Here is a 230,686-nt window from a genome sequence, read left to right as displayed (position 1 = left end):
CCGGGGGCGTCGGCGACCATCGCGTCGGTGATGCCCGTGAGGCGGGTGACGCGCGGGTCGATGGACTCGCCGGGGTTGACGAGGGTGCCGAACTCGCCGACGACCTCGCCGCCCTTGACCTTGACCGCGCCGATCTCGGTGATGCCGCACGCGTCGGCGGCGAGGCCGGTGGTCTCGAGGTCGACGACGCAGAACGTCACCTCGGACAGGGGGGTGCCCAGGCTGTCGAGGGTCGGCTGGGAGTAGCCGGTCTCGGTGAGTGCACCGTCGCTCTCGGCAGCGCCGCGTCTGTACATGGACGCCAGCCTAAGGGCGGCCTGTGACAGACCGGTCCTTGCGGCTGTTCGAACGTCGCGGCCGCCGCACCGCCGAGCGGACCCGGTCCGCGGCCCTGGAGGAGCGCCGGGCCAGGCGGGCGCTCTCCTCGGCCTGCTTCGCGGAGACCTTCGCGAGCAGCGACGCGGGCCAGAACATCGCGCGGTAGCGCCGTCTCGCCTCGGTGTTCTTGTCCAGTTCGGAGTGGAGGTCGCGCACGGCGTCGGCGAGCCCGGTCGGGTCGGCCCCGCGGGGCGAGTAGCGGTGGCGGGCCATGGCCGCGCCGAGCGCGGTCGCGGCCTCCCGCGCGCCGGGGGCGGCCTGCGCGAGGACCCCGGCGGCCTGCCTGGGGGTGAGCGAGTCGCTCAGGCCCACGCCGTAGTCGAGGGCGAGGTCCATCGCTTCGTCCCAAGCGGTCTTCGCGGTGACGCGGGCGGGGTCGAGCCGTCTGCGGCGCAGGAGGCCGCGCCACACGGCGGGCAGGAACGGGAGGGCCAGGGCGGGGAGCAGGAGCAGCCAGGCGGGGTTGAACGAGAGGCCGCCGCCGGTGCCGTCGTCGGTGGCCTGCAGGGTCGGGCCCTGGGTGCTCTGGACGCCTTCGGTGGGCTCGGCCGGGGCGGTCGTGCTGCCGCCGCTGGGGCTCTCGCCGGGCGCGGTGGACGCGCCGGGCTCGGCCGTCTCCTCGTTCTCCTCCTGCGGTTCGGTGGCCCACGGGAACGAGACCGCGCCGGGCACGCCCGAGGACGGGGTCGGGTCGTAGGTGACCCAGCCGGATCCTTCGTAGTAGACCTCGACCCACGCGTGGTAGTCGCGGTTGGTGAGGACCCATTCCTCGCCGTCGCGGGTGCCCTGGGACATCCCGATGACGACGCGTGCGGCGACGTCGGCCTCGCGCAGCATCCACGCCATCGCGGCCGCGTACTGCTGGCAGTAGCCCTCCTTGGTCTCCAGGAAGTCGAGGATCGCCTCTTCGTTGCCCGCGTCGGAGGTCTCCAGGGAGTACTGGAAGCCGTTGCTGGCCGAGAGGTACCGTTGCACCGCGAGGACCTTGTCGTGGACGGTCTCCGCCCCGGCGAGCTCGCGCTCGACGATCTCGGTCAGCTCCGGCACCGTGGGGTGCCTGGTGTTGTCCTGCCACCGGTCGTCGGAGGGGTCCATGCCGTCGGCGGCGGCGAGCACGTCGGCGGAGGGCGCTGAGTCGACATAGGACATCGAGTAGGAGTCGACGTCGCCCATGTCGGAGCCGTCGCCGTTGATCACCGCGGTCTCGTCGTCGACCTCCCAGCTGCCCTCGATCGACAGGTCGACCGGGGTGCCGTAGACGGGCACGACCGGGGCCTGCATCGCGAGGTTCTCGATGTCGGCGGTGTACACCTCGGCGTCGCCGGGTGCGTTGTCGCCCAAGGAGTCGAGCGAGTCGCCGTTCTCGTAGTCGTTGGGGGCGAAGCCGTCCGTTGTGAGCTCGTCGAGGACGTGCATGCGCAGGTAGCGCGGGTTCGGGTCGTCGGTCTCGACCCGCAGGACGTCGACCTCCTCGGGCTGGTTGAGCGACCCGGACAGCTGCGCCCACGGGTTGACGTCGCCGAGCCCGGCGTCGCTGCCGCCCTCGTAGCCCTCCGAGACCCGGTCGATGAACCCGGACGTGTTGGCGGGGACCACTGTGAGCGCCAGGAGCGTCACGACGATGAAGCCCATCGCCGACCAGCGGGCCGTGCGCGCCATCGGCGACGGGAACCGCTGGGACACGAGCTGGCCCGTCCCGGTGAACCGGTGCCCGAACGCCGAGACGCGCCGCAGGTTGTCGTCGGCGAGCAGCCACAGGTATGAGACGGCCGGGAGGATGAACCAGAACCAGGCCGTCGCCTCGGGCGCGACCGACACCGGCACCAGGTACATCGTCAGGAGCGTCAGCCCGGCGAGCGCGGGCGTGCGTAGGCCGACCACGAACATGTCGTGGAGGATCGCCACGAGCCCGATCCCCACGAGCGTCAGGAACAGGATGCCGCCCTCGGCGGACACCGGCGGGGCCTCCCGCACGATCCCCGCGACGCCCTCGCCAGCGAGCACGCCGAAGTGCGCGAACGTGTCCGGCAGCGGGATGATGAGGAGGAAGCCGGTGCCGTCGCCGAAACCGGCGGTGAGGACGATGAGGAGCGCCGCGCACATCGCGGCGGTCTGCAGGCCCTGCCCGCGCCCGGCCGCGCGCGTGAGCGACCCGGCCGTGGCGATCATCGCGATCGTGAACAGCACGGGGACCGTCCACCCGAGGCCGTCGAAGATGCCGATGAGCGGCGTCAGCGTCAGGGCCAGGGTGGCGGCCGCGACCATCGTGGCGTGCCGCTGTCCGCTCATGCGAGAGTCCTCCACGCGCCCAGGCGGGTCCACACCCGGCGCAGCTCGGTCCCGGCGACCACCGGGATCACCTGCCAGCCCGCGTTCGACAGGGTCGACACGGCCGCGACGTGCTGCTCGGCGAACGCCCGCTCGCGCGGGTCCGGCCGGCTCGACGGCGCCTTCGGGATCCACCGCACCGGGTCGACCACGAGCGCCGTGCACGCCCCGCCGCGCTTGGCCAGCCGCCCCAGCGTCGCGGCCTCCTCCGGGCTCAGGTGCCCCAGGAACGCGACGATCCCGGAGACCGAGCGCGGCCGCTGCGCCTTCTCGACCATGTGCGACACCGGCGCCTCCGGGGCCGCCGCCACCGTCGCCAGGTACCGCATCGCCTGGCTGTAATCGCCCTGGCGGCACTCGAAGTCGCGGTGCGCGGTGATCAGCCACGGGTCGATGCCGTCGCGCGAGAGCCGCACCGTCGCCGAAGCGGCCGCGTCGACCATCCACTCGAAGCTCGAGCCCTCGCCGCGGTGCGCGCCCCGGCGCACGTCCAGCAGGACCGCCGCGTTGTTCTCCCACGGCTGCTCCTCGCGGCGCACCATGAGCTGCCCGCGGTGCGCGCTGGCCTTCCAGTGGACGCGCCGCATGTCGTCGCCGTGGCGGTACTCGCGCACGGCGATGTCGTCGTTCCCGGTGATCGCGACCGCGTGCGCCGCCGACTCGCCCGACGACATCCCCGCCCCGCCCGGCAGCAGGAGGCTGCGCAGCGGCTGGATGCGCGGAGTCACGATGAGCTCGGTCGTCAGCGGGAACTCCTGCACCGAGACGGCCAGCCCGAACGGGTCGGACGTGCGCACCGTCAGCGGCCCCAGCTCGTACGCGCCCCGCGTGCCCGGCGTGATCGTGTAGTTCACGACGCTCCGCGCGCCCGGCGCGAGCTTCTCCAGCACCAGCCGCGGCCGGTTCCCCAGCCGGTACGGGATGCGGTCCTCCAGCATGAGCGCCGGGGGCCGCCCGCGGCCCGTGTTCTGGATGCCCAGGCGCACCTGCGTCGGCTGCCCCGCCTCGACCTGCGCCGGGTTCAGCACCCGGTTCGACTCGAGCGAAGGCCGCGACCAGCGCAGCATCACGAGCCCGCCCAGCGGCGCGATGAGCGCCAGCAGCGCCGCGCGCAGCAGATCGCCCTCGCCCACCACCAGGGAGACGAGCCCGACCACCACGCTCACCGCCAGCAGCGTCTTGCCGCGCCCGGTGAGCTCCACGCCTAGTACCTCCCCGGGTGGGACACCACCGGGACGTGCCGGAGGATGTCCGACACGATCGCCTTCGTGTCGCCGCCGCCCATCGTCGTCTCCGTCGTGGGGATGAGCCGGTGCGCGAGCACCGGCACCGCCAGCTGCTGCACGTCGTCCGGCAGCGCGAAGTCGCGCCCGTCCATCGCCGCGAGCACCTGCGTGCACCGCAGCAGCTGCAGCGTCGCGCGCGGGCTCGCGCCCAGCCGGACCTGCGCGTTCGTGCGCGTCGCGGCGACCAGGTCGACCACGTACCGCTTCAGCTCGGGGGCCAGGTGCACCGCGCGCGCCGCCGCGATCATCCGCACGATCATCTCCGCGTCGGCCACCGGCCGCAGCGCGTCGAGCGGGTTGTACTCCTCGCGGCGGTCCAGGAGGGCCAGCTCCGCGTTCACGTCCGGGTACCCGATCGCCAGGCGCGCCGCGAACCGGTCGCGCTGCGCCTCCGGCAGCGGGTACGTCCCCTCCATCTCCACCGGGTTCTGCGTGGCGATGACCATGAACGGGCTGCGCAGCTTGTACGTGTTCCCGTCGACCGTGACCTGCCGCTCCTCCATGCACTCCAGGAGCGCGGCCTGCGTCTTCGGGCTGGCGCGGTTGATCTCGTCGCCCAGGATCAGGTTCCCGAAGATCGCGCCCGGCTTGAACACGAAGTCGCGCTTCTCCGGGTCGAAGATGCTCACGCCCGTCACGTCCGAGGGCAGGAGGTCCGGCGTGAACTGGATGCGCCGCACCGAGCAGTCGACCGAGCGGGCCAGCGCCTTCGCCAGCTGGGTCTTGCCGACCCCCGGCACGTCCTCCAGCAGCAGGTGGCCTTCCGCGAGCATCACCGCGAGCGCGAGCTTGATCGTGTGGGACTTGCCCTCGATCACCCACTCGACGTTCGTCAGGATGCCCTCGGCCGTCGCCTTGAACTCCTGGGGCGAGAGCGGCGCGGGGGCCTGCGGCGGCTGGCCTGGGGACGACTCGAAGGTCAATGGTCCTCCCGGGGGAAGTCTGTGGGAATGGGCGACCTGACACGCCGTCCCGCGTTACGGTCGCCTGTCCGCCATCCTACTCGGATGCGCCCAGCGCCTATGTCACGCGCCACCGCAGGGGCCCTCCGCTACACTGGGGGCATGTCCCGGGCTTTCGCGCTCCTTAGATAGCCGTGTCGGAGCGAACCGACACGGCCACCCCTGCATGCCAGGGGTTTTTTGCTGTCTAGGGTCTATACCCGGAAACCGCAGCCCGAACCCAGAGCCATCACCGGACCACAGGACGAGCCATGACCGAACCCGCACACCGCTACGACGCCAAGCTGGCCAACGAGATCGAACCGCGCTGGCAGGAGCGCTGGGAGGCCGAGCAGACCTTCCGCGCCCCCAACCCGTCCGGGGCCCTGGCCGAGCCGGGCCACCCGCGCGCCGGGGCGCCCAAGAAGTTCGTCATGGACATGTTCCCGTACCCCTCCGGGGCGGGCCTGCACGTCGGCCACCCGCTGGGGTACATCGCCACCGACGCGTACTCGCGCTACCTGCGCATGGCCGGGTTCAACGTCCTGCACCCGCTGGGCTTCGACGCGTTCGGCCTGCCCACCGAGCAGTACGCGATCGCCACCGGCCGCCAGCCCGCCGAGATCACCGCCGAGAACATCGACCGGTACCGGCGCCAGCTGCGCCTGGTCGGCATGGGCTACGACAACCGCCGCGAGTTCGCCACCACCGACCCGGACTACTTCAAGTGGACCCAGTGGATCTTCCTGCAGATCTTCAACTCCTGGTACGACACCGACGCCGACAAGGCCCGCCCGATCGCGGAACTGATCAGCGCGTTCGAGTCCGGTGAGCGCGCCACCCCCGACGGCCGCGCGTGGTCCGAGCTGTCCGCGGTCGAGCGCCGCCGCGTCGTCGACGGCCACCGCCTGGCCTACGTCACCGAAGCGCCCGTGAACTGGTGCCCCGGCCTGGGCACCGTGCTGTCCAACGAGGAGGTCACCTCCGAGGGCCGAAGCGAGCGCGGCAACTTCCCGGTCTACACGCGCACCCTGAAGCAGTGGATGATGCGCATCACCGCCTACGCCGACCGGCTGCTGGCCGACCTGGACGGACTGGACTGGACCGAGTCCCTGAAGTCCATGCAGCGCAACTGGATCGGCAAGTCCACCGGCGCTTACGTCGACTTCGCGACCTACGCCGGGGACATCCGCGTCTTCACCACCCGCCCCGACACCCTGTTCGGCGCCACCTACATGGTCCTGGCCCCCGAGCACCCGCTGGTCGAGGCCCTGACCGCCGAGTCCTGGCCCGCCGGGGTCCCCGCCGCCTGGACCGGCGGCCACGACACCCCCGCCGGGGCCGTCGCCGCCTACCGCGCCCAGGCCGCCGCCAAGACCGACGTCGAGCGCCAGGCCGACGCCAAGCAGAAGACCGGCGTCTTCACCGGCGGCTACGCCACCAACCCCGTCAACGGCGAGACCGTGCCCGTCTTCATCGCCGACTACGTCCTGGCCGGGTACGGCACCGGCGCGATCATGGCCGTCCCCGCCCACGACGAACGCGACTTCGCGTTCGCCAAGGCCTTCGACCTGCCGATCCGCCAGGTGATCTCCGGCGAGGCCCCCTGGGACGGCGAGAGCGCCTACACCAGCGACGGCACCGCCGTGAACTCCGGGATCCTGGACGGCCTGCGCGTCCTGGAGGCCAAGGACCGCATCGTCGCGTGGCTGGCCGAACACGGCCGCGGCGAAGGCGCCACCACGTTCCGCCTGCGCGACTGGCTGTTCAGCCGCCAGCGCTACTGGGGCGAGCCCTTCCCGATCGTGTACGACGAGACCGGCCTGCCCGTCGCGCTGAGCGACGAGCACCTGCCCGTCGAACTGCCCGAAATGGACGACTTCTCGCCCAAGACCTTCGACCCCGAGGACGCCGACTCCGCTCCCGAGCCGCCCCTGGGCCGCGCCAAGGACTGGGTCGAGGTCGAACTGGACCTGGGCGACGGGCCCAAGACCTACACCCGCGAGCTGAACACGATGCCCAACTGGGCCGGGTCCTCCTGGTACGAGCTGCGCTACACCGACCCGAAGGCCGCCGAGGCGCTGGCCGACTCCGCCAACGAGTCCTACTGGATGGGCCCGCAGGACAGCGAGGACGTCGGCGGCGTCGACCTGTACATCGGCGGCGTCGAGCACGCCGTCCTGCACCTGCTGTACGCCCGCTTCTGGCAGAAGGTCCTGTTCGACCTGGGCCACGTCTCCAGCCGCGAGCCCTTCCGCCGCCTGTTCAACCAGGGCTACATCCAGGCCTACGCCTACACCGACGACCGCGGCGTCTACGTCCCGGCCGAAGAGGTCGAGGAGGAGGCCGAAGGCGTCTACACCTACAAGGGACAGAAGGTCGACCGCGAGTACGGCAAGATGGGCAAGTCCCTGAAGAACGTCGTCACCCCGGACGAGATCTGCGAGTCCTACGGCGCCGACACCTTCCGCGTCTACGAGATGTCGATGGGCCCCCTGGCCGACTCCAAGCCGTGGGAGACCCGCGCGATCGTCGGCTCCCAGCGGTTCCTGCAGCGCCTGTGGCGCAACATCGTGGACGAGGAGACCGGCGAGGTCACCGTGGCCGACACCGCGCCGAGCCCTGAGACCCTGCGCGAGCTGCACAAGGCCATCGCGGGTGTCCGCGACGACTACGAGAACCTGCGCATGAACACCGCGGTCGCCAAGCTGATCACGCTGAACAACCACCTGACCGGCCTGAACCCGGTTCCGCGCGAGGCCGCCGAGGCCCTGGTCGCCATGGCGGCGCCGATCGCCCCGCACATCGCCGAGGAGCTGTGGGAGCGCCTGGGCCACAAGGGCGGCATCGCCTACGTGGACTTCCCGGTCGCCGACGAGCGCCACCTGGTCGAGGACACCGTCACCTACCCGGTGCAGATCAACGGCAAGGTGCGCGGGCGGGTCGAGGTCGCCGCCGGGGCCGACGAGGAGGCCGTGAAGGCCGCCGCGCTGGCCGAGGAGAAGGTGGCCGCGAACCTGGCGGGCAAGGACGTCAAGAAGGTCATCGTGGTGGCCGGCAAGATGGTCTCCATCGTCGCCAAGTAGTCCACTGTGCTGAGGGCGGGTCCGGCCGGACCCGCCCTTTGCTATTCCTCCGGCCAGCTCGATCCGCCGCCCCGGTACGTGTACGCGGCGGCCTTCTCGCTGTGCAGCAGGAAGAGCAGTGCGAGGCACAGCGCGAGCGCGAGGTAGGCCGAGAGCGCCGCCGCGCTGTCGTAGCCCAGGCTGGTCCGCACCGGCGCGATGCTGAAGCCGACCGCGGCCGGGACGTTGTAGAAGCAGGAGAGCACGCACAGCGCGATCTCCGTGGTACGCGCCCAGTTCTGTCGGGCGGCGATGCCCACCGCCAGGACCGCACTGGCGAGCGCGGCGAGGGCGGTGGTGACGAGCAGGCCCATCACCAGGCTCGGGCCGGGCTCGGACAGGACGCCGCGGAGTTCGAGGAGGAGCGAGGCCTGGACGGCCAGGGACAGGACGCTGCCGCAGATGAGCGCGAGCGCGGCGAGGACCTGCCAGGGGATAGGGCGGTGATATGCGGGTTTCGCTTGCAGGGGTTCCATGTTCGCAGGATACCGCTTTATCGTCACTATGACGAGTACTATTCTCGTCAGGTGGACGAATATTCGTCCTCGCGAGGTCGGTATTGACCAGCATCTATGTTCCCGCTAGGCTGTGCTCACCTCGTTGGGAGCGCTCCGCTCCCGCTTGGGCCCATCCTTCGAACAGCCTCGTACCCTCACGGCGCGGCACCACCCTGAGGAGCATTTCGTGCTGAAATCCCGTCAACGCCGCCGCGCTGTGATCGCGGGGGTCGTCACCGTCGCGACCGCGGCGCTCGGCATCGGGCTCTCGACCCAGTTCGCGAGCGCCCAGACCACCCTCCGCGGCGCCGCCGACGCGATCGGCAAGGACATCGGCGTGGCCGTCTCGTACAGCCAGCTCATGAACAACGCGTCCTACCGCAACACCGTGGCCTCCGAGTTCAACTCCCTCACCGCCGAGAACGCGATGAAGTGGGACGCGACCGAGCCCTCCGACGGCAACTACACGTTCACGCAGGCCGACGCCATCGTGGACTTCGCCGAGGACAACGGCCAGACCGTCCACGGCCACACCTTCGTCTGGCACAGCCAGACCCCCTCGTGGGTGCAGAACCTCTCCGGCACGGCCCTGCAGACCGCGATGGTCGACCACATCAACACCGTCGCGAACCGCTACGAGGGCCGCGTCGACTCCTGGGACGTCGTCAACGAGGTCGTGAGCGACTCCAACGGCGCTCTGCGCGACTCCTTCTGGCTCCAGAAGCTCGGCGAAGGCTACATCACGACCGCGTTCCAGACCGCCCGCGCGGCCGACCCGAACGCCGACCTGTACATCAACGACTACTCGATCGAGGCCGACAACGCGAAGTCGGACCGGATCTACACCATCGCCCAGGGCCTGAAGGCGCAGAACCTGCTCGACGGCGTGGGCTTCCAGTCCCACCTCATCCTCGGCCAGGTGCCCTCCACGATGGAGGCGAACCTGCAGCGCTTCGTCGACCTGGGCCTGAAGGTGCGCATCACCGAGCTCGACATCCGGCTCCAGACCCCGGCCGACTCGGCCGAGCTGGCGCAGCAGGCCGCCGACTACCAGCGGGTGGTCGAGATGTGCGCTGAGCTGGTCGACTGCACCGGCGTCACCGTTTGGGGCCTGCGCGACGGCGACTCCTGGGTGCCGAGCGTCTTCCCCGGCTACGGCGCGCCGCTGCTGTTCAACGACGACCTCTCCAAGAAGCCCGCGTACACCTCGACGCTGAACGCCCTCGGCGGCGACGGCACGGGCAACCCGACCACGACCCCGGCCACCACGGACCCCGCGACCACCACGCCCCCGCCCACCGGTTCGGGCTGCACCGCCCAGCTCTCTGTCCAGAGCCCGTGGAACACCGGCGCGACCTATTCGGCGACGGTGAAGGCCAACCAGGCCCTGACCGGCTGGAAGGTGACGTGGACCTGGCCGGGCTCGGAGCGGATCTCCAACGCCTGGAGCGTGACCGGGACCCTGACCGGGGCGACGGTGAACGGCGCGAACGCCGCCTACAACGGCACGCTCGCGGCCGGGCAGTCGACGACGTTCGGGTTCAACATCACCAAGAACGACGGCTCGACCGCGTCCGTCCCCACGGTGACCTGCACGCCCGCCTAAAGACCTGATCTCTTCGCACAGGTGAGGGCCGGGACGCTCGCGTCCCGGCCCTCACCGCTGTCCGTGCTAGGCCAGTTCGGCCTGGAACATCCAGCTCTGCTTCTCGAGTTCGGCGGTGACGCCGATGAGGAGGTCCTGGGTGACCGGGTCGGCCGACTCGGTGACCTCGATGCGCTCGCGCATGTTGGCGATGATGGCGGTGTACGCGTCGATGAAGAGAGAGACGACCTCGGTGTCGCTGATCTGGCCGTCGTGGATCTTGGGGACCGAGGAGGTCTCGGCCACGGTGCTCGCGCGCCCGTCGGCGCTGACGCCGATGGCGATGGCCCGCTCGGCGACGAGGTCGGTGGCGTTGCGCGCCGACACGACGATCTCGTCGAGCTGCAGGTGCAGCGAGCGGAAGTTCTTGCCGTAGACGTTCCAGTGCGCCTGCTTGCCGACGAGTGACAGGTCGATGAGGTCGACGAGCGCGCCCTGCAGGGCCTTCGCGGTGGTCTCGCGGTTCTCGTCGGAAAGGCTGGAGCGGACGGTGGACATCTCGGTACCTCGCATCGGACTGGGCTCTGGCTCGTGAACGCGGTGCGCGACTTCGGGCGGTCGCACCGCCCAGGGTAGCTTTCCCGCGCCCGCCGCGCGGGCGACTCGGCGCACCGGGCGTGCGGCAGGCGGGAAATCCGGCTTCCGCGCGCGTGAGAGGAAAGGCCTGCGGAATCCCGTCGCCCCCGGTCGCAATTTGTTCGGATAGTCGATAAACTAATGAACGTCGTGCCGACCCACCCCGGCCGCGCGCTGCCGTACGAACCCTCAACAGGCTGGAGCCTCGAATGCCATACCGCCCGCCGCTGGTCGCCCGCGAGTTCTTCGTCGCCGACCCCCCGGAGCTTCCCGTGCGCGCCGACGGCGAGCAGGGTCTGTCCGCCGTCACGAGCGCCGAGGTCGCCGAGACCGGCCCCGCCTCGGTCCTCCTGAAGGCCGTGACGAGCGCGGGGGAGGAGCTGTACGTGGGCCTCGCCGCCGTCGCCGAGGGCGTCGTCCGCGCCCGCCTGTCGGCCGACCCGGCCGCCCGTCCCGCCGCCGAGAAGATCATCGAGCTGGTCCACGCCGGTGCGTACGCTGACGCGAAGGTCTCGGTCGACGGCGACACCGTCGTCGTCGACGCGGGCTCCGTGCGCGCCGTCGCGACCCTCGGCACCTGGTCCCTGAAGTACACCGACGCCGCCGGGAAGACCCTGGTCGCCCAGAACCCGGGCGAGACCGACATCTCCGGGCGCCTGCGCTCGCTCCCGTTCGGCCGCTCCCTCGTGGACGGCGCCCCGGTGGCGTTCCACGAGTCCTTCACGGCCGCGCCGGACGAGGCCTTCGCCGGGTTCGGCGAGCGGTTCGCGCCGCTGAACGCGCGCGGCCAGCGCCCGCTCATGTGGAACTTCGACGCGTTCGGCTCCGAGTCGATCCGCATGTACAAGAACGCGCCGATCTACGTCTCCGACCGCGGCTACGGCATCGTCGTCAACTCCGGCGCGCCCGTCGAGTTCGACATGGCCCAGCAGACCCACGCGGCCGTCGAGTTCATCGTCCCCGACGACGCGCTCGAGTACTTCGTGCTCGGCGGGACCCCGGTCGAGGTCCTCGACCGTTTCGACGGGCTCACCTCCCGCCCGGCGCTGCCCCCGAAGTGGGCCTTCGGCACCTGGATCTCCTCGGGCTTCTTCGTGGACTCCGAGGAGCGGGTCATGGAGCGGGCCAAGAAGATCCGCGAGCGCGGCATCCCCTGCGACGTCTTGCACCTCGACACGTTCTGGCAGCACGAGCCGCACTGGTCGGACATGCAGTGGGACCGCGAGAACTTCCCCGAGCCCGAGCGGATGCTCACCGAGCTCGCCGCGCAGGGCTTCAAGGTCTGCCTCTGGATGAACTCGTACATCTCCGCCAAGTCCGCGGTGTTCACCGAGGGCGACGAGCACGGGTACTTCCTCAAGAACGCCAAGGGCGAGACGTACGTGGCCGACGTCTGGCACGGCTCGCACCAGCCCAGCGGCATCGTCGACTTCACCAACCCCGACGCGGTCGCGTGGTGGAAGGACCTGCTGCGCGGGCCGCTGCAGGCCGGCGCGGCGCTGTACAAGACCGACTTCGCCGAGGGCGTGCCCGCCGACGCGGTCGCGTTCAACGGCATGACCGGCACCGAGCTGCACAACGTGTACACGCTGCTCTACAACGATGCGGTGGTCGACGTGACCCGCGAGGTCAACGGCCACGAGCTCGTGTGGGCGCGCTCGTCGTTCCTCGGCGGGCAGCGCCACTCCGCGCAGTGGTCGGGCGACGTGCAGACCACCTGGGCGGGCCTGGGCGGGACCATCCGCGGCGGCCTCTCGCACGGCCTGTCGGGCATCCCGTTCTGGTCGCACGACACGGGCGGCTTCAACGGCACCCCGAGCGACGACCTGTACATCCGCTGGGCCCAGTTCGGCGCGCTGTCGCCGCTGCTGCGCTACCACGGGACGACGACCCGCGAGCAGTGGGAGTTCTCGGAGCTGGCCGAGCGCCTCTCGGTGGAGTCGCTGCAGCTGCGGTACTCGCTGATGCCGTACATCTACTCGGCCGCGGTGCACGCCTCGCGCACGGGCGAGCCGGTGCTGCGCGCGCTCAACGTGGACGACCCCGCGGACCCGGTGTCGTGGAACGCCGACCAGGAGTACCGCTTCGGCAAGGACCTCCTCGTCGCGCCGGTGAACGACCCGTCGGGCGAGCGCAAGGTGTACCTGCCCGAGGGCCGGTGGATCGACTACTGGACCAAGGAGGTCCACGAGGGCGGCCGCTACATCGACACGAAGCACCCGCTGGAGACCTTCCCGGTGTTCGTGCGCTACGGCGCGATCCTGCCGCGCGTCGCCCCCGGGGCCACCGTGGGCGACGGCGCGTTCGAGGCGATCACCCTCGAACTGTGGGGTACGCCGGACCGCGGCATCACGATCAGCGACGTCGACGGGGACACGACCGTGTCGATTGAAACAGTTTCCGAAACTGTTGTGACCCTGAGTGCGACCGGCCCGGCGGACATCGCTAAGGTGAGCGTCATGGATGTTGCGGGGAAGCCCGCGAACGCAGAGCTGGAGCGTAATTAGATGACACTGGTGGCCGGAGTCGACTCGTCGACGCAGTCGACGAAAGTGTTGTTGGTCGAAGCCGAGACAGGCGAGATCGTCGACTCCGGTCGCGCCTCCCACCCGGACGGGACCGAGTGCCCGCCCGAGGCCTGGTGGGAGGCGCTCCAGGAGGCCGGCAAGGGCCTCCTGGAGCGCGCCGAGGCCGTGGCCGTCGCCGGGCAGCAGCACGGCATGGTCGCCCTCGATGCGAACGACCAGGTCGTGCGCCCGGCCCTGCTGTGGAACGACACCCGCTCGGCCCCGCAGGCCGAGCGGCTGACCGCCGAGCACGGCGGCCCCGAGGCGTGGGCCGCCGACACCGGCCTCGTCCTCGCGGCCTCCTTCACCGCCACGAAACTCGCCTGGCTCGCCGAGAACGAGCCTGAAAACGCGGCCAAAACTGTTTCGGTGATGCTCCCGCACGACTGGCTCACCATGAAACTCCGCGGCGTCACCGCCGCCGAGGCGACCACCGACCGCTCGGACGCCTCCGGCACCGGCTACTGGTCGCCCGCCACCGGCGGCTACGTCCGCGACCGGCTCCTCCAGGCCTTCGGCCGCGACCTCGCGCTCCCGCGCGTCGCCGCCCCGAACGAAATCGTCGGCCGCACCGCCTCCGGCGCGGCTGTCGCGCCCGGCACCGGCGACAACGCCGGAGCCGCACTCGGCCTCGGCCTCGGCCCCGGCGACGTGGCCGTCTCGCTCGGCACCTCCGGCACCGTCTTCGGCGTCTCCGACGTCCCCGCCGCCGACGCCTCCGGGCTCGTGGCCGGGTTCGCCGACGCCACCGGCCGCTTCCTGCCGCTCGTGTGCACCCTCAACGCCGCCCGCGTCCTCGACACCTTCCGGGCCCTCCTCGGCGTCGACCACGCCGAGTTCGACCGGCTCGCGCTCGCCGCCGCACCCGGCGCCGGAGGCCTCACCCTCCTGCCGTACCTCGACGGCGAACGGACCCCCAAGCGCCCCAACGCGACCGGGGTCATCAGCGGGCTCACGACCGGTGCGACGCGCGAAGACCTCGCCCGCGCCGCCGTCGAAGGCATGCTCTCGGCCCAGGCCGACGGGCTCGCCGCCATGGCCGCCCAAGGGCTCCAGGCGAAGCGCGTCCTCCTCATCGGCGGCGCGTCCGCCTCCGAGGCCGTGCGGCAGATCGCCCCGAGCGTCTTCGGCGTCGACGTCGAAGCCCCTCCTTCGGCCGAATACGTCGCCCTCGGCGCCGCCAAGCAGGCAGCATGGGCCCTGACGGGCGCCGAGAACCCGCCGCAGTGGAAGACAGGCGACACCGCGCGGCTCACCGGCACGGCCGCCGCGACGGTGTCCGAGCAGTACGCGACCCTCCGGGACGAGACCTCGTCCTGGGCCGCACATCACTAGGAAAAGGACAGATCATGACCGACAAATACGCACCGGTGCCCGAGGACAAGTTCTCCTTCGGCATCTGGACGGTCGGCTGGGCGGCTCAGGACGTCTTCGGCTCGGCCACCCGCGAGGCCATGAGCGCCGACCGCGCCGTGCGCAAGCTCGCCGAGCTCGGCGCCTACGGCGTCAACTTCCACGACAACGACGTGTTCGACTTCGACGCCTCCGAAGCCGAGCGCGACGCGAAGGTCGGCGCGTTCCGCAAGGCCCTCGACGAGACCGGCCTCAAGGTCACCACCGCCACCACCAACCTCTTCAGCCACCCGATCTTCAAGGACGGCGGCTTCACCCACAACGACCGCGACGTGCGCCGCTTCGCCATCGCGAAGGTCATGCGCAACATCGACCTCGCCGCCGAGCTCGGCGCCGAGATCTACGTCGCCTGGGGCGGCCGCGAGGGCGCCGAGTTCGGCGGCTCCAAGGACGTCCAGTCCGCCATGGCCCGCATGAAGGAAGCCTTCGACACCCTCGGCGACTACGTCACCGAGCAGGGCTACGACATCCGCTTCGCCATCGAGCCCAAGCCGAACGAGCCCCGCGGCAACATCCTGCTGCCGACCCTCGGCCACGCCCTCGCGTTCATCAACGAGCTCGAGCGCCCCGAACTCGTGGGCATCAACCCCGAGATCGGGCACGAGGAGATGGCCGGCCTCGACTTCGCCGCCGGCATCCGCCAGGCCCTGTGGCACGGCAAGCTCTACCACATCGACCTCAACGGCCAGACCGGCCCGCGCTTCGACCAGGACCTGCGCTTCGGCGCCGGCAACGTCGGCGGGGCGTTCTGGGTCGTCGACGCCGTCGAAGAGGGCATCGCCAAGGGCCAGTACACCGGCCCGATCCACTTCGACTACAAGCCCCCGCGAGTCGAGGACGACAACGGCGTGTGGGTCTCGGCCGCCGCCTGCATGCGCAACTACAAGATCCTGCAGTCCAAGGTCCGCGCCTTCCGCGCCGACCCCGAGGTGCAGGAGGCCCTCAAGGCCGCCCGCGTCGCCGAGCTCGCGACCCCGACCCTCGCCGAAGGCGAGACCTGGGCCGACCTCAAGGACGTCAAGGTCGACGTCGAGGGCCTCGCCGCCAAGGGCATGGCCTTCGAGCACCTCGACCAGCTCGCCCTGGAGCACCTCTACGGCGTCCGCTAGACACGGTGAATGAAATCGGGCCCGGAGCTCCAGCTCCGGGCCCGATCTCTACCCCACACCCATCAATCGGATACTCGCCTTGCGGCTTGTCACCCTCAGGAGGTTTCTTTCCCCTGCACCGAACATTAGGGGCCGGGGCTCTGCATTCCACGCGAGAACGATTAGAGGTTCATTGGAACCTCAGATCCACTGGCCCGTCTGCGGGTCGTACACCGCGGGGCCCGTGCGCCGCACCTTCCGCCGCGGTTTCACGGGCCGCAGGTCGGGCCGGTTCGGACGCGGCGGACCGTCGGGGGCCTCCAGCCACGTGTCCTTGAGCAGGCTCGACAGGCGCAGCGCCACCCACGACAGCAGGAGCACCGCCACCAGGACGCCGATGAGGACCACCATCCAACCGTTCTGGCTCCACCAGGCGGCCCGCGCCGCCTCGGGCGACTCGCCGACCACCTCGTACATGTCCGTTTCCTTCTTCGCCTCGAAGAGCGCGTACGGCACCAGGCACGGCGAGCAGAGCGCCAGCGGCAGCACGATGATCGACGCCGGGGCCGCGAAACCGGCCGCCGTCGCCATCAGCGGGAACCTGCGCGGCTCGCGCCGGTAGGCGATCCACAGCATCAGCGCCATGAGCACCACGTACGTCCCGGTCAGCCAGTCCGGCCGCAGGACGTACCAGACCAGCCCGCTCCAGGTCGTGAACGCGGGCGGGCCTTCGTCGAAGTCGGGGTACCGCCCGGTCGCGTCGCTCAGGACCGACCACAGCGAGGCCACCGTGTACAGGACCACCGCCAGGAGCAGCTGGAAGCCGCCGACCGCCAAGGTGAGCGGGATCTTTCCCAGCAGCGTCCTCGGCCGGTACGAGCCCACGTGCCGCGCGGCGGACCTGAGCGCCTTGCCGACCCGCTGGCCGGTCGCCGTGAGCTTCTTGACCTGCTCGATCCACGCTGTGACGAACCACCACGCGGCGAGCAGGAAGATGAGGAAGGCGGGCACGCCGAGGGACTTGAGCCCGTCCTTGATGAGGTTGTTCGGATCGAACGTATCCAGGAATTCCATGCTGTTGTGGGCCAAACCGTTTCAGTCGAGGGGGAGACTCACTGCGCGGCACAGTCTACGGCCGGAACACCACCGGCGGGGTACTAGCCTTCGGCGGGCCCCGTCGGCGCGGGAGGGTCCGACAGCTCCGCCAGGGTCTTCTGCCAGATGCCGACCCCGACCCACGCGCCGTGCTTGTACCCGGCGTCGCGGATGCTGCCGAGCAGTTCGAAGCCGAACCTGGAGTGCAGCGCCTCGCTGCCGGGGTTGGGCTGCGAGATCTGCGCCATCACACTGCGGAAACCCTGCTGCTCCAGGCGCTTCAGGAGTTCGCCGTACAGGAGCGAGCCGATGCCCAGGCCCTGGTGGGAGGGGGACACGTAGACGGTGGACTCGGCGGTCCACGCGTACGCCTGCTTCGGCCGCCACGCACTCGCGTACGCCAGCCCGGCCACCGCGCCGTCGACCTCCGCGACGAGGTACGGGAAGCGGTCGGCGTTGTCCGCGAACTGCGCCGCCCACTCGCCGTCCTCGTACGGCTCCGTACGGAAGTTGCTCACCGACTCGGCGATGTAGTGGTTGAGGATCGCGCTGGCCGCAGGCGCGTCCTCGGCGCGTGCGAAGCGCACGGCCACGGCGTCACTGGTGCTCATGACAGGCAAGACTATCCAGCGGCGGGAGCGGTGCCGGGGCTCGATCCCGCCAGACGGAAGTGCGTCACCACACCGTGCTCGGCCGCCACATGCAGCCGGAGGGGCGCAGGCCGCCCGTGGCCCGGAAGTCCTCCACCGCCCGCGCCAGGGTGCTCAACGCGATGTGCGCGTCCGGAGGGAACGTGCTCGCCGTGTCCATGTCCCGGTAGAGCCGCAGGTGCGGTGCCTGTAGCTCGTTCGAGAACGTGACCCACGCGCCCGGCCCGTAGTCCTCGCCGCCCGGCCCGTAGTACGCGAGCGCGCCGACCTCGGCGGCCTTGTCCGCGGTGATCTTGAGGCCGTGGTCGGGACGCCCGCCGGGCTCGTAGCCGGGCCGGTCGCGCACGAGCGCGGTCGCGACCTGGAGCAGGTCGGCCGCCACGATCGTGGCCACGGCGGCGGCCACGCCGTCCGGGTCGTGGGCGAGGAGCACCTGGGTCCCGTTGTCGCGGGTCTCGAGCCGGAATTCGACGCAGTAGCCGGCGATATGGGCGCCCGCGGGGCCAGCGCTCATGGGGGGTTCTCCTTCCGGGTCGCGTGACTCGGCAGTGCGGGACTGGGAATCGTTGTGGAAATCGAGACTGATCGCCATGGCGGACACCGCACCTCACATGGGGTCGTACTGTTTCGGGGTTTTGTGAACGACAGTACGTGCGCGATCGGGCCGTATGTTCGATCAGTCGGGAACACGACAGAAAAGCACCGATAAACCACTGATATGCCGTGACAACCTGTTCATGCAAGTAGCAGATTCCAATGGGGAGTCCGCGCGCCGCCGCGCCGACCGGCTCCCGCGCGGCCTTCCCAGCGCGGCAAGATAGACCGCATGCGAGTGGAGCTGCTGGGACCGGTGCGGGTGCTCGACGAGGACGGGACCGGGATCCCCGTCCCCGCCGGACGCCAGCGCGCCCTCCTCGCCCGCCTCGCCCTCGAACCCGGCCGCGCCGTCCCCGCCGCCGCCCTCATCGACGCCGTCTGGCCCGAAGCACCGCCCGCCAACGCCACCGGCGCCCTCCACACCCAGCTCTCGCGGCTCCGCGCACTCCTCGGCGAACACCTCGCGAACGGCCCCGGCGGCTACCGGCTCACTGCCGCCGAGACCGACGCCGACGCATTCGAGCACCATGCGGCGCAAGCCGAAACGGCCTCCAGAGAGGACGCCCCCGCCGCCGTCCGCGACGCCGCCGAAGCCGCCCTCGCGCTCTGGCGCGGACCGGCGCTGGCCGACCTCGACGGGTACCCGTTCGCCGAAGCCGCCCGCACGCGCCTGGCGATGCGCCGCGACGCCGTCGCCGCCCTCCACCTCGACGCCCGGCTCCGCCTCGAAGGCGCCGACGCCGTGCTCGCCGACCTCGCCGCCCGCCACGGCGCCGACGAACTGAACGAGCCCGACGCGGCCCGCTACATGCGCGCGCTCGCCGCCGCGGGCCGCCGCGCCGAAGCACTCGCCGTGTTCGAGTCCGTGCGGGCCAGGCTCGCCGACGAACTCGGCGTCGACCCCTCGAACGTCCTCCGCGCCGCACACCTCGACGTGCTGCGCGGCGTCGAACCGCAAGCGGCCCAGCACAAACCGCACCGCCTGCCCGAGCCCCTGACTGCGTGCATCGGCCGCGAGTCCGAGATCGCCCTGCTCAACGGTCTGCTCGCCGCGAACCGGCTCGTGACCCTCACCGGCCCCGGCGGCACCGGCAAGACCCGGCTCGCGGTCGAGACCGCGCACCGCCTCGCCGAAGCGGGCCGCGAGGTCAGGCTCGTCGAGCTCGCGCCCGTCGCCGACCCGGACCGCCTGCCCGAAGTGTTCGGCGACGCGATCGGCCTCGGCGAGTCGATCCTCGCCCGCCGCAGCGACGACCCCCGCACGCGACTGACCGACGCCCTCTCCGGCCGCGAACTCGTGCTGGTCGTCGACAACTGCGAGCACCTGGTCGACGCCGCCGCCGACCTCCTCGCGCACCTGCTCGCCCGCGTCCCGGGCCTGCGCGTCCTCGCCACCAGCCGCGAAGCCCTCGGCATCACCGGCGAGACCGTCCTCGGCGTCGGCCCGCTGCCGCTGCCCGAACGCGCCGGGCCCGTCGCCGACCTCCGCTCGCACGCGGCCGTCGCCCTCTTCGAGGAGCGGGCCCGCCAAAGCGACCCCGCGTTCACCGTCGACGAGGCGAACGCCGACACCGTCCTCCAGGTCTGCGCCGCGCTCGACGGGCTCCCGCTCGCCATCGAACTCGCGGCCGCCCGCCTGCGCGCCATGAGCCTCCAGGACCTCGCCGCCCGCCTCGACGACCGGTTCGGCCTGCTCGCCAAGGGCCCCCGCACGGCCGAGCCGCGCCAGCGCACCCTCCGCGCGGTCGTCGACTGGAGCTGGGACCTCCTCGACCCGGACGAACGCCTCGTCCTCGCGCGGCTCTCGGTCTTCAGCGGCAGCGCCGACCTCGCCGCCGCGTGCGAGGTCTGCTCCGCCGACGAGGACGCGATCACCGGCCTCGTGGAGAAGTCCCTCGTGCAGCGCCTCCCCGGCGGCCGGTACCGGCTCCTGGAGACCGTCCGCGAGTACGCCGCCGCCCGCCTCGCCGAAGCCGGGGAGACCGCCGAGCGGTACGAGCGCCACGCCGAGCACTTCGCCGCGCTGGCCGAAGCGGCCGAGCCGCACCTCATGCGCGCCGAGCAGGTCGAATGGCTCGAACGCCTCGGCGCCGACCACGCGAACCTCTTCGCCGCGATCCGCCGCATGGTCGCCGCCGGGAACGCCCGCGTCGCCTACCGCGCGATCGCGCCGCTCTCCTGGTACTGGTGGATGCGCGGGTACCGCGAGGAGGGCATGGAGCTGGCGCGTCAGGTGCGCGCGATCCCCCTCGACGCCGATGCCGACGTGGACCCGCTGCACCGCGCGAAGGTCGCGATGGCGGGCAGCTGGGGCCTGTGGTCGGGGCGGCTCGACCCGGTCGCGATCGACGCCGAGTTCGCTGCGGCGCAGCGCATCAGCGAGGAGCACGACCTCTACGAGATGGAGCCGCTGCTGCAGATGATCCCGATGATCCGGGCGATGATCGGGGGCGACTCGGCGGGTCTGCGCGAGGTCATGGAGCGGACGCGGACCGCGGGCAGCCGGTGGGTGCGGGGGATCGGCCTGCTGTTCGTCTCCGAGCTGTCCTACCAGGAGGGCCGCCGTGAGGACGCCGCCGCGGAGCTGGCCGAGTCGAACGCGATCTTCGCGTCGCTGGGCGAGCGCTTCGGGCTCATCCTCTCCTGGCAGGGCCTCGCGAACGACCTCATGGCCGCGGGGGACTACCAGGGCGCCCGGGCCATGCTGCTGCGGGCGATCGCCGCCGAGGCGGAGTTCGGGGCGGACCTCGCCGACTCCGTGATCGCCGAGCACCTGTGGCGCATCGACGCCGAGCACGGCGACGACCCCGGGGCGATGCTGGAGCGGATGCGGGCCTACCGGGCGCGGGCCGAGCGGATCGGCAACCGGGAGAACGTCCTCGCTGCCCGCAACTCGGCCGTGATCTGCCTGCGCCGCTTGGGGAGGCGCGACGAGGCGCTGCGGGAGCTGCTGGACGCCGAGAAGGACCTGCCGGAGTTCCGCAGCTTCTCCGAGGTCACCATGCAGCTGTACCGCCAGCTCGCGGCCGTGGCGCGCGAAATGGGCGACCCGGACCTGGAGGCCCGGGCCGCCTCGATGCTCGAAGAGAGCACCTGGCCGTTCAGCTCATAGGCTCAGTCGGCGAGCCTGCGGCGGTAGGCACGCAGGCTGAGCGGCACGAACACCGCGCAGAGCGCCGCGCACCAGCCGATGAGCGCGAGCACTTCGCCGCCGGGGTCGCCGCCGTCGAGGAACACCCGCATCGAGTCCGCGAGGGCCGTGAGCGGGTTGATCTCGGCCCACCACTGGACCGCGCCGGGAAGCGTGTCGATCTCGACGAACACCGTGGAGGTGTAGGCCAGCGGCATGAGGAGGCTGATCATCCACGTCTGGATCTGCTCCTCGCTCTTGGCGGTCAGGCCCACGAGGACCATCGACCATGAAGCGGCGAACAGGAACAGCAGCAGCACTCCGGCGGCCGCGGCCGTGCCGAGGACGCCGCCTTCGGCGCGGTAGCCGATCGCGAACGCTACCCCGCCGACGACGAGCAGCGCCCACGCGTACTTGACCATGTCGGCGGCGACCCGCCCGGCCAGCAGCGCGAACCTCGACACGGGCATGGCGGTGAGGCGGTCGAACACGCCGTCCCTGAGGTCGCCGAACAGGCCCAGCCCCGTCGAGGTGACGGCGAAGAACAGGCCCATCGCGATGATGGTCGGCCCCGCGTACTGCAGGAAGTCCTGCCACGAGCCCATCATCTGGCCGCCCATGAAGAAGGTGATGGACAGCAGGATCATCAGCGGGATCATGAAGAAGTCGACGAGCTGCGCGGGCGCGTGCCTGATCGAGGCGAGCGAGCGGCCCGCCATGGTGGCGCACTGGGCGAGCGTCCCGCGCTCGGTCGTCCAGGTCGTTTCGGTAACGGTGCTCATGCCGCCACCTCCTTCGCGTTCGGTGCGGTGCGGTGCCCGGTGAGCTGGAGGAACACCTCGTCGAGGGTCGGTTCGTGGAGGCCGAACCCGGCCAGGTCGACTCCGGCCTGGCCGACGCGGGCCATGACGGCCTGCGCCTCGCCCGCGTGCGCGACGGGGACGATCACGGCCCCGTCCTCGGTGCGGGCCTGCACGCCCGCGGCCCATTCGGCGAGCTGCACGAGCTGACCGGCGGCCCCTGGGTCCACAGGGGACAGACGCAGGACCTGCCCGCCGACGGCCTGCTTCAGCTGCGAGGGCGTCCCGGAGGCGATCACGCGGCCGGTGTCGATGACGGCGATCGAATCGGCGAGCTGGTCGGCCTCCTCGAGGTACTGGGTGGTGAGCAGGACCGTGGTGCCCGCCGCGACGAGGTCGCGCACGACCTCCCACAACCCGTTGCGGCTCTGGGGGTCCAGGCCCGTCGTGGGCTCGTCGAGGAACAGCACCTCGGGCCGCCGCACGATCGACGCGGCGAGGTCGAGGCGGCGGCGCATCCCGCCGGAGTAGCTGCCCGCCGCGCGGGTGGCGGCGTGCGCGAGGTCGAACCGCTCGATGAGCTCGTTCGCGCGGGCCTTGGCCTGCCGCCTGGACGCGCCGAGGAGCCGGGCGACGAGCACGAGGTTCTGCTCGCCCGAGAGGTTCGGGTCGAGCCCGGCGTACTGGCCGGTGAGGCCGATCTTCTCGCGGACCGCTGCGGCCTGGGCGACGACGTCGAGGCCGAGGACGCGGGCGGTCCCGGCGTCCGGCTTGGCGAGCGTCGACATGACGCGGACGGCCGTGGTCTTCCCGGCTCCGTTGGGGCCGAGGACCCCGAGGACGGTGCCGGGGGCTGCGGCGAGGTCGACGCCGCTGAGGGCGTGGACGTCGCCGAAGGACTTCTTCAGCCCCCGGACTTCGATGGCGTATCGCATGGGGTGCGCCTTCCTGGTTCGCTTCCTGTGCGGACCAGCGTGCGCGCCACGGCTTTCACCCGGGTCCCACTCGGCTTTCACTCGCGCGGCGTGGGCGAAAGCTCACTCGGGGAGGTGCCTGAGCACGGCCGTCGTGACGAGGGTCATCTCGGCGGCCGACTGCTCCTCGGTCGACACGGTCTCGTCGAACGCGCCGAAGACCGCCGCGATGTAGCGGTGGTCGGCGCCCACGGTGCCAGCCGAGACGAGGAACCGGTCCGGCTTGCAGCAGCCCCAGCCCTGCTTGACGGCCCAGTCGCGCCCGGCGGCGGCGGTGGGGATGCCGAAGGTCTGGTCGTACCCGTCCGAGCCGTGCTCGGTGGTCGCCTCCATGGCGTCGACGATGACGGTGCGGTCGTCCTCGGGCAGTTCGGTCATGACGTACTCGACGACCCTCGCCATGTCGGAGGCCGAGATCTGCACGTCGCCCCAGCGGCCGTATTCGGGGGAGGGCGTCGTGTGCTCGAGCCCCATCGTCCCGGCCAGCTCCGTGATGAGGTCGGGGCCGCCGACGACGCCCCACAGCGAGTTGGCGATCGGGTCGTCGCTCATCGAGATCATCTTGGCGATGTCGGCCGGGTCCGCCCCGAGTTCGAGCGCCCCGATGGCGATGAAGAGCTTCGCGGTCGACATCGTGTTGTGGGTCTCGTCGGCCCGGTAGGAGAGGAGGTACCGGTCCTCGACCGAGTCGTAGAGGACGAAGCTGAACTCGCCCTCGACGCCTGTGGCGGTGAGGATCTCCTCGGCGGCGAGGACGGGCGCAGGCTGCGCCTCGACCTCAGGCGCGGTCGCAGTCCTGGCGAGGAGGGACTGGTCGGACCCGGAAAAGGCGAGCACGACCGTCACGGTCAGCGCCGCGAACGCCGCGACGGCCGCGACCGAGAGCCGCTTGCGGCGGCGCACGACTCGGATGAGCGCCTTGAGCCGCAGGAAGCGGACGAGCCTCCTCGCGTGCGGCTGCAGGCGGTCGAGGGCACGGGCGAGCGCGCTGCGGGAAGCGGCGGCGAGCGAGGTGAGTCGAGGGTGCATGCGTGACTCTTCTGAGGCGTAGGGGAGGGGCCGAGGCGGCAGTCAGGATCCTATCAATCACGCACCGTCGAGTCAGGACGCGGAAGGGCCGCCCCCGCACTGCGGAGGCGGCCCCACTCACCAGGGGGAGTCTTTGTTATCCCTTGATGGCGCCGGTGATGACGGCCTTGGTGAAGTGCTTCTGGATGAACGGGTACATGATGACGATCGGGACGATCGTGCACACCACCACGGCCATCTTCAGCGCCGAGTCCGGTGCGGCGGTCTGGTACTGGCTCACGTTCGCGGCCGCGCCGGGCAGGCCCTGCGTGGACATGAGCATGCGCTGCAGGACGACCTGGATCGGCTGGGTCTCAAGGCCGGGGATGTAGAGCACGGCCGAGAAGTAGATGTTCCAGTAGCCGACCGCGTAGAACAGCGCGATGACCGCGAGGATCGCCTTGGACATCGGCAGGACGATCTTGAACAGGGTCCGGAACTCGCCCGCGCCGTCCATCCTCGCCGCGTCGAGCAGTTCGGTCGGGACGCTGTTCATGAAGAACGAGCGGAGCACGATGAGGTTGAAGGCGTTGAGCGCCATCGGCAGGATGATCGACAGGTAGTTGTCGAACAGTCCGAGCTTCTGCACGACCAGGAAGCTCGGGTACAGGCCCGGCGCGAACAGGAACGTGAAGAGCACGAGCATGAGCAGCGGCCGGTGCAGGAGCGAGCCGGGCCGCGAGAGCCCGTACGCGGCGCCGATCGACAGGACCATGCTGAGCGCGGTGCCGCCCGCCGTCAGCGCGATCGTGAGGATCAGCGACTTGGTGAGCGCGCCGCCGTCGAAGATCTCCTGGTACGCCGCGAAGCTCAGGTCGGTCGGGATCAGGAGCAGGTTGCCGCCCGCCTTGGTGAGCGACTCCTCGCTGGCGAAGCTGGTGGCCACGACGGCCCAGATCGGCAGGACGATGGCCGCCGCGTAGCAGATCAGGAAGAGCGCCTTGGTGATCTTCCCGAACCACGAGGGCTCCTCGTCCCAGGCGGGACGCGCGTTCTTCTTGCGGGGCTTGAGCTTGATGTCGATGGCGGTCATGACTTCTGGTAGATCCCTTGCTCTCCGAGGCGGTGCGCGACGTTGTTGGCGACGAGGACGAGGATCAGTCCGATCACGCCCTTGAACAGGCCGGCCGCGGTGCCGAAGGAGGGGCCTTCGGTGCCGATGACGCTGCGGTAGTAGATGAAGGTGTCGAGCACTTCGGTGGTCTGGTAGCCGATCGCGTCGCGCTGGAGCTGGTACTGCTCGAAGCCGACGGTGAGGATGCCGCCGATGTGGAGGATCAGCAGGAGCACGATCACCGGCCGGATGCCCGGGAGCGTGATGTGCCACATGCGCCGCCACCGGCTCGCGCCGTCCACGGCTGCGGCCTCGTACAGGCTCGGGTTGATCGACGCGAGGGCCGCGAGGAAGATGATCATGCCCCAGCCCGCGTCCTTCCAGGCCCATTGCAGCCAGGCGAGGAACAGGAACGTGTCGGGGTCGGAGGTGAAGGTCAGGCGGTCGCCGCCGAAGCCGAGCAGCCAGTTGGAGACGAGGCCGTCCGAGCCGAGGGTCTGCACGAACACCGTGACCACGAGGACCCACGAGAAGAAGTACGGCAGGTACACGACCGACTGGAACAGGCTGCGGATCTTCGTCGAGACCACCGAGTGCATGAGCAGGGCCAGCACGATCGACAGCGGGAACAGGAACAAGAGGTTCGCGAAGGAGTACTTCAGCGTGTTCAGCAGCGCGGGCAGGAAGTACGGGTTGGCGAACAGCCGCTCGAACCACGCGAAGCCCACGAGGGGGTTCTCCCAGAACGCACGGTGCGGGCTGTAGTCCATGAACGCGATGACGTTCCAGGCCGAGGGCCAGTAGAAGAACACGGCGAGCTGCGCGATCGCCGGGAGCGTCATGAGCAGGAGCGGCCAGTCGTGCCGCAGCCGCTGGGCCACGGTCCGCTTGCGCTTCACTATGGTGCGGCGTTCGCGCCCCTCGTTCGGGACCGGGGGCGCTGAGGTCTGGAGTGCTGCCATCGCTTGTGAGAGTCCAGTCAGTGAGTTGCCTGTGCGGGGACGGGAGTGCCGGGCCGCGACTGGTGTCGCGGCCCGGCCGGGCGTCTTAGCCGTGCAGCTTGTCGTAAGCGGCGGTGTAGTGCTCGCGGGCGGCCTCGCCGCCGTTGTCGAGGAACGTCTGGACCATGTCCGGGATGGTGGACAGGTCCGCGCGGCCGTACGCGATGTCGTTCTGCTGGTCGTTGAGGACCTGGGCGGCGGCCTTGAAGTCCGCCGGGCCCTCGACGCGCATGCCTTCGAAGATGTTGACCTCGGCGAAGTCCTTCAGCGAGGCGTTGTACTCGAAGCGGGCCTGGACCATGTCGGGCGCGCCGGTGATGAACTGCTGCACGTGGCCCGAGATCGTCTTGTGGTTGACCGGGGCCTGGACGACCTTGGCGCCGGACTCGGTGTAGACCGGGACGCCGTCGGCGCCGTAGTTGAAGTCCGTGCCCTCGACGCCGTAGTTGATGAGCTCGTACTCCTTGGTGCCGAACGGGGCCGACGCGAAGTTGCAGAAGTCGAGGAACTCCTCGACCTGCTCCTTGGTGAGGTCCTTGTTCAGGAAGGTCCAGGAGTCGACGCCCTGGTTGACGTAGGCCAGCGGCTTGCGGCCGCCCGAGGTGAGCGCGCCGAGCGGGGCGATCGTCCCGGTGAGGCCCTCGGCGGCGGCCTGGTCGACGAAGCCCTGCCACCAGGAGATGCCGTCGAGCTGGAACAGGATCGTCCCGGCCTTGTGCAGCGCCTGGCCGTCGAGGGTGCCCGACGGGATGTCCGGGTGCACGAGCTTCTCGTCCCAAGCCGTGCGGCGGAAGGTGAGCCACTCGGTGTACTCGGGGCGCTCGCAGTTGTGGACGAGCTTGCCGTCGATGTACGCCCAGCCGTCGGCCGACGCGAGGTTGAACCAGGACGGCGTGTAGTAGTCGAGCCCGCCGAAGGCCCAGCGGCCGGCGGCGTCGTCGGACCAGGCGCGGGCCACTTCGAGCAGCTCTTCCACGGTGGTCGGCATGGCGAGCCCGTCGGCCTCGAGGAGGTCGGTGCGGGCGAACACGGCGTTGCCGGGGCCGCCGGAGAACGAGCCGGGGATGCCGAAGACGCGCGCGGTCTCGGGGTCGGCCGGGTCCTTCGACCAGACCGACTGGCCCCAGGAGGCGGTCGGCAGGCCGGCGAGGAGCGGCCAGCGCTCGGAGATGTCGCCCTTCACGATGTCGGTGAGGTCGTAGAAGGAGTTGACCACGGTCTCCTGGAAGTTCGGGTGCGAGCCGATCATCCACGTGAAGAACATGATGCCGTCGCCGAACTCGTTGGCGTTGAGCCACTGCACGGAGGTCTCGGCGTAGGTCATGCCGTCGGCCTGGCGCAGGTTGACCTGGGTGCCGCCGCTGGCCTCGGTGATCGCCGCGAAGTACGGCTCGTCGCCGGAGGGGGCCTCGCCCCACATCGGGACGGTGATCTCGAAGGAGCCGCTGTTGGAGGGCACCGCCTCGATGGCGGCGACCGGCTCGGGGTAGGTGGTGAACCCGGAGGGGTGGTTCGGCGGCTCGCCGACCAGGTCGGGCTCGACCGGGAGCTTCCATTCCTTGTACTCGGGGAGGAAGTCGAAGCCGGAGGTCTCCTGGGAGTTGCCGCCTCCGGACTCGATGTCGCTGCAAGCGGCGATGACGGGAAGGCCCGCGACACCGGCGGCGCCGAGGCCCGCGGCCTTGAGCAGCGAGCGGCGCCGGAAGATCGACCCGTCTGAGGGAGTAGCCACGTTGCTGTCCTTTCGGTCGTACTGCGTTGTGAGGGTCTAACGGGGGTCTGAGGGGGGTCTGGCCGATAATTAGTTCGGCTATTCGATAAACTAAAGTAGCGCACGGTGGCACCCGACACAAGCCGGGGGTCAGGCGATACGGACGCGGATTGGTCACGATTCGGGAACGGCCCTTGTGGTGAAACGCTTCGCTGCGCAACGGTCAGGGACCGCCCGACGACAGTTGGTCGCCATCCCGGACAATGCCAATGGCGCGAATTTTCACCGAGGTTCGGGCCGCGAGGAAACAGCTGGAGGATGAACATGGCGATGCGCATAGCATCGAAGTCGGCCAGCTCTGTCGGCGAGGAAGCGCCGGGCAGGGCCAGACGCGCCGACTTCACGGACGTGCGGGCCAACAACCTCGGCTTCGTGCTGCGCCAGGTCCGGGCCGAAGGCCGCTGCTCACGCGCGGATCTCGCGGCCAAGACCGGGCTGAACAAGGCCACCGTCTCCTCGCTCGTCGCCGAGCTCATCGAGCGGCGCGTCCTGCGCGAATCGGGTTCGGTCATCGGCAACATCGGCCGCCCCGCTGTCCTCCTGAGCGTCGACACCGGCTACTACGCCTCCCTCGGCGTGGAAGTCAATGTGGACTACATGACCCTCGTCGCCGTGGACCTCGCCGGGAACCGCCTCCTGTCCTGGCGACGCGCCCATGACGGCGCCGGGTCGACCCCCGGCCGCTCGGTCTCGGCGCTGGCGGGCCTCGCCAAGCGCGCGGTCGACAAGATGGACTCCGAAGGCCGCCAGATCCTCGGGCTCGCCGTCGCCGTCCCCGGCATGATCGACAACGAGGGCGTCGTGCAGCGCGCCCCGATGCTCGGCTGGGAGGAGTTCGACCTCACTGGCCGGCTCCGCCAGGCCATGCGCGACCCCAAGTACGCCGTGACCGCCGACAACGACGCCAACCTCGGCGCGGTCGCCGAGCAGCGCTTCGGCTCCTGGGCCGGGGTGTCCAACATGATCTACCTGACCGGTGAGATCGGACTCGGCGCGGGCCTCATCGTCGACGGCGAACTGCGCCGCGGCGCAACGGGTTTCGCGGGCGAGATCGGCAACCTCCTCATCGACGTGGACGGCCGCGTCGGCCGCGTCGAGGACCTGGCCGGCATCAGCGCCGTACTCAAAGCACTGTCTGAATCGGACGACATCGCCGGTGCCGAGGTCGAGGCCGAAGTCGAGGACGTGGTCACCCGCGCCCGCGCGGAGGAGCCGAAGGTCCTGGAGGCCCTCGACCGCATCGGCCGCTCGCTCGGCGCGGGCATCGCGCTCGCCGTCGACCTGCTCAACCCGGAGGCGGTCGTCCTCGGCGGCCACTACCAGGCGTTGAGCCCCTGGGTCGGCCCCGCCGCCGAACGCGAGCTCGCCGCCCGCACCCACGCCTCCGGCGCGGGCGGGGCGGAGATCGTCGTCTCGGCGCTCGGCCACGAGGCCCCCGCGCTCGGCGCGGCCACCGGCATCCTCAACGACATCGACGCCGGGAAGATGCCCACGCCGCTGGGCTCCTAGCGTCTGTTTCACGATTGTTACCCCGTCCGTTTTCGCAGGCAGCAGCCGTGCGAAGCGGGCGGAACCCGTCATTCGAGCACGCTGTCCCGCGCCGCCGCCTTGACTCCGGTCACAGCGGAGGTGTAGAAATCTTGCATCCTCAATCGAAGCGCTTCGACAAGACAATTTCCAATTGACCGCCCCGGCGGCAGCGGAATGGCAATCGAAGCGCTTCGACACGGGTTTTCAAGAGCACAGCCTTCACACGACAGCGACGTCCAAGCAAGGAAGTCAACCCATGAGCGACAACGACCCGCGCCCCGCCTTCCGCGACCCGAACCTGCCGCGCGCCGAGCGCGTCGCCGACCTCCTCTCGCGTCTCACCCTCGACGAGAAGATCGGCCTCCTGCACCAGTACCACCGCCCGGTCGAACGTCTCGGCATGGGCCCCTTCAAGACCGGCACCGAAGCGCTGCACGGCCTGGCGTGGCTCGGCGAGGCCACGGTCTTCCCGCAGGTGGTCGCCCTGGGCGCGACCTGGAACCCCGAGCTCGTGGAACAGGTCGGCGCCGCCGTCGCCGACGAGGTGCTCGCGTTCAACCACAACGACCCGGTCAAAGTCGGCCGCAACGTGTGGGCCCCCACCGTGAACCCCCTGCGCGACCCCCGCTGGGGACGCAACGAGGAGGGCTACTCCGAGGACGCCGGCATGACCGGCCTCATGGGCGCCGCCTACGCGCGCGGCCTCAAGGGCGACAACGGCTCCGTGTGGAAGACCGCGCCCTCCGTCAAGCACTTCCTGGCGTACGGCAACGAGGCCGACCGCTGCACCACCTCCTCGAACATGCCCCCGCGCGTCCTGCGCGAGTACGAGTTCGCCGCCCACCGCCCGGCACTGGCGAGCGGCGACGCGGTCGCGGTCATGCTCTCGTACAACCTCGTCAACGGCCGCCCCGCGCACGTCACCCCGCTCGTCAACGACGAGCTGCGCACCTGGACCGACGAAGAGGTCTTCATCGTCTCGGACGCCTACGCGCCCAACAACCTCGCGATCCTCCAGGGCTACTTCGAGGACCTGCCGACCGCGTACGCCGCCGCCGTGAAGGCCGGGCTCGACTCCTTCACCCAGGACGACCTCGACTCCCAGGGCGTCCTCGTCCACGTCGAGACCGCGATCGCGCGCGGCCTCCTCGACGAGGGCGACATCGACACGGCCGTGCGCCGCAACCTCCACGTGCGCTTCGGGCTCGGCGAGTTCGACCCCGAGGACCCGTACGCGCACATCGGCGACGAGGTCGTCAACTCGCCCGAGCACCAGGCGCTCGCCCGCGAGGCCGCGACCCAGTCGATCACGCTCCTGAAGAACGACGGCGTCCTGCCGCTGCTGCGCCCCGGAAAACCGTCCCCGAAGAAGATCGCCGTCGTCGGCCCGTTCGCCGACCTCCAGATGCAGGACTGGTACTCCGGGACCCTCCCGTACGCCGTCACCGCCCGCCAAGCCCTCTCGGAGCGCGCCGAGGTCGTCTACTGCGAAGGCGTCGACCGCATCCGCCTGCGCCACAAGAGCGGCTACGTCACCGCCGTCGAGGACGGCAAGGCCCTCGACATCACCGACACCACCGGTGCGGCCGCCCAGTTCGACCTGTTCGACTGGGGCGGCTGGTCCTACACCGCCCGCAACGCCGCCACCGGCCTCTACGTCGACGGCCGCCTCGACGGCACCGTCGGCGCCGACTCGGTCGGCCCGCACGAGTTCGACGTGCACGAGACCTTCCGCATCGTCGAGCTCGAAGGCGGCAAGGTCGCCATCCAGCAGATCCACCGCGCCGAAGGCACCGAGAACGGCAAATGGTTCGCCCTTCAGGACGCCCGGATCGTCCTGAGCGACGACCGCGCCGACGCCGCCGAGTTCGACTTCGAGTTCGTCTCCAAGGGCCACGACAAGGCCGTCGCGCTCGCCGCGGACGCCGACGTCGTCATCGCCGTCCTCGGCGACCACCCGCTGGTCAACGGCCGCGAGACCGAGGACCGCACCGACCTGCGCCTCCCCAGCGCCCAGGAGTGGCTCCTGCGCCGCGTCCACGAGGCGAACCCGAATACGATCCTGGTCATGACCTCCTCCTACCCCTTCGCCGCGAACTGGGCCGCGAAGCACGCCCGCGCCGTGGTGTGGTCGGGCCACGGGGGCCAGGAGTGGGGCAACGCGCTCGCCGACGTCCTCTACGGCGACCGCGACGCCGAGGGCCGCCTCCCGCAGACCTGGTACACCGACGCCGCCGAGCTGCCCGCGATGCTCGACTACGACATCGTGGCCTCCGACGCGACCTACCTCTACTACCTCGGCCAGCCGCTCTACCCGTTCGGGCACGGCCTGTCCTACGCCGAGTTCAAGTACGCGAACCTGAAGGCCGACAAGGCGCACGCCGGGCCGGGCGACGAACTGAACGTCACGGTCGACGTCACCAACACCAGCGGCCGCGACGGCGTCGAGGTCGTGCAGCTCTACACCCACCAGTGCGGCTCGCGCGTCAAGCAGCCGCTGCGCCAGCTGCGCCGCTTCGCGAAGGTCCGCCTCGCCGCGGGCGAGACCCGCACCGTGTCCTTCACGGTCGCCGTGGACGAGCTCGCCCACTGGGACAACGTCACCGACCGCATGATCGTCGAGAAGTCCCGCCAGCGCCTCATGGTCGGCCGCTCCGCCACGGACATCGTCCTGTCGGCGTCGGTCCGCGTCGACGGCGAGGTCGTCGGCGCCCGCGACCTCTCCAAGCCTCTGGCCGCCACCGCGAACGACCTCTACGAGGGCGTCCTGTGGCGCGACGAGAACCGCACCTCCGGCGACGTGATCGCCGCCGAGGAGGCGGGCGGCTGGATCATGCTGGGCGACTGCGACTTCGAACCCGGATACGCCACCGTGACCGCCCGCGTCGCCGGGCAGGCCTCGCAGATCACGCTGCGCGTGGACGACCCGCTCGACGGCGACGTCCTCGCCAAGATCGACACCCCGGCCACCGACGGCGTCTACGACTACACCGACGCCACCGTCGAGCTCGGCCGCATCGAAGGGGTCAAGGACCTGTACGTGACCTTCGAGTCCGGTCCCGTGCGCCTCGCCTCCCTGACCTTCGGCCGGGAGTCCTGATGGCGGGCCGAGGCGTCACGATCGCCGACGTCGCCGCCCGCGCGGGCGTCGCCGCCAGCACCGTCTCCTATGTGCTGAGCGGGAAGCGGTCGATCTCCCCGGAGACCGCCGACCGCGTCATGGCGGCCGTGGCCGACCTCGGCTACCACCCGCACGCCGGGGCGCGCTCGCTCGCCTCCCGGCGGGCGGGGGTCATCGCGATGATGCTGCCGCTGCGCGAGGGCATGCACCTGCCGGTGCTCATGCAGTTCGCCTCCGGCGCGGTCACCGAGGCCCGCCGCCACGACCAGGACGTCCTGCTCATGACCGCCGACGAAGGCCCGGCCGGGCTCGCCCGCGTCGCCGCGTCGGCCATCGTGGACGGCCTCATCCTCATGGACGTCGAGCTGGCCGACCCGCGCGTGGACGCCTTGCGCCGCTTGGGACTCCCGAGCGTCCTCATGGGCATCCCCGAGGACGCCGAGGGCCTCACCTGCGTCGACCTCGACTTCACCGCCGCGGGCCGCGTCTGCGTCGACTACCTCGCGCAGCGCGGCTGCGGCGACGTCGTCCTGCTCGGCGCCCCCGAGGCGGTCTACGCCCGCCGCACCAGCTTCGCGCTGCGCGTGCGCGACGGCTTCCTCGGCCGCGGCGGACCCAGCGCCGAGGCCTGGGCCTGCCCCGAGGACCCGGTCTCGGTGCAGCGCACCGTGAAGGAGCTGCTCGCGGCCAAACCGGACCTCACCGGCCTGGCCGTCCACAACGAACCCGCGGTCGGCCACGTCATGCACGCGCTCGCCGACGCGGGCAAGCGCGTGGGGGAGGACTTCCACGTGGTCGTCATCGGGCCCGACGAGGTCGCCGAGCGCACCCACCCGCAGCTCCCGTCGGTGCTCATCCCGGCCGAGGTCATGGCCGAGACAGCCGTGCGCCACCTGACGCGCAAGCTCGACGGCGTCGACGTCCCCGACCTGACGCTCATCGAACCGCAGCTCACGCTGCGCTAGCACGAAAGACGGCGGCCCTGAAGGAGATGAAACCTCAGGGCCGCCGCCGCATATTCACTTGTAGGAGAGAGATAGGTCAGTGTCCGGCGCTAGCCGACGTCCAGGCCCTTGTCCTGCAGCCAGGCGAGGGAGTCGACCTTCTCGCCGTCGATGAGCACCTCGAAGTGCAGGTGCGGGCCGGTCGAGTTGCCCGTGGTGCCCGCGAGGATGAGCGTGTCGCCCTTCGCGACCTCGTCGCCGACGCTCACCAGGACCTCGGAGGCGTGCGCGTAGCGCGTCTCGGTGCCGTCCTCGTGCTCGACGTAGACCACGTTGCCGTAGCCCCCGGCCTCGTAGCCGACGTAGGTCACGGTGCCCGCGCCGACGGACTTGATCTCGTCGCCCTCGTTGTTGCCGAAGTCGGTCCCGCCGTGCATCGAGCCGTTGCGCATCCCGTAGTACGAGGTGATCGCGGCGTCCGAAGGGAGCGTCCACGGGTTCGCGGCCTCGGCGGCCTCCGCGGCGGCGCGCTCGGCCTCCTCAGCGGCCACACGGGCCGCTTCCTCGGCCGCGGCCTCCTCGGCCGCCTTCTTCGCGGCGGCCGCCTCGGCGGCCTTCCGCGCGGCGGCCTCGCGCTCGGCCTGCTCGGCCTTCCACTCGGTCTCCATCCCCGCGAGGACGGTGTCCACCTGCCAGTCGGTCTGCACGACCGTGTCGTTCTGCTGCTCTTCCGCCTCGGCGGCCTGCGCCGCTGCGTTCTGCCCCGAAAGGGCGGCGAGCCCGGAGCCGACGAGGATCGCCGCGGCGAGCCCACCGTTCACGAAACGCCAGCTGTGACGTTCGCGACGGATGCGGCGGCGCCGGAGGACGGCCCGGAGTCGGCGGCTGGTCATTTCTCTGCCAGCGTTGTCGCTGGTGTCGTCATGTTTGCCCATAGCGCGGGGAAACGTAACAGACCCGAAATGGACACTAAGCCCATGACCAGGCGATACAACGCCGGAACTGGTCCCCTTTCGGCAGAGGTCGGCACCCCGGGGCGGCCGCGCCTCCTCCGAACGGAGGATATTGCACACGGATTGTGACCGTGCGCCTCCCCATGGTGGCACCGACCATATCGCCATGACCGTGACGTACGACGCCGCCTAAACTTGGAAAGTCTGCGGCAAAATCGCCGCCTCACCGGTCGCCGTTCCCGGCCGCCATCGCCTGAAGGAGTGCCCCATGATCACCGCCACCGGTCTCGAGCTGCGCGCCGGTTCGCGCATCCTCCTGTCCGGGGCCGATCTGCGGATCCAGCCCGGCGACAGGATCGGCCTCGTCGGACGCAACGGCGCCGGCAAGACCACCACCATGAACGTCCTCGCGGGCCTCACCCAGCCCTACACCGGGAAGATCGAGTCCAACGGCCCGTTCGGCTACCTCCCGCAGGACCCGCGCTTCGCCGACCTCACCCAGACCGCGTCGAACCGCGTCCTCTCCGCCCGCGGCCTCGACCAGCTCATCGCCGACCTCGCCAAGACCGAGGCCGCGCTCGCCGAAGTAGCCGACGACGCCAAACGCGACAAGCTCGTCAACCGCTACTCCCGCCTCGAAGAGCAGTTCTCCGCCCGCGGCGGCTACGCCGCCGAGGCCGAGGCCGCGCGCATCTGCTCCAACCTGGGCCTCGAGGACCGCATCCTCGCCCAGCCGCTCGAGACCCTCTCCGGCGGCCAGCGCCGCCGCGTCGAGCTCGCCCGCATCCTCTTCTCCGACGACGGCGACGGCATCCTCCTCCTCGACGAGCCCACCAACCACCTCGACGCCGACTCCATCAACTGGCTCCGCGGCTTCCTCGCCGGGCACAAGGGCGGCCTCGTCCTCATCACCCACGACGTGGAGCTGCTCGACGAGGTCGTCAACAAGGTGTGGTTCCTCGACCCGACCCGCTCGGTCATCGACGCCTACAACCTCGGCTGGAAGGCCTACCAGCGCCAGCGGGCCGAGGACGCCGAGCGCCGCCGCCGCGAGCGCGCGAACGCCGAGAAGAAGGCCGCGACCCTCACCAAGCAGGCCGCGAAGCTCGGCGCGAAGGCCACGAAGGCCAAGGCCGCCAAGGGCATGCTGCGCCGCGCCGAGGAGATGATCGAGAACCTCGAAGAGGACCTGCTGCAGGAGAAGGTCGCCGACGTGCGCCTGCCGCAGCCCGCCCCGTGCGGCAAGGTCCCGCTCACCGCGAGCGGCCTCTCCAAGTCCTACGGGTCGCTGGAGATCTTCACCGGCGTCGACCTCGCCATCGACCGCGGCTCCCGCGTCGTCATCCTCGGCCTCAACGGCGCGGGCAAGACGACGCTGCTGCGGATGCTCGCCGGGACGCTCGAACCCGACACGGGCGAGGTCGAGCCCGGCTACGGGCTGCGCATCGGCTATTTCGCGCAGGAGCACGACACGCTCGACCACACCGGCACGGTGCTCGAGCAGATGCAGTCGGCCGCCTCCGACTCGGGCGCGGACCTGCCCGACGCGGACCTGCGGAAGATCCTGGGCGCGTTCCTGTTCCCCGGCGACGACGTGCACAAGCCCGTGCACGTGCTGTCGGGCGGGGAGAAGACGCGGCTGGCGCTGGCGAGCCTGGTGTGCTCGGGTGCGAACGTGCTGCTGCTCGACGAGCCCACGAACAACCTGGACCCGGCGAGCCGCCAGCAGGTGCTCGACGCGGTCGACGGGTTCAGCGGCGCGATCGTCATGGTCACGCACGACCCGGGCGCGGTGCAGGCGCTGCGCCCCGAGCGCGCCATTCTGCTGCCCGACGGCGACGAGGACCTGTGGTCCGACGACCTGATGGAACTGGTCGAACTCGCCTGACACCGACCTGATCGGGGCGGCCGCGGCATTGCGCGGCCGCCCTTCGTCGTACCCGGGCGTGTGCGACCTGTGACTATGATGTGCGGCAAGACGTTTCACCCCGCCTGGAGCCGCCATGTCCGAGCACGTCGAACCAGCCCGTCGCAAGTGGATCAAGGTCCTGGGGAGCAAGGCCGGCCGCTCCATCGAGATAGTCGCTGCGCTCGCGGGGATCGTCACCTTCGGGTTCCTGGTCTGGGGCGGGGACCAGGGCGGCGGTGGTTCGGACGGCGTCGGGCCGGACCCCACCGAGTCGGACGGCGGTGAGACGGACGGCGGCGCGGAGTTCGCGCTCACGCTGCGCGATACCGAGAGCGCTCCCGGCGAGTGCGAGGCGCAGGCGATCGACTTCGACGACGTGGACGACGGCGTCGTCGGTTTCACGATGGTGCCGTTCACGACGCACTTCGAGCCGCATGTCGATCTGACCTGGGACACCTGCGACGGCGACTGGAATCTCAGCACGAAGTTCACCGACGGCGAACTGGACGCGGTCCGGGCTGAGCCCGGCACGGACCGGTCGGGCTGTGCGGCGCTGCTCGGACAGGAGGTCGGATCGGGGGATTGGGAGTTCGAGCCCGGCGCCCCTGGTCCGGTCGGAGATTTCGCGCAGGACTCGGTGTTCTGCCTCAGGACCTCGGAAGGAGCAATGGCCCGCCTGGTCGTCACGGGCCTTCTCGACTCCGGGAGCGAGAACCCCCCGGAGGTCGTGGCGGAGGTCTGGACGCCGTAGCGAGGAGCGTGGCCGGAAAGCCGGACTCAGCCGGAGTACATGAGGACGATCGCCGCGCAGGCGCCCGCCGCCGCTGCCACCAGCGGGACCCGCACCGAGCGGGTGCGCGGCGCTCCGGGCTTCCCCGCGGCGTTCGCGCCGTGGATCCGCGGGGCGGTGGCGGCCACGATGAGCCACGGGCACAAGGCGATCCAGCCGTACTCGGGCTGCTCGGGGTTCGAGCCGCTCAGCGGGGCGATCATGAGCGCCATGAGCGGGCCGATCATGAGCGGCCACGCCGCGCTCGACCCGAAGCGCCGCATGCTCTCGATGACCGCCGGGCCGCACGCCGCCAGCACGAGCGCGGGCATGAGCGCGAGCCACCACAGCTGCCCCGGGTGCGCGGCGATCTCGCCGATCGCCGCGTTGTAGGTGTCGACGAGCCCGTACGGCCACGAGTTCCCGAGGGTCGCGGCCAGCGCCAGCACCGCGAGGGCCGAGGCGGCCGCGACGAGGATCTGCCCGGACCGCCGCCGCGCGTAGAACAGGCACAGCAGCGACACCGCGAACCACGCCGCGCCGTAGGACAGCAGCGCCGCGATGCCGAGGAGGCCGCCTGCGGCCGCCGCGCCCCAGAACGCGTCCGCGCCGCGGACCTTCCGTTCCGAGACGACCGCGCCGCACGCGAGCACGGCCGCGCACGCGGCCGCTGAGATCCCGTCGATGCCGAGGGTGGTCCAGGCCGCCCAGGGCCCGAGGATGAGCACGGGGGAGAGGGCGCGGGCGGCGACCGGTCCGGCCACGGACTTGACGGCGACGATCGTCAGCGGCACCGAGAGGCAGGAGATCGCGATGACGGTGATCGCAAGGCCCGCTTGGGATCCGGTGTAGGACACCAGGAGCGCGATGGCCTGCCGCGCGCCGGCGGTGGCCGTCGTCATCGTCGTGGGGTCCACATTGGTGTGCAGGGCGCCTGCCCACGCGATCGCGGCCAGGTACGACAGCACCAGCAGCGTGTTCCACGACATGCGGGCGGCGATGGGCCGCGAGGCCACGGCGAGGACCGCGGCGGCGGTCAGGGGCGCGACGACCATGCCGACCGTGACGTGGAACTGGAGGTCCTGGGCGGGCCACCAGGGGAGCGTCGTCGGGCCGACCACTTCGGACGAGGTCTCGACCGCGACCGACGCCAGCGTCAGGGTGGCGACGAGCAGCGTGATCCAGATGCCGACGTCCCGCAGGCGCGCGTGGCGCCGCCGGGCCGGGTCGAGGGCGTCGACCCGGTCGGTGAATGAGGTCTGCGGTGCGGTCACGTTACGAAACTATCGGGTATCCGACACAAGCGACCGCCGGGCGAGAAAACTCCGGCAAACTTCACAACGCACCTTCATTACCCTCCGTGCTTAGGAAAGGACACATGGCACCAGAGGTTCCACCCCGCAGCAGTGGTGTTCCCGGCCTCCCCCCGGCCGAGTCCGCCAGGACCGACCCGAACCGGCAGGTGAGGGGCACCGAGCGCCGCGAGCTCACCGAGTTCGTGAGCGTCGAGTACGAGAAAGGGAAGAGCATCCGGGACATCGCCTCAACCATAGGGCGCTCGTACGGCTTCGTGCACCGGCTCCTCGCCGAGTCCGGCACCGAGCTGCGCACCCGGGGAGGCGCGAGGAAGGGCCCGCGGAAATAAACCGGGCCGGGCCGGGCGTTGACGGTGTCGACTAGACAGCAGCTTGCCCAAGCCCACCCGCTCCGCCTTGCAGGCAGTCGAGAGCGCGGCCGACGACGCACTTGGGCGCACACCTGAACACAGGAGGCCCGGTGTCATCGATGGGACCTGCCGGATGGGACGCGATGCGCTCCATGCGGCGCGCGGACGACCTCAAAGGCGTCACACTCTCCCGCGGCGTGAAGCGCCGCATCCTCCGCTTCGCGAGGCCCTACCGGCGCGACATCGCGTTCTTCATCGGACTCGTGACGCTCATCGCGGCGATCGGCGTGGCCACCCCGGTCCTCGCCGGCGACATCGTCAACGAGTTGACGGGCGCCGACGGCACGCAGCGCGGCGTCGTCACGATTGCCGCGGTCATCGCCGGGCTCGCCGCGGTCGAAGGCCTCCTCAACCTCGCCATGCGCTGGTACGGCGCGAAACTGGGCGAGGGCATCATCTTCGACCTGCGGCGGGCCGTGTTCGACCACGTCCAGTCGATGCCGGTGGCGTTCTTCACCCGCTCGCAGACCGGCGCGCTGGTCTCGCGGCTCAACAACGACGTGATGGGCGCGCAGCGGGCGTTCACGAGCACCCTCTCCGGGCTCGTCTCGAACGGCATCGCGGTCGCGCTCATCATCGGCGTCATGTTCTTCCAGTCCTGGCAGATCACGCTGCTCTCGCTCGTGCTCGTGCCGGTGTTCCTGGTGCCCGCCAAGTGGGTCGGCCGCAAGCTCGCTCAGCTCACCAAGGAGGGCTTCGACCTGAACGCGGCCATGAACACGCAGATGGCCGAGCGGTTCAACGTCGGCGGCGCGATGCTGGTGAAGCTCTTCGGCCGCCCTGCGACCGAGTCCGCCGAGTTCGCCGACAAGGCCGACCGGGTGCGCGGCATCGGCATCACGACCGCGATGTACGCGCGCACGTTCATCGTCGCCCTCACTCTCGTAGCGGGCCTCTCGCAGGCCCTCGCGTACGGCCTGGGCGGCGCGCTCGTGTTCGCCGGGCAGCTCAGCGCGGGCACCGTCGTGACGCTGGCGCTCCTGCTGACGCGTCTGTACGGGCCGCTCACGGCCCTGTCGAACGTCCGCGTCGACGTCATGAGCGCGCTCGTGTCGTTCCAGCGCGTGTTCGAGGTCCTCGACCTCCAGCCGCTCATCCGCGAGAAGGACGACGCCCGCGACCTGCCTCCCGGGGCCTCCTCGATCGCGTTTCGGGACGTGCGGTTCCGTTATCCCGGGGCGGACGAGGTCTCGTTGGCGAGCCTGGAGGATCTGGCCCGGCCCGACCGCTCGGACAACGGCCGCCAGATCCTCGACGGCGTCTCCTTCGAGGTCGCCCCGGGCCAGCTCGTGGCGCTCGTCGGCCACTCCGGCGCGGGCAAGACGACCACGGCGGCCTTGGTGCCGCGCCTGTACGACGTCACCGCCGGCTCGGTCGAGGTCGGCGGCGTCGACGTGCGCGACCTCAGTGCCGCCTCGCTCGCCGCGCACATCGGCATGGTCACCCAGGACGCGCACCTGTTCCACGACACCGTCCGCGAGAACCTCGCCTACGCCCGCCCCGGAGCCTCGGACGAGGAGATCTGGGAGGCCCTCGACCGCGCCCAGATCGGCGACACCGTGCGCCGCCTGGAATCCGGGCTCGACACGGTCGTCGGCGAGCGCGGCTACCGGTTCTCCGGCGGCGAGAAGCAGCGGCTGGCGATCGCGCGCGTCCTGCTCAAGGCCCCGCCGATCGTGATCCTCGACGAGGCGACCGCGCACCTGGACTCCGAGTCCGAGGCGGCCGTCCAGCGCGCCCTCGATTCGGCGCTCGAAGGCCGCACGTCCCTGGTCATCGCCCACCGCCTCTCGACGGTGCGGCGCGCGGACCGGATCGTCGTCCTCGAGGACGGGAAGGTCGCCGAGTCCGGCACCCACGACGAACTCGTGGGCCTCGGCGGCATTTACGCCGAGCTTTACAAGACCCAGTTCGACGGAGCCGGGGTATTGTAGGTTGCAGAAGCCGGTTCGGAGTATTTTTCGCAGAATCGGTGGAAGGCCAGCAATGGCAGCACACACGGGCCGCGCCGCGGGCCGCTCCGTTCCCGGAGCGCGCGCGGGCGGGCCCGCAGATCAACATCGCAAGGAAACGCAGTAATGGCGCAAGGCACTGTCAAGTGGTTCAACTCCGAAAAGGGCTTCGGCTTCATCGCTCCTGATGGCGACGGCCCCGACATCTTCGTCCACTTCACCGCGATCACCGGCAGCGGCTACCGCTCGCTGGAGGAGAACCAGCGGGTCGAGTTCGAGGTGGAGCAGGGCAAGAAGGGCCCGCAGGCCGCCAACCTGCGCGCGCTCTAACTCCGACTAGCCGAAGCCGCTGCCCTTCTCGACGTGAAGGACAGCGGCTTCTCTGCTGCCTGTCAGCCGGTGTAGTAGCCGCGCAGGATCGTCCCGCCCGAGCTCTGGCCGGGGAGCTGGACGGCGTTCATCGTCTTCCCGTCGGAGTCGGCCAGGGTCACCACGATCTGGCCGTACTGGTCGTCGCACACGATCATCGAGCCGTCGGCCAGGAACACGACGTTCGGGTTCTGGGCCTCCACCGGCAGGTCGAGCACCTCGCCCGTGGCGGTGTCCACGTACCGGTCGCAGCGGTGCGCCTGCGTGTGCCCCGCCTGCGCCGTCTCGGCGTCGTCGTACTGCAGGCACGCCCGGCTCAGGTCGGCCGAGACCGACGAGACGCCCGTGAACTCCTCGTCCGCGTTCCACACCTCGGCGCCCGCGAGCTCGACGCGGTCGCCGCCGTCCGGGCGCATCGCGACCGAGCCGTCCGAGCTGACCAGGAACTCGCCGTCGCCGGACCAGCGCGGCGAGCAGCCGACCTCCTCAGGCACCGCCGCTGCCTCCCCTGTGGACAGGTCGAGCAGGTACCCGCCGGTGCTCGACGCGTCGGCCTCGTTGAGCACCACCCGGTCCGAGTCGGGCGACCATGACGGCTTGCACTGCGCGGTGAACACCCCGACCCCGTCGACCTTGTCGCCGGTGAGGGTCGCGACCGTCCCGGTGCAGCCGTCCGGGCTGCCCACCAGGAACCGGCTCCCGTCGGGCGCCATGAAGTACTCGCCGTCGTTCTGCAGCACCGTCTGCGGCTCGCCGCCCTCGAAGCGGACGAACGTCGGCTCGGCCGAAGCGCCGTCCTGGCGCACCTCGAACACGAGCCCGTCGGGCAGCGTCCCGAGGTCGGTCATCGAACCCGAAGGCGCCCAACCGGACCACTCCAGCCCGCACGGGGCCTCGGCCCCGGTCGGCGTCGCCTCGTCCTCCGCCGTCGGGTCGTCGTCCGGGACCGTCGTCGGATCGGTCGCCCCGACCGTGGGGTCCACCGCCGGAGGCAGCTCCTCTGCCCGGTCGCGGTCGACGATCGCCGCGGTCGTCCCGCCCGCCATCGCCAGCCCCGCGACCACGGCGAACGCGATCGTCGCCACCCGCCGCCGCGCGATCGACCGCGCCCGCCGGTACGCCCCGGCGGCCAGGTCCCGCGAAGGCGGTTCCACTTCGGCGATGCCTTGCAGCACTTCGCGAATCGAGTCAGGCATTGGCCTCTCCCCTCACGTTCGCGAACTCCGTCTCCCACCGCGCCAGGTGCGTCCCCGGATCCCCGCCGAGCACCAGCTCGGGGAAGCCGTTCCGCAGCCGCCGCAGGCCCCGCTGCACCCGGGCCCGCAGCGTCGGGACCGGGCAGTCGAGGATCGCCGCCGCCGAAGCCTCGGTGTGGTCCTCGAAGTACCGCAGCACGATCGCGGCCCGCTGCGTCGCCGGAAGCGACAGGAGCGCCGCGTGCACCGCGAGCCGCAGCGCCGTGTCCGGCTCGTCGTCGGGGCGCTCCGGCAGCGCCTCCGTCGCGATCTCGGCGACCTTCCTGCGCCGCCACAGGCTCACGTGCAGGTGGTACATCGTGCGCCGGGTGTACGCCTCGGCGTTCGCGGTGCGGTGCAGCCGCTTCCACGACCGCCACGTGCGCGCCAGCGCGTCCTGCACCAGGTCCTCGGCGAGCCCCCGGTCGCCCGTGAGCAGGTACGCCGAGGCGCACAGCGCCCCCGACCTGGCCCGGACGAAGTCCTCGAACTCGCTCTGCGGAGTCTTCGGCGGGGGCCCGGGCGGCGCCCCCGAATGGACATGGGATCCGGTCACGGTCGGTTCCGTTCTATCGTGACGATGCGGTGTGGATACCCGCTAAGACGAGCGGACGGGCACCGCTGCGCATCCTACGAACGGACAGCCACACCTGACCGAACGGACAGCGGCCGCGCATCCACCGATATGCGATTGAGACCGTCCGTCCCCGACCGGCACACTGTCCCAGTGGAAATCATCGAATTCAACGCCGAGGACACCGGACTCGTCGAACAGGCCTACGCCCTCCTCACCGCCGCGCACCGCACCGACACCCCCGAGAACCCCGCCCCCGTCGAACGCTTCTTCAAGGCGCTCTTCACCCACCCCTTCCCCGGCCGCGAGAACCGCTGGTACGCCTGCGTCGAGGACGGCGAGCTCCTCGGCCACGCCCGCGTCACCTTCTTCACCGACGAGAACCGCGAACTCGCGATGCTCCGCTTCGGCGCCGTCCACCCCGCCCACCGCGGCAAAGGCGTCGGCACCGCCCTCCTCGACCGGGCCGAGCGCACCAGCGCCGAGCACGGCCGCACCACCGTCCTCACCGGAGCCCCCGTCTACTGGGAAGGCGGCCCCGAACGCGACGGCGGCTTCGCCCGCCTCCTCGAAGCCCGCGGCTATGCGAAGGCCCTGACCACCGTCAACCGCCGCAGCCCCGTCGACCCGCTCGGCCCCGAACGCGAAGCCGAGCAGTACGCGAAGGCGCTGGCCGCCGCGGGCGACGCCTACGAAGTCCGCCAGTGGGTCGGCCCCGTCCCCGACGACCTCCTCGACACCATGTGCCGCATGGAGACCACCATCATCAACGAGATCCCCCTGGGGGAGATCGAGATGGAGATCGAGCACATGACCCCCGAGAAGCTCCGCGCCCGCGAAGCCGTCCACGCCGCCGAAGGGCAGCTCATCGCCCACTCCGTCGCCCTCGACAGCGCGGGCGAGATCGTCGCCTGGACCGAGGTCGCCGTCGACGAAGGCGACTACCGCGACGCCCACCAGGCCATCACCATCGTCGACCCCGCCCACCGCGGCCACCGGCTCGGCCTGCTCCTCAAACTCGCGAACCTCCGCCAGATCCGCGAGCGCTTCCCGCACGTCGAGTACATCTGGACCGACAACGCCGACGTCAACGCGCCCATGATCGCCATCAACGAGCTGCTGAACTACACCACCGTCGACGCCAACGCCGAATACCAGCTGAAGCTGGAGTCCGAGTGACCGCGGCGATCCGGCGCGTCCTCCCCGGCGACGCCGACGCGCTCCGGCAGGTCCACGAGGTCTTCGAAGCCGTCCGCGCCGCCGAGACCCCCGAGAACGCGCCCGTCCCGGCCGAACGCTACGCCGGGGCGCTCGAACACCCGCCGCCGAACTCCGAGATCCGCTGCTACGCAGCGGAAGCGGACGGAAAGGTCGTCGGCCTGCTGTGGATCTACCTGCCGCTCAAGGAAAACACGCACTACAGCGAGACCGAGCTGGCCGTCCACCCCGCGCACCGCCGCCGAGGCGTCGGCACCGCGCTCCTCGACCACCTCCTCCAGGTCGCCCGCGACGAGGAACGCACCGAAGTCATCGTCAGCCACCGCGCCCAGGTCGAAGGCGGCCCCGTCCGCCCCGACACCGGGGCGCGGTTCCTCGAAGGCCGCGGCTTCACCGTCGCGCTGACCGAGATCGACCGCAGCCTCCGCCTCGACACCCTCGACCCGGCCGCCGAGACGCGCCTCTGGGACGAGTCCATCGGCGCCGCCGACGACTACGAACTCGTCTCCTGGATCGGCCGCTGCCCCGAGGCGTACGTCGAAGGCCTCGGCCGCATCGACTCGCAGATCTTCGCCGAGATCCCCCTCGGCGACGTCGACCTGCGCCCCCGCACCGTCGACGCCGACTTCGTGCGCACCCGCGAGGACCGTGCCGAAGCCCAGGGCCACATACTGATCCGCACCATCGCCGTCCACAAGGCCACCGGCGACGTCACCGCCAACACCGTCATCTACGCCCAAGCGGGCGACGAGCACGCCGGCCAGGCCATCACCATCGTCGACCCCGCCCACCGCGGCCACCGCCTCGGCCTCCTCGCCAAGCTCGCGAACCTCCGCCAGCTGCGCGAGCACCACGGCCACGTCACCACCGTCTGGACCGGCAACGCCGACACCAACGCCAACATGGTCGCCATCAACGACCTCCTCGGCTTCCGCCCCGTCGACGCCCGCGTCTCCTACAAGCGCAACCTCGCCGCCTGACCGACCCGCCCGTGCCGGACCCGCACCGGCACGGGCGCACCCCGCCCGCGGAATCCGTAATTCGTTTGCCGCAGGTCACCGCCGGTGTCCACACTGACGGCATGGAAATCATCGAACTCGACACCGATGACGGCGACCTCGTCTCCGGCTTCTTCGACGTCATGACCGCGACCCACGCGGCCGACCACCCCGAGAACCCCGCCCCGCACCGCGCGAACTTCATCGCCGGCCTCTCCTACCCGCCGCCGGACGAGGACGAGGCCCACTTCGCCGCCGTCGAAGACGGCAAGGTCGTCGGCATCCTCGGCATCGGCCTCCCCAACCGCGCCAACCTGCACTTCGGCTGGGCCTGGATCAACGTCCACCCCGACCACCGCAGGCGCGGCATCGGCTCGGCCCTCGCCGACCACTTCATCGCGTACGCGCGCGAGCGCGGCCGCACCGAACTCACCCTCGACACCCATATGAGCTGGGAAGGCGGCCACGAGCGCTCCAAGGCCGGGCAGCTGTTCGCCGAGAAGCACGGCTTCAAGCTCGCCCTCACCTGGATCAACCGCCGCTGCTACGTCGACGCCCTCGACGAGGCCACCGAGCAGTCCCTCCTGGAGAAGGCCCAGGCCGCCGCCGGAGACGACTACGAGATCATCTCCTGGATCGGGCGCACCCCCGAGGAACTGGTCGAGACGATGGCCCGCATCGACTCCACCATCCTCGCGGAGGTCCCGCTCGGCGACCTCGAACTCGAACCCGAGACCATCGACGTCGAGCTCAAGAACGCCCGCGCCGACCGCAACGAGGCCATGGGCATGAACATCGTCCAGACCGTCGCCCGCGACCGCGCCAGCGGCGAGGTCGTCGCCAACACCGCCGTGTTCATCCACGACGACGGCGAGTTCCCGCACGCCTACCAGGGCATCACGATCGTCGACAAGGACCACCGCGGCCACCGCCTCGGCCTGCTCCTCAAGATCGTGAACCTGCGCCTGGTGCGCGAGAACTTCCCGCACATCCGTGCCATCTGGACGGACAACGCCGACGTCAACGCCCCCATGATCGACATCAACGTCACCCTCGGGTACGAGATCGTCGACGCCGGAGGCGAGTTCCAGCGCAAGTTCGACGCCTAGGGCCCGTCCAGCCCGCGAAGCCGCGGACCCGAAAGCGACACGGCTTCGAAATGGTGTCTCTAGGCACAAGCCGACCGTGGAGGTGGCGGGCCTCCTCCACGGTCGGCTATTGTTCTTAGCTGGCCCTCTTAGTGGCCCGATCAGGCGCGTCCCGCCCCATCACCGTCGGCTCATGGTGAACCAAATCTCCGCGGAACGTGCGTCACTTACGAAGTCGTTCTCGCGGAAGGCGAACCATGACCCTTGACCAGACTGTGCCGGATGCTGCCGTCAGTGAATCCGACACTGCACTCGAAACTCCTGAAACCCCCGAAACCACCGAAGCTCCGGCCGTCGAAGCCGCTGCCGCCGACGTGACCTCCGCCGAGGCCCCCGCCGCGGACGACAGCACCGACGAGACCGTGGCCGAGAACACCGAAGCCGTTGCCGCCGAAGCGGACGCCGCCGACGAGTTCACCGTCGAGACCGACGAGGTCCCGGCCTACACCGGCCCGTCCTTCGACGAGCTCGGCCTCCCAGAGAAGATCACCGCCGCGCTGGCCGAGCAGGGCATCATCACGCCCTTCCCGATCCAGGCCGCGACGATCCCGGACGCCGTCGCCGGACGCGACATCCTCGGCCGCGGCCAGACCGGCTCGGGCAAGACCCTGGCCTTCGGCCTGCCGACCCTCGCGCGCCTCGCCGCGGGCGGCCGCACCAAGGCCAAGCGCCCCCGCGCGATCATCCTGACCCCGACCCGCGAACTGGCGATCCAGGTCGCCGAGTCGCTGCAGACCTTCGGCGACGCCGTCGGCATCGACATGAAGGTCGTCTGCGGCGGCACCGCGTTCAACCGCCAGATCGACGCGCTCCGCGCCGGGGTCGACATGCTCGTCGCCACCCCGGGCCGCCTGCGCGACCTCATCCGCCGCGGCGAGTGCTCGCTCGAGGACGTCGAGCTGGCGATCCTCGACGAGGCCGACCAGATGGCCGACATGGGCTTCCTGCCCGAGGTCGAGGAGCTGTTCGACCAGCTTCCCGCCGGCGGCCAGCGCATGCTGTTCTCGGCGACGCTGGAAGAGGAGATCGACGTCCTCGTCCGCAAGTACCTGTCCGAGCCTGTCGTCCACTCGGTCGACCCGCCGGCCGGTTCGGTCACCACCATGACCCACCACCTGATGCTCATCGGCCCGCGCGACAAGGCCACGATGACCGCCGCCGTCGCGTCCCGCCCGGGCCTGACGATGGTGTTCGTGCGCACGCAGCTCGCCGTCGACCGCATCGCCGAGGAGCTCCGCGAGGCCGGCGTCAACGCCGAGGGCCTGCACGGCGGCATGTCGCAGCAGGACCGCTCGAAGGTCCTCGACCGCTTCAAGAACGGCCGCCTCGACGCGCTCGTCTGCACCGACGTCGCGGCCCGCGGCATCCACGTGGACGGCGTCGACATGGTCCTCCACGTCGACCCGCCGAAGACCCACAAGGACTACCTGCACCGCGCCGGGCGCACCGCGCGCGCCGGGCAGTCCGGGCACGTGGCGACCCTGGTGCTGCCGCACCAGAACCGCAGCATGTTCAGCCTCATCGAGCGTGCCGGCGTCGAGGCCACGCGCCACTACGTCAACGACAACTTCGACGCCGAGCTGACCAAGCTCATGGGCGCCCGGAACTTCACCGACCTGCGCGCGGTGTCGGCCGAGCACCAGGCGAACCGCAGCGACGAAGAGGTCAAGCGCCTCGAGCGCCAGATCGAGCGCATGAAGGAGGACGCCGAGGGCCTGCGCGCCGAGGCGGCCCGTCTGCGCGAGCAGGCCGAGCGCGAGATCGTCGAGGGCCCGTCCAAGCGCCGCGACGACCGCGGCCCGCGCCGCGACCGCGACGACCGCGGCGGCGAGCGCCGGGGCGGCTACGGCGAGCGCCGTGGCGGCGGCGGTTACCGCGGCAACCGCGAGGGCGGCGACCGCGGCGGCTACCGAGGGAACCGTGAAGGCGGCGACCGCGGCGGCTACCGGGGCAACCGCGAAGGCGGCGACCGCGGTGGGTACCGCGGCAACCGCGAGGGCGGCTACCAGGGCAACCGCGACGGCGGCCGTGGCTACGGCGACCGCGACAACCGGGGCGGCGGCTACGGCGGCGGCGAGCGCCGCTCGTACGGCGACCGCGACAACCGCGGTGGCGGCTTCCGCGGCGGCGAGCGCTCCGGCGGCTACGGCGAGCGCCGTTCCTACGGCGACCGCGACAACCGGGGCGGCGGTTTCCGCAGCGACGACCGGGGCAACCGCGGTGGTTTCCGCGGCGACGACCGGGGCGAGCGCGGCGGCTTCCGCGGCGACCGCGAACGCCGCGACCGCTGGTAACCACCGCAGCGCCAACCGGCACTGACTGACGAAAGCGGCCCTGGGGAACTCGGTTCCCCAGGGCCGCTTCGCATCCCCAGAAGACCCGCGCGCAGTGTCGGACCCGTGTGGGAGCATCGTGTCATTTCTTCGGTTGGTCGGAGGCGGATGCGGGTGGGAAGGGGCACGCCCTAGCGCCGCCCGGCGCGGCGGGCGCCGCGCCCGCCGACGCCACCACCCGCGTGCCCCGTCGCCAAGAGGCTCTGGCCTGTGCGATCACCTTGCCGCCGAAAGCGTCCGATCCGCCCGTCGCGCCTCCCTAGTACGCTGGGGCGGTCCCGATTCCGACCCTTCAGAAAGCACGGCATTGGACTCCGCCTCCCGCACGGCCGCCGCGCTCGGCATCGACTTCGGCACCCACCACACGGTCGCGACCGTCCTGCGCGACGACGGCCGCCGCCACCAGCTCCTCTTTGAAGGCACACCCCTCCTGCCATCAGGGATATACCTCGACCACGAGTCATCCATCCTCGTGGGAAGCGACGCCGCCCGCGAAGGCCGCCGCCGTCCCGAACGCTACGAGCGCAACCCGAAGCTGCGTCTCGACGCCACCACGATCCTCCTGGGCGACAAGGAACTCCACGTCCGCGAGGCCGTCGCGGCGGTCCTGCGCCGGGTCATCGCCGACTGCGGCACCGCGGCTGGCGTGCCCCGGTCCGTGACAGTGACCGTCCCCGCCGGGTGGGGCCCGGCCCGCCGCCACGTCGTCGAGGACGCCGCCGCGAGCGCCGGGGCCGTGAGCCCGGTCCTCATGCCCGAGCCGGTCGCCGCCGCCCGCTACTTCGCGGAGGTCCTCGGCCACGAGCTCGCGCCGGGCCGCACCCTCGTCGTCTTCGACATGGGCGCGGGCACCTTCGACGCGAGCGCCGTGTCCCGCACCGAGGCCGGCTTCGACGTGCTCGCGGTCGACGGCTCCGACCGCATCGGCGGCCACTACCTCGACCAGGCCCTCGTCGACTACCTCGGCGGCCGCTTCGCCGGTTCCCCGGAGCGCGCCGCGCAGTGGGCCGCGCTCCTCGACCCCGACGCCGGAGCCGATCGCCTCCGCGACCGCTTCTCGCTCTACGACGAAGTGCGCGAAGCGAAAGAGCGCCTGTCGCGCCGCACGAGCACCGAGATCGCAGTGCCCGGCTTCGCCGTCGAGGAGCTGCTCACCCGCGCCGAACTCGAACTCCTGGCCCGGCCCCTCCTCGCACAGGCCGTCGAGATCACCCGCGCCGTGATCCGCGAGGCCGGGCTGACGCCCGACCAGGTCGCGGGCGTGTTCATGGTCGGCGGCGCGAGCCGGATGCCCTTGGCCGCCACCATGATCCACCAGGAACTCGGCGTCGCCCCGACCCTCATCGAGCAGCCCGAGCTGGTCGTCAGCGAAGGCGCGGTGTCAGTCCCCGCGGTGACGACGCCCCCGAACCCGGCGCCGACTTCGACTCCGGCGGTACTGCCGTACACCCCGGTCGCGCCGCCATTGCTCTCCCCACCGCAAACTCCCGCGGCCGGTGCCGCATCGGCCGTCCCGACATACACACCGGCGGCCGTAGCCGCAGCCCCGACGCAAGCCGCGGCGGCCGCCCCGCCGACCGCCGCCCCGGCCTCCACCCAAGCCCCCCAGACCGGCACCCTCCCGCCGCCGGCTCCCGCCGCGCCCGAACCGGACCGACGGTCGCCACGCCCGTTCACCCTGTTCGTGTTCGGCCTGATCATCACGCTCCTCGTCGGCCTGCTCATCTCCGAACTCCTCAACCGCGACGACGACGGCGACGGGACCGGCGGCGAGGGCCAGACCGGCTCGACCACAGCGTCCTCCGATCCCGCACCGACCCCCGGGGACATGTACGACGGCGAAGCGGTCTCCGAATGGGCCGAGGTCGCGATCGTCGACACCGAGACCACGGCCGGCTCGGTCACGATCGCCACCGACGCGGCCGCGGACCTGGAGGGCTGCCTGGCCGACATCAGGGGCACCGAGATCTCCGAGTTCGCGATCCCGGTGCCGTGCGACCAGTTCACCCTCGTGAACCTCTGGGCCTCGGACACCTACGAGATCTGGGTCTACCGCGAGAAGGCCTTCGAAGACGGGAAGGTCGCCACCGTCGAGACCACGGCCGTCACCGGCCAGGTCTACTGGGACTGCCCGCAGTCCCGCCAGTACTGCCAGGAGCAGGGCGGCGAGCCGGGCATCCGCGAGGTCTACACCGTCGCGGACAGCGCCATCGGCACCGCCGCCGTGGGCGAGCGCTTCGAACTCAGCTGCTACGAGGACGCCGAGGAGATCGTGCCGCGCGGCGAGGAGGAAGAGGGCTATCACGACTACCACCCGGGCAAGGACGCCTCAAGCCTCATGATCCAGGTCGAGATGGCCGATGGCGGCGTCGGCTACATTCCGTTCGTGTGGCTGGTGATCGACCCGGCCGATCTCAATTCCCTTGGCGGCCTTACCGAATGCCAGGACAACATCACGGCGTCCTGAACCCCAGCCGCGGCCCCTCGCCTTCGGCGGCGACCTTGTCCGAGAGGTTGTAGATCGCGCACCGGCTGATCGAGAGGCAGCCGCAGCCGATGCACCCGTCGAGCTCCTCCTGCAGGTTCCGCAGGTGCGCGATGCGCTCCTCGATGCGGCGGCTCCAATCGGTCGAGAGCCGCTGCCAGTCGGCGCGGTCGGGGATGCGCCCGTCCGGCAGCTGGTCGAGGGACGTCTTGATCTCGTCGAGGGACAGCCCGATCGACCTCGCGGCCCGGATGAACGCGACGCGGCGCAGCTCGGCGCGCCGGTAGCGGCGCTGGTTGCCGCCGGTGCGCACGGAGCGGATGAGCCCGAGCGTCTCGTAGTAGCGCAGCGCGGAGGTCTTGACGCCGGCGCGCGCGGCGAAGTCCCCGATCGTCAGCATCGTCGCCGGATCGTGCGAAGTCATGTGGCCCTGCTCACTTCGGTCTTTACTTCAAGTCGACTTGAAGTTACATGATTCCCGGCGTGAACGTCACTTTCGAACAGGTCCGGGAGCTCGCGAAGCGCACCGTGACCGACGTGCGGTACCCGGTCGTCAAGACCTACACCCTCGACGCCATATGGGTCCTCTACGACCGCGTCCTCCGCGTCGACCCGCGGCGGCCCGACGACCCGGCCCGCGACCGGTTCCTGCTGTCGAAGGGCCACGGCCCCAGCGCCTACTACGCCGTCCTCGCCGCCAAGGGCTTCTTCCCGGCCGGCTGGCTCGACGACGTCGCGTCCCTCGAATCGAGGCTCGGCTCCCACCCGGACGCCACCCTCGTCCCGGGCGCGGAGATCTCCTCCGGCTCGCTCGGACACGGCCTGCCGCTCGGCGTCGGCACCGCGCACGGCTTGCGCGCCAACGGTTTCCGCGACTCGCGCGTGTTCGTCCTCCTCGGCGACGCCGAGCTCGACGAGGGCTCGAACCACGAGGCGATCGCCTACGCCGGGGCCGTCGGCCTCGCGAACCTGAACGCGGTCGTCGTCGACAACGGCTCCGCCTCGCACGGCTGGCCCGGCGGCATCGCCTCCCGCTTCGCGGTCAACGGCTGGAGCGCCGCCACTGTGGACGCCGACGACCACGAGGCCCTGTACCGCTCCTTCACCGCCGCCCACCCCGACCGGCCGCACGTCACCGTGGCCGTCCACCGCCCCTAGGAGACTCCGATGGTGTTCCGAGCCGACCCGCTCACCGACGACATGCAGCCCTTGACGATGCGCGACGCCTGGGCCGCGCGCCTTTCCGACCTCGTCGACGCCGACCCGCGCGTCGCCGTGGTCCTCGCCGACATCTCGACCGACCTGTTCGCTGACGCCCTGAAGGCCCACCCCGACCGGGTGATCAACGTCGGCATCCGCGAGCAGCTCCTCGTCGGCGCCGCCGGGGGACTGGCCCTGGCCGGGCTGCGGCCGGTCGCCCACACCTACGCGCCGTTCCTCGTGGAGCGGGCGTTCGAGCAGATCAAGCTCGACTTCGAGCACCAGGGCACGAGCGGCGTCCTGGTGAGCGTCGGCGCGTCGTACGACTGGGCCGAGGGCAGCTTCACGCACTTCAGCCCGCGCGACGTGGCGCTGTTCGACACGCTGCCGGGCTGGCGGGTGTCCGTGCCCGGCCACGCCGCCGAGGTGCCGCCGCTGCTCGACCGCGCCGTGGCCGCCGATGAGGGCGTCTACATGCGGCTCTCGTTGCGCCACAACGAGAACCCGCACGCGGTCCCGGACGGCGGGCTGCTGGTCCTGCGCGAGGGCCGCCGCGCCACGGTGGTCGTCGTGGGCCCGCTGCTCGACAACGTGCTGGAGGCGACCGAAGGCCTCGACGTGACCGTTGCGTACACGAACACGCCGCGCCCGCTCGACACCGCCGCCCTGCGGGAGCTCGCAGCCGACACCGGCGACGCGGTCGTCATGGTGGAGCCGTACCTCGAAGGGACCTCGGCCTGGCTCGTGGCGAAGGCCTTCGAGGACCGCCCGCACCGGCTGCTGTCGATCGGGGTGGGCCGCGAGGAGCTGCGCCGCTACGGGACGGCGGCCGAGCACGAGCGCTTGCACGGACTCGACGCGGCGGGCATCCGCGACCGCGTGCGGCGGTTCGTGGCCTGAACGCGCGGAGCCTCCGAGCGATGCTCGGAGGCTCCTGTGCGGTTGTACGCGGGTCAGGCCATGCTCTCGGCCCGCGCCGGTTCGTCGCCGTGCTTCTTGTCGCCCACCTTGTTCAGCCACAGCGAGTCGACGGCGAGGGCGCCGCCTCCGGAGAAGCCGATGCCGATGGCGACGGCGGCCAGCAGGAGCACGTACTCGTACCCGCCCTCCTGGGAGAAGAACGGGCCGTCGAGCGGGTGCACGAAGTACATCGCGCCGAGCATGACACTGGCGAGCCAGAGCCCCGCGAGCGGTAGGAGCGCTCCCAGAACAAGCAGCGCGCCGCCGACGATCTCGGCGCCGACCGTGAAGTAGGCCGCCAGCGTGGGTGCCGGGATTCCCAAGCTGTCGAACCCTTGGGCCGTCGCGTCCATGCCGTTGACGCTGAACTTCTGCCAGCCGTGGGCGATGAAGACGACGCCGAGGACGACGCGTCCGATGAGGAGTCCGATCGGTTGGAGTCGGGTGATCATGTATGCCTCCCATGTGGGGTGTCGGGTCGCGGCGGCCTGCGAGAGGCACTGGAGTCCGGTCGGGGCCGACCGGGGCAGTGGAGGAGCCGCAACGACTTGATTGATTTTTCAATCAAAGCCACAGTGTAGCAACATATAACGATGTGCGTAAATATGTAGGGTCCAGGAATCTCTGGGGGGAATTGCGTGGCTCAGACGCAGTGACAGACGCCGGGACAACGGGCACAATGCCCTCCGCTCAGTGACGGCGCACGGCCTCTTCCACGAGCTTGAGGATCCGCGTGATGTCGAGGTCGTCGCGGCCCGTCGCCAGATAGCGCACCAGGCCGTCGTACATCAGCTGCAGGAACCCGGCCAGGACCTCGATGTCGACGTCCGTGCGCAGCACCCCGATCTCGCGCTGGTGCTCCAGCCGCTCCCGGCTCGCCTCCGCGATCGCCTCGCGCCGCCGCCCCCACGCCTCGGCGAACTCCGGGTCGGTGCGCAGCCGCCGCGCCACCTCCAGCTGCGTCCCGAGCCAGCCGGCGGTCTCGGGCTTGGCGGCGCCCGTCGTCAGGTCCTGCATCACGCCCACCAGGCCCCGCTCGGCCACGGTCGCGGCCATCTCCGCCGCGTCCACCGACGCCACGGCCAGGAACAGCGCGTCCTTGTCCCGGAAGTGGTGGAAGATCGCCCCGCGCGAGAGCCCCGTCGCCTCCTCGAGCCGCCGGACCGTCGCACCCTCGTATCCGAACTTGGCGAAGCACGAGCGGGCGCCGTCGAGGATCTGCTGACGGCGGGAGTCGAGGTGTTCTTGGCTGACGCGAGGCACCCGGCAATCTTGCCACCTGGGCTTGGCCCCGGCCCACTGAGTCGCCTACCGTTGTGCGGGTGGAACGGCAGGAACGGCGCACCGGCCGGTGCGCGGAGCGGGGGAGCGGCGCATGAAGCTGAGCGATTTCTGGGACCGGATGAACGAGACCTTCGGCGCGACGTACGCCCGGTCGGTCGCCTCCGACCACTCCATCGGCCAGCTCGGCGGCCGCACCATCGACCAGGCGCTCGCCGACGGCGAGAACGCCAAGGCCGTGTGGATGGCCGTCTGCCGGGCCTGGCCCGAGCGGATCCCGTCCCGCCTCGTGCGCTGAACCCGGTTCCCGAGGCTTCCTTATCTCTGCGAGATGGGCCCTGTTCGAACAAGCCGTTGTCCTAGGTTGTCGGTGGGGGCGACTACCGTGTTCGTATGGCTAAGCAGACAGGAACCAGGGGAGGCGGAATGAACTCCGCTCAGGACAAGTCCAAGGCGCTCGACCTCGCCTTGGCCCAGATTGACAAGCAGTTCGGCAAGGGCTCGGTCATGCGGCTGGGCGAGAAGCCCAAGCAGAACGTCAAGACCATCTCGACCGGCTCGATCGCGCTCGACGTGGCGCTCGGCGTCGGCGGCCTGCCGCAGGGCCGCATCATCGAGATCTACGGTCCGGAGTCCAGCGGTAAGACCACGATCGCCTTGCACGCCATGGCGAACGTGCAGGCCGAGGGCGGTGTCGCGGCGATGATCGACGCCGAGCACGCGCTCGACCCGATCTACGCCGAGAAGCTCGGCGTCAACGTCGACGACCTCCTCGTCAGCCAGCCGGACACCGGCGAGCAGGCCCTGGAGATCGCAGACATGCTGGTCCGCTCCGGCGCGGTCGACCTCATCGTCATCGACTCGGTGGCCGCGCTCGTGCCGCGCGCCGAGATCGAGGGCGAGATGGGCGACTCGCACGTGGGCCTCCAGGCCCGGCTCATGAGCCAGGCCCTGCGCAAGATCACCGGCGGCCTGAACACCACGGGCACCACGATGATCTTCATCAACCAGCTGCGCGAGAAGATCGGCGTCATGTTCGGCTCGCCCGAGACCACCGCGGGCGGCAAGGCGCTCAAGTTCTACGCCTCGGTGCGCCTCGACATCCGCCGGATCGAGACGCTGAAGGACGGCGGCGAGGCCGTCGGCAACCGCACCCGCGTCAAGGTCGTCAAGAACAAGGTCGGCTCGCCGTTCCGCCAGGCCGAGTTCGACATCCTCTACGGGCATGGCGTGTCCAAGGAGGGCTCGCTCATCGACATGGGCGTCGAGCACGGCATCGTGAAGAAGTCGGGCGCCTGGTACACGTACGAGGGCGACCAGCTCGGCCAGGGCAAGGAGAAGGCCCGCACGAACCTCAAGGAGAACCCGGACCTCGCCCTGGAGATCGAGAAGAAGATCAAGGAGAAGCTCGGCGTCGACGCCGCCGCGGCTGACGCACCCGCCGAGGACGAGATTGAAGAACCCCCGGTCGACTTCTAAGCCGAACGACCCCGAGGCGGCCCGGCAGTACTGTCTCAACCTGCTGTCGGGCCGGCCCCGCACGCGCACCGAACTCGGGGACTCGATGCGCCGCAAGGGCTTCGAGGAGGAGATCGTCACCGAGATCCTGGAGCGCTACGCCGAGGTCGGCCTCATCGACGACGCGGTGTTCGCCCGCGCCTGGGTCGAGTCGCGCCACCGCAGCCGGGGCCTGTCGAAGCGGAGCCTCGCGGGGGAGCTGCGCCGCAAAGGCGTCGACCCCGACTTCGTCGACGCCGCCGTCGAGCAGGTCAGCGACGACGACGAACGCGAGGCCGCCCTGGAGCTCGCCCGCCGCCGCTACCGGTCCCTCGCGGGCCAGCCCGACGACGCGGTGCTCCGCAAGCTCGTCGGCATGCTCGCCCGCAAGGGCTACGGCTCGGGCGTGGCGATCCCGGTCGTGAAGCAGGTCCTCGCGGAGGCGGAGAGCGACGCGGCGGAGCTGCTCGACGAGGACGCCCACTTCGAGTAGCCGCGGGTCTCACGGAACGGGCGGCGGCTCGTGAGGTGCGCGCTGTCCCGGCCGTGACCTGTGGGGCCTGACATGCGGGCGGCGTTCCATCATCCGGAACGCGGCAGGTCGGTAAGGAGCCGTTAACGCGTTCGACATACGATTGGCCGCGACGACGCAGCGCCGCGCCCGGTCCTCCGTCTCTCCTTACCTTTGCGAGGTATCCATGACCGAACCGAAACCCGTCGTGGTCATTGCCGACCCGCTCGCGCCCGCCGCGGTCGAAGTCCTCTCCGGGGACTTCGACGTCCGGGAGATCGACGGTACGAACGTGGAGTCCCTCCACGCCGCGCTGGTCGAGGCCGATGCCGTGATCGTCCGCTCCGCCACCACCATCGACGCCGCCGCCATGGAGCATGCGCCGAAGCTCAAGGTCATCGCCCGCGCGGGCGTGGGCCTGGACAACGTCGACCTGCCCGCCGCCACCGAGCGCGGCGTCATGGTCGTCAACGCGCCGACCTCCAACATCGTCTCCGCCGCCGAGCAGGCCATCACGCTGCTGCTCGCCAGCGCGCGCCACATCGCCCGCGCCGACGCCTCGCTGCGCGCCGGGCGCTGGGACCGCAAGAAGTTCACTGGCGTCGAGATCCAGGGCAAGACCCTCGGCGTGATCGGCTTCGGCAAGATCGGGCAGCTCGTCACGACCCGCATGCAGGCGTTCGACATGGACGTCGTCGCGTACGACCCGTACGCGCAGCCCGCGATCGCCGCGAAGCTCGGCGTCAAGCTCGTCGACCTCGACACGCTGCTGGCCGCCTCGGACTTCATCACGATCCACCTGCCGAAGACCCCCGAGACCGTCGGGATCCTCGGCGAGGACGCGTTCAACAAGGTCAAGCCGGGCGTGCGGATCGTCAACGCCGCGCGCGGCGGGCTCATCGACGAAGAGGCGCTCGCGGCCGCGCTGCAGGACGGCCGTGTGGCCGCCGCCGGGCTCGACGTGTTCGTCAAGGAGCCGTGCACCGACTCGCCGCTGTTCGCGCTCGACAACGTGGTCGCCGCCCCGCACCTGGGCGCGTCGACCCGCGAGGCGCAGGACAACGCCGGTCTCGCGGTCGCCAAGAGCGTCCGCCTCGCCCTCTCCGGCGAGTTCGTGCCGGACGCGGCGAACGTGCAGGCCGGGGGTGTCGTCCACGAGGACGTGCGCCCGCTGCTGCCGCTGGCCGAGCGCCTGGGCCGCACGTTCAACGCCCTCACGGGAGCGCCGGTCCAGTCGCTCACCGTCGAGGTCCGCGGTGACGTCGTCGACCACGACGTCACGGTCCTCCAGCTCGCGGCCACCAAGGGCCTGTTCGTGGACGTGGCCGATTCGGTCACGTACGTGAACGCGCCGCTCGTGGCGGACCAGCGCGGCGTCGAGGTCGGCCTCTTCGCCACGAAGGAGTCGCCGGAGTACCAGACGCTGCTGACGCTGCGCGGCGCGCTCGTGGACGGCCGGAGCCTCACGGTGTCGGGCACGATCAGCCCCGGCCCGCACGGCGGCCTGCGCCTGACCGAGATCGACGGGTTCGAGCTCGACATCGACCTGGACGGGTCGCTGCTGTTCCTGCGCTACACCGACCGCCCCGGCGTCGTCGGCCTCATCGGCGGCGCGCTCGGCGACCTCGGCATCAACATCGCCGCGATGCAGGTGGCCCGCAAGGCCGCCGGCGGCGAGGCCGTGATGGCGATGGCGCTCGACGCGCCGGTGCCCGCCGAGGTGCTGGGCCGCATCAAGGAGTCGGTCGGCGCGAGCGGCGTGAAGTCGGTGACCCTGCAGGACTAGGGCCTGTCCGGTGTGACGCGTCGACGCGTTCGCCGGTCCGGTTCCACCTGCTGAGAGTCGTTCGTCGGAATGCGGGACGGGTGCGTTAAGGTGAACGCATCCGCCCGCATTCCGCGTTTTCCGCTTTGAGAACCGGCCGGTCCGAGACCGGAAGCGGCGCACCAGTTCGCGTCAGCGACTGAGGACGAAACCAGAGAGGCAGCATGAGCAGGATCGCGGTCATCCCGGGCGACGGGATCGGGCAAGAGGTCATCGCCGAGGCGCAGAAGGTGCTCGCCGTGGCCCTTTCCGGCTACGAGTCGACCGAGTACGACCTGGGCGCGCGCCTCTACAACCGCACCGGTGAGGTCCTCCCTGAGAGCGTCCTGTCCGAACTGGACGGCCACGACGCGATCCTCCTGGGCGCCATCGGCGACCCGTCGGTCCCGCCGGGGGTCCTCGAACGCGGCCTGCTGCTCAAGCTCCGCTTCGAGTTCGACCAGTACGTGAACCTGCGCCCCAGCCGCCTGTACCCGGGCGCGGCCACGCCGCTGGCCGACGTCAAGCCCGGCGACATCGACTTCGTGGTCGTCCGCGAGGGCACCGAGGGCCTGTACACCGGCGCCGGAGGCAACCTCCACACCGGTTCGGCCGCGGAGATCGCGACCGAGGAGTCCCTGAACACCCGCTACGGCACCGAGCGGGTCATCCGCGACGCGTTCGAGCGCGCCAAGCGCCGCCGCGGCCACCTGACCCTGGTCCACAAGACCAACGTGCTCGTGCACGCCGGCGGGCTCTGGAAGCGCACCTTCGACGAGGTCGCCGCCGAGTACCCGGACGTCACGACCGAGTACCAGCACGTCGACGCGGCCGCGATGTTCCTGGTGAACCGCCCCCACACGTTCGACGTGATCGTCACCGACAACCTGTTCGGCGACATCCTCACCGACATCGCCGCGGCGGTGACCGGCGGCATCGGCCTGGCCGCGACCGGTTCGATCAACCCCGACCACACGCACCCGTCGACGTTCGAGCCCGTGCACGGCTCGGCCCCCGACATCGCCGGTCAGGGCATCGCCGACCCGGTCGCCGCGATCTCCTCCACGGGTCTCCTCCTGGAGCACCTGGGGCGCCCCGACGCGGCCGCCGCGGTGAACGCCGCGGTCGAGCGCGAGCTCGCCGGACGCGAGTCCGGCACCAAGATCCGTACCAGCGAGGTAGGCGACCGAGTAGCCGCCGACGTCGCCGGACAGCTCAGCTAACACCCAAGCAGCTACGACGCCCGGCGGGCCAGCGCTCCGACAGGAGCGCCTCGCCGGGCGTTTTTCCGTGTCGGCATCCGACCGGGCCACGCGCCGCCCGACCACCTGAACGAGCGGTAAGTTAGGCATCAGGACCGAATACAGCACCGCACCCGAGCCACCTGCACTGAAGGACAGAACCAATGACCAGCGAAGGTCTTCCCGACCTGCGGCGCGAGCCGCACCCGAACCCGACCCCCGCCGCCGAGCGGGACGCGCTCATCGCCAACCCCGTGTTCGGCACCGTGTTCACCGACCACATGTTCCAGATGACCTGGACCGAGGGCCGCGGCTGGCACAGCGCCACCGTCAAGCCCTACGGGCCCCTCACGCTCTCCCCGGCGGCGGCGGTCCTCCACTACGCCCAGGAGATCTTCGAGGGCCTGAAGGCCTACCGCTACCCCGACGGCGGCATCGGCCTGTTCCGCGCCGAGGCCAACGCCCGCCGCCTCAACCTCTCGGCCCGGCGCATGGCCATGCCGGAGCTGCCCGAGGAGTGGTTCCTCGCCTCGATCCGCGAGCTCCTCGCCGTCGACGGCGACTGGGTCCCCAGCCAGGAGGAGGCCAGCCTCTACCTGCGCCCGTACATGTTCGCCTCCGAGGCGTTCCTCGGCGTGCGCCCCGCCAAGGAGTTCACGTACCTGGTCATCGCCTCCCCGGCGGCCGCCTACTTCAAGGGCGGCCCCAAGCCGCTCACGCTGTGGGTCTCCGAGGAGTTCAACCGGGCCGGGCCGGGCGGCACCGGCGCGGCCAAGTGCGGCGGCAACTACGCCGCGAGCCTGCTCCCGCAGGCCGAAGCCATGGAGCACGGCTGCGACCAGGTGGTCTTCCTCGACGCCGTCAAGTACGAGAACGTCGACGAGCTCGGCGGCATGAACCTGTTCTTCGTCTACGAGAACGAGCGGGTCCTGTACACGCCGAAGCTCGGCACGATCCTCCCCGGCATCACCCGCGACGCGATCTTCACGCTCGCCACCGAGGCGGGCTGGGAGGTCCGCGAGACCGACTACTCGCTGGCCCGCTGGCGGGACGACGCGCAGTCCGGCGTGCTCTCCGAGGCGTTCGCGTGCGGCACCGCCGCCGTGATCACCCCGGTCGGCACCGTCAAGGGCCGCAGCGGCGAGTTCCAGGTGAACGGCGGCGAGGCCGGCAAGTTCACCATGCAGCTGCGCCAGACCATCCTCGACCTCCAGCACGGCCGCGCCGAGGACACCCACAACTGGACGACGAAGGTCGCCTGAGCCCTTCCGCGGCAGGGGCGTTCGCACCCCGGGTCGCGGCATTCGGGACCAATCCCGGTCCCCTTCCCGTACCTTGATATCCACGCGTGTCAAGGCTCGGGGAGGGGACTTTGGGCGACGTCACCATCCGTCTGAACCGGTTCGGGATCGAACGCGGCCGCCTCTGGCAGGCCGTGGTCGCGGCGTTCGCGATCGCGCTGCCGCTGGTGTTCTGGATCGGCATCGAACGGGCCCTCGGCGACTCGGTGCAGGAGATCGACACCGGCGAGACCCTCTACCTCCAGTCCTACCCGGTGACCGGCGCGAGCCTGGAGTTCACCCTCCCCGGCTCCGGCTGGACCTCGCCGGGCATCCACATGGCCGACCAGCGCCAGAACTTCCGCCACGGCGCGCTCACCGCCGCCGTCGAGGTCGACACGCACGTCGACAGCCTCACCACGCTGCTCGACCGCCGCGCCGACCAGGCCAACGCCGGAGCGGGCTCGGTCCACAACAACACCCGGCCTTACACGAACGAGGCCTCGGGCCTGTCCGGGTACCGCGCCGACATCGTCGGCCTCGACACCGCCGGTTCGATCACCGTGGTGGGCGAGGACGGCGGCGCGGCCGCGATCCTCATCCTCGTCGCCCCCGGCGCCGACCCGTCCAGCGCCACCGTCGACCCCGACCCGTTCATCGGCACGTTCAAGCTGGAGGGCAAGTGAGCGTCCGCACCGAACGCGTCGTCGTCGAGAGCCAGGGAGCGTTCGTCCGCATCCGCCGCCCCGCCTACTGGCTGTTCGTCGCGTGCCTCGTCTACGGCCTGCTCGAACTCGGCCGCGTCCTATCGCCCGACTACGGCGACATCGCGACCGCGCTGTGGGCCTCGATCGGCGTGAACGCGGTGCTCGCGTTCTTCTTCCTCGACATCCTCGCCCGCCTCGACCTGTTCGAGCGCGAACCGCCGACGGTGCGGGCCGCCGCGATGTGCTGGGGCGGCCTCGCCGCCGTCGCGTTCGCGATGTTCGCCAACGACGCCGCGCTCGTCGTCCTCGCCGAGTTCACCGACGCCCAGTGGGCCCGCACGTGGGGGCCGCCGATCGTCGGACCGCTCAACGAGGAGTGGCTCAAGGCCATGGGCGTGGTCATGCTCGTCCTCATCGTGCGCGAGCACTTCGACCGGTCCATCGACGGCCTCATCTACGGCGCCCTGGTCGGCCTGGGCTTCCAGGTCGTCGAGAATCTCACGTACGCCATCAAGTACGCGGTCATGAACCCCAACTCGGACTTGACCGGGGCGCTCACGGTGACGTTCACGCGCGTCCTCGTCGCCGGACCGTGGTCGCACCCGCTGTACACCGGCGCGGCCGGGCTCGGCATCGCGTTCTTCGTGACCCAGACGCGCCGCCGCTTCAGCACCCGGTTGGGCGTCGCGGTCGGCCTGTACGCGCTCGCGCTGGGGATGCACGGCCTGTGGAACATGCCGCTGCCCTCGAGCCTGCCGCCCGCGCTGGGCATCCCGCTCAGCTACGGCAAGGGCCTGATCATCCTCGGGCTGTTCTTCGTGCTCTACCATTTCGCGGCCCGCGCGGAATGGCACTGGTTCGTGACCACGATGTCCGATCAGGACGAAGGGATCATCACGACCGACGACCTCACGGACATGCGCTCGCTGCGCTCCAGGCGCAAGGCCCGGCAGCACGCGCACCGCAAGTGGGGCAAGGAGGCCTCGCACCTGCTCGGGCAGCTCCACCGGGAGCTGGTCAACCTGGCGACCCTCGTCGCCCGCGACCAGCGCCGGGGGGACGCGGTCGAGGAGGGGCCCGACGTGGCCGCCGTCAAACGCAACATCGCCGCGATCAGGGCCGAGCTCGCCGAAGCGACGGGCCGCACGGCGGCTCCCGCCGAGGCGGGCGCTGGCGGTCAGTGACGAAGCGACGCAACGCGTTTCCCGCTCAGCCGATGCGGCCCTTGCGGGGGACCGGCGCGGACGAGCCGCTGCGCGGGGCCTGCTCGGCGGACGCCTCGGTCGTGGGCTCCGGCGTCGAGGTCGGCGTCCCAGTTGGGCCGTCGGTGGTCGGCAGCGACGCGCTCGGCGTCGGCTCCTCCGTGGTCGGCGCGTCCGACGTGGGCTCCTCCTCGGTGGGCTCCTCGGTCGGCTCCTCCGTGGTCGGCTCGTCCGTCGGCTCCTCGGTGGGTTCCTGTGTGGGCGTAGGCGACTGCTCGCCGCCCTCCTCGACCGGGTCCGTGGTGCGCCCGTCGACCGGCACGAGCCCGGGCGCGCCGCCGGGGTTCCTGCCCCCCACGTCGCTGGAGGTCGCGTCCTCGGCGACCTCTGGGTCCGCGCCGCCGCCGCCGTCGTCGGCCGCAGGCGGCTGCGAGGTCGCCTCCGGAGCGGACTCCGCGTCCTGGCCCGTCGTGTCAGCGCCCAGGCCGAACCAGCCCTCGGTGATGTCCGCGCCCTCGTCCGCCAGGTTCTGCAGCCCCGGCACGGGCTCGCGCAGGAGCGCGCCGGTCGCGATCATGCCGCCCGCGACGGCCACCACCGCGATCGCGCCGGCCCGCCGGAAGCGCCGCGACTGGCGCAGGTCGTAACCGAGGGAGCGGAACGCGCCCTTGGTCTCGCGCCCGATGGCGCCGAAGAGTCCCACTGTTTCCCACCGTCCGTTTCGTGTCCTTCACTCGGATCAACGAGTGAGGGCACGAGTGGTAACCGTTGGGTCACCCGTGCGGGTGTCATTCGGCCCATTCGGGTGAATGGGGACCGGCCGAAAATACCTAGTCCAACGTGGACTGAACTCAGAAGTCCCGCTTCACGGCCTTGACCAGCAGCCCCGCGAACACCTGCAGCGTCGCCGGGTCCACGTCCGGGCGCGAGTCCTCCAGCGCCGCTTCGGCTTCCGCCGCGAGCGAGGCGATCCGCTCCTCCGTGTCCGCCAGCGCCCCCGTGTCCATCAGGACCGCCCGCAGCCGCTGCACCCCGGCCTCGTCCAGGTCCGGGTCGCCCAGCCCCGCGTCCAGGGCCGCCCGCTGCGCCGCGTCGGCCGCCGCCGACGCCCGCGCGATGAGGAACGTGTGCTTGCCCTCCCGCAGGTCGTCACCGGCGGGCTTGCCGGTCTGCGCCGGGTCGCCGAACACGCCCAGCACGTCGTCGCGCAGCTGGAACGCCTCGCCCAGCGGCAGCCCGATCGCCGAGTAGTGCGCGCGCACCCGCTCGGGCGCGCCCGCCAGCGACGCGCCGATGAGCATCGGCCGCTCGATCGTGTACTTCGCGGACTTGTACCGCGCGACCTTCGCCGCCGTCGCCTCCGAGACGTCCCGGCGCACCTCCGACAGGACGTCGAGGTACTGCCCGGCGCTCACCTCGGTGCGCATCAGGTCGAAGTCGCTCCGCGCCGCCGCGACCGCCGCGAAGGGCATCCCCGCCGAGCAGAACAGCTCGTCCGACCAGGCCAGGCACAGGTCGCCCAGCAGGATCGCCGCCGCCGCCCCGAACCCGCCGGGCCGGCCCGACCAGCCCTCCGCCTCGTGCAGGGCCGCGAACCGCTTGTGGATCGACGGCATGCCCCGGCGCGTGTCCGAGCCGTCGATGAGGTCGTCGTGCATGAGCGCCGACGCCTGGAGCAGCTCCAGCGACGCCACGCACGCCACGAGCTCCTCGGAATCCTCAAGCCCCGCGCCCCGCGCGCCCCAGTACGCGAACGCCGGGCGCAGCCGCTTGCCGCCCATGAGCACGAAATCGCGCACCGCGTCCGCGTACGCCCCGAGGCTGTCGTCGATACCGCAGATCACGGCGGCCTGCCGGTCCAGGAACACGGTCAGGGCGGCGTCGATGCGGTCGTTGAGCTCCACGGGTCGAACCCTAGGCTCCTGCCGTTCCATCCCAACTATTGGGTGGTCGCCAGTGCAGGTCAGAACACGTGTACCGGAGCCGTTACATTTGCAGGCATGACTCTCGGAGTGCCCAGCGTGATGCCGCAGAAGACCGCCAAGATCGGTGATCTGCTGCGCTCAGGGCTCCCGAAGTTCTCGTTCGAGATGTTCCCGCCCCGCGACGAGAACGCCGACACCGTCCTGTGGCGCACCATCCGAGCACTGGAGGGCCTGAACGCCGACTACGTCTCCGTCACCTACGGCGCGGGCGGCTCGACCAGGCAGAAGACCGTCGAGACGACCGACCGGATCAACTCCGAGACGACCCTCCTGACCATGGCCCACTGCACGGCCGTGAACCACTCGATCGCCGAGCTGCGCAACCTCATCGGCCACTTCGCCAACGTCGGCGTGCGCAACATCCTCGCCGTGCGCGGCGACCCGCCGGGCGACCCGCGCGCCGACTGGGTCCAGCACCCCGAAGGCGTCCTCCACGCCCGCGAACTCGTCGAACTCATCAAGGAGTCCGGCGACTTCAGCGTCGGCGTCGCGGCCTTCCCCGAGGGCCACCCGCGCGACGTCGACTGGGACACGGGCGTGCGCCGCTTCGTCGAGAAGTGCCGCGCCGGGGCCGACTTCGCGATCACGCAGATCTTCTACGACGTCGACGACTACCTGCGCCTGCGCGACGCCGTCGCCGCCGCGGGCTGCGACATCCCGATCGTCCCGGGCATCATGCCCGTCACGAACATCAGGCAGATCGAGCGGTTCGCCGTGCTCACCGGCATGACCTTCCCCGAGCCGCTGGCCGCGCGCCTGCGCGCCGTCGAGGACGACCGCGACGCCATCCGCGACATCGGCGTCGAAGTCGCCACCGACATGGGCGCCCGGCTCCTCGCCGAAGGCGCCCCCGGGCTGCACTTCACCACCCTCAACCACTCGCGCTCCACCCGCCGCGTCTGGCAGAACCTCCGCCCGTAGCCGTCGCACGAGTGTCGGCTACCCGATCGAGGGATTGCGGTCACCGTACAGACACGTAGAGTCCTCTTCTATGTTCGATGCTGCGAATGCGCGGTTGATGCCGTCTGCTACAACAACATCCATGCGCACCCGAGTGCCCGCCGACTCCCTTGTAGGCAGGGTCATCCTCTCCACCCGGTTCCAGCCCGGCGCCGTCGTCGGCATCGGCCTGTTCGCCAGCCTCCTCATCCCCGCCTGCGTCCTCCTCGGCGGCCCGATCATCCTCGTCTCCCTGCCACTCATCGCGATCACGGCGCTGGCGGACGCGTCGTACGCGCTGCTGGCGGCGCGCTCGACGAGCCTCTCGCGCCGCGTCCTGGTGTTCGAGCCGCTCGCCGCCCGCCTCTCGGAGGGCGCGTGGCTCATCGCGCTGTGGTTCCTCGGCGCGCCCGGCTGGAGCGTCACGGTCACCGGCGCGCTGTGCTGGATGTACGTGCTCACCCGCAACCGGGCCCGGCAGGTCGGCCTGCGCGACCTCGGCATGACCACGATGGGGGAGCGGTCGGTCCGCGAACTCGTCGTCGCGCTCGGCTTCGGCGCGGCGGGCGTGATCGCGGTCGCGGGCGGCGGGCAGTACGAGCAGTGGATCGGCGGTGCGATCACGATCGCGGTGACGGCCTGGATGCTGCTGGCCGCACTGGGGCTGCTGCAGCTGGTGATCGTGGTCTCGACGGCGCTGCGGAACGACTGACGCGCTGGAGTGCCGTACCCCGATGTCACCCTTACTGTGCCGATTGCCGGCTCGCAAGCTTCGCCGGACCGGGGGTCCAGTGATGTCCGTCTTGAAGGCTAAGGCCGGAATTGCGGGCCGGGAATGTTCCGCGGAGCCCTCGTGTTGTTCCCTCCATGCGCTACGAAGACATCACCGACGACCAGATCGCCGCTTTCATCGACTCCAGCTCGCGGCCGCGCCAGGTCCCTGAGGAGACCCGACGGCTGCGCGACGCCGAGGAGATGCTCGCCCTGAAGGACCCGCTCGCGGCCCTGCAGTTCCTCGCGCCGCTGCTGCGCGACCACCCGGACCACCCGGACGTCATGCTCACCGCCGCGCGCGCCTACTTCAAGTCGGCGCAGCTGAACAAGGCGCTGGAGCTGTCCGAGAAGATGGTCGAGGCCAACCCGGCGGACTTCTACGCCAGGCTGCTCCTGGGCCGGACCCTCCAGCGGCTGGGCCGCGCCGACGAGGCGCGCGGCCACCTCCGCATGATCGACCAGATCGCCGAGTAGCCCGCAAGGCGCGGGCCGCGAAGCGCAGGCGCCCGCGTTCTTTCGAACACCCGGTGTGCCTCAGGCGAATGCCGAGGGGCCGTGAGCCGTCAGGTTCACGGCCCTTTTCTGTTGTCGTGCAATGACAGTGCTGTCGGATGCGCGACAGTCCGTAGTGATTCGCTGATTTCGGGCGACGATGGGGGTTGGAAATGTCGGACCCCTGTGGTTCCATATTTCTCGAACGCAAGTTCGAACAGGTTATGGAGGCCCACGTCATGGCAGCTTCTCGACCCGCCGTTTCTCGATCCGCCTCGCCCGTGGGAACCCGCGGCGCGAGCGGTCCCCGACTGGTGCAGGCGGGCACCGTGCAGAACTCCCGCCTGCGCATCCCCGCAGACCAGCTCCCCAACCGCTCCCCGCTCCAGCTCCTCGCCACCGCCCGGGTCGACCTCGACGACGCCGCCGAGCGGACCCGTCCCGGCGAGCGCTACGCGGAGGCCCACCTGGCCGCCCTCCGGGTGGCCGTGGCCGTGCTCGCCGTGCGGGCGGGCGACGCCACGAGCAGCAGGCGGCGGCCCGGCCGCCCGTCGAGCACCTGGGAGCTCCTGCGGGGCGTGGCCCCGGAGCTGGAGGAGTGGGCATCGCACTTCGCCCGCACCGCCCGCAAACGGGTCCTCGCGCAGGCCGGCATCCCCGACATCGTCACGCCCGAGGAGGCCGACGCCATCGTCGCCGACGCGCGCCGCTTCCTCGACGTGGTGGTGCGCCTCCTCGGCTTCAGCGCACTGGCACGCTGAAGCCGAGGTGCAGCAGCGCGGTCGCGCGCTGAGCACAGGTTCACGGTCACGGTCCGGGTGACCGCCGACGTGCCTGGCGGCATGGCTGCCGCCGGGCCGCACCGGCGGTTATACGATTGCTGCTGGCGCTCGGCATTCGCGAGAATGGTTTGCAGCACCATCGACCAAACCGTTTCCTTCGAGGAGTTTTGAACCCGTGTATCGGACACACCTCGCCGGCACGCTGAGTGCCGCTGACGTCGACCAGCAAGTCACCCTCGCCGGATGGGTGGCGCGTCGCCGCGATCACGGCGGGGTGGAGTTCGTGGATCTTCGCGACGCTTCTGGCGTCGTCCAGGTCGTCTTCCGCGACTCCGCGGCAGCCGAAGCCGCCCAGAAGCTCCGCAACGAATACTGCGTCTCGATCACCGGCACCGTCGCGCGCCGCCCCGAAGGCAACGAGAACCCCGACCTGCCGACCGGCGAGATCGAGATCAACGCGACCGTCCTCGAGGTCCTCTCCGAGGCCGCGCCGCTGCCGTTCCAGATCGACGAGCACGTGGACGTCTCCGAGGACATCCGGCTGCGCCACCGCTACCTCGACCTGCGCCGCACCGGCCCGAACAACGCGATCCGCCTGCGCTCCAGGGCGAACCACATCGCCCGCAGCCTCCTGGTCGAGGACGGCTACGTCGAGATCGAGACCCCGACGCTGACCCGCTCGACCCCCGAGGGCGCCCGCGACTTCCTCGTGCCCGTGCGCCTCCAGCCCGGCACCTGGTACGCCCTGCCGCAGTCGCCGCAGCTGTTCAAGCAGCTCCTCATGGTCGGCGGCTTCGAGAAGTACTTCCAGATCGCCCGCTGCTACCGCGACGAGGACTTCCGCGCCGACCGCCAGCCCGAGTTCACCCAGCTCGACATCGAGGCCTCCTTCGTCGACCAGGACGACGTGATCGACCTGGGCGAGCGCGTCGTGCAGGCCCTCTGGGCCGAGCTCGCCGACCACCAGATCCAGCTGCCGATCCCACGCATGACCTGGCACGACGCCATGGACCGCTACGGCTCCGACAAGCCCGACCTGCGCTTCGGCCAGGAGCTCGTCGAGCTCACCGACTACCTGCGCGGCACCGAGTTCCGCGTGTTCGCGGGCGCGATCGACGCCGGCGGCTACGTCGGCGCGGTCGTCATGCCCGGCGGCGCCTCCCAGACCCGCAAGGAGCTCGACGGCTGGCAGGACTGGGCCAAGGCGCGCGGCGCCAAGGGCCTCGCCTACATCACCTTCAACGCCGAGACCGGCGAGCCGAAGGGCCCCGTCGCCAAGAACCTCTCCGAGGAGCACCTGGCCGGGCTCGCCGACGCCGTCGGCGCCAAGGCCGGGGACGCCGTGTTCTTCGCCGCCGGCGCGGACCGCCGCGAGGCCCAGGAGCTGCTCGGCGCGGCCCGCCTCGAGGTCGGCAGGCGCACCGGCCTCATCGACCAGGACGCCTGGGCGTTCTGCTGGGTCATCGACGCCCCGATGTTCGAGGCCACCGAGGACGGCGGCTGGACCGCGATCCACCACCCGTTCACCTCGCCGAACCCCGAGTGGGTCGACAAGTTCGAGACCGACCCGGCCAACGCGCTCACCTACGCGTACGACATCGTCTGCAACGGCAACGAGCTCGGCGGCGGTTCGATCCGTATCCACGACGCGAAGGTCCAGAGCCGCGTCTTCGACCTGCTCGGCCTCTCCCACGAGGAGGCGAAGGAGCAGTTCGGCTTCCTCCTCGAGGGCCTGAAGTACGGCGCCCCGCCGCACGGCGGCATCGCGCTCGGCTGGGACCGCGTCTGCATGCTGCTGGCGAAGTCCGACTCGATCCGCGACGTCATCGCGTTCCCGAAGGCCGGCGGCGGCGTCGACCCGCTGACCTCGGCTCCCACCACGATCACGCCCCAGCAGCGCGCCGAGGCCGGGATCGACTTCGTGCCTGAAGAGGAAGCGGGTACCGAACCGGTTGCCGGTTAGCCCTACGATGTCGTAGTGGGCGGCCCGGGCCTACGGCCCGGGCCGCCGTTTCGTTCAGGCGTGCCCGGTTGCCCCTCAGCCAATTCCGACTGGCAGGAGTCCGTGAAGGCGGCGACCGCGGCGCGTTGACGGCTGCTATATGTAACATCCGTCCGATGCAGGAGTAAGAGGAGCGGGTTCGACGTGCAGAGCGGGACCTTGGTGGCGGGTCGCTATCGATTGGATGAGCGGCTTGCCGCAGGTGGCATGGGGGAGGTCTGGAAAGGCACCGACACCCGGCTCGGCCGCACCGTAGCGATTAAGGTCCTCCACGCTGGACTGTCCAGTAACGACAAATTCCGCACCCGCTTCCAGCTGGAGGCCAGGGCCGTGGCGGCTTTGCAGTCGCCGGGGATCGTCGCGCTCTACGACTACGGCGAAGAGACCAACGACGACGGCGAAGTCTCTTACCTGATCATGGAACTCGTGCGCGGCCGCTCGCTCGCCGAGATCCTGCGCGACCGCGGCCCGCTCCCGCCCGCCGAGGTCATGCAGATCGTCGCCGCCGCCGCCGACGCCCTCGAGACCGCGCACCGCCACGACATCATCCACCGCGACATCAAGCCCGCCAACATCCTCGTCGACGAGGAGACCGGCGCGGCCAAGATCGTCGACTTCGGCATCTCCGCCGCGCGCGGCGCCTCCGGCCTCACCGAGACCGGCACGGTCATGGGAACGCTCGCGTACGCGTCCCCCGAGCAGCTCAACGGCGCGGAACTGACCGGCGCGAGCGACCTCTACTCGCTCGGCATCGTCGCCTACGAAGCGCTCATGGGCCGCCCGCCGTTCGTCTCCGACACGCCCGTCGCGGTCATGAACGGCCACATGACCCAGGCCCCGCCGCCGCTCTCGCGCGACATCCCCGCCGGGGTCGCCCAAGTCGTGCTCCAGTCGCTCCAGAAGGACCCGCGCGCCCGCTACACGTCGGCCGCCGAGATGGCCCGCTCCGCACGCGAGGGACGCGTCGTCACCGGCGGCATTCCGGTCTCTCCGACTACGCCGCCCGACGGGCAGCAGACCCAGTACTTCGGCTCCGACCAGACCGCGCTCCTGGGCGCGGGTGTCGCCGCGGGCGCTGGCAACACGGCCGAGCAGCCCACGGGTCAGCTGGCGCAGCAGGAGGAGAAGGGCAACGTAACCCCGTGGATCATCGCCGCTGCAGTCGTCGCGGCGCTGGTCATCATCGGCCTGATCATCTGGTGGAACATCGTCAACGGCCGCGACGCGGAGATCCAAGACCCCACTTCACCGTCGCCGTCGGCCGAGACCAGCGAGGTCGCGCCGACCACCTCTGAGGCGGCGACCACTGAAGACGACGACGATGACGACAACTGGCAGCCGTCCACCGCCGAGGAGACCTCCGAGACGCCAAGCGAGACGCCTTCGGAGGAGCCGAGTTCAGAGGACCCGACCTCCGATGAGCCGAGTTCCGAGGACCCGCCCACCTCCGAGGACCCGCCGACTTCTGAGGACCCCGTCGACCCGACGACCGAAGCCAGTCCTGCCGCTGGCTAGCGGCCGCAACGACTACGAGGCCCCGGGCACTGCCCGGGGCCTCATTGTCGTTGCGGCGGCCGATCGGCGCTGAGACGGGGCCGAGTGGGGGAGCGATGCCGTTTCGCGGCCGCCTCCCGCGCTCAGCCTCCGATCGGGCGGTAGCGCACGACCTTGTCCTGTCCGCCGCCGTTGGACGTGGTCACCCACAGCCAGCCGTCCGGGCCGAGCTCCACCGTGCGGATGCGTCCGAGGTCGCCTTCGAGGACCGCGACCGGTTCGCCCGCTTCGCCGCCGCCCACCGGCACCGTCCACAAGCGCTGGCCGCGCAGCGCCGCGACGTACATCGTGTCGCCCACGACCTCCGCGCCCGAAGGCGAGGCCTCGGCCGTCGTCCAGGTGACGAGCGGGTCCACGAACTCCGGCCCGCCGCCGGTCCCTTCGACCTCCGGCCAGCCGTAGTTCGCGCCGGGCTCGGCGTAGTTCAGCTCGTCCCAGGTGTTCTGGCCGAGCTCGGAGAAGTACAGGCCGCCGTCGGCGTCCCACGACAGGCCCTGCACGTTCCGGTTGCCCCACGTGTACACGAGGGACCCCGCGATCGGGTTGTCCTCGGGCACGGTCCCGTCCGCGTTGGCGCGCAGGATCTTCCCGCCGAGGCTGTCGAGGTCCTGCGCGTTCGCGGTGTCGTTCGCGTCGCCGGTGGTGATGTACAGCTTGCCGTCGGGCCCGAACGCGAGCCGCCCGCCGTTGTGGTTGAGCGCCGAGGGGATCCCGGTGACGACCGGCTCCGGCTCGAACGAGTCGAGCGTGAACCGCACGACCCGGTTGTCCTCGGCGGTCGACACGTACGCGTACACCCACCCGTCGGTCGTGAACGTCGGCGAGACCGCCAGTCCGAGCAGTCCGCGCTCGTCGAGCTGGCTCGTGCCGCCCACGACCTCGAGGCTGCCGAGGACGACCGGGTCGGCGTCGGTGCCGATCCGCAGCACGTCGCCGGAGTTGCGTTCGGCGACGATCCCCGATCCGTCGGGTAGGAACCCGAGCCCCCAGGGGATGGTGAGTCCGGTGGCGACCGTGTCGCCGGTGTTGAAGTCGAACGCCGGGTCCTGCAGGGGCTCCGGGCCCTCCTCTGCCGAGGCGGTGGCCGTGCCGACGGCCAGGGCCAGTCCCGTGAGCGCCGCGCCGATGGCGGGCAGTCTGCGTCGCATGGCTGCTCCTTGTCTCTCTTGGTGCCGGGAAAGAAAGCGAGGAAAAGATGATATAGAGGTATATCAATCTAATTGCCATCGTAAGCACGATTGGGGACGGATGTCCAGGCGAGCGGTGTCGACGGAATCGATCGAGAATCGTGACATCCGCATGTTCACTTATGTCGATGGTTGGAATAAGCTGGCCGCAGCCCTGTTGGTTACCGATCACTCCGGTCTCCGCCTGCGTGGTCGCTCAAGTGAAGATTGGTTGGACAGTGACGTCTAAGCGATTCATCGGTGCGCTCGCCGCCATTGCGGCAGTGGTGCTTCCGGCCTCCGCGGCGGTCGGCGCGCCCGCCGACGGCCCCCTGCTCTGGTACCGGTTCGACGAGACGAGCGGCACCGTCGTCGCCGACGCCTCCGGCCACGGCCGCGACGGCGCCCTCGTGGGCGGCACCTGGACCGACGACGGCCTCGCGCTCGACGGCGTCGACGACTACGTCGACCTGCCTGACAACCTCCTCGCCGGACTCGACGCGATCACCGTGACCGCCGAGGTCTACATCGAGCCCGACCAGGCCAGCCCGTACTTCATCTACGGCCTCGGCAACTCCAGCGGCTCCTGGGGCGACGGCTACCTCTTCACCACCGGCAACGGCTACCGGACCTCGATCTCCACCTGCCACTGGACCTGCGAGCAGAACGCCTCCACCGGCCAGAACCTCTCGCGCGGCACCTGGAACCACCTCGCCTACACGCTCGCGGAAGGCACCGCCGTCCTCTACCTGAACGGCCAGGAGGTCGCCCGCAACGAGAACGTCACCGTCAAGCCCGGCGACATCGGCTCCGGCGTCACGACCGCGAACTACCTCGGCCGCTCCCTCTACAGCGGCGACCGCTTCCTCAACGGCGGCTTCGCCGACTTCCGCATCTACGACGGCGCGCTCACCGGCGCCGAGATCGGCGAGCAGGCCGCCCACATCAGCGCCGAGAAGGCCGCCGAGGACGCCGACGCGATCGACCTCGGCGACACGAGCGCCGTCACCGGCGACCTCGAACTCCCGACCCGGGGCGCGAACGGCTCCCAGATCACCTGGGCCTCAAGCGAACCCGAGGTCATCGCCGCCGACGGCACGGTCACCCGCCCGGAGCAGGACGCCGACGACGCCTCGGTCACCCTCACGGCAACCGTTATCCTCGGTTCCGTGCAAGAACAACGCGACTTCACGGCGACGGTCCTCGCCGAATACGACGACGCCGAAGCGGTGGCCCTCGACGCCGCCGCGATCGCCATCCCGAACCTCGACGACGTCCGCTCCTCGATCCACCTGCCCACCGAAGGTGCCAACGGCTCCGAGATCACCTGGAAGTCCGACAACCGCGCCGTCATCGCCGACGACGGCCTCGTGCACCGCGCCGAGCCCGGCGGCGAGACCTACACCGTCAAGCTCAAGGCCACCGTCGAACGCGGCGGCGAGAAGGAGAAGCTGACCTTCATCGCGACCGTCCCGCCGCTCCCCGCCGAAGCCGACTACACCGGCTACTTCTTCACCTACTTCACCGGCGAGGGCACCCCCACCGGCGAGCAGGTCTACGGCGCCCTCAGCGACGGGAACGACCCGCTCAGCTTCACCGAGCTGAACGACGCCCAGCCGATCCTCACGTCCGACCAGGGCGAGCAGGGTGTGCGCGACCCGTTCCTCATCCGCTCGCCCGAAGGCGACCGCTTCTTCCTCATCGCCACCGACCTCAAGATCAACGGCAACGGCGACTGGAACCGCGCCCAGCGCCACGGCAGCCTCTCCATCATGGTCTGGGAGTCCGACGACCTCGTGAACTGGTCCGAAGGACGCCTCGTCGAAGTCTCGCCCGAGAACGCCGGCGCCACTTGGGCGCCCGAGGCCTACTGGGACCCCGAGCAGAACGCCTACGTCGTCTACTGGGCCTCCCCGCTCTTCACCACCGACGACCACTCCGAGGGCTTCTACCACCGCATGATGTACGCGACGACCCGCGACTTCGTGCACTTCTCCGAAGCGAAGGTCTGGGTCGACCAGGGCTACTCCACCATCGACTCGACCATGATCGAGTCCGACGGCACCTACTACCGCTTCACCAAGGACGAGCGCTCGAACTCCGCCTCGACCCCGTGCGGCAAGTTCATCCTCGCCGAGACCGCGGCCTCTCTCGCGGCCGACGCCGAGTGGCAGTTCCTCGCCGACTGCATCGGCTCCGGCGCCATCAGCGCCGGTGAGGGCCCGCTCGTCTTCAAGTCCAACACCGAGGACAAGTGGTACCTGTTCATCGACGAGTTCGGCGGACGCGGCTACGTCCCGTTCGAGACCACCGACCTCGCCTCCGGCGAGTGGACGCCCGTCGCCGAGTACGACCTGCCGTCGAGTCCCCGCCACGGCACCGTGCTGCCGATCACTGCCGCTGAGTACGAACGCCTGCAAAAGGCCTGGTAACGCACCCGCCAGGGTGCCGCCCTCAAGCGGCTCCTGCCTAGGTGCCCCCGCGCATGAGCAGAGGGCGGCTTCCGTACCGTGAGGTGTGGAAGCCGTCCCTTATGCTCTGAACCGGAACGCAGATTCCCCCGAAACCCAGGAGCACCCATGTCTTCCCGCACCGCCACCCGACTCATCGGCGCGCTGGCCGTCCCGGCCCTCGCGCTCGGCCTCTCCGCCTGCGGCGCCGAAGAGGAGCCGTCGTCCGAGGGCACCACCGCCGAGGAAGGCGCGGCCGCCGCGCTCAGCCCGGGCGAAGCACTCCTCGCCTCCGTCGAGAACCTGAACGCGGACTCGTACAAGATGGAAGCCTCGATGACCATCGACGGCGCCGAGTTCATGGCGATGACCGGCGCGTACGAGGGCGAGAACTCCCAGGCCAGCGCCGACATCTTCATGAGCGCCATGATGGAGGCCTCCGGCGAGGAGGTCCCGCCGGAGATGGAGGCGATGTTCGGCGACATGCACACCGAGACCGTCGTCGTCGACAACACCATGTACATGCAGATGACCGGCGGCATGTTCGACGCCATGGCCGAGCAGTACGGCGAGGACGCCTGGTTCACCATGGACCTGACCTCCGACGACGCGATGGCCGAGGCCTACGCGCAGTACGGCGGCATGGACCTCGCGCAGCAGACCGAGATGATCCTGACCGAGCTCACCGACGTCGAGGAGACCGGCGACGGCGTCTACACCGGCACGCTCAGCGGCGACTCCGAGGCGATGTCGGCCCTGTCCGGCACCACCGGCGCCGACGCGGCCGCGATGGTCGACGGCACCGAGGTGACCGTGACTCTCGACGAGGCCGGCCTGCTCAAGACCATGACCATGTCGATGCCCGAGATCGAGGGCATGACCATGGAGATGACCAGCGAGATCGTCGAGGTCGGCGGCTCCTACGACATCAAGGCCCCCGAGTCGACCAACCTGCACGACTTCGCCGACTTCTCGTCCGCGATGGGCGGTATGTAAGCGCCGCAAGGCATGAGGGCTTGATCCCGGCCGCCGCATCGGAAGGTGCGGCGGCCGTTCGTCTGCACGATTGTGGGGGAACCTCCCGGTTCGGACGCTGATCTGCGGAGTGCTCATGCCGATGGCTTACGCTGATCGCGATATGGACGCTCCAGGTTTGTTCGACAACGCACCACCGCCCGATCCGCAGGGCTCGGGCATCCTCGGCACCGGCTCCGCCTCGGGCGACGAGCCGCTGGCGGTGCGGATGCGCCCGCGCGCGCTCGACGAGCTCGTCGGCCAGGACCACCTGCTCGGGGCCGGTTCGCCGCTGCGCCAGGTCGTCGAGGGCCGCCAGCCGCTGTCGGTGATCCTCTGGGGCCCACCGGGTTCGGGCAAGACCACGATCGCGCACCTGGTCGCGCAGTCCGGCGACCGGCGCTTCCGCGCGATGTCCGCCCTCAACTCCGGGGTGAAGGACGTGCGCGCCGCGATCGACGAGGCCCGCCGCATCCGCCGCACCGGCGGCCCGCAGACGATCCTGTTCATCGACGAGGTGCACCGGTTCACCAAGACCCAGCAGGACTCCCTGCTCGGCGCGGTCGAGGACCGCACGATCACGCTCCTGGCCGCCACCACCGAGAACCCCTACTTCTCGGTGGTCGCGCCGCTCGTGAGCCGCTGCGTCCTCCTGACGCTCCGGGAGCTCGACGCGACCGACGTCGGCGAGCTCGTGGACCGCGCCGTCGAGGACGAGCGCGGTCTCAACGGCGAAGTGACGCTGGAGAAGGAGGCCCGCGACCACCTGGTCCGCACGGCCGCCGGGGACGCGCGCAAGGCCCTGACCGCCCTCGAGGCGGCCGCGCTCACCGCTGAAGGCCAGCCGGAGATCACGGTCGCGATCGTCGAGGCCGCGATCGACACCGCCGCCGTCCGCTACGACCGGGACGGGGACGGCCACTACGACGTCGCCAGCGCGTTCATCAAGAGCCTGCGCGGTTCCGACGTGGACGCCGCGATGCACTACCTCGCGCGGATGCTCGTGGCGGGGGAGGACCCGCGGTTCATCGCCCGCCGCCTGGTGATCTTCGCGTCCGAGGACGTCGGGATGGCCGACCCGACGGCGCTGCTGTCGGCGACCGCCGCTTCGACGGCGGTCGAGCGGATCGGCCTGCCGGAGGCCCGCATCAACCTCGCGCAGGCGGTCGCGCACCTGGCGACGGCCCCGAAGTCGAACGCGGTGATCACCGCGATCGACGAGGCGATGCGCGATGTGCGCCAAGGGAAGATCGGGCCGGTCCCGCCGGATCTTCGCGACGCGCACTACGGCGGCGCGAAGGACCTGGGCCACGGCAAGGGCTACGTCTACCCGCACGCGGATCCGCGCGGCGTGGTGCCGCAGCGGTACGCGCCGGACGTGGTGGCCGGGCGCGACTACTACCGGCCGACCCGGCACGGCCTGGAGGCCGAGATCGGGGAGCGGCTGGAGAAGCTGCGGCGCATCGTGCGCAGGCCCGCCGATGGCGGCTGACCGCCGCGCCGGGCGGGCGTCGAACCGGATCGCGGCGGACCTGGAGCGGTCGGGGGCGCGCATCGAGCGGCTGCGGATGACGGTGGCGGTCATCGCGGTCCTGGCGGTGCTCATGGTCGCGGCGGTGCTGTGGCTGGGCCGGGCGTTCACGGTGGATCCGACGCGCCGGGCGGTGGACGAATTGTCGGTCCCGGGGTGGGCGGCGGTGAGCGTGCACGACGAGACGTACGGGTCCCGCTGGTGCCTGGGGGAGTGCCGGGTCCGGATGCGCACCTGGACTTCCGAAGGCACAGTGGACGACACGGCGAACGAGTACTGGCAGGCGGTGCTGAACGCGGGGTGGATCCCGGCCGACGCGGAGCAGTGCGTGGGCGGCCTCGGCGAGGAGGGCTGCTACGTGCGCGACGAGCTCTACCTGGAGCTGTGGGTCGTCCCGGTCGACTGCGGGGACCGCTACGAGCTGTGCGTCGGCTCCGAGGTCACGGCCGTCGTGGCCGCGCAGGCGGCGCTGCCGCGCCTCGCCGAGGAGCGCGCGTACGACTAGCCGGTGACTGGACTGTGGAGTGAGCGCCCCGTTGCGCCGGATGTCCGGTCCCGCAAGGTAAGGTCGGTACCGCGCCGCTCTTGCGCGTGAGCCCGGCTTCGCCGACGGCACCGCGCGGCGGCCGTTTTCGGGTCCGCGAGGACCCAGCAACCAGACATGCAATGCCGGTGGGGCCCACCGGATGGCGACAGGGGGAGACCGTGCCTGAGGAGACCGTGGCGGCTGGATGGACCGGGAGCGTCTGGGAGCTGGGGGTCCTGCTCGCCGGGCTCGGTTTCTTCCTCCTGTGCGTGATGCTCGCCTTCCGCCTCATCAACAAGGCCACCGCGACCCTCAACCGCGTCAACAAGACGCTCGACAAGGTCGACCACGAGATCGGCCCGATCCTGCGGAACGTGAACACGACCCTCGACAACGTCAACGGCTCCCTCGTGCAGGTCGAGGGCGAGCTGGAGAAGGTCGGCACCATCACCGGGAACGCCGCGCACATCTCGTCGAACGTCGCCAACATCACGAGCCTGGTCGTCTCGGCCGTCGGCTCGCCGCTGGTGAAGGCCGCCGCGTTCGGGTTCGGCCTGCGCACCGCCGTGAAGAAGCGGAACCAGGAGGTCGACGAGCAGCAGGTCCGCCGCATGGTCGAGGCCTCGCGTCAGTCGAAGCGTCAGGCGAAGCGTTCCGCGAAGGCCCGCCGCAAGTCCGGCGAATAGCCGCCTCGTCGTCAATCAGGTTGAGGAGTTCCCGTGTTGAAGCGGATGATCTGGGTAGGCATCGGCATCGCGGTCGGCGTGATCGCGGTCCGCAAGCTCACCAAGGCGGCGGAGTCGGTCACTCCCGGCGGGGTCGCCGAGCGTGTGGGCGGCGCCGGTGCTGAAATGAAGGAATCGTTCAAAGCGTTCTGGGCCGATGTCTCCGAGGCGAAACAGGCCAAAGAGGCCGAGCTGTTCGACGCGATCGAGCGCGGCGAGGACATCCAGCCGCTGCTGAACGAGGACGAAGACGACGACGCGGCCCAGCCGGGCCGGCTGTTCTAGCGAGACCTTGAAGGAGGTGCCCCATGGAGACCGCTGAAATCCAACGCCGGTTTCTGAAGTTCTTCGAGTCCAACGGCCATACGGTGGTCCCCAGCGCACCGCTGCCCGCCTTCGAGGACCCGAACCTGCTGTTCGTGCCCGCGGGCATGGTTCCGTTCGTGCCCTACTTCCTGGGCCAGGCGACCCCGGAGTGGAACCGCGCCACGTCGGTGCAGAAGTGCATCCGCACGCCCGACATCGACGAGGTCGGCAAGACCTCCCGCCACGGCACGTTCTTCCAGATGAACGGCAACTTCTCCTTCGGCGACTACTTCAAGGAGCAGGCGATCCGCTTCGCCTGGGACCTCACCACCGGCTCGCTCGAGTCCGGCGGCCTGGGCCTGGACGGCGACCGCATCTGGGCCACGGTCTACCTCGACGACGACGAGGCGATCGACATCTGGCACAAGCAGATCGGGCTGCCGCTCGACCGCATCGTGCGTCGCGGCCAGGCCGACAACATGTGGTCGATGGGCATCCCCGGCCCGTGCGGCCCGTGCTCCGAGCTGTACTACGACCGCGGCCCGGCCTACGGCCCCGAGGGCGGCCCGGAGGTCGACGAGGACCGCTACCTCGAGTTCTGGAACCTCGTGTTCATGCAGAACCTCCGCGGCGGCGGCCCCGCCAAGGAAGGCTACGAGGTCACCGGCGACCTGCCGAAGAAGAACATCGACACCGGCATGGGCATGGAGCGCATGGCGGCGCTCCTCCAGGGCGTCGACAACATGTACGAGACCGACCAGGTCCGGCCGATCATCGACAAGGCCTCGGAGCTGACGGGCAAGCGCTACGGCGTCTCGACCTCGCACACCGCGTCCGAGTCGCACCCGGACGACATCCGCTTCCGCGTGATCGGCGACCACGTCCGCTCCTCGCTCATGCTCATCGGCGACGGCGTCGTGCCCTCCAACGAGGGCCGCGGCTACGTGCTGCGCCGCCTCATGCGCCGCGCGATCCGCGCCGTGCGCCTGCTCGGCTACGACAAGCCCGCCATGCCCGAGCTCCTGCCGGTCGCCATGGAGCGCATGTCCGGCTCCTACCCGGAGCTGCGCACCGACTTCGAGCGGATCTCCTCCTACGCGTACGGCGAAGAAGAGGCGTTCCTCAAGACCCTCAAGCACGGCACGACGATCCTCGACACGGCCGTGACCGAGACGAAGTCCGAGGGCGGCAAGACCCTCTCCGGCTCCAAGGCGTTCGAGCTGCACGACACGTACGGCTTCCCGATCGACCTGACCCTGGAGATGGCCGAGGAACAGGGCCTCTCGGTCGACCAGGAGGGCTTCCGCCAGCTCATGACCGAGCAGCGCCAGCGCGCGAAGGCGGACGCGGCGGCCCGCAAGACCGGCCACGCGGACCTGTCCGCGTACTGGCAGCTCCTCCAGGAGCAGGGCCCCACCGACTGGAAGGCCTACGAGACCCTCGACACCGAGTCGCGCGTCATCGGCCTGCTCAAGGACGGCCAGTCGATCCCGCTCGCGAAGTCCGGGGACATCGTCGAGGTCGTCCTCGACCGGACCCCGTTCTACGCCGAGTCCGGCGGCCAGCACGCCGACGCGGGCAAGCTCGTCGGCCCCAGCCTGTTCGCCGAGGTCCTCGACGTGCAGCGCCCGGTCAAGAAGCTCGTGGTGCACAAGGTCCGCGTCCTCGAAGGCGAACTCGTCCTCGACGACAAGGTCGAGGCCTCGGTCGACGCCGAATGGCGGCTCGGCGCGCGTCAGGCGCACTCGGGCACGCACGTGGTCCACGCGGCCCTGCGCGAGGTGCTCGGCCCGACCGCGCTCCAGTCCGGCTCGTTCAACCGGCCCGGCTACCTGCGCCTGGACTTCTCGTGGCGCGCGAAGCTCTCGGACGAGACGAAGAGCGAGATCGAAGAGGTCTCCAACCGCGCCGTCCGCGACGACCTGCCGGTCGCCGTCCAGTACATGACCCTCCCGGAGGCCAAGGACTTCGGCGCGGTCGCGCTGTTCGGCGAGACCTACGACGAGACCGTCCGCGTCGTCGAGATCGGCGGCCCCTGGTCGCGCGAGCTCTGCGGCGGCACGCACGTGGAGCGCTCGGCGCAGATCGGCCCGCTCGTCCTGACGGCCGAGTCCTCGGTCGGCTCCGGCCAGCGCCGCGTCGAGGCCGCCACGGGCATGGAGGCGTACAAGTACCTCGCCCGCGAGCGCGACCTCGTCACGCAGATCGCCGAGGAACTGGGCGCACAAAGGGGCGACGTGCTCGAGCGCGTGCGCGCGATCCTGCAGCGCACCAAGGACGCCGAGCGCGAGCTCGCGAACCTGCAGGCGAAGGCCGTCTCCGGCCGCGCTGCGGAGTTCGCGGCGAACGCGAAGCAGGTCGGGGCCGTCAAGGTCGCGGCCGTGCAGGCGCCCGAGGGCACCAAGGGCGGCGACGTGCGCAACCTCGCGATGCAGATCCGCGGGCACCTGCCCGAGGACCAGCCCGGCGTCGCGGCGGTCGTCGCGACCGCGGGCGGCAAGGCCAGCATCGTCGTCGCGGCCAACAAGGCCGCGCAGGCGCAGCACGTGTCCGCGCAGGCGCTCGTGAAGGCCGCGCTGTCCGGCAAGGGCGGCGGCAACGACGAGGTCGCCCAGGGCGGCGGCGTCCCGGCCGACCAGGCCGCGCAGCTGCTCGCGGCCGTCACCGGCGCGATCACGGCGTAGATGACCGACATAGCGAACGGCCCCGCGTCCACCGAGTGGACGCGGGGCCGCCGTCTCGGCGTCGACCTCGGCAAGGCGCGCGTCGGCGTCGCCGTCTGCGACCCCGACGGGATCCTCGCCACTCCAGTCGCGACGGTTCGTCGCGACCTCAAAACCGCTGGTGAGGACATTCCGAGCGATATCCGTGAAATCGCCGAAACGGCCCGCGAGTACGAGGTTGTCGAAATCGTCGTCGGCCTACCCGTTACTCTTTCGGGTGAGGAGGGGCCGGCAGCCGCCCACACCCGAGCCTGGGTGGAACGGTTCGCCGACCACGTCTCGCCAATCCCGGTGACCCTGACCGATGAGCGCATGACCACCGCCGTCGCGACACGCAGACTCAATGAAGGCGGCGTGCGCGGCAGCCGGAAGCGCTCCATCGTCGATCAGGCGGCGGCGGTGGAGATCCTCCAGCAATGGTTGGACCAGCGGCGGAGGTAGAGAACAGGATGCTCGGCGATTTCCGGACCGAGGACGAGCGCGCGGATGCTCCCAGGAGCCACCGCCGCAAGGACTCCGGCAAGTCCCTGATCGCGATGACCCTGGTCGTGGCCCTGTTCGCCATCATCGGCGTCGGCGGCTGGTGGGCGTACAACAACGTCATCAAGGACTACTTCGTCGCCGAGGACTTCACCGGCGACGGCAACGGCAACCAGGTCGTCATCACGGTCGAAGAGGGCTGGTTCGTCTCCGACATCGCCGAACACCTCGAAGCCGAGGGCGTCGTCGCCTCCGCGAAGGCGTTCCTCAACGCCTCCGAGGACTCCGGCGACTCCGGCACCGCGATCCAGGCGGGCACCTACGCCATGGAGGAGGAGATGTCCGCCGCGTCCGCGCTGGCGTTCATGACCGACCCCGCCAACCTCACGCTCGACCATGTCGTCGTCCCCGAAGGCAAGCGCAGCTTCGAGGTCTACGAGATCCTCTCCGCCTACACCGGCGTACCGATCGAGGACTTCGAGGCCGCCGCGCAGGACCCCGAGGCGCTGGGCGTCGACCCGATCTGGTTCGAGGGCTTCAGCGACCGCCAGGTCAAGTCCGTCGAGGGCTTCCTGTTCCCGTCCGCGTACGAGTTCGACGAGACCATGACCGCCGAGTTCATGCTCTCGGAGATGGTCAAGCGCTTCAACGAGACGATCGAGGAGATCGGCTTCCTCGACAAGCTCGCGAGCATCCCGAACCCCGACCCCGACTACGACCCGAGCGCCAACACGGACCAGACCTTCTACCCGCCCACGAACGGCGAGTTCAAGATCCAGCCGTGGATGGCCCTGCAGATCGCCTCGATCGTCCAGTCCGAGTCGGGCATCGCCTCGGACGACCCCAAGATCGCCCAGGTCATGTACAACAAGCTGTACATCAACCCGTACTCGCACGAGCAGACCAACTGCAACTGCTTCGAGTCCGAGGCGATCTGGAACTACGGCCGCCTGCTCAACGACGAAGAGGCCATCACCTCCGGCGAGGACATCGACTGGGGCGCGGTCATGCGCGACCCGGAGAACCCGTGGTCGCCCAGTGCGAAGGAGCACGCCGGGTACCTGCCGAGCGCCATCTCCAACCCCGGCGCCGCAGCGCTCGAATCGGCCGTCTCGCCCGAACCGAACGACTACCTGTTCTTCGTGACCGCCTTCGACGACGGCTCGGCGCTGTTCGCCGAGACCTACGCGGAGCACCAGGAGAACACCCAGACCGCCGTGGAGAACGGGATCCAGTGATGCGCGCCGCCGTCCTCGGGAAGCCCATCGAGCACTCGCTGTCCCCGGTCATCCACAACGCCGGGTACGTCGCGGCCGGGCTCACGGACTGGACCTACACGCGCCACGAGTGCGACGAGCCCGCGCTCGCCCGCTTCGTCGACGCGCTCGACGAGACCTGGGCCGGGCTCTCGCTCACCATGCCGCTCAAGGAGATCGCGCTCACCGTCGCCGACGAGGCCACTCCCGTGGCGGAGGCGATCGGCGCGGCCAACACGCTCGTGCTGCGCGGCGGCCGCCGCCTCGCCGACAACACCGACGCGCCCGGCATCACGGACGCGCTGGCCGAGGTCGGCCTGACGTCCGCCGACGAGGTCGCGGTGCTCGGCGCGGGCGGCTCGGCCCGGGCCGCACTGGCAGCGGCGCAGTCCTTGGGCGCGGGCGCCGTCCAGGTCTACGCCCGCCGCCGGGAGGCCATCGCCGAGCTCGAACCGGTCGCCTCGGCGCTCGGGCTCCGCCTGGAGGCCCGCAGCTGGGAGGAGGCCGTGCACGTCGGCGACGCCGACCTGGTCATCGCCACGGTCCCGAAGGGCGTCACGGACACGCTGCGCCCGAAGTGGAAGTCCGGCGCGGTCCTGTTCGACATCCTCTACGACCCGTGGCCGACCCCGCTCGCGGCGGAGGCCGAACGCCAGGGCGTGCAGGTCCTCGACGGGCTCGCGCTCCTGCTCGCGCAGGCCGTGCGGCAGTGGACCCAGTTCACCGGCCTCGACGAGGCGCCCGTCACTGCGATGCGCGAGGCCCTCTACGGGGCAGTACCGTCGAGGCAGACCACCTAGCCTGAATCGAGACCGGCATGGACACCACCTTCCTGTACGACGGGGACTGCGCGTTCTGCAGCACGTCCGCGCAGTTCCTGGAGAAGCACGTCCGCACCATTGCCAAGGTCGTCCCCTGGCAGTGGGCCGACCTCGACGCGCTCGGCGTCACCCAGGAAGAGGCCGAGGCGGCCGTGGTCTGGATCGAGCCCGACTTCAAGCGGGCCGGGCCGGACGCGATCGCGGTGCTGCTGCGCCGCGCCCAGTGGTACTGGAAGCCCATCGGCTGGGTGCTCTCGCTCAAGCCCGTCTCGTGGCTCGCGTGGCCGGTGTACCGCCTCATCTCCCGCAACCGGCACAGGCTGCCCGGCGGCACCGCCGCGTGCTCGCTGCCGCAGGCCGAACGCGACCGCCTCGCCGGGCACTGACGTTCCCTCGCAAGCGCATCACGTGGCCTGTGGCATACTCGCCCGGTGCCGAGAGACGCCGCTGAACCGCCCCTGACCCGCCGAGGGAAGCTCGTGCGCATCGCGGCGACCCTCGCGATGACCCTCGCGCTCGGGGCGACCTCCCTGTGGGGCACCGACGACTTCTTCCCGTTCGCGCCGTTCAAGATGTACTCACACGCGCACGACCCCGACGGCTGGGCCAACAGCACCAGCCTCGTCCTCACCGACGCCACCGGCCACAGCTTCCCGATCGGCGACAACGACACCGGCTTCCGCCGCGCCGAACTCGAAGGCCAGCTCACGCGCTTCCGCGAGGACCCCGAACTCCTCGCGCTCGTCGCCGAGGCCTACGAGGACGCCCACCCCGGCAGCCCTGAGATCGTCGCCGCCGAAGTGCTCATCACCAGCTATGAGCTCGTGGACGGCGAGCGCACCGGCGCCGAGCGCGTCGAGGTCGCCGCGACCTGGACCGAAGGGGACCCGCAGTGACCCGCTATGTGAACGGCTTCTTCTTCACGCCCGTGGCGCTCGGCCGGGTCGCCGCGATGCGGTTCCTCGCCGGGCTGTTCGTCTGGATCGAGTGGTGGGCGTACAAGCCGTTCATCATCCAGCACCGCTTCCTGCCCGAGGACCTGTACCAGCCGCTGCTCGTCGGCCGCGTCCTGCCGATCCCGGCCCCGAACTACTGGATCGTCACCGGCACGCTCGTGGTGATGCTCGCGGCCGCGCTGCCGGTGATGTTCGGGTACCGCCCGCGCCTGTTCGGGTGGATCCTCTTCATCGCCTACTTCGAGTGGATGCTCATCTACAACTCGTACGGCAAGGTCGACCACGCGAGCTTCGGCTTCATGGCGCTCCTGCTCGTGCTGTGCATGATGCCCGAAGCGAAGTGGGGCGACCGCGAGCACCTCTCCGAACGCGTCGGCTGGGGCTTCAACCTCGTCCAGATCGCGGTCGTGTGCACGTACTTCCTCTCCACCTGGTCGAAGTTCCGCTACGGCGGCTTCGACTGGGCGAACTCCGGGGTCTTCACGTGGGCGATCATCCGGCGCGGCACCGTCTTCTCGGACTGGCTCCTGGACTTCCCGCAGCTCTTGACGTTCGCCCAGTGGGGCATGATCGCGTTCGAACTGCTCACCCCGATCGTCCTCTTCGTCTACCCGTGGAAGCGGATCCAGTACTCGATCGTCGCGTTCTTCTACGCCTTCCACGTCGCGGTCTTCGCCGCGCTCACCATCAGCTTCCTGCCGCACCTGTTCGCCATGGCCTGCTTCCTGCCGCTCGAACGGATCGACCCGAAGGACCTCGCCCGCCGCGCGAAAGCGAGACTCAAGGGCCGCAAGGGGACGCCCCCGCAGCGTGAGCGCGGTGAGGCCGACCCCGAGCTGACCACAGCGGGCTGACACGGGCGAGTCCCCTGTGGCACACCCGTGCCATACTCTTGCGGTGGATACCCAGTACGTGAAGGTCCGTCCCCTCGGCCGGGCCGTGCGAGTCGCGATCACCATGACCGTGCTCGCCCTCGTCACCGCCACCACCTTCTGGGGCGCGGACGACTTCTTCCCCTTCGCGCCCTTCAAGATGTACTCGTTCTCCAAGGAGCTCGACGGCTGGGCCGGGTCGACCCGCGTCGAAGCCGTCAACGTCGAGGGCGAGCGCTTCAGCCTCACCGAGGCCGCCACCGGCTTCCGCCGCGCCGAGGTCGAAGGCCAGAAGAGCCGCTTCGTCGAGGACCCCTCGCTGCTGGAGTACCTCGCCCAGGCCTACGAGAACACCAACCCCGACAAGCCCGAGATCGTCACCGTCGAGATCATCGAACGCCGCTACCGGCTCGAGGACGGCCACCAGACCGGCGAGGTCACCGAGGTCGTCGAGGCCAGCTACACGCGCGAAGGAGCCGACGCATGACGTCCGTCCCCCTGGCGCAGAAGGCGACCGGCTGGTTCTTCCAGCCCGTCGCGCTCGGCCGCGTCGCCGCGATGCGCTTCCTCGCCGGAGCGTTCATCTGGGTCGACTGGTGGTGGTACATGCCGTGGATCCTCGGCCACCGCCACGTCCCCGGCGAGCTCTACCAGCCCCTGTTCATCGCCCGCGTCCTCCCGGTCTTCCCCACGCCCGACTACTGGATCGTCGTCGGCACCCTCGTCGTCCTCCTCGCCGGCTCGGTCCCCATGATGTTCAACAAGGCCCCGCGCCTGTTCGGCTGGATCGTGGCGGCCGCGTACTTCGAGTGGATGATCATCGCGATGTCCTACGGGAAGGTCGACCACGGCAAGTTCGGCTTCCTCATCCTCCTGTTCCTCCTGCCCACCATGCCCAAAGCCCGCTGGGGCGACCGCCGCAACCTCTCCGAGCACGTCGGGTGGGGCTTCAACCTCGTCCAGATCGGCGTCGTCTGCACGTACTTCTTCGCGGCCTGGGCCAAGATCCGCTACGGCGGCTGGGGATGGGTCAACTCCGCGACCATGACCTGGGCGATCCTGCGCCGCGGCACCGAGTACTCGACCTGGCTCCTCGAATTCCCGTGGATGCTGCGCCTCTCCCAATGGGGGATGGTCGCGTTCGAACTGCTCAGCCCCGTCGTGATGTTCGTGGCCGCCAAACGACTCAAGTACGGCATCGTCGCGTTCTTCTACCTGTTCCACCTCACGGTGTTCCTCGCCGTCGAGATCAGCTTCCTGCCCCATATGGTCGCCATGGCCTGCTTCCTCCCGCTGGAGCGGATCAACCCGCGTGAGCTACTTCGCAGCGCCCCGAAGCTGCCCGGGAAGATCCGACGGAAGCTCCAGGCCCGCAACGGCATACCGGCCCAGAAGCGCCCCGAGACGCCCGCCGAGGAGGCCGCGCCCGCGTCCTGAGGCGCGGAAAACGAGTGGCCCGCTCCCACCGAATTTTCCTACGGTGGGGGCATGCCGATTCTCGAAGCCCAATCCCTCACCAAGACCTTCCGCAGGCCCGACAAGGACTCGGGGTTCAAGGGCGCCGTCAAACACCTGATGCAGCGCAAGTTCAAGAACTACACCGCGGTCGACGGCATCGACCTCTCGATCGAACCGGGCGAATCGGTGGCCTACGTCGGACCCAACGGCGCGGGCAAGTCCACCACGGTCAAGCTCCTCACCGGGATCCTGCGACCCTCCGAGGGCACCGTACGGGTGATGGGCCGCGACCCGCACACCGAGCGCATCGCCAACGCCCACGACATCGGCGTCCTCTTCGGCCAGCGCACCCAGCTGTGGTGGGACCTGCCCGTCGAGGAGTCCCTGAAGCTCCTCAAGCACATGTACGGCGTCTCCGACGCCGACTACAAGGCCCGCATCGCGAAGTTCGACGAACTGCTCGACCTCGGCGAGTTCATGCCCGCGCTGGCCCGCACGCTCTCCCTCGGCCAGCGGATGCGCGCCGACCTGGCGTGCGCGCTCATCCACGACCCGAAGATGGTCTACCTCGACGAGCCGACCATCGGGCTCGACATCTCCGTGAAGGACCGCCTGCGCGCGTTCCTGCGCGAGCTCGTCGACGACGGCACCACGCTGCTCCTCACCAGCCACGACCTCGCCGACATCGAGGAGGTCTGCGAGCGGATCGTCGTGATCGACAAGGGCGCCATCGCCTACGACGGCTCGATCGAGCGGCTCAAGGCCCACTACATCACCACGAAGGCCGTGAACCTGTACCTCGAAGGCACGGCGGACGTGCCCGCGCTGGCCGAGAAGTTCCCCGACTACGAGTGGACCGCGGGCGAGGCGCCCTCGGAGGTCACCGTGACCTACGAGTCGAGCCGCTTCACGACCGCCGAAGTCCTCGGCTCCCTCACCGCCCAGCTCTCCCCGAGGGACCTGTCCCTCTCCGAGCCGAGCATCGAGGACGTCATCCGCCGCCTGTACGCAGGAGAGCTCACCAAATGAGTCATACCCTCGCGGTCGACCGCGCGCTCGTGGTCATCGCGTTCAAACGAAGACTCGCGTACAAGTCCCACTGGTTCTTCGGCCTCGCCATCGGCGGCGGCTCCATGCTCATCGCGATGGTCATGTGGCAGAACCTCATCGGCTCCGGCACGCTCTCGGGCTACGACTGGGACTCGATGCGGGCGTACACGATCATCGGCTTCGTGGCCGCGACCATGGTCTTCGGCGCCGCCGACTGGATCATGGCCGACCGCATCCTCGACGGCCACATCGCCGTCGACCTGACCAAGCCCGTCGACTTCCAGCGGGCCCGCGCGGCCGAGTACATCGGCTCGATGATCTCGACCGCCCCGACCGCCCTGATGGGCGTCGTCGCCGCGTGGCTCCTGTTCGACCCTCCCGGACCGGTGTCCCCGGTCGCCGGGCTGCTCACGGTCGTGAGCTTCGTGCTGATGCTCCCGCTGGCGTTCGGCCTGACGTACCTCTCGACCCTGGTGTGCTTCTGGACGAAGCGCTACCTCGGCATCATGTGGCTGCGCGAGGCGCTCTTGAGCTTCTTCTCGGGCCTCATGATCCCGCTCGCGTTCATGCCCGGCTGGCTCCAGACCGTCGCCTGGGCGCTCCCGTTCCCGCACTTCACGACCACGCCGTCCGCGATCTACCTGGGGCGCGTCGACACCGCGGGCGCCCTGGGCCTGCTCGCGGCCGAAGCCGCCTGGGCCGTGGGCCTTTGGGTGCTCGGCTGGCTGGTCTTCCGCACCGCGGTGAAGCGAGTGACGGTGCACGGTGGCTGACATGACGCTCGAGCGCGCCGTGCCCGCGCGGCACGTGTTCGCCATCTACTGGCGCACCTGGTTCGCGCAGATCCGCGCGATCGCGGAGTACCCGGCCGACCTGTGGGTGATGGCCACGGCCGGGGCGGTCTGGAACGTCCTCCAGTTCGCGTTCCTGGCCGTCCTCTTCGCCAACGTGCCCGACGTCCAAGGCTGGGGCTACCACGAGATGCTGCTGCTCTCGGGCCTCCTCAGCGTCGCGGGCGGATGCAACGCGCTGTTCTGGGACGGCGCGTGGAGCACCGGCGGGTACGTCATCCGGGGCGACATCGACTACCGGATCACCCGGCCCGCGCCCGTCATCGTCCAGGTCGGCAGCTCCCACATCGGCATGCAGTCGCTCGGCGAGGTGGCCTTCGGGACCGCGATGTTCGTCTACGGCTGGATCGGCGCCGGGATCGGGCTCGCGGCGGTGCCGATCGGGGTGCTCGCCGTGGTCTGCGCGGCGGTCATCCAGTCGGCGCTGGTGACGGCGCTGTGCGCCGTGAACTTCTGGATCAAGGGCGGCCAGTCGATCTTCGCGTTCCTGCTGATCGAGTTGCAGGGCAACGCGATGAAGATGCCGCTGGGGATCTTCCCGACCGCGGTGCGGCTCGTGGCGATGTTCCTCGTCCCGGTCGCGTTCATCAACTTCGTGCCGGTTGCGGTCCTGAGCGGGCACATGTCCGCGTGGTGGCTCGCCGGGATCCCGGCGGCCGTCATCGGCTCGGTCCTGCTCGCCGTGGGCGTCTACCGGCTCGGCCTGCGCGCGTACGACTCGGCGGGGCACTGACATGGCAAGCGTCGACGTGGCGTTCGCGCGGGTCGCGCTCAAGCGCAAGCTCGCCTACAAGAGCACCTGGCTGTTCTCCGTCCTCTTCGGAGGATGGGCGCTGCTGGCGGGCCTGGCGGTCTGGAGCCACCTCATCGGCGACGGCGAGGTGGGCGGCTTCGACTGGCCGTCGATGAAGGCCTACCTGATCATCGGGTTCCTGACCACCACCCTCGCGTGGGCGGGCGCGGAGTGGGACATGGCCAACCGCATCCTCGACGGCCTGGTCGCGATCGACCTGACCAAGCCCGTGGACTTCCAGCGGGCGCGGGCCGCCGAGTACATCGGCGGGATGCTGGCCTCTGTTCCGGCCGCCGTCCTGGGCACCGTGATCGCGGTCGCGGTCTTCAAGCCCGCGGGCCCGGCCTCGCCGCTCGCGGCGGTGCTCACCGCGGTCAGCGTGCTGTTCATCTTCCCGCTCGCGTTCTGCATCAGCTACCTGGCCGTCCTGTGCTGCTTCGCGACCCAGCGGTTCCTCGGCATCCAGTGGGCCAAGGACAGCATGGTGGCGTTCTTCTCCGGCATGATGATCCCGATCGCGCTCATGCCCGCCTGGCTCCAGGTCACCGCCTGGGCGATGCCGTTCGTCCACTTCACCACCACGCCCGCGTCGATCTATCTGGGCCGCGTCGACACCGCCGGGGCCCTCGGCCTCATCGCCGCCGAGGCCGCGTGGACCGTGGGCCTGTGGGTCCTCGCCCGCCTCATCTGGCGGCAGCTCGTCAAGAAGGTGACCATCCATGGCGGTTGACGCCTTTCGCGCCAGGCACGCGGCGGGCGTCTACCGCCGCTCCATCGGCGCCTACCTCCGCTCGATCGCCGAGTACCCCACGGACTTCTGGGTCATGGCGATCGCCGGGACCACCTGGCAGATCATGCTGTTCGCGTTCCTGAGCATCCTGTTCGGGAACGTGAACGCGATCGCCGGGTGGGACTACCACGAGATGCTGGTCCTCGCGGGCTTCCTCGCCACCTCGTGGGGCTCGACCGCGCTCCTGTGGGACGGCATCTGGGACACCGGCAAGATGATCGTCGAAGGCGACATGGACTACCGGATCACCAGGCCCGCGCCGGTGCTCGTCCAGGTGGGCTCGAAGCACGTCGGCATGCAGGTCTTCGGCGAGGTCTCCCTCGGCCTGATCATGATCGCCGTCGGCTGGATCGGCGCGGGCATCAGCGCCGCCGCGATCCCCGTGGCGATCTTCCTGCTCGTGTGCGCCTTCGTCATCCAGGCCTCGCTGCTCACGATCGCGAACGCCGCGAACTTCTGGATGAAGGGCCGCACCCCGGTGCTCGCGTTCATGCTCGCCGAGCTCCAGAACGAGGCGATGCGGTTCCCGCTCACGATCTTCCCCGTCGCGGTCCGCATCGTCTTCACCTTCGGGCTTCCGCTCGCCTTCGCCAGCTTCATCCCCGTCCAGATCCTCACCGGCAAGGCCGACCCGCTCTGGCTCCTCGCCCCGCCGGTCGCGGCCGCCGCCAGCGCCCTCCTCGCCGTCCTCGCCTTCCGGGCGGGCCTGAAAGCCTACGACTCCGCAGGCCACTAACAGGAAGACCGCCGACTATGGACTACGCGATTCGGGACTGCCAGCCGGGCGACGAGACCGCCTGGCTCCGCTGCCGTGCACTCGCCTTCCTGGACACGTCCTACTTCGACGCCGTCGAACGGTCGAAGCCTTCTATCGACGCTCCCGGATTCGAGCTCGTGGCGGCTGCCCCGAGCGGTGAACTCCTCGGCGTCATGGACGTGAGCGTCGACGGCGAGACCGCCACCATCGACACGATCGCGGTGCACCCCGACCACCGGTCCCGAGGCATCGGCCTGGCGCTCCTCCAGGAAGCGATCCGCCGCGCCACCCCGGTCGCGACCACGCTCGACGCCTGGACCAGGGACGACCCTGACGCGCTGCGCTGGTACCGGTCGAACGGCTTCACCGAAGGCGGGCACTACCTGCACGTCTACGCCGACTTCTACAACGACGCCGCCGAACTCGACCGCGCCATCGCTGAAAGGCGGCCCTCGCTCAGCCCGATCAAGGTCTTCCTCCACGCGAACCTGGAAGACGAAGCGGCGATGCGCGCCCAGTTCAAACGGGTCCACGTCTGCCGCCGCTTCGCGCTGGAACTCCACCGTTTCTGAGAGGCCGAACGGCCCCGTATGACCGCGTGGCTCGACGAGGTGACGGCCGATCCGATCGGGAAGCCGTTCGGCGCCGCCGAGGCGGTCAGGGAAGGGCGCGACGAGCACTGACCCGGGTCGGGCGGGGAAATGGCTTTGACTCGGCAAGCCTTTGCGGGGCAATCTGTTCACTCGCCTTTTCCCCCTTCACCCCTGGGACTGATGCCGTTGACCTCCGTACCGCTGCGCGCGCGCCCGAGCGCGCTCTCCGTCGACTACGCACTGGCCGTCGTGGCCTTGAAACGCCGCCTGGCCTACCGCATGAACTGGATCTTCGGCGTCGTGCTCGGCGGCGGAGAGCTGTTGGTGTCGCTCACCTTGTGGGCGACGATCCTGGCCGAGCAAGGGTCGGTCGCGGGGTATGACTGGGACGCGATGCGAACCTATTACGTGATCGCCTTCGTCACGGCCACGTTCATCTTCAGCGGTTCGGACACCGCACAGCGCATCCTCGACGGCAGCGTCGCGATCGACCTGCTCAAACCGGTCGACTTCCAGCGGGCGCGGGCCGCCGAGTTCTACGGCGGCCTGGCCGGGTCCCTCCCGACCCTGGCTGTCGGGCTGGTCATCGCCTTGATCTTCTTCACGCCGCTGCCGCCTGCCTCGTTCGCCGCAGGGCTGCTCACGATCGTGAGCGTCCTCCTGATCGCGCCGATCGCGTTCAGCGTCGTCTACCTGTCCACGATGCTGTGCTTCTGGACCCGCAGCTACCACGGCATCATGTGGGCGCGGCAGACCGTCGTGGCGTTCTTCTCCGGCGCGATGGTGCCGCTGGCGATGATGCCCGCGCCCTTGCAGGCCTTCGCATGGTGCCTGCCGTTCGTCCACTTCACGACCACCCCGTCCCAGATCTACCTGGGCCGGGTCGACGCCCTGGCCGGGCTCGGGCTCATCGCGGTGCAGCTCGCCTGGGTGGTCGTCCTCTGGCTCCTCGGGCGCTGGCTGTGGAGCCGTGCGGTCCGGGCCGTCACCATCCACGGAGGCTGAACATGCGGCACACTGCATCCACTTACGCGCGCCTCATCGCGGCCCAGTTCCGCGCCATCACGGAGTACCCGGCCGACTTCTGGACGATGATCTCGGTCGCGCTGATCCAGCAGGCCGCCCAGCTCGCGTTCATCGCGGTGGTCTTCGCGCAGGTCACCACCCTGGACGGCTGGGGCTTCCCGCAGATGCTCCTGCTCATCGGCTTCATGGTCCTGACCGACTCGGTGACCGAGGTCGGGTGGGACGGGGCTTGGACGCTCGGTCGCAAGATCGTCGACGGAGGGCTGGACTACGCGATCGTCCGCCCGGCCCCGGTGATGATGCAGATCGGGTCGAGCGCGATCGGCATGCAGTCGGCCGCGAACATGACCACGGGCGCGACGATGATCGCCGTCGGCTGGAGCGGCGCGGGCGTCCCTCTGTCGATGATCCCGGCAGCGGTCCTACTGCTCCTGTGCGCCGTCGTCGTGCAGTTGACGGTGATCACGATCATGAACTGCGCCAACTTCTGGCTGAAGGGGCCCAGCCCGGTCTTCGCCTGGCTGACCGCTCAGACCCAGGAGACCGCCACGCGCTTCCCGCTGACGATCTACCCCAAGGCGGTCCGCACGGTCCTCACCTGGGTCGTGCCGCTCGCGTTCGTCAACTACGTCCCGGTGCAGATCCTCACCGGCGGACTGCCGCTCTGGTGGCTCGCGGTGCCGCCGGCAGTCGCGCTGGTGCTCTTCGCCCTCGCGATCCTGATCGCGAGGGCCGGCATCGCCCGGTACGAATCCGCAGGTCACTGATGTGGCGGGGCTCACGCGAAAAAACCAGTTGCGCGGTTTCGGTGGCCTCCGTTAAACTCGCATCTGTTGCCCGAGGCGTGTCGCCTTGGGACTCTTGAGGAATGGAGGTGTGACTTTGATGGCTGTCGTTGTCTACGCCCGCGCCATGAAACTCAGTTCACCTCCCGTCGGCTCGCGCTGATTCCGCAGCGAGCGACGGACCTTCCTTCCAGGAGCTCGCCACCTTGGCACGCAAGTCTGACTTTTCCGAATCCTTCCAATCCACCAAGCGCGGCCAGCGCAAATCCAAGAGCAGCCAGCTGTTCTCGGCCGAAGAGCACGCTCGTTTCGAGGAGATGCGCACGGTCTTCGACGAGATCCCGAACGACGACGGCCCGCCCGCGGGCGACCGCTGGTCGATCTGGTGGGACTCCGAGCCGCTCCAGCGCGGCCCCGAGCCGCGCCCGGACTGGGTCATCACCGACCACGGCGCCGTCGACTACGAGCTCGGCGTCCTCAAGACCGGCAAGGAAGCCGACGTCTTCCTCGTCGAACGCGCGGTCCCCGATACCGACCGGGCCGTGATCATGGCGTCGAAGCGCTACCGCAGCGCCGAGCACACCCAGTTCAACCGGGCCGGGGACTACATGGCCGGACGCGGCGCGAAGCGCTCGCGCGACGCCCGCGCCATGGCCAAGCGCACCACCTTCGGCCTCGAGCAGGCCGCGGGCCGCTGGGCCGCCGCCGAGTTCGACGCGCTCAAGACCATGTACAACGCCGGCGTGCCGGTCCCGTACCCGGTGCAGATCCTCGGCAAGGAACTCCTCATGGAGTTCATCGGGGACGGCCGCACGGCCGCACCCCGGCTGGCCGAGACCAAGCCCGACGAGATCGAGCTCGACAGCCTGTGGGAGCAGGCCTCGGAGGCGCTGCGGCGCATGACCGAGCTCGGCTTCGCCCACGGCGACCTCTCGCCGTACAACACGGTCGTCCACGACGGGCGGCTCGTCGTCCTCGACCTCCCGCAGGTCGTGGACCTGTACGCGAACCCGCTCGGGTTCGAGTTCCTCACCAGGGACGTCGAGAACCTCGGCGGGTGGTTCACCGCGCGCGGCATCGAGCGCGACGAGGTCGAGGCGCTCCAGGCGGAGCTGAAGGCCTTGGCGGCCATGCCGTAGTCACGGGTGTGTCGGGGGCGGGTCATATCCTTGTGGTGTGGCAGTTGATTACCGTCCCGCCCCCGGCACCATCCCGACCGCGCCGGGCGTCTACCGCTTCCGGGACCGCGACCGGCGCGTCATCTACGTCGGCAAGGCCAAGAACCTCCGGAACCGACTGAACTCCTACTTCGCGGACGAGACGCGGCTGCACGAGCGCACCCGCCGCATGGTCAACACCGCGCGCAGCGTCGAGTGGACCGTGGTCGCCACCGAGGTCGAGGCCCTCCAGCTGGAGTGGACCTGGATCAAGGAGTACGACCCGCGCTTCAACGTCATGTTCAAGGACGACAAGTCCTACCCGTGGCTCGCCGTCACCGTGGGGGAGGAGTTCCCCCGCGCCCAGGTCATGCGCGGCGCCCGCCGCAAGGGCGTGCGCTACTTCGGGCCGTTCGGCTCCGCGTGGGCCATCCGCCAGACCCTCGACCTGCTCACCCGCGTCTTCCCGATCCGCACCTGCTCGGACTCGGAGTTCAAGCGCTGCGAGCGGATCGGCCGCCCCAATCTCCTCGCCGACATCGGCAAGTGCTCGGCCCCGTGCGTCGGCCGCATCTCCGCCGAGGACTACCGGGAACTCGTGAACGGCTTCTGCGCCTTCATGTCCGGCGACCACGCCCCCGTCAGACGCCGCCTCCTCAAGGAGATGCAGGAGGCCTCCGAGGCCCTCGAGTTCGAGCGGGCCGCGCGCCTGCGCGACGACCTCGCCGCCCTCGACAAGGTCCTCGAACAGCAGGTCGTCGTCCTCGCCGAGGACGTCGACTGCGACGTCATGGCCGTCGCCGACGACGAGCTCCAGGCCGCCGTCCAGGTCTTCCACGTCCGAGGCGGCCGCATCAGGGGCCAGCGCGGCTGGGTCATCGACAAGCCCGAACCGGTCGACCTGCCCGGCATCGTCGAGCAGTTCTGCCTCCAGTTCTACGGCGAGCAGAACGAAGTCGTGCCCCGCGAGGTCCTCGTCCCGGCCCTCCCGGACGACGCCGCCGCGCTCGCCGAGCTCCTCTCCGAACGCCGCGGATCCAAAGTGGACGTGCGCGTGCCCAGGCGCGGCGACAAGCGGGCGCTGGCCGAGACCGTCGAGAAGAACGCGATCGAGAACCTCCAGCGCCACAAGCTCAAGCGCGCCGGGGACCTCACCGCCCGCTCCAAGGCCCTCGAAGAGCTCGCTGACGCGCTGGACCTGCCCGAGGCGCCGCTGCGGATCGAATGCTACGACGTCTCGCAGTCCCAGGGCGAGGACGTCGTCGCGTCGATGGTCGTCTTCGAGGACGGCCTGCCCCGCAAGAGCGAGTACCGCCGCTTCGTCATCAAAGGCGAGCGCAAGGACGACCTCGCGAGCCTCCAGGAGACCCTGCGCCGCCGCCTCGCCAAACTCGCCGACCAGCCCACGGGCTCGCCCACCGAGGAGGACGAGGAGCCCAGGCGCGGCTTCCACTACCCGCCGCAGCTGCTCGTCGTCGACGGCGGCCAGCCGCAGGTCGCCGCCGCCGAAGCGGTCTTCGCCGAACTCGGGATCGACACGATCAACCTCGCCGGCCTCGCCAAGCGCCTCGAGGAGATCTGGCTGCCCGGCGAGGAATACCCGGTGATCCTCTCGCGCACCTCAGAGGCCCTGTACCTCATGCAGCGCGTCCGCGACGAGGCCCACCGCTTCGCGATCTCCCTGCACCGCACCAGGAGACGCAAGAACCTCATCACCTCCGCGCTCGACGGCGTGCCCGGTCTCGGCGAGTCCAAGCGCAAGGCCCTCCTCAAGCAGTTCGGGTCCGTCAAGCGCATCCGCGAGGCCGAGCTGTCCGATCTGGAGGCAGTGCCGGGCATCGGGCCGAAACTGGCGGAGGCTTTGCAGACACATCTGCGTAATCCCGACGACAACGGGGCTTGAGAAGCGGTAGGTAGTAATACGCTTGTCAGTTCGGCAAGCATGCCGGAGCCGTGTCACCACGGCGGCAGGAACGAACTCGGGGATACTTGACTTATGGGTGTGGCAGCAGTGCAGACCGGCGCGACCGACCGCGGCGAATTGGACCTCGTGATCGTCACCGGGATCTCCGGCGGCGGCCGCTCGACGGTGGCGCGCGCACTGGAGAACGTCGGCTACTACGTCATCGACAACCTCCCCGAATCGCTCGTCGGCCAGGCCGCCGAGCTGGCCGCGGCCGGGGGAGAAGAGGTGCGGCGCACCGCGATGGTCCTCGACGTGCGCTCGCGCGCCTTCATGACCGACCTCGTCGGCGTCATCGAGGACCTCCGCAAGGGCGGTTTCAAACCCCACCTCGTGTTCGTCGACGCCGACGACGACATCATCATCCGCCGCTTCGAGAAGGTCCGCCGCGCCCACCCGCTCCAAGGGGACGGCATGCTCGCCGACGGCATCGCCGCCGAGCGCCGCATCCTCGAACCGGCCCGCGGCTCGGCCGACACCCTCTTCGACACCACGCACCTGAACGAGAACCAGCTGCGCTCCCGCGTCGAGGAGGCCTTCCTCGCGCCCTCCGCCTCCGGACTCCAGTTCACCTGCATGTCATTCGGGTTCAAGTACGGCATCCCGCGCGATGCGGACTACGTCGCCGACGTAAGATTCCTTCCCAACCCGTACTGGGTTCCCACCCTGCGAGAGCACACCGGGATCGACCAGGACGTCGCCGACTACGTCCTCGGTCAGGACGGCGCCGAGGAGTTCGTCGCCGCCTACGCGTCCCTGCTGCTCGGCACCACCCAAGGGTTCGAACGGGAAGGCAAGCGCTACATGACGATCGCCATCGGCTGCACGGGCGGCAAGCACCGCTCCGTCGCCATCGCCGAATCACTCGCGAAGCGTCTCAACGCCGCCGGGTTCCCCGCCAACACCCACCACCGCGACCGGGGCAACGAGTGACCGAAGCGCCCGAGGGACCCGGCCGAGCCGCCGCGCACCCGGGTCCTCGAGGCGCCCTCCCCTCCCCGAGCCGCCCCAGCCCCGAGGGGACCGCATGACCAGAGTCGTCGCGTTCGGCGGCGGGCGCGGCCTGTCCGCGTCGCTCCGCGCCCTCACCAGGCTCGACCTCGACCTCACGGCCGTGGTCACCGTGGCCGACGACGGCGGCTCCACCGGCGACATCCGCGCCACCCGCCCCGTCCTGCCCCCCGGCGACCTGCGCAAAGCCCTCGTCGCCACCGCCGACCCCGGCAAATCCGAGACCGCGCGGCTGTTCTCCCACCGCTTCGGCGGCGACGACTTCCTCACCGGCCACCCCGTCGGCAACGTCGTCCTCACCGGACTCCTCGAACTCCACGACGACCCCGTCGACGCCCTCGACTTCGCCGCCCGCCTCCTCGGCTCCCGCGCCCGCGTCCTCCCCATGTCCCGCACCCCGCTCGACATCGAAGCGGACCTCGCCGAAGGCACCGGCACCCGCACCATCGTCGGCCAGCACGGCATCGCCGTCGCCGACGGCAGCGTCAAGGACGTGCGCCTCCTCCCCGCCGACGCCACCGCCTGCCCCGAGACCCTCCAGGCCGTCGCCGACGCCGACTGGCACGTCTTCGGCCCCGGCTCCTGGTACACCTCCGTCATCCCGCACCTGCTCCTGCCCGACCTCCGCGAGGCCATCGCCGCCTCCAGCGCGAAGAAAATCGTGGTGCTCAACCTCTCCGAAGAGAAGGAAACGGACGGTCTGACACTCGCCGGTCACGTCGACACGCTGCGCCGATACGCCGAAGGTGTCCGGTTTCACTACGTCGTCTCAGGCGACACCCGAACCCTCGCCGATCCCGGATCGTTGAACAGTGCGGCACAATCGTTGGAGGCCCAGCTGGTGGCGGCGGACCTCGCCTCCGACGGCGTGACGCACGATGTCGCCGCGCTGGCTGCCGTATTGGGAAACCTGCTGGTCGAAGATGGTGGTTAACGAATGGCGATGACCTCGGAGGTCAAGGACGAACTCAGTCGCATCGAGGTGACGAAGTCCTGCTGCCAGCGCGCCGAGCTCGGCGCCCTGTTCCGCTTCGCCGGGGGCCTCCACCTCGTCGGCCAGGGCAACGTCCTCGTCGAGGCCGAGGTCGACGCCGGGAACGTCGCCCGCCGCGCCAAGCGGATGATCGACAAGCTCTACAACTACGAGTCCGAGGTCCACGTCCTCGTGGCCGCCGGGCTGCGCCGCAACAACCACTACCTGCTGCGCGTCATCGCCGACGGCCAGGCCTTCTCCAAGCAGATCGGCCTCACCGACCAGCGCGGCTACCCCGTCCGGGGCCTGCCCAACCACGTCGTCGGCGCCTATCCGTGCTGCGCCGAGGCCGCCTGGCGCGGGGCGTTCCTCGCCCGCGGCTCGCTCACCGAGCCCGGCCGCTCCTCCTCCCTCGAAGTCACCTGCCCCGGCCCCGAGTCCGCCCTCGCGCTCGTCGGCGCGGCCCGCCGCCTCGGCATCGCCGCCAAGTCCCGCGATGTGCGCGGCGTCGACCGCGTCGTCATCCGCGACGGCGACGCCATCGGCGAGCTCCTCACCCGCCTCGGCGCCCACTCCTCGGTCCTGACCTGGGAGGAAAGGCGCGTCCGCCGCGAAGTCCGCGCCACCGCCAACCGCCTCGCCAACTTCGACGACGCCAACCTGCGCCGCTCCGCGCGCGCCGCCGTCGCCGCCGCCGCGAAGGTCACCCGCGCCCTCGAGGTCCTCGGCGACGACGTCCCCGAGCACCTCGCCTCCGCCGGGCGCCTGCGCCTCGACCACCGGCAGGCCTCGCTCGAGGAACTCGGCACCCTCGCCGACCCGCCGCTGACGAAGGACGCCATCGCCGGGCGCATCCGCCGCCTCATCAACATGGCCACCAAACGCGCCCAGGAGCACGGCATCCCCGGCCCCGACGACGTTGTCGCCGAAGAGGAAATGCTCGTCGCCTGACCCCCGGGAGACCCGCCGGGGACCCGCCGCGGAAAGCCGCCCGGGCGGGCAGGCAACCGCTACGCTTAACCGCGATGTCACACCCCTGTTCCGGGTGTGACATGATCGGGGGGAACCGGCCGCGACAGGTTCAGGAACCGCAGCGGTAGGGTCAAAGAGTGCTCGGCGACGAGGCCGAACAGCGATCTGTTCCACCGTCGCTATTCGGCTGAACGGATCGCGTACGAGACCGCTCCCGGTCTCAGTCAGATATTCGATCCTGTTCAAGCGAGGAGATGGCCACGTGACCATCCGTGTGGGCGTCAACGGCTTCGGCCGCATTGGGCGCAACTTCTTCCGGGCGGTTCTCGCCTCTGGCGCCGACATCGAAATCGTCGCCTTCAACGACCTTGGCGACCTCAACACCATCGCCAACCTGCTCAAGTACGACTCGATCCTCGGCCGCCTGCCGTACGAGGTCAAGATCGGCGACGGCGAGCTCACCGTCAACGGCAAGACCATCAAGGCGTTCTCCGAGCGCGACCCGAAGAACCTCCCCTGGGGCGAGGTCGGCGCGGACGTCGTCATCGAGTCCACCGGCTTCTTCACCGACGGCACGAAGGCCTCGGCCCACCTCGAAGGCGGCGCCAAGAAGGTCATCATCTCCGCTCCGGCGAAGAACGAGGACATCACGATCGTGATGGGCGTCAACCACGACAAGTACGACGCCGAGAAGCACAACATCATCTCGAACGCCTCGTGCACCACCAACTGCCTGGCCCCGATGGCCAAGGTCCTGAACGACTCCGTGGGCATCGAGAAGGGTCTGATGACCACGATCCACGCCTACACCCAGGACCAGATGCTGCAGGACGGCCCGCACTCGGACCCGCGCCGCGCCCGCGCCGCCGCCCTCAACGTCGTCCCCACCACCACCGGCGCCGCCAAGGCCGTCGGCGTGGTGCTGCCCGAGCTCAACGGCAAGCTCGACGGCTACTCGCTGCGCGTCCCGGTCCCGACCGGCTCGATCACCGACCTCACCTTCGAGGCGTCGCGCAACGTGACGGCCGAAGAGGTCAACGCCGCGCTCAAGGCCGCCGCCGAGGGCCCGCTCAAGGGCATCCTGTACTACACCGAGGACCCGATCGTCTCCAAGGACATCGAGACCGACCCGCACTCGTGCATCATCGACGGCCTCCTGACCAAGGTCATCGACAACCAGGTCAAGGTCTTCGGCTGGTACGACAACGAGTGGGGCTTCTCCAACCGCCTCGTCGACCTCGTCAAGCTGGTCGGCTAGCAGTCTGATGCAGACGCTCGACGAACTCCTGCAGGAGGGCGTCTCGGGTCGGCGCGTACTCGTACGCGCCGACCTCAACGTGCCTCTCGACGGGAAGAACATCACCGACGACGGCCGCATCCGCGCCGTCGCGCCCACCGTCAAGGCGCTGGCCGAAGCCGGCGCCCGCGTCGTGGTGTGCTCGCACCTGGGCCGCCCCAAGGGCGAGCCCGACCCCGCCTTCTCGCTGGCCCCCGTGGCCCAGCGCCTCGGCGAGGTCCTCGGCCGCGAAGTCGCCTTCGCGTCCGACACCGTCGGGACGGACGCTGAGGGCAAGGCCGTCGCCCAGGGCGACGGCGACGTCCTCCTGCTGGAGAACCTGCGCTTCAACAAGGGCGAGACCAGCAAGGACGACACCCAGCGGGCCGAGTTCGCCGGCCAGCTGGCCGCGTTCGGCGACGTGTACGTGGACGACGCCTTCGGCGCCGTGCACCGCAAGCACGCCTCCGTCTACGACGTCGCGCAGCTGCTCCCGCACTACGCGGGCTGGCTGATCGCCAAAGAGGTCGAGGTCCTCTCGAAGCTCACCGGCAAGCCCGAGCAGCCGTACGTCGTCATCCTCGGCGGCGCGAAGGTCTCCGACAAGCTCGCGGTCATCGACAACCTGCTCGACAAGGTCGACACGCTCATCGTCGGCGGCGGCATGATGTTCACGTTCCTCGCGGCCCAGGGCTTCGAGGTCGGTTCGTCGCTGCTCGAGAAGGACCAGATCGAGACCTGCAAGAACTACCTCGACCGGGCCGCGAAGCTCGGCGTCGAACTGCTGCTGCCGGTCGACACGACCACAGCCGCCGAGTTCGCCGCCGACGCCGAGCCGCTCACCGTGGGCGTGGACGCGATCCCGGCCGACCGCATGGGCCTCGACATCGGCCCCGAGTCCGCGAAGCTCTTCGCCGACCGGATCGCCGGAGCCAAGACCGTGTTCTGGAACGGCCCCATGGGCGTCTTCGAGTTCCCCGACTACGCCGCCGGTACGCGTACCGTGGCGCAGGCGCTGGTGGACTCCGAGGCGTTCTCGGTGGTCGGCGGCGGCGACTCCGCCGCCGCGGTCCGCACCCTCGGCCTGCCCGAGGACGGCTTCGGGCACATCTCGACCGGCGGCGGCGCTTCCCTCGAATACCTCGAGGGCAAGACCCTGCCCGGCCTGGACGCACTGGAGAATTAGATGACTGAGACCCGCAAGCCGCTCATCGCCGGCAACTGGAAGATGAACCTCAACCACCTCGAAGCGATCGCGCTGGTGCAGAAGCTGGCCTTCAGCCTCACCCGCGAGCAGCTCGAAGCGGTCGAGACCGTCGTCCTGCCGCCGTTCGTCGACATCCGCTCCGTGCAGACGCTCGTCGACGGCGACAAGCTCGTCATCGGCTTCGGCGCGCAGGACCTGTCGGCGCACCCGTCCGGTGCGTACACCGGCGAGATCGCCGGCTCGATGCTCGCGAAGCTGGGCTGCTCGTACGTGGCCGTCGGCCACTCCGAGCGCCGCCAGTACCACGAAGAGGGCGACGAGCTGGTGGCCGCGAAGGTCCGCCAGGCCCTCAACAACGGCATCAGCCCGATCCTCTGCGTCGGCGAGGCCCTGGACGTGCGCGAGGCGGGCAACCACATCGCGCACTCCGTCAGCCAGCTGATCGCGGCCGTCGACGGCCTCAACGAGGAAGAGCTCGCCAAGGTCGTCGTGGCCTACGAGCCCGTCTGGGCCATCGGCACGGGCCGCACGGCCTCCGCCGAGGACGCCCAAGAGGTCATCGGTGCGCTGCGCCAGGCCCTCGGCGAGAAGTTCGGCGCTGTGGCGGAGCGGGTTCGCATCCTCTACGGCGGTTCGGTGAAGTCCTCGAACGTCGCCCAGATCATGGCCAAGCCCGACATCGACGGCGCCCTCGTGGGCGGCGCGAGCCTCGACGCTGAAGAGTTCGCCAAGATCGTGCGCTTCCCCGAGCACGCCGGAGCGTAGTACCAAATCGCCCGCAGCGCATCGAGCTGAGCGCTGCGGGCCGCAGTCAGGGCCGCCGCACAGCGTTGTGCGGCGGCTCCTTTCGTCCTACGAGTGTCATGTGAAGATGACACCGGCACCCAGTGGGTGTCATGTCGACATGACACTGATCGCCGGACGTGTATCGCATTCCGCTAGACTCGGACGCGGCCCGCGCCCCATAACGGGCTGCGATTGCTGAGAGGACACCCGATAACCGATGATTACGGTTCTGAGCTACTCCCTGATGATCCTGCTGCTGCTCTCCAGCGCGGTCCTGATCCTCATGGTGCTGCTGCACAAGGGCAAGGGCGGCGGTCTGTCGAGCATGTTCGGCGGCGGCATGTCCTCGGTGGCCTCGGGCTCCTCGGTCGCGGAGAAGAACCTCACCCGCATCACGATCGGCGTGGGCGTCATCTGGTTCGCCTGCATTGTGGCCTTCGGCCTCCTGCTGCGCACCCTCGTGTAGCGCCACAGCCTTCGACAGCGGCCCCCGGAGCTTCGGCTCCGGGGGCCGCTGCGCTCCCGCGGCGTGGCGCGCGAGCCGGACCGGCCGGACCCGCGGCAAGATCGTCCTGCGGATCTCCTAGGGACGGAGCGATTCGTCAAGGGGCCGTGCGTGAGTGCGCGGCTCCTGCCTTTACGTGAAACCATTTCGCCATAGTCTTTACAGTGTGTGCTTTACGTCATAGAATTGCTGAGGGCGGTGCCCCAGCCGCTCCGACCGGTGACTCCACGGCGACGTTCAGGGGTCGCGCGGTCCCTTCCCGCACGCTCCTCTCCGCGGCCGTGTCCGGTCGACAGCCACAGAAGATCCCCCGACTGTGAGGAGCGATCACACATATGTCCAACGGACAGGCCATCCGCGGCACTCGCATAGGCGCGACCCCGGGCCTCCACTCGGAACGAGGCGAGCCGGTGCCCCGCCAGAACATCAAGTACTGGTGCGCCAACGGACACGAGACCGCACTGTCGTTCGCGCTCTACGTCGAAGTCCCGCAGGAGTGGGACTGCACCTGCTGCGGCTGGCCCGCCAGCCCCGACCAGGACAACCCCCCGGAACGCCGCACCGCCAAGCCGTACAAGTCCCACCTCACCTACGTGCGCGAGCGCCGCAGCGAGGAGGAGGCCGAAGACCTCCTCGCCGAAGCCCTCGCCGCCCGCGCCGCCGCCCGCGGCGAACGCTCACTCTTCTGAGACACGCCGGCGCACCGCGAGGTTGGGCGGTGCGCCGACACGACGAAGGGCCCGGACCGAATGGTCCGGGCCCTCGCGTCTTGCCTAGAACTCCAGGTGCTTCAGGTGCGACGCCGCGTCCTTGTCGATGAGCCACCTGGTGTGGCCCACCGCCTTCACGCGGCCCGCCGGAAGCTCGCCCTTCGACAGCGCCTCATCGACCGCCTCGGCCTTGCCTTCACCGGAGGCGATGATCCACGCCGCCGTAGCGGAGTTGATCGCCGGCAGCGTCAGCGAGACGCGCTCCGACGGCGGCTTGGGGGAGTTGCGCACCCCCACCACCGACACCGTGGACAGCAAGGCCGGGTTCCCCGGGAACAGCGACGCGACGTGCCCGTCCTCGCCGATGCCCAGCAGCAGCAGGTCGAACGCCGGGACGCCTTCGCCGCCCGCGGCCCGAGCCAGCTCCTCGCGGTACAGGAACGAGGCGTCCTCAGGCGAGGCGACCTCGTCCTCGGCGGCCATCGGGTGCACGCGCTTCGGGTCCACCGGCAGGTGGTCCAGGAACGCCTCCCGCGCCTGCGTCTCGTTCCGCTCCGGGTCGCCCGAAGGCAGGAACCGCTCGTCGCCCCACCAGAAGTCGACCTTCGACCAGTCCACGACCGTGCGGATCGGCGAACCGAGGATGTTCTGGTACACCTTCGCCGCGATCCGCCCGCCCGTCAGGACGATCGACGCCTCACCCCGGTGCGCCTGCGCGTCCGCGAGCCGGTTGAGCAGCCGCGCCGCCACCGCCTCCGCGAGCACGTCGGCGTCGTTGTGGACGATCACCGCACCCGAGCGGCTCATACGATCGCCCGCTCGGCCGCGTAGTGCTCCTGGAAGGTGTCGAGCACCTTCCGGTACGCGGTGTCGGGGTCGATGTGCCGCAGCTCCTCGGCGAGCAGCTGGCCCAGCGTGCGGCCCTGCAGCGACTGGCGGCGCTTCGGCAGCCCCGCCTGGCGCAGCACCGTGGAGCCGTCGGCCTTCCGCTCGACCTCCATGGTCTCGCCTCCGGCCATCGTGAACGCCACGGAGGCGATCGCGGGCAGGTGCTCGGAGTTGCGCTCCACCTCGGTGTCGACGATCTCCGGGGCGACGCCCAGGCGCGTGTGCAGCCACGCGGCCATGAGCTGCGCCGACGGGTCGTCCTCGGCCGCCTTGACGGTGATCTTCTCGACCGCGTGGGTCACCCCGTCGAAGGCGCTGGCGATGAGCGAGCGCCACAGGCTGATCCGGGTCCAGCAGATGTCGGTGTCGCCGGCCGCGTAGGACTCGGCGCGGCGGTAGAGCGACGCCACCGGGTCGGCCGCGCGGGCCGAGTAGGTGATGCGGCGGTCCGCGAAGCTCCGCAGCTCCTGCTCCAGCCCGTAGCGGACGGGGTCGAGCAGCCACCAGGTGACGACCGGGATGTCCGAGGCCAGCATGGGCAGGACGATCGAGGTCAGGTGGGAGGCGGCGGGGCCGTCGAGGCGCAGGATGATCGCCTCGGCGGAGCCGAGCCGCTCGCCCACGGTCACTTCGGCGTCGATGCGCGGCTCGGTCGCCTCGAGGTCGCGCGGGATCGCCATGATGAGCCGGTACGGGTGCTCCTGCGCGGCGAACGAAGCGGCCTTCTCGACCTCTTCGCGCTCGTCCTCGGTGGTCAGCGCGACCAGGTTGAGGGCGAGCCCGGAGGCGCCCCCGACCTCGTGGAGCAGCTTCGACAGCGTCTTCATGATGTCGCCGGTCGTGGTGTCCTTCAGATGCATGTCAGGACTCCTTCTACGCCCGGCGCCAGCGGCGGCCGGACGATTGCAGCATGATGTCTGCGCCCGTGGGGCCCCACGTGCCGGACTCGTACGGTTCGGGCTTGGTGGTGGCCCAGTACTCCTCGAGCGGGTCGACGACGGCCCAGGAGGCGTCGACTTCCTGCGCGTCGGGGAACAGGGTCTTGTCGCCCAGGAGCACGTCCAGGATGAGGCGCTCGTAGGCCTCGGGGCTGGACTCGGTGAAGGTCTCGCCGTAGCCGAAGCCCATCGAGATGTCCCGCAGCTCCATGCCGGTGCCGGGGACCTTCGAGCCGAACTTCACCGTGATGCCCTCGTCCGGCTGGACGCGGATGACCAGCTGGTTGTTGCCGAGCGTCTTGGTGTCGTAGTCGGCGAAGGGCATGTGCGGGGCCTCCTTGAAGACCACCGCGATCTCGGTGACCCGCTTGGGGAGCCGCTTGCCGGTGCGCAGGTAGAACGGGACGCCGTTCCAGCGCCGGTTCTGGATGCCGATCTGGACCGCCGCGTAGGTCTCGGTGGTCGAGTGCGGCGGGATGTTGTCCTCCGCGAGGTAGCCCTTGACGGGCTGCCCCTGGACCCAGCCGTCCGCGTACTGGCCGCGGATGGCGGTGGCCTCCAGGTCGTCGTGGAGCTTGATGGCCCGCAGGACCTTCAGCTTCTCGGTGCGGATCTCCTCGGCCTCGAACCCGTTGGGCTGCTCCATGGCCGCGATGGCCAGGAGCTGCAGCACGTGGTTCTGGAGGACGTCGCGGGCCGCGCCGTTGTCGTCGTAGAACCCGGCGCGGGAGCCGATGCCGACGTCCTCGGCCATGGTGATCTGGACGTGGTCGACGTAGTTGGAGTTCCAGATCGGCTCGAACATGGCGTTCGCGAAGCGCAGCGCGAAGATGTTCTGCACCGTCTCCTTGCCGAGGTAGTGGTCGATGCGGAACACGTCTTCGGCGGTGAACACCTCGTCGACGAGGCTGTTGAGCGCCTTCGCGGACTCGCGGTCCTCGCCGAACGGCTTCTCGACCACGACGCGGCGCCAGCCGCCGCCGTCCTGGCGGTTGTCCGACATGCCGGTGCGCTTGAGCTGCTTCAGCACCGTCGGGAACGCCAGCGGCGGGATCGAGAAGTACATCGCGGCGTTGCCGACGATGCCGTGCGAGATGCGCAGCTCGTCGACGGTCGCGTCGAGGCGGTTGAAGGCCTCGTCGTCGTCGAACGCGCCGGGCACGAACTTGAAGTTGCCGGCCAGGCGGGCCCAGACCTCTTCGCGCCACGGCGTGCGGGCGTGGGACTTGGCCGCGTCGCGGGCCATCTCCTCGAAGGTCTCGTCGCCCCAGTCGCGGCGGGCGAACCCGACGATGACGAAGGACGCCGGGAGCAGGCCCCGGTTGGCGAGGTCGTAGACCGCCGGGATCAGCTTCTTCTTGGCGAGGTCGCCGGTGACGCCGAAGATCACGAGGGCGCACGGCTCGGGGATCCGCGGGAGCCGCCGGTCGGCGGGGTCCCGGAGCGGGTTGGTGGTGTGCAGGGTCTCGCCCATCTAGCTCAGCTCCCTCACGGCGTGGAGCAGCTGGTTGACGCCGCGCTTGCGGTCGGTCAGGTGCAGGCGCACGAGCGGGCGCTCGCGCGATTCGAGGGCCTGGCGGTCCCCGGCGGCCTGCGCGGCCTGGAGCCCGGCGAACGTGTAGTCGCGGCCCGGGATGTCCAGGTCCTCGGCGGATGCGCCGGTGAGCTGCAGGAACACACCGGTCTGGCGGCCGCCCTTGTGGAACTGGCCGGTGGAGTGCAGGAACCGCGGTCCCCAGCCCCACGTGACGGGCGCGCCCGTGCGCTCGGCCAGCTCGGCCCGGAGCTTCGCCACCTCGGCGTCGTCGATCCGGTCCAGGTAGGCCATGACGGCGATGTACGCGGTGTCGTTGTCGGCGTTGGTGAGCAGCTCGCCCAGCGCGCCCGCGACCGTGGTCGAGTGCGAGCCGTAGATCTCCACCGCGCCGTCCACGGCGTGCGGGCGCTCCTCGGGGAGGCCGTCGGCGAGGATGCGGTTGGTGTTGTTCTTCGACTCGGTCACGTTGGGCTGGTTGAACGGGTCGATGCCGATCAGGTAGCCCGCGTACGCGGTCGCGAGTTCCCAGGCGAGGAACTGGGCGCCCAGGGGGCCGTTGACGACCACGTCGGGCATGGCCAGCGCCGAGCCGGAGGACGGCAGGCCCGTCGAGGAGCCCCCGACGGTGGCGTACACGCGGTCGGAGCCGCGCGCGCCCGGCGCGGCGGGTCCTTCGAGGACGACCGGGAGCGTGCCCTTGCCGTCCTTGCCGAGGGACTCGGCGATGAGCTGCTCGGCCCAGTCGCCCAGGCCGACGACGCCGGTGCCGTCGTCGGCGATGGTGATCGTCGGCTTCGCGGCGATGACCGCGCCGAGCACGACCGCCGGGTCGTCCCCGTCGCTGCCGATGGTGGCCGCGAAGGCCTCGGCCTGGTCGATGAGCTCGGCGACGTCGGCGCCCGCGAGCGCGGTCGGGACGAGCCCGAACGCGGTGAGCGCCGAGTAGCGCCCGCCCACGGTGGCGTCGGCGAGGAACAGGTGGGAGCCCTGCTCGGTCGCGAGCGCCTCGAGCGCGGAGCCGGGGTCGGTGACGAACACGAAGCGGTTCGCGTGCTCCTTGATCCCGACGCCCTCGAACGCCTTCTCGAAGGCGCGGCGCTGGGAGTCGGTCTCCACGGTGGACCCGGACTTGGAGGACACGACGACGGCGGTGCGCCGCAGCACGTCTTCGCCGAGCTCGGCCGCGATCTGGCCGGGGTCGGTGGTGTCGAGGATCGAGATCCCCAGGTCCAGGGTGCGGGAGATGACCTCGGGGGCGAGCGAGGAGCCGCCCATGCCCGCGAGGGCGATGTGGTCGACGCCCTGCTCGTTCAGTTCGGCGCGGAGCTTCGCGAGCGGTGCGAGGAGCTCCTTGGACTTCACGAACGTGTCGACCCAGCCGAGCCGGATCGCGGCCTCTGCTTCGGCCTCGGGGCCCCACAGGGTGGCGTCCTTGGCGGCGACCTTGGCCGGGATGCCCTCGGTCCTGAGCCGTTCCACGGCGGCGTTCACGTCGACGCCGGTGGTCACCGCGAGTCCGCCTGCTGCTTCCATCTTGCCCATCGGATCGCTCACTTCTTATTCTCCGCTCTCACTGAGCTTGGATTCGATCTGGTCGAGAAGCTGCTTCCAGCTGACGATGAACTTCTCCACGCCCTCGTCCTCCAGCACCTGGACGACGTCGGCGTAGTCGATCCCGACGCGCTCGAGGTCGAGCATGAGGGCGGCGGCCTCGGCGTAGAACGGGCGGACCGTGTCGGCCTCGACCTCGCCGTGGTCGGCGAAGTCCTTCATGGTGCCTTCGGGCATCGTGTTGACGGTGCCGGGCGCGATGAGGTCCTCGACGTACATGACGTCGCGGTAGTCGGGGCTCTTGACGGAGGTGGACGCCCACAGCGGGCGCTGCGGGACGGCCCCGGCGGCCGCGAGGGCCTCCCAGCGCGGCGATGCGAAGGCGTTCTCGAACTCCTGGTACGCCAAGCGGGCGTTGGCGATCGCGGCCTTGCCCTTGAGGGCCAGGGCCTCGTCGGTGCCTACGCCGTCGAGCCGCTTGTCGATCTCGGAGTCCACACGGGACACGAAGAAGGACGCGACGGAGCGGATCTGCGACAGGTCGTGCCCGGCGGCCTTCGCCGACTCCAGGCCCGCCATGTACGCGTCCATGACCTCGCGGTAGCGCTCGAGCGAGAAGATCAGCGTCACGTTGACGCTGATGCCCGCCGCGATCGTCGCCGTGATGGCCGGGAGCCCGGCGCGGGTGGCGGGGATCTTGATCATCGTGTTCGGCCGGTCCACGGCCCACCACAGGGCCTTGGCCTCGGCGATGGTCGCCTGCGTCTCGTGGGCGAGGCGCGGGTCGACCTCGATGGACACGCGGCCGTCCTGGCCCCCGGTGGTCGCGAAGACCGGGGCCAGGACGTCCGCGGCCCAGCGGATGTCGAAGGTGGTGATGGCGCGAGCGGCCTCATCGACGCTCACTTTGCGGACCGCGAGATCGGCGATCTGCTCGTCGTAGCCGCTGCCCTTGGCCAGGGCCGCGGCGAAAATGGACGGGTTCGAGGTGACGCCCGCTACGGACGACCCGGCGATGAGGTCCTTCAGGTTGCCCGTCTCCAGGCGTTCACGCGAGATGTCGTCCAACCAGACGGACACTCCCGCCGCCGACAGTCCGGCGAGGTTCTCGTTCGCGCTCATCGGTGTTCCTCCAGCTTTCCAGCTAGTTCTTCGACGTTGCTACTGCTGTGCCTTCTTGATGGAGGAGCGGGCCGCGTCCGCCACGGCGGCGGCGGTGATCCCGAATTCCTCGTACAGCTTCTCGAACGGCGCGGAGGCACCGAAGTGTTCCAGGGAGACGCTGACTCCTGCGTCACCGACGAGGTCGCGCCAGGACAGGGCGATGCCCGCCTCGACGGACACGCGGGCCTTGACCGCCTTGGGCAGCACCGACTCGCGGTAGTCCTCGTCCTGCTCGTCGAACCACTCGATCGACGGGACGGACACGACGCGGGCCTTGACGCCCTCGCCCGCCAGGGCCTCGGCGGCCTGGACGGCGAGCTGCACCTCGGAGCCGGAGCCCATGAGGATCACGTCGGGGGTGCCGTCGGTGTCGAGCAGCGTGTACGCGCCCTTCGCGGCGCCCTCGGCCGAAGCGAACTTCGTGCGGTCGTAGACCGGGATGTTCTGGCGGGTCAGCGCCAGCGCGGCCGGGCGGTCGGTCTTGCCCAGGAGGGTCTTCCAGACCACGGCGGTCTCGTTGGCGTCGCCGGGGCGGATGACGTCCAGGCCCGGGATCGCGCGCAGGGACGCGAGGTGCTCGACCGGCTGGTGGGTCGGGCCGTCCTCGCCGAGGCCGATCGAGTCGTGCGTCCACACGTAGACCACGGGGGTCTTCATGAGGGCCGCGAGGCGGACCGCGCCGCGCATGTAGTCGGAGAACACGAGGAACGTGCCGCCGTACGGGCGGGTCGGGCCGTGCAGCTTGATGCCGTTGAGGATCGTGCCCATCGCGAACTCGCGGATGCCGAAGTGGAGGGTCCGGCCGTACGGGTTGCCCGGGTACGCCTTGGTCTGGCGCGACAGCGGCAGGAACGACGGCTCGCCGTCCATCGTGGTGTTGTTCGAGCCCGCGAGGTCGGCCGAGCCGCCCCACAGCTCCGGCAGGACCGGCGCGAGCGCGGACAGGACCTTGCCCGAAGCCGAACGGGTCGCGACGCCCTTCTCGGACGCCTCGAACTCGGGGAACGCGTCCTCGAAGCCCTCGGGGAACTCGCCCGCCCACAGGCGGTCGTGGAGCTTCTTGTTCTCGGGGTTCTCGGCGGCCCAGTTGTTGAACTCCGTCAGCCACGCCGAGCGCTCGTCCTGGCCGCGCTGGACCGAGCCGCGCGTGTACGCGAGCACGTCCTCAGCGACGTAGAACGACTTGTCGGCCGGGAAGCCCAGGATCTCCTTGGTCGCGGCGATCTCGGCGGCGCCCAGGGCGGAGCCGTGCGCGGCGTAGGAGTTCTGCTTCTTCGGCGCGGGCCAGCCGATGATCGTCTTCAGGCGGATCAGCGAAGGCTTGTCGGTGACGGCCTTGGCCTTCTCGATCGCGTGGAAGAGGGCCTTCGGGTCCTCCTTGTACTCGTCGCCGTCTTTCCAGTCGACGGTCTGGACGTGCCAGCCGTACGCCTCGTAGCGCTTGGCGACGTCCTCGCCGAGGGCGATCTTGGTGTCGTCCTCGATGGAGATCTCGTTGTCGTCGTAGACGACGACGAGGTTGCCCAGCTCCTGCACGCCCGCGATCGCGGAGGCCTCGTGCGTCACGCCCTCCTCGATGTCGCCGTCGGAGGCGATGACGTACACGAAGTGGTCGAACAGGCTCTCGCCCACGGCCGGTTCGGGGTCGAACAGGCCGCGCTCGCGGCGGGCGGCCATCGCCATGCCCACGGCGGTCGCCAGGCCCTGGCCGAGCGGCCCGGTGGTGGTCTCAACGCCCGCGGTGTGCCCCACCTCGGGGTGCCCCGGGGTCAGCGACCCCCACTGGCGCAGGTTCTGCAGGTCCTCAAGCTCCAGGCCGTAGCCCTGGAGGTACAGCTGCACGTACAGCGTCAGGCTGGAGTGGCCGCACGAGAGCACGAAGCGGTCGCGGCCTTCCCAGTCGGGTTCGCTCGGGTCGTGGCGCATGACCTTCTGGAACAGGGTGTGCGCGACCGGGGCCAGGCTCATGGCGGTACCGGGGTGCCCGTTGCCGGCCTTCTCCACCGCGTCGGCGGCGAGGAGCCGCGCCGTGTCGACCGCCTTCTGGTCGAGCTCGGTCCACTCGAACTGTGCCACTGGGATACTCCTTGATACTCGTCGTATTTGGGCCGTTGACGTGTGCCTTCTGACCCTACCTACACAGGCTGAACTTTATGCGCAGTCTCTCGGAGGGCGGAATTTCGCGGGTTGTGAACCCGCCCACGAGCAATCCTCCCACCGGAAACGCCCAGGTAGGGGGCCCGGACCCAGGCCCAGGTCACCTCCTCACGGCCCGTATGGTGAGCGGTGATGAACGAGGACCCGACCCGCGCCCTGGCCGACCGCCCCCGGCCCCAGGCCCGCAAGCGAATCGAACTGCCCGCGCCCGGCGACGGGACCCCGGCCCGACCGGACCTCCGGACGCTCATCGGAGCCTATGTCTCCCTGACGAAGCCGCGCATCGTCGAGCTGCTCCTCATCACCACGATCCCGGCGATGCTCGTCGCCGCCCGCATGGAGTACGACGGCCTGCCGTCCCTCACCGCGGTCCTCGCGACCCTCATCGGCGGCGCCCTCGCCGCCGGGTCCGCGAACGCGATCAACTGCTACATCGACCGCGACATCGACCAGCTCATGGCCCGCACCTCGCGGCGCCCGCTCGCCAAGCACCAGATCCCGCCGCGCAACGCCCTGGTCTTCGGTCTCGTCATCGGCGCGATCGCGGTCCTCGGCATGGGCCTGCTCGTCAACTGGCTCGCCGCGCTCCTCACCTTCGGCGCCATCGTCTACTACGACGTCGTCTACACGATCTGGCTCAAGCGCACCACCCCCTACAACACCGTCTGGGGCGGCGCGTGCGGCGCGGCGCCCGTCCTCATCGGCTGGGCGGCCGTCACCGGCCACATGTCGTGGATGGCCTGGGTCCTGTTCGCCGTCGTCTTCCTGTGGCAGCCCCCGCACTTCTACGTGCTCGCCATGAAGTTCAAGGACGACTACGCCGCCGCGGGCATCCCGATGCTCCCGGTCGTCGCCCCCGCCCGCCGCGTCGCCATCGAGTCCGTGGTCTACGGCTGGGCGATGCTCGCCGTCTCACTCGTCGCCGTCCCGCTCGGCGCGACCTGGCTCTACGGCGCCGTCGCCGTCGTCGCGGGCGGCCTGTTCGTGTGGGAGTGCCACAAGCTCCTCGGCCGCGTCAACCGCGGCGAGGACCCCAAGCCGATGCGCCTGTTCCACTGGTCCACCAGCTACCTGACGCTGCTGTTCCTGACGCTGGCGGTCGACTCCTTCCTCATGTAGGACTGCGCGCGAAGGCCCGGCCCGCGGCCGGGCCTTCGGCGTTCCCGGGGTGTCGCACCGCGGGCCTATCGTCGTGGGCGACACTCCGCACGAAGGGCTCCGATGACCGATCACGTTGCACCCCAGGAAGACCAGCTCGAACTCCCGGCCGCCTGGGAGGCGCGGCTGCTGCCGTGGCGCGGCAGGAGGCCCGGAGCGCCGATTCCGCTCGCGGGCCCCGAGGCGCTCGTGCGCCACCGCCAGCGCGTCGTGGCCCGCGAGGCGAAGCTGCGGGCCGCGCTGGCCTCGCCCGGGAACGCCTGGTACGCCGCGGCGGCGGAGGCCTACCTCGGCGGGAAGCCCGACCCGCGCGGCGCGGCGGCGGTCGCGACGCTGACCATCGACTGGCGGGGGCGTGCGGGCGAGTCCTGGCTGGGTCCGGAGTTCGACTGCTGGCTCCGCGAGCACGGCCTCCCGTTCGCCGTGACGGCGGCCGTCGAGCGCCTCGCCGTCGCCCCGGTCACCGACGGGTACTACGGCGGCGAGGCCATCGCGAAGCGGACCGTCGCCGAATACCAGACCGAGCACCCCGAGGCCTGCGCCCACGAGCTGGCGCACGGCGGGATCGCGGCGGTGCGGGCGGTCCTGGCCGCCGCGACCGACGAGGAGTACGCGGAGGTCGTCGCGGCCGTCGCCGCGCACCGCGACAGCGCTGCGAAGCGGATCGCCGCGATGCTGCTGCTCCCGACCGAGGAAGCGTGGGTCCTCGAGGCCTGCGCCGACTACGGCAAGGCCCGGCACTGGTGCTCGGGCGACCTGGTCGTGATGCACGCCGCGAGCCGCCCCGAACACCTCGCGGCCGCCGGGATCACCGACATCGACTGGCACATCGCGGAAGCCGAGACCCTCATGGTCCTGCTCGGGAGCCTCGGCGCCGACGCGGCGGGCCTCCTTCTCGCCGCCGAGGAGAGCGCCCGCCACTACTCGGGCGACTACACGAGGCAGCTGCACAAGGCGCTCGCCATGCTGCCCGGCGACGACGCGACCGCGCGGGTCTTCGCGCGGCTCGACCGGCCGCACGTGTGGGAGTCGGCGAAGACTGCGGCCGCGCGCTTCCCCGTGCGGGCCCTGCGCACCGCCGCGCGCCTCGCCCCCGACGCCTCCGCCGACGTGCGCCCCTGGCTCGCCGCCCTCGCGAACCGCGTGGACCCGGCGCTCCACGTCCACCTCGCGGAGGCCGACCGCGTGGTCGTCGCGGGCCTCCTCGCCGGTTCCGGACGCGTCCCCGACGCCGACGCCCTGCCGCAGCTGCTCGTCTCCCCGCCGTGGACCCGCAAGCGGCCCAAGGCGAAGCAGGTCGCGGGGCTGGAGCCGCCGAGCGGGACGCGCCTGGTCTGGGCTGAGGGCGAACCCGAGGCGTACCCCGACTACTCGGACATGCGCACCGAGCGGGAGTGGCGGGAGCTGGCCGCCCGCCGCGAGCGCGAGCACCGGTTCGACTCGTACGACACCGACGTCCTCGCGTACGCGCCTGACGCGATCGCGGCCCCGTTCGCCGAGCAGTGGGACGGCGACACGAGTTCGAGCGTGCCGGTCTACCACGTCAAGCGCATCATGGCGCGGTTCGGGCTGCCGATCGCCGACCGGCTCGTCGCCGCGATCGCCGCGGATCCCGAACTGACCCTGGCCCTGACACCGGTGCTGAGCACGGCCGCCGCTCGGACGGCCGCGCACCGGCTGGGCCGCGCGACCACCCGCAACATCGCGGCCCTCTGGTTCGAACGGCACGGCCTGACCGCCGTGCCGCACCTCGTGCCCGACGCGCTCGGCGCCGACCGGGAACGCCGCGCGAACGCCGTCGCCGCGCTCCTGCGCCTCGCCGAAGCCCACGGCGACGAGGCCGTCGCGGACGCGGCCGCCGCCCACGGTCCCGAAGCGCGCGACGCGGTCGCGGCCCTCCTCGACTACGGCCCGCTCGAACCGAGAGTCAAGGCCCCCAAGCCAGGGGACTGGGCCGACCCGCTGATCCTCCCGCAGGTGCTCATGAAAGGCGGCGAACGCGCCGTCCCCGCGGCCGCTGTCCCGCACCTGATCACCGTGCTGGCGTTGGGAACTCCCGACTACGACTACCCGGGGGTCCAGGTCGTCGCCGACGCCTGCGACCGCGCTTCGCTCACCCGCTTCAGCCGGGCCCTGTTCGAACGCTGGGCGGCGGTCGGCGGGCCCCCGAAGGACGGGTGGGCGCTCACGCAGCTCACCCACTTCGCCGACGACGCGACCGTGTGGGCGCTCGCCGGGCGCATCCGCGCATGGCCCGGCGAGGGCCAGCACAAGCGCGCCGTCGCGGGCCTGGAGGTCCTGGGGGCCATCGGCACCGAGGAGGCGCTGCGCGCCATCCAGACCATCGCCGACAAGGTCGGGTACACGGCGCTCAGCGCCGAGGCCCACCGCCAGACCGACCGCATCGCCGACAGCCTCGGGCTGAGCCGCGACCAGCTCGCCGACCGGCTCGTGCCGGACTTCGGGCTCGGCGAGCGGGACGCGCTCGTGTTCGACTACGGGCCCAGGCGGTTCCACGTCCGCTTCGACGAACGGCTCGGCCTGCTCGTCCACGACGACGCGGGCAAGGCCCGCAAGAGCCTGCCCAAGCCCGGCGCGAAGGACGACCCCGAGACGGCCGAGGAGTCCTACCGGCGCTACACCGCGCTGAAGAAGGAGCTGCGCGGCGTCGCCACCGACCTCGTCCGCCGCGTCGAGGCCGCCATGCTGACCGGCCGCGACTGGTCCGCCGCCGAGTTCCGCCGCTGCTTCGCCGAGCACGCGCTCACCGGGCACCTCGCCCGCCGCCTCGTCTGGCTCGCCGAGACCGGCGAGGGCCGGTTCGCGTTCCGCATCGCCGAGGACGGGACCTTCAGCGACGCCGAGGACGACGCGGTCGCGCTGCCCCCGGACGCGCGCGTCCGCGTCGCCCACCCCGTCCACCTCGGCGCGGACCTCGGCACCTGGGCCGAGCGCTTCGCCGACTACGAGATCCTGCAGCCGTTCGAGCAACTGCGCCGCCCCGTCATGGCGTTCACCGCCGCCGAACTCGCCGACGGGAGGCTCACCCGCTTCGAAGGCGCCCGGGTCGAAGTCGGCCGCGTCCTCGGCATGACCGCGCGCGGCTGGGAGCGGGCCGCCCCCGGGGACGGCGGCCTCCAGCCCGGCGTCCACTACGAGCTGCCCGGCGGCTACGTCGCCGTGACGCTCGACCCCGGCATCTACGTCGCCGACGTGAGCGAGCACCCCGTGCAGACGGTGACGCGCGTCAGGCTCCGCGCCGACCACCGCTGCGACGGGTCCGCGTCCGCGGTGCCCGCCGTGACCGACCCGGTCGCCGCCTCCGAGGTCCTCGCGGCGCTCACCCGCCTCACCGCTTAGTGTCCAAACCATGACGGAACGGGAATGTCGCACCGAACCTTTATCCTCGGCTGCGACATTCCCGGCCGCACGAAGGACGCAGATGACGGCATCGCTTGCACCCCAAGAAGATCAGGCCCATTTTCCGAAGGCCTGGGCCCGCCACGTGAAGCCGACCCGGACCGCCGGGAAGCCCCGGAAGCTCCCCATCGAGGACGAACGCGGCGCGCTCCTCTACGCCGAATTCGCGGTCGCGGCCCGCGCCGTCCTCGACGCCATGCTCCACGAGCGCCTCAAGCCCGCGGGGACCGCGTTCCTCGACGGGACCGTCGACCCGGTCGGCGCCGCCGTCGCCACGGCCGTCGTCGCCCACAAGTCGAGCGGCCGCCCGCACACCACGGACTTCATCGCCGCCAAGGACACCGGGTCCCGCGTCATGTTCCACCGGCTCATCGCCGACCACGGCCTCCCGTTCGCCGCCGAGGCCGCCGCGGTGTTCTTCACGCTCGACTCCGGCCGGGACCCCGGCGGGCAGGTCCACCTGCGGCAGATGCACCTCAACGGCAACGGCTGGGACCGCAGCGTCCCCGACGGGCTCCTCGCCGACCTCCGCCACCGCATCGCGCTCGCCGGGGACTACCCCGCCGTCCTGGAAGCGCTGGCGCGCCGCCGCGGCAATCCCGCCGAACGGCTCGCCGTGACCCTCCTCGTCCCCGACGAGGCCGACTGGGCCGACGAGGTCTGCGAGGAGCACCTGCGGCACCGGCCTTCGCAGCAGTGCACCGAACTGCTGCTCACACAGGCGGTCACGACCCCGGCGCAGCTCGCGCACCTCGGGCCGCTCCGGGTCCCGGCGTACCGGCTCGAGACGGCCGAGCTCGCGAACCTCGTGTTCCGCCTCGGGGCCGCCGCCGCGCCCGTCGTCATCGACAGCGTGCAGCGGACCCACCCGGTCGCCTGGCGGCGCAGGCTCCACAAGGCGCTCGTCGGGCTCCCCTCCGACGACGTGGCGGCCTACCTCGCTGACCGGCTCCACGAACCCGACGTCATGAGCGCCGCGGCGGAGTTCGCGGGGAACTACCCCCTCAGGACGCTCCGCGCGGCGGCCGCCCGCATCCCCGGGGCGAGCGACGCCAAGCGGCAGCGGCTCGCGATGCTCCTCCAGATCGACCCGGCCCTCGAAGCGGCCGCACCGCACCTGGACGCCGAGGCCCGGGCCGTCGTCGCGCCGCTGTTCGGCTCGGACGACCGCGCGCCGTACGCCGACCCGGTCGACCTGCCTCCGCTGCTGACGTCCCCGCCGTGGACCATCAAGCGCGCCAAGCGGAAGCGGACCGTCCTCGAAGGGCTCGTGCCGCCCCCGGTCAACCGGGTCGTCTGGGCCGAAGGCGAACGCGAGGAGTTCGCGCACGCCGGGTACAGCTTCAGCTCCTACAGCGAGGACACCTGGCGCAAGGACGCCGCCCGGCTCGAACTGCGGAAACTCGACTCCGAGTACGGACTGCGCCTGCTGGCGCACGCGCCGCTGGCGATCGCCGCGCCGGTCGCCGACCGCTGGCACGCCAGGGGCCCCTTCGGATACTGGGGGCACCGGGAGCTCAAACGCGCCCTGTCCCGCCACGAGGCGACCGTCGCCGTCGAGATCGCCCGGGGAGCGGCCTTCGACGTCACGAGCCGCGACGCCGCGCTGCCGATCGCGAACCTGCAGGCCGCCCGCGACATGGCCGAAGCGCTCGTGCGCCTCAAATCCGTGCGCGCCACCGCGATCGCCTGGCTCGACCGCCACACCGCCGACGCCGCAGTGCTCCTCGTCCCCGACGCCCTCGGCGCCGACAGGACCCTGCGCAAGCACGCCGAGACCGCGCTGGCGTTCCTCGTGGCCCGGCACGGGGCCGACCTCGTGCGGGAGGCCGCGAAGCACTACGGCGACGAGGCCGCCGCCGCGCTCGAACCGCTCGTGGACGCCGACCCGCTCGACCCGGTCGGCGTCGCCATCCCCAAGCAGGCCGCCTGGGCCGCGCCGCCGCTGCTCCCGCAGGTGCTGCTGCGCGGCGGCGAGCGCGCGCTGCCGCCGAGCGCGGTCGAGCACCTGCTCACCGTCCTGGCGCTCGCGACCCCCGAATACCCTTACGCCGGTGTGGAGGTCGTGGCCGAGGCCTGCGACCGCCCCTCGCTGAGCCGCTTCTCGCTCGCGCTGTTCGAGCGGTGGCTCCAGGCGGGCGCGCACACCGGCGAGACCTGGGCGCTCACGCAGCTCGCCCTCTTCGCCGACGACCACACCGTGCGCACCCTCGCGCCGCTCGTCGCGAAATGGCCCGGCGAGAACCAGCACCAGCGGGCCGTCAAGGGCCTCAAGGTGCTCGGCGCGATCGGCACCGAGACCGCGATGCGCGCCGTCCAGTCCATCGCCGAGAAGGCGAAGTTCGACGCGATCCGCTGGGAGGCGACGGTCCAGATCGACGCGATCGCCGCGAACCTCGGGCTCACCGCCGAGCAGCTCGCCGACCGGCTCGTGCCGGACTTCGGGCTCGGCGACGAGGCCGCGCTCGTCCTCGACTACGGCCCGCGCCGGTTCACCGTGCGCTTCGACGAGCAGCTGAAGCCGTTCGTCCACGACGGCGACGGCAAGCCGCGCAAGACGCTGCCCAAGCCGGGCAAGAACGACGACGCCGCGGTCGCGGGCCACGCCTACGAACGCTTCACCGCGTTGAAGAAGGACCTGCGCACGGTCGCCGCCGACCTCGTCAAACGGCTCGAAGCGGCCATGGTCGACGGCCGCGAGTGGACGCTCGCGGAATTCCGGGAGCACTACGTCGAGCACGCGCTGAGCGGGCACCTCGCGCGGCGGCTCGTCTGGCTCGCCGATCACGCGGGCGCGCGCACCGCCTTCCGGATCGCCGAGGACGGCACCTTCAGCGACGCCGACGACGAGACGTTCACGCCCGCGACGGGATCCATGGTGCGCCTGGCGCACCCGGCCCTGCTCGGATCCGACGCGGTCCGGGCCTGGGCCGAGCTCCTCGCCGACTACGAGGTCCTGCAGCCGTTCGAGCAGATGAACCGGCCGGTGTTCGCGCTCACCGCCGACGAGCTGGCGACCGGCCGCCTCACCCGCTTCGAAGGCGTCGCCGTCGCGACCGTCCGCATCCTCGGGATGACCGGCCGCGGCTGGAACAGGTCGGGGGCGTACCAGGGCGGCGTCGACACCGGCGTCTCCTACCGCCTGCCCGGCGGCGGCTCGCTCGACGTCGACCTCGACCCGGGCATCTACGTCGGCAGTGTGGACGCCTACCCCGACCAGGCGCTGAAAGCCGTGTACCTCTCCGGGGTCGAGGCCCCGGCGGACCTCGACCCGGTGGCCGTCTCCGAGGCGCTGGCCGGGCTCGCCAGGCTCACCCGCGCCGTATGAGCCCGGCGGCCCGGACCAGACCGGTCCGGGCCGCCGTTGGCGGTGCGCACCAGTGTGATCACCGTGTCGTACCCGGCTTCTAAGCTGTCGCCCATGACCGAGATCGAGACTTCCTCAGCTCTGCCCGATGAGGACCGCCTGGCGTTCCCGTCCACCTGGAACCGCTTCGTGCACCCCCGCCGCGGGGCCGCCAAACCCCGCCGGGTCAAGCTCGAACCGGACGCCGGGCGCGAGCTCCTCCACAAGTACGCGCAGAAGCTCGGCAAGCGCCTCGCGCTGGAGGAGAACCGCGAGTACGCCGACGTCGCGCAGTCCTTCCTGGACGGCGAGGCGGACGTTGTCGGCGCGGCGGCGGTCATGGCGCTCGCCCGGCCCGGCATGGGCTCCGAAGCGCTCCAGCTGCGGCCGCTGTTCGACCTGACGGCGACCGAGCACGGCCTGCCGTTCGCCGTCGCCGCCGTCACCGAGGCCCTCACGTTCGAGGCGATGCAGATCGGCCAGGCGAAGGGGCTCGTCCTCACGCGGCGGCCCCTGAGCGACTACAACTGGGCGAAGTTCCTCGACCACAAGGACATCCGCGACATCCGCGCGCTCCTCGCCGCCGCCTCCGACGAGGAGTACCGGGCGGTCGTCGCCGCCGTCGACGCGCATCGCACCGGCCCCGAACTGCGTATGGCCGCGAGCTTCCTCGTCCCCGACGAGGACGCTTGGATGATCGAGGCGTGCGAGGAGGTCACCGCCGCGAAGACGGCGGACCCGGCCTGCACGAGGCTGCTCCTGGAAGTGATCACCACCGTCGAGCAGCGCGACGCGCTCGACGTGTCGATGCTCCCGCAACTGCACTGGGTCTACGCCGCCGAGATCGCCGACCTCGTGCACCGCATCGGCGCCGCCGCGCTCCCGGTGATCCTGGGCTACCTCGACGGCTACTGCAACGCCGACGAGCGCAAGATCCTCTACCGGGCCCTCGCCGCGCTCCCCGCCGAGGAGGCGATGGCGGCCCTGCTCGACCGGGGCGACGACCCCGCCTCCATCGGCTTCGCGATGGAGGCCGCCGCCCGCTTCCCCAGGCGCGCAGTCGCACTCATCGCCCGCCGCGTCCCCGGCGCGGACGCCGACGAGCGCAAGCGCCTCTTCTCGGTCCTCCACGCCGACCCGGTCCTCCTCGACGCCGCGCTGCCGCTGGCGGACCCCGATGATCAAGCGGCCGTCGCGACCCTCACCGCCGGGCACCGCCAGCTCCCCGAGGCCCCCGCCGAAGCCGTCCCCGCCCTGCTCGCCGCCCCGCCGTGGGCCGCCGGCGCCGCCGCCGAAGCCGTCGTCGTCAAGGGCCTGGAGCCCGCTCCGATCAACAAGATGACCTGGGCCGAAGGCGAACACGAGGCCTGGTCCTCGCTCGACCACCACGTCCTCAACAAGTTCAAGGGCAGCGACGAGTGGACCCGGGAGCGCTGGGAGGAGCACATCGGCGACTTCGACAAGCGCAGCTCCGACTTCCAGGCCGCGGTGCTCGCCGTCGCGCCCCCCGAGTTCGCCGCCGAGCTCCTGCCGCGCTGGTCCACCCGCAGCTACTACTTCTACCTCGAAGTCCTGCAGCGGCTCCTCGTCAACCTCGGCCCCGACGCCGCCGCCCAGGTGATGGCCGCGACCTCGTACGAGGTCGACTTCCGCCGGACCCTGCTCCTGCCGGTCGCGAACCTCGCCGTCGCCCGCTACGCCGCCGACGCGCTGGTGCGCCTGAAGACCATGCGGTCCTTCGCGGTCGCGTGGCTCGACCGGCACACGGCCGACGCCGCCGCCCTGCTCGTCCCCGACGCGCTCGGCAGTGCCAAGAAGCCGCGCGCCGCCGCCGAGGCCGCGCTCCGGTACCTCGCCGCGAACCACGGCGAGGACCTCGTGCGCGACGCCGCCGCGCAGTACGGCGACGCGGCCGCCGCCGCGATCGGCGCGCTCGTCGACATCGACCCGCTCACGCCGGTCGGCGTCAAGATCCCCGAGCCCGGCGCGTGGGCGTCCCCGGTCGCCCTCCCGCAGGTGCTCCTCAACGGACGCGAGCAGGCCCTGCCGAACGCCGCCGTCCGCAACCTCATCACCGTGCTCGCCATCGCCACCCCCGAGTTCCCGTACGAGGGCGTCGCCGTCGTCGCCGGGTCCTGCGACCGGACCTCCCTGGAGCGCTTCTCGATCGCCCTGTTCGAGCAGTGGCTCACCGCCGGGGCGCCCTCCGAGGACGGCTGGGCCCTCACCCAGCTCGCGCACTTCGGCGGCGACGAGGCCGTGCGGCTCCTCCAGCCGCTCGTCGGCCGCTGGCCGGGGGAGAACCAGCACCAGCGGGCCGTCAAGGGCCTCAAGGTCCTCGGCGCGATCGGCACCGAGACCGCCCTGCGGGCGATCAACCAGATCGCGGAGAAAGCCAAGTTCGCCGCGATCAAAGCCGAGGCGCGCGAGCAGATCGACGCGATCGCCGCGAACCTCGGCCTCACCGCCGACCAGCTCGGCGACCGGCTCGTCCCCGACTTCGGCCTGCGCGACGAAGCGGCGCTCGTCCTCGACTACGGCCCCAGGCAGTTCAAGGTCGGCTTCGACGAGGCGCTCAAGCCCTTCGTCTCCGACATGGACGGCAAGCCCCGCAAGAGCCTGCCGAAACCCGGGGCGAAGGACGACGAGCTCCTCGCCGACGCCGCCTACAAGCGGTTCGCGGCCCTGCGCAAGGACCTCCGCACCGTCGCGGCCGACCAGGTCAAGCGCCTCGAACGCGCCATGGTCCAGGGCCGCACCTGGACGCCCGCCGAGTTCGACGAGCACTTCGTGCAGCACCCGCTCGTGTGGCACCTCGCCCGCCGCCTCGTCTGGATCGCCGAAGCCGAAGGGACGCGCACCGCGTTCCGCCTCGCCGAGGACAAGGGCTGCACCGACGTCGAGGAGGACGCGTTCGCCCTCCCCGCGGACGCCGTCGTCCGGCTCGCGCACCCCGCCATCATGGGATCCGAAGTGGACGCATGGGGCGAGATCCTCGCCGACTACGAGATCCTCCAGCCCTTCCCCCAGCTCGGCCGCCCCGTGATGGCCTTCACCGAAGAGGAGCTCGCGACCGGCCGCCTCGCCCGCTTCGAAGGCGTCGAGGTGCCCGTCGGCAAGCTCCTCGGCCTCACGAGCAAGGGCTTCGAGCGCTCGGCCCCGATGGACGCCGGCGTCGAAGCGGGCATGTCCTGCGTCCTCCACGGCGCCGGGTACCTCGTGCTCGACCTCGACCCGGGCATCTGGGTCGGCGCGATCGACCAGTGCCCCGACCAGACGCTGCGGACCGTGGCCCTGAGCGCCCAGGACCTCCGCGGCTGGGACGTCCCGAAGCCGAAGACGGGCTTCGGACCCGTCGACCCGGTCGTCGCCTCCGAAGTGCTGGTCGCGCTGGCCAAAGCCACCGACAAGGCCTGACGCCCCCGACCCGGCCCGCCGCCTGTTCGAAGGCGGCGGGCCGGAGGCGTGTCGCACCCGCCTCCTATGCTCTGCATGGAACCACCGGCCCCCGGAAAGCAGGACATGTCCGATCACGTTGCGCCACAAGAGAAGCGACTCGACGTCACCGACGAGTCGCCCGTCTCGGGCCTCCCCGCGGCGGCCCTTGAGGACCTCCCGGACGTGCTCGTCTCCCCGCCCTGGGCCGCCGCCCGCAAGCACCGCGCCCCCCGCGAGATCCCCGGCCTCGAGGCCCCCGAACCGCGCGTCGTCGGCCGCCCCGGCGAGCACGAGCGCGCGATGGCCCTCGAACCGGACCTCGTCGAATGGGACCCCGACACCTACTGGGCCGAGCACAACCGCTTCCTCAGCCACTACCACGGCTGGAAGACCGCCGACAGCGTCCTCTCCCAGCTCGCCCGCAACGGCGCGGCGGTCGCCGACGCCGCCGTCGCCGAGATCGCCTCGCCCTGGAACGGCCGCGCGCTCCTGCCGATCCGCTCGACCCCCGCCGCCGCCCTCGCCGCGCACTGGGTCCTGCGCCTCGACGCCGGACGCGCCCCCGGCCTCGACTGGTTCGACCGCCACGGCCTCCACGCCGTGCCCTGCCTCGTCCCCGAAGCGTTCGGCCCCAAGCCCTACCAGCGCACCACCGCCCGCGGCGCGCTCCGCCTCCTCGCCTGGCGGCACGGCCCCGAAGCGGTCACCGCCGCCGCCGAACCCCACGGGCCCGAAGCGGTCGCGGGCGTCGCCGCCGTCCTCGCCGACCCCGACCGGCCGCTGCTGAACAACCCCTCGGTCCGCGTCTACGGCGACCTGCCGCGCGTCCTCACCGCCGACCGGGCCGCGGTCCTGCCGCGCAGCGCCGTCGCCAACCTCGTCGCCGTCCTCTTCCAGTGGTCGCCCCGCACCCCCTACCCGGCCGTCGAGGCGGTCGCCGCCGCCTGCGACCCCGATTCCCTCGCCCGCTTCTCGATCGCCCTCGCGCACCGCTACCGGTTCGCGGACCGGGCGGTCGGGCAGCTCGCCCGCTTCGGCGGCGCCGAAGCGGCCGAACTCATCGCAGCGCAGGTCAAGAAGTCCGGCGCCCGGTCCCTCGCCCGCACCGGCTTCGCGCTGGAGACCCTCGCGGGCTTCCCCGCCGACATCGCGTTCCCCGCCATGTACCGTCTCGCGCGCGGCAAGGTCCACGCCTCGGTCAAGACCGCCGCCGCCCCGCACCTCGCCCGCATCGCCGACCGGCACGGCCGGAGCGTCGAAGCGCTCGCCGACCACCACGCGCCGACGCTCGGCCTCGACGACCCCGACCACCTCACGCTCGACTACGGCCCCCGGACCTTCCGCATCGAAGCCGACGACCGCCTCAGGCTCCGCGTCGCCGACGCGACCGGCAAGACCCGCGCCCGCCCGCCCCGGCCCGGCGTCCGCGACGACGCCCGGGCCGCCGAGGCCGCGGCCGCCCGCTTCCGCACGCTGGCCAAGGACCTCACCGCCGAGCAGGCGTTCCAAGCCGACCGCCTCAAAGACGCGATGCTCGCCAGCCGCATCTGGGACGCCGCCGAGTTCGCGCACCTCACCGCGCACCCCGTGCTCGCGTCCCTCGCCCGCGGCCTGCTGTGGATCGGCGAGACCCCGCAAGGGCCCCAGGCGTTCCGCTTCGCCGAAGACGGCAGCTTCGCCGACGCCGACGACAAGCCGCTGCGTCTCGCCGACGGCGCCCGCGTCCGCCTCGCCCACCCCGTCCTCCTCGGCCCCGACCTCGCGCTGTGGACCGAGGTGTTCGCCGACTACGAGATCCTCCAGCCCTTCGACCAGCTCGCCCGCCCCGCCCTCCACCTCACCGAGGAGGAGGCGCGCACCGGCGTCCTCCACCGCTTCACCGGCGCGACCGCGACGTTCGGGGCCCTCAACCGGGTCCTCGCCTGGAAATCGCTGTTCCAGCTCGGCACCCCCGACTCGCGCGTGTCCGAACTCCACACCCGCCTGTTCGCCCGCGACCTCCCGCGTGCAGCCCTCAACGCCGAGAGCGCGACCATAGTCGACAACGCGTATCTCCTCGCCGAGATCGACCCGAGCCCCGCCGACCGCGAACCCGACCCCGAAGGGCGCCACCGCGTCCTCTGGATCTGGTTCTCGCCCACCAAGAACCGCCGCCGCGGCGTCCCCACCCTGCGTGGCGACGCCCTCGACCCCGTCCTGGTCGCCGAGCTCCTCGCCGACCTCGGCCGCGCCACCGGCATCCACCACTGAGCAGAAAGCCGCAATGACCGACACCGCAGTACCCAAGACGGCGCCGAAACTCCAGCGCCCGCCCGCCGAGCAGCGCTACGCGACCGAGCTCGCCAAGCTCGCCGCCGAGGACGACTCGCCCCGCCCGCCCGGCTGGGCACTCAGCCTCCAGGCCGCCCGCACCTTCATCTGCGGCGACGAGTCGCGCGGCATCACCCGCAAGTTCGTGGGCGACCCCTCGCTCATCGACCGCGCGCTCGTCACCCTCGCCACCAACCGCGGCCTCATGCTCGTCGGCGAGCCCGGCACCGCGAAGTCGCTGCTGTCCGAACTCATCGCGGCCGCCGTCTCCGGCGACTCCACCCTCACCATCCAGGGCGGCGCGTCCACCACCGAGGACCAGATCGCCTACTCCTGGAACTACTCCCTGCTCGTCTCCGAAGGCCCCACCGAACGCGCCCTCGTCCCCGCGCCCCTGCTGCGCGGCATGTCCGAAGGCCGCGTCGTCCGCTTCGAGGAGATCACCCGCTGCCCCCTCGAAGTCCAGGACTCGCTCCTGTCGCCCCTGTCGGACCGCGTGCTCGCCATCCCCGAACTCGAAGGCGACTCGATGGTCTTCGCCCGCGAAGGCTTCAACATCATCGCCACCGCCAACACCCGCGACCGCGGCGTCAACGAGATGAGCGCGGCCCTCAAACGCCGCTTCAACTTCGAGACGGTCTTCCCCATCGCCGACTTCAAGACCGAACTCGACCTCGTCGAAGCGGAGGCCTCGGCCGCGCTGGCGCGCTCGGGCGTGCCCGCGCCGCCCTCGCGCGACGTCCTCGAAGTGCTCGTGCGGGTCTTCCGCGACCTGCGCACGGGGGACGCGAACTCGGGCCGCCCGCAGGCGGTCATGTCGACCGCCGAGGCCGTCTCGGTCGCGCACGCGGTCGGCATCAAGGCCTGGTACCTGCGCGGCGGCACCGCCGAGGCGGGGGACATCGTGGACTGCATGGCCGGGGCCGCCGCGAAGGACAACGCCGAGGACCTGGCGCGCCTGCGCCGCTACCTCGAGCAGAAGGCCCCCAAACGCAAAGGCCCGCACTGGGAGTCGCTCTACCAGGCCCGGAACCTGCTGCCCGGATGATCGAGCGCCTCCACGTCCAGGGCGTGCGGCACCACTCGCCCGCGTGCGCCCGCCTCGTCGCCGACCGGATCGCCGAGCTGCGGCCCGCCGCCGTCCTCATCGAGGGCCCGGCCGACTTCAACGCGCGGCTCGACGAGCTCGCCCTCGAACACGAACTGCCCGTGGCGATCTACTCGTACGCGAGCACCGACCTGTCGGTGCGCCGCACGTGGGCGCCGATGTGCGACTACTCGCCGGAGTGGGTGGCCCTCACCGAGGGCCGCCGCGCCGGCGCGACCGTGCGCTTCATCGACCTGCCCGCCTGGCACCAGGCGTTCGACGGCGTCGAGAACCGCTACTCGGACGCCGAGCGCCGCTACACCGACGCGACCGACCGGCTCTGCCGGGAGTTCGCCGTCGACAACGCCGACGCGCTCTGGGACCACCTCGTCGAGGTCGCCGAACCCGACGGGCTCGCCGACCGGCTCGACCACTACTTCGACCTCGTGCGCGGCGAGGCCGACGCGGACGGGCGCGACAGCGCGCGCGAAGCCTATATGGCCCAGTGGATCCGGGCCACCCTCGCCGAGACCGAAGGGCCCGTGCTCGTCGTCTGCGGCGGCTTCCACGCGCCCGCGCTGCGCCGCCTCGCCGCGGACGGCGGCACCGGCGTCCCGGACCTCCCCGAACCGCCCGAGGGCACCGAGACCGGCGGCTACCTCGTGCCGTACTCGTTCAAACGCCTCGACGCGTTCGCCGGGTACCAGTCGGGCATGCCCTCCCCGGAGTACTACCAGCGCCTGTGGGAGGCCGGGCCCGCCGAGGCCGCGGCCACCCTCGTGCAGCGGATCACCGCCCGCCTGCGCCGCAAGGGACTCCATGTCTCCACTTCGGACCTCATCGGCGCGAAGAGCCTCACCGAGGGCCTGGCGCGCCTGCGCGGCCACGGGCGGCCCGGCCGCACCGACCTCCTCGACGGCCTCGCCAGCGCCCTCATCAGCGACGACCTGGAGCAGCCGCTGCCGTGGACCCGGCGAGGGACCCTCACGGCCGGAACGCATCCGGTCGTCGTCGAGATGACCGCCGCGCTCACCGGCGAACGCGTCGGCAGGCTCCACCCGGACACGCCCCGGCCCCCGCTCGTCGACGAGGCCGAAGCCGAGATGGCCCGCCTCGGACTCGACGGCGACGGCGCGCTGCGCCTCGACCTGTCCAAACCCAAGGACCTCGAGCGCAGCCGCGTCCTGCACTGCATGCGGCTCCTGCGCCTGCCCGGCGTGCGCCGCGACTCCGGGCCCGCCGCGGGGGAGGACGTCCAGGCCCACGAGCAGTGGACGCTCACGCCCACAGCGGACCGGCTGCCGGTGCTCATCGAGTCCGGCGCGCTCGGTGCGACCCTGGGCGACGCCGCCCAGACCGTCCTCGAGCAGCGCGCCGACGGCGAACGGGCCCTCAACGCCTTGGCCGCCCTGCTGTTCGACGCCGCCCTGTGCGGCCGCGCGCACCTGACCGGCAGCCTCGGCGCGTCCGTCGAGTCCGCAGTGGACGACTCGGGCGACCTCGGCGAGGTCGGCCCCGCGCTCGCCACCGTCCTCGCCCTGTGGCGGCACGACCACCTCTTCGGCACCGCCGGGAGCGACCTCTACGCCGCCGTCGTCACCGCCTGCGCGAACCGCATCCTGTGGCTCGCCGAAGGCCTCCACGCCGGGCCCGGCCCCGCCGACCAGGGCCGCCTGCTCGCGATGCGGGCCCTGCGCGACGCCGTCCGCCACGCCCCGAGCCTCACTCCGCCCGCGACCGCGGTCGCCGCCGCGGCGCAGCGGATCGCCGTCGACGGCCAGGCCCCGCCCGACCTGCGCGGCGCGGCCCTCGGCCTCGCGTGGGCGCTCGGCGCGCCCGCGAACGCCGCCGAAGCCGCCCACGGCGCGGCCGACCCCGACCGCCTCGGCGACTGGCTCGCCGGGCTCTTCGCGGTCGCCCGCGAAGAGGTCCTCGCCGAAGAACAAGGCGTCGTGTCCGCAGTGGACGAACTCGTCGGCGACCTCAACGAGGACGAGTTCCTCATCGCCCTCCCCGCCCTCCGGCAGGCCTTCGCCATGTTCCCGCCCCGCGAACGCGGCACGATCGCCGAACGCCTCGTCGCCGCCCGAGGCGGCGGCGACGCCCGCGCCATCACCCGCAAACTCGCCGTCGACCCGGTCGTCATGGCCGCCGCCATGGCCCTCGAAGCCCGCGTCGACGACGCCCTCGCCCGCGAAGACCTCGTATTCGGAGGAGAGTCCTGATGGCGGACACCCACAACGGAGCCGACCTCGAACGCTGGCGGCTCATCCTCGGCCCCGCCGCCGAAAGCTGCACCGGCGGCCTCGGCGAGCAGAACGCCGAACGCGACGCCGCCCTCGACTGGCTCTACAGCCGCGACGACGACCTCGCCAGACGCGGCGTCCGCCGCGGCGGCTCCCGCGGCGACAACAACGGCCCCCGCGGCGCCGACGACTCGCCCTCCCAGCTCACCACCGTCGACTGGCTCGACGGCATCCACCGCCTCTTCCCCAAAGAGACCATCGAACGCCTCGAACGCGACGCCGTCGAACGCTACGAGATCCACGACGTCCTCACCGACCCCGACGTCCTCGCACGCATCGAACCCAGCCCCTCCCTCCTCAAAGCCGTCCTCCGCACCAAGCACCTCATGAACCCCCAGGTGCTCAACGCCGCCCGCCGCATCGTCGAAGAAGTCGTCGAACGCCTCGTCGAGAAACTCCAAGTGCAGGTCCGCACCGTCTTCACCGGCAGCCGCACCCGCAAACCCAGCTGGCACCGCCGCTCCCGCGACTTCGACCTCAAACGCACCCTCCGCGCCAACCTCAAGCACTACCAGCCCGACGAACGCCGCGTCGCCATCGAACGCCCCCAGTTCCACTCCCGCACCTCCAAACGGCTCGAACAGTGGCAGCTCGTCCTCCTCGTCGACCAGTCCGGGTCCATGACCGGCTCCGTCATCCACTCCGCCGTCACCGCCGCCTGCCTCCACGCCCTCCCCGGCCTCAAGACCCACCTCATCGCGTTCGACACCGCCGTCGTCGACATGACCTCCGACGTCGACGACCCCGTCGAACTCCTCATGAAGGTCCAACTCGGCGGCGGCACCGACATCGCCCGCGCCGTCGAATACGGCGCCGGACTCATCGAGAACCCCCGCCGCTCCATCGTCGCCCTCATCAGCGACTTCTACGAAGGCGGCTCCGAAGCCCGCCTCGTCCACCTCGTCAAACAGCTCAGCGACCAAGGCACCCAGGTCCTCGGCCTCGCCGCCCTCGACGAGGACGCCAACCCCGTCTACGACCACGACATGGCCGCCCGCCTCGCCAAAGTCGGCGCCCACGTCGGCGCCATGACCCCCTCCCACCTGGTCGAATTCGTCGCGGAAAGGCTCGGCACGTGACCACAGCACCCCGGCAGGACCTCCTCGCCCTCACCACCGACGCCCTCGCCGCCCTCGCCAACCGCGGCCTCGTCAAACGCGCCGCCAAAGACCTCGACGCCGGCACCGCACCCGCCATCACCCTCGACGACGACGGCGCCCTCACCGCCGCCTTCCCCGACGGCGCCCAAGCCGTCCTCCCCGCCGCAGGCGGACTCGAAGCCGCCACCTGCACCTGCGGCGCGGCGGGCAAATGCCGCCACCGCGTCGGCGCCGTCCTCGCCTACCAGCGCGAACAGGAAGCGCCGCAAGCCGAACCGGGCGAGCCCGACTCCGCCGCAGAGACGGTCGCCAGCCCCGCCGCCATCACCGACGAACAACTCCGCGACACCCTCGGCCACCACGCCCTCAAAGCCGCCGAACAGACCCGCCGCGCCGGATACACCGCCCGCCTCACCTGGCCCGCCCCCGACAAACCCGCCGTCGCCGAACTCCCCGCCGCCACCGTCAGCTTCCTCGTCCCCGGCCTCGGCTACGTCCACACCGACGCCACCGGCCCCGCCCGCGACACCGCCATCGTCCTCGCCGTCTGGGCCTTCCGCGACGCCCAAGAAGGCACCGCCACCGTCAGCGTCGGCGGCACCGACACCACCGACGACCTCCAAGACGCCCTCACCCTCACCGACCGCGTCCTCCTCGACGGCGCCGTCGGCGCCGACCCCGTCCTCCGCGCCGCCCTCCAACGCGAGACCAGAGCCCTCACCCGCCGCCGCGCCCACTGGCCCGCAGGCACCCTCGCCGACCTCACCGAACAACTCGAACGCTACGACGACCGCTCCGCCGCCTACGACCCCCAGCGCCTCGCCGCCCTCCTCGCCGAACTCCCCGCCCGCGCCCGCGCCGCCCGCCACCCCGACGGCACCCCCGCCGCCCAGGTCCTCGGCAGCGAAGAAGCCGACGCCACCCCCCTCACCCTCGTCCGCCTCACCGGTCTCGGCGCCCGCGTCACCGCCCTCGGCGACACCCGCACCCTCGAGATCTACCTCGCCCAACCCGAGACCGGCATGGTCCTCACCGTCCAACGCGACTGGCCCGACTCCCCGGACCTCACCGGCGCCGAACTCGCCACCCGCCGCCTCGCCGGATGCAAGATCAGCGCGCTGGCCGCGGGCAACACGGTCACCGAGGCCGCGTCCCGCACGGCCGCCCGCGCGCTCAAGCTCGGCACCGGCCGCCTCGCCCGGACCCAGGTCCTCCCGCTCGGCCTCGCCTGGCACGACCTCCCGGACTCCCTGCGCGCCACCAACCTCAACGTCCTCGCGGACGAACTCGCCGCGCGCCCGCCCGCGCTCGTGCGCCCGCGCGTGTCCGCCGAGTCCCTGCGCGTCATCAGTGTCGAGAGCGCCGAACTGCTCGGCTACGACCCCGCCTCGCAGTACCTCTACGCCCGCGTCGAGGCGCCGAAGGGCGGCACCGCGACCATGCGCGTCCCGCACCGCGCCGCCGCGCCGGGCGCCCTCGAAGCGGTCGAGAAGGCCCTCCTCAAAGGACTCACCGGCGTCGCCGGGCACCTGCACCGCCACCGCGGCGAACTCATCGTCGAGCCGACCGCGCTGCTCACCGAGGACGGCCCGGTCGTCCCCGACCTCGCCCCCGGCGACGACACCTCCGAACTGGCCGCCGCCGAGTCGACGGCTGCGACCGACCCGGTCTCGGCCGCGATCGAAGGCGCGCTCATCGCGTGCGCGGATCTCGCCCACCAAGGCCTGCGCGGCGCCCGAGAGCCCTCCCGCCGCCGCGTCGAGGACGCCGCCGCCGAACTCAAGCGGGTCGGACTCCAAAGGGCAGCAAGCGATTTCGTGCACCTGTCCAAAGCATTGGCGGCCGAGGACGACACCGCGAAATGCACCGCCTGGACGGCCGCCGCAGTCCGCATGCTGGTCACCGCTGAGCTCCATTGATTGCTGAGCTACAGTCAGGCGCGTCTGATCTCGCCCAGACGCTTCCCCCTCATCCAGCACCGCTGGCAGCGGTGCGGCGGGCAGATCGCAGCCGTTTACGGCTGCTCAGGGCCCCTGACAAACGGCCCAAGCCACACGTGCGCGCATACGTACGTTCACGGCGGCTATGACGTCGGCCGGTCCAGCGAGACCGCACCCACGACATTCGAACTCATCTCTCGTTCTTCGGTTCTCCCGTCTGGTGTGCCCGCACAGCGGACAGCGCTGGCTGGTGTGCCGGGCGTCGACCACGACGACCGGTACACCGGCACGAAGGGCCTTGTATGCGATGTACCGCGCCAATTGGTGGAACGGCCAGTTGGAAATCCTGCCGCGCTGGGGCCGTGTGAGCCGTGCCCGCTCGCGGATGCCGTCGAGGTCTTCGAGGGCGATACCGCGACCGGTGCGTTCGGCGCGCCGACACGATCTCTTTGCTGATCCTGTGATTGACATGCGACGCATGCCTTGCTTCTCTTCGCGACCGCTGCTTCAGGCGCTTTTTAGCGGCCTTGGTGGCCTTGGCCTGCAATTCGGCCCGCACTCGGGCCATTCGGCGCCGATACCGCTCGAGGCCGTCTCCCTTGAAATTCATCCCGTCTGATGTAGTGGCGAGGTTGACGATGCCCCGATCAACGCCGATGAAGTCGAGAGGTTCCCGCTGAGCGGCCTCGGGCAGATCGATCGTCGCCGCCAGGTACAGGGTGGTGCCGCGCACCATCAGGTCCGACTCGCCTTTTCTGTGAGCCCGCAGCAGTGCCAGATGTTCTCTGGAACAAGCAAACCGGATGTCCTTCACTCGGCCGGCAGCGGTTCGGATCGAGACCGTCTGAGCATCGAGGTCCCACGACAGAGACCTGTCGTCGAACGGCTGCGCCGACATCGCCTTGAACCGGATCGGCTTCGCCAGTGCCTTCGTTGCGCGTTCGCCGCGAAGCAGACCTGCTCGGACCTGGGCATACACCACCGCGTATGCACTGCGGACCTTCTTCACTACTTGCTGGGCGACTTGAGATCCGATCCCAGTGGCCTTGGCATCCGCGTAGACCCGGCCTCTGAGCGCGTATTCGCGCTCGACTTGGCCTGTCGTCTGATCACGATGCGCGAATGCGACAGTGGCGATCCGATTGGCTTCCTCGCTGCAGAGTCGCAGGGTTTCGGCAAGTGCCGCATGCGCGTCAGCATTCGGCACCAACTTCACCACCACGACCTGCTTCATTGGATCGAATGTAGCCTGAATGTTCGGCGACGTTGAGAAGTGACACGCCCTCAAATGTCCTTCGTTTTCTTCGCGTCAGGGTGCAAGCTCGCGTCATCCGGGCCCAGATGCCTCCGCCGGATTCCTGCAAATATGATGTCCAGACCACTGGGAAACCCCCAGCTATCTCCAGCCACTCGTATCTCAGCCGGAGCCATCCGTTCGGCGTTCGCAGAGTCGGCGATCATCATCGAAGCAATGAGGCTTGACCAATGATCGACCTGCAAGACCCGATCTTCGTCGCCCACGAGGGCGGCAAACTGCGCACCTCCACCACCGTCCCCCTCGCCTCCCGCGAGGACCTCTCGGTCGCGTACACGCCCGGCGTGGCCCGCGTCTGCGAGGCCATCGCCGCCGACGAGTCCCTGGCTCGGACCCACACCTGGCGCTCCAACGTCGTCGCCGTGGTCACCGACGGCACCGCCGTCCTGGGTCTGGGCGACATCGGCCCTGCCGCCTCGCTCCCGGTCATGGAGGGCAAGGCCGCCCTGTTCCGCCAGTTCGCCGGCGTCGACGCCGTCCCGATCTGCCTGGACACCAAGGACCCCGACGCGATCGTGGCGGCCGTCGCGGCCATCGCCCCGTCCTTCGGCGGCATCAACCTCGAGGACATCGCCGCGCCGCGCTGCTTCGACATCGAGGACCGCCTCAAGGCGATGCTCGACATCCCGGTCTTCCACGACGACCAGCACGGCACCGCCGTCGTCGTCCTCGCCGCGCTCACCAACGCGCTGCGCCTCCAGGACCGCCGCGCCGAAGACCTCACGGTCGCCGTGGTCGGCGCGGGCGCGGCCGGCGTCGCGATCACCAAGATCCTGCACGAGGCCGGGGTCGGCGACCTCATCGTCTGCGACTCGGCGGGCATCATCCACGAAGGCCGCGACCGCCTCAACCCGGTCAAGGCCCGGCTCGCCGCGTTCACCAACCGCACCGGCCGCTCGGGCGACGTCACTGGAGCGCTCAAGGGCGCCGATGTCCTCGTCGGCGTCTCCGGCGGCCGGATCCCCGAAGCGGCCCTGGAGGGCATGGCGGACGACGCGATCGTGTTCGCCCTCGCCAACCCGACGCCCGAGGTCGATCCGGCGATCGCCGCGAAGCACGCCGCGATCGTCGCGACCGGCCGCAGCGACTACCCGAACCAGATCAACAACGTCCTCGCGTTCCCGGGGATCTTCCGCGGCGCGCTCGACGCGGGCGCGCCGCAGATCACCGAGGCGATGAAACTCGCCGCGGCCCGCGCGATCGCCGACATCGCCGCCGAGGACCTCGCGGCCGACCGCATCGTCCCGTCCCCGCTCGACCCGCGCGTCGCCCCGGCCGTGGCGGCAGCGGTCAAGGCCGCCGCCTAAACAGCACGGAGCCCGGATCGCAGGTCCCACTGCGGTCCGGGCTCGCTGCTGTCCTAGGCCGCCAGCAGGTCGGCCAGCGCCGTGATCACGTCCCGGCCTTCCACCTGGGACGCCCATTCCTTCGGCAGGGCCGCATGGCCGTACGCCGCGCCGTACAGGTTCCCGAGGATCGCTCCGGTCGAATCGGAGTCCCCGCTGTGGCTCACCGAAGCGGTCAGCCCCTTGCGGACGTCGTCCGTGCCGAGGAGGCAGTACACGGCGATCGCCAGCGCCTCTTCGGCGATCCAGCCCTCGCCCAGCGGCGCGCACGTGTTCGGGCCGGGCGGGACGTTCCCGGCCAGCTTGTAGGCGGCCTGGAGGGCGTCGGCCGTCTCGGAGCGGTCGAGGCCGCCGCGCAGGTGCAGCATGGTCGCCGAGACCGCGCGCTGCGGCGTCTCGCCGTTCATCAAGTGCGCCACGATCATCGCGAACGCTCCCGCTGACGCGCCCGCCGTGGGGTGGCCGTGGGTGAGCTGCGAGCACTGCTCGGCGATCGCGAACGCCTTGCCGGGATCGAAGTGCAGGCCGAACGGGGCCGAGCGCATGACGGTGCCGCAGCCCTTCGAGTTCGGGTTGACGCCGGGCCGGGCGCCGTCGCGCAGCCCGGAGATGCAGGCGTTGCCGGGCGCGCGGCGCGAGTAGAGCCACGGCTGCGCGGCGAGGCCCTGGGATCCGGTGGGCGGCATGGGTTCGCGCTGGGTCTCGCGCCAGCGCAGGTACGCGAGCCGCACTTGCGCGACGTGGTCCTCGGGGCTGCCGTCCGGCTGCGCGAGGAGGAGGCCTTCGACGGTGAACAGGGTCATCTGGGTGTCGTCGGAGATGAGGTTGGAGCGCATCTCGGTGACCCCGGCGGGTCCGAACTCCGCTTCTATGTGGTCCCACCGGTCGAATTCGACCTGGTATCCGAGGGCGTCGCCGACCGCCCCGCCGATGAGGCTTCCGAGGACGCGGTCGTGCCGCGTGAGCGCTTGAGTCACGCCGGGATTGTATGGCGTCCTTGCCGTCCGGTGGCGGAGCGTGTGCGGATCCTTGACTGCGTGATCGTCAGCCGGATCCTCGCGACGCCGTGACCCCGCCCACTCTCGTTTGCGTTCGAGTGCGCTCGAACCCATAGCGTTCGGGTCATGACGAACCCGACCTGGATCATCACCGGCACCACCCGCGGCCTCGGCCGCTCCCTCGCCGCCGCGGCGCTCGCCGACGGGCACAACGTGGTCGCCGCCGTCCGCGACCCGGCCCGCACCGCCGACCTGGCCGCCGCCCACCCCGGCCGCTTCGCGGCCGTCGCCCACGACGTCACCGACACCGCCGCCGCCCCTGGCCTCGTCGAGGCCGCGCTGGATCGCTTCGGCCGCATCGACGTCCTCGTCAACAACGCGGGCCGCGCCGTCGTCGGCGCGGTCGAGGAGGTCGACGACGCCCGGCTCCGCGACCTCATGGCCCTCCACCTCTTCGGCCCCGCTGCGCTCGTCCGCGCCGCCCTCCCGGCCATGCGCGCCCAGGGCTCGGGCACCATCGTCCAGATGTCCAGCCAGGGCGGCCGGATCTCCTTCCCCGGCGTCGCCGCCTACTCCGCCTCGAAGTTCGCGCTCGAAGGCTGGTCGGAGTCGCTCGCCGGAGAGGTCGCCCCGTTCGGGATCCGCGTGATGATCGTCGAGCCAAGCCGCTTCCGGACCGGCTTCCACGGTTCGCTCGAGTTCGCCGAGGCCGCCGAAGCCTACGGCGACGGCCTCGCCGCCGTCCGCGCCGACATGGCCGGAGTGGACGGACGCCAGGAAGGCGACCCCGACAAGGCCGCCCGCATCATCGCCGACCTGGTGAACGGCGACGAGCTCCCGCTCCGGCTGCCGCTGGGCGCCGAGGCGGTCCTGCGCCTGAGCGCCGCCCACCGCAGCGGCCTCGCCGAGATCGAACGCCTCGCCGACCTCGCCCGCAGCGCCGACTTCGCGGGCGTGGCGCCCTCGGTCCGGCCCGTCTAGATTCGAACGCATGGCAACCGACGACCTGCTCGCGCGGGCACTCGAAGCGCTCGGCGACGACCCCGTCTCGGTCGAGGCGATCCACCGCGTCACCGAGACGGCGCTCACCGCCGACACGATGACCATCGCCGAGGTCGCCGACCTCCTCGATGTCACCGCCCACACCCTCCGCTACTACGAGCGGGCCGGGCTCGTCGCGGTCGCCCGCGACGGCCTCGGCCACCGTGTCTACGACGCCCAGGCGATCCGCCGCCTGGTCTTCCTCACCCGGATGCGCCTGTCCGGCATGCCGATGCGCGACCTCCAGCACTACGTCGCGCTCGCCGACCAGGGCGACGCCACGGTCCCCGAACGCCTCGACCTGCTCGTCGAGCACCGCGACACCATCCGCCGCCGCATTCGCGAACTCACCCTCTCGCTCGAGGCCACCGAGTTCAAGATCGCCACCTACGGCGGCGCCGCGGGCCCTGACGCCGTCCAGTGAGCGCGAAACGGCCCCGGGCTGAGCCCGGGGCCGCCGCACGTCACGTTTCAGTTCGCCGGGGCGGGCTCCTTCTCCACGATGCGGTCGCCTTCGCGGTCGCCGTGGATCTCGTAGTGGAGCGGGATCGCGTCGGCGTGCGGCTCGCGCTTGCGGAGGCTGAACGGGACCGCGACCGCCGCGACCCACAGGACGCCCGCGCCGAGCATGTGGAGGCCGACGAGGATCACCGGCAGGTCCAGGTAGTACTGCGTGTAGCCGATGACGCCCTGCAGGAGCTCGACCACGAGCAGCGTGTACACCGCGCGGATCGCGACACGGGGGGCCTTCACCGCGTGCAGCGCCGCGATCAGGGCCACGGTCATCCCGAGCAGGAGCCACACCAGGTCCGCGTGGAGCTGCGACATCAGCGCCGGGTCCAGGCCGTTGCGCGGCGTGTCCGCGTCGCCCGCGTGCGGGCCCGAGCCGGTCACGACCACGCCCAGGACGATCACCGCGAACGTCACCCCGACCAGGCCCCGGGCCAGGAGCCGCACGGCGCGGGGGACCAGCCCGACGACCTCGCCGTCAGGTTCGCCCGAGCGGATGTAGAGCGCCACCGAGAGCGCCACCAGCGGGATCGACGCCAGGAAGTGCGCGCCCACGACCCACGGGTTCAGGCCCGTCCACACCGTGATGCCGCCGAGCACCGCCTGCACCGGCACGTACAGGCACGCGCCGAACGCCAGCTTCACCAGCGACGACCGGCGCGGGATCCGCAGCCACGCCGCCACCAGCGCGCCGATCGCGATCGCCACGAGCACCCAGGTCAGCACCCGGTTCCCGAACTCGATCGCCCCGTAGATCCCCATCTCGGGGGTCGCCACGAGCGAATCGGCGGTGCACTTGGGCCACTCCGGGCAGCCTAGGCCCGACTCGGTCAGGCGCACGGCGCCGCCGGTCACGATGATGCCGACGTTCGCGATGACGCTCGCGAGCGCCCACCGGCGCACCGCGCCCGGTCTGCCAAACCACCGCTGCAACAGGTTCACAGCGAGGATTGTGCCCCCACCCGGTCAAATGTTCCCCCGCCGGGTCGCGCAATGTGGGCCAGCGCGTCCCCGCGGGACTGGTGAGGTTAGGCAAACCTGCGTGCCCCGTCTCACCGGCGGCCGTCTCGACGTGCCTTGGCGAATTAAGTAACATTTACCTTGTGGAAATGGTGACGAGGGCGACGAGCCACTCGACCGACGGGGACACCCGCCGCCGAGTGACCCGCCTGCTGCTCGAACGCGGCCAAGCCACGGCCGCCGACCTCGCGCAGGACCTCGGCATCACCGCCACCGCCACCCGCCGCCATCTGGACGCGATGGAAGCCGAAGGCCAGGTCGAGACCCGCGTGGTCAAGACCGCCGGACGTGGAAGGCCCGCCAAGAGCTACCAGCTCACGCCCGCCGCCCGCACCTCCTTCGGCCACACCTACGACGACCTCGCGATGGAGGCGCTGCGCTGGATCCGCCGCTTCGAGGGCGAGGACGCCGTCGGCGGCTTCGCCGCCGAGCAGGTCGCGCGACTGGAGGCCCGCTGCCGGGCCGCCATGGACGCGGTCGACTCGGACGACTCGATGGCCCGCGCCCAGGCGCTGGCCACCGCCATGTCGGGCGAGGGCTACGCCGCCACGGCGTCGGTCATCGCCTCGGGCGGGCAGATCTGCCAGCACCACTGCCCGGTGGCGGGCGTGGCCGCGGAGTTCCCGCAGCTGTGCGAGGCGGAGACGCGGGTGATCAGCCGCCTGCTGGGCGTCCACGTCCAGCGCCTGGCGACGATCGCCAACGGGGACGGGGTGTGCACCACCCATGTGCCCGGCACGAACCGGGGCCTCAGGGCCGCGGGCGCCGAAGGTGGAAGCGGCCCGGTGCCGCTGCCCCCACCCAGCCGCGCAGACCGATAACCCGACAGGTCAAAGGTGAGACTTGAGATGACCGACACGCAGAAGAGCGAACCGCTGTCGCAGGAAGAGGCGCTTGCCTCCCTGGAGCGGTACGAGTACGGCTGGGCCGACTCGGACGCCGCCGGTGCGAACGCGCGCCGCGGTCTGACCGAAGAGGTCGTCCGCGACATCTCCGCGCGCAAGAACGAACCCGAGTGGATGCTCGACCTGCGGTTGAAGGGTCTCAAACTCTTCGGCCGCAAGCCGATGCCGAACTGGGGCGCCGACCTGTCCGGGATCGACTTCGACAACATCAAGTACTACGTCGAGGCGTCCGAGAAGCAGGCGGAGTCCTGGGAGGACCTGCCCGAGGACATCAAGCGGACCTACGACAAGCTGGGCATCCCCGAGGCCGAGCGCCAGCAGCTCGTCTCCGGCGTCGCCGCCCAGTACGAGTCGACGGTGCTCTACCACTCCATCCGCGAGGACCTGGAGCAGCAGGGCGTCATCTTCATGGACACCGACACGGGCCTGAAGGAGCACCCGGAGATCTTCCAGGAGTACTTCGGCTCCGTGATCCCGGTGGGCGACAACAAGTTCGCGGCGCTCAACACGGCCACCTGGTCGGGCGGCTCGTTCATCTACGTGCCCAAGGGCGTCCACGTCGACATCCCGCTCCAGGCCTACTTCCGGATCAACACCGAGAACATGGGCCAGTTCGAGCGCACGCTCATCATCGCGGACGAGGGCTCGTTCGTGCACTACATCGAGGGCTGCACGGCCCCGGTGTACTCCTCGGACTCGCTGCACTCGGCGGTCGTGGAGATCATCGTGAAGAAGGACGCGCGCGTCCGGTACACGACGATCCAGAACTGGTCGTCGAACGTGTACAACCTGGTCACCAAGCGCGCGGTCGCCGAGCAGGGCGCGACCATGGAGTGGGTCGACGGCAACCTCGGCTCGAAGGTCACCATGAAGTACCCGGCCGTGGTCATGGTCGGCGAGCACGCCAAGGGCGAGGTCCTGTCGGTCGCGATGGCCGGCGAGGGCCAGCACCAGGACACGGGCGCGAAGATGACGCACGCGGCCCCGAACACCTCTTCGACGATCGTGTCGAAGTCGATCTCGCGCGGCGGCGGGCGCACCTCGTACCGCGGCCTCGTGCAGGTCAACGAGGGCTCGCACCACTCGAAGTCCACCGTGAAGTGCGACGCGCTGCTGGTCGACACGATCTCGCGCTCCGACACGTACCCGTACGTCGACATCCGCGAGGACGACGTCGACATGGGCCACGAGGCGACGGTCTCCAAGATCGGCGAGGACCAGATGTTCTACCTCATGAGCCGCGGCCTGACCGAGGACGAGGCGGCGGCGATGATCGTGCGCGGCTTCATCGAGCCCATCGCGAAGGAACTCCCGATGGAGTACGCCCTGGAGCTCAACCGACTGATCGAGCTCCAGATGGAAGGCGCGGTCGGCTAGCGCAGCCGGACACGGACAAGGAACCAGAGATTTCATGAGCATCGAATTGGCCACTGGCGCCAAGCCGCACACCCACGGCCTCGGCGAGGTGCCCCCGAAGACGAAGTCGCAGCTGCTGCGCTCGTTCGAGCCCGCCGACTTCCCGGCCCTCACCGGCCGCGAGGAGGACTGGCGGTACACGCCGATCAAGCGCCTCGCCGGCCTCGACAGCGCCGAGACCGCCCCGGCGGCGAAGGCCGCCGAGTACGCGATCCGCAGCCTGCCCGCGGGGGTCACCGCCGAAGCCGTCGGCAAGGACGACAAGCGCCTCGGCTCGATCCTGACCCCGTTCGACCGCCCCAGCGCGGTCGCGTGGGCCAAGACCGAGAAGGCCCTGCTCGTGGCGGTCGCGCCCGAGACCGCCGTGGCCGAGCCCGTGTGGCTCGACGTCACCGGCGGCGGCCTCGACGGCGCCACGTGGGCGCACACGTTCATCGAGGTCGGCCACCACGCCGACGTCACGCTGATCGTGCGCCACACCGGCCTGGCCCGCCTCGGCGACAACGTCGAGATCTCGGTCGGCGACGGCGCGCACCTGCGCCTGGTCGTCGTGGCCGAGTGGGACCGCGAGGCCACCCACGTCGAGCACCAGAAGGCCCGCCTGGGCCGGGACGCGAAGCTCGACCACATCGCCGTCACGCTCGGCGGCGACCTGGTCCGCCAGTACCTGTCGGTCGACTACGCGGGCCGCGGCGGCTCCGTGGACGCGTTCGGCCTGTACTTCGCCGACGCCGAGCAGCACCTGGAGCACCGCCAGCTCGTGGACCACTCCGTCCCCGACTGCCACTCGAACGTGAACTACCGCGGCGCCCTCCAGGGCGACACGGCCCGCACGGTGTGGGTCGGCGACGTCCTCATCCAGGACGCGGCCACCGGCACCGACACGTACGAGATCAACCGCAACCTCGTCCTCTCCGACGGCGCGCGCGCCATCTCGGTCCCCAACCTGGAGATCGAGACCGGCGAGATCGTCGGCGCCGGGCACGCCTCGGCGACCGGCCGCTTCGACGAGGAGCACCTGTTCTACCTCCAGTCGCGCGGCATCCCCGAGGCCGAGGCCCGCCGCCTGGTCGTCAAGGGCTTCTTCAACGAGATCATCCAGAAGATCCCGGACGAGGCGCTCCGCGAGGAGCTCACCGAGCTCGTCGTCGCCCGCCTCGACGCCGGGAAGTTCATCGCGCCCCAGGACATCGAGGCCTAGATGACCGACTCCGATTTCCTGCGCGTGTGCGCGCTCGACGAACTGCCGGAGGGCGAGGCCGTCGCGGCCGACATCCACGGCACGTCGATCGTGCTCGTACGCAGGGGCGACGAGGCGTTCGCCCTCTACGACGAGTGCTCCCACGCCGCCGTGGCGCTCTCCGAAGGCGACGTCGAGGACTGCCAGATCGAGTGCTGGCTGCACGGGTCGAGCTTCGACCTGCGCACCGGCAAACCGTCCGGACCGCCCGCCACGGAGCCGGTCCCGACCTACCCGATCGAGGTCCGCGACGGCGACGTCTACCTCAGCCTGAAGCCCAAGACCACTGAAAACGCCTGAAGGATACTGAAGTTATGAGCAAGCTCGAGATCCGCGACCTGCACGTCTCGGTCAACACCGACGAGGGCGCCAAGCCGATCCTGCACGGCGTCGACCTCACCATCAGCTCCGGCGAGACGCACGCCATCATGGGCCCGAACGGCTCCGGCAAGTCGACCCTGGCCTACTCGCTGGCCGGGCACCCGAAGTACGAGATCACCGGCGGCGAGGTCCTCCTCGACGGCGAGGACGTCCTCGCCATGAGCGTCGACGAGCGCGCCCGCGCGGGCCTCTTCCTCGCCATGCAGTACCCGGTCGAGGTCCCCGGCGTCTCGGTGTCGAACTTCCTGCGCACCGCCAAGACCGCCGTCGACGGCGAGGCCCCGAAGATCCGCACCTGGATGAAGGACCTCAAGGGCGCGATGGCCGAGCTGAAGATGGACGAGGCGTTCATCAACCGCAACGTCAACGAGGGATTCTCCGGCGGCGAGAAGAAGCGCCATGAGATTCTGCAGATGGAGCTGCTCAAGCCCAAGATGGCGATCCTCGACGAGACCGACTCCGGCCTCGACGTCGACGCCCTCCGCGTCGTCTCCGAGGGCATCAACCACGCCAAGGCCACCAGCAACTCCGGCGTCCTGCTCATCACGCACTACACGCGCATCCTGCGGTACGTGAAGCCCGACTTCGTCCACGTCTTCGTCGACGGCAAGATCGCCGAAGAGGGCGGCCCGGAACTCGCCGACAAGCTCGAAGCCGAAGGCTACGAGTCCTACGTCGGCACGAAGGCCGCCTAGCCAAACAGGAAGAAGGAGCCCGTGGAGCCTGCAAGCAAGCTCGACGTCGAGGCCATCCGGGCCGACTTCCCGATCCTGCAGCGCAGGATCGGGGGCAAGACCCTCGCCTACCTCGACTCGGCCGCGACCTCGCAGAAGCCCGTCCAGGTCGTGGAGGCCATGCGCCGCTTCACCGACCACTCGAACGCGAACATCTCGCGCTCGGTCCACACGCTCGGAGCCGAGGCCACCGAGGCCTACGAGGGCGCCCGCGCCAAGGTCGCCGCGTTCATCGGGGCCCCGAGCCCCGACGAGGTGGTGTTCACCAAGAACTCCACCGAGTCGATCAACCTGATGGCGTACGCCTTCCAGAACGCCGCCTTCGACCCGTCCGCCGACCCGCGCTTCAAGCTCGGGCCCGGCGACGAGGTCGTGGTGACCGAGATGGAGCACCACGCCAACCTCATCCCCTGGCAGCAGCTGTGTCAGCGGACCGGCGCGACGCTGAAGTGGATCGGCATCACCGACGCCGGCCGCCTCGACCTCGAATCGCTCGACGAGGTGATCACGGAACGCTGCAAGGTCGTCTCCTTCGTCCACGTCGCCAACCTGCTCGGCACGGTCAACCCGACCTCGCAGGTCGTGCGGCGCGCCCGCGAGGTGGGGGCCCTTGTCGGCCTCGACGCCTCCCAGTCCGTCCCGCACATTCCCGTGGACGTGACCGAGCTCGGCGTCGACTTCATCGCGTTCACCGGCCACAAGATGCTCGGCCCCACCGGCATCGGCGTCCTGTGGGCGAAAGCGGACCTGCTCGCGGCCATGCCCCCGTTCCTCACGGGCGGGTCGATGATCAAGACCGTCACCATGGAGCGCACCACGTTCGCCGACGCGCCCGCCAAGTTCGAGGCCGGGACGCCGCCGATCGCCGAGGCCGTGGGTCTCGCGGCCGCCGTCGACTACCTCGACAAGCTCGGCATGGCGAACGTCCGCGCCCACGAGAAGGAGTACGTCGCGTACATGCTCGACCGCCTCGAAACGGTCGACGGGCTCCAGGTCGTCGGGCCCCGCGTCCCCATCGGGCGCGGCGCCACCGTCTCCTTCACGCTGGCCGACGTGCATCCGCACGACGTCGGCCAGATCCTCGACGCCGAGGGCATCGCGGTCCGGGTCGGCCACCACTGCGCCAAACCCACCTGCGCGCGCTTCGGCGTCACCGCCACCACGCGCGCCTCGGGGTACGTCTACAACACCCACGAGGAAATAGACCGGCTCGTGGAGGCGTTGGGCCAGGTGCGAAAGGTGTTCGGCTGATGAATCTCGACGAGCTCTACCAGGAAGTCATCCTGGACCACTACAAGCGCCCGCGCGGCGCGGGCCTGCGCGAACCCTACGAGGGCGAGTCCCACCAGGTCAACCCGACCTGCGGCGACGAGATCACCCTCCGGGTCCACGTGGAGGGCGACACGATCGCCGACGTCTCCTACGACAACGTCGGCTGCTCGATCTCCAAGGCCTCCGCCTCCGTGATGTACGAGCTCATCAACGGCACCACGGTGGACGACGCGCTGGCGAAGCTGGCCGAGTTCACCGAGCTGATGAACTCCAAGGGCCAGGCCGAAGGCGACGAGGAGTCCCTCGAGGACGCCGTCGCGTTCGCGGGCGTCTCAAAGTACCCGATGCGCGTGAAGTGCGCGCTGCTGGGCTGGAAGGCGTTCCAGGACGCCCTGGTCCGCGCCGAAGCTGCGATCCCCGGAAGGACCGACGCATGACCGACACCGTGAAGGCGAAAGAGGACGACATCCTCGAAGCCATGAAAGACGTGGTCGACCCCGAGCTGGGCATCAACGTGGTCGACCTCGGCCTCATCTACGGCGTGCACGTGGACGAGCAGAACATCGTCACCCTCGACATGACCCTGACCTCGGCGGCCTGCCCGCTGACGGACGTCATCGAGGACCAGTCCCGCTCCGCCCTGTGCAGCGGCCCCGAGGGCGGCCTCGCCGCCGACCTCAAGATCAACTGGGTGTGGATCCCGCCGTGGGGCCCGGACAAGATCACCGACGACGGCCGCGACCAGCTCCGGGCACTTGGCTTCAACGTCTAGGCTCCGCCCCGCCTCCGGCGGCGGCAGGATCGTCGAGATCGAACCCGACCGCCTCCCGCGCTGGGTCGCCAACTTCTCGGCGCGCAACGGCGGCATCGCACGCCACCACGCCGAAGGCGACGCCTGGACGATCGAATCGAACGAGGGAACGTCGGCCAGTGTCGTATGGACACTGGCCGACGGCCTGCCCGCGGGCTGGCTCCTCGACGACGATCCCGTCAAGGCCGCCGAGCACCTGCGCGACTACGCGCTCGAACCCCGCCGCATCGCCGTGCTCCTCGCCCGCAAAGGCGCCTACTCGGTCGGGATCCTCGCCGACGGCCGCATCACGGCCTCCAAGACCGACACCGCCTACGTCCAGGGCACCACCAAAGCGGGCGGCCAGTCCCAGCAGCGCTTCGCCCGCCGCAGGGAAGGCCAGGCCAAGGCCGCCGAGAAGCGCGCCCGCGACGCCGTCTTCGCCGTCCTCGGCGACGCCGCGTTCGACGCCCTGGTCACCGCGGGCCCGGTCGACGGCATCCTCGAAGACCCCCGCCTCGCCCGCCTCAAGACGGCCGTGCACTTCGGCGACACCGCCGAACCCAGGCAGGCCCTCCTCACCGAGACCGCCTACCGCGCCATCGCCTTCCGCATCCGCCTCTCGGCCTAGTGCGCCCCTGGCGTCGCCGCCATACACTGATCCTTCCGGCCCCTCCATGAAGGTCACTGGCATGCGCAGCACCCCCGCCCGCGCCCTGACCCTCGCCGTCGCCGTGCAAGCGGTCCGCTTCGGACTCATCGTCGGATCGCTCGAACTCGCCCCCTACCTCGGCATCAATGGCTGGTACCAGGGGCTCTTCGCCAACGCCGTCTGCGCCGCCTTCGCGATCGGGATCGTCACGTGGCTGCGTCTGTGGCGCCGCTCCGGGATCGCCACCCTCTGGTGCTCCAAGCGCGCCGCGCTCCTGCTGCTGCCCTTCGCGTTCGAGGCGTTCGTCTGGCTCGCCTACCCCGGCGGCTTCGGCGACCTCGCACCCGGATACGGCCTCTGGGCCCTCACGCTCCTCCTCGTCGGCGTCAACGAAGAGCTCACCTCCCGCGTCGCCGTGCTCCAGACCCTCTGCAAGTCCTTCCGGCCGCTCCCGGCGGTCGCGCTGGCCGGGGCCATGTTCGGCCTCCAGCACCTGTCGCTGCTCGCCACCGGCAGCCCTTCGACCGAAGACGTGCTGACCATCCTGGTGCTGACCGCCATCTACGGCTTCGCCCTGGGCGCCTACCAGTACCGCTTCGCCTGGGTCCTGCCGCTGATCCTGCTCCACGCCGCCAGCGATTACACCCAGATCCTCACCGCCGCCCCCGTCCCGTTCGCCATGCACGTCGCCCTCTCCCTCGGCCTCCTCGCCTACGGCCTCCGGCTCATGCGAGGCCGACACGCCGCCCCGACGGACGACCCCCTCATCCCCAGGAACTTAGCTAAGTCTGGTCTAGTCTGATACCCTCGAGTCATGGCGTACGTAGTGAACATCCACGAGGCCAAGACCCAGTTGTCGCGGTTGATCGAGCGAGCTGCCCGAGGAGAGCACATCGTCATCGCGAAAGCCGGAAAGCCGGTGGTGGACCTCATCCCGCACCGCGAACGGCCGGTGACGCTCGGCCGACTCAAGGGGCGGATCGAATACGACGACGCCGCTTTCGACATCGACCCCGACATCCAGGCGATGTTCTATGGAGACGCCGATGCTCCTGCTTGACAGTCAGACCGCGCTATGGGCCATGGACGACAGCCCCCGCCTGGGCCACCGGGCCCGGCAGCGCATCGAGGCCGCGGCGGCGGTGCACGTCTCGGTCGCCACGATCTGGGAGCTGACCGTCAAGTCGATGCTCGGAAAACTGAAGATCCCGACGGACTTCGCAGCCCAAGTCGAAGCCTCCGGGTTCGAACTCCTCGAGATCTCCGGGGACCACGCCGAAGGCCTCCGCGACTTCCCGGAACTGTTGCGCCACGACCCGTTCGACAGGCTGATCCTCTCCCAGGCGCATCTCCACCGCCTCGCCTTGCTGACGTCCGACAGCGTCCTTCTCGGACTCGGCCGCGACTTCGTCATCGACTCGACCAAGTAGCCCGGCTCGACGGCGCTGGCTAAGCTGAAGCGCCCCTCAGACGCCGACTCGAAAGCCGCAGCGTGGACAACCCCCTTCTCGCAGACCGCTACCTCCTGCAGTCGAGCCTCGGCGCCGGCGGCATGGGCGAGGTCTGGCGCGCCCATGACGAACGCCTCGACCGCGACGTCGCCGTCAAACTGCTCTACCAGCGCGGCCACGAGGAGCCCGGCCTCGCCCGGGCCCGGTTCCTGCGCGAGGCCCAGGCGCTCGCGAAGCTCAAGAGCCCCGGCATCGTCGCCGTCCACGACCAGGGCGAGGCCGAGTACCGGGGCGAGACCGCCGCCTACATGGTGATGGAACTCGTCGACGGCGAGTCGCTGTCCTCCCTGCTCAGGACCGAGCAACGGCTCCCGGCCGAGCGGACCATGGCCGTGGTCGCGGACGTCGCCGACGCGCTCGCGGTCGCCCACCGCGCGGGCATCGTCCACCGGGACATCAAGCCCGCCAACATCGTCATCGCCTTGGACGGCACCGTCAAACTCGTCGACTTCGGCATCGCCCGCGTCGACGGCGCGACCACCCTCACCGAAAGCGGCGTCTCACTCGGCACCCTGCGCAACGCCTCGCCCGAGCAGGTCGGCTTCGAAGCGGTCGTCCCGGCCTCCGACATCTACTCGCTCGGCACCGTCGCCTACGAATGCCTGACCGGGCGCCCGGTCTTCGAGTTCCCGGACGCCAAGTCGATGATCGCCGCCCACATGACGGCCGAACCCGCGCCGCCCGGCGACGGCGTCCCGCCCGCCGTCGCCCAGGTCGTCCTCCGGGCGCTGGCGAAGGCCCCGGCGGACCGGTGGCCTTCGGCGGAGGCCTTCGCACAGGCCTGCCGCGAGACCGCTGCTCCCGACACCACCGCGGTCCTGCGGCCCGCCGTCCAGCCGCTGGTCGAGCGCGAAGCGCCTGCCCGCCAAGGCATGTGGTCCTGGCGTGTCGGCATGGTCACCGTGATCGTGGCGGCGCTGCTGCTCCTCACCGGACTGTTCGCCTGGTCCCCGCTGACGGACGGCTGGGATTCCCAGGCCGACGGCGACGCGACCACCGAGCCGGTCCCGACCGGTGCGGCCTCGAACTCGCCTTCGGCTGAGGGCTCGTCCGCGACGTCCGCCGACGAGACGACCACGGCCGCAGCGGAGCCCGCCGGATCCGACGATGGCGGCGACGCAGCCGAGGACGACGGCGCCGCGCAGGACGACGACCAGACCCAGGACTCAGCCGAGACCACGCCCCCGGCCGAGGAGCCCGCGACCTCGGGCACCATGCCGAACGTCCTCGGCATGTCCACTCAGGACGCGAAAGCGGAGCTCGCCGCCGCGGGGTTCGACAACGTCGCGGGCGAGATCACCGACTACTACGACACCAGCCACTGCGAAGTGCTCAACCAGGAACCAGCCGGGAACGCCGAAGCCGACTTCGGCACCCGCATCGTCCTCACCTACATGGTGCAGGGCGAGGACGACTGCGGCCTGTGACCGGGCCCGGCTACTGCCCCGCGTCGGGACCGCCGCGGCGGTAGCGGCCGGGCGCGGTGCCGTGCGCCTTCTTGAACGCCTTGGCGAAGGCGTACTCGGAGCTGTAGCCGACCTCCTTCGCGATCGCCGCGAGCGGCGCATCGCCTTCGCGGAGGCGGCGGGCCGCGGTGATCATCCGCCACCGGGTCACGTACGCGAGCGGCGGTTCGCCGACGCCCGCGGTGAAGCGGCGGGCGAAGGCCGCGCGCGACATGCCCGCGTGGGCCGCCAGCGACGCCACCGTCCACGGCCTGCCGGGCGCGTCGTGGACCGCGCCGAGCGTCGCGGCCAGGCCGGTGTCGCGAAGCGCTGCGGCCCAACCGGTGTCGTCCTCCTGCTCGGCGAGCCAGGCCCGCAGGATGTGGACGAGCAGCACGTCCAGCAGCGCCGGCGCGGCAGCGTCGGTGCCAGGTCCCCGCTCCTCGAGCTCGGCGGTCAAGAGATCCACAGTGGCGCGCAGTCGCGGGTGGCGGCCGAGGCGGGCCGGGACGTGGACGACCTCCGGGAGCGCGTCGAGCATCGGATGCGACCAGTCCCGCTCGAACTCGTACACCCCGCACAACAGCGTCGTGCGCGGTCCGGGACCCTCGACGAGCTCCGGTTCGCCGGGTCCGGCGATCTCGTTCAGCGGCGTGCCGGGGCTGTCGGCGAGGCCGTGGCCCTGGTTGCCGTAGAGCAGCACGACATCGCCGACCGAGAGGGGGACGGGCTCGGACCGCTGCGGGATGAGCCAGCACGACCCCTGCACGACCATGTGGAACCCGGCCCCGGGCACGCGCGGATACGAGCGGCCCCACGGCGCGTCCCTGATGGTCAGTCCGAACCCGGGGCGTCCGACGCGGGTCGCCGCGATCGTGTCGCTGAGGATGTCCATCCGGATATCCTATCGTCCGTCATACCGAGACGATGAGACATCTTCTCGCGGTCTTCGAGCATTGATGCGCTCAGCGATGGTCAGTAGGGTTCTCACTGAAGCACTTAGCGAACGGAGCAATCGACATGACCGGCAGCATCGGACTCGGCGTCATCGGGGCACACGCGCAGCGCGGCTGGGCCCGGGCGGTCCACCTCGCGGCACTGCGGGAATCGACCGATTTCGACATCGTCGCCGTGGCCTCCACCGACGCGGCCCAAGCCGCCGAGGCCGCCGAAGCGTGGGGCGCGAAGCGGTCCTACGGGGACGCCCACGAGCTGCTGGCCGACCCGGCCGTCGACGCGGTCCTCATCGCCGTGCAGCTCCCCAAGCGCGGCGACCTGGTCGAAGCGGCCCTCAACGCGGGCAAGCACGTCTACGTCGAATGGCCCCTCGCGAAGGACGCCGCCACCGCCGAGCGCTACCGCGACCTGGCCGCCGCGAAGGGCGTCCAGCACGCCGTCGGCCTCCAGACCCGCAACCACCCCGCGATCCGCCACCTGCGCGAACTCATCGAGGAAGGCGAGGTCGGCGACGTGCTCTCGGCCTCGCTCACGTACTCGATCGCCTCCGCCGAGGCCTGGTCCGAACGGTATGCGGACCTGTTCGACGAGACCAAGGGCGTCAACCACCTCGCCGTCGTCGGCGGCCACGCGATGGATCAGTTCACGCACGCGGTCGGCCGCTTCACCGAGCTCTCGGGCCGCCTCTCCACCCGCATCCCCGAGGTGCGGATCATCGAGACCGGTGCGGCGCTGGCGGTCACGTCGCCCGACCAGATCCTGGCGCACGGCACGCTGGAGTCGGGTGCGCCCGCGTCGGTCCACATCACGACGGGCGGTCCGGCTGGCGACGGCTACCGGATCGAGGTGCAGGGCCGCGCGGGCCGGCTGGTCCTGGTGTCGGAGGACGACTCGCTGGTCGCGCCCCGCTACCGGCTGACGAAGTCGACCGCGCAGGGGACCGAGGCCGTCCCGGTGCCGGGGCGGTTCTGGACCGGCGGTTCCGCCAACCCGTCGCCGTCGGCCAACGCGGGCGAGGTGTACCGGGCGTTCGCGGGCGCGATCCGCACGGGCGCGCCCGCCGCGCCGAACTTCGACACCGCAATCGCGGTGCTGCGCACGCAGGACGCGATCCGGCGCTCGGACGGGAGCGGCGCGCGCGAGCGGGTCTGAGGAACGTAGGAGGGCACCGCCGCGGCGGTGCCCTCTCATGCTGCGTCCCTTAGGGGGCGATGGTCAGGGCAGTGGACCAGTTGCCGTCGATCTCGCCTTGGACCTTCATGTGCAGCAACTGGAAGGTCTCGAGCGCGAGCGCGTGCTTGAGGCCGCCGACGTCGATGGGACGCAGGTCCGCGTCCTCGCAGAGGCCCGCGACGAGCTTGCGGGCCTCGATGTCGTCTCCGGCGATGAACACGTCGAGTCTGCCGGTGTTGGCGAGGCGGCCCGCGAAGGTGGTGTTGAAGGCCTTGACCACTCGCGCTCCGGGCGCGGCGGCGGCGATCTCGTCCGCGCCGGACCTGCCGGGCGGGGTGACGAGGCCGTCGAAGGTCTCGTAGTCGACGGGGTTGCTGATGTCGACGAGGATCTTCCCGGAGAGCTGCTCGGCCCACAGCCGGGCGACCTCCCTGCTGCCCTCGTAGGGGAGGGCCAGCACGATCACCTCGGCCCCGGCGGCGCTGTCGAGCGGCTCGCCGACGGCGCTGCCGCCCAGTTCGGCGGCGAGGTCGGCGGCCTTGTCGGGTTCGCGGTTGGCGATGCGCACCTGGTGGCCGCCGCGGACGAGCCGCAGGCCGATGCCGCGGGCCATGCCGCCCGCGCCGACGATGAGTACTTCCATGTCTCCTCCTCCTGAATGGACGTGCTACGGCAGGGTGTCGGCGCGGATCTCGTGGGCGGCGGTGTCGGGGTCGTCGCGGCGCTGCTCGCCGCCGCCGCGCAGGACCAGGTTCGGCAGGAGGAGCGTGAGGACGATCGAGGCGGCGGTGATGCACGCGGCGACGAGGAAGACGTCGTCGAGGCCGTCGGTGAAGGCGAGCTGGACGACCGACCGGATCGGGTCGGGCAGGGCCGCGATCGCGGTGGGGGACTCGGTGATCGCCGAGAGGTCGTCGGTGCTGAAGCCCGCGGCCTCCTGCGGCGACAGTTGGCTGAGCGCGCCCGGCAGGTTCGCCTCGAGCTCGGAGTCCAGTGTGGAGTTCATGACCGCGCCGAGGACGCTGGTGCCGATCGCGCCGCCCAGGGTCCGCGCGAACGTGTTGGTGCTGGTGGCGACGCCGAGGTCGGCCATGGTCACGATGTTCTGCATGGCGAGCACGAGCGGCTGCATGAACAGGCCCATGCCGAGGCCGAGGACCGCCATGTACACCGAGCTCTGCCACAGCGGCGTGTCGAGGTGCAGCTGCGTGAAGAGCGTGAGCCCGAACGTGGTGACGACGGAGCCGGTCACGAGGAACCACTTGTAGCGCCCGGCCTTGGAGATGAGGAACCCCGAGAGGATCGAGGTGATGACGATGCCGCCCATCATCGGGAGCATGAGCAGGCCGGACTGGGTGGGCGTGTAGCCGCGCACCATCTGGAAGAACAGCGGGATGTAGACGATCCCGGCGAACATGGCGATGCCGAAGACGAGCGCGGTCACGGTGGCGAGGCTGAACGTGCCCTGCTTGAACATGCGCAGCGGCAGGATCGGCTCCTCGGCGCGCGTCTCGGCCCACACGAACAGGACCGAGAGCACCGCCGCCGCGGCGAGCAGCCCGATGATGACGGGGGAGGACCACGCGTAGTCCTGGCCGCCCCACGTGATCGCCAGCAGCAGGCAGACGACGGCTGGGACGAGGAGCCCCGCGCCGAGGTAGTCGATCCGGTGCTGCCGGGTCGGGATCGGGTGCCTGCGCAGGACCGTGTTCACGGCGACGAGCGCGACGAGCCCGGTGGGCAGGTTGATGTAGAAGATCCAGCGCCAGTCCACTTCGGCGAGCCAGCCGCCGAGGACGGGCCCGGCCACCGATGACAGGGCGAAGACCGCGCCGAACAGGCCCTGGTACTTGCCGCGCTCACGGGGCGGGAGGACGTCGGAGACGATGGTGAACGCGAGGGTCATGAGGCCGCCCGCGCCCAGGCCCTGGAGGCCGCGGAAGAGGATGAGCTGCAGCATGGTCTGCGAGAGGCCCGCGAGCGCCGAGGCGATCAGGAAGATCGCGATCGCCAGGAGGATGACCGGCCGCCGCCCGTAGAGGTCGGAGAGCTTGCCGTACAGCGGGGTCGAGGCGGCGGTGGCGATGAGGTAGGCGGTGACGACCCACGTGTACTCGTCCATGCCGTCGAGGTCGCCGACGATCGTGGGCAGGGCGGTGCCGACGATGGTCTGGTCGAGCGCGGCGAGGAAGACCGTCAGCATGAGGGCGCCGAAGAGGGTGAACAGTTCGCCCCGTGGCAGCCGCTGCCCGGTCCAGGCCGTCTCGTCGCTCATGTCGCTGAGCGTAGGGCCCGCCTCCGCGGAGGCGGGCCGAAACTCCTTATTCGGGCTTGCGGTCGACGGCCCACGAACCGGCCGGGACGATCACGTGCCCGACCTGCTCTTCCCGGTCGGTGTGGTTGACGATGAACCGCCACTGGCCGCGGTCGACGACGTCGAGCCCGGGACGGCCGGGGCCGCTGAGCTTGAGCTCCTCGAACAGGCGGTCCCACGCGTCGTCGACGAGCTTGCACGAGACGTACCAGGCCTCGCCCTCGCCGAACGGGTTGACGGTGACGGCCGGCTGGTTCTCGATGACCTCGCCCGTGGCGTACTGGGTGACGCACTGGGCGCCGCGCAGTTCCACGAGTTCGCAGAACCGCTCGGCCGCACCGAAGTTCCACAGCGCCCGCAGCTCGCCCGCGGGCTGGGGGAGGTGCTCGGTGACGCGGATGCCGAACAGGTCGGTCATGCCGCCGAGGTACCCGTCGAGCCACGCCTGGCAGTGCTCGTCGACCGCGCCGGTGAGGTAGGACGCGACGAGGCGGCCGCCTCCGGCGGTGAACCAGCGCAGGTTCTCGGACCCGGCCCGGCTGAGCACGTAGGTGCTCGGGGCGATCACCGTCGTGTACTTGGAGAGGTCGCCCTCGGGGGCGACGAAGTCGGCGACGACGCCGCGGTCGCGCAGGACCCGGTGGATCTGGGCGACGTTCTCGAGGTAGTCCAGGGGCGCGGGCAGGTGCGCGCCGCCGCCGGTGGCCCACCACGAGTCGGTGCTCCACAGGATCGCGACCTCGGCCTCGACGGGCGCCTCGACGGTGTGGGCGATGCCCGGGAGCGTGTTGCCGAACTCGGCGACCTCGCGGAAGATGCGGGTGTTCTTGCCCGCGTGGGGGAGCAGCGCGGAGTGCCACTGCTCGGCGCCGCCGCGCCCGGCCCGCCACTGGAAGAACATGGCGCCCTTGGAGCCGCGGCTGATGTGGATCATCGAGTGCCGGGCCATGCGGCCGGGGGATTTCGCGATCCGGCCGTCCTTGGAGTGCAGGGTCCCGGCGGCCTGCTCCATGAGGAGCCAGTCGCCGCCGCCCGCCCACGAGCGGCACAGGTCGGCGTGGAAGGCGCTCTGCTGCTCGGCGCGCTCGTCCGGCGCCGACGGGTACGAGTCGAACGCGACGAGGTCCACTTCGGAGGACCACTTCCAGTGGTCGACCGGCACCCACTGCCCGAACACGAAGTTCGTCGTGATCGGCACCTCCGGGTTCGCCGCGCGCAGGATCTCACGCTGCTCCCGGTAGTGCTCGAGCATCGCGTCGGAGGTGAACCGCTTGAAGTCCAGCTCGTGCGCCGGATTCGCGAGGTATTGCGTCGCCCGCGGCGCGAGGACCTGGTCCCACTCGCTGTAGTGCTGGCTCCAGAACGAGCCCCACCACGCGGCGTTGAGCGCGTCGACCGTCTCGTACTTCGCCTTGAGCCACGACCGGAACGCCCGCTCGGCGTGCTCGGAGTAGGTCGCCGAGCCGTACTCGTTGTGCACGTGCCACATCGCCAGCGCCGGGTGGTCGGCGTACCGCTCGGCGAGCTTCGCCGCGATCTGCCGGGACGCCTCCCGGTAGGCGGGCGCGCAGACGTCGTACGTGTCGCGCGAGCCGTGCACCTGCCGCACCCCGTCGGGGCGCTGGTTGAGCGCGTCCGGGTGCGCGATGGTGAACCACGGCGGCGGCGATGCGGTCGGCGTCGCCAGGACGACCTTGATCCCCCCGGCGTGGAGCTTGCCGAGGACGGTGTCGAGCCAGCCGAAGTCGTACTCGCCCGGGCGCGGTTCGAGCCTCGCCCAGGAGAACACGCCCACGGTGACGAGGTTGACCCCCGCCTCGCGCATGAGCATGACGTCGTCGTCCCAGACGTCCTCGGGCCACTGCTCGGGGTTGTAGTCGCCGCCGTAGCTCAGACCGTCGACGCCTTTGGGCCAGTCCATGGGGGTACTCCTCGCGCGCATCGCTGAGGCGCGGCTTGGGGGACCGCGCCCGGGGGCAGTTAGTTGTCACACTAAACTAACCGCATCTGGGTGGTTTCGCCAGCCTAATGCGAGCGCGCGACGCGACCTACTGCGCGGTCGACAGCGCCTGGAACCGCTCCGCGCGCAGCCGCTCCGGCCACGTGTCGTCCACCGGCGGCAGCTGCGCCGGGTCCACCCCGATCGCCCACGCCAGGAGCAGGTCCGCCAGCTTCGGGTTCCGCGCCAGGCCCGGACCGTGCATGTACGTCCCGATCACGTGCCCCGCCCACGCGCCCTCGGTCGCGCCGTCGTTGCCGATCCCGGCCGTCACCCGCGCCAGCGGCTGCACCGCCTCGCCCAGGTGCGTGCGCCCGCCGTGGTTCTCGAAGCCCGTGATCTGCCCGATCCCCAGCTGCGGCGCCGCGTCGCCCGCGATCTCGCCCACCGCCCGCGACGGACCCCGGTCCGACCGCAGGTCCAGGATGTTCAACCCCTCGTAGGCCCGGCCGTTCGCGTAGAACGACGAACCCAGCAGCTGGTACCCGGCGCAGATCGCCAGGATCGGCTTCCCCGCCTCGGCCGCCCGGTTCAGCGCGCCGTCCTGCAGCAGCCGGTCCGCGGCCACCGCCTGCGGGCCGTCCTCCCCGCCGCCGATCAAATACATGTCGGCGGTGTGCGGCACCCGCTGGTCGCTGCGGACCTGCATCGGCTCCACGTCGATGCCCCGGGCGCGCGCCCGGTGCGCCAGCACCAGCAGGTTCCCCCGGTCGCCGTAGGTCGACAGCAGGTCGGGGTAGAGCCAGACGATGCGCAAAGTGCTCATAGCCACGGTGGGACGCTCTCTCTCGCTAGTTGACCCGGTTGAATTCGGCGCGGATGTCCTGGAACGCCGTGTAGTTCGCGACGACCTCCACCGGACCCGGCGGCACCGCCGCGATCGCCGCCCTGATGTCGTCCACCACGATGAAGTCGACCCCGTCGACCTCCAGGCGCACCGCCAGGTCCGTGCGCCGGTCGCCCGTCACCACGACCTTCCGGCCCGCCAGCGACGTGAAGTCCACGTCGTAGATCCACGACGTGTCGAACCCGTCCACCTCGCGCGCGTTCAGCGACAAGACCACGGGCGGGTTCGGCTCGATCATGTCGAACGACTCCAGCCACCCCGCCGGGTTCTTCGCCAGCAGCAGCCGCAGATGGCGGCCCTCCCGCTCGACCTTCGCGTACCGCCCTGCCACCGAGGCGACCTCCGACAGCCGCGGCGCGGCCTGGCCCGGGTCCACCCCGAACAGGCTCGCGATCGCCAGCGCCGTCGCCGCGTTCGCGCGGTTCACCCGGCCCGGCAGCTGCAGGTTCAGCTCGTAGCGGCGCCCGTCCGGGCCCACCACCGCCTCGCCCTCCTGCGCCACCGACCACTGCGGGCTCGGCCGGTTCAGCCCGCAGTTCGTGCAGCGCCAGAACTCGCCGAACCGGTCCAGGTGCGAGCCGCAGTTCGGGCAGATCGCCGAGTCGGCCGTCCACGACTGGCCCGCCGCGACCCACACGACGCGCTGGCAGACCGAGGCCGCCCACACGATGAGGGGGTCGTCGGCGTTCGCCACGATCGTGGAGGACCCGGCCGAGGTCTGCAGGGTCTGGCGCCACTTCGCGGCGAGCGCGGTGACCTCCATGGCCCGGTCGAGCTGGTCGCGGGAGAGGTTGAGCAGGGCCACGACCTTGGGGCTGGCCGCGTCCAGCAGCTGCCCGAGGTAGTGCTCGTCGCATTCGAGGGCCGCGTACTCGGCCTTCGGGGCCTTCGCGAGCGCCGTGGTGTGCCCGGTGGGCATGTTCGCGCCGAACGAGTTGGTCGCGACCTTCCCGATCGCCTCGATCGCGGCGGTCGTGAAGCGGGTCGTGGTGGTCTTGCCGTTGGTGCCCGAGATGAGGACGACGTGGCGGCCTTCGGCCAGCAGTTCGAGGAGGCGCGGTTCGACGATCAACCCGACGCGCCCGCCGATCACCGAGCCGTCGCCGCGGCCCGTCGCCCGCGAGAGCGCCGCCGCCGTCCTGAGGAGCGTGGTGGCGAATTTCGCGCGGGGGGTCAGATTCGCGCTCATGCGGGCTCGCTTTCGGCTTGATCGGAACCGGTGACTATGCAGAAGAGTTTGTCACACGCGCACCGGAACGCGTGATGCGTGGCCGCGGTGCGTGAGGTGGGTCCGACCCGGCGATCCCGGGCAGCGACGAACGCCGATGCGCCGCCGGTGCCGGGCAGCGCGGACGCCCCCACTTCACTCCACCGCTCACTCCACAGTGACCGCACGGGCGCGGAACGTGCCGGTGCTCGTCGCGCTCCGTGCGCGCCCGCTCGCGCGAAAGCGGGTTCCGTTGGGGCCGTTCCCACCCGGCGGAGTGAACGGCGAGTGAAGTTCGCCTTCGAAAGCGCATGTTGCGCACTCGTCACTCCACTGTCCTCCACCAACCCTGACCAGCCTTTTCGCCACGCCCACCACGAATGCCGCGCCGAAACAACCCCCAAGGGTGGGGGAGAGTGGAGTAAGGTGGGGCGCAATGGTGGGGCCATCGCCCTGTCAACGCGGTCGGAGAGGCCGCGCAGCCTGAGAGTCACGGGGGGTGGCGCCGATGTTCCTCGGCACCCACAACCCGCGCCTGGACGACAAGGGCCGCGTCATCCTCCCCGCCAAATTCAGGGAAGGACTGGCGGAGGGAGTCGTGATCACCAAGGGCCAAGAACGCTGCCTGTACGTGTTCCCCGAAGCGGAGTTCACGCGCATCGCCGAGGCGCTCCAGCAGGCCCCCATGTCCAGCAAGACCGCCCGCGCCTACAGCCGGGTGTTCTTCGCCTCCGCCCACGACGAGGTCCCCGACAAGCAGGGCCGCGTCACCATCCCCCCGCGGCTGCGCGAGTACGCCGGCCTCGACCGCGACCTCGCGGTCATCGGCGCCTCCAACCGCGTGGAGATCTGGAACACCCAGACCTGGGACGACTACCTGGAGGCCTCGGAAGAGGCCTTCGCCGACATCGAAGAGGGCGACCTGCCCGAAGGACTGTAGAGAAGGAGGTGAGCGGAATGAACGCCGCGAACGCCCCGCACATCCCCGTCATGCTCGACGAAGTGCTCGACTACCTCGCGCCCGCCGCCTCGCGGCCCGGAGCGCTGTACGTCGACGCCACCCTCGGCGCGGGCGGCCACGCCGAGGCCATGCTCTCCGCCCACCCCGGCCTCACCGTCATCGGCGTCGACCGCGACCCGACCGCGCTCGAGCTCGCCTCCAAGCGCCTCGCCGACTTCGGCGACCGGTTCATCCCGGCCCGCGCCGTCTACGACGAGATCCCGGCAGTGCTGGAGGCCAACGGCTTCGACAGGCTCGACGCGGTCCTGTTCGACCTCGGTGTCTCCTCGATGCAGCTCGACCAGGCCGACCGCGGCTTCGCGTACAGCCAGGACGCGCGCCTGGACATGCGCATGAACCCGGACGACCCGCTCACCGCCGAGATCGTGGTGAACACCTACGAGCCGGGCGACCTCGTCCGGCTCCTGCGCGAGTACGGCGAGGAGAAGTTCGCGACCCGGATCGTCTCCGCGATCGTCAAGGCTCGCGCGAAGGCGCCGATCACCTCCAGCAGCGCGCTCGCCGAGCTCGTCAAGGACGCGATCCCGCAGGCGGGCAAGCGCACCGGCGGCAACCCGGCGAAGCGGACCTTCCAGGCCCTGCGCATCGAGGTCAACGGCGAGCTCGACACCTGGGAGCGCGCGCTGCCCGCCGCGCTCGACGTCATGGCCCCCGGCGGCCGGGTCGTCGTGCTCTCCTACCACTCGCTCGAAGACCGCATCACCAAGCAGGAGCTGGCCAAGCGCGCCACCTCCACCAGCCCGGCGGGCCTGCCCGTCGACCTCCCCGGAACCGAACCCACCTTTCGACTCCTCACGAAGAAGGCCCAGCAACCGACGCAGACCGAACTCGACCGCAATCCGCGCGCGGCGCCCGCCCGGCTCCGCGCGGCGGAGCGCATCGCACCGTCCACAGGAGCAGGAGGCGCATCATGAGCGACCAGTACCGTCGCGCGCAAGCCGACCCCGACGAGATCATCAAGGCCGCCCGTCGGCGGGCCCGCGCCGCGTCCTCGCGGCGCCGCGGCCTCGTCGGCGACGCCGATGAGTCCGCGCCTGTGTTCGAGGGCAGCCTCGCCGTCCAGCCCGCCGCCGCCCCGGTCGAGGCGCCGCACGAGACCGCTCCGCACGAGACCCCGGCCGCGCCGCAGCGCGAGACCGTGGTGCTCCCGCGCACCCGGACCGAGACGAAGCCGCAGGCCAAGCCCGCGCCGGAGCCGGTCGAGGTGCCGCGCCCGGCGTTCGTCGGCGGCGTGCTCGCGCTCGTCGTCGCGGGCATCTTCGGCCTGCTCGTGCTGAACACGGTCATCAACGAGGACGCCTACCGGCTGCAGGAGCTGCGCACCCAGGCGGGCGAGCTCGACCAGACCGAGCAGGCGCTGGAGGACGAGCTGTCGCAGCTCGACACGCCGGGCAACCTGCAGGCGATGGCCGAGACGTACGGCATGGTGCAGCCGGAGAAGGTGACCTTCCTGTACCTGCCGGGCGGCGAGCTCGTCGAGGTGCCGAGGGACGAAGAGTAAAGGACGTCGATGACCGAATCCGACCCCCGTCAACGGCGCGACCCCTCCTCGATCAGTCGAGCCCGCCGTTACACGCCTCGCGGCCGCACCGTCCGCGAGGCGGCGGGGGGCGAGGACAACCGGGCCCGCGAGAACGGGGCGCGCGACCGCGAGGCCGCGCGCCGCGAGCGCAACCGGAACACGCAGCAGCACGAAGAGACCGACGACCTCGCGGCGCGCAGGCGCCGCGAGGCCGCGGCCCGCTCCCGCGAGCGCCGCCAGCGCGAGACCGGCGCGATCACCGAGCCGCGCCGCGCCGAACCCGAGCCCGCGCGCTCGGAACCGCTGCGCCGCACCGGGACCGTCCGGCCCACCCAGACCCGCCGCACCGGCCCTATCAACCCGCCGCGCCGCGCCGGCGCGCGCGGCGGCCCAGTGCGCGCGACCGGGCCGATCGAGGTCCGGCCGCAGGCGAGCCTGCCGCGCATCGGCAACCCGCGGCGGCGACTGCGCATGGCGGCCGCGTTCGTCATGATCCTGCTGCTCGTCTCGGGCGCGCGCCTCATCCAGCTGCAGGTCACCGACTCGGCCGCGTACGCCGCCGACGCGCTGAACCAGCGCCTGACGACCGAGCCGCTGCCCGCCGAGCGCGGCGCGATCCTCGACCGCAACGGGAACCGGCTCGCGTACTCGATGGAGGCGAACTACATCGCGGTCGACCCGGGCATGGTCGAGGGCGACCCGGCCGAGCTCGCCGCGAACCTCGCGCCGCTCCTGGGCCGCCCGGCCTCCGAGCTCGAACCGGTCATCGCCACCAAGGAGACCCCGCAGGGCGACCCGATCCGCTTCGCGTACCTGCAGCGCGGCGTCGACCTCGGCATCGGCGACGAGATCCGGGAGATGGGGAACCTGGGCCTCATCATCGGCGACGACGAGCGCCGCGTCGTGCCCGGACACGACCTGGCCGCCAACGTCATCGGGTTCACCGGCGAGGAGGGCACCGGCCTCGGCGGCCTCGAGGCGACCTACGACGACTGGCTCTCGGGCGAGGACGGCGAGGTCTCCTACGAGCGCAGCCAGTCGACCGGCCTGGCCATCCCCGGCGCGTTCTACCGCGAGGAGGAGGCGGTGCCGGGCAACGACATCCAGCTGACCCTCGACGACAAGCTCCAGTACCAGGTGCAGAACATCCTGCAGGACACGGTGAAGGAGCACGACGCCGAGTTCGGCTCGGCGATGGTCATGGAGGTCGGCTCCGGCGAGATGCTCGCGATGGCCTCGACCCCGACCTACGACGCGGCCAACCCGTTCGAGGTCGATTCCGAAGAGGCGTACCGCGACTACGGCACACAGGCCACTGTGGACCCCGGTTCGATCCACAAGGCGATCGTGTTCGCCGCCGCGCTCGAGGAGGGCTGCATCGAGCCGGACGGCACGATGCCCGTGGCGCAGACGATCACCAAGGGCGACCAGGTCTACCCCGACGGGTACCAGCACGGCGACGCGATCCTGAGCCTGGCCGGGATCATCGCCCAGTCCTCCAACGTCGGCACGATCCAGCTCGCCGACTGCATCGGCAAGGAGAAGCTGTACGAGTACCAGCTGGCGTTCGGGCTCGGCCAGCCCACGGGCGTGGGCATCGCGGGCGAGGCCTCGGGCATCCTCCAGGAGCCGCAGAACTGGTCGGGCACGTCGTACGGCTCGGTGCCGATCGGCCACGAGGGCACGGCCACGATCATGCAGATGGCCGCGCTCTACGGCGCGATCGCCAACGACGGCGTCTACGTGCAGCCCACGCTGGTCGAGCACCTGATCGACGCCGACGGCGAGGCGAAGGAGCAGCCCGAGCCGGAGACGCACCGCGTCATCTCGCAGGAGACGGCCGAGGACCTGCAGTACCTGCTGCAGGCCCCGATCGTCGACGAGACCGGTACGGGCCGCAGCGCGCAGCTGGAGAACTACCACCTGGCCGGGAAGACCGGCACGGGCAGCCTCGTGGTCGACGGCGAGTACGCGCCGGGCAACGTCACCTCGTTCGTGGGCTTCGCCCCGGCCGAGGACCCGCAGTACGTGGTGGCCGTGAGCGTCTACGTCCCCGGCGGCGGCGGCGGCGGTTCGACGACCGGCGAGGCGTTCAAGGAGATCAACGAGTTCGCCTTGGGCTACTTCGGGGTTCGCCCCGCGACCGAGCCCGCCCCGGTGTTCGACGTGTGGGGCTGACGGCGGCGCCGCGCCGCGCCGGGGAAAGGCGTGACGCTGCACCGAACTTCTCCGCGAGGGGGAATCGGAAGTCGGCACCGGGCGTTAGCATCGAAGGCGTCAAGGAAGAAGGAGCCGATTGTTTTGAACGTTGACCCTTGGGCACTGTGCGAGGTCCTGGCGGAACCGGCCGAGGCGCGGGGAGCGGTGCTGCTGCACTTCCTCGACGGGTTCATGGACGCAGGCCAAGCGGGTCGCGGGGTGGTGGACCACCTGTTCAAGACCTGCGAGCACACCCCGGTCGCGTCGTTCGACGTCGACCAGCTCATCGACTACCGGTCCCGGCGGCCCAACCTCACGTTCTCGATCGACCGCTGGTCCGACTTCGAGGCCCCGCAACTGGTCGTGTACCTGATGCGGGACGCCTCGGACAAGCCGTTCCTGCTCATGACGGGCCCCGAGCCCGACTTCGCGTGGGAACGCTTCGTGGACTCCGTGGAGGACCTGGTCGAGCACTGGCACGTGCCGCTCACCCTGGGCTTCCAGGGCATCCCGATGGGGGTGCCGCACACCCGGCCGCTCGGCATGACGGTGCACGCCACCCGGCCCGAACTCGTCTTCGACAACCGCCCGGTGTTCAACGAGGTCACCGTCCCCGGCAACGCCGCGGGCCTCCTCGAGTACCGCCTGGGCGAGTCCGGTCGCGATGCGATCGGCCTCTCGGTGCACGTGCCGCACTACGTCATGCAGATGACGTACCCGGCCGCCACGCTCCGCCTCCTCGAGGGCATCCGCGAGGCCACCGGCCTCGACCTGCCCTCCGACGAGGAGCTGGAACTCGAACGCGCCCAAGTGGACTCGGACATCGCCGAGCAGGTCGCCGAGTCCGACGAGGTCGCCGACGTGGTGAAATCCCTTGAGGAGCAGTACGACTCGTTCTCCGAGGCCGCCGAGGCCGACGAGATGCTCCAGGACGGCCGGATGCCCACCGCCGACGAGCTCGGCGCGGCCTTCGAGCACTTCCTCGCCGAGCGCCAGCGAGGTGAGGACGACAAGTAGAGCTTGGCCGAGCGCAACAAGCGCGACGAGGACTAGGTAAGACGAGAGCGGGGCCCGACCGGATGGTCGGGCCCCGCTCTCGTCAACGGTCTACTTGTCGTGCTTGGCCTTCGAGGCGCTGCGGCCGCGCTCCTTCTGGTCCAGGACGACCTTGCGGATGCGGACGGTGTCCGGGGTGATCTCCACGCACTCGTCCTCGCGGCAGAACTCCAGGGACTGCTCCAGCGACAGCGCGCGCGGCGGGACCACGTTCTCGGTCGAGTCCGCCGAGGCGGCGCGCATGTTGGTGAGCTTCTTCTCCTTGGTGATGTTGACGTCCATGTCGTCGGAGCGCGAGTTCTCGCCGACGATCATGCCCTCGTACACCTCGGTGGTCGGGCCCACGAACAGCGTGCCGCGCTCCTGCAGGTTGATCATCGCGAACGCGGTGACGGCCCCGGCGCGGTCGGCCACGAGCGAGCCGTTGTTGCGCGTCTGGAGCTTCCCGAACCACGGCTCGTGCTTCTCGTAGATCGAGTGCGCGATGCCGGTGCCGCGGGTCTGCGTCAGGAACTCGGTGCGGAAGCCGATGAGGCCGCGGGAGGGCACGAGCCACTCCATGCGGATCCAGCCCGAACCGTGGTTCGTCATGGTCTCCATGCGGCCCTTGCGGGTCGCCATGAGCTGGGTGATCGCGCCCAGGTGCTCCTCGGGGGAGTCGATGGTCAGGCGCTCGACCGGCTCGAAGGTCTTGCCGTCGACCTGCTTGGTGACGACCTCGGGCTTGCCGACGGTGAGCTCGAAGCCCTCGCGGCGCATCTGCTCGACCAGGATCGCCAGGGCCAGCTCGCCGCGGCCCTGCACCTCCCAGGCGTCGGGGCGCTCGGTCGGGAGCACGCGGAGCGAGACGTTGCCGATGAGCTCGCGGTCGAGGCGGTCCTTCACCAGGCGCGCGGTGACCTTGTGGCCCTTGCCGCCCTTGCCGACCAGCGGCGAGGTGTTGGTGCCGATGGTCATCGAGATCGCGGGCTCGTCGACGGTGATGAGCGGCAGCGCGATCGGGTTCTCCGGGTCGGCGAGGGTCTCGCCGATCATGATGTCCGGGATGCCCGCGATGGCGCAGATGTCGCCGGGGCCGGCCTTCTCGGCGGGCTTGCGGGTGAGCGCCTCGGTCATCATCAGCTCGGTGATGCGCACGTTCTGCTGGGTGCCGTCGCGCTTGATCCAGGTGACGGTCTGGCCCTTGCGCAGCTCGCCCTCCATGACGCGGCACAGCGCGATGCGGCCGAGGAAGTTGTCGGCGTCGAGGTTGGTGACGTGGGCCTGGAGCGGCTTCGCCTCGTCGTACTCGGGAGCCGGGACGTGCTCGATGATGGTGTCGAAGAACGGCTTCAGCGAGTCCGAGTCCTCGGGGACGGTGCCGTCCTTGGGCTTGTTCAGCGAGGCGACGCCGTCGCGGGCGCAGGCGTAGACGATCGGGAACTCGATCTGGTCCTCGTCGGCGTCCAGGTCCAGGAACAGGTCGTAGGTCTCGTTGACGACCTCGTCGATGCGGGCGTCCGGGCGGTCGGTCTTGTTGATGCACAGGATGACCGGCAGGCGCGCGGTGAGCGCCTTGCGGAGCACGAAGCGGGTCTGCGGGAGCGGACCCTCCGAGGCGTCGACCAGGAGCACCACGGCGTCCACCATGGACAGGCCGCGCTCGACCTCGCCGCCGAAGTCGGCGTGGCCGGGCGTGTCGATGATGTTGATGACCATCTCGGAGCCGTCGGCCGGGTTGGCGTAGTGGACCGCGGTGTTCTTCGCGAGGATCGTGATGCCCTTCTCGCGTTCAAGGTCACCCGAGTCCATGACGCGGTCGTCGACGGCCGCGCCCTCGCGGAAGGCGCCCGCCTGCTTGAGCATGGCGTCGACGAGCGTGGTCTTGCCGTGGTCGACGTGGGCGACGATGGCGATGTTTCGCAGATCAGAGCGTGTAGACACGACGACCATTGTCGCTTAAGCACGAGACGGACCTGGCGTCAACCCAGGTGATCGACGACACCAGAAATCCGCCCTGCGGGCCGAAGAGTGTTCACATTGCTCCTTTCAATGACAGAAAATCCTTCGTTACCTAGACTGCCGCTTATGGGCGTATTCCATATAGCCATCCGATTCGTTATGGTTCTCGCGCTCGCCGCCGGGGCGATCCTCGTCGGCGCGGTCCCCGGCCAGGCCAAGATCACCGGTGCGATCATCGCCACCGAAGGCGGCACGCTCAACGTCCGCACCGGCCCGGCCACCGACCAGAAGACCGCCGGGACCCTCGCCAAGGGCGCCAACCCCGAGGTGTTCTGCATGGTCCGCGGCGAGGAGATCAGCGGCTACGTCCGCACCTCCTCCACGTGGCTGCGCATCGGCAAGGACCGCTGGATCTCCGACGCGTACGTCACCTGGTCGCCCGCGCAGCCCGTGCCCTGGTGCTCCGCCGCCAGCAAGAACGCCACGAACGCCACCGTCAGCACCAAGGGCGGCGAGCTCAACGTCCGCTCCGCCGCGAACTCCACCGCCGGACGCCAGGGCGCCTTCGCCAACGGCACCGGCATCGCCGTCCAGTGCCAGGTCTGGGGCCAGGAGGTCGACGGCACCGCCCGCAAGACGGGCGCCTGGTACCGCATCGGCGACAAGCGCTACGTCTCCGCCGCCTACATCAACTGGAGCGCCGGAGAACCGTGGCTGCCCTGGTGCGGCCAGGACGCCCCGTCCGTCCCGCGCGGCGGCACCACCGGATTCATCAACGCACACGCGCCCGCCGCCCAGGCCAGCGACCGCTCCACCGGCGTCCCCGCCTCCGTCACCATCGCGCAGGCGATCCTCGAATCCGGCTGGGGCAAAGGCGCCCTCGCCCGCGAGGACCACAACCTGTTCGGCATGAAGTGCTTCGGCTCGCCCGGCGACCACGCCATCGGCTGCCGCGACTACGCCACCTTCGAATGCAGCCCCACCGGCGGCTGCTTCGACATGGACGCGACCTTCCGCGCCTACGCCAACGTCGCCGACTCCTACCGCGACCACGGCGACCTGCTCGCCAACTGGTCCCGCTACGACACCGCCATGGACCACGCCGACGACCCCAAGCGCTTCGCCCGCGAGATCCACAAGGCCGGCTACGCCACCGATCCCGAGTACGCGAACAAGCTCATCGGCATCATGGACGACTACGACCTCTACCGCTTCGACTGAGGTCGCCCACAAGGCTTGATTCCTGCCATCGGGGGCGGGTCCGGACAACCGTCCGGGCCCGCTTTCGACTGCCCTCTCCACTGCGCAAAGGGTGAGTTAAAGGTCACATCGGCGTGCGAATTCGCACCGTGCGGGGGAGTAGCCTCGTAGGGCGGCCCCCGTTCGAACAGCGGGGCTCCCAGAACTGTCGGACCCGAACGTTAGATTCCCACCGTGGCCAACGAGCACCTTCTGAACGACAACAAGCAGCATCCGTCCGGCACCATCGTCGTGCGCGGCGCGCGCGAGCACAACCTCAAGAACGTCGACCTCGACCTCCCCCGTGACTCGCTCATCGTCTTCACCGGCCTGTCCGGCTCGGGCAAGTCCTCCCTGGCCTTCGACACGATCTTCGCCGAAGGCCAGCGCCGCTACGTCGAATCGCTCTCGGCCTACGCCCGGCAGTTCCTCGGCCAGATGGACAAGCCCGACGTCGACTTCATCGAAGGCCTCTCCCCGGCCGTCTCGATCGACCAGAAGTCCACCTCCCGCAACCCGCGGTCGACGGTGGGCACCATCACCGAGATCTACGACTACCTGCGGCTCCTCTACGCCCGCGTCGGCGTCCCCCACTGCCCGCAGTGCGGCGAGGCCATCGTCAGCCAGTCGCCCCAGCAGATCACCGACCAGATCATGGCCATGCCCGAGGGCACCCGCTTCCAGGTCCTGGCCCCGGTGGTGCGCAAGCGCAAGGGCGAGTTCGTCGACCTCTTCGGCGACCTCCAGCAGCAGGGCTACGCCCGCGCCCGCGTCGACGGCGAGGTCTACGCCCTCACCGACGTCCCCAAGCTGAAGAAGCAGGAGAAGCACGACATCGAAGTGGTCGTCGACCGCCTCGCCGTCAAGGCCTCCTCGGTCCAGCGCGTCACCGACTCGGTCGAGTCCGCGCTGGCGCTCGCCGACGGGGTCGTGGTGCTCGACTTCGTCGACGTCGCCGAGGGCGACCCGGAGCGCACCCGCCGCTTCTCCGAGAAGCTCGCGTGCCCCAACGACCACCCGCTCTCGCTCGACGAGCTCGAGCCGCGCACCTTCTCGTTCAACGCGCCGTTCGGCGCCTGCCCGGTGTGCCACGGCCTCGGCGTGCGCAAGGAGGTCGACCCCGACCTGGTCATCCGCGACCAGGAGTCGACGATCCGGGACGGCGCGCTCGCGCCCTGGTCCTCGGTCGGCATGGGCGACTACTTCCTGTTCCAGATCGTCGCGCTCGGCGAGGCGGTCGGCTTCGACGTCGACACGCCCTGGGCCGACCTGCCCGACCGGGCGCAGAAGGCGGTCCTCTACGGCTACGACGAGACCCTCCAGGTCTCCTACCGCAACAAGCGCGGTCAGCGCCGGTCCTACGAGACGCGCTTCGAAGGCGTCGTGCCGTGGGTCGAGCGCCGCCACCACGAGACCGACTCCGAGTGGACCCGCGAGAAGTACGAGCAGTTCATGCGGGAGATCCCGTGCTCCACGTGCGAGGGCACGCGGCTCAAGCCCGAGGTCCTGGCCGTCACGGTCGAGGGCCTGTCGATCCACGAGGTCTGCACCCTCTCGGTGGCCGACTGCGCGGTGTTCTTCGACGCGCTGAAGCTCTCGAACCGCGACTCGATCATCGCCGCGCCGATCGTCAAGGAGGTGAAGGCCCGTCTGCGGTTCCTGCTCGACGTCGGCCTGGACTACCTGACGCTCGCGCGCGCCGCCGGGAGCCTCTCGGGCGGCGAGGCCCAGCGCATCCGCCTGGCCACGCAGATCGGCGCGGGGCTCGTGGGCGTCCTCTACGTGTTGGACGAGCCGTCGATCGGCCTGCACCAGCGCGACAACAACCGGCTCATCGCGACCCTGGAGCGTCTGCGGGACCTGGGGAACACGCTCATCGTCGTCGAGCACGACGAGGACACGATCCGCGTGGCCGACCACATCGTCGACATCGGTCCCGGTGCGGGCGAGCACGGCGGGCACGTCATCTACTCCGGGCCGGTCGCCGGTCTCACGGACGCCGAGGGCTCGATCACCGGCGACTACGTCTCGGGCCGCAGGCACATCCCGGTGCCGGAGCAGCGCCGCCCGGCCGACCACGGCCGCGAGCTGGTCGTCAAGGGCGCCAGGGAGAACAACCTCAAGGGCATCGACGCGGCGTTCCCGATGGGGTGCCTGGTGTCGGTCACCGGCGTGTCCGGTTCCGGCAAGTCGACGCTCGTCAACGAGATCCTGTACAACACGCTCGCAGCGGAGGTCAACGGTGCGAAGATCGTCGCGGGCCGCCACCGCACGATCACCGGCATCGACGGCGTGGACAAGGTCGTCGGGGTCGACCAGTCGCCGATCGGGCGCACGCCGCGCTCGAACCCGGCGACTTACACGGGCGTGTTCGACAAGGTCCGCAAGCTCTTCTCGGGCACGCCCGAGGCGAAGGTGCGCGGCTGGGGTCCGGGCCGGTTCTCGTTCAACGTCAAGGGCGGCCGCTGCGAGGCCTGCTCGGGCGACGGCACGCTGAAGATCGAGATGAACTTCCTGCCGGACGTGTACGTGCCGTGCGAGGAGTGCGGCGGGGCCCGCTACAACCGCGACACGCTCAAGGTCCACTACCGGGGCAAGACCATCTCGGACGTGCTCGACATGCCGATCGAGGAGGCCGCCGAGTTCTTCGAGCCGATCCAGACGATCCACCGGCACCTGAAGACGCTCAACGACGTCGGCCTCGGCTACGTGCGGCTCGGCCAGCCCGCGCCCACCCTGTCGGGCGGCGAGGCGCAGCGCGTGAAGCTCGCTTCGGAGCTGCAGAAGCGCTCGACCGGCAAGACGGTGTACATCCTCGACGAGCCGACCACGGGTCTGCACTTCGAGGACGTGCGCAAGCTCCTGGGCGTGCTCGACGGCCTGGTCGACAAGGGCAACACGGTGATCACCATCGAGCACAACCTCGAGGTGATCAAGTGCTCGGACTGGGTCATCGACCTCGGCCCCGAGGGCGGCGACAAGGGCGGGACCCTCGTCGCGGCCGGTACCCCGGAGGAGGTCGCGGCCATCGCGGCGAGCCACACCGGGACGTACCTGCGCCCGCTCCTCGGCATGGACGGCAAAGGCAAGACCGACGGCGCCGCGGCCCGCCGCGCCAAGGCCGGCAACGGCCGGAAGGCGGCCGCCGCGAAGCGGTAAGCGCGAGCGGCGGCGCCGGGGCCGAAGGCCTCGGCGCCGTCTCGGGCTATATAGGGCATGCCCCTTCCCACCCGCATCCACCTCCGACCAGCCGTGTAAATAAGACGACTCTCCCACAAGGGTCCGACATCGCCGCGGACGCGAACCGGGCGCGGCCGGTTCGTGCCGGGGGATGACCGCTGGTCTCCCAGCGGCGCAAGCGAAAACGACATACGAGTGCGACGCGGCCGAACTCGGCCGCGTCGCTCCCGTATTCGGGCGCAACGCGATGCGAGCATCGCAGCGTGCTCTTCCCCGGTGCTCTCTACATCGGCGCGGCCACGGCCGCGCTCCTCGCCGGTCCGGGCCTCGGCCGCTGCGTCGCCCTGGCCACCGACCGGCATCCGGACCCGCGGCTCGTCAAGGCCGTGAGCCTCGCCGCGGCCCTGCTGATCGCCTGGCGCGCAGACGGACTCCTGCACGGCTTCGCACTCGGCACGGTCGCCCTCGTCGGCGTCGCCGCCGGGTGGATCGACGTCTACCAGCGGCGGCTGCCCGACCTGCTCGTGCTCCCCGCGTACCCGCTCGCGGGAGCGCTCCTGATCGCCACGGGCGATCACGACGCGATGCTGAGGGCCGTCCTGTGCGCCCTGATCGCCATGGCGCTGTACGGCATCGGCTGCGCGGCCGGCCAGGTCGGCTACGGCGACGTGAAGCTCGCGGGCCTGCTCGGGCTCGTGCTCGGCTGGGCCGCTTGGGAAGCGGCGGCGATCGCGTTCGCCGCCACCGCCCTTCTCGGCGGCGCGCAGGCGGCCGCGGTCCTGGCGATGCGGCGGCGGGACTTCCCGTACGGCCCGGCGATGCTCACCGGGACGGCGGCGGCGATCGCGGTCGAGCCGTGGCTGGCCCTGTGACGCACGGGCCCGGATTCGTGAGCGTCCCATGCGTAATCGACACGCACGGGTGAAGTGCCGCAAGGATTTCGGCGGGTTTCGCGATTCTCCATTTGCGACTCGGATCGGTGGTTATATTCGTGGCCGACCCAGCACAAAAGGGTCAAGACCGACACCGAGTACTGAGAGGTGACAGTGATTCGCTTTATCGCAAAGACCGCGGTCGCAGCTGCGGCCGCCGGCATCATGGCCGTCGGCATGGCAGCCCCCGCCATGGCGGCCGAGTCCACTGCTCCCGTGGTCGAGGGCAGCTACGAGTACGACCCGAAGGACTTCGGCGGGGTCAACTTCCTGTCGAACCTGTGCATCGGCAACTGGAGCGGCGACGTCATCAGCCTGCTCAACGTCGCCAAGAGCGACGTGACCTACCTGTGCAACGGCTGGGACCAGAACCCGAACGGCGTCAACGTCGCCTCGAACATCTGCGCGCTCAACTGGGACTGGAGCAACGCCGCCAGCCTCGGCCTCCTCGGCACCTCGGATGTCGACAAGGTCTGCAACTGGGGCAAGCACAAGGATCACCACCACCACTAGTGGTCCCAGCAGACTCCGCACCTACGCCTCGGGGCGGCCACCGTGATCCGGTGGCCGCCCCGTCGGCTTCCTCCTAAGCGGCCGAGCAGGTCACCGACGCGGGCGCGACCGCGGTGCGGGCGTCCTTGCTCCCGATGAACCCGAACGTGAACGTCCGGCCCGGCTTCAGCTCCAGGCCCCCGGCGACGTCGGTCGCGGTCACCGTGTGGCCTTCCTGGACCAGCGCCACGCTCCACGAGTGGACGATGGACTGGCCGGTCGGCAGCGCCCATTCGAGCGAGACGTCCTGCAGCGGCGTGTCACCGGTGTTGGTGACGAGGATCTGCGCGTTGAACCCGCCCGGCCACTGGCCGTTGATGCGGTACTCGACCTCGCACGACGGGGTCGCCGTGACCGAACCGGCCTGCTCGGCCGCGAAGTTCGCGATCTGCGCGAGCGGGGCGTTCCAGTTGATCGTCAGCTCGTTGGTGGCCCACGAGCCGATGTCGTCGATGTAGCACCGCTGCGGCGCGCACCCGGTGAGCCAGCGCTGCGCGACCGGGTCCCACGTGCCCGTGACCGAGTTCGGGCCGCCCGCGAGGGTCCCGGCGGGCGGGTTCGGCAGGCTCGGGTCGAGCTGGTTGGCGTACCAGCGGCTGTGCATGTTGCGCGAGTCGTGCGAGCCGTAGCCGGTCACGTAGGAGTTGCCGAGGGCGTTGCGGCCCAGGATGTAGTCCAGGCCCGTGAGGACGCCGTCGCGGTACTGCGCCTCGCCGGTGAGGTCGAAGGCCGTGGCCACGACGACGAGCTCGTTGAGCACGGCGCTGTTGGAGCCCCAGTCGAAGGTCCCGTTGGAACCGTAGGACAGCCCCCACGGGCTCGCCGCCTGCAGCTCCAGGTAGTTGTCCGCGCCGGCGACGACCTGGGCGACGATCTCGTCGCGGCCCGGCAGCGCGTTCGGGACCAGCGCCAGGTCGAGCTTGGCGAGCGCGGCGACGCTGCCCCAGTGGAACGCGCCGGGGCCGAAGGAGTCGGCGTCGTGCAGCTTCGAGGCGAGCAGGTGCTCCTCGTAGGTCTTGGCGCCGGTGGTCAGGTACAGCTCCGTCGCGGCCCAGTAGAACTCGTCGGTGACGTCGGAGTCGCCGTAGGGCCCGCCTCCGGCGGGGCTGGTGTCGGGCGCGTACACGTCCGGGTGCGCCAGGGCCGCGGCCCAGGCGGTCTCGGCGGCCTCGCGGCACTCGGCCGCGAACGCGGCGTCGTAAGGAGCGAAGAGGCGCGCTGCCTGCGCGGCGGCGGCGGCGAGGTTGAGCGTCGCGGCGGTCGACGGCGGCTGCAGGTAGCGCGGCTGCGGGTCGTCGGCGGGCATGAGCGGCAGGCCGGTCCAGTTCTCGTCGTGGATCTTGTGGTGGGCCATGCCCGCCAGTTCCTCGCCCGCAGGGACCTGCATGGAGAGCAGGAACTCCATCTCCCAGCGCGCTTCGTCGAGCACGTCGGGCACGCCGTCGCCGTGCTCGGGGATGCGGAGGGTCCCGTCGCCGAGGAGGCCCGCGTCGCCGGTGGGGGCGTGGAGGGCCCGCTCGTACACGGACATGAGCTGCGCGACGGAGATGCCGCCGTTGACGACGTACTTGCCGTGGTCGCCCGCGTCGTACCAGCCGCCGGTCACGTCGAGCGTGTAGTCGCACGCGTCGGCGTAGCAGGGCACGGCCCCGTCGCCCTGGTTGGGAGCGATGTCGACGTGCCCGGCCTCGCGGCCGTATCCCGGCGCGATCGCGTCGTCGATGGCGATGCCTGAGCGCTGCGGGTAGTAGAACGACATGGCGTCGACCGCGAGGTCCCGATAGGGGTTCCCGCCGATCGCGAACGGGTAGGAGGTCTCGCCGTCGGCGGTCAGGGTGAAGCCCTCGCCGGTGGCGGCCGCGCTGGAGAAGTCGATCACGTGCACGGACTCGCCCGAGGTGGGCTCCGCGCCGTGCGGCGACGACTCGCCTTGGGCCACAAGGGTTCCCTCGGCGTCGTGGAGCTGCCACGGGACGGCGCCGGCTGCGTCGGTCACGAGGGTGGCCCGCTTGGGGCCGTCGGGGAGGTACCCGACCTGGTTCACACGCACGCGCGGCCCGGTGTCGGGCTCGTACACGGGCGGTTCGGCTCCGGTGAGCAACTGGACCTCCGATAGGCAGAACTGCCACGGCTCGGCGTGGCGGCCGATCTGGAACGCGAGCTGCGCGTCGGTCCAGTCGGCGCTGGCGGTGAAGGCGTAGCTGAAGTCCTGCGCCTCGCTGGAGAGCACCGGGAACTCCTCGACAGCGGTCGGCCAGGGGTCGACCGGGCGCTGCACGAGGGCGCGCACGCTGACCGCGCTGGAGGCGCGGGCGGTGAAGCGCAGCTCGTACGATTCGCCGGTGACCAGCGGCAGGCCGTCCTGGCCGACGATGGCGTCCCAGGCGTTGGCGGTGCCGCCGGGCACGTCGACGCACCACTCGCCGTCGGCGACGGCGCCGGTGAGGTTGGCGGTGGTCCACCAGCCGCTGGTGCCGGAGGCGAAGTCGCCGTTGGTGATGAGGTCCGTGGGCTCCTCGTCCTGGGCCTGCGCGGCGGGCGCCGCGGCGGCGGCGCCGAGTGTCAGCGCGGTGAGTACGGCGACGCCGAGGCGTCTCCTGCGAAGTGCGGTTCGCGGCATGGGGGCGGCCCTCCGAAGAAAGTGTTGGGAGCGATACCACCCGCCATCTTGTCATTCAAATATGTAAATGTCAATCATTCAGACGCGGGCGGCCCGCTCGTGCCGCGGACCACCAGTTTCGACTCCAGTTTCAGCGTGACGCCCGGTTCCCTTGCGCCCCTGAGCTGTTCGTCGGCGGCCTCGACCGCGAGGCGGGCGAGGCGCGGCACGTCCTGGCGCACCGTCGTCAGGTCGATGTGGCTGAGCCCGGCGATGTGGCTGTCGTCGTACCCGACGATCGAGACCTGCTCGGGGATCTTCACCCCGGCCCGCGTGAACACGTCGAGCAGCCCGATCGCGCACTGGTCGTTCGCCGCGAACACCGCCGTCGGCAGCGGCCCGCCTTCGTCGAGCAGCAGCCGCGCCGCGTCCGAGCCGCCCTCCTGGGAGTGGTTCCCCGGGATCACCCGCACGCGGTCGGCGAGGCCGTGCGCGCGCATCGCGTCCCGGTAGGCCCGCCTCCGCTCGGGCCCTCCCGGCCGGTTGCCCGCGTCCACGTGCACGATGTCGCGGTGGCCCAGGCCCACCAGGTAGTCCACGACCTCGCGGGCGCCGGGCCGGTCGTACGAGGTCACCACGTCGACCCGCGCGTCCTTGATGTGCCGCCCGAGCACCACCGTGGGCACCCGCGTGCCCAGCTCGGTCACGTCCGCGTCGGGGATCGTCGGCCCGCACAGCAGCAGCGCCTCGCTGCGGTGCCCGATGAGCGCCTCGATCGCGTTGTGCTCGTTGCGGGTGGGCACCGTGGCGCTGAGCACGAGGTCGTATCCGAGCTCCTCGGCGGCCGGATAGATCGCCTCCACGAGGTCGATGTGGTACGGGTTCCTGGCGGTGAACAGCACGCCGAGGACCTTGCTGCGGCCGCGGGCGAGCAGCCTCGCGGCCATGTCCGGCTTGTAGCCGAGCCGGGCGGCGGCGTCGAAGACCCGCTCGCGGGTGTCGGGGCTCGCGCCGGGCTGGCCGCGGAACACCAGTGAGACCAGTGCCCGCGAGACGCCGACCTCGGCGGCGACGTCCGCCATCGTGGGCTTGCGAGACCGCGGTGCCGGGGAGCGGTCTGGGGATTTCCGCGCGTGCTCGGGGCTCATCGCAGCGTCGTCCTTCCTTATGCAGCTTTGTTGAAAGTTCCAGTATCGAGGGGGTTGACCTGGGAACGAAGTGACCAGTGTAACCACCCGGTTCCAACGTGGCCGGGACTGGAAGTCGTTTGCCTGCGATCAGAATGCGAAACCTCATCGCCTTCGCGGTCATAGACTCGACCTTGGGGGTGAAAGCCATGCATCAGCTGGCAGTCAAGAACTTCAGCAAGCCCGAGCAGACCGTCGACCTCAGCGGCCACGGCCACAAGGACACGGTGATGCTCGACGGCATGCCCGTCGAATTCTCCGAGTTCGAGAAGGGCTGGCGCTGGTCCAACGACGTCAAACCGATCGTCGGCGGCGATTCGTGCCAGGCCAACCACCTCGGCTACTGCGTCGAGGGCCATCTGCTGGTCCACATGAACGACGGCACCGACAAGGACATCAACGCCGGCGACGTCTTCGAGATCCCGCCGGGGCACGACGCGGAAGTCGTCGGCGACCACAAGGTCGTCCTGGTCGACTTCGGCAAGGCGATGGGCGACATGTAGCCCGAAGGCGACGACCAGGCCGCTCCCGCGCCGCGAGGGCGGCCAGAATGCCGCCCAGCCCCTGAGACACGCTTTCCACCAGGTGCCTGATCACATCCGGACGGGTGGCAGACTTGACGGCGTGTTGCGATGGATGACTGCTGGAGAATCACACGGACCCGAACTCGTGGTCACGCTCGACGGCCTGCCCGCCGGGATCGAGCTGACCACCGAAGCGGTGGCGGCCGAACTGGCCCGCCGCCGACTCGGTTACGGGCGCGGCGCCCGCATGAAGTTCGAGGCCGACGTCGTGAACTTCATCGGCGGCGTCCGCCACGGCCGCACCCTCGGCTCGCCCGTCGCCATCCGCGTCGGCAACTCCGAGTGGCCCAAGTGGGAGACCGTCATGTCGGCCGACCCGGTCGACCCCGCCGAACTCGCCGGGATCGCCCGCAACGCCCCCCTCACGCGCCCGCGCCCCGGCCACGCCGACCTCGCCGGGATGCAGAAGTACGACCACGACGACGCCCGCCCGATCCTCGAGCGCGCCTCCGCCCGCGAGACCGCCGCGCGCGTCGCGGGCGGCACCGCCGCCAAGGCCTTCCTCAAGCAGGCCTTCGGCATCGAGATCGTCTCCCATGTCAAGGCCCTCGGCCCCGTCCGCGCCAAGGAAGGCCTCGTGCCGACCCCGGACGACTTCGCCGCCGTCGACGCCGACCCGCTGCGCTGCATGGACGCCGAGGCCTCCGCCCGCATGGTCGCCGAGGTCGACGCCGCCAAGAAGGACGCCGACACCCTCGGCGGCGTCGTCGAGGTCCTCGCCTACGGCCTCCCGCCGGGCCTGGGCTCCCACGTCCAGTGGGACCGCAAGCTCGACGCCCGCCTCGCCACCGCGCTCATGTCGATCCAGTCGGTCAAGGCCGTCGAGATCGGCGACGGCCTCATGCAGGCCGCCGTCCGCGGCTCCTCCGCCCACGACGAGATCGTCGCCGGGCCCAACGGCGTCGAGCGCCTCACCGACCGCGCCGGCGGCCTCGAAGGCGGCATCACCACCGGTCAGCCGCTGCGCGTCTCGGCCATGCTCAAGCCCATCTCGTCGTTGACGCGCCCGCTGCGCACCATCGACACCGTCACGGGCGAAGCCGCCGAGGCCATCAACCAGCGCTCCGACGTCTGCGCGGTCCCCGCCGGGGCCGTCGTCGCCGAGCACATGGTCGCCTACGTCCTCGCCGAAGCGGCCCTGGAGAAGTTCGGCGGCGACTCCGTCGGCGAATCCCGCCGCAACTTCGAGTCCTACCTCGAGAACCTGCGGGTGAAGTAGCGGTGGCACTGGTCGTCATCGTCGGGCCCCCGGGCTCGGGCAAGACCACGATCGGCCGCGCGCTCGCCGCGGCCCTCGACGCGCCGTTCCGCGACGTCGACGCCGACATCGCCGACGCCGCCGGGAAGCCGATCCCGGACATCTTCGTCGACGAGGGCGAGGAGCACTTCCGCGCCCTCGAACGCGAGGCCGTCCGCCGGGCCGTCGCCGAGCACGACGGCGTCCTCGCCCTCGGCGGCGGCGCCGTCCTCGCCGAGTCCACCCGCAAGCTCCTCGCCGACGCCACCGTCGTCCACCTCCGCGTGGACCTCGGCGAAGCGGTCAAGCGCACCGAGATCGACAAAGGCCGCCCGCTGCTGCAGGTCAACCCGCGCGCGACCTTGCGCCGCCTCATGGACGAGCGCCTGCCGCTCTACCGCGAGGTCGAGACGTTCGCGATCGACACCACCGGAAGGGATGTGGACGACCTGACCGAGGAGATCCGCTCGCGCCTGGCCGTCCGCACCGTCACCGTGCACGACGCCGAGAGCCCCTACCCGGTCCTCATCGGACGCGGCACCACTGCGCGACTGCCCGAGTTCCTCGGCAAGGCCACCCGCGTCGCCGTGCTCCACACCGCCAGCACCGCACCGCTCGCCGAACACGTCGGCGGGCTCTGCCCCGACGGCGTCGAAGCCACCCTCATGGAACTGCCCGACGCCGAGGACGGCAAGACCGTCGCCGTCGCCGAGCAGGTCTGGGAAGCGCTCGGCGCCGAAGGCTTCACCCGCACCGATCTCGTCGTCGGCGTCGGCGGAGGAGCGGTCACCGACCTCGCCGGGTTCGCCGCCGCCTGCTGGTTGCGCGGCGTCGCCGTCGTCCACGTCCCCACCTCGCTGCTCGGCGCGGTCGACGCGGCCGTCGGCGGCAAGACCGGCGTCAACACCGCCGCCGGGAAGAACCTCGTCGGCGCCTTCCACCCGCCGCGCGCGGTCCTGGTCGACCTCGACCACTTCACGACCCTGCCCAGGCGCGACCTCGCCGCGGGCCTCGCCGAAGTCGTCAAGGCCGGATTCATAGCCGACCCCGTCATCCTCGACCTCGTCGAAGCCGACCCCGAAGCGGCCCTGGACGCCCAGAGCCCGGTCGTCGCCGAACTCGTCGAGCGCGCCATCGCCGTCAAGGCCGAGGTCGTCGGCTCCGACCTCAAGGAAAGCGGCGCCCGCGCCTTCCTCAACTACGGGCACACCTTCGCCCACGCGGTCGAGAAGCTCGAGCACTACCGCTGGCGCCACGGCGACGCCGTCGCCGTCGGCATGGTCTACGCCGCGCACCTGAACGCGATCACCGGCCGCGTCGACCTCGTCGAACGCACCAAGAGCGTGCTCGCCTCGCTCGGCCTGCCGACCACGTACGACGCCGGACGCTGGGACGACATCCTCAAGGCCATGTTGATCGACAAGAAGAACGTCGGCGCCACCCAGCGGTTCGTGCTCCTGGACGCGCTGGCCGCGCCGGTCGTCGTCGATGACGTGACCGCCGAGCAGCAGCGCGAGGCCTATGAGAGGCTGACCGGATGAAGACCTTGGTGCTGAACGGCCCCAACCTCAACCGGCTCGGGAAGCGCGAGCCCGCGATCTACGGCTCGCAGACCCTCGACGACCTCGCCGACCTGTGCGTCAAGACGGGTGAGGAGCTCGGCCTGGAGGTCGACTTCCGGCAGACCAACCACGAGGGCGAGCTCCTCGGGTGGCTGCACGAGGCCGCCGACAACGGCTACCCGGTCGTGCTCAACGCCGCCGCCTGGACGCACACGTCCGTCGCGGTCGGCGACGCGTGCGCGCAGCTGACCGCGCCGCTCGTCGAGGTCCACCTGTCGAACGTGCACAAGCGGGAGCCGTTCCGGCACCACTCGTACGTGTCGGCCCACGCGGTCGGCGTCATCGCCGGCCTCGGCGCCGACGGCTACACCGCCGCGCTGCGGTTCCTTTCCCGATAGACCCGCTGCGCCGCCCACCACAGCCGGTGCGGCCGCGGCCCTGACCAGCTCGACCGCCCGCTACCATTGACGGTCGGTCAAGACAGAACCTCTACCGAAAGAGACGAACGCCCGTGGCATCCACGAACGACCTCAAGAACGGCATGGTGCTCAACCTGGAGGGCCAGCTCTGGCAGGTCCAGGAATTCCAGCACGTCAAGCCCGGCAAGGGCCCGGCGTTCGTGCGCACCACGCTCAAGCAGATCCCCTCGGGCAAGATCGTCGACAAGACCTTCAACGCCGGGACCAAGGTCGAGACCGCGAACGTCGACCGCCGCACCATGACCTACCTGTACAAGGAAGGCGACGACTTCGTCTTCATGGACACCGACACCTACGACCAGATCCCGGTCGGCCCCGGTGTCGTCGGCGACGCCTCCAAGTTCCTCCTCGAGAACTCGGACGCCACGGTCGCCCAGCACGACGGCAAGGTCCTCTACGTCGAGCTCCCCGCCTCGGTCGAGCTCACCATCACCTACACCGAGCCGGGCCTCCAGGGCGACCGCTCCTCCGGCGGCACCAAGCCCGCCACCGTCGAGACCGGCGCGACCGTGCTCGTGCCGCTGTTCATCGACAACGGGGAGAAGATCAAGGTCGACACCCGCGACGGCAAGTACCTCTCCCGGGCCTAGGCGTGGGGAACCAGAGCAACAGCAGCCCTGACCGGCTCAGCGCCCGCACGAAGTGGCGGATGCGGGCCGTCGAGATCCTGTACGAGGCCGAGAGCCGCGACGCCGAGCCCTCGCGGGTCCTCGCCGAGCGCGCCGACCGGGCTTTCAAGGACCCCGAGGCCCCGCGGCTCCCGCCGTACGCCGAGCAGCTCGTGCGCGGCGTCGCCCAGCACCTCGACGAGCTCGACGCGGTCCTCGGGAAGGCCTCCACCAGCTGGTCGGTCGAGCGGATGCCCGCCGTCGACCGGAACGTGCTGCGCGTGGCCCTCTACGAGATCCGCCACGTCGACGACGTCGACACCGCCGTGGCCATCAAGGAGGCGATGCGCGTGGCGCTGCAGATCGGCTCCTCGGACGACACGTCGTTCGTGAACGCCGTCCTCGACGCCGCCGCGAAGGCCGAGTAGAGCGCAAGAACGCGAAAGCCGGGTCTCCCTCTTGGGGAGGCCCGGCTTCATCTGTCCCTGCCGAAACCGCTTATTCGGCGTCCGAGGCGAAGAAGGCCTGGAGGTCGTGCACGAGGACGCCGAAGTCCTCGAGCTTCTCGATCAGGCCCGAAGGCGTGGTCGAGTAGACCACGGCCAGGGTGTAGAGGTCGTCGGCGCGGATCGAGAGGATCCGGCCGTTGTAGTCGCCGCGGCGCTGCTGGATGGAGCGCGCGAGCTTGGCGACGTGCTCCAGCTCGGAGTCCGGGTGGTCGTACAGCGCCTCGAGGTTGAGGACGATCTTCTCGGCCTGCTCGACCGGGAGCGGCACGCCCTCGGGGAGCAGCTCGGAGACGGGAATGCGGTAGAAGTCCGCGAGCTCGGCGAGGCGGCTGACGGTGATCGACCGGTCGCCCCGCTCGTAGGAACCGATGACGACGGCCTTCCACTTGCCGCCGGACTTGTCCTCGACGCCTTGCAGCGACAGACCCTGCTGCATGCGGATGTCACGCAGCCGGTTGCCGAGCGCCTTGGCGTAGTCAGATGTCGCCATGCTGGGATCAACTCCAATTTTCGGTACGAGAGGAATCCTATTGTTGACTACGGTCGGTGACCATCGGCCGGTGGGGTGCCCTCAAACAGTGTTCTTCGTCGCGTGAGCCCCTCGCAACCGCCTGGCAAACCATATATAACCCGACATCAATGCATCTACCGACCCCGTGTTTTTGGGATCCGCCTTTACGCTCCGTCACCGGCGGCGTAGCATGGCCCGCGACGAAACCGTTCTTTAACAGACCGTCCAGTGAGGCGGAGAAGGAGGTTCGCGTGGTTTCCCCTGCCCTCAGGCAGTCAGAGGAAGACCCGTCGGGCAAGCAGATCCTGTCAGGTGACGACATCGGCCGCGTCCTCGACCGCATCGCACACCAGATCCTGGAGAAGACCAAGGGCGCCCCCGACACCATGCTCCTGGGCATCCCCACCCGCGGCGTCGCGCTCGCCGGCCGGCTCGCCGACCGCATCCGCCGCTTCGCCGACGTCGACGTCCCCGCCGGGACCCTCGACATCACCCTGTACCGGGACGACCTGCGCCGCAACGCGCTCCGGGCCCTCGGCCCGACCGAGCTGCCGCCCGGCGGCGTCGACGACCAGCGCATCATCCTCGTCGACGACGTCCTCTACTCCGGGCGCACCGTCCGCGCCGCGCTCAACGCGCTCTACGACCTCGGCCGCCCCGCGAGCGTCCAGCTCGCCATCCTCGTCGACCGCGGCCACCGCGAGCTGCCCATCCGCGCCGACTACGTCGGCAAGAACATCCCCACCGCGCGCGACGAGTCCGTGGCCGTGCGCCTGACGGAGTACGACGGCTTCGACGCCGTGGTCCTCACTGGAGGCCGGGAGCGATGAAGCACCTGCTCACCACCAAGGAGCTCTCCCGCGAGGAAGCCGAGCTCATCCTCGACGTCACCGAGCAGATGGCCGAGGCCGTCACCGGCCGCGAGGTCCCCAAGCTCCCGGCGCTGCGCGGGCGCACCGTCGTGAACCTCTTCTTCGAGGACTCCACGCGCACCCGCACCTCCTTCGAGACCGCCGCCAAGCGCCTCAGCGCCGACGTCGTGAACTTCGCGGCCAAGACCTCGAGCGTGAACAAGGGCGAGAGCCTGCGCGACACCGCGCTCACGCTGCAGGCCATGGGCGCCGACGCGGTCGTCATCCGCCACCCCGCCGCCGGGGCCCCGCAGCGCCTCACCGAGTGGATCGACGGCGCGGTCCTCAACGCCGGGGACGGCACCCACGCCCACCCGACGCAGGCCCTGCTCGACGCCTACACGATGAAGCAGCGCCTCGGCGGCGTCGAAGGCCGCACGGTGGCCATCGTGGGGGACATCCTCCACTCGCGCGTGGCCCGCTCGAATGTCTGGCTGCTGTCCAAACTGGGCGCGAACGTGCGCCTGGTCGGCCCGCCCACCCTGCTGCCCAAGGACATCGACGACTGGCCCGTCGAGATCGGCTACGACCTCGACGCCAGCCTCAAGGGCGTCGACGCGGTCATGATGCTCCGCGTCCAGCACGAGCGCCAGAACGCCGCGTTCTTCCCGACCGCGAACGAGTACTCCCGCCTCTACGGGCTCGACGAGCGCCGCCTCGCGCTCATGCCCGACCACGCGATCGTCATGCACCCCGGCCCGATGAACCGCGGCATGGAGATCGCCGCCTCGGTAGCCGACTCGCCCCGCGCCACCATCACCGAGCAGGTGACCAACGGCGTCTGGGTCCGCATGGCCGTCCTCTACCTCCTGCTGACGAACGGAGAGAGCAAGTGAGCGATCTGCTCATCAAGAGCGCCGACATCGTCGGCAAGGGACGCCAGGACGTCCTCGTCCGCGACGGGCGCGTCGCCGAGATCGGCAGCGTGTCCGCAAAGGACGCCGAGGTCGTCGACGCCGACGGCCTGGTGCTCCTGCCCGGCCTCGTCGACCTCCACACCCACCTGCGCGAGCCCGGCCGCGAGGACGCCGAGACCGTCCTCACCGGCACCCGCGCCGCCGCCAAGGGCGGCTACACCGCCGTGTGCGCCATGGCGAACTCCTACCCCGTCGCCGACACGGCCGGGGTCGTCGAGCAGGTCGCCGCGCTCGGCCGCGCCGCCGGGTACGCCGACGTGCAGCCCATCGGCGCCGTCTCGATCGGCCTGGAGGGCAAGCGGCTCGCCGAGATCGGCGCGATGGCCCAGTCCGCCGCCCAGGTCCGCATGTTCTCCGACGACGGCCACTGCGTCCACGACCCGGTCCTCATGCGCCGCGCCCTCGAGTACGTGAAGACCTTCGGCGGGCTCATCGCCCAGCACGCCGAGGAGCCGCGGCTCACCGAAGGCGCGCAGATGAACGAGGGCGCCGTCTCGGCCGAGCTCGGCCTGCCCGGCTGGCCCTCGGTCGCCGAGGAGGCCATCATCGCCCGCGACGTGCTCCTCGCCGAGTACACCGGCGCGCGCGTCCACTTCTGCCACGTCTCCACCGCCCGCTCGGTGGCGATCATCCGCGAGGCCAAGGCCCGCGGCGCGAACGTGACCGCCGAGGTCTGCCCGCACCACCTCCTCCTCACCGACGAGGCCGCGCGCTCCTACGACCCGGTCTACAAGGTCAACCCGCCGTTGCGCCGCGAGGCCGACGTCGAGGTCCTGCGGGCCGCGCTCGCCGAGGGCGTCATCGACGCCGTCGCCACCGACCACGCCCCGCACGCCCCGCAGGACAAGGAGTGCGAGTGGGCCGCCGCCCGCCCGGGCATGCTCGGCCTGGAGACCGCGCTGTCGATCAGCGTCCTCGCCCTCGGCGGACCCTCCGCTGTGGACTGGGACGTGCTCGCCGAGCGCACCTCCCGCACCCCCGCGCGCATCGCGGGCCTCGAAGCCCACGGCCGCGACCCGCAGCCGGGCACCGAGGCCAACTTCACCCTCGTCGACCCCTCCGCGAAGTGGACCGTCGTGCCCGAAGGCCTCGCGTCCCTGTCGCGCAACACCCCCTACGCCGGGATGGAACTCCCGGTCACCGTAGAGGCGACGTTCCTTCGCGGACGCGCCACCGTCCTGAACGGGAAAATCGCAGAGGAGAAGTCCGAATGAGCAGCAGAGCACCAGCGATCCTCGTCCTCGAGGACGGCCGCGTCTTCCGCGGCGAGGCCTACGGCTCGGTCGGCGAGACCTTCGGCGAAGCGGTCTTCAACACCGGCATGACCGGCTACCAGGAGACCCTCACCGACCCGTCCTACTACGGGCAGGTCGTCGCGCAGACCGCCCCGCAGATCGGCAACACCGGCTGGAACGACGAGGACGACGAGTCCCGCCGCATCTGGGTCGCCGGGTACGTCGTGCGCGACCCCGCCCGCACCGCCTCCAACTGGCGCGCCAAGCGCGGCCTCGAGGACGAGCTCGCCTCCCAGGGGATCGTGGGCATCTGCGGCGTCGACACCCGCGCGCTCACCCGCCACCTGCGCGAGGCCGGGGCCATGCGCGTCGGCATCTCCTCGCGCGACACCGACGTCGACGCCCTCCTCGCCAAGGTCCGGGCCACGCCGCACATGGCCGGCGCCAACCACGTCGGCGCCGTGACCACGCCCGAGCCCTACACCTACGAGGCGAAGGAGCCGCGCTACACCGTGGCCGCCCTCGACCTGGGCATCAAGCGGAACACGCCGCGCCGCCTCGCCGAGCGCGGCATCACCACCACCGTCTACCCGGCCACCGCCGAGGTCGACCAGCTGCTCTCCCAGAGCCCCGACGCCGTGTTCCTCTCCAACGGCCCCGGCGACCCCGCCACCGCCGAGCACCAGGTCGCGCTCACCCGCGAACTGCTGCGCCGCAAGGTGCCCGTGTTCGGCATCTGCTTCGGCAACCAGATCCTCGGCCGCGCCCTCGGCCTGGAGACCTACAAGCTGAAGTTCGGCCACCGCGGCATCAACCAGCCGGTGCTCGACCGCCACACCAACAAGATCGAGATCACCGCCCACAACCACGGCTTCGCCCTGAAGGCCCCGGAGAGCGGCGAGTTCTTCGAGACCGACTTCGGCCGCGTCCAGGTCAGCCACGTGTGCCTCAACGACGACGTCGTCGAAGGGCTCACCTGCCTCGACGCGCCCGCCTACTCCGTGCAGTACCACCCCGAGGCCGCCGGCGGGCCGCACGACGCCGACTACCTGTTCGACCGCCTGATCGAACTCATTCAGCAGCAAGAAGGGGCCCCGACCCATGCCTAAGCGCCCAGACCTCCAGCACATCCTGGTCATCGGGTCCGGACCCATCCAGATCGGCCAGGCCTGCGAGTTCGACTACTCCGGCACGCAGGCCTGCCGCGTGCTCCGCGAGGAGGGCCTGCGGGTCACCCTCGTCAACTCCAACCCGGCCACGATCATGACCGACCCCGAGTTCGCCGACGCGACCTACGTCGAGCCGATCACGACCGAGGTCATCGAGCAGATCATCGCCAAGGAGAAGCCCGACGCGCTCCTGGCGACCCTCGGCGGCCAGACCGCCCTCAACGCCGCCGTCGCCCTCCACGAGGCCGGCATCCTCGAGAAGTACGGCGTCGAGCTCATCGGCGCCGACATGGACGCCATCCAGCGCGGCGAGGACCGCCAGCAGTTCAAGGAGGTCGTCCTCAAGGTCGGCGGCGAAGTCCCGCGCTCGGCCGTGTGCCACAGCATGGACGAGGTCACCGCCACCGTGAAGGACCTCGGCCTGCCCGTGGTCATCCGCCCGTCCTTCACCATGGGCGGCCTCGGCTCCGGCATGGCCTACACCTGGGAGGACGTCGACCGCATCGCCGGGAACGGCCTCGCCGAGTCGCCCACCACCGAGGTCCTCATCGAGGAGTCCGTGCTCGGCTGGAAGGAGTACGAGCTCGAGCTCATGCGCGACCGCAACGACAACGTCGTGATCGTGTGCTCCATCGAGAACGTCGACCCCATGGGCGTCCACACCGGCGACTCCGTCACCGTCGCCCCCACGATGACCCTCACCGACCGCGAGTACCAGCACATGCGCGACATCGGCATCGCGATCCTGCGCGAGGTCGGCGTCGACACCGGCGGCTGCAACATCCAGTTCGCGATCGACCCGGCCACCGGCCGCATGATCGTCATCGAGATGAACCCGCGCGTCTCCCGCTCCTCCGCGCTCGCCTCGAAGGCCACCGGCTTCCCGATCGCGAAGATCGCCGCGAAGCTCGCCATCGGCTACACGCTCGACGAGATCCCGAACGACATCACCAAGGCCACCCCGGCCGCGTTCGAGCCCACGCTCGACTACGTCGTCGTCAAGGTCCCGCGCTTCACGTTCGAGAAGTTCCCCGGCGCCGACCCGACGCTGACCACCACCATGAAGTCCGTCGGCGAGGCCATGAGCCTCGGCCGGACCTTCCAGCAGGCCCTGCAGAAGGCCCTGCGGTCCACCGAGACCAAGCAGGCCGGGTTCTGGACCCGCCCCGACCCCGAGGGCGCCACCCTCGAGAACACCATGGAGGCCTTGAAGACCGCGCACGACGGCACGATCTACACCGCCGAGCGCGCCCTGCGCTACGGCGCGACGATCAGCGAGGTCCACGCGGCCTGCAAGATCGACCCGTGGTTCCTCGACCAGGTCGCCCAGCTCATCGACCTGCGCGGCGAGATCGAGAACGCCGCCGTCGTCGACGAGGCCCTGCTCCGCAAGGCCAAGCGCGCCGGGTTCTCCGACGCCCAGGTCGCGGCCCTGCGCCCCGAGCTCGCCGGGGAGGACGGCGTCCGCCGCCTGCGCCACCGGCTCGGCCTGCGCCCGGTCTACAAGACCGTCGACACCTGCGCCGCCGAGTTCGAGGCCCACACGCCCTACCACTACTCGACCTACGAGGACGAGACCGAGGTCGCGCCCTCCGAACGGCCGAAGGTCATGATCCTCGGCTCCGGCCCCAACCGCATCGGCCAGGGCATCGAGTTCGACTACTCGTGCGTCCACGCCGTGCAGGCCCTGCGCGCGGCCGGGTACGAGACCATCATGGTCAACTGCAACCCCGAGACCGTCTCGACCGACTACGACACGGCCGACCGGCTCTACTTCGAGCCGCTCACCTTCGAGGACGTCACCGAGGTCTACCAGGCCGAGAACGAGTCCGGCCGGACCGCGGGCGGCCCCGGCGTCGTCGGCGTCGTCGTCCAGCTCGGCGGCCAGACCCCGCTCGGCCTCGCCGAACGGCTCCAGGACGCCGGCCTGCCGATCGTCGGCACCTCGCCGAAGGCCATCGACAACGCCGAGGACCGCGGCGTCTTCGGCCGCCTCCTCGACGAGCTCGGCCTCGTCGCCCCCGCGGGCGGCACCGCCACCTCCTACGAGGAGGCCCGCGAGGTCGCCGCCCAGATCGGCTACCCCGTGCTCGTGCGCCCGTCGTACGTCCTCGGCGGCCGCGGCATGGAGATCGTCTACGACGAGGACACCCTCGCCGGGTACATCTCACGCGCCACCGAGGCCAGCCCCGAGCACCCGGTGCTCATCGACCGGTTCCTCGACGACGCCATCGAGATCGACGTCGACTGCCTCTGCGACGGCACCGACTTCTACCTCGGCGGCATCATGGAGCACATCGAGGAGGCCGGCGTCCACTCCGGCGACTCCTCCTGCGCGCTCCCGCCCATCACCTTGGGCGCCACCGTCATCGAGCAGATCCGCGACTACACCGCGAAGCTCGCCTTCGGCATCGGGGTGCGCGGCCTCATGAACGTCCAGTACGCCCTCAAGGACGAGCAGCTGTACGTCCTCGAGGCGAACCCGCGGGCCTCGCGCACCGTCCCGTTCGTCTCCAAGGCCACCGCCGTGCCGCTCGCCAAGGCCGCCGCCCGCATCGCGCTCGGCGCCACCATCGCCGAACTGCGCGCCGAGGGCATGCTCCTGCCCGAGGGCGACGGCTCGAACGCCGGACCCGACCTCCCGATCGCCGTCAAGGAGGTCCTCCTGCCCTTCAAGCGGTTCCGCACCGTCGAAGGCGCCGGGCTCGACGCCGTGCTCGGCCCGGAGATGAAGTCCACCGGCGAGGTCATGGGCATCGACTCGTCGTTCGGCCTCGCCTTCGCCAAGGCCACGCTCGCCGTCTACGGCAAGCTGCCCACCTCCGGGAAGGTCTTCGTCTCGGTCGCCGACCGCGACAAGCGCGCCATCGTCTTCCCGGTGCGCCGCCTCGTCGACCTCGGCTTCACCGTGTACGCCACCGAAGGCACCGGCCTGGTCCTCAAGCGCCACGGCATCGACTTCACGCCCGTCGCCCGCCACTCCTCGGGCGAGGCCGTCGACGCCGTCAGCCTCATCGCCTCCGGCGAGATCGACCTGGTCATCACCACGCCTTCGGCGTCCTCGGGGCCCCGCACCGACGGCTGGGAGATCCGCTCGGCCGCCGTCGTCGCCGACGTCAGCTGCGTGACGACCATCCAGGGCGCGGCCGCCGCGACCCAGGCCATCGAGTCGGCCTCGCGCGGGGAGATCCGCGTCGCCTCCCTCCAGGAGCTGCACCAGCGCCTGCGCGGCGACGAAGCGGCCGTCTGACACACCGCGCCGGGTGGGCGGCTTCACGGCGTAGCCGTGTCGCTCACCCGGCGCATTGACGTATACAGGAATGAGCATGCTGTACCAGAAACTGGCCCGCCCGGTCCTGTTCGGGATCGGACGCGGCGACGCCGAGAAAGCGCACGACACCACCCTGCGCTGGCTCGCGCGCCTGTCCACCCAGCGACAGGCCCGCAACGCCCTCATCAAGCTCAACCAGCTCAGCGCCCCCGTCACCGTGTGCGGCATCCCCTTCCCCAACCCGATCGGCCTCGCCGCGGGCATGGACAAGAACGGCATCGCCACCGGCGCCTGGCCCGCCCTGGGCTTCGGCTTCGCCGAGATCGGCACCGTGACCGCCCAGCCCCAGCCCGGCAACCCGCAGCCGCGCATGTTCCGCATGAAGCGGTCGCAGGGCATCGTCAACCGCATGGGCTTCAACAACCTCGGCGCGCAGGCCCTCGCCGCGCAGCTCACCGCCGCCCCGGCCGTGAACTGCCCGCTGGGGATCAGCATCGGCAAGTCGAAGGCCGTGCTGCTCGAAGGCGCGATCGACGACTACCTCACCTCGATGCGGTTCCTCTACCCGTTCGCGGACTACATCGCGATCAACGTCTCCTCGCCGAACACGCCGGGCCTGCGCCAGCTGCAGGACGCCGGGGCCCTGCGCGCCCTGCTCGGCGCGCTGCGCGCCGAGGGCGTGCGCCTGGCCGCCGGACGCCAGCCGCGCCCGGTCCTGGTCAAGATCGCCCCCGACCTCACCGAGCCCGCCATGGCACAGCTCCTGGAGGTCTGCCTCGAGACCGGCGTCTCGGGCGTCATCGCCACGAACACGACGCTCGGCCGCGACGGCGTGGACCCGAGCGAGGACGCGATCGCCGCAGAGCCCGGCGGCATGTCGGGGAAGCCGCTCACCCAGGTCTCGCGCGAGATCGTGCGCTTCGTCCACCGCGAGACGAACGGGACCCTGCCGATCATCGGCTCGGGCGGGGTCATGACCGCCGACGACGCGCAGGCCATGTTCGACGCGGGCGCGAGCCTCGTCCAGCTCTACTCGGGCCTCATCTACAACGGTCCCGGCCTGGTGCGCAGCAGTGTGCGCCGCTACCGATCCTCAGCCCGCAAGGGCCACCGCACCCCTCAGAACCGCTGAAGACGAAGGAAACACCATGCCTGCCAAGAAGGACTTCGGCTCCCGGGCCCACCACCTCTCGCGCGAGCGCGGCCCGCTGTGCGCCGGGATCGACCCGCACGGCGCGCAGCTGGTGCAGTGGGGGCTCGACGACGACCTGGCCGGGGCCGAGCGCTTCGCGATGACCCTCGTGGAGGCCACCGCCGACACGTGCGCGTTCGTCAAGCCGCAGTCGGCGTTCTACGAGCGGTTCGGTTCGAAGGGCATCGCGCTCCTCGAACGGGTGATCGCGGCGTCCCGCCAGGCCGGGGCGCTGGTGATCCTGGACGTCAAGCGCGGCGACATCGGCTCGACGATGCAGGCGTACGCGCAGGCCTACCTGGACCCGGCCTCGCCGCTCGCGGTCGACGCGATCACCGTGAGCCCGTTCCTCGGCGCGGGCTCGCTCCAGCCCGCGTTCGACCTCGCCAAGGAGCACGGCAAGGGCCTGTTCGTGCTGGCCCGCACCTCGAACCCCGAGGGCAAGCAGGTGCAGATGGCGAAGCGCCGCGACGGCAAGTCCGTGGCGCAGGGGATCATCGACGACGTCATCGAGCAGAACGGCGACGCGGACCCGATGGGCCCGTTCGGCATCGTCATGGGCGCCACCATCGGGGCCTGCGCCTCCGAAGGGGAGGCCCGCCTGCGTGAGTCGACTTACGGAATCACGCACACCACCGTGCGCCAACGTGACACCGCTCACGACTTGTCGCAGTTCAACGGCCCCATCCTGGTCCCGGGCATGGGCGCGCAGGGCGGACGCCCGAGTGATCTTCCGCGCGTCCTCGGCGCGGCAACGAACTTCGCAATCCCGTCCTATTCCCGACAAATCGCACAGCCGGGGCCAGCCGTGGCGAGCATTCGCACCGCCGTCGAGGCGTTGCAGGAGGAATGCCGCGCCGCGATGGGGGAATAAACCCGCGGAATCCGGGCCCGAAATTTGCCCCACCCCCGGTCGCAGGCGTGTCGGACACTGGGGTTACCGTTCCCGAGCTGGGTATGCTTCACGGATACCCGCACGTCAAGGTCCACAGGGACGAAACCATCGACTGCAAGGAGACCCCGTGCCGCTCCCTAAACTGACTCCGGAACAGCGCGCCGCAGCCCTTGAGAAGGCCGCCGCGGCCCGCAAGGCCCGCGCCGAGCTCAAGGAGAAGCTGAAGTCGGGCGAGACCACCCTGGAGGCGGTCCTCAAGTCCGCTGCCACCGACGACATCTCGGGCAAGATGAAGGTCTCGGCCGTGCTGAAGGCCCTCCCCGGCATCGGCGACAAGCGCGCCACCCAGATCATGGAGAAGCTCAAGATCGCTGACTCCCGTCGCCTGCGCGGCCTCGGCGAGCACCAGCGCGCCGCGCTTCTGGATGAATTCAAGGGCGACCAGGCCTAAGTTCGGGTAGTAGTAGTCGCGTGAGCATCGATCGTCACCACGCAGCCCTGGCCCAGCGCCTGACGGTGCTGTCCGGCCCGTCCGGAGTCGGCAAGGGCAGCGTCAAGGCCCTCATCCAGGAGTACTACCCGTGGGTCTGGCTCTCCGTGAGCTGCACGACCCGCAAGCCGCGTCCTGGTGAGGTCGACGGCGCCGACTACCACTTCGTGTCGACCGAGCAGTTCGAGTCGATGATCGCCGCGGGGGAGTTCCTTGAGTGGGCCTCCTACGCGGGGAACCTCTACGGAACCCCCCGCGGCCCGGTCGAGGAGCGCCTGCGCGCCGGACTCCCGGCGCTGCTGGAGATCGAACTGCAGGGCGCCCGCCAGGTCCGCCAGACCATGCACGACGCCCAACTGGTGTTCCTCGCGCCGCCGTCGTGGGACGAACTCGTCCGCCGCCTCACCGGGCGGGGGACCGAGGACGAGGCCACGATCGCGCGCCGCCTGGACGCCGCCCGCCAAGAGCTCGCCGCGGAGGCCGAGTTCGATCACACAGTCACCAATGTGTCGATCGAGCAGGCGGCCGCCGAGCTGGTAGAGTTGCTCAGTTCTCCGGCCGTCTTGAAGTCCGGAGCTCGCTAAGAGCTCGAACAGAGCTTCGCAAGTCGTACACGAAGGAACACACGTGTCAGGGACTGTCGCCGACCCGGTCGGCATCACCAACCCGCCGATCGACGACCTGCTCGAAAAGAGCCAGTCGAAGTACCAGCTGGTCATCTACTCGGCAAAGCGCGCGCGCCAGATCAACGCGTACTACTCCCAGCTGGGCGAAGGCCTGCTGGAGTACGTCGGCCCGCTCGTCGAGACCACGCCCGAGGAGAAGCCGCTGTCGATCGCCATGCGCGAGCTCGACAAGGGCCTCCTCGAGACGAAGGCGTTCGACGACCCCGAGGCGTAAGCTTCGCGCGTGAACATCGTCCTGGGCGTGTCCGGCGGCATCGCCGCCTACAAGGCCTGCATCCTGCTTCGCCTCCTGAAGGAATCCGGACACGACGTCCACGTGATTCCCACCGAGGCGGCGCTCAATTTCGTCGGTGAAGCCACCTGGGAGGCCCTTTCGGGCCACCGGGTGGCTTCCGGCGTCTTCTCCGACGTGTCGGAGGTCAAGCACGTGCGGCTCGGCCGCCAGGCCGACCTCGTCGTGGTCGCGCCCGCGACCGCCGACCTGCTCGCGCGGGCCGCGCACGGCCGCGCCGACGACCTCCTCACCAGCACCCTGCTCACCGCGACCTGCCCCGTCGTGTTCGCCCCGGCGATGCACACGGAGATGTGGGAGCACCCGGCCACGCGCGCGAACGTCGCCACGCTCCGCGAGCGCGGCGCGCACGTCGTCGAGCCCGACTCGGGCCGCCTCACCGGCGCCGACACCGGCCCCGGCCGCCTCCCCGAGCCCGAGTCGCTGTTCGCCCTGATCAAGGGCTTCCTCACGTCCCCTGCGCGGGACCTGGTGGGCCGCAAGGTCCTCGTCACCGCCGGGGGCACCCGCGAGGCGATCGACCCGGTCCGCTTCATCGGGAACCACTCCTCGGGGAAACAGGGCATCGCCCTCGCGGCCGCTGCCGCCGCGCGCGGCGCGGACGTGCACCTCATCGCCGCCCACATCGACGCGGCCCTGCCCGCCGGTATCAGCGTGGAGCGCGTCTCCTCGACCGCCGAGCTCCACGAGGCCACGGTGAAGGCCGCCGCCGAGGCCGACGCCGCCGTCCTGGCCGCCGCGCCCGCCGACTTCACCCCCAAGAATTCATCGGACCGCAAGCTCAAGCGCAAAGGCGACATAGACCTCGCCTTGACCTCGACCGCGGACATCGCCGCGGCCGTGGGCGCCGCCAGACGACCCGGCCAGGTCCTGGTCGTCTTCGCCGCCGAGACCCACGACGGACGCGAGCACGCCCTGCGCAAACGCGAGGCCAAGAACGCCGACCTGGTCGTCCTGAACGACGTTTCCGGTGGTGCCGTGTTCGGCGCGGCGGAGAACTCGGTCACCGTGTTCGACGAACGTGGCGAAGTCGACGCTCGCGCGCACGCCTCGAAAGAGGCCGTGGCCGATGCCATCTGGGACGCCGTCGCAGCGCGTCTCCCGCTGAGTGGACGGGATTGACACCGCGTGGCCGCCGCGTGCCGACTTGGTGGGAAGATCTTCACCGCATAGACTTGTGAGCTGCGAAGTCAGTTGAATTGCGCCGTATCGCGGCGTGGAAGTGTTGAGGAGTGCCGTGGCACGTCGCCTGTTCACCTCCGAGTCGGTCACCGAGGGCCACCCGGACAAGATCGCCGACCAGATCTCCGACGGGATCCTGGACGCCCTGCTGGGCGAGGACCCCTCGAGCCGGGTCGCGGTCGAAACCCTCATCACCACCGGCCAGGTGCACGTGGCGGGCGAGGTCACGACCCACGCGTACGCGGACATCCCCCGGATCGTGCGCGACACGATCCTGCGGATCGGCTACGACTCCTCCAAGAAGGGCTTCGACGGCGCCTCGTGCGGCGTGAACGTCTCGATCGGCGGCCAGAGCCCGGACATCGCGCAGGGCGTCGACAAGGCCTGGGAGTCCCGTGTGGACTCCGCCGAGGCCGACGAGCTCGACCTGCAGGGCGCGGGCGACCAGGGCCTCATGTTCGGCTTCGCGTGCCGTGAGACCCCTGAGCTGATGCCGCTGCCGATCGCCTTGGCGCACCGCCTCTCGCAGCGGCTCACCGAGGTCCGCAAGGACGGCACCGTGCCGTACCTGCGCCCGGACGGCAAGACCCAGGTCACCATCGAGTACGAAGGCAACAAGCCGGTCCGCCTCGACACGGTGGTCGTCTCGAGCCAGCACGCGCCCGACATCTCGCTCGACTCGCTCCTGGCACCCGACGTCGCCGAGCACGTCATCGCGCCGGTCGTCTCGGGGCTCGACCTCGACACCGCCGACTACAAGCTCCTGGTGAACCCCACGGGCCGTTTCGAGATCGGCGGCCCGATGGGCGACGCCGGCCTGACCGGCCGCAAGATCATCGTCGACACCTACGGCGGCTACGCCCGCCACGGCGGCGGCGCGTTCTCCGGCAAAGACCCGTCGAAGGTCGACCGCTCGGCCGCCTACGCGGCCCGCTGGGTCGCGAAGAACGTCGTGGCCGCCGGGCTCGCCGAGCGCTGCGAGGTCCAGGTCGCGTACGCGATCGGCAAGGCCAAGCCCGTCTCGATCGCCGTGGACGCCATGGGCACCGAGACCGTGGACCCGGCCGCGATCGAGCGCGCCGTGCTCGAGGTCTTCGACCTCCGCCCGGCCGCGATCATCCGCGACCTCAACCTGATCCGCCCGATCTACTCCCAGACCGCGGCCTACGGCCACTTCGGCCGCGAGCTCCCCGAGTTCACCTGGGAGGCCACCGACCGGGCCGCGGCCCTCAAGGAAGCCGTGAGCTAGTCCCCGACGCAGACCGCCGGGCCCCGCCGACTGTCGGCGGGGCCCGGTATTTTTATGCGATGGACGAGTCCCCGGCACGATACGCAGCGGTCTGCGTAGACCACCCGTTGCCGCAGCTCAACCAGCTTTTCGACTACCGGGTTCCGGTGGAACTGCTCGACGAGGTGCGCCCGGGCTGCCGGGTCGCGGTGCGGTTCAGCGGGCGCAAGCTCAAGGCCACGGTGATGGAGCTGCGGGAGCGGACCGAGTTCCCGGGGAAGATCCTGCCGGTCCTCGAAGTGGTCCCGCCGGGGCCGGTGCTCAGCGCCGAGGTGGCGGCCGCGGCGCGGCGGGTCGCGGAGCGGTACGCGGGGAACCTCGCGGACGTGCTGCGGCTCGCGTTGCCGGAGCGGAAGATCCGGGTCGAGAAGGAGCCGGTCGGCGAGGCGCTGGAAGTGGACGCGCCCGCGAACGCTCTCTGGGGTAGATATATCAACGGCGAGGCATTCCTGCGGGCGGTGCGTGAAGGGAAGTCGCCGAGGATCGTGTGGAACGCAGTCCCGGGGGAGGACTGGGCGACCCGGCTCGCGGAGGCGGCCGCGACGGCCGCGGCGGCCGGACGCGGGGCGCTGCTCGTGGTCCCGGACCAGTACGACCTGGAGCGACTGGACGCGGCGCTGACCGCCGTGCTCGGGCCTGATCGCCATGTGACGCTGTCGAACGCGATGGGTCCGACGCCGCGCTACCGCTCCTTCCTCAAGGCCCTCCGTGGCGAGGTGCGGGTCGTGGCCGGGACGCAGGTCGCGATGCTCGCTCCCGTGGAACGCCTGGGGCTGGTGGCCGTCTGGGACGACGGGGACAAGAACCTCGTCAGCCTGCACGCCCCGCATCCGCACGCGCGTGAAGTGCTGCTGACCCGGGCCGAACTGGCCGGGGCCGCGTGCGTCGTCGGCGGGTTCTCCCGCACGCCGCAGGCGCAGCTGCTGGTCGAGACCGGTTGGGCCCATTCGGCTCCCGGGCAGCGCGCCGCGCTCCGTGAGGCCTCGCCGCGGGTGGTGCCGATCGGCGACGACGCGGACCTGTCCGCCGACCCGTCGAGTTCCACTGCTCGGTTGCCCACGGTCGCTTGGGAAGCGGCCCGGCGGGCGCTCAACGCCGACCTGCCGGTCCTGCTGCAGGTGCCGCGCCGCGGGTACGTCCCCGCCGTGTCGTGCCAGCGCTGCCGCACCCGCGCCCAGTGCCCGGAGTGCACTGGGCCGCTGCGGCTCACGGGTCCGCGCCGCCCGCCGGTGTGCACCTGGTGCGGGCGGGTCGACGAGCACCACCGATGCCAGGAGTGCGGGTCGCCGCAGATCCGCGCGGTGGTGATCGGCGCGGCGAGGACCGCCGAAGAGATTGCGAGCGCCTTCCCCGGTGTCGAGGTGGTCGAGTCGAACGCGTCGGAGCGGATCGGCGCGATCCCGGAGGGACGCCGGATCGTCGTGTCGACGCCGGGGGTCGAGCCGGACGCGCCGCAGGGCTACGGCGCGGTGCTCCTGCTGGACACATGGGCGCAGCTGACCCGGGCGGAGTTGACCGCTTCTGAAGAGGCGCTTCGGATCTGGATGAACGCGGTGGCGCTGTGCGCGCCGACGGGCACGGCCGTGGTCACCGCTGACGGCGGCCTGCCGGTGGTGCAGGCGCTGATCCGCTGGGACGCGGGCTGGTTCGCGGGGCAGGAGCTCGCGGAGCGGGCGGAGCTGGGGTTCCCTCCGGTCATGAAGTTCGCTGCGTTGACGGGGCCGAACGGGGAGGCCGAGAAGATCGCGGCGAACCTGCCGTCCGGCCTGGGGGCCGAGGTCATCGGGCCGATCCCGGTCGACGAGCATTCGGAGCGGCTGCTGCTGCGGGTGCGCCGCCGGGACGGCGCGGCCCTCGCGAGCGTGCTCGCCAAAGCCACCGCCGAACGGTCGCTGGCGAAGGCCGAGCAGGTGAGGATCCAGATCGACCCGCGCGAGATCGCTTGAGCCCGAACGGGTTCAGTAGCCGTCGATGCTGCCGACGGAGGCGATCATGATGATGCGGACCGCGATCCAGGCGACGGCGATCCAGCCGAGGACGATGCCCGCGGTCGCCAGGCCCGCTCCGGCCTGGCCGGTCTCTTCGATCTGGCGTCGGGCGATGTTGCCGAAGACGATGCCCAGGAAGCCGAAGCACAGGCACAGGCCGACGATGCCGACGACGAGCGCGGCGACCGCGTAGCCGTTGGTGCCGGGCTTCGGCGGGTACGGGTAGTAGTTCGGCCCCGGTGGGATGTACTGGGGCGGCGGCCCTGCCGGGGATTCGGGGGCGGCGGCGGGCGTGTCGTCGGCCGGGTCGGCCGGGTCGGCCGGGGCGTCGGGCGCGGGTTCGGCCGGTGCCGGTGCCGGTGCCGGTGCCGGTTCGGGCTCTGCCGGGCGGGGTTCGTCCTGGGACATGTCGGGGTCCTTCACGTCAGGGGACTTCGATTGTCGCAGTGGCTGACCGGGAGGGGTCCCGGCTCGCGGCTACTCGGCTTCGCCGCGGCGGGGCCGGGCGCGGGTCCACAGGTCGCGGAGGCGCTGGCGGAAGAGGTAGGCGAGGCCGAGGACGATGAGGACGAACGGGATCGCGATCGGCAGGACCGTGGTGAAGCCGAGGAGCACGATGAGCGCCTCGACGCCGATGAAGGACGCGACGCCCATGTAGCCGACCACGGTGAAGGCCTGCATGCGGTACATGACGGCGGCGATGGCAGTGCGGAGGCGGCCGGGGTGTTCTGCGCTCACCGTCCATGTATAGCAGGGCTTTCGCCTTATGCGGGTCCGCTCTGGGCGCGCTTGCCGAGGAGCTCGGCGACTTCGGCGCGCCCGTAGGTGCCGATCGAGTCGTGCAGCCGCAGGGCCCGGGCCCAGTGGGTGCGGGCGGCGTCGTCGTCGCCCTGCGCGGCGAGGGAGTTGCCTAGGCCGTGGTTGGCGCGGGCCTCCTCGTAGGGGTCGGGGGCGGCTTCGGCGAGGTCGAGGGCTTCGCGGTGGAGGCGTTCGGCGGTGTCGTGGTCGCCGACGACGTTGTAGGTGAAGCCGGTGTTGTTGAGGACTTCGAGGCGCAGTTCCATGCTGTCGGCGGCGGCCGTGGCGTCGAGGGCGTGCGCGGCGAGCGCTCTGGCCTGGTCGTGGAGGCCCTGGTGGGCGCGGGCGTAGGCGAAGCGGCTGCGGATGAACGCCTGGCCGTATTCGTCGCCGGAGTCCTGGTAGGCGAGGAGGGCCTTCTCGAGGAGTTCGGCGGCGGCGTGGGGGTCGTGGTCGCGCAGGCGCAGGCGGGCGAGGCCGGCGAGGGCGGCGCCGAGGTTCTGGTTCCAGCCGTTGTCGGCGAAGGTCTTGACGGACTTCTCGAACCCGGTCCGGGCGTTCGCGTTGTCGCCGACGAGGAGGTCGAGGTGGGCGAGGTCGTCGAGGGCGTTGGCCTCGCGGTCCTCGTCGCCGAGGTCGCGGAAGCCTTCGGCGACCTCGACGGCGCACCGGCGGGCTTCGGCGAGGTTCCAGCGCTGGCTGTGGCACCAGCCGAGGGCGGCGAGGGCGACGAGTTCGCGGTTGCGGTCGCCGAGTTCGGCGGCGAGGGCGCGGGACTCGGCGAGGTGGTGTTCGGCGTCGTCGAGGGCGCCGATGGCGCGGTGGGTGCTGCCGATCTGGTAGTGGACGGCGGCCTCGTGGTGCCGGTCGCCCTCGGCGCGGTCGGCGGCGAGGGCGAGGGCGAGGCAGTCGAGGGCTTCGGTGCGGAGGCCGCGGAGGTACTGGAAGCGCCAGAGTGCGGAGGCGAGGCGGCTGACGTGCCAGTGGCGGCCGCTCGCGGCGGCGTGGCGGATGGTCTCGGTGAGTGCGCCGTGGCGGGTGTCGAGCCAGGTGAGGGCGGCTTCCGGGGTGGCGAAGGCCGTTGCGGGGACGGCGGTCTCCGGGACGGTCTCTGGTTCGAGTCCGAACAGGACCTGCCAGGTTCCGGCGACGGAGGCGAGGTGCCAGTCGTAGAGGCGGCGCAGGGCCGCGTCCCGGTCGGGGTGGTCCTCGGCCTGTTCGCGGGCGTAGGCGCGGACGAGGTCGTGGACGCTCCAGCGGCCGTCGCCGGCGGACTCGGCGAGGTGGACTTCGGCGAGGCGGTGGAGCGCGGCGGCGGCCTCGGTCGCGGTGGTGCCGGTGAGGGCGGCGATGCCGGAGGGCTCGAACTCGGTGGCGGGGTGGAGTCCGATGGCGTTGAGCACCTGGCGTTCGGCGGGGGCGAGGCTGTCGCGGGTGAGGTCGAGGCAGGAGCGGAGCCCGGCGGCTTCGTCGCCGGGGAGGTCGAGGTGGGCGAGGGGCGCGCTGGCGATGCGGTCGCGGAGGTCGGCGAGTGCCTGGTCGGGGTGGGCGAGGCTCTGGCTGGCGGCGAGGCGCAGGGCGAGGGGGAGGTCGCCGCAGGCGGCGGCGAGCCCGCGGGCGGCTTGCGGGTCGGTACTGACGCGGTCGCGTCCGACCATGGCCCCGAGGAGGTCCATGGACTCCTCACGGGCGAGCGGCGCGAGGCGGAGGTGCGGGACGCCGTGCGTCGCAGTGAGTCCGAACAGGACGGTCCTGGCGGTGATGAGGGCGGCGGAGCCTCCGGTGCCGGGGAGGAGGTCGCGCAGCTGCTCGGGGCTGCGGGCGTTGTCGAGGACGACGAGGACGCGGCGGTGGCTCAGGAGCGAGCGGTACATCGCGGCGCGCTCGTCGGCGTCCGGCGGGATCTCGTCGGCGTCCGTGCCGAGCGCGGTCAGGAACCGCTGCAGCACTGGGGAGGGCGCGAGCGGGTCGGCGCCGGAGAAGCCGCGGAGGTCGACGTACAGCTGCCCGTCGGGGTAGTCGTCGAGCGTCCGGTGCGCCCAGTGGAGGACGAGCGCGGTCTTGCCGATCCCGGCCGATCCGGCGACGACGACGGCGCGGGGCGCGGTCTCGCGGGTGTGCTCGCCGATGAGGCGCAGTTCGCGCTCGCGGCCGGTGAAGGCGTGCGGGGCGGGCGGGAGCTGGCGGGGGACCTGCCCGGCGTCGGCCACGTCGGAGGCGGCGATCCGGGAGCACTGCGCCAGCCAAGTGTCCACAGTAGCCTCGTCGCCGCCGCAGGCGCGCACGAGCGCGGCGACCACCTCGGAGCGCGGGAGCGTGTCGCGGTTGAGCACGGCGGCGAGTGTGGAGGTGGGGAGCCAGTCGCCGTGGTCGCGGGCGCGGCGGCTGACCTCGCGGATGCTCAGGCCCGAAGCGGCGCGCAGTTCGCGGAGCAGGGCGACCATCTGGGGCGCCGAACCGGCGGCGGAGGGGTCAAGGCCATCGAGGGAATGACGCACATCACTGAGTCTACCGAGGACCACGCGTGCCCGCCCGTCCCGTCCGGGACGTACCGGGACACCCGCAACCGTTGCCGCCCACAGTGATCCGGTGGTCCACTGGAACCCACCCGGAAGCCGTGGGCCTCCCGGACCGACAGTCCCTTCCAGGCTGTTCCTTCCAGGGAACCCGGGCCGACCCGTGCTGTCGTCGGCCCGAGCCTCCCGGCCGCCCTGACACGGGGCGGCCGGGACGCCCTCAGCAGATCGCGCCCGGCGTCGCGGCCGTCGCCGCCGCGAGGTCGCGGATCAGCTCCAGGTCCACCTTCTCGGGCCTGGAGAACCGCAGGCAGCCCTTGCCCATGTCGTGGCCCGCGAGACGCTCGGCGAAGGCGTCCCGCACGTCCGTGCGCAGCACGTAGAACGAGATGTACCGCTTCTGCGACGCGAACGCGATCCCGTCGTCCCCCCGCTCGAACGCGGGCATGCCGTAGGCCATGACCTCGTCGAACCCCGGCATCGCCGCCCGGCACACGTCCCGGATCGCGGTCATCACCGGCCTGCGGTCCTCGGGGAGCTCCGCCAGGTACTGGTCCACGGTCGCCGCGTCGCTCTGCACCATGGACCGAACGTAGCCCGATCCCGCGGCGAAGCGATGAGTTTCGGCGCGCCGCCTCGTCTCAACTGATGCAATCGCCATATCAAGGCAGCACAGCTCGGATCCGCTCGGAAGGACGAAACCGCCATGCAGAAGATCGTCACCAACATCTGGTACCAGGACAACGCGGCCGAAGCGGCCGTCGAATGGTACGTCTCCCTCTTCGAGGACGCCAAGATCACCAGCACCATCCCGTACGTCGAGGACGCCCACGGCAAGGTCGGCGACGCCATGGTCGTCAACTTCGACCTCGCCGGGCAGTCGTTCACCGCCATCAACGGCGACGACTCCGCCAAGCACGACCACGCCATGTCGCTGCTGGTCAACTGCGACTCGCAGGCGGAGGTCGACCGCCTCTGGGACGCGTTCCTCGCCAACGGCGGCAGCGAGATCCAGTGCGGCTGGATCGCCGACAAGTGGGGCGTCAACTGGCAGGTCTGGCCCACCGAGGCCGACCAGTACGTCGGCGGCCCCGACAAGGAGGGCGCCGTGCGCGCCGTCCAGGCCATGTACCCGATGAAGAAGATCGACCTCCAAGGGCTCAAAGACGCCTACGAAGGCAAATAGCGCCGAAACCGGGCAGCCCGGTCCCCCGCGCGGGGGACCGGGGCCCCGCCCCGGAGGGAAGCCGCCCGCCCCCGCGCCTGTGAGACTGGAGCCGTGAACAGCCGCTGGCACAATGGCCCCATGCGCCTCCTCGCCCCGCTCTGGTCCCGCGCCACCTACCGCGGCTGGGTCTGGGCGATCCTCGGCGGCGCGCTCATGATGCCGTTCATGATGGTCGGCGCCACCGGCTACAACTACGTCGAGCCCGGCAGCGGCTTCAACGGCGTCATCGAACCGGTCGTGTTCGCCGCCGTCCTCCCGCTCGTCGCCGCCGCCTCCCTGCTCCTGCCCGACCGCGAGGTCGAGCGCACGGCCGCCCGCCGCCTCCTCGGCGCCGAGTTCGCCTCGCCCGCCGACGACGACTCCTGGAACTCCCGCTGGCGCACCGGCTGCTGGTTCACCCTCCACGCCGCGATCGGCGGCGTCCTCAGCGGCATCACCCTCGCCCTCGTCCCCTTCGTCGGCTTCCTGCTCTACTACGGCTTCCGCTACGCCCTCACCGGCCTCGACACCGCCCCCAGCTGGTACGACGGCTGGTTCGTCGAGTGGGGCCTGCTCACCGGCCCGCTGTGCCTGGCCGCCCTCATCGCGCTCGTCGCGGCCGTCACCGCCGCCATGCGGGCCTTCGCGCCGAAGCTCCTCGGCCAGGGCGCGAGCGACCGCCTCGCCGCCTCCCGCGCCGAGGCCGCCCGCCTCGCCGCCCGCAACCGCATCGCCCGCGAACTCCACGACTCCGTCGGCCACGCCCTCTCTGTGGTCGTCGTCCAGTCCGAGGCCGCCTCGCGGCTCATCGCCCGCGACCCCGCGTTCGCCGCCGAGGCCATGGCCGCCGTCGGCGAGACCGCCCGCGGCGCGCTGGCCGAACTCGATGCCGTGATCGGGGCCCTGCGCGAGGACCGGGAAGGCTCCCGCGCCCCGCAGCGCGACCTGTGCGACCTCTCGGCCCTCGTCAAGGAGTCGGGCGTCGCGGTCGACCTGCGCCTCACCGGCGACCCGGAGACGCTGGGCCGCTTGGCCTCCCGCGAGATCTACCGGATCGTCCAGGAGGCGCTCACCAACGTGCTGCGCCACGCCGACGAGCCGCGCGCCGCCGTCACCGTCGACATCGGGCCCGCCGAAGCCGCCGTCACGGTGACCAGCCCGGCCGCGCGACGCCCGCGCGGCAGGCCCGGCGGCCGGGGCCTCATCGGCATGGCCGAGCGCGCCGAAGTCCTCGGCGGCACCGCCGGAACCGACTGGGGCGCGGGCGAATGGACCGTCCGCGCCGCCGTACCGATCGACCAGAAAGGTCGGGAATGACCGCACCGCTGCGCATCGCGCTGATCGACGACGAGGCCCTGATCCGCACCGGGTTCGCCGCGATCATCGGCGCCGAACCCGACCTCGAGGTCGTCGCCCAGGGCGCCGACGGGATCGACGCGCTCGCCATCGCCCGCTCCGGCAAGGCCGACGTCCTCCTCATGGACGTCCGGATGCCCACAGTAGACGGCATCCAGGCGACGGAGCGGATCGTCGCCGAGCTCGCCGCGCCTCCGAAGATCCTCGTCGTCACCACCTTCGACAACGACGACTACGTGTGGCAGGCCCTGCGCGCCGGAGCCGACGGGTTCCTGCTCAAGCGCACCCGCGTCGAAGACCTCCTCGCGGCCGTCCGGCTCGTGGCCCGCACCGACGCGCTCCTGTTCCCCGAAGCCGTCCGCCGCCTCGCCTCGGCCGCCCCGACCCGCAAGGCCCCCAAGGGCATCGGCGACCTCAGCGAACGCGAGCGCGAGGTCCTCGTGCTCGCCGCGAAGGGGCTCTCGAACCAGGAGATCGCCGCGGAGCTGTTCCTCGGCCGCGAGACCGTCAAGACGCACCTCAGCGGCGTCTACACGAAACTCGGCGTCCGCGACCGCACCCAGGCCGTCATCGCCGCCTACGAAGGCGGACTCGTCTGACACGGCGTCCGGCCCCGAGTGCGCGGGGCCGGACGCCTCCTAAGCGGTGAACACCGCGGCCCCACCGGAACCGGTGCCCTCGATGGTGAAGGCCTCGGCAGTGAGGACCACGCCGGCCGTGCTCTGGTCGGCCGTCGGCTCCGCGGTCGGCGCGGCCAGGTCGGACTCGGTGGCCGCGAGACCCGCGGTCGACTCCTCATCGGCCTCGCCGCCGCTCGCCGCGACCACGGCCAGCGCGGACTCCATGCCGTGCAGCGTCCCCCGCAGGTATTGGAGGTTCCGCCAGGTGGCGGCGTGGAACTCCAGGTACTGGCCCGCGGCGTTCTCGGCCGCGCCGGGCGCGGTCCCGAACGCCGGGGCCCGGCTCAGGGTCCCGGTGCCCAGCACCGGGATGACCTGGTTCTCCAGTGCGTCGAGCAGTTCCAGCAGGAACAGCCGGTACTCCTCGATCGCTTCGGGGTCGAACACCCGCTCGTCTGCCATCGCGCGTCTCCTCGCTAGCTGTAGGGGTCGTCGCCGGGCCTGACGTAGCCCCAGGCGAAGTCGGTCTCGCGGAAGGTGAGGTCCTCTTCCTCCGCTTCTTCGTCCTCATCGGACTTTCCTTTTCGCTTGCGGGCCTCGGCCGCCTGCTGTTGCTGCTGCTGGGGTGCGCCGCCGACCATCGCGGTCCGGGACCCGCCCGCGCCGCCGCCGGACCCGCCTGGCGGGGCGGCGCCCGCCGCCCCGGCCGTGCCGAACGAGCCGGGCATGGCCGGGCCGAACCCGCCGCCCGTCGCGCCGCCGACCGGTGCGGGAGCCGAACCGGGGACGGTTCCGCCGCCGAAGCCCCCTCCGTAGCCGCCGCCGAACCCGCCGCCGCTGGCCAGACCACCCGAGGCCTCTTCGGACGCCGCCTCCGTCTCCCATGGGTCGGCGGCGGTCTCGGCCGCCGTCTCGGTCGCCGCGACTGTCCCGTCCCCGCCGGGCGGCAGCGGCGTCGGGTCCTGCGTGGTCTGGGGCGGCACCGGCGGCGCGGGCTGCTCCATCACCGGCGGCTCGAGGTCCATGTAGGCCGCGTCCGCGCTGTCGGGGTACGGCCGGTCCGCGCCCGCGGTCTGGAGCGACTCCAGCTGCTCGCTCTGGCCGGTGCGCTTCTCGCCGATCGACTCGTCGATCGCGGCCTGCCGCTCGGTGTACGCCGCGAGCTCGGCGGTGATGCGTGAACCGAAGCTCGTCTTGGCCTCCTCGCCCGCCGTCAGCCGCGCCTGCGAGGCGGCGGCCCCGACGACCGTGGAGGCCGTCTCGCCCGCCTTCTGCTCGATGAACGACCGCACTTCGGCCGCGAGCGCCGGGTCGGCGCCGCCCAGTTCGAGCGCTTTCTCCGCCTCGTCGCAGGTCATCTGGATGCAGTCGCCGTGCCACCATGCGGGCCGCACGTGGATGGCGACCAGGTTCGTCCACTCGCCGTCGGCGCCGACCAGCGGCGCGGGGTAGGGGATCTCGCCGGAGTCGCCGCCTTGGAGCGTGTAGATCGCCTCTTCGCGGTGCTTGAGCTCCTGCGCGGCCGCCTCGATGTCGTCGAGGACGCCTTCGAGGAGGGCGCGGGCCTGGTCGGTCTGGTCGGCGAACGCGTCGAAGTCCGTTCCGGCCCAACCGGTCGAGAGCGCCGTCAGCTTCGTCTTGATGCGGGCGGGCCATTCGCCGACGACGGCCGCGACCTCCTCGTTCCAGCCGGTGCGCAGGCGCTGCAGCGAGAACGAGTCGGGATCGATCGGGCGCACCGCGCTCACGGCCGCCCGGAAGTCGTCCTCGGTCGGGTAGGACATGCCCTCGCAGAACGGCTTGAACCTGCCGAGCTGCCCTTCGACCGGGACGGCCGAGGCCAGCTGTTCCCAGTCGGTCTCGGCCGGGTGCGCGACCGGGTGCGGGCAGGCGCCCGCCGTGCAGCCGGCGCGCTCGGCCCCGGCCGTCTCCAGGTCGGCGGTGTCGCCGAAGGCGATCGTGGAGCTCGCGGTCGCCGTCTCCATCCCGGTGTACGAGGTGGTGTCGTAGGCGGCGGCGTCCTCGTAGACGAGGCTCGCCTCCTCGTAGGAGGCCGCGCCGTCCACACCCGAATCGGCCTCGAAGACGTGGACGAACTCCGACCCCGAGTCGCCGCTGGGGGCCGAGCCCTCGATCAGTCCTCCGTCGCTCATGCCGGTGCACCTCCCTGGGTTGGTTCCTGGTGCGTCCCATGGAAGACCGGGCCGCTCTGGATTCGCCATGACTTCGCCCCAACCGGGAAAGGGCGGGTCCGTGGCGGGCTGGTGCACATTGCTAGGAGCGCCGGAGCGAAGGAGGAGCAGCGTGGACGAGGTGTACATGGAAGTGGAGCAGGTGCGCGGCGGCGGCGGCGACCTGCAGGCGCTCGCGCCGAAGGCCAAGCTGGCCTCCGACCGGGTGCAGGCGCCCGCCGAGTCAGCCGCTTCGAGCAACGGCGGGTTCGTCACCGGCGACGCCGGGGTGGGCTGGCACGGGAAGTTCGACGCGGTCACCGCCGGGGTCGAGCGCCGCGTCCAGTGGCAGGGCGAGCAGGTGACCGGCAGCGCCGACGAGCTCGAATCGTGCGACCAGGAGGTCCGCGGCCGGTTCCGCGCCCTCCAGCGCCGCATCCCCGTCCGCCGCGAGCAGTAGGAGGAGTCATGCCCGCATACGAGGAGGCGCTGGCCGCCGACCCGACCGCGTTCGTCGACTGCGCCTCGGAGATGGGCGCGGCCGGGAACGACCTGACCGACCACCGCGCCGAGTACGACTCCGCCGTGACCCGCATCAACGACGGCTGGCAGGACACCGCGAACACCGCGTTCAACGACGACGTGAACATTGTGGACGAGCATGTGGACGAGGTCGCGTCGAAGGTCGGCGAGGCCTCGGAGCTGCTGAGCACGGGCGGTTCGGCGATGGTCTCGCAGGTGGAGCAGTTGAAGGCCGCCGACGCGGCCTACAAGGGCGCCGGGTTCGTCGTACAGCCCGCGCCGAAGGTGGAGCTGGGGCCCGTGCACTGGGCGGCGATCGCGGCCGCCGGGCCCTTCGGGCCGGTCCTCCAGGCGATGTTCCAGGCCCGCGCCGACGAGGGCACCGCGCTGCTCTCGACGGGTCTGGCGGTGCTGACCGCGACCGACGTCGCGACCGGGACCGCGCTGACCGCCGCCGGTGAGGCCCTGGAGCCGTTGGAGGACAAGGGGCCCGGGCCGACGATCTGCCCGCCGGTGCCGCCGGACGAGCCCGCCGACGCGAAGGCCGAGAAGGAGGAGCGGCGCGCCGACGTCAAGGCCGACAAGGACTCGGGCAAAGACGAGAAGGACGAGAAGGACAAGGACGGCAAGGACGACGACAAGGACAAGGAGAAGGACGACGGCGAGAAGGACAAGGAAGACCAGGACGAGAACAAGGACAAGGACGAGGACAAGCGCGAGGAGCAGCCGGACCAGGACCCGGAGCGACCCGGCAACGAGCAGCCCGAGGCCACGCAGCCGGACCCGACCCAACCCGGCGAGATCCCCGGGTACGACCCCGGGAGCCCGGTCCAGCCGGAGGTCCCCGATTTCAACGCCGACCCGTACGTCCCCACCAGCCCCGACCTGGGCGACCCGTGGAAGCCCGCTGACATCGAAGACCCCGAGACGCCGTCCGGCGGCCTCGCCTCGGGCGGAGGCGGCGGCGGCCTCGGCGGCGGGATCGGCTCGCCCGACCTGCCGGGCGGCACGACCGGCGGCCCGGCCGGCGGGACCGGCCTCGTCACCGCGCCCGCAAGCGCCGCCGCCACCGGAGCGCCCGGGACGGGAGGCAGGTCCGGCCTCGGCGGCGGCCTGCTCGGCGCGCCCGGCGCGCGCGGCGCCGCGAACCCCGACGAGGAGTTCGAGCGCGAGTCGTTCCTGACCGAGGACCCCGAGGACGACGTGTGGGGGATCGGCACCGACGAAGGCAACCCCTACGTCGACTACGCGGAGGAGCAGCCGAAGCAGCCCGAGCTGCCCCCGCTCCCGACCCTGGACGACCCGCCGTTCACCCTCCCCGGCTTCGAACTGCCGGACACCGGCAAACCCTAGGAAACCCACCGCGAACGGCCCGCCATCCGATCGGATGGCGGGCCGTTCCCCTTGCGTCCTAACGCGATGTGGCCTCGAACAGCGCGGCCAGCCGGTCGGAGGCCCGCCGCTGCGCCAGTTCGATCGCGGCCGACACCGCCGCCGAGAGCGCCTCGTGGTCGCTGTCGGCCGTCGCGTGCGGCACCAGGAACCGGAACGCGGTCAGCCGCCCCGCGAACGTCACCTCCGCCTCGCACAGGTCGTCGTCCGTCGCCTCGCTCGTGAACCGCTCCGGGGAGCGCTCGATCCACTCCCGCAGGTCCGCCGAGCGCGCGTCCGCCTGGCAGCGCGCGAGCAGGTCGGCCGCCGTGCGCTCCGCGCGCATGACGTGCTCGGCCCGCGCCGCTTCGGCCGCGTCCCAAGCGGTCTGCACCGCCTTCGCCACCGCCCGCCCGCTCATCCGGTCCACCGTGGGGCTCACCGCGAGCGACCCGAGCCTTCCCGTGTAGTCCAGGCGCAGCCACACCACCCGGCCCGGATCGGTGCCGTCGAACCCGGCGGTCATCAGGCCCGCCGCCATCGCGCCCGCCTTCGCGGCGGCCTCCCGCGCGTCGTCGAACCGCTCGCGCGTCGGCGCCCCGGCCAGGGCCCGCAGCGCGTTGTCGCGCACCGGCCCCTCCGGCAGCCGCTCGGCCGCGGTGTACGCCGCCCGCAGGCGGTCCTCGTAGTCCTCAGGGATGGCGATCCGGTCCATGCGGGACCCTCCTCGGCTCGTTCGCAGTCGCTGCCCGCATCCTCGCCCCGGCCGCCACGGATCCGCCCTCGAATCGCCATGCCTCACGGCGGCACTGGTGTCACAGCACTGTGGGAGAATGGACTTCCCCCGAACCGCGGTGCTGAAAGCGACGACGCCATGACCCTCGACGTGCGCCTGCTCGGACCCCTCGAAGTCCGCGTCGACGGCCGGGCCGCGTCCTTCCCGCGCGGCAACGCCACCACCGTCCTCGCGCTGCTGCTCGACGACCCCGGCCGCGTGATCCCCATGAGCGGCCTCGTCTCCGGCGTCTACGGCGACGACTTCCCGCTCGACCCCGAAGCGCAGATCCAGAACACCGTCGGCGTCCTGCGCCGTCAGCTCGGCGCCGCCCGCGACCGCATCGAGACCGTCGGCCGCGCCTACCGCTTCCGCGTCGACGAGACCGAACTCGACACGCTGCGCTGCAAAGCGAGAGAACGCCAGGCCCGCACGCTCCGCCGCGAAGGCGAGAACGACGCCGCCGCCGCGCTCCTGCGCGACGCCCTCGCCGAATGGCGCGGCCCCGCCCTCGCCGACCTGCCCGGCCGCGCCGCCGGAGCCATCGGCCGCCGCCTCGACGAGTACCGCCTCACCCTCCTCGAACAGCGCATCGACGCCGACATCGACTCCGGCCGCGCCCCGGCCGCCGTCGAGGAACTGCGGCAGGTCCTCGCCGTCCACGACGACCGCCAGCGCCTCGTCGGCCTGCTCATGCGGGCCCTCCACGCGTGCGGGCGCACCGCCGAGGCCCTGGACGCGTTCGCCGCCTTGAAAGAACGCCTCGCCGACGCCCTCGGCGCCGACCCCAACCGCGAACTCGTCGACCTCCACACCGCGATCCTGCGCGACCAGCCCGGCGAGCCCGCCGCCCCCGAACCGGCCGAGCCGATAGCCGCCGCCGTCCCCGCGATGCTGCCGCGCACCACACGCCGCTTCACCGGCCGCGAGACCGAGATCCGCGCCCTCGACCGGTTCCTCATGGACGCCGGCGCCGAAGCCGGGCTCGCGGCCGTCACCGGCATGGGCGGGGTCGGCAAGACCGCGCTCGCCGTCTCCTGGGCCCACCGCGTCGCCCACCGCTTCCCCGACGGGCAGCTGTACTTCAACCTGCGCGGCTTCGACCCGTTCGCGCCCGGCGCGCGTCCCGAGGACGTCCTCGGCGAAGCGCTCGCCGCCCTCGGCGTCCCCGCCGCCCGCCTCCCGTCCGGCCCCGACGAACGCGCCGGGCTCTACCGCACGATCCTCGCCCAGCGGCGCGTCCTCATCGTCCTCGACAACGCCCGCGACGCCGCCCACGTCCGACCGCTCCTGACCACCGCGCCCGGCTCGTTCACGATCGTGACCAGCCGCGACCGCCTCACCGGCCTCGACATGAGCGAAGGCGCCGAGATCGTGCCGCTCGGCCCGCTCTCCAAGGCCGACTCCGAAGCGCTCCTGGCGCGGCGCCTCGGCCCCGAACGCGCCGCCGACGACCAGGCGGCCGTGGGCCGCATCGCCGCCGCCTGCGGCCGGTTCCCGCTCGCGCTCACCCTGGTCGGCTCCTGGTCGGCCGCCGACCCCGCCATCACTTTGGACGCGCTCGCCGACCGGCTCGCCAGCACCGGGAACCTCCTGAACGTCCTCACCTCCGGCGACCGCGCCGCCGACCCGCGCGCCGTCTTCGACAGCTCCTACCAGCTGCTGGGGGAGCGGGACGCGCTCGCGTTCTGCCTCTTCGCGCTCCACCCCGGCCCCTCGCTCACCCCGGCCGCCCTCGCCAGCCTCATGGGCGCGCCGCTCCCCGACGCCCGCGGCGCGCTGGCCGCGCTCGCCGAGATCAACCTGGTCGACCGCGTCTCGGTCGGCCGCTACGGCGTGCACGGCCTGATGCGCGACTACGCCGCCGAATGCTTCGTCGACGAAGTGCTCGAAGTCGAACGCCGGGCGGCCGCACTGCGGATGCTGGAGCACTACCTGTTCGCCGCGCACCGCGCCGATCCCCTTGCGGCGCACCGCTTCGACCCAGGCACGCCCGCGCCCGGCGCGTGCGCCGAAAAGGTCGCCGACGCCGCCAAGTGGTTCGCCGCCGAGCACGACGTCCTCCGCGGGCTCCTGCGCACCAATGCGGGTTTCGGGGCCGACCTGCGGGTCTGGCAGCTCGGCTGGCTCCTCGCCGAACGCTGCCTCGACGCCCCCGACGAGCTGCTGGCGGTCCAGACCGCCGCGCTGGCGGCGGCCGAGCGGCGCGGCGAGGCGTTCGAGCAGGCGGTCTCCTCGGGCTATCTGGGGATCGCGCACCACGGCCTCGGGGACGCGGAGGCCGCCCGGTCCTGCGCCGAGCGGGCCGCCGTGTTCGCCGAGCGCGACGGCCGCACCTGGACGCGAGGGTTCGCCACCTACGCCCAGGCCGCCGCGGCCGGACGCGACCGCGAGGCCGCGACCCTCCGCGTCCGCCTCGCGTCCCTCCCGGTCGCCCCCCGTATGCCGTAGCTCTCATTCTCGGCAAAACCCAAGCGCCGCAACGCTTCTCACTATCAAGGCCGTCCTTGTCCGCGGGGTCCCCCGCTGTCGCGTGTTGACACGCCTCGGCGCAGTCGTGCTATGGTTCATTAGTCAAGTAATGAACCTCTGAACCAACGAACCAATTCGCACTAGACCGAAGGAGGCGAGATGTTCGATGACGGCACACCGATCTATCGGCAGATCGCCGATCAGATCAAGGCCGAGATCATGAACGGCTCGCTCGAACCGGGAGGCAAGGTCATGTCGACCAACCAGTACGCCGCCTTCTACCAGATCAACCCGGCCACGGCGCAGAAGGCGTTCCGGGAACTGGTCGACGAGGGCGTCCTCTACAAGCAGCGCGGGGTCGGCATGTTCGTCGCCGACGACGCCCGCGAAAGGCTCGCCGCCGACTTCCGCGAGCGGTTCTTCGAACGCGTCCTGGCCCCGCTCGTCCAAGAGGCCCGCCAGGCCGGCATCTCTCTCACCGACATCATCGACTACCTCGAAGCCCAGAAAGGCGCCCGCACATGAGCTTCTCCGCGACACTCCGCGACGTCACGCTGAAGTACCGCGACACCGACGCGCTCGCCGACGTCAACCTCGAACTCGAGGCCGGCAAGATCTACGGCCTGCTTGGCCGCAACGGCGCCGGCAAGACCAGCCTCCTCAGCCTGCTGGCCGCCTTCCGCAAGCCCACCAGCGGCGAGATCCTTGTCGGCGGCGAACCGGTGTGGGAGAACGCGGCGATCGTCTCCCGCGTCGCCCTCATTCGCGAAGGCGGCGACTTCGACGACTCCGACACCGTCAAGGCCGCCATCGAGACCGGCCAGATCCGCCCCGGCTTCGACACCGCCTACGCCCACAAGCTCGCCGAGCGCTTCGAACTGCCGCTGAAGAAGCGGATCCGCGAGCTCTCCCGAGGCAAGCGCTCCGTCCTCGCGGCCGTCTGCGGCCTCGCCGCCCGCGCCGAGCTCACCATGTTCGACGAGGTCCACCTCGGCATGGACGCCCCCACCCGGGACGCGTTCTACAAGGAGCTCCTCGCCGAGTACATGGAGCGGCCCCACACCGTCATCCTCTCTACCCACCTCATCGACGAGGTCGCCAACTACCTCGAAGAGGTCATCATCGTCGACAGGGGACGCATCCTCCGCCACGAGGAGGTCGAGGTCTTCCAGGGCATGGGCGCCACCCTCACCGGCCCGGCCGCCGCCGTCGACGAGGTCGCCGCGGGCCTGGAGGTCCTCGCCGAACAGCAGCTCGGCGGCACCAAGAGCCTCACCGTCGCGGCCCTCGGACCCGGCGCGCGCGAACGCGCCGCCGCGGCCGGGCTCGAGATCGGCCCCGTCGGCCTCCAGGACCTCTTCATCCACCTCACCGAACCGAGCCGGAACGGAGCCTGACCATGCCTGACCTGCAGCACCTCTCACTCTCCAGCCGCCAGTACGCCTTCGGCGCCGGCATCGCCTGGGAGGGCCTGAAGTACTTCAAGTACTGGATCATCGCGGCCGTGATCATCGCCTTCCTCGGGCCGCTCGCGCTCTCCCGCTACAACGACATCGACCTCTCGACCTGGTTCTACACCGCCAACGTCGCCAAGTGGTTCACCGCGTTCGTCAGCGGCGGGTTTCTCTTCACCCTGGTGCCCAACATGATCGCGGCGGGCATGACCCGCCGTGAGCTCAGCGTCTCGATGGGCGTCTTCGGCGTCCTGTGGTCGGCGGCGATCGGCGCGATCGTCGTCGCCGGGCTCCTCGCCGAACGCGTCTACTACGACGCGATGGGCTGGACCCAGGGCGTCGACGCCAACGACACGGTCACCGCGATCGGCTCCTGGGGCGAGACCGCCGCGTTCGCCGCCCTCTACCCGCTCATGTACCTCGTCTACTTCGCCGCTGGAGCCGTCATCGGCGCCGCCTCCTACCGCTGGGAGAACACCGGCTGGCTGCTGCTCGTCCCGATCCTGCCGGTGGTCTTCAGCCTCGACAACGCGGTCGCCGACACCGAGCCGTTCGGCCCGGCCTGGGCGGGCGTGTTCACCCGGTTCATCGACGACTGGGGCCGCGCCCCCGTCCTCGTCGGGATCGTCCTCGCCGCTGCCGCCCTCGCGGTCGCCGCACACCGCATCCTCATCGACATCCCGCTCCGCGCAAAGAAGGCCTGAACCATGACCGCACTCGCGCACCGCCGCTACCGGTTCGGCTGGCGACTCTTCACCGGGGCCACCACCTGGCTCAAGTGGTGGCTCCTCGCCGGCATCGTCCTCGTCCCCGTGATCGCCGCGCTGTTCGCCGACGTCTTCGAAGTCGGACTCTGGTCGATCACCGCCGCAGTCCTGCAGTGGTTCGCCGCCGGCACCGCCGGGGTGATGCTCTTCGCCAACCTGCCCGTGTGGATCTCGCGCGGCTGCACCCGCCGCGAGATCACCGTCGCCTACCTCGTCTTCGGCGCCCTGAGCACGGTCGGCCTCGCCGCCTACCTCGTCGCCGGCTTCGCCGCCGAGCACGCCCTCATGGCCCTCGTCGACGAGCCGCCCTCCGGACTCGGCGAAGCCGTCGGCTCCGGCGTCCGCTACCTCGCCATCACGCCCATCTACTTCTTCGCGGGCACGCTCATCGCCGCACTCGCCACCCGCTTCAGCGGCGACAGCCGGTTCACCGCCGCCGCGCTCTTCGGCACCGGCGCGCTCTACGCCGCGACCCTCTACCTCGAGTTCAACGACGCCTGGTTCGACCCGGGCTGGTCCACGGTCGCCTCGGCCGCCGCCGGGCTCGCCCTCACCGCCGCCCTCATCGCCGCGACCGTCGCCGTACTGCGCGACGTCCCCGTCCGAGCAAAGCAGGCCTGACCATGACCCACGTTCTCGCCCAACGCAAGTACCGGTTCGCCGCAGTCCTCGCGATCGCGACCGCGCGGACCTTCGGCCTCGCCCTCGTCGCCGCCTTCATCGTCCTCGCCGTCGCCTCGGCGGCGATCCGGGCCGTCCAAGGCGGCGACTCCGAAATGGCCTACGGGGTCATCCAGGCGATCCCCGTCGCGATGATCGCCATCGGCTGGCTCCGCCTCGCCCGCGCCTACCCCGCCGCGATCACGAACGGCATGACCCGCAAGGAGTTCCTGACCGGCTTCGCGCTGTTCGGCGCCGCCACGGTCCTGGCCACGGCGGCTCTCACCCAGCTCGCGGTCCTCGCCCTCGACCTCTCCCCGTTCCAGGCCGAAGGCGTCCATGTCGGGTTCTACGGACTCACGCCCCTGGAATCGGCCGTCATCCCCATCCTCTACTTCGCGGTCGGCACCGCCACCGGAGCGGTCATGCTCAGGTTCGCGAACCGCTGGGTCGGCGCGGCCGTCTGCGCGGTCCTGGTCTCCGCCGTGTTCTACCGCCAGCTCGCCTACTACGCCGCGATGAACCTCTTCGGCCTGCAGAGCGGCGGCGAGGACGGCACGGTCTTCCAGTACCCCATGGTCGACCTCTACGCGCTCCTGCCCTACCTCGACCTCGTCGTCGCGCTCGCGTTCGCGCTCTTCGCCTGGGCACTCCTCGCCCGCGCCCCGATGCGGCCGAAGCAGGCCTGAACCATGGCACTCCTCAACGCCGACGTGCCGCTCCCCCTGGTCGTCCTCCTCCTGTGCGTCACCGCCAGCCTCGTCGCCGCGCTCATGCTCGCCGCCGAAAGAGCCGCCGAGTCCGGTGCCGCCGCGGTGCCGGGCCGGGCCCGGCGGCCCCGGCCCGCACCACACCCGCCGCCGACCGCTCACGCAGAGCCCCCGGCGGGTGGGACACTGGTGGACGGCCAGTACACGCATCGGAAGGTCAGCACATTGTCGATCCAGCCCATCCGCATCTTCGGCGACCCGGTCCTGCGCACCGCGGCCGAGGAAGTCGACACCTTCGACAAGGAACTGCGGGGCCTCGTGAAGGACCTGCTCGACACCATGCGCGACGAAGGCGGCGCCGGGCTCGCCGCCCCGCAGCTCGGGGTCAGCAAGCGCGTCTTCTCCTTCGACGTCGACGACGTCATCGGCCACATCGTCAACCCCGTCCTCGAATTCCCCGACGAAGAGGAGCAGGACGGCCCCGAAGGCTGCCTCTCCCTCCCCGGGCTCTACTTCGACACCGTGCGCCGCCAGAACGTCGTCGCCAAGGGCTTCAACGAATACGGCGACCCCCTCCAGATCGTCGGCACCGGCCTCATGGCCCGCTGCCTCCAGCACGAGACCGACCACCTCGACGGCATCATCTTCATCGACCGCCTCGACTCCGACCGCCGCAAGGCCGCGATGGCCGAGATCCAGTCCCAGGACTGGTACAACGAAGACGTCAAAGTCAAAGTCACCCCCCACGACTCCAAGGGTGTGTTCTTCAAACGATGAGGATCGTCTTCGCCGGGACCCCGGAGGTCGCACTGCCGACCCTCGCGGCCCTCCACGCGTCCGACCACGAACTCGCGGCCGTCCTGACCCGCCCCGACGCGCGCACCGGACGCGGCCGCAAGGTCTCCCGCTCGCCCGTCGCCGCCTGGGCCGACGAGCACGGCGTCGAAGTGCTCACCCCCGCGAAACCCCGCGAGCCCGAGTTCCTCGAGCGCCTGCGCGAACTCGACGCCGACCTCGTCCCCGTCGTCGCCTACGGCGCGCTCGTGCCGCCCGCAGCCCTGGAGATCCCGCGCCTCGGCTGGATCAACCTGCACTTCTCGCTCCTGCCCGCCTGGCGCGGCGCCGCCCCCGTGCAGCACGCCGTCCTCAACGGCGACCAGATGACCGGCGCGTGCGTCTTCCAGCTCGAAGCAGGCCTCGACACCGGCCCCGTCTACGGCCGCCTCACCGAACCCATCGAGCCCGCCGACACCTCCGGCGACCTCCTCGGCCGCCTCGCCCTCGCCGGCGCCCGCCTCACCGTCGACGTCGTCGACGCCCTCGAGGCGGGCACCATCTACGGCGAACCCCAGCCCGAGGACGGCGTCTCCTACGCCCCCAAGATCACCGTCGACGACGCCCGCGTCCGCTGGACCGACCCGGCCTTCGCCGTCGACCGCCGCATCCGCGCCGTCACCCCCGCCCCCGGGGCCTGGACCGAGTACGACGGTGAACGCCTGCGCCTCGGACCCGTCCGCCCCGACCCCGACGGCCCGCACCTCGCCCCCGGCCAGATCGCCCTCGCCAAGAAAACCGTCCACGTCGGCACGGCGACCGACCCGGTCCTCCTCGACCAGGTCCAGCCCGCCGGGAAGAAGCCCATGGACGCCGCCGCATGGGGCCGCGGCCTCCAGACCGAGAGCCCGGTGTTCGCATGAGCGACAAGAAGAGACGACGCAGCCCCCGCGTGAGCGGCGAGGAGAGCGACCGCCCGAAGGTGAACCCGCGCCGCGTCGCCTTCGACGCGATCAGCGCCGTCACCGCCGACAACGCCTACGCCAACCTCGTGCTCCCGCGCATGCTCGCCGAGACCGACAACACCGGCCGCGACGCCGCCCTCGCCACCGAGCTCACCTACGGCACGCTCCGCAGCCTCGGCACCCTCGAAGCGATCCTCGCCGCCGCCTCCGGCCGCGACGTGCGCCAGCTCCAGCAGGACCTCGTCGACGCCCTCTGCCTCGGCGCCTACCAGCTCCTGTACATGCGCATCCCCCCGCACGCGGCCGTCGCCACCACCGTCAGCCTCGTCAAGGCCGCCGTCTCGCCGCGCGTCTCCGGCCTCGCGAACGCCGTGCTGCGCAAGGTCGCCGCGAAGGACCTCGAGGAGTGGACCACCGAGCTCGCCACCGGCGACCGCCTCCACGACCTCTCCCTGCGCTACGCCCACCCGCAGTGGATCTCCGCCGAGTTCGAAGCCGTCGTCGGCCCCGACGAGCTGCCGCCCGCGCTGGCGGCCGACAACGTGGCCCCGCCGGTCCACCTGTGCGCCAAGCCCGGCCGCATCACCAAGGGCGACCTGTCGCGCGAGACGCGCGGCGGCGAGCACGGCCAGTGGTCCCCGTACGCGGTGTACCTGCCCAGCGGCGACCCCGGCCGGATCAGGGCCGTCGCCACCGGGCTCGCGCACGTCCAGGACGAGGGCAGCCAGCTCGTGGCCGTCCAGCTCGCCGAGACCCCGCTCGAAGGCGCCGACACGGCCTGGATCGACCTGTGCGCCGGACCGGGCGGCAAGACCGGACTCCTCGGCGCCCTTGCGGCGCAACGGGACGCGACCCTCGACGCCGTCGAGATCCAGCCGCACCGCGCCGAACTCGTCTCCAAGGCCGCGCGCGGCCTGCCCGTCACCGTCCACACCGGCGACGGCCGCACCTTCGGGAAGGCGAACTCCGCCGACCGGGTCCTCGTGGACGCCCCGTGCTCCGGCCTCGGCGCGCTGCGCCGCCGTCCGGAGGCCCGCTGGCGCAAGCAGCGCAGCGACATCGACGACCTCGTGCCGCTGCAGCGCGAACTGCTCGCCTCGGGCCTGCGCCTTGCCCGGCCGGGCGGGATCGTCGCGTACGTGACCTGCTCCCCGGTGATCGCCGAGACTGAAGAGGTCGTCGAGTCCGTGCTCAAGGCCGGGGGAGCGGAGCTCGTCCGTCCCGAGTGGCTGCACAAGAAGGTGCCCGGCTCCGCGCGCGGCGACTTCGCGCAGCTGTGGCCCCACCGCCACGGCACCGACGCGATGTTCCTTGCGCTGCTTCGCAAGACCGGCAACCGATAACACTCCAGCTCGCAGGCCTCCTCCCGCGTCCCGGTGCGAACCGGTCGCGGGAGGGGGCCTGATTTTTTCGGGTGGGGCAGCGAAACTCATCGATTTGGAAGCGCTACCATGCATAGATAGGGGTAAATATTTCCCCGGGTTGACCGGCACGACAGACCCAAGGAGCACCAGATGAAACGACGACAGCGCCTCGCGGCGATCGTCGCGGGAGCGGCCACCGCCGTTGCCGCCGCGCTCAGCGCGGGCCTCATGCTCAGCCCCACCGCGGGCGCGCAGGAGGACCCAGTCACCGCCCAGGCACAAGCACTGTGGACGAACCCGAACACGGGGGCCGCCCGCTGGGTCTCCCAGAACCCGAACGACTCGCGCGCGGCCATGATCCGCGACCGGATCGCCGAGACCCCCGCGGGCACCTGGTTCACCCAGTACAATCCGACCGGCGGGATCGCCGCGCAGGTCGCCGCCGTCGTCGACGGCGCGGCCGCTGCCGGGGCCGCCCCGACCATGGTCGTCTACGGCATCCCCAACCGCGACTGCGGCGGCCACTCCGGCGGCGGCGCGCCCGACCACGCCTCGTACCGCGGCTGGATCGACCAGATCGCCAACGAGATCGACGGGCCCGCGTACATCGTCATCGAGCCCGACGTGCTCGCGCAGGACTGCCACAACTCCTCCCAGCGCGCCGAGATCAACGCCTCGCTCGCCTACGCGGCGCAGAAGCTCAACGCCGCCGACCCGGCCGCGAAGGTCTACCTCGACGCCGGGAACTCGGCCTGGCTGACCGCCGCCGAAGCCGGAAGGCGCCTCCAGGCCGCGGGCATCCAGTACGCGGACGGCTTCGCGCTCAACGTCTCCAACTACCGCACCACCGACGAGGCCACCGCCTACGCGCAGCAGATCCGCGGCATCGTCGGGTCCGACAAGGGCGTGGTCATCGACACCAGCCGCAACGGCAACGGGCCGCTCAACCCGCCCAACCCCAACGACTGGTGCGACCCGCCCGGCCGCGCGATCGGCAAGTTCCCGACCACGTCGACCGGCGTCGCGGGCATCGACGCGTACCTGTGGGTCAAGCTCCCCGGCGAGGCCGACGGCTGCGCCGGATCGGCCGGCCAGTTCATCCCCGACCTGGCCTACCAGCTCGCCAACAACGCCGGCAGCGGCTGGCCCGGCCAGGTCGAGCCGACCGACCCGCCGACCACGCCGACCACCGGCCCGACGAGCCCGACCGCGAACCCCACCACCGGCGGACCCGGCGGGAGCTGCACCGTCCACATCGATGTCGTCAGCACCTGGAACGGCGGCTGGCAGGGCAAGGTCTCGATGACCGCCGCCCAGGCGGTCAACGGCTGGACCGTGAAGTGGACCTGGCCCTCGGGCCAGTCGGTCACGAGCAGCTGGAACGCCACGCTGACCACGTCCGGAGCCAACGTCACCGCCAAGGACGTCGGCTGGAACGCCTCCGTCGCGGCGGGCCAGACCAAGGAGCTGTTCGGCTTCGTCGCGTCCGGCTCACCGGCCGACATGGACGTCCCCTGCTGACCTGACATCACAAACGACACCCGGTGTCCGGCCTGCGTCGCGGTTTCGCGACCTACACTGTGCGTGTGGCACAGTTCCGAACGGCGCAGGCCGACACCGTCATCGCCCCGAGCCTCCTGGCGGCGGACTTCGCGCGCCTCGCCGAAGCGGCCGACTCGGTCGAGGGGGCCGTCGACTGGCTCCACGTGGACGTCATGGACAACCACTTCGTCCCCAACCTCACGCTCGGCCCGCCGATCGTGAAGTCCCTCAAGGCCGCCACGGACATCCCGCTCGACTGCCACCTCATGATCGAGGACCCCGACCGCTGGGCCCCCGGCTACGCCGAGCTCGGCGCCTACAACGTCACCTTCCACGCCGAGGCCGCCGGCGACCCCGTCCGGCTCGCGAAGGACTTGCGCGCTGCAGGCTCCAAGGCCGGGCTCGCGATCGACCGCGACACGCCCGTCGAGGACTACCTGGAGATCCTCCCGGCCTTCGACACGCTCCTCATCATGACGATCAAGGCCGGATTCGGCGGCCAGGCGTTCATGCCCGAGCTCCTCGCCAAGGTCCGCACCGCCCGCGCCCACGCCGACTCCGGTCACCTGGAGCTGCGCATCGAGGTCGACGGCGGCATCGCCGACGACACGATCGCCGCCGCCGCCGAGGCGGGCGCCGACGCGTTCGTCGCCGGCACCGCGATCTACGGCGCGGCCGACCCCGCCGACGCGGCCCGGCGCCTGCGCGCCCGCGCCGACGCGGCGCGATCATCCGGATGACACCACCATGCCCCCCGCCACCCCTGAACTGGTCCTCATCAGCGACGCCGACCCGGAGATCGCCGAATTCCTCGCGGCCCGGCTGAGGGCCGACGGCTTCGACACGGCCCTCGCCCGCGACGGCTACCAGGCGCTGGCCGGGATCGCGCTGCGCCGCCCCGGCATCGTCCTCCTCGAAGCGGACCTGCCGTTCATCGACGGCCTGGCGCTGACCCGCCAGCTCCGCGCCGACCCGGCCACCGCGAGCCTGCCGATCATCCTCCTGGGCGCGCAGCCCTCCTCGGCCGACAAGATCGCCGGGCTCAAGGCCGGGGCCGACGACTACATCGCCAAGCCCTTCGACCCCGCCGAGGTCTCGGCCCGCATCGACTCGGCGATCCGCCGCCACCGCGAGGTCCGCGAGTCCTCCCCGCTCACCGGCATGCCCGGCAACGACCGGATCCTGCGCGAACTCCAGTCCTGGATCAAGCGCGGCGACCCGTTCGCCTTGTGCTACATCGACATCGACCAGTTCAAGGCCGTCAACGACGTGTACGGGTTCGTGCGCGGCGACGAGTTCATCCGGGCGCTCGCCGAGTGCGTGTACGCCGCCGCCGGGGACGCCGGAGCCGCCCCGGTCTTCCTCGGCCACGTCGGCGGCGACGACTTCACGATCCTGTGCCTGCCCGAGCACGCCGAGGCCGTCACCGGGTTCCTCAACGACCACTTCGCGCGCCGCGTCCGCCAGCTGTGCGAGCCGCGCGACGTCGAGCGCGGCTACATCGAGCACGCCGACCGCACCTCCCGGCGCCTCACCCGCTCGCGCCTGCCCACGCTCTCCACCGGTGTCGCGCTCTCCACCGTCCGCCGCTTCGCCGACGCCTACGAGGCCGTCGCCGAGGCGACCACCCTCAAGAGCGTCGCGAAGTCCCACCCCGGCAACTACGTGGCCTTCCAGGAGGGCCGCGCGCCCGGCCGCACCAGCCGCCGTCCCGTCTTCTGGACGAACGAGCGCTGAGACGCTTCGTGGTCAGTAGGGTGCGTCACAGTAGGGACCGCGGCGGAATATCCCCGTGGCACAATTCCTTGTAGCAAACACGCGCGTCAGCGGGGTCGGTGAAATTCCGAGCCGGCGGTGAGCAGGCCAAGCCTGCGAGTCCGCGACCCGTCCGCATCCAGCGGACGGTTGACCTGGTGAGAATCCAGGACCGACGGTTAAAGTCCGGATGGGAGCAGACGCAACGCAGGAGGCCATTGACGGCCCCTGCGAGCTATTCCCTTGCCCCCGCCTGCGTACCGAACATTCGAGTCGCAAGGTAGGGAGATCCACACGTGTTCACCGGAATCGTCGAGGAACTCGGCGAAGTCGTCAAGGTCAGTGAAGCGTTCCTGGCCGTCCGCGGGCCCGTCGTCACCTCTGACGCCGCCCTCGGGGACTCCATCAGCGTCAACGGCGTCTGCCTCACCGTCGTGAGCGTCGAAGGCGATGTCTTCACCGCCGACGTCATGGAGGAGACCTACCGCCGCTCAGTCATCGGCAAGCTCGAGGTCGGCGACCGCGTCAACCTCGAACGCGCCGCCACCCTCACCACCCGCCTCGGCGGGCACCTCGTGCAGGGCCACGTCGACGGCGTCGCCGAGATCGTCAAGCGCACCCCGGCCGCCGAGTGGGAGGAAGTCACCTTCCGCCTCCCCGCGGGCCTGGCCAAGTACGTGGTCGAGAAGGGCTCCATCACCATCGACGGCACGTCCCTGACCGTGGCCTGGATCGAAGGCGACGATTTCAGCGTCGGCCTCATCCCCACCACGCTCGAAGCGACCACCTTGGGCCGCAAGCAGGTCGGCGACCCCGTCCACATCGAGACCGACGTCGTCGCCAAGCACGTCGAAAAACTCCTCCAGAGTGCTGGGAGCAAGTGATGAACGAGATCCGCCTGGACTCCATCGAAGACGCCGTCGCCGCGATCAAGGCGGGCAAGCCCGTCATCGTCGCCGACGACACCGACCGCGAGAACGAGGGCGACATCGTCTTCGCCGCCGAGGACGCCACCACCGAGCTCCTGGCGTTCACCGTGCGCTACACCGGCGGCTACATCTGCGTCGCGATGCCCTCGGCGACCGCCGACCGGCTCGACCTGCCCCCGGCCCACCACACCAACCAGGACTACAAGGGCACCGCGTTCGCCGTCTCCGTCGACGCCCGCAAGGGCGTCACCACCGGCATCTCGGCCGCCGACCGCGCCCAGACCATCCGGGTCCTCGCCGCGCCCGAGACCATCGCGACCGACCTCAACCGGCCCGGCCACGTCGTCCCGCTGCGCGCCAAGGACGGCGGCGTCCTCGTCCGCCGCGGCCACACCGAGGCCGCCGTGGACCTCACCCGCCTCGCCGGGAAGCAGCCGGTCGGCGCCATCTCCGAGATGGTGAACGACGACGGCTCGATGATGCGCCTGCCCGAGCTGCGCGCCTTCGCCGACCAGCACAACCTCGTCCTCATCACCGTCGCCGACCTCGCCGAGTGGCGCCAGCGCAACGAGGTCCACGTCAAGCGCCTCGCCGAGGCCCGCCTCCCGCTGGAGGCCGGGCAGTTCACCGCGATCGGCTACCGCGCCGTCTTCGACGGCAACGAGCACGTCGCGCTCGTCAAGGGCGACATCGGGAACGGCGAGGACGTGCTCGTCCGCGTCCACTCCGAGTGCCTCACCGGCGACGCCTTCGGGTCGCTGCGCTGCGACTGCGGCCCCCAGCTGCAGGCCGCGCTGCGCGCCGTCGAGGCCGAGGGCCGCGGCGTCGTGCTCTACATGCGCGGCCACGAGGGCCGCGGCATCGGCCTGGTCCACAAGCTCCAGGCCTACCAGCTGCAGGACCAGGGCCGCGACACCGTGGACGCGAACCTCGAACTGGGCCTGCCCGCCGACGCCCGCGACTGGGCCATCGGCGCGCAGATCCTCGAGGACCTCGGCATCAAGTCGATGCGGCTGCTCACCAACAACCCGGACAAGCGCGCCGGGATCGAGGGCCACGGCCTGGAGGTCATCGACCGGGTCGCCCTGCCGACCTACGCCACGCCCGACAACCTCGCCTACCTGACCACCAAGCGCGACCGCATGGGCCACCTGCTCTCGGACCTGCCCGCGCCCGTCCTCGCAATGGAAGAGGTCGCTTAGCCATGGCCGGACACGGAGCTCCCGAGATCAACGTCCCCGACGCCGCCGGGCTCACCCTCGGCATCGTCGCCACGGACTGGAACACCGAGATCGTCGGCCAGCTGCTCAAGCGCGCGCTCGACGCCGCCGCCGACGCGAAGGTCGCCGACGTCAAGGTCCTGCACGTCGCGGGGGCCGTCGAGCTCCCGATCGCCGCGCAGGCGCTCGCCCGCAGGTACGACGCCGTGGTCGCGCTCGGCACCGTCATCCGCGGCGGGACCGCGCACTTCGACTACGTGTGCAAGTCCGTCACCGAGGGGCTCACGCGGGTCGCGCTCGACGAGTCGACCCCCGTCGCCCACGGCGTGCTCACCGTCGACAACCAGGAGCAGGCCCTCGCCCGCGCCGGATACCCCGACTCCACTGAGGACAAGGGGTACGAGGCGGTCGTCGCCGCCCTCGGTGCGGCGCTGGCGATCCGCTCGCTCGACCGGTAAGGGTCCGGTCCGGACGCAGTGCATCTCGGACGCCGCGTCCGCCTTCCGGCGGGCGCGGCGTCGTCATGTCCGGAGCCCGTCCAGCAGCGCGTCGAGTGCCGCTGCGGTGGCTTCGAGCGCCGCGGGATCGTCCGATCCGGCAAGCCAGAGAGCCGCTTCGTTCATCGCGCCCGAGAGCAGTCGCGCGAGCGGCTCCACCGGCTGAGGCGCGATCAGCCTCGCGTCGGCGAGGTCTTGGAGAGCCTCGGCGAGGTGGCGGGCCGAGGCGTCTTCGTCCATGCGCCGCCACTCCTCCCAGCCGAGCACGGTGGGAGCGTCGACCAGCAGGATGCGGCGCACCGCGAGGTCGGTACCAGCGGCGAGGAAGGCTCGGCTGCCCGCGCGCAGCCGGTCCCAGGGGTCGGTGTGCTCGTCGGCCTCCCGGGCGACGCGTTCGCCCAGCTCCTCCTGCAGTTCGGCGGCGACGGCCCGGAAGAGGCCGAGCTTGCTGCCGAAGTGGTGGTAGGCCGCTCCCTTGGTCGCGCCGATGGCGCTCGCCACGTCGGCGAGCACGACCTCGTGGAACCCGTCCGCGGCGAATCGGCGCCGGCCCTCGGCCAGGAGCGCCCGCCGTGTGGCCTCCCGCTGTTCGGCCCTCGTCCCCGCCATGCTGCCTCCCGGTTCACATACTCGCGGTATGTTAACATCGATTTGACATACCCAAGGTATGCGAACTGTCCGATTCCCAGGAGACCCCGCATGGACACCCGACTCAGCAGCTTCTATCCGGTGATCGCCACCGGCGATGTCGCCGCCGCCCGCGACTTCTATGTGCGCCACTTCGGCTTCGAAGTCACCTTCGCCGCCGACTGGTACGTGAGCCTGCGCCGCCCCGACGCCCCGCAGTACGAGCTCGCCCTGCTCGACGCCTCCCACCCGACCGTCCCCGAGGGGCACCGCACCCCGATCAGCGGCGGACTGATCCTCAACTTCGAGGTCGACGACGTGGACGCCGAGCATGAACGTCTGGTCGTCCGGGCCGGGCTCAAGGAGCTCCTGCCGCTGCGTACCGAGGCGTTCGGCCAGCGCCACTTCATCTGCGAGGCCCCCGACGGCGTCCTGGTCGACGTCATCACCGTCATCCCCGCCGAGGGGGAGTACGTCGAGCAGTACGCGTCCGAGCCGGGCGCCTAGGCCCTGTCCCCGAACGCGCGCGGGCCCCGCCGTATCGGCAGGGCCCGCGCGCGTGTCGGCAGGTCGGTCGTCACTGCGGGGACAGTCCCATCTGCCGCATGAACTCCGATTCGTCGAAGTACACGTGGTGCTCGGTGATCTTGCCGTCCTTGACGGTGGCGATGTCGCAGCTGCGCAGTCTCACCTTCTTTCCCGTGGCCGGGATCGTCTCGCCCGTGGGCGTCTTCATGTCCCCGGTGTTGGTGCCGACGAAGTAGCCCTCGTCGACGGCGGTGCTGTCGGACTCGAGCTTCATGATGTGCTCGTACTTGCCGTCCGGGAACGCGTCGATGAACTGGTGCCAGTACTCGGCGATGTTGTCGTGGCCCGTCACCTTCCCGGCGTCGGGAGTCATGATCACGGCGTCGTCGCTGTACAGGTCGACGGCCGCGTCGACGTCGTGCATGCCGACGGCCGTCTCGGTCATCCGGTCCAAAACCTCTCTGGCCTGGCCCATGGCTCTCACCTCCTCAAACCTGATTATTCTTCGCTACCGGCCGGTACGCCGCGATTAGCTGTAGTGCTGGAACTCGCCCCACAGCCGGCCCCACGGCTGCACCGGGCCCTCGCAGACGGCCACGGTCGCGCCCTGCTCCTCGTTGTCGACGCCCATCCCGTTGTCGAGCTCGGCCGCCGCCTCGCACGACGCGAAGTGGGGGCGCAACTCCTCCAGGTCCAAGCCCACGGTGACGACCGTCTCGGCGTCGGCCGGGGGCGGGCCGTACCGGTGGAGTTCGTTGTGGCCGCTGAAGACCGGCGGCAGGTCCTCCCCGTACCTGACCAGTGCCCCGGCCTCGCCGTAGTTCGCCGTGATGACGGCCCCGGCCTCGGGCGTCGCGGCGACGACTGCTTCGACCTGGTCCGTGTACGCCTGCCAGCCGACGCCGTCGGGCACCGAGCTGTTCATGTCCGGGATCGGCGTGTCGCCCACGGTCCCGACCGGGAGCAGCGGCAGCGCGACCACCGCCGAGACCGCGCTGTTGAGCGCCACCCCGGCGACGAGCACGCTGCGGCGGCCCCGCGTCGCCGCCCACGCCGCGACCGGGACGCACCCTGCCGCGTACAACGCCATGACCAGGCCCATCGGATAGTAGAACTGCCCGCCCGTCGCCAGTGTGATCACCAGCAGAATCGGATACGCCCAGGCCAGCGCCCGCACCGGCCGCCACTCGGGTCTGCGCGCCAGCGCCCAGAACCCCGCCGCCCAGACCGGCACGAGGAACAGCCCGATCAGCAGGAACTGGAAGGGAAGCAGCAGGACGCGGTTCTCCGCGCCGTCCGTCTCGTTGATCGCCGCGGCCATCTCCAGCTGCGGCCAGCCGTGCAACGCCTGGTAGACCAGGTTCGGTGAGCCGATCGCGAACGCCAGCGCCGCCCCGGCCCACAGGTGCTGCGAGGCCAGCGCCTTCCGCGGCCCGACCGCGAGCAGCGCGAGCCCGAGGCTGAGCAGCAGCAGCACGACCAGGTGCTTGTTGTACAGGCCGACCCCGGCCGCCGCGCCGACCGCGAGCCACCACCGCGGGTCCCGCAGCAGCGCCCGCACGGCGAACAGCAGCGCCGCCAGCCACACGAGCAGGTCCACGGAGTTCGTCGAGAGCTGGTGCCCGAACGCGAGCGCGACCCCGGCGAACGCCAGGCCCCAGACACACAGCGCCTGCGCGGCCCGGCCGCCGCCGAACTCCCGCGTCAGCAGCGCCGCGATCCACAGGACGCCGACCATGCACAGGATCGAGGGGAGCCGGAAGGCCCACAGGGAATCGCCGAGCAGCGCGGTCGCGGCCTTCCCGAGCAGCGGGGTGAGCGGCGGCTGGTCGGCGTAGCCCAGCGCGGGCTCGAGCATCCGGAAGTACAGCTCGTCGCGGTGGTAGTCGTAGCGGCCGTTGAGGAGTGCGAGCACCGCCGCGAGCGCGGCGGAGGCGGCGACGAGGTGGGCGCGGAACAGGGGAGGGGGCTGCATGGGCGGGCCTTCGCGTTCAGGGGTGGCCCTGATCTTCGCGGAGCGCGCGGTCGCGCGCAACCCTCCCGGCCGTCCCGGACGGGCCGGGACGATGAATCCGCGCCGCCCGCGTCGTCTCCACGGTTAGCATCCGGACACACCGACTTAGGAGCCGACATGGAATTCCCGCAGGCCCTCGACTACACGTTCACTTCGCCGATCGAGAAGGACGGCGCGTTCGCGACCTTCCTGACCGTCCCCGGCTCGGCCGAGCTGCTCGGCACCCGCAAGGCGGTGAAGGTGACCGGGCAGATGGACGGCCACGAGTTCGCCGCGACCCTCATGCCCTCCGGCTCGGGCCCGCACTGGCTCCCGGTCCGGGCGGCCCTGTGCAAGGCCATCGGCAAGAGCACGGCGGGCGAAGAGGTGACCGTCCACCTGGCCCAGCGCCTCACTTAGCGTCGATGCGCGCGAAGTACGCGTCGACCAGGGGCTTGCCGATCCCGGTCATCCACTGCTCGAACGTGAGCAGGCCCGGGTGCACCGCGCGCAGCGCCGCGATGTCCACGGGGATGCGGTGCTCGTTGATGAGCGCGATCATCTTCGCCGTCGTGGGGCTCTCCTCGGCGATCTTGTCGACCGGGATCTCCACGTAGGGGACCTCGCGTCCGACGATGCGGCCGATGAGCGCGGCCTTGTCTGCCTGCGTGAGGTCGTCTCCGGCGAGCTCGTACACCTCGCCCTGGTGCCGTTCGGGGTCGGTGAGGGCGATCGCGGCGAACGCGGCGATGTCGGCGGCCGCGATGAGCGGCTCGAAGGTCTCGGCCCGCAGGGTCGAGACGAGCGCGCCGTCCTGCAGCTCCCGGAAGGAGTCGAACGTGTTCTCCATGAACGCGGTCGGTCGCAGGATCGTCAGCGAGACGCCGCTCTCGCGGATCGCCGCCTCAGCTTCGGCCTTGCGCTGCAGCATGTCCATGTGCGGCTCGAGCGGGCCGCCGACGCCCACCGACGAGGAGTGCACGACGTGGGCGACGCCCGCGGCCTTCGCCGCGGCCCCGACCTTCGCGGCGGCCCGGGCCTCGTGCCCGAGGTCGTGGCCGTACGGCCCGCCCTCGTAGGCCCCGGCGTGGACGCTGAAGACGCCGTAGGCGCCCGCGGCGGCCGCGTCGAGCGAGCCCCGGTCGTCGAGGTCGCCCGCGACGATCTCGGCCCCGGCCGCCTTGAGCGCCTTGGCCTTCGCGCTCTCGGGGTCGCGGGTGAGGGCCCGGACGTGCCAGCCGTCGGCCAGCAGGCGGGCGGCGACGGCCCCGCCCTGACGGCCCGTGGCGCCGGTGACGAGGACGGTGTTCTGGGATGCGGACATGGGTGTTCCTTTCGGTGGCGGGGTGCCCCGACTAGTATCGGGAGCGCCGACCCGGTTGATAAAACGGAACACTACACCCGTTTAAGCGAGCCCACGAGAGGGGGACCATGCCCGTCACCGCACAGCGCGCCGAACGCGTGGACGCCCAGCGCAACCGCCAGCGAGTCCTCGAAACAGCCGACCGCCTCTTCGCCGAACGCGGAGCCGCCGTCTCCCTCAACGAGATCGCCACCGCCGCAGGCGTCGGAGCGGGCACCGTCTACCGCCACTTCCCGACCAAGGACGCGCTCCTCGCCACGGTCCTCGACCAGCGGCTCAGCCAGCTCGGGGAGTTCGGCGAACGAGCGCTCGCCATGCCCGACCCAGGAGAGGCCCTCCGCCTCTACCTGCGGTTCATCACCGAACAGGCGCTCGCCAACCGCGCCATCTGCGAGGCGCTGGCCGCACGCGAGGACTGGCTCGAACCGGCGAAGGCGAGCGGGCAGTGCGTGATCGACAGCCCGCTGACGAGCCTGCTCACGCGCGCGCAGCGGTCCGGAGTCGTCCGGTCCGACCTCGACACGGGGGACGTCCGCGCGCTGCTGGCGAGCTGCTCGGTTCTCGGCGACGATCCCGAACGCGTGCAACGGCTTCTCGGCGTCGTTTGGGACGGCCTCCAGGCGCAACGAAACGAAGCGATCCGTAACGAAACCCCGAAGCTTCCCGAACTCCGTAACGAAACGAAACGGAACTGCCCGGTCTGCGGCGACCCGATCCCGGAGACCGCCACCGGCCGCCCCGCGAAGTACTGCTCGGCGGCCTGCCGCCAGAAGGCCTTCCGCGAAAAGCGCAAGACTACGTAGTCACAGGGGCTTCCCCTCTGGCAACCGGTCGCCTAGGATCGGTCCCGCACCAGCCGAGACCATCCCGAGGAGGCCGCATGGCCCGCCGATTCCCGCAGCACGTCATCCGCCCTGTAACCAGCCTCGACGGCCTCTGGGACTTCGCGTTCCTCGGCGACGCCGAGCCTGGCGAGGTCGACCTCGCCGCGCTCGCCTTCGACGACCTGATGGCCGTCCCCGGCTGCTTCGACGCCACCCCGAAGTACGCGGGGCGGCGCGGCCTCGCCGCCTACCGCACCCGCGTGCGCACCTCGGAGGGCCTGCAGCGCCTGGTCTTCGACGGCGTCCAGCACTGGTGCAGGGTCTACTGGAACGGCGAGCTCGTCCGCGAGCACGCGGGCGGCTTCACGCGCTTCTGGGCCGAGACCGAGTCCGCCGCAGGCGAAGCCGAGATCACCGTGCTCGTCGACAACCGCTTCGACGACCGCTCGCCGCTCCACATGGAGCACTTCGACTGGTACGCCTACGGCGGCATCTCCCGCGGCGTCGAGCTCCACCGCCTCGAACCGCTCCACATCGACGGCCTCAAGATCGACACCCTCTCCGTCGCCGACCGCCGCGTCAGGGTCCGCATCGACTACACCGGGGCCGAAGCCGGCACGGCCGCGCTCGGCATCGAATGCGACGGCCGCGCCCTCGTCTCGGAGACCGTCGACCTCGACGCCTCCGGCTCGCTCACCAGGGAACTCGAAATCCCATGGGCCGCACCGTGGTCGCCCGAGTCCCCGCAGCTCTCGACGCTCACCGCCACCCTCGGCGGGGACGACCTGCGCGAGCGCTTCGGCCTGCGCGAGGTCCGCACCGCGAACGCCCGCATCACCGTCAACGGCGAGCCCGTCGTCCTCAAGGGCGTCAACCGCCACGAGGCCCACCCGCAGTTCGGGCACGCCCAGCCCGAGGCCCTGCTCGTGAACGACGTGCAGCAGCTCCTGGACCTCGGCTGCAACTTCGTGCGCGGCAGCCACTACCCGCTCGACCCGCTGTTCCTCGACCTGTGCGACGAGGCCGGCATCCTCGTGTGGTGCGAGTCGATCGGCTGGCAGTACCCGGTCGAGCACCTCACCGACCCCGCGTTCGTCGAAGCGCAGCTCGCCCACATCGGCGAGATGGTCGCCGCGTCGCAGAACCACCCCTCGATCATCCTGTGGGGCATCCTGAACGAGTGCCCGAGCTGGTCCGACGAGGGCCACCCGGTCTACGCGACCCTGCTGGGGCGCCTGCGCGAACTCGACCCGGAGCGCCCGGTCACCTACGCGAGCATCAACGCCCACGACGACAAGTGCTTCGACTTGGTCGACGTCGTCGGCGCGAACACCTACCCCGGCTGGTACTTCGGCGACGTCCCGGACATCCCCGGCGAGCTCGACCGGATCGCCGCGCACGTCGACGCCCTCGGCTTCGCGGACAAGCCGCTGATCATCTCGGAGATCGGCGCGGGCGCGGTCCCGGGCTGGAACGACGCGCACGGGTCGCTGTGGACCGAGGACTACCAGTCCAGCCTGCTCGACACCACAGTCGGCCACATCCTCGACGGCCAGGACCGGATCCAGGGCCTGGCGATCTGGGTGCTCGGCGACTTCAAGACCACCGAGCTGCGCCGCATGGCCCTCACCCGCCCACGCGGCGTGAACGACAAGGGCCTCATCGACGAGTACCGCCGCCCCAAGCAGGCGTTCCGGACCGTCCAGGCGCACTTCAAGAAGCACTGAACACGGCGAGGCCGCCGGACCCTCCGGATCCGGCGGCCCGATCCCTCGGTCACGTCGTGAGCGAGTAGCTGTTGATGCGGAAGTCGCGTCCGCCCGCGGACGAGGTGATCTCCCAGCCGAGCTGGATCTGGTCGATCCGGACGTTCGGCATCCGGCCCTGGTTCACCAGCCACTGGCAGATCGGCGTGATGTTCACGGTGCCGCTGGTGAACTGGCTGGTCGCCATGAAGCTGTAGACGGGGTTGGCCCCGTTATGGCCCTGGTGGTAGTTCCAGTTGCGCCCGCCGAGGTTGACGTTGGTGACGTAGCCGCCGATGGGGCCGACGTTGGACGTCCACTGCGTCCAGATCATGATCTCGTGCGCGTGGCCGTTGCCCCACACGT

At 70.9% G+C, this 230,686-nt stretch carries 202 protein-coding genes and 1 riboswitch (2 of these 203 only partly in view); of the genes, 146 read left to right on the top strand and 56 right to left on the bottom strand.

Annotated elements, in window-relative coordinates; all coding sequences use genetic code 11:
- The 4 genes in view from ACGGCP_RS17440 to ACGGCP_RS17425 are tightly spaced (at most 10 nt apart) and all read right to left on the bottom strand, a layout consistent with a single transcriptional unit that may run on beyond the window.
- A protein-coding gene (locus ACGGCP_RS17440) for a DEDD exonuclease domain-containing protein (protein ID WP_392967257.1) crosses the window boundary here: on the bottom strand, nt 1–296 show its start. Its footprint begins 1,459 nt before the window's first position; 296 of the gene's 1,755 nt are visible here — the first part of the coding sequence; its start codon is at nt 294–296; the stop codon falls past the left edge of the window.
- 10 nt (nt 297–306) lie between these two features.
- On the bottom strand, nt 307–2,667 hold the full coding sequence (locus ACGGCP_RS17435; protein WP_392967255.1) for a DUF3488 and DUF4129 domain-containing transglutaminase family protein: 2,361 nt from the start codon (nt 2,665–2,667) through the stop codon (nt 307–309).
- On the bottom strand, nt 2,664–3,908 hold the full coding sequence (locus tag ACGGCP_RS17430; RefSeq protein ID WP_392967253.1) for a DUF58 domain-containing protein: 1,245 nt from the start codon (nt 3,906–3,908) through the stop codon (nt 2,664–2,666). Before ACGGCP_RS17430 ends, ACGGCP_RS17435 begins: the two co-directional genes overlap by 4 nt.
- Before the next feature lie 2 nt (nt 3,909–3,910).
- Nucleotides 3,911–4,915 (bottom strand): AAA family ATPase, encoded by a 1,005-nt coding sequence (locus ACGGCP_RS17425; RefSeq protein WP_392967251.1) that lies wholly within the window; start codon nt 4,913–4,915, stop codon nt 3,911–3,913.
- A 290-nt stretch (nt 4,916–5,205) separates the two neighbouring features.
- Here ACGGCP_RS17425 and leuS point away from each other — a divergent pair, with 290 nt between their 5' ends.
- Nucleotides 5,206–8,019, top strand: coding sequence for a leucine--tRNA ligase (leuS, locus tag ACGGCP_RS17420; RefSeq protein WP_392967249.1), 2,814 nt, complete (start codon nt 5,206–5,208; stop codon nt 8,017–8,019).
- A gap of 41 nt (nt 8,020–8,060) precedes the next feature.
- On the opposite strand, the gene ACGGCP_RS17415 is transcribed toward leuS, so the two are convergent.
- A complete protein-coding gene (locus ACGGCP_RS17415) occupies nt 8,061–8,534 on the bottom strand; it encodes a hypothetical protein (protein WP_392967247.1) in 474 nt (157 codons plus the stop codon).
- A gap of 208 nt (nt 8,535–8,742) precedes the next feature.
- On the opposite strand from ACGGCP_RS17415, the gene ACGGCP_RS17410 reads away from it, so the two are divergent.
- Entirely contained in the window at nt 8,743–10,161 is a 1,419-nt protein-coding gene (locus ACGGCP_RS17410; RefSeq protein ID WP_392967245.1) for an endo-1,4-beta-xylanase, read from the top strand.
- A gap of 66 nt (nt 10,162–10,227) precedes the next feature.
- Here the strand turns inward: ACGGCP_RS17410 and ACGGCP_RS17405 are convergent, their stop codons facing one another.
- Nucleotides 10,228–10,698: a Dps family protein gene (locus ACGGCP_RS17405; RefSeq protein WP_392967243.1), complete on the bottom strand. Its 471-nt coding sequence runs from the start codon at nt 10,696–10,698 to the stop codon at nt 10,228–10,230.
- Between the two features lie 287 nt (nt 10,699–10,985).
- Here ACGGCP_RS17405 and ACGGCP_RS17400 point away from each other — a divergent pair, with 287 nt between their 5' ends.
- Genes ACGGCP_RS17400 through xylA form a run of 3 tightly spaced genes read left to right on the top strand, consistent with a single transcriptional unit; the run spans nt 10,986 to nt 15,865 of the window.
- Nucleotides 10,986–13,283 carry a TIM-barrel domain-containing protein gene (locus ACGGCP_RS17400; RefSeq protein WP_392967241.1) on the top strand — a complete coding sequence of 766 codons (2,298 nt, stop codon included), beginning with the start codon at nt 10,986–10,988 and terminating at the stop codon, nt 13,281–13,283.
- Nucleotides 13,284–14,678, top strand: a complete 1,395-nt coding sequence (xylB, locus tag ACGGCP_RS17395) for a xylulokinase (RefSeq protein WP_392967239.1) — start codon at nt 13,284–13,286, stop codon at nt 14,676–14,678.
- Between the two features lie 14 nt (nt 14,679–14,692).
- Nucleotides 14,693–15,865, top strand: a complete 1,173-nt coding sequence (xylA, locus tag ACGGCP_RS17390) for a xylose isomerase (RefSeq protein ID WP_392967237.1) — start codon at nt 14,693–14,695, stop codon at nt 15,863–15,865.
- 180 nt (nt 15,866–16,045) lie between these two features.
- Here xylA and ACGGCP_RS17385 read toward each other — a convergent pair whose 3' ends face one another.
- From ACGGCP_RS17385 to ACGGCP_RS17375, 3 genes are all read right to left on the bottom strand, one after another.
- Nucleotides 16,046–16,918, bottom strand: a complete 873-nt coding sequence (locus ACGGCP_RS17385; protein ID WP_392967235.1) for a hypothetical protein — start codon at nt 16,916–16,918, stop codon at nt 16,046–16,048.
- An 83-nt stretch (nt 16,919–17,001) separates the two neighbouring features.
- The gene (locus ACGGCP_RS17380; RefSeq protein ID WP_392967233.1) at nt 17,002–17,550 is read right to left on the bottom strand and encodes a GNAT family N-acetyltransferase; all 549 of its coding nucleotides are present in this window, start codon (nt 17,548–17,550) and stop codon (nt 17,002–17,004) included.
- A 64-nt stretch (nt 17,551–17,614) separates the two neighbouring features.
- On the bottom strand, nt 17,615–18,103 hold the full coding sequence (locus tag ACGGCP_RS17375; RefSeq protein WP_392967231.1) for an Imm1 family immunity protein: 489 nt from the start codon (nt 18,101–18,103) through the stop codon (nt 17,615–17,617).
- A 312-nt stretch (nt 18,104–18,415) separates the two neighbouring features.
- Here ACGGCP_RS17375 and ACGGCP_RS17370 point away from each other — a divergent pair, with 312 nt between their 5' ends.
- Nucleotides 18,416–21,298 (top strand): BTAD domain-containing putative transcriptional regulator, encoded by a 2,883-nt coding sequence (locus ACGGCP_RS17370; RefSeq protein WP_392967229.1) that lies wholly within the window; start codon nt 18,416–18,418, stop codon nt 21,296–21,298.
- A 2-nt stretch (nt 21,299–21,300) separates the two neighbouring features.
- On the opposite strand, the gene ACGGCP_RS17365 is transcribed toward ACGGCP_RS17370, so the two are convergent.
- The 6 genes from ACGGCP_RS17365 to ACGGCP_RS17340 form a co-directional block, all read right to left on the bottom strand.
- Complete coding sequence (locus ACGGCP_RS17365; RefSeq protein WP_392967227.1) at nt 21,301–22,098, bottom strand: ABC transporter permease; 798 nt, start codon at nt 22,096–22,098, stop codon at nt 21,301–21,303.
- A complete protein-coding gene (locus tag ACGGCP_RS17360) occupies nt 22,095–23,051 on the bottom strand; it encodes an ATP-binding cassette domain-containing protein (RefSeq protein WP_392967225.1) in 957 nt (318 codons plus the stop codon). The genes ACGGCP_RS17365 and ACGGCP_RS17360 overlap by 4 nt, the downstream gene beginning before the upstream one ends.
- Before the next feature lie 102 nt (nt 23,052–23,153).
- A complete protein-coding gene (locus ACGGCP_RS17355) occupies nt 23,154–24,119 on the bottom strand; it encodes a hypothetical protein (protein ID WP_392967223.1) in 966 nt (321 codons plus the stop codon).
- Between the two features lie 136 nt (nt 24,120–24,255).
- Nucleotides 24,256–25,191 carry a carbohydrate ABC transporter permease gene (locus ACGGCP_RS17350; protein WP_392967221.1) on the bottom strand — a complete coding sequence of 312 codons (936 nt, stop codon included), beginning with the start codon at nt 25,189–25,191 and terminating at the stop codon, nt 24,256–24,258.
- On the bottom strand, nt 25,188–26,174 hold the full coding sequence (locus ACGGCP_RS17345) for an ABC transporter permease (protein WP_392967219.1): 987 nt from the start codon (nt 26,172–26,174) through the stop codon (nt 25,188–25,190). The genes ACGGCP_RS17350 and ACGGCP_RS17345 overlap by 4 nt, the downstream gene beginning before the upstream one ends.
- 85 nt (nt 26,175–26,259) lie before the next feature.
- Nucleotides 26,260–27,945 (bottom strand): hypothetical protein, encoded by a 1,686-nt coding sequence (locus tag ACGGCP_RS17340; protein ID WP_392967217.1) that lies wholly within the window; start codon nt 27,943–27,945, stop codon nt 26,260–26,262.
- A gap of 303 nt (nt 27,946–28,248) precedes the next feature.
- On the opposite strand from ACGGCP_RS17340, the gene ACGGCP_RS17335 reads away from it, so the two are divergent.
- The 3 genes from ACGGCP_RS17335 to ACGGCP_RS17325 all read left to right on the top strand — a co-directional run bounded on the left by ACGGCP_RS17335 (nt 28,249) and on the right by ACGGCP_RS17325 (nt 33,600).
- Complete coding sequence (locus tag ACGGCP_RS17335; RefSeq protein ID WP_392967215.1) at nt 28,249–29,493, top strand: ROK family protein; 1,245 nt, start codon at nt 28,249–28,251, stop codon at nt 29,491–29,493.
- 277 nt (nt 29,494–29,770) lie between these two features.
- Nucleotides 29,771–32,614: a glycoside hydrolase family 3 C-terminal domain-containing protein gene (locus tag ACGGCP_RS17330; protein WP_392967213.1), complete on the top strand. Its 2,844-nt coding sequence runs from the start codon at nt 29,771–29,773 to the stop codon at nt 32,612–32,614.
- On the top strand, nt 32,614–33,600 hold the full coding sequence (locus tag ACGGCP_RS17325) for a LacI family DNA-binding transcriptional regulator (RefSeq protein WP_392967211.1): 987 nt from the start codon (nt 32,614–32,616) through the stop codon (nt 33,598–33,600). Before ACGGCP_RS17330 ends, ACGGCP_RS17325 begins: the two co-directional genes overlap by 1 nt.
- An 89-nt stretch (nt 33,601–33,689) precedes the next feature.
- On the opposite strand, the gene ACGGCP_RS17320 is transcribed toward ACGGCP_RS17325, so the two are convergent.
- Nucleotides 33,690–34,400, bottom strand: a complete 711-nt coding sequence (locus ACGGCP_RS17320; protein ID WP_392967209.1) for a M23 family metallopeptidase — start codon at nt 34,398–34,400, stop codon at nt 33,690–33,692.
- Nucleotides 34,401–34,800: 400 nt separating this feature from the next.
- Here ACGGCP_RS17320 and ACGGCP_RS17315 point away from each other — a divergent pair, with 400 nt between their 5' ends.
- Entirely contained in the window at nt 34,801–36,420 is a 1,620-nt protein-coding gene (locus tag ACGGCP_RS17315) for an ABC-F family ATP-binding cassette domain-containing protein (RefSeq protein WP_392967207.1), read from the top strand.
- A 115-nt stretch (nt 36,421–36,535) separates the two neighbouring features.
- Nucleotides 36,536–37,192, top strand: a complete 657-nt coding sequence (locus tag ACGGCP_RS17310) for a hypothetical protein (RefSeq protein WP_392967205.1) — start codon at nt 36,536–36,538, stop codon at nt 37,190–37,192.
- Between the two features lie 26 nt (nt 37,193–37,218).
- Here ACGGCP_RS17310 and ACGGCP_RS17305 read toward each other — a convergent pair whose 3' ends face one another.
- A complete protein-coding gene (locus ACGGCP_RS17305; RefSeq protein ID WP_392967203.1) occupies nt 37,219–38,484 on the bottom strand; it encodes a hypothetical protein in 1,266 nt (421 codons plus the stop codon).
- A gap of 104 nt (nt 38,485–38,588) precedes the next feature.
- Between ACGGCP_RS17305 and ACGGCP_RS17300 the strand changes: the two genes are divergently transcribed.
- The 3 genes from ACGGCP_RS17300 (at nt 38,589) to ACGGCP_RS17290 (ending at nt 41,218) form a co-directional block, all read left to right on the top strand.
- Nucleotides 38,589–38,855 carry a helix-turn-helix domain-containing protein gene (locus tag ACGGCP_RS17300; RefSeq protein WP_392967201.1) on the top strand — a complete coding sequence of 89 codons (267 nt, stop codon included), beginning with the start codon at nt 38,589–38,591 and terminating at the stop codon, nt 38,853–38,855.
- Nucleotides 38,856–38,995: 140 nt separating this feature from the next.
- Nucleotides 38,996–40,870: an ABC transporter ATP-binding protein gene (locus tag ACGGCP_RS17295; protein ID WP_392967292.1), complete on the top strand. Its 1,875-nt coding sequence runs from the start codon at nt 38,996–38,998 to the stop codon at nt 40,868–40,870.
- 144 nt (nt 40,871–41,014) lie between these two features.
- A complete protein-coding gene (locus ACGGCP_RS17290) occupies nt 41,015–41,218 on the top strand; it encodes a cold-shock protein (RefSeq protein ID WP_392967199.1) in 204 nt (67 codons plus the stop codon).
- A gap of 62 nt (nt 41,219–41,280) precedes the next feature.
- On the opposite strand, the gene ACGGCP_RS17285 is transcribed toward ACGGCP_RS17290, so the two are convergent.
- Both ACGGCP_RS17285 and ACGGCP_RS17280 read right to left on the bottom strand, forming a co-directional pair.
- Nucleotides 41,281–42,453: a hypothetical protein gene (locus ACGGCP_RS17285; RefSeq protein ID WP_392967197.1), complete on the bottom strand. Its 1,173-nt coding sequence runs from the start codon at nt 42,451–42,453 to the stop codon at nt 41,281–41,283.
- A complete protein-coding gene (locus tag ACGGCP_RS17280; protein ID WP_392967195.1) occupies nt 42,446–43,048 on the bottom strand; it encodes a SigE family RNA polymerase sigma factor in 603 nt (200 codons plus the stop codon). Before ACGGCP_RS17280 ends, ACGGCP_RS17285 begins: the two co-directional genes overlap by 8 nt.
- Nucleotides 43,049–43,219: 171 nt before the next feature.
- On the opposite strand from ACGGCP_RS17280, the gene ACGGCP_RS17275 reads away from it, so the two are divergent.
- The 5 genes from ACGGCP_RS17275 to ACGGCP_RS17255 all read left to right on the top strand — a co-directional run bounded on the left by ACGGCP_RS17275 (nt 43,220) and on the right by ACGGCP_RS17255 (nt 51,230).
- A complete protein-coding gene (locus tag ACGGCP_RS17275) occupies nt 43,220–44,245 on the top strand; it encodes a GNAT family N-acetyltransferase (protein WP_392967193.1) in 1,026 nt (341 codons plus the stop codon).
- On the top strand, nt 44,242–45,264 hold the full coding sequence (locus tag ACGGCP_RS17270) for a GNAT family N-acetyltransferase (RefSeq protein WP_392967191.1): 1,023 nt from the start codon (nt 44,242–44,244) through the stop codon (nt 45,262–45,264). Before ACGGCP_RS17275 ends, ACGGCP_RS17270 begins: the two co-directional genes overlap by 4 nt.
- Before the next feature lie 101 nt (nt 45,265–45,365).
- The gene (locus tag ACGGCP_RS17265) at nt 45,366–46,391 is read left to right on the top strand and encodes a GNAT family N-acetyltransferase (RefSeq protein ID WP_392967189.1); all 1,026 of its coding nucleotides are present in this window, start codon (nt 45,366–45,368) and stop codon (nt 46,389–46,391) included.
- Nucleotides 46,392–46,627: 236 nt separating this feature from the next.
- On the top strand, nt 46,628–48,724 hold the full coding sequence (locus ACGGCP_RS17260; protein ID WP_392967187.1) for a DEAD/DEAH box helicase: 2,097 nt from the start codon (nt 46,628–46,630) through the stop codon (nt 48,722–48,724).
- Nucleotides 48,725–49,070: 346 nt separating this feature from the next.
- A complete protein-coding gene (locus tag ACGGCP_RS17255) occupies nt 49,071–51,230 on the top strand; it encodes an Hsp70 family protein (RefSeq protein ID WP_392967185.1) in 2,160 nt (719 codons plus the stop codon).
- On the opposite strand, the gene soxR is transcribed toward ACGGCP_RS17255, so the two are convergent.
- Nucleotides 51,217–51,672 (bottom strand): redox-sensitive transcriptional activator SoxR, encoded by a 456-nt coding sequence (gene soxR / locus ACGGCP_RS17250; protein WP_392967183.1) that lies wholly within the window; start codon nt 51,670–51,672, stop codon nt 51,217–51,219. The two genes, ACGGCP_RS17255 and soxR, sit on opposite strands and share 14 nt — an antisense overlap.
- A gap of 104 nt (nt 51,673–51,776) precedes the next feature.
- Between soxR and ACGGCP_RS17245 the strand changes: the two genes are divergently transcribed.
- A complete protein-coding gene (locus ACGGCP_RS17245; protein WP_392967290.1) occupies nt 51,777–52,406 on the top strand; it encodes a transketolase in 630 nt (209 codons plus the stop codon).
- 9 nt (nt 52,407–52,415) lie between these two features.
- Complete coding sequence (locus ACGGCP_RS17240) at nt 52,416–53,348, top strand: transketolase family protein (RefSeq protein ID WP_392967181.1); 933 nt, start codon at nt 52,416–52,418, stop codon at nt 53,346–53,348.
- A 53-nt stretch (nt 53,349–53,401) separates the two neighbouring features.
- Here ACGGCP_RS17240 and ACGGCP_RS17235 read toward each other — a convergent pair whose 3' ends face one another.
- Nucleotides 53,402–53,860 (bottom strand): DoxX family protein, encoded by a 459-nt coding sequence (locus ACGGCP_RS17235; RefSeq protein ID WP_392967179.1) that lies wholly within the window; start codon nt 53,858–53,860, stop codon nt 53,402–53,404.
- A gap of 238 nt (nt 53,861–54,098) precedes the next feature.
- Entirely contained in the window at nt 54,099–54,671 is a 573-nt protein-coding gene (locus ACGGCP_RS17230; RefSeq protein ID WP_392967177.1) for a TetR/AcrR family transcriptional regulator, read from the bottom strand.
- A 112-nt stretch (nt 54,672–54,783) separates the two neighbouring features.
- Between ACGGCP_RS17230 and ACGGCP_RS17225 the strand changes: the two genes are divergently transcribed.
- From ACGGCP_RS17225 to ACGGCP_RS17190, 8 genes are all read left to right on the top strand, one after another.
- On the top strand, nt 54,784–54,987 hold the full coding sequence (locus ACGGCP_RS17225; protein ID WP_392967175.1) for a DUF3046 domain-containing protein: 204 nt from the start codon (nt 54,784–54,786) through the stop codon (nt 54,985–54,987).
- A gap of 128 nt (nt 54,988–55,115) precedes the next feature.
- Complete coding sequence (gene recA, locus ACGGCP_RS17220; protein ID WP_392967173.1) at nt 55,116–56,168, top strand: recombinase RecA; 1,053 nt, start codon at nt 55,116–55,118, stop codon at nt 56,166–56,168.
- Entirely contained in the window at nt 56,143–56,679 is a 537-nt protein-coding gene (locus tag ACGGCP_RS17215) for a regulatory protein RecX (RefSeq protein ID WP_392967171.1), read from the top strand. The genes recA and ACGGCP_RS17215 overlap by 26 nt, the downstream gene beginning before the upstream one ends.
- A 205-nt stretch (nt 56,680–56,884) precedes the next feature.
- On the top strand, nt 56,885–58,483 hold the full coding sequence (gene serA, locus ACGGCP_RS17210) for a phosphoglycerate dehydrogenase (RefSeq protein ID WP_392967169.1): 1,599 nt from the start codon (nt 56,885–56,887) through the stop codon (nt 58,481–58,483).
- A 203-nt stretch (nt 58,484–58,686) separates the two neighbouring features.
- Complete coding sequence (locus tag ACGGCP_RS17205; RefSeq protein ID WP_392967167.1) at nt 58,687–59,724, top strand: 3-isopropylmalate dehydrogenase; 1,038 nt, start codon at nt 58,687–58,689, stop codon at nt 59,722–59,724.
- A gap of 182 nt (nt 59,725–59,906) precedes the next feature.
- Complete coding sequence (locus tag ACGGCP_RS17200) at nt 59,907–61,004, top strand: branched-chain amino acid aminotransferase (RefSeq protein WP_392967165.1); 1,098 nt, start codon at nt 59,907–59,909, stop codon at nt 61,002–61,004.
- Between the two features lie 110 nt (nt 61,005–61,114).
- Nucleotides 61,115–61,708: a hypothetical protein gene (locus tag ACGGCP_RS17195; protein WP_392967163.1), complete on the top strand. Its 594-nt coding sequence runs from the start codon at nt 61,115–61,117 to the stop codon at nt 61,706–61,708.
- On the top strand, nt 61,705–62,913 hold the full coding sequence (locus ACGGCP_RS17190; protein WP_392967161.1) for a PrsW family intramembrane metalloprotease: 1,209 nt from the start codon (nt 61,705–61,707) through the stop codon (nt 62,911–62,913). Before ACGGCP_RS17195 ends, ACGGCP_RS17190 begins: the two co-directional genes overlap by 4 nt.
- Before the next feature lie 25 nt (nt 62,914–62,938).
- Here the strand turns inward: ACGGCP_RS17190 and ACGGCP_RS17185 are convergent, their stop codons facing one another.
- Nucleotides 62,939–63,634 carry a hypothetical protein gene (locus tag ACGGCP_RS17185; protein ID WP_392967159.1) on the bottom strand — a complete coding sequence of 232 codons (696 nt, stop codon included), beginning with the start codon at nt 63,632–63,634 and terminating at the stop codon, nt 62,939–62,941.
- Nucleotides 63,635–63,782: 148 nt separating this feature from the next.
- On the bottom strand, nt 63,783–64,865 hold the full coding sequence (locus ACGGCP_RS17180; RefSeq protein ID WP_392967157.1) for a polyprenyl synthetase family protein: 1,083 nt from the start codon (nt 64,863–64,865) through the stop codon (nt 63,783–63,785).
- A 66-nt stretch (nt 64,866–64,931) separates the two neighbouring features.
- On the opposite strand from ACGGCP_RS17180, the gene metF reads away from it, so the two are divergent.
- From metF to ACGGCP_RS17150, 6 genes are all read left to right on the top strand, one after another.
- Nucleotides 64,932–65,837, top strand: a complete 906-nt coding sequence (gene metF / locus ACGGCP_RS17175) for a methylenetetrahydrofolate reductase [NAD(P)H] (RefSeq protein WP_392967155.1) — start codon at nt 64,932–64,934, stop codon at nt 65,835–65,837.
- Between the two features lie 121 nt (nt 65,838–65,958).
- The gene (locus ACGGCP_RS17170; protein ID WP_392967153.1) at nt 65,959–66,567 is read left to right on the top strand and encodes a hypothetical protein; all 609 of its coding nucleotides are present in this window, start codon (nt 65,959–65,961) and stop codon (nt 66,565–66,567) included.
- Between the two features lie 155 nt (nt 66,568–66,722).
- Nucleotides 66,723–67,103, top strand: coding sequence for a tetratricopeptide repeat protein (locus ACGGCP_RS17165; protein ID WP_392967151.1), 381 nt, complete (start codon nt 66,723–66,725; stop codon nt 67,101–67,103).
- Between the two features lie 257 nt (nt 67,104–67,360).
- Nucleotides 67,361–67,882 (top strand): SAV_6107 family HEPN domain-containing protein, encoded by a 522-nt coding sequence (locus ACGGCP_RS17160; RefSeq protein WP_392967149.1) that lies wholly within the window; start codon nt 67,361–67,363, stop codon nt 67,880–67,882.
- Nucleotides 67,883–68,078: 196 nt separating this feature from the next.
- Nucleotides 68,079–69,866, top strand: coding sequence for an aspartate--tRNA ligase (aspS, locus tag ACGGCP_RS17155; RefSeq protein WP_392967147.1), 1,788 nt, complete (start codon nt 68,079–68,081; stop codon nt 69,864–69,866).
- A gap of 183 nt (nt 69,867–70,049) precedes the next feature.
- Nucleotides 70,050–71,420, top strand: coding sequence for a protein kinase (locus ACGGCP_RS17150; protein ID WP_392967145.1), 1,371 nt, complete (start codon nt 70,050–70,052; stop codon nt 71,418–71,420).
- A gap of 122 nt (nt 71,421–71,542) precedes the next feature.
- Here ACGGCP_RS17150 and ACGGCP_RS17145 read toward each other — a convergent pair whose 3' ends face one another.
- Nucleotides 71,543–72,607 carry a PQQ-dependent sugar dehydrogenase gene (locus ACGGCP_RS17145; protein WP_392967143.1) on the bottom strand — a complete coding sequence of 355 codons (1,065 nt, stop codon included), beginning with the start codon at nt 72,605–72,607 and terminating at the stop codon, nt 71,543–71,545.
- Between the two features lie 257 nt (nt 72,608–72,864).
- On the opposite strand from ACGGCP_RS17145, the gene ACGGCP_RS17140 reads away from it, so the two are divergent.
- From ACGGCP_RS17140 to ACGGCP_RS16980, 33 genes are all read left to right on the top strand, one after another.
- Nucleotides 72,865–75,057, top strand: a complete 2,193-nt coding sequence (locus ACGGCP_RS17140) for an immunoglobulin-like domain-containing protein (protein ID WP_392967141.1) — start codon at nt 72,865–72,867, stop codon at nt 75,055–75,057.
- 147 nt (nt 75,058–75,204) lie between these two features.
- The gene (locus ACGGCP_RS17135; protein WP_392967139.1) at nt 75,205–76,071 is read left to right on the top strand and encodes a hypothetical protein; all 867 of its coding nucleotides are present in this window, start codon (nt 75,205–75,207) and stop codon (nt 76,069–76,071) included.
- 157 nt (nt 76,072–76,228) lie between these two features.
- Nucleotides 76,229–77,581: a replication-associated recombination protein A gene (locus ACGGCP_RS17130; RefSeq protein WP_392967137.1), complete on the top strand. Its 1,353-nt coding sequence runs from the start codon at nt 76,229–76,231 to the stop codon at nt 77,579–77,581.
- A complete protein-coding gene (locus ACGGCP_RS17125; RefSeq protein WP_392967135.1) occupies nt 77,571–78,125 on the top strand; it encodes a hypothetical protein in 555 nt (184 codons plus the stop codon). Before ACGGCP_RS17130 ends, ACGGCP_RS17125 begins: the two co-directional genes overlap by 11 nt.
- A 200-nt stretch (nt 78,126–78,325) precedes the next feature.
- Nucleotides 78,326–78,832, top strand: coding sequence for a DUF948 domain-containing protein (locus ACGGCP_RS17120; protein WP_392967133.1), 507 nt, complete (start codon nt 78,326–78,328; stop codon nt 78,830–78,832).
- Between the two features lie 33 nt (nt 78,833–78,865).
- Nucleotides 78,866–79,156, top strand: a complete 291-nt coding sequence (locus tag ACGGCP_RS17115; RefSeq protein ID WP_392967131.1) for a hypothetical protein — start codon at nt 78,866–78,868, stop codon at nt 79,154–79,156.
- Between the two features lie 23 nt (nt 79,157–79,179).
- Nucleotides 79,180–81,861 carry an alanine--tRNA ligase gene (gene alaS / locus ACGGCP_RS17110; RefSeq protein ID WP_392967129.1) on the top strand — a complete coding sequence of 894 codons (2,682 nt, stop codon included), beginning with the start codon at nt 79,180–79,182 and terminating at the stop codon, nt 81,859–81,861.
- Entirely contained in the window at nt 81,862–82,341 is a 480-nt protein-coding gene (gene ruvX / locus ACGGCP_RS17105) for a Holliday junction resolvase RuvX (protein WP_392967127.1), read from the top strand.
- Between the two features lie 8 nt (nt 82,342–82,349).
- Nucleotides 82,350–83,618 carry an endolytic transglycosylase MltG gene (mltG, locus tag ACGGCP_RS17100; protein ID WP_392967125.1) on the top strand — a complete coding sequence of 423 codons (1,269 nt, stop codon included), beginning with the start codon at nt 82,350–82,352 and terminating at the stop codon, nt 83,616–83,618.
- Nucleotides 83,618–84,436, top strand: a complete 819-nt coding sequence (locus tag ACGGCP_RS17095; RefSeq protein ID WP_392967123.1) for a shikimate dehydrogenase — start codon at nt 83,618–83,620, stop codon at nt 84,434–84,436. Before mltG ends, ACGGCP_RS17095 begins: the two co-directional genes overlap by 1 nt.
- 17 nt (nt 84,437–84,453) lie before the next feature.
- On the top strand, nt 84,454–84,843 hold the full coding sequence (locus ACGGCP_RS17090; protein WP_392967122.1) for a thiol-disulfide oxidoreductase DCC family protein: 390 nt from the start codon (nt 84,454–84,456) through the stop codon (nt 84,841–84,843).
- A 45-nt stretch (nt 84,844–84,888) separates the two neighbouring features.
- On the top strand, nt 84,889–85,353 hold the full coding sequence (locus tag ACGGCP_RS17085; RefSeq protein WP_392967120.1) for a hypothetical protein: 465 nt from the start codon (nt 84,889–84,891) through the stop codon (nt 85,351–85,353).
- Nucleotides 85,350–86,267, top strand: a complete 918-nt coding sequence (locus ACGGCP_RS17080) for an MFS transporter permease (RefSeq protein ID WP_392967118.1) — start codon at nt 85,350–85,352, stop codon at nt 86,265–86,267. The genes ACGGCP_RS17085 and ACGGCP_RS17080 overlap by 4 nt, the downstream gene beginning before the upstream one ends.
- Nucleotides 86,268–86,310: 43 nt before the next feature.
- Complete coding sequence (locus ACGGCP_RS17075) at nt 86,311–86,772, top strand: hypothetical protein (RefSeq protein WP_392967116.1); 462 nt, start codon at nt 86,311–86,313, stop codon at nt 86,770–86,772.
- On the top strand, nt 86,769–87,722 hold the full coding sequence (locus ACGGCP_RS17070; RefSeq protein ID WP_392967114.1) for an MFS transporter permease: 954 nt from the start codon (nt 86,769–86,771) through the stop codon (nt 87,720–87,722). Before ACGGCP_RS17075 ends, ACGGCP_RS17070 begins: the two co-directional genes overlap by 4 nt.
- A 51-nt stretch (nt 87,723–87,773) precedes the next feature.
- The gene (locus tag ACGGCP_RS17065) at nt 87,774–88,772 is read left to right on the top strand and encodes an ATP-binding cassette domain-containing protein (RefSeq protein WP_392967112.1); all 999 of its coding nucleotides are present in this window, start codon (nt 87,774–87,776) and stop codon (nt 88,770–88,772) included.
- Complete coding sequence (locus ACGGCP_RS17060) at nt 88,769–89,566, top strand: ABC transporter permease (RefSeq protein ID WP_392967110.1); 798 nt, start codon at nt 88,769–88,771, stop codon at nt 89,564–89,566. The genes ACGGCP_RS17065 and ACGGCP_RS17060 overlap by 4 nt, the downstream gene beginning before the upstream one ends.
- Nucleotide 89,567: 1 nt before the next feature.
- Nucleotides 89,568–90,377 carry an ABC transporter permease gene (locus ACGGCP_RS17055; RefSeq protein ID WP_392967108.1) on the top strand — a complete coding sequence of 270 codons (810 nt, stop codon included), beginning with the start codon at nt 89,568–89,570 and terminating at the stop codon, nt 90,375–90,377.
- Between the two features lies 1 nt (nt 90,378).
- A complete protein-coding gene (locus ACGGCP_RS17050) occupies nt 90,379–91,167 on the top strand; it encodes an ABC transporter permease (protein ID WP_392967106.1) in 789 nt (262 codons plus the stop codon).
- On the top strand, nt 91,157–91,963 hold the full coding sequence (locus tag ACGGCP_RS17045) for an ABC transporter permease (RefSeq protein WP_392967104.1): 807 nt from the start codon (nt 91,157–91,159) through the stop codon (nt 91,961–91,963). The genes ACGGCP_RS17050 and ACGGCP_RS17045 overlap by 11 nt, the downstream gene beginning before the upstream one ends.
- 17 nt (nt 91,964–91,980) lie before the next feature.
- Nucleotides 91,981–92,556 carry a GNAT family N-acetyltransferase gene (locus ACGGCP_RS17040; protein ID WP_392967102.1) on the top strand — a complete coding sequence of 192 codons (576 nt, stop codon included), beginning with the start codon at nt 91,981–91,983 and terminating at the stop codon, nt 92,554–92,556.
- Nucleotides 92,557–92,763: 207 nt separating this feature from the next.
- Entirely contained in the window at nt 92,764–93,582 is an 819-nt protein-coding gene (locus tag ACGGCP_RS17035) for an ABC transporter permease (protein ID WP_392967100.1), read from the top strand.
- 2 nt (nt 93,583–93,584) lie between these two features.
- The gene (locus ACGGCP_RS17030) at nt 93,585–94,370 is read left to right on the top strand and encodes an ABC transporter permease (protein WP_392967098.1); all 786 of its coding nucleotides are present in this window, start codon (nt 93,585–93,587) and stop codon (nt 94,368–94,370) included.
- Nucleotides 94,371–94,594: 224 nt separating this feature from the next.
- The gene (locus tag ACGGCP_RS17025) at nt 94,595–95,527 is read left to right on the top strand and encodes a serine protein kinase RIO (protein ID WP_392967096.1); all 933 of its coding nucleotides are present in this window, start codon (nt 94,595–94,597) and stop codon (nt 95,525–95,527) included.
- A gap of 37 nt (nt 95,528–95,564) precedes the next feature.
- Nucleotides 95,565–97,448: an excinuclease ABC subunit UvrC gene (uvrC, locus tag ACGGCP_RS17020; RefSeq protein WP_392967094.1), complete on the top strand. Its 1,884-nt coding sequence runs from the start codon at nt 95,565–95,567 to the stop codon at nt 97,446–97,448.
- A 93-nt stretch (nt 97,449–97,541) separates the two neighbouring features.
- Nucleotides 97,542–98,441 carry an RNase adapter RapZ gene (rapZ, locus tag ACGGCP_RS17015; RefSeq protein ID WP_392967092.1) on the top strand — a complete coding sequence of 300 codons (900 nt, stop codon included), beginning with the start codon at nt 97,542–97,544 and terminating at the stop codon, nt 98,439–98,441.
- A 94-nt stretch (nt 98,442–98,535) separates the two neighbouring features.
- Nucleotides 98,536–99,453: a uridine diphosphate-N-acetylglucosamine-binding protein YvcK gene (yvcK, locus tag ACGGCP_RS17010; RefSeq protein WP_392967090.1), complete on the top strand. Its 918-nt coding sequence runs from the start codon at nt 98,536–98,538 to the stop codon at nt 99,451–99,453.
- Between the two features lie 3 nt (nt 99,454–99,456).
- Complete coding sequence (gene whiA, locus ACGGCP_RS17005) at nt 99,457–100,443, top strand: DNA-binding protein WhiA (RefSeq protein WP_392967088.1); 987 nt, start codon at nt 99,457–99,459, stop codon at nt 100,441–100,443.
- 283 nt (nt 100,444–100,726) lie between these two features.
- On the top strand, nt 100,727–101,722 hold the full coding sequence (gene gap, locus ACGGCP_RS17000; protein ID WP_392967086.1) for a type I glyceraldehyde-3-phosphate dehydrogenase: 996 nt from the start codon (nt 100,727–100,729) through the stop codon (nt 101,720–101,722).
- A gap of 7 nt (nt 101,723–101,729) precedes the next feature.
- Nucleotides 101,730–102,926, top strand: a complete 1,197-nt coding sequence (locus tag ACGGCP_RS16995; protein WP_392967084.1) for a phosphoglycerate kinase — start codon at nt 101,730–101,732, stop codon at nt 102,924–102,926.
- Nucleotides 102,927–103,712, top strand: coding sequence for a triose-phosphate isomerase (gene tpiA, locus ACGGCP_RS16990; protein ID WP_392967082.1), 786 nt, complete (start codon nt 102,927–102,929; stop codon nt 103,710–103,712).
- Between the two features lie 238 nt (nt 103,713–103,950).
- Nucleotides 103,951–104,199: a preprotein translocase subunit SecG gene (gene secG / locus ACGGCP_RS16985; protein WP_392967080.1), complete on the top strand. Its 249-nt coding sequence runs from the start codon at nt 103,951–103,953 to the stop codon at nt 104,197–104,199.
- A 374-nt stretch (nt 104,200–104,573) separates the two neighbouring features.
- Nucleotides 104,574–104,927 (top strand): RNA polymerase-binding protein RbpA, encoded by a 354-nt coding sequence (locus ACGGCP_RS16980; RefSeq protein WP_392967078.1) that lies wholly within the window; start codon nt 104,574–104,576, stop codon nt 104,925–104,927.
- An 84-nt stretch (nt 104,928–105,011) separates the two neighbouring features.
- On the opposite strand, the gene pgl is transcribed toward ACGGCP_RS16980, so the two are convergent.
- Genes pgl through tkt form a run of 6 tightly spaced genes read right to left on the bottom strand, consistent with a single transcriptional unit; the run spans nt 105,012 to nt 113,102 of the window.
- The gene (pgl, locus tag ACGGCP_RS16975; RefSeq protein WP_392967076.1) at nt 105,012–105,755 is read right to left on the bottom strand and encodes a 6-phosphogluconolactonase; all 744 of its coding nucleotides are present in this window, start codon (nt 105,753–105,755) and stop codon (nt 105,012–105,014) included.
- Nucleotides 105,752–106,696, bottom strand: coding sequence for a glucose-6-phosphate dehydrogenase assembly protein OpcA (locus ACGGCP_RS16970; RefSeq protein WP_392967074.1), 945 nt, complete (start codon nt 106,694–106,696; stop codon nt 105,752–105,754). The genes pgl and ACGGCP_RS16970 overlap by 4 nt, the downstream gene beginning before the upstream one ends.
- Before the next feature lie 13 nt (nt 106,697–106,709).
- Entirely contained in the window at nt 106,710–108,248 is a 1,539-nt protein-coding gene (zwf, locus tag ACGGCP_RS16965; protein ID WP_392967072.1) for a glucose-6-phosphate dehydrogenase, read from the bottom strand.
- On the bottom strand, nt 108,249–109,865 hold the full coding sequence (locus ACGGCP_RS16960) for a glucose-6-phosphate isomerase (RefSeq protein WP_392967070.1): 1,617 nt from the start codon (nt 109,863–109,865) through the stop codon (nt 108,249–108,251).
- A gap of 3 nt (nt 109,866–109,868) precedes the next feature.
- Nucleotides 109,869–110,984, bottom strand: a complete 1,116-nt coding sequence (gene tal, locus ACGGCP_RS16955) for a transaldolase (protein WP_392967068.1) — start codon at nt 110,982–110,984, stop codon at nt 109,869–109,871.
- 39 nt (nt 110,985–111,023) lie between these two features.
- Nucleotides 111,024–113,102 carry a transketolase gene (gene tkt, locus ACGGCP_RS16950; RefSeq protein ID WP_392967066.1) on the bottom strand — a complete coding sequence of 693 codons (2,079 nt, stop codon included), beginning with the start codon at nt 113,100–113,102 and terminating at the stop codon, nt 111,024–111,026.
- A 213-nt stretch (nt 113,103–113,315) separates the two neighbouring features.
- Between tkt and ACGGCP_RS16945 the strand changes: the two genes are divergently transcribed.
- The 9 genes from ACGGCP_RS16945 (at nt 113,316) to ACGGCP_RS16905 (ending at nt 133,267) form a co-directional block, all read left to right on the top strand.
- Entirely contained in the window at nt 113,316–114,302 is a 987-nt protein-coding gene (locus ACGGCP_RS16945) for a heme o synthase (protein ID WP_392967064.1), read from the top strand.
- Nucleotides 114,303–114,404: 102 nt separating this feature from the next.
- Nucleotides 114,405–117,701, top strand: coding sequence for a DUF4132 domain-containing protein (locus ACGGCP_RS16940; protein WP_392967062.1), 3,297 nt, complete (start codon nt 114,405–114,407; stop codon nt 117,699–117,701).
- 82 nt (nt 117,702–117,783) lie between these two features.
- Entirely contained in the window at nt 117,784–121,089 is a 3,306-nt protein-coding gene (locus ACGGCP_RS16935) for a DUF4132 domain-containing protein (protein WP_392967060.1), read from the top strand.
- Between the two features lie 93 nt (nt 121,090–121,182).
- Nucleotides 121,183–124,524, top strand: coding sequence for a DUF4132 domain-containing protein (locus ACGGCP_RS16930; protein ID WP_392967058.1), 3,342 nt, complete (start codon nt 121,183–121,185; stop codon nt 124,522–124,524).
- Between the two features lie 105 nt (nt 124,525–124,629).
- Nucleotides 124,630–126,795 (top strand): DUF4132 domain-containing protein, encoded by a 2,166-nt coding sequence (locus ACGGCP_RS16925; RefSeq protein WP_392967056.1) that lies wholly within the window; start codon nt 124,630–124,632, stop codon nt 126,793–126,795.
- Between the two features lie 13 nt (nt 126,796–126,808).
- Complete coding sequence (locus ACGGCP_RS16920; RefSeq protein ID WP_392967054.1) at nt 126,809–127,903, top strand: AAA family ATPase; 1,095 nt, start codon at nt 126,809–126,811, stop codon at nt 127,901–127,903.
- Entirely contained in the window at nt 127,900–130,167 is a 2,268-nt protein-coding gene (locus ACGGCP_RS16915) for a DUF5682 family protein (RefSeq protein WP_392967052.1), read from the top strand. The genes ACGGCP_RS16920 and ACGGCP_RS16915 overlap by 4 nt, the downstream gene beginning before the upstream one ends.
- Nucleotides 130,167–131,327, top strand: a complete 1,161-nt coding sequence (locus ACGGCP_RS16910) for a VWA domain-containing protein (protein ID WP_392967050.1) — start codon at nt 130,167–130,169, stop codon at nt 131,325–131,327. Before ACGGCP_RS16915 ends, ACGGCP_RS16910 begins: the two co-directional genes overlap by 1 nt.
- A complete protein-coding gene (locus ACGGCP_RS16905; RefSeq protein ID WP_392967048.1) occupies nt 131,324–133,267 on the top strand; it encodes a hypothetical protein in 1,944 nt (647 codons plus the stop codon). The genes ACGGCP_RS16910 and ACGGCP_RS16905 overlap by 4 nt, the downstream gene beginning before the upstream one ends.
- Nucleotides 133,268–133,372: 105 nt before the next feature.
- On the opposite strand, the gene ACGGCP_RS16900 is transcribed toward ACGGCP_RS16905, so the two are convergent.
- Complete coding sequence (locus ACGGCP_RS16900; RefSeq protein WP_392967046.1) at nt 133,373–133,759, bottom strand: zinc ribbon domain-containing protein; 387 nt, start codon at nt 133,757–133,759, stop codon at nt 133,373–133,375.
- A 1,014-nt stretch (nt 133,760–134,773) separates the two neighbouring features.
- On the opposite strand from ACGGCP_RS16900, the gene ACGGCP_RS16895 reads away from it, so the two are divergent.
- Nucleotides 134,774–135,910, top strand: coding sequence for an NADP-dependent malic enzyme (locus ACGGCP_RS16895; protein ID WP_392967044.1), 1,137 nt, complete (start codon nt 134,774–134,776; stop codon nt 135,908–135,910).
- 53 nt (nt 135,911–135,963) lie between these two features.
- Here ACGGCP_RS16895 and ACGGCP_RS16890 read toward each other — a convergent pair whose 3' ends face one another.
- Nucleotides 135,964–136,926: an ADP-ribosylglycohydrolase family protein gene (locus ACGGCP_RS16890; protein ID WP_392967042.1), complete on the bottom strand. Its 963-nt coding sequence runs from the start codon at nt 136,924–136,926 to the stop codon at nt 135,964–135,966.
- Between the two features lie 147 nt (nt 136,927–137,073).
- Between ACGGCP_RS16890 and ACGGCP_RS16885 the strand changes: the two genes are divergently transcribed.
- Nucleotides 137,074–137,928: an SDR family NAD(P)-dependent oxidoreductase gene (locus ACGGCP_RS16885; protein WP_392967040.1), complete on the top strand. Its 855-nt coding sequence runs from the start codon at nt 137,074–137,076 to the stop codon at nt 137,926–137,928.
- Between the two features lie 10 nt (nt 137,929–137,938).
- Nucleotides 137,939–138,412, top strand: a complete 474-nt coding sequence (locus ACGGCP_RS16880) for a MerR family transcriptional regulator (protein WP_392967038.1) — start codon at nt 137,939–137,941, stop codon at nt 138,410–138,412.
- 47 nt (nt 138,413–138,459) lie between these two features.
- Here the strand turns inward: ACGGCP_RS16880 and ACGGCP_RS16875 are convergent, their stop codons facing one another.
- Entirely contained in the window at nt 138,460–139,440 is a 981-nt protein-coding gene (locus ACGGCP_RS16875) for a heme A synthase (RefSeq protein ID WP_392967036.1), read from the bottom strand.
- A 167-nt stretch (nt 139,441–139,607) separates the two neighbouring features.
- Between ACGGCP_RS16875 and ACGGCP_RS16870 the strand changes: the two genes are divergently transcribed.
- The 13 genes from ACGGCP_RS16870 to ACGGCP_RS16810 all read left to right on the top strand — a co-directional run bounded on the left by ACGGCP_RS16870 (nt 139,608) and on the right by ACGGCP_RS16810 (nt 149,846).
- Complete coding sequence (locus ACGGCP_RS16870) at nt 139,608–140,339, top strand: helix-turn-helix transcriptional regulator (RefSeq protein WP_392967034.1); 732 nt, start codon at nt 139,608–139,610, stop codon at nt 140,337–140,339.
- A gap of 27 nt (nt 140,340–140,366) precedes the next feature.
- On the top strand, nt 140,367–141,800 hold the full coding sequence (gene sufB, locus ACGGCP_RS16865) for a Fe-S cluster assembly protein SufB (protein ID WP_392967032.1): 1,434 nt from the start codon (nt 140,367–140,369) through the stop codon (nt 141,798–141,800).
- A 34-nt stretch (nt 141,801–141,834) separates the two neighbouring features.
- Nucleotides 141,835–143,040, top strand: coding sequence for a Fe-S cluster assembly protein SufD (gene sufD, locus ACGGCP_RS16860; RefSeq protein ID WP_392967030.1), 1,206 nt, complete (start codon nt 141,835–141,837; stop codon nt 143,038–143,040).
- Nucleotides 143,041–143,379, top strand: a complete 339-nt coding sequence (locus ACGGCP_RS16855) for a non-heme iron oxygenase ferredoxin subunit (protein ID WP_392967028.1) — start codon at nt 143,041–143,043, stop codon at nt 143,377–143,379.
- A 14-nt stretch (nt 143,380–143,393) separates the two neighbouring features.
- The gene (gene sufC / locus ACGGCP_RS16850) at nt 143,394–144,155 is read left to right on the top strand and encodes a Fe-S cluster assembly ATPase SufC (protein WP_392967026.1); all 762 of its coding nucleotides are present in this window, start codon (nt 143,394–143,396) and stop codon (nt 144,153–144,155) included.
- Between the two features lie 21 nt (nt 144,156–144,176).
- A complete protein-coding gene (locus ACGGCP_RS16845) occupies nt 144,177–145,445 on the top strand; it encodes a cysteine desulfurase (RefSeq protein ID WP_392967024.1) in 1,269 nt (422 codons plus the stop codon).
- Nucleotides 145,445–145,903, top strand: coding sequence for a Fe-S cluster assembly sulfur transfer protein SufU (gene sufU, locus ACGGCP_RS16840; RefSeq protein WP_392967022.1), 459 nt, complete (start codon nt 145,445–145,447; stop codon nt 145,901–145,903). Before ACGGCP_RS16845 ends, sufU begins: the two co-directional genes overlap by 1 nt.
- Nucleotides 145,900–146,238, top strand: a complete 339-nt coding sequence (locus tag ACGGCP_RS16835; RefSeq protein WP_392967020.1) for a metal-sulfur cluster assembly factor — start codon at nt 145,900–145,902, stop codon at nt 146,236–146,238. The genes sufU and ACGGCP_RS16835 overlap by 4 nt, the downstream gene beginning before the upstream one ends.
- Complete coding sequence (locus ACGGCP_RS16830) at nt 146,222–146,887, top strand: acVLRF1 family peptidyl-tRNA hydrolase (RefSeq protein ID WP_392967018.1); 666 nt, start codon at nt 146,222–146,224, stop codon at nt 146,885–146,887. Before ACGGCP_RS16835 ends, ACGGCP_RS16830 begins: the two co-directional genes overlap by 17 nt.
- Nucleotides 146,888–146,948: 61 nt before the next feature.
- A complete protein-coding gene (locus ACGGCP_RS16825) occupies nt 146,949–147,710 on the top strand; it encodes a CPBP family intramembrane glutamic endopeptidase (RefSeq protein ID WP_392967016.1) in 762 nt (253 codons plus the stop codon).
- A gap of 12 nt (nt 147,711–147,722) precedes the next feature.
- Entirely contained in the window at nt 147,723–147,968 is a 246-nt protein-coding gene (locus ACGGCP_RS16820; RefSeq protein ID WP_392967014.1) for a type II toxin-antitoxin system Phd/YefM family antitoxin, read from the top strand.
- Nucleotides 147,955–148,338, top strand: coding sequence for a type II toxin-antitoxin system VapC family toxin (locus ACGGCP_RS16815; RefSeq protein WP_392967012.1), 384 nt, complete (start codon nt 147,955–147,957; stop codon nt 148,336–148,338). The genes ACGGCP_RS16820 and ACGGCP_RS16815 overlap by 14 nt, the downstream gene beginning before the upstream one ends.
- A 62-nt stretch (nt 148,339–148,400) precedes the next feature.
- Nucleotides 148,401–149,846, top strand: coding sequence for a protein kinase (locus tag ACGGCP_RS16810; protein ID WP_392967010.1), 1,446 nt, complete (start codon nt 148,401–148,403; stop codon nt 149,844–149,846).
- Nucleotides 149,847–149,856: 10 nt separating this feature from the next.
- Here the strand turns inward: ACGGCP_RS16810 and ACGGCP_RS16805 are convergent, their stop codons facing one another.
- A complete protein-coding gene (locus ACGGCP_RS16805; RefSeq protein ID WP_392967008.1) occupies nt 149,857–150,759 on the bottom strand; it encodes an AraC family transcriptional regulator in 903 nt (300 codons plus the stop codon).
- A gap of 125 nt (nt 150,760–150,884) precedes the next feature.
- Between ACGGCP_RS16805 and ACGGCP_RS16800 the strand changes: the two genes are divergently transcribed.
- Nucleotides 150,885–151,973, top strand: a complete 1,089-nt coding sequence (locus ACGGCP_RS16800) for a Gfo/Idh/MocA family protein (protein ID WP_392967006.1) — start codon at nt 150,885–150,887, stop codon at nt 151,971–151,973.
- A gap of 49 nt (nt 151,974–152,022) precedes the next feature.
- Here ACGGCP_RS16800 and ACGGCP_RS16795 read toward each other — a convergent pair whose 3' ends face one another.
- From ACGGCP_RS16795 to ACGGCP_RS16775, 5 genes are all read right to left on the bottom strand, one after another.
- Nucleotides 152,023–152,637 (bottom strand): NADPH-dependent F420 reductase, encoded by a 615-nt coding sequence (locus ACGGCP_RS16795; protein WP_392967004.1) that lies wholly within the window; start codon nt 152,635–152,637, stop codon nt 152,023–152,025.
- Between the two features lie 24 nt (nt 152,638–152,661).
- A complete protein-coding gene (locus ACGGCP_RS16790; RefSeq protein ID WP_392967002.1) occupies nt 152,662–154,269 on the bottom strand; it encodes an MDR family MFS transporter in 1,608 nt (535 codons plus the stop codon).
- A gap of 46 nt (nt 154,270–154,315) precedes the next feature.
- Nucleotides 154,316–156,229 (bottom strand): beta-galactosidase, encoded by a 1,914-nt coding sequence (locus ACGGCP_RS16785; protein WP_392967000.1) that lies wholly within the window; start codon nt 156,227–156,229, stop codon nt 154,316–154,318.
- Between the two features lie 127 nt (nt 156,230–156,356).
- Nucleotides 156,357–157,079 carry a type 1 glutamine amidotransferase gene (locus ACGGCP_RS16780; protein WP_392966998.1) on the bottom strand — a complete coding sequence of 241 codons (723 nt, stop codon included), beginning with the start codon at nt 157,077–157,079 and terminating at the stop codon, nt 156,357–156,359.
- 19 nt (nt 157,080–157,098) lie between these two features.
- Nucleotides 157,099–158,343, bottom strand: coding sequence for a MurT ligase domain-containing protein (locus ACGGCP_RS16775; RefSeq protein ID WP_392966996.1), 1,245 nt, complete (start codon nt 158,341–158,343; stop codon nt 157,099–157,101).
- A gap of 526 nt (nt 158,344–158,869) precedes the next feature.
- Between ACGGCP_RS16775 and mraZ the strand changes: the two genes are divergently transcribed.
- The 5 genes from mraZ (at nt 158,870) to ACGGCP_RS16750 (ending at nt 164,120) form a co-directional block, all read left to right on the top strand.
- Nucleotides 158,870–159,301, top strand: coding sequence for a division/cell wall cluster transcriptional repressor MraZ (gene mraZ / locus ACGGCP_RS16770; RefSeq protein WP_270123649.1), 432 nt, complete (start codon nt 158,870–158,872; stop codon nt 159,299–159,301).
- A gap of 17 nt (nt 159,302–159,318) precedes the next feature.
- The gene (rsmH, locus tag ACGGCP_RS16765) at nt 159,319–160,296 is read left to right on the top strand and encodes a 16S rRNA (cytosine(1402)-N(4))-methyltransferase RsmH (RefSeq protein ID WP_392966994.1); all 978 of its coding nucleotides are present in this window, start codon (nt 159,319–159,321) and stop codon (nt 160,294–160,296) included.
- The gene (locus tag ACGGCP_RS16760; protein WP_392966992.1) at nt 160,293–160,883 is read left to right on the top strand and encodes a hypothetical protein; all 591 of its coding nucleotides are present in this window, start codon (nt 160,293–160,295) and stop codon (nt 160,881–160,883) included. The genes rsmH and ACGGCP_RS16760 overlap by 4 nt, the downstream gene beginning before the upstream one ends.
- A 9-nt stretch (nt 160,884–160,892) precedes the next feature.
- The gene (locus ACGGCP_RS16755; protein WP_392966990.1) at nt 160,893–163,082 is read left to right on the top strand and encodes a peptidoglycan D,D-transpeptidase FtsI family protein; all 2,190 of its coding nucleotides are present in this window, start codon (nt 160,893–160,895) and stop codon (nt 163,080–163,082) included.
- Nucleotides 163,083–163,205: 123 nt separating this feature from the next.
- Nucleotides 163,206–164,120, top strand: a complete 915-nt coding sequence (locus tag ACGGCP_RS16750) for a proteasome assembly chaperone family protein (protein ID WP_392966988.1) — start codon at nt 163,206–163,208, stop codon at nt 164,118–164,120.
- Nucleotides 164,121–164,210: 90 nt separating this feature from the next.
- Here ACGGCP_RS16750 and typA read toward each other — a convergent pair whose 3' ends face one another.
- A complete protein-coding gene (typA, locus tag ACGGCP_RS16745) occupies nt 164,211–166,082 on the bottom strand; it encodes a translational GTPase TypA (RefSeq protein ID WP_392966986.1) in 1,872 nt (623 codons plus the stop codon).
- Between the two features lie 177 nt (nt 166,083–166,259).
- On the opposite strand from typA, the gene gsmA reads away from it, so the two are divergent.
- From gsmA to ACGGCP_RS16725, 4 genes are all read left to right on the top strand, one after another.
- Nucleotides 166,260–167,321 carry a sporangiospore maturation cell wall hydrolase GsmA gene (gene gsmA, locus ACGGCP_RS16740; RefSeq protein ID WP_392966984.1) on the top strand — a complete coding sequence of 354 codons (1,062 nt, stop codon included), beginning with the start codon at nt 166,260–166,262 and terminating at the stop codon, nt 167,319–167,321.
- A 264-nt stretch (nt 167,322–167,585) separates the two neighbouring features.
- Nucleotides 167,586–170,498, top strand: coding sequence for an excinuclease ABC subunit UvrA (uvrA, locus tag ACGGCP_RS16735; protein ID WP_392967288.1), 2,913 nt, complete (start codon nt 167,586–167,588; stop codon nt 170,496–170,498).
- Nucleotides 170,499–170,782: 284 nt separating this feature from the next.
- Nucleotides 170,783–171,391, top strand: a complete 609-nt coding sequence (locus ACGGCP_RS16730) for a prepilin peptidase (protein WP_392966983.1) — start codon at nt 170,783–170,785, stop codon at nt 171,389–171,391.
- Nucleotides 171,392–171,628: 237 nt separating this feature from the next.
- Complete coding sequence (locus tag ACGGCP_RS16725; RefSeq protein ID WP_392966981.1) at nt 171,629–171,964, top strand: hypothetical protein; 336 nt, start codon at nt 171,629–171,631, stop codon at nt 171,962–171,964.
- A gap of 73 nt (nt 171,965–172,037) precedes the next feature.
- Here ACGGCP_RS16725 and ACGGCP_RS16720 read toward each other — a convergent pair whose 3' ends face one another.
- The gene (locus ACGGCP_RS16720) at nt 172,038–174,623 is read right to left on the bottom strand and encodes a glycoside hydrolase family 9 protein (protein WP_392966979.1); all 2,586 of its coding nucleotides are present in this window, start codon (nt 174,621–174,623) and stop codon (nt 172,038–172,040) included.
- 74 nt (nt 174,624–174,697) lie between these two features.
- Nucleotides 174,698–175,684 (bottom strand): LacI family DNA-binding transcriptional regulator, encoded by a 987-nt coding sequence (locus ACGGCP_RS16715; protein ID WP_392966977.1) that lies wholly within the window; start codon nt 175,682–175,684, stop codon nt 174,698–174,700.
- 254 nt (nt 175,685–175,938) lie between these two features.
- On the opposite strand from ACGGCP_RS16715, the gene ACGGCP_RS16710 reads away from it, so the two are divergent.
- The 6 genes from ACGGCP_RS16710 to nusB all read left to right on the top strand — a co-directional run bounded on the left by ACGGCP_RS16710 (nt 175,939) and on the right by nusB (nt 180,687).
- A complete protein-coding gene (locus ACGGCP_RS16710; RefSeq protein ID WP_392966975.1) occupies nt 175,939–176,292 on the top strand; it encodes a cupin domain-containing protein in 354 nt (117 codons plus the stop codon).
- Between the two features lie 121 nt (nt 176,293–176,413).
- Complete coding sequence (gene aroC / locus ACGGCP_RS16705) at nt 176,414–177,592, top strand: chorismate synthase (RefSeq protein WP_392966973.1); 1,179 nt, start codon at nt 176,414–176,416, stop codon at nt 177,590–177,592.
- Nucleotides 177,593–177,594: 2 nt separating this feature from the next.
- Nucleotides 177,595–179,151, top strand: a complete 1,557-nt coding sequence (gene aroB / locus ACGGCP_RS16700) for a 3-dehydroquinate synthase (protein WP_392966971.1) — start codon at nt 177,595–177,597, stop codon at nt 179,149–179,151.
- On the top strand, nt 179,148–179,570 hold the full coding sequence (aroQ, locus tag ACGGCP_RS16695) for a type II 3-dehydroquinate dehydratase (protein WP_392966970.1): 423 nt from the start codon (nt 179,148–179,150) through the stop codon (nt 179,568–179,570). Before aroB ends, aroQ begins: the two co-directional genes overlap by 4 nt.
- Before the next feature lie 113 nt (nt 179,571–179,683).
- Nucleotides 179,684–180,241: an elongation factor P gene (efp, locus tag ACGGCP_RS16690; RefSeq protein ID WP_208496101.1), complete on the top strand. Its 558-nt coding sequence runs from the start codon at nt 179,684–179,686 to the stop codon at nt 180,239–180,241.
- 2 nt (nt 180,242–180,243) lie between these two features.
- Complete coding sequence (gene nusB, locus ACGGCP_RS16685) at nt 180,244–180,687, top strand: transcription antitermination factor NusB (protein ID WP_392966967.1); 444 nt, start codon at nt 180,244–180,246, stop codon at nt 180,685–180,687.
- A 70-nt stretch (nt 180,688–180,757) separates the two neighbouring features.
- Here the strand turns inward: nusB and ACGGCP_RS16680 are convergent, their stop codons facing one another.
- The gene (locus tag ACGGCP_RS16680; protein ID WP_289955862.1) at nt 180,758–181,258 is read right to left on the bottom strand and encodes a transcriptional regulator; all 501 of its coding nucleotides are present in this window, start codon (nt 181,256–181,258) and stop codon (nt 180,758–180,760) included.
- A 272-nt stretch (nt 181,259–181,530) separates the two neighbouring features.
- On the opposite strand from ACGGCP_RS16680, the gene pyrR reads away from it, so the two are divergent.
- The 13 genes from pyrR (at nt 181,531) to ACGGCP_RS16615 (ending at nt 196,753) form a co-directional block, all read left to right on the top strand.
- Nucleotides 181,531–182,109, top strand: a complete 579-nt coding sequence (pyrR, locus tag ACGGCP_RS16675; protein ID WP_392966965.1) for a bifunctional pyr operon transcriptional regulator/uracil phosphoribosyltransferase PyrR — start codon at nt 181,531–181,533, stop codon at nt 182,107–182,109.
- A complete protein-coding gene (locus ACGGCP_RS16670; protein ID WP_392966963.1) occupies nt 182,106–183,026 on the top strand; it encodes an aspartate carbamoyltransferase catalytic subunit in 921 nt (306 codons plus the stop codon). The genes pyrR and ACGGCP_RS16670 overlap by 4 nt, the downstream gene beginning before the upstream one ends.
- Nucleotides 183,023–184,321 carry a dihydroorotase gene (locus ACGGCP_RS16665; RefSeq protein WP_392966961.1) on the top strand — a complete coding sequence of 433 codons (1,299 nt, stop codon included), beginning with the start codon at nt 183,023–183,025 and terminating at the stop codon, nt 184,319–184,321. Before ACGGCP_RS16670 ends, ACGGCP_RS16665 begins: the two co-directional genes overlap by 4 nt.
- Entirely contained in the window at nt 184,318–185,451 is a 1,134-nt protein-coding gene (gene carA, locus ACGGCP_RS16660; protein ID WP_392966960.1) for a glutamine-hydrolyzing carbamoyl-phosphate synthase small subunit, read from the top strand. The genes ACGGCP_RS16665 and carA overlap by 4 nt, the downstream gene beginning before the upstream one ends.
- Nucleotides 185,444–188,761 (top strand): carbamoyl-phosphate synthase large subunit, encoded by a 3,318-nt coding sequence (gene carB, locus ACGGCP_RS16655; RefSeq protein WP_392966958.1) that lies wholly within the window; start codon nt 185,444–185,446, stop codon nt 188,759–188,761. The genes carA and carB overlap by 8 nt, the downstream gene beginning before the upstream one ends.
- Nucleotides 188,762–188,837: 76 nt before the next feature.
- Entirely contained in the window at nt 188,838–189,914 is a 1,077-nt protein-coding gene (locus ACGGCP_RS16650) for a quinone-dependent dihydroorotate dehydrogenase (RefSeq protein WP_392966956.1), read from the top strand.
- A gap of 16 nt (nt 189,915–189,930) precedes the next feature.
- Nucleotides 189,931–190,848, top strand: coding sequence for an orotidine-5'-phosphate decarboxylase (gene pyrF / locus ACGGCP_RS16645; RefSeq protein ID WP_392966954.1), 918 nt, complete (start codon nt 189,931–189,933; stop codon nt 190,846–190,848).
- Nucleotides 190,849–190,996: 148 nt separating this feature from the next.
- A complete protein-coding gene (gene mihF / locus ACGGCP_RS16640; protein ID WP_030156658.1) occupies nt 190,997–191,320 on the top strand; it encodes an integration host factor, actinobacterial type in 324 nt (107 codons plus the stop codon).
- 20 nt (nt 191,321–191,340) lie between these two features.
- A complete protein-coding gene (gene gmk / locus ACGGCP_RS16635; protein ID WP_392966952.1) occupies nt 191,341–191,943 on the top strand; it encodes a guanylate kinase in 603 nt (200 codons plus the stop codon).
- 43 nt (nt 191,944–191,986) lie between these two features.
- The gene (gene rpoZ / locus ACGGCP_RS16630) at nt 191,987–192,259 is read left to right on the top strand and encodes a DNA-directed RNA polymerase subunit omega (RefSeq protein WP_026923083.1); all 273 of its coding nucleotides are present in this window, start codon (nt 191,987–191,989) and stop codon (nt 192,257–192,259) included.
- A 9-nt stretch (nt 192,260–192,268) separates the two neighbouring features.
- Nucleotides 192,269–193,459, top strand: coding sequence for a bifunctional phosphopantothenoylcysteine decarboxylase/phosphopantothenate--cysteine ligase CoaBC (gene coaBC, locus ACGGCP_RS16625; protein ID WP_392966949.1), 1,191 nt, complete (start codon nt 192,269–192,271; stop codon nt 193,457–193,459).
- A 115-nt stretch (nt 193,460–193,574) separates the two neighbouring features.
- Nucleotides 193,575–194,768, top strand: coding sequence for a methionine adenosyltransferase (gene metK, locus ACGGCP_RS16620; protein WP_392966947.1), 1,194 nt, complete (start codon nt 193,575–193,577; stop codon nt 194,766–194,768).
- Between the two features lie 59 nt (nt 194,769–194,827).
- Nucleotides 194,828–196,753, top strand: a complete 1,926-nt coding sequence (locus ACGGCP_RS16615; RefSeq protein WP_392966945.1) for a primosome assembly protein PriA — start codon at nt 194,828–194,830, stop codon at nt 196,751–196,753.
- Nucleotides 196,754–196,765: 12 nt separating this feature from the next.
- Here the strand turns inward: ACGGCP_RS16615 and ACGGCP_RS16610 are convergent, their stop codons facing one another.
- From ACGGCP_RS16610 to ACGGCP_RS16595, 4 genes are all read right to left on the bottom strand, one after another.
- On the bottom strand, nt 196,766–197,203 hold the full coding sequence (locus ACGGCP_RS16610) for a DUF4190 domain-containing protein (protein ID WP_392966943.1): 438 nt from the start codon (nt 197,201–197,203) through the stop codon (nt 196,766–196,768).
- A 69-nt stretch (nt 197,204–197,272) separates the two neighbouring features.
- Nucleotides 197,273–197,533, bottom strand: coding sequence for a hypothetical protein (locus tag ACGGCP_RS16605; protein ID WP_392966941.1), 261 nt, complete (start codon nt 197,531–197,533; stop codon nt 197,273–197,275).
- A 26-nt stretch (nt 197,534–197,559) separates the two neighbouring features.
- Complete coding sequence (locus tag ACGGCP_RS16600) at nt 197,560–200,091, bottom strand: ATP-binding protein (protein WP_392966939.1); 2,532 nt, start codon at nt 200,089–200,091, stop codon at nt 197,560–197,562.
- 238 nt (nt 200,092–200,329) lie between these two features.
- Nucleotides 200,330–200,692: an iron chaperone gene (locus ACGGCP_RS16595; RefSeq protein WP_392966937.1), complete on the bottom strand. Its 363-nt coding sequence runs from the start codon at nt 200,690–200,692 to the stop codon at nt 200,330–200,332.
- A gap of 123 nt (nt 200,693–200,815) precedes the next feature.
- On the opposite strand from ACGGCP_RS16595, the gene ACGGCP_RS16590 reads away from it, so the two are divergent.
- The 3 genes from ACGGCP_RS16590 to ACGGCP_RS16580 all read left to right on the top strand — a co-directional run bounded on the left by ACGGCP_RS16590 (nt 200,816) and on the right by ACGGCP_RS16580 (nt 203,271).
- On the top strand, nt 200,816–201,295 hold the full coding sequence (locus ACGGCP_RS16590) for a VOC family protein (RefSeq protein ID WP_392966935.1): 480 nt from the start codon (nt 200,816–200,818) through the stop codon (nt 201,293–201,295).
- A 120-nt stretch (nt 201,296–201,415) separates the two neighbouring features.
- Nucleotides 201,416–202,633: a sensor histidine kinase gene (locus ACGGCP_RS16585; protein ID WP_392966933.1), complete on the top strand. Its 1,218-nt coding sequence runs from the start codon at nt 201,416–201,418 to the stop codon at nt 202,631–202,633.
- Nucleotides 202,630–203,271 carry a response regulator gene (locus tag ACGGCP_RS16580; protein WP_392966931.1) on the top strand — a complete coding sequence of 214 codons (642 nt, stop codon included), beginning with the start codon at nt 202,630–202,632 and terminating at the stop codon, nt 203,269–203,271. The genes ACGGCP_RS16585 and ACGGCP_RS16580 overlap by 4 nt, the downstream gene beginning before the upstream one ends.
- 39 nt (nt 203,272–203,310) lie before the next feature.
- Here ACGGCP_RS16580 and ACGGCP_RS16575 read toward each other — a convergent pair whose 3' ends face one another.
- Both ACGGCP_RS16575 and ACGGCP_RS16570 read right to left on the bottom strand, forming a co-directional pair.
- The gene (locus ACGGCP_RS16575) at nt 203,311–203,754 is read right to left on the bottom strand and encodes a hypothetical protein (RefSeq protein ID WP_392966929.1); all 444 of its coding nucleotides are present in this window, start codon (nt 203,752–203,754) and stop codon (nt 203,311–203,313) included.
- A gap of 14 nt (nt 203,755–203,768) precedes the next feature.
- Complete coding sequence (locus ACGGCP_RS16570; protein WP_392966927.1) at nt 203,769–205,445, bottom strand: hypothetical protein; 1,677 nt, start codon at nt 205,443–205,445, stop codon at nt 203,769–203,771.
- A 151-nt stretch (nt 205,446–205,596) separates the two neighbouring features.
- Here ACGGCP_RS16570 and ACGGCP_RS16565 point away from each other — a divergent pair, with 151 nt between their 5' ends.
- Together ACGGCP_RS16565 and ACGGCP_RS16560 are read left to right on the top strand one after the other, a co-directional pair.
- Nucleotides 205,597–205,923 carry a hypothetical protein gene (locus ACGGCP_RS16565; RefSeq protein ID WP_392966925.1) on the top strand — a complete coding sequence of 109 codons (327 nt, stop codon included), beginning with the start codon at nt 205,597–205,599 and terminating at the stop codon, nt 205,921–205,923.
- 8 nt (nt 205,924–205,931) lie between these two features.
- Nucleotides 205,932–207,338, top strand: a complete 1,407-nt coding sequence (locus ACGGCP_RS16560) for a WXG100 family type VII secretion target (RefSeq protein ID WP_392966924.1) — start codon at nt 205,932–205,934, stop codon at nt 207,336–207,338.
- Between the two features lie 58 nt (nt 207,339–207,396).
- On the opposite strand, the gene ACGGCP_RS16555 is transcribed toward ACGGCP_RS16560, so the two are convergent.
- Complete coding sequence (locus tag ACGGCP_RS16555) at nt 207,397–208,071, bottom strand: hypothetical protein (protein WP_392966922.1); 675 nt, start codon at nt 208,069–208,071, stop codon at nt 207,397–207,399.
- Between the two features lie 159 nt (nt 208,072–208,230).
- Here ACGGCP_RS16555 and ACGGCP_RS16550 point away from each other — a divergent pair, with 159 nt between their 5' ends.
- The 15 genes from ACGGCP_RS16550 (at nt 208,231) to ribH (ending at nt 223,201) form a co-directional block, all read left to right on the top strand.
- Entirely contained in the window at nt 208,231–210,582 is a 2,352-nt protein-coding gene (locus ACGGCP_RS16550) for a BTAD domain-containing putative transcriptional regulator (protein ID WP_392966920.1), read from the top strand.
- 180 nt (nt 210,583–210,762) lie between these two features.
- The gene (locus ACGGCP_RS16545; protein ID WP_392966918.1) at nt 210,763–211,128 is read left to right on the top strand and encodes a GntR family transcriptional regulator; all 366 of its coding nucleotides are present in this window, start codon (nt 210,763–210,765) and stop codon (nt 211,126–211,128) included.
- Nucleotides 211,125–212,000 carry an ATP-binding cassette domain-containing protein gene (locus tag ACGGCP_RS16540; protein WP_392966916.1) on the top strand — a complete coding sequence of 292 codons (876 nt, stop codon included), beginning with the start codon at nt 211,125–211,127 and terminating at the stop codon, nt 211,998–212,000. The genes ACGGCP_RS16545 and ACGGCP_RS16540 overlap by 4 nt, the downstream gene beginning before the upstream one ends.
- Before the next feature lie 2 nt (nt 212,001–212,002).
- A complete protein-coding gene (locus ACGGCP_RS16535; RefSeq protein ID WP_392966914.1) occupies nt 212,003–212,761 on the top strand; it encodes a hypothetical protein in 759 nt (252 codons plus the stop codon).
- 3 nt (nt 212,762–212,764) lie between these two features.
- Complete coding sequence (locus ACGGCP_RS16530) at nt 212,765–213,445, top strand: hypothetical protein (RefSeq protein WP_392966912.1); 681 nt, start codon at nt 212,765–212,767, stop codon at nt 213,443–213,445.
- A 2-nt stretch (nt 213,446–213,447) separates the two neighbouring features.
- Nucleotides 213,448–214,173: a hypothetical protein gene (locus ACGGCP_RS16525; protein ID WP_392966910.1), complete on the top strand. Its 726-nt coding sequence runs from the start codon at nt 213,448–213,450 to the stop codon at nt 214,171–214,173.
- Nucleotides 214,174–214,419: 246 nt separating this feature from the next.
- Complete coding sequence (gene def / locus ACGGCP_RS16520; protein WP_392967286.1) at nt 214,420–214,971, top strand: peptide deformylase; 552 nt, start codon at nt 214,420–214,422, stop codon at nt 214,969–214,971.
- Nucleotides 214,968–215,891: a methionyl-tRNA formyltransferase gene (fmt, locus tag ACGGCP_RS16515; RefSeq protein WP_392966908.1), complete on the top strand. Its 924-nt coding sequence runs from the start codon at nt 214,968–214,970 to the stop codon at nt 215,889–215,891. Before def ends, fmt begins: the two co-directional genes overlap by 4 nt.
- Nucleotides 215,849–217,276, top strand: coding sequence for an RsmB/NOP family class I SAM-dependent RNA methyltransferase (locus tag ACGGCP_RS16510; protein WP_392966906.1), 1,428 nt, complete (start codon nt 215,849–215,851; stop codon nt 217,274–217,276). The genes fmt and ACGGCP_RS16510 overlap by 43 nt, the downstream gene beginning before the upstream one ends.
- Before the next feature lie 171 nt (nt 217,277–217,447).
- On the top strand, nt 217,448–218,818 hold the full coding sequence (locus tag ACGGCP_RS16505; RefSeq protein WP_392966904.1) for a glycoside hydrolase family 6 protein: 1,371 nt from the start codon (nt 217,448–217,450) through the stop codon (nt 218,816–218,818).
- A gap of 65 nt (nt 218,819–218,883) precedes the next feature.
- On the top strand, nt 218,884–219,579 hold the full coding sequence (gene rpe / locus ACGGCP_RS16500) for a ribulose-phosphate 3-epimerase (protein WP_392966902.1): 696 nt from the start codon (nt 218,884–218,886) through the stop codon (nt 219,577–219,579).
- Nucleotides 219,580–219,586: 7 nt separating this feature from the next.
- Nucleotides 219,587–220,576, top strand: a complete 990-nt coding sequence (locus ACGGCP_RS16495; protein ID WP_392966900.1) for a response regulator — start codon at nt 219,587–219,589, stop codon at nt 220,574–220,576.
- An 81-nt stretch (nt 220,577–220,657) separates the two neighbouring features.
- A riboswitch (FMN riboswitch) is annotated at nt 220,658–220,800 on the top strand.
- A 90-nt stretch (nt 220,801–220,890) separates the two neighbouring features.
- Nucleotides 220,891–221,478 carry a riboflavin synthase gene (locus ACGGCP_RS16490; RefSeq protein WP_392966898.1) on the top strand — a complete coding sequence of 196 codons (588 nt, stop codon included), beginning with the start codon at nt 220,891–220,893 and terminating at the stop codon, nt 221,476–221,478.
- Nucleotides 221,478–222,725, top strand: coding sequence for a bifunctional 3,4-dihydroxy-2-butanone-4-phosphate synthase/GTP cyclohydrolase II (locus tag ACGGCP_RS16485; protein WP_392966896.1), 1,248 nt, complete (start codon nt 221,478–221,480; stop codon nt 222,723–222,725). The genes ACGGCP_RS16490 and ACGGCP_RS16485 overlap by 1 nt, the downstream gene beginning before the upstream one ends.
- A gap of 2 nt (nt 222,726–222,727) precedes the next feature.
- On the top strand, nt 222,728–223,201 hold the full coding sequence (gene ribH, locus ACGGCP_RS16480) for a 6,7-dimethyl-8-ribityllumazine synthase (protein ID WP_392966894.1): 474 nt from the start codon (nt 222,728–222,730) through the stop codon (nt 223,199–223,201).
- A 63-nt stretch (nt 223,202–223,264) separates the two neighbouring features.
- Here the strand turns inward: ribH and ACGGCP_RS16475 are convergent, their stop codons facing one another.
- Nucleotides 223,265–223,849, bottom strand: coding sequence for a TetR/AcrR family transcriptional regulator (locus ACGGCP_RS16475; RefSeq protein ID WP_392966892.1), 585 nt, complete (start codon nt 223,847–223,849; stop codon nt 223,265–223,267).
- A gap of 90 nt (nt 223,850–223,939) precedes the next feature.
- On the opposite strand from ACGGCP_RS16475, the gene ACGGCP_RS16470 reads away from it, so the two are divergent.
- Nucleotides 223,940–224,374, top strand: a complete 435-nt coding sequence (locus tag ACGGCP_RS16470; protein WP_392966890.1) for a VOC family protein — start codon at nt 223,940–223,942, stop codon at nt 224,372–224,374.
- A gap of 70 nt (nt 224,375–224,444) precedes the next feature.
- On the opposite strand, the gene ACGGCP_RS16465 is transcribed toward ACGGCP_RS16470, so the two are convergent.
- Nucleotides 224,445–224,870, bottom strand: a complete 426-nt coding sequence (locus ACGGCP_RS16465; protein ID WP_392966888.1) for an ester cyclase — start codon at nt 224,868–224,870, stop codon at nt 224,445–224,447.
- A 54-nt stretch (nt 224,871–224,924) separates the two neighbouring features.
- Nucleotides 224,925–226,370 carry a glycosyltransferase family 39 protein gene (locus tag ACGGCP_RS16460; protein ID WP_392966886.1) on the bottom strand — a complete coding sequence of 482 codons (1,446 nt, stop codon included), beginning with the start codon at nt 226,368–226,370 and terminating at the stop codon, nt 224,925–224,927.
- Nucleotides 226,371–226,526: 156 nt separating this feature from the next.
- Here ACGGCP_RS16460 and ACGGCP_RS16455 point away from each other — a divergent pair, with 156 nt between their 5' ends.
- On the top strand, nt 226,527–226,808 hold the full coding sequence (locus tag ACGGCP_RS16455) for a DUF1905 domain-containing protein (protein ID WP_392966884.1): 282 nt from the start codon (nt 226,527–226,529) through the stop codon (nt 226,806–226,808).
- Here ACGGCP_RS16455 and ACGGCP_RS16450 read toward each other — a convergent pair.
- Nucleotides 226,801–227,712, bottom strand: coding sequence for an NmrA family NAD(P)-binding protein (locus ACGGCP_RS16450; protein ID WP_392966882.1), 912 nt, complete (start codon nt 227,710–227,712; stop codon nt 226,801–226,803). The genes ACGGCP_RS16455 and ACGGCP_RS16450 overlap by 8 nt on opposite strands.
- Before the next feature lie 107 nt (nt 227,713–227,819).
- Here ACGGCP_RS16450 and ACGGCP_RS16445 point away from each other — a divergent pair, with 107 nt between their 5' ends.
- Nucleotides 227,820–228,554 carry a TetR family transcriptional regulator gene (locus ACGGCP_RS16445; protein WP_392966880.1) on the top strand — a complete coding sequence of 245 codons (735 nt, stop codon included), beginning with the start codon at nt 227,820–227,822 and terminating at the stop codon, nt 228,552–228,554.
- A 77-nt stretch (nt 228,555–228,631) separates the two neighbouring features.
- On the top strand, nt 228,632–230,302 hold the full coding sequence (locus ACGGCP_RS16440; RefSeq protein WP_392966878.1) for a glycoside hydrolase family 2 protein: 1,671 nt from the start codon (nt 228,632–228,634) through the stop codon (nt 230,300–230,302).
- 49 nt (nt 230,303–230,351) lie between these two features.
- On the opposite strand, the gene ACGGCP_RS16435 is transcribed toward ACGGCP_RS16440, so the two are convergent.
- Nucleotides 230,352–230,686, bottom strand: partial view of a hypothetical protein gene (locus ACGGCP_RS16435; RefSeq protein ID WP_392966876.1) — the final stretch only. It continues 373 nt past the right edge of the window; the window shows 335 of its 708 coding nt (coding positions 374–708); its start codon lies off the right edge, out of view; its stop codon occupies nt 230,352–230,354.

Source organism: Glycomyces sp. NPDC048151 (genome assembly GCF_043202775.1).
In the GTDB taxonomy this organism is placed as follows: Bacteria; Actinomycetota; Actinomycetes; order Mycobacteriales; family Micromonosporaceae; genus Glycomyces.
Note: the sequence above shows the minus strand (reverse complement) of the source record. Positions and strands in the feature narration are given on the sequence as shown.

Bases quoted from the DNA above. Each gene is read 5' to 3' on its own strand.
- ACGGCP_RS17170 (WP_392967153.1), top strand. From the start codon at position 65,959: ATGCGCACCCGAGTGCCCGCCGACTCCCTTGTAGGCAGGGTCATCCTC.
- pyrF (WP_392966954.1), top strand. From the start codon at position 189,931: ATGCCTGCCAAGAAGGACTTCGGCTCCCGGGCCCACCACCTCTCGCGC.
- ACGGCP_RS17205 (WP_392967167.1), top strand. From the start codon at position 58,687: ATGAGCAGGATCGCGGTCATCCCGGGCGACGGGATCGGGCAAGAGGTC.
- ACGGCP_RS17325 (WP_392967211.1), top strand. From the start codon at position 32,614: ATGGCGGGCCGAGGCGTCACGATCGCCGACGTCGCCGCCCGCGCGGGC.
- ACGGCP_RS16870 (WP_392967034.1), top strand. From the start codon at position 139,608: ATGGTGACGAGGGCGACGAGCCACTCGACCGACGGGGACACCCGCCGC.
- ACGGCP_RS16855 (WP_392967028.1), top strand. From the start codon at position 143,041: ATGACCGACTCCGATTTCCTGCGCGTGTGCGCGCTCGACGAACTGCCG.
- rsmH (WP_392966994.1), top strand. From the start codon at position 159,319: ATGAACGCCGCGAACGCCCCGCACATCCCCGTCATGCTCGACGAAGTG.
- ACGGCP_RS17435 (WP_392967255.1), bottom strand. From the start codon at position 2,667: ATGAGCGGACAGCGGCACGCCACGATGGTCGCGGCCGCCACCCTGGCC.
- recA (WP_392967173.1), top strand. From the start codon at position 55,116: ATGAACTCCGCTCAGGACAAGTCCAAGGCGCTCGACCTCGCCTTGGCC.
- leuS (WP_392967249.1), top strand. From the start codon at position 5,206: ATGACCGAACCCGCACACCGCTACGACGCCAAGCTGGCCAACGAGATC.
- ribH (WP_392966894.1), top strand. From the start codon at position 222,728: ATGGCCGGACACGGAGCTCCCGAGATCAACGTCCCCGACGCCGCCGGG.
- ACGGCP_RS16815 (WP_392967012.1), top strand. From the start codon at position 147,955: ATGCTCCTGCTTGACAGTCAGACCGCGCTATGGGCCATGGACGACAGC.
- ACGGCP_RS17090 (WP_392967122.1), top strand. From the start codon at position 84,454: ATGGACACCACCTTCCTGTACGACGGGGACTGCGCGTTCTGCAGCACG.
- ACGGCP_RS16570 (WP_392966927.1), bottom strand. From the start codon at position 205,445: ATGAGCGACGGAGGACTGATCGAGGGCTCGGCCCCCAGCGGCGACTCG.
- ACGGCP_RS17365 (WP_392967227.1), bottom strand. From the start codon at position 22,098: ATGAGCACCGTTACCGAAACGACCTGGACGACCGAGCGCGGGACGCTC.
- xylB (WP_392967239.1), top strand. From the start codon at position 13,284: ATGACACTGGTGGCCGGAGTCGACTCGTCGACGCAGTCGACGAAAGTG.
- ACGGCP_RS16590 (WP_392966935.1), top strand. From the start codon at position 200,816: ATGCAGAAGATCGTCACCAACATCTGGTACCAGGACAACGCGGCCGAA.
- ACGGCP_RS17060 (WP_392967110.1), top strand. From the start codon at position 88,769: ATGAGTCATACCCTCGCGGTCGACCGCGCGCTCGTGGTCATCGCGTTC.
- ACGGCP_RS16510 (WP_392966906.1), top strand. From the start codon at position 215,849: ATGGGGCCGCGGCCTCCAGACCGAGAGCCCGGTGTTCGCATGAGCGAC.
- aroQ (WP_392966970.1), top strand. From the start codon at position 179,148: ATGAAGACCTTGGTGCTGAACGGCCCCAACCTCAACCGGCTCGGGAAG.
- ACGGCP_RS17040 (WP_392967102.1), top strand. From the start codon at position 91,981: ATGGACTACGCGATTCGGGACTGCCAGCCGGGCGACGAGACCGCCTGG.
- ACGGCP_RS16900 (WP_392967046.1), bottom strand. From the start codon at position 133,759: ATGTCAATCACAGGATCAGCAAAGAGATCGTGTCGGCGCGCCGAACGC.
- ACGGCP_RS16550 (WP_392966920.1), top strand. From the start codon at position 208,231: ATGACCCTCGACGTGCGCCTGCTCGGACCCCTCGAAGTCCGCGTCGAC.
- ACGGCP_RS17335 (WP_392967215.1), top strand. From the start codon at position 28,249: ATGGCGATGCGCATAGCATCGAAGTCGGCCAGCTCTGTCGGCGAGGAA.
- ACGGCP_RS17065 (WP_392967112.1), top strand. From the start codon at position 87,774: ATGCCGATTCTCGAAGCCCAATCCCTCACCAAGACCTTCCGCAGGCCC.
- ACGGCP_RS17055 (WP_392967108.1), top strand. From the start codon at position 89,568: ATGACGCTCGAGCGCGCCGTGCCCGCGCGGCACGTGTTCGCCATCTAC.
- ACGGCP_RS17200 (WP_392967165.1), top strand. From the start codon at position 59,907: ATGACCAGCGAAGGTCTTCCCGACCTGCGGCGCGAGCCGCACCCGAAC.
- ACGGCP_RS16925 (WP_392967056.1), top strand. From the start codon at position 124,630: ATGTCCGATCACGTTGCGCCACAAGAGAAGCGACTCGACGTCACCGAC.
- ACGGCP_RS17415 (WP_392967247.1), bottom strand. From the start codon at position 8,534: ATGGAACCCCTGCAAGCGAAACCCGCATATCACCGCCCTATCCCCTGG.
- ACGGCP_RS16485 (WP_392966896.1), top strand. From the start codon at position 221,478: ATGAACGAGATCCGCCTGGACTCCATCGAAGACGCCGTCGCCGCGATC.
- alaS (WP_392967129.1), top strand. From the start codon at position 79,180: ATGGAGACCGCTGAAATCCAACGCCGGTTTCTGAAGTTCTTCGAGTCC.
- ACGGCP_RS16760 (WP_392966992.1), top strand. From the start codon at position 160,293: ATGAGCGACCAGTACCGTCGCGCGCAAGCCGACCCCGACGAGATCATC.
- mraZ (WP_270123649.1), top strand. From the start codon at position 158,870: ATGTTCCTCGGCACCCACAACCCGCGCCTGGACGACAAGGGCCGCGTC.
- metF (WP_392967155.1), top strand. From the start codon at position 64,932: ATGACTCTCGGAGTGCCCAGCGTGATGCCGCAGAAGACCGCCAAGATC.
- ACGGCP_RS17145 (WP_392967143.1), bottom strand. From the start codon at position 72,607: ATGCGACGCAGACTGCCCGCCATCGGCGCGGCGCTCACGGGACTGGCC.
- ACGGCP_RS17265 (WP_392967189.1), top strand. From the start codon at position 45,366: ATGGAAATCATCGAACTCGACACCGATGACGGCGACCTCGTCTCCGGC.
- ACGGCP_RS16775 (WP_392966996.1), bottom strand. From the start codon at position 158,343: ATGAGCGCGAATCTGACCCCCCGCGCGAAATTCGCCACCACGCTCCTC.
- ACGGCP_RS17350 (WP_392967221.1), bottom strand. From the start codon at position 25,191: ATGACCGCCATCGACATCAAGCTCAAGCCCCGCAAGAAGAACGCGCGT.
- ACGGCP_RS16470 (WP_392966890.1), top strand. From the start codon at position 223,940: ATGGACACCCGACTCAGCAGCTTCTATCCGGTGATCGCCACCGGCGAT.
- ACGGCP_RS17330 (WP_392967213.1), top strand. From the start codon at position 29,771: ATGAGCGACAACGACCCGCGCCCCGCCTTCCGCGACCCGAACCTGCCG.
- ACGGCP_RS16885 (WP_392967040.1), top strand. From the start codon at position 137,074: ATGACGAACCCGACCTGGATCATCACCGGCACCACCCGCGGCCTCGGC.
- ACGGCP_RS16790 (WP_392967002.1), bottom strand. From the start codon at position 154,269: ATGAGCGACGAGACGGCCTGGACCGGGCAGCGGCTGCCACGGGGCGAA.
- ACGGCP_RS16575 (WP_392966929.1), bottom strand. From the start codon at position 203,754: ATGGCAGACGAGCGGGTGTTCGACCCCGAAGCGATCGAGGAGTACCGG.
- ACGGCP_RS16800 (WP_392967006.1), top strand. From the start codon at position 150,885: ATGACCGGCAGCATCGGACTCGGCGTCATCGGGGCACACGCGCAGCGC.
- ACGGCP_RS16715 (WP_392966977.1), bottom strand. From the start codon at position 175,684: ATGGCGGACGTCGCCGCCGAGGTCGGCGTCTCGCGGGCACTGGTCTCA.
- ACGGCP_RS17070 (WP_392967114.1), top strand. From the start codon at position 86,769: ATGACGTCCGTCCCCCTGGCGCAGAAGGCGACCGGCTGGTTCTTCCAG.
- zwf (WP_392967072.1), bottom strand. From the start codon at position 108,248: ATGGGCGAGACCCTGCACACCACCAACCCGCTCCGGGACCCCGCCGAC.
- yvcK (WP_392967090.1), top strand. From the start codon at position 98,536: ATGACCAGAGTCGTCGCGTTCGGCGGCGGGCGCGGCCTGTCCGCGTCG.
- ACGGCP_RS16820 (WP_392967014.1), top strand. From the start codon at position 147,723: ATGGCGTACGTAGTGAACATCCACGAGGCCAAGACCCAGTTGTCGCGG.
- ACGGCP_RS16445 (WP_392966880.1), top strand. From the start codon at position 227,820: ATGCCCGTCACCGCACAGCGCGCCGAACGCGTGGACGCCCAGCGCAAC.
- ACGGCP_RS16650 (WP_392966956.1), top strand. From the start codon at position 188,838: ATGCTGTACCAGAAACTGGCCCGCCCGGTCCTGTTCGGGATCGGACGC.
- ACGGCP_RS16545 (WP_392966918.1), top strand. From the start codon at position 210,763: ATGTTCGATGACGGCACACCGATCTATCGGCAGATCGCCGATCAGATC.
- ACGGCP_RS17405 (WP_392967243.1), bottom strand. From the start codon at position 10,698: ATGTCCACCGTCCGCTCCAGCCTTTCCGACGAGAACCGCGAGACCACC.
- ACGGCP_RS17360 (WP_392967225.1), bottom strand. From the start codon at position 23,051: ATGCGATACGCCATCGAAGTCCGGGGGCTGAAGAAGTCCTTCGGCGAC.
- ACGGCP_RS17300 (WP_392967201.1), top strand. From the start codon at position 38,589: ATGGCACCAGAGGTTCCACCCCGCAGCAGTGGTGTTCCCGGCCTCCCC.
- tal (WP_392967068.1), bottom strand. From the start codon at position 110,984: ATGAGCGCGAACGAGAACCTCGCCGGACTGTCGGCGGCGGGAGTGTCC.
- sufU (WP_392967022.1), top strand. From the start codon at position 145,445: ATGAATCTCGACGAGCTCTACCAGGAAGTCATCCTGGACCACTACAAG.
- ACGGCP_RS17235 (WP_392967179.1), bottom strand. From the start codon at position 53,860: ATGATCACCCGACTCCAACCGATCGGACTCCTCATCGGACGCGTCGTC.
- ACGGCP_RS17315 (WP_392967207.1), top strand. From the start codon at position 34,801: ATGATCACCGCCACCGGTCTCGAGCTGCGCGCCGGTTCGCGCATCCTC.
- ACGGCP_RS16560 (WP_392966924.1), top strand. From the start codon at position 205,932: ATGCCCGCATACGAGGAGGCGCTGGCCGCCGACCCGACCGCGTTCGTC.
- ACGGCP_RS17385 (WP_392967235.1), bottom strand. From the start codon at position 16,918: ATGGAATTCCTGGATACGTTCGATCCGAACAACCTCATCAAGGACGGG.
- ACGGCP_RS16980 (WP_392967078.1), top strand. From the start codon at position 104,574: ATGTCCAACGGACAGGCCATCCGCGGCACTCGCATAGGCGCGACCCCG.
- ACGGCP_RS16720 (WP_392966979.1), bottom strand. From the start codon at position 174,623: ATGCCGCGAACCGCACTTCGCAGGAGACGCCTCGGCGTCGCCGTACTC.
- pgl (WP_392967076.1), bottom strand. From the start codon at position 105,755: ATGAGCCGCTCGGGTGCGGTGATCGTCCACAACGACGCCGACGTGCTC.
- ACGGCP_RS17045 (WP_392967104.1), top strand. From the start codon at position 91,157: ATGGCGGTTGACGCCTTTCGCGCCAGGCACGCGGCGGGCGTCTACCGC.
- gsmA (WP_392966984.1), top strand. From the start codon at position 166,260: ATGGTTCTCGCGCTCGCCGCCGGGGCGATCCTCGTCGGCGCGGTCCCC.
- ACGGCP_RS16795 (WP_392967004.1), bottom strand. From the start codon at position 152,637: ATGGAAGTACTCATCGTCGGCGCGGGCGGCATGGCCCGCGGCATCGGC.
- ACGGCP_RS16945 (WP_392967064.1), top strand. From the start codon at position 113,316: ATGAACGAGGACCCGACCCGCGCCCTGGCCGACCGCCCCCGGCCCCAG.
- ACGGCP_RS16940 (WP_392967062.1), top strand. From the start codon at position 114,405: ATGACCGATCACGTTGCACCCCAGGAAGACCAGCTCGAACTCCCGGCC.
- ACGGCP_RS16880 (WP_392967038.1), top strand. From the start codon at position 137,939: ATGGCAACCGACGACCTGCTCGCGCGGGCACTCGAAGCGCTCGGCGAC.
- ACGGCP_RS17285 (WP_392967197.1), bottom strand. From the start codon at position 42,453: ATGCCTGACTCGATTCGCGAAGTGCTGCAAGGCATCGCCGAAGTGGAA.
- ACGGCP_RS16995 (WP_392967084.1), top strand. From the start codon at position 101,730: ATGCAGACGCTCGACGAACTCCTGCAGGAGGGCGTCTCGGGTCGGCGC.
- ACGGCP_RS16680 (WP_289955862.1), bottom strand. From the start codon at position 181,258: ATGGCGACATCTGACTACGCCAAGGCGCTCGGCAACCGGCTGCGTGAC.
- carB (WP_392966958.1), top strand. From the start codon at position 185,444: ATGCCTAAGCGCCCAGACCTCCAGCACATCCTGGTCATCGGGTCCGGA.
- ACGGCP_RS16920 (WP_392967054.1), top strand. From the start codon at position 126,809: ATGACCGACACCGCAGTACCCAAGACGGCGCCGAAACTCCAGCGCCCG.
- ACGGCP_RS16460 (WP_392966886.1), bottom strand. From the start codon at position 226,370: ATGCAGCCCCCTCCCCTGTTCCGCGCCCACCTCGTCGCCGCCTCCGCC.
- tpiA (WP_392967082.1), top strand. From the start codon at position 102,927: ATGACTGAGACCCGCAAGCCGCTCATCGCCGGCAACTGGAAGATGAAC.
- ACGGCP_RS16835 (WP_392967020.1), top strand. From the start codon at position 145,900: ATGACCGACACCGTGAAGGCGAAAGAGGACGACATCCTCGAAGCCATG.
- ACGGCP_RS16540 (WP_392966916.1), top strand. From the start codon at position 211,125: ATGAGCTTCTCCGCGACACTCCGCGACGTCACGCTGAAGTACCGCGAC.
- ACGGCP_RS16525 (WP_392966910.1), top strand. From the start codon at position 213,448: ATGACCCACGTTCTCGCCCAACGCAAGTACCGGTTCGCCGCAGTCCTC.
- ACGGCP_RS17380 (WP_392967233.1), bottom strand. From the start codon at position 17,550: ATGAGCACCAGTGACGCCGTGGCCGTGCGCTTCGCACGCGCCGAGGAC.
- ACGGCP_RS16610 (WP_392966943.1), bottom strand. From the start codon at position 197,203: ATGTCCCAGGACGAACCCCGCCCGGCAGAGCCCGAACCGGCACCGGCA.
- mltG (WP_392967125.1), top strand. From the start codon at position 82,350: ATGCTCGGCGATTTCCGGACCGAGGACGAGCGCGCGGATGCTCCCAGG.
- fmt (WP_392966908.1), top strand. From the start codon at position 214,968: ATGAGGATCGTCTTCGCCGGGACCCCGGAGGTCGCACTGCCGACCCTC.
- ACGGCP_RS16495 (WP_392966900.1), top strand. From the start codon at position 219,587: ATGCCCCCCGCCACCCCTGAACTGGTCCTCATCAGCGACGCCGACCCG.
- xylA (WP_392967237.1), top strand. From the start codon at position 14,693: ATGACCGACAAATACGCACCGGTGCCCGAGGACAAGTTCTCCTTCGGC.
- ACGGCP_RS16555 (WP_392966922.1), bottom strand. From the start codon at position 208,071: ATGGACCGGATCGCCATCCCTGAGGACTACGAGGACCGCCTGCGGGCG.
- ACGGCP_RS16930 (WP_392967058.1), top strand. From the start codon at position 121,183: ATGACCGAGATCGAGACTTCCTCAGCTCTGCCCGATGAGGACCGCCTG.
- ACGGCP_RS16455 (WP_392966884.1), top strand. From the start codon at position 226,527: ATGGAATTCCCGCAGGCCCTCGACTACACGTTCACTTCGCCGATCGAG.
- ACGGCP_RS16915 (WP_392967052.1), top strand. From the start codon at position 127,900: ATGATCGAGCGCCTCCACGTCCAGGGCGTGCGGCACCACTCGCCCGCG.
- ACGGCP_RS16970 (WP_392967074.1), bottom strand. From the start codon at position 106,696: ATGCATCTGAAGGACACCACGACCGGCGACATCATGAAGACGCTGTCG.
- ACGGCP_RS16710 (WP_392966975.1), top strand. From the start codon at position 175,939: ATGCATCAGCTGGCAGTCAAGAACTTCAGCAAGCCCGAGCAGACCGTC.
- ACGGCP_RS17160 (WP_392967149.1), top strand. From the start codon at position 67,361: ATGGCAGCTTCTCGACCCGCCGTTTCTCGATCCGCCTCGCCCGTGGGA.
- ACGGCP_RS17030 (WP_392967098.1), top strand. From the start codon at position 93,585: ATGCGGCACACTGCATCCACTTACGCGCGCCTCATCGCGGCCCAGTTC.
- secG (WP_392967080.1), top strand. From the start codon at position 103,951: ATGATTACGGTTCTGAGCTACTCCCTGATGATCCTGCTGCTGCTCTCC.
- sufB (WP_392967032.1), top strand. From the start codon at position 140,367: ATGACCGACACGCAGAAGAGCGAACCGCTGTCGCAGGAAGAGGCGCTT.
- ACGGCP_RS16785 (WP_392967000.1), bottom strand. From the start codon at position 156,229: ATGGACTGGCCCAAAGGCGTCGACGGTCTGAGCTACGGCGGCGACTAC.
- ACGGCP_RS16580 (WP_392966931.1), top strand. From the start codon at position 202,630: ATGACCGCACCGCTGCGCATCGCGCTGATCGACGACGAGGCCCTGATC.
- ACGGCP_RS17370 (WP_392967229.1), top strand. From the start codon at position 18,416: ATGCGAGTGGAGCTGCTGGGACCGGTGCGGGTGCTCGACGAGGACGGG.
- ACGGCP_RS16825 (WP_392967016.1), top strand. From the start codon at position 146,949: ATGCGCAGCACCCCCGCCCGCGCCCTGACCCTCGCCGTCGCCGTGCAA.
- ACGGCP_RS17310 (WP_392967205.1), top strand. From the start codon at position 36,536: ATGTCCGAGCACGTCGAACCAGCCCGTCGCAAGTGGATCAAGGTCCTG.
- sufD (WP_392967030.1), top strand. From the start codon at position 141,835: ATGAGCATCGAATTGGCCACTGGCGCCAAGCCGCACACCCACGGCCTC.
- ACGGCP_RS17240 (WP_392967181.1), top strand. From the start codon at position 52,416: ATGGTGTTCCGAGCCGACCCGCTCACCGACGACATGCAGCCCTTGACG.
- ACGGCP_RS16755 (WP_392966990.1), top strand. From the start codon at position 160,893: ATGACCGAATCCGACCCCCGTCAACGGCGCGACCCCTCCTCGATCAGT.
- ACGGCP_RS17295 (WP_392967292.1), top strand. From the start codon at position 38,996: ATGGGACCTGCCGGATGGGACGCGATGCGCTCCATGCGGCGCGCGGAC.
- ACGGCP_RS17165 (WP_392967151.1), top strand. From the start codon at position 66,723: ATGCGCTACGAAGACATCACCGACGACCAGATCGCCGCTTTCATCGAC.
- soxR (WP_392967183.1), bottom strand. From the start codon at position 51,672: ATGACTTCGCACGATCCGGCGACGATGCTGACGATCGGGGACTTCGCC.
- ACGGCP_RS16935 (WP_392967060.1), top strand. From the start codon at position 117,784: ATGACGGCATCGCTTGCACCCCAAGAAGATCAGGCCCATTTTCCGAAG.
- serA (WP_392967169.1), top strand. From the start codon at position 56,885: ATGACCGAACCGAAACCCGTCGTGGTCATTGCCGACCCGCTCGCGCCC.
- ACGGCP_RS16895 (WP_392967044.1), top strand. From the start codon at position 134,774: ATGATCGACCTGCAAGACCCGATCTTCGTCGCCCACGAGGGCGGCAAA.
- ACGGCP_RS17225 (WP_392967175.1), top strand. From the start codon at position 54,784: ATGAAGCTGAGCGATTTCTGGGACCGGATGAACGAGACCTTCGGCGCG.
- ACGGCP_RS16505 (WP_392966904.1), top strand. From the start codon at position 217,448: ATGAAACGACGACAGCGCCTCGCGGCGATCGTCGCGGGAGCGGCCACC.
- ACGGCP_RS17375 (WP_392967231.1), bottom strand. From the start codon at position 18,103: ATGAGCGCTGGCCCCGCGGGCGCCCATATCGCCGGCTACTGCGTCGAA.
- ACGGCP_RS17400 (WP_392967241.1), top strand. From the start codon at position 10,986: ATGCCATACCGCCCGCCGCTGGTCGCCCGCGAGTTCTTCGTCGCCGAC.
- ACGGCP_RS16450 (WP_392966882.1), bottom strand. From the start codon at position 227,712: ATGTCCGCATCCCAGAACACCGTCCTCGTCACCGGCGCCACGGGCCGT.
- ACGGCP_RS16440 (WP_392966878.1), top strand. From the start codon at position 228,632: ATGGCCCGCCGATTCCCGCAGCACGTCATCCGCCCTGTAACCAGCCTC.
- ACGGCP_RS17095 (WP_392967123.1), top strand. From the start codon at position 83,618: ATGCGCGCCGCCGTCCTCGGGAAGCCCATCGAGCACTCGCTGTCCCCG.
- ACGGCP_RS16670 (WP_392966963.1), top strand. From the start codon at position 182,106: ATGAAGCACCTGCTCACCACCAAGGAGCTCTCCCGCGAGGAAGCCGAG.
- ACGGCP_RS16595 (WP_392966937.1), bottom strand. From the start codon at position 200,692: ATGGTGCAGAGCGACGCGGCGACCGTGGACCAGTACCTGGCGGAGCTC.
- rapZ (WP_392967092.1), top strand. From the start codon at position 97,542: ATGGGTGTGGCAGCAGTGCAGACCGGCGCGACCGACCGCGGCGAATTG.
- ACGGCP_RS17355 (WP_392967223.1), bottom strand. From the start codon at position 24,119: ATGCACCCTCGACTCACCTCGCTCGCCGCCGCTTCCCGCAGCGCGCTC.
- ACGGCP_RS17135 (WP_392967139.1), top strand. From the start codon at position 75,205: ATGTCTTCCCGCACCGCCACCCGACTCATCGGCGCGCTGGCCGTCCCG.
- ACGGCP_RS16530 (WP_392966912.1), top strand. From the start codon at position 212,765: ATGACCGCACTCGCGCACCGCCGCTACCGGTTCGGCTGGCGACTCTTC.
- ACGGCP_RS17125 (WP_392967135.1), top strand. From the start codon at position 77,571: ATGGCGGCTGACCGCCGCGCCGGGCGGGCGTCGAACCGGATCGCGGCG.
- ACGGCP_RS17260 (WP_392967187.1), top strand. From the start codon at position 46,628: ATGACCCTTGACCAGACTGTGCCGGATGCTGCCGTCAGTGAATCCGAC.
- sufC (WP_392967026.1), top strand. From the start codon at position 143,394: ATGAGCAAGCTCGAGATCCGCGACCTGCACGTCTCGGTCAACACCGAC.
- ACGGCP_RS16805 (WP_392967008.1), bottom strand. From the start codon at position 150,759: ATGGACATCCTCAGCGACACGATCGCGGCGACCCGCGTCGGACGCCCC.
- ACGGCP_RS17180 (WP_392967157.1), bottom strand. From the start codon at position 64,865: ATGGAACGGCAGGAGCCTAGGGTTCGACCCGTGGAGCTCAACGACCGC.
- ruvX (WP_392967127.1), top strand. From the start codon at position 81,862: ATGACCGACATAGCGAACGGCCCCGCGTCCACCGAGTGGACGCGGGGC.
- ACGGCP_RS16585 (WP_392966933.1), top strand. From the start codon at position 201,416: ATGCGCCTCCTCGCCCCGCTCTGGTCCCGCGCCACCTACCGCGGCTGG.
- ACGGCP_RS17290 (WP_392967199.1), top strand. From the start codon at position 41,015: ATGGCGCAAGGCACTGTCAAGTGGTTCAACTCCGAAAAGGGCTTCGGC.
- ACGGCP_RS16465 (WP_392966888.1), bottom strand. From the start codon at position 224,870: ATGGGCCAGGCCAGAGAGGTTTTGGACCGGATGACCGAGACGGCCGTC.
- ACGGCP_RS16615 (WP_392966945.1), top strand. From the start codon at position 194,828: ATGGACGAGTCCCCGGCACGATACGCAGCGGTCTGCGTAGACCACCCG.
- ACGGCP_RS16475 (WP_392966892.1), bottom strand. From the start codon at position 223,849: ATGGCGGGGACGAGGGCCGAACAGCGGGAGGCCACACGGCGGGCGCTC.
- ACGGCP_RS16725 (WP_392966981.1), top strand. From the start codon at position 171,629: ATGGCAGCCCCCGCCATGGCGGCCGAGTCCACTGCTCCCGTGGTCGAG.
- ACGGCP_RS17050 (WP_392967106.1), top strand. From the start codon at position 90,379: ATGGCAAGCGTCGACGTGGCGTTCGCGCGGGTCGCGCTCAAGCGCAAG.
- ACGGCP_RS16910 (WP_392967050.1), top strand. From the start codon at position 130,167: ATGGCGGACACCCACAACGGAGCCGACCTCGAACGCTGGCGGCTCATC.
- whiA (WP_392967088.1), top strand. From the start codon at position 99,457: ATGGCGATGACCTCGGAGGTCAAGGACGAACTCAGTCGCATCGAGGTG.
- carA (WP_392966960.1), top strand. From the start codon at position 184,318: ATGAGCAGCAGAGCACCAGCGATCCTCGTCCTCGAGGACGGCCGCGTC.
- ACGGCP_RS17345 (WP_392967219.1), bottom strand. From the start codon at position 26,174: ATGGCAGCACTCCAGACCTCAGCGCCCCCGGTCCCGAACGAGGGGCGC.
- ACGGCP_RS16535 (WP_392966914.1), top strand. From the start codon at position 212,003: ATGCCTGACCTGCAGCACCTCTCACTCTCCAGCCGCCAGTACGCCTTC.